General features: G+C 58.1%; 189 protein-coding genes, 6 pseudogenes and 1 riboswitch. Of the genes and pseudogenes, 106 read left to right on the forward strand and 89 right to left on the reverse strand.

The window, feature by feature from the left end; all coding sequences use genetic code 11:
• The 12 genes from OU789_RS14515 to OU789_RS14570 all read right to left on the reverse strand — a co-directional run.
• On the reverse strand, positions 1-770 hold a 770-nt coding region (locus OU789_RS14515), incomplete at its 3' end, for an ATPase, T2SS/T4P/T4SS family (protein ID WP_274656281.1).
• A 4-nt stretch (positions 771-774) separates the two neighbouring features.
• Positions 775-2,154 (reverse strand): TrbI/VirB10 family protein, encoded by a 1,380-nt coding sequence (locus OU789_RS14520; RefSeq protein WP_274656283.1) that lies wholly within the window; start codon positions 2,152-2,154, stop codon positions 775-777.
• Positions 2,151-2,846, reverse strand: a complete 696-nt coding sequence (locus OU789_RS14525) for a TrbG/VirB9 family P-type conjugative transfer protein (RefSeq protein WP_274656285.1) — start codon at positions 2,844-2,846, stop codon at positions 2,151-2,153. The genes OU789_RS14520 and OU789_RS14525 overlap by 4 nt, the downstream gene beginning before the upstream one ends.
• A gap of 1 nt (position 2,847) precedes the next feature.
• On the reverse strand, positions 2,848-3,504 hold the full coding sequence (locus tag OU789_RS14530; protein ID WP_274656286.1) for a virB8 family protein: 657 nt from the start codon (positions 3,502-3,504) through the stop codon (positions 2,848-2,850).
• Between the two features lie 111 nt (positions 3,505-3,615).
• Positions 3,616-4,425, reverse strand: coding sequence for a type IV secretion system protein (locus tag OU789_RS14535; RefSeq protein ID WP_274656550.1), 810 nt, complete (start codon positions 4,423-4,425; stop codon positions 3,616-3,618).
• On the reverse strand, positions 4,425-5,579 hold the full coding sequence (locus tag OU789_RS14540) for a lytic transglycosylase domain-containing protein (protein WP_274656287.1): 1,155 nt from the start codon (positions 5,577-5,579) through the stop codon (positions 4,425-4,427). Before OU789_RS14540 ends, OU789_RS14535 begins: the two co-directional genes overlap by 1 nt.
• Complete coding sequence (locus OU789_RS14545; protein WP_165972756.1) at positions 5,569-5,736, reverse strand: hypothetical protein; 168 nt, start codon at positions 5,734-5,736, stop codon at positions 5,569-5,571. The genes OU789_RS14540 and OU789_RS14545 overlap by 11 nt, the downstream gene beginning before the upstream one ends.
• Positions 5,733-8,108 (reverse strand): VirB4 family type IV secretion/conjugal transfer ATPase, encoded by a 2,376-nt coding sequence (locus tag OU789_RS14550; RefSeq protein WP_274656290.1) that lies wholly within the window; start codon positions 8,106-8,108, stop codon positions 5,733-5,735. The genes OU789_RS14545 and OU789_RS14550 overlap by 4 nt, the downstream gene beginning before the upstream one ends.
• Positions 8,098-8,376 (reverse strand): type IV secretion system protein VirB3, encoded by a 279-nt coding sequence (locus tag OU789_RS14555; protein WP_008327373.1) that lies wholly within the window; start codon positions 8,374-8,376, stop codon positions 8,098-8,100. The genes OU789_RS14550 and OU789_RS14555 overlap by 11 nt, the downstream gene beginning before the upstream one ends.
• The gene (locus OU789_RS14560; RefSeq protein WP_274656293.1) at positions 8,369-8,662 is read right to left on the reverse strand and encodes a TrbC/VirB2 family protein; all 294 of its coding nucleotides are present in this window, start codon (positions 8,660-8,662) and stop codon (positions 8,369-8,371) included. Before OU789_RS14560 ends, OU789_RS14555 begins: the two co-directional genes overlap by 8 nt.
• Positions 8,659-9,270: a lytic transglycosylase domain-containing protein gene (locus OU789_RS14565; RefSeq protein WP_274656295.1), complete on the reverse strand. Its 612-nt coding sequence runs from the start codon at positions 9,268-9,270 to the stop codon at positions 8,659-8,661. Before OU789_RS14565 ends, OU789_RS14560 begins: the two co-directional genes overlap by 4 nt.
• 43 nt (positions 9,271-9,313) lie before the next feature.
• Positions 9,314-9,682: a hypothetical protein gene (locus tag OU789_RS14570; RefSeq protein WP_274656551.1), complete on the reverse strand. Its 369-nt coding sequence runs from the start codon at positions 9,680-9,682 to the stop codon at positions 9,314-9,316.
• A gap of 210 nt (positions 9,683-9,892) precedes the next feature.
• Here OU789_RS14570 and OU789_RS14575 point away from each other — a divergent pair, with 210 nt between their 5' ends.
• From OU789_RS14575 to OU789_RS14585, 3 genes are all read left to right on the forward strand, one after another.
• A complete protein-coding gene (locus OU789_RS14575) occupies positions 9,893-10,144 on the forward strand; it encodes a hypothetical protein (RefSeq protein ID WP_342453590.1) in 252 nt (83 codons plus the stop codon).
• A 124-nt stretch (positions 10,145-10,268) separates the two neighbouring features.
• Positions 10,269-10,526 (forward strand): helix-turn-helix domain-containing protein, encoded by a 258-nt coding sequence (locus tag OU789_RS14580; RefSeq protein WP_183969278.1) that lies wholly within the window; start codon positions 10,269-10,271, stop codon positions 10,524-10,526.
• Between the two features lie 169 nt (positions 10,527-10,695).
• Entirely contained in the window at positions 10,696-10,923 is a 228-nt protein-coding gene (locus OU789_RS14585) for a hypothetical protein (RefSeq protein ID WP_274656297.1), read from the forward strand.
• A gap of 264 nt (positions 10,924-11,187) precedes the next feature.
• Here the strand turns inward: OU789_RS14585 and OU789_RS14590 are convergent, their stop codons facing one another.
• The 5 genes from OU789_RS14590 to OU789_RS14610 form a co-directional block, all read right to left on the reverse strand.
• A complete protein-coding gene (locus OU789_RS14590) occupies positions 11,188-12,174 on the reverse strand; it encodes an ABC transporter permease (RefSeq protein ID WP_274656298.1) in 987 nt (328 codons plus the stop codon).
• Between the two features lie 9 nt (positions 12,175-12,183).
• Positions 12,184-13,686 (reverse strand): sugar ABC transporter ATP-binding protein, encoded by a 1,503-nt coding sequence (locus tag OU789_RS14595; RefSeq protein WP_274656300.1) that lies wholly within the window; start codon positions 13,684-13,686, stop codon positions 12,184-12,186.
• A gap of 94 nt (positions 13,687-13,780) precedes the next feature.
• On the reverse strand, positions 13,781-14,728 hold the full coding sequence (locus tag OU789_RS14600) for a sugar-binding protein (RefSeq protein ID WP_274656302.1): 948 nt from the start codon (positions 14,726-14,728) through the stop codon (positions 13,781-13,783).
• Positions 14,729-14,854: 126 nt separating this feature from the next.
• Positions 14,855-15,841 (reverse strand): substrate-binding domain-containing protein, encoded by a 987-nt coding sequence (locus OU789_RS14605; RefSeq protein ID WP_274656303.1) that lies wholly within the window; start codon positions 15,839-15,841, stop codon positions 14,855-14,857.
• Between the two features lie 45 nt (positions 15,842-15,886).
• Entirely contained in the window at positions 15,887-16,867 is a 981-nt protein-coding gene (locus OU789_RS14610; RefSeq protein WP_274656304.1) for an NAD-dependent epimerase/dehydratase family protein, read from the reverse strand.
• A gap of 144 nt (positions 16,868-17,011) precedes the next feature.
• Between OU789_RS14610 and OU789_RS14615 the strand changes: the two genes are divergently transcribed.
• The 5 genes from OU789_RS14615 (at position 17,012) to OU789_RS14635 (ending at position 21,370) form a co-directional block, all read left to right on the forward strand.
• The gene (locus tag OU789_RS14615; protein ID WP_274656305.1) at positions 17,012-17,773 is read left to right on the forward strand and encodes an ATP-binding cassette domain-containing protein; all 762 of its coding nucleotides are present in this window, start codon (positions 17,012-17,014) and stop codon (positions 17,771-17,773) included.
• Entirely contained in the window at positions 17,770-18,759 is a 990-nt protein-coding gene (locus tag OU789_RS14620) for an ABC transporter permease (RefSeq protein ID WP_274656307.1), read from the forward strand. Before OU789_RS14615 ends, OU789_RS14620 begins: the two co-directional genes overlap by 4 nt.
• 47 nt (positions 18,760-18,806) lie before the next feature.
• Entirely contained in the window at positions 18,807-19,814 is a 1,008-nt protein-coding gene (locus OU789_RS14625; RefSeq protein WP_274656309.1) for a LacI family DNA-binding transcriptional regulator, read from the forward strand.
• 93 nt (positions 19,815-19,907) lie between these two features.
• Positions 19,908-20,924, forward strand: a complete 1,017-nt coding sequence (locus tag OU789_RS14630; protein WP_274656310.1) for a Gfo/Idh/MocA family protein — start codon at positions 19,908-19,910, stop codon at positions 20,922-20,924.
• Between the two features lie 98 nt (positions 20,925-21,022).
• Complete coding sequence (locus OU789_RS14635) at positions 21,023-21,370, forward strand: GNAT family N-acetyltransferase (protein ID WP_274656312.1); 348 nt, start codon at positions 21,023-21,025, stop codon at positions 21,368-21,370.
• A gap of 170 nt (positions 21,371-21,540) precedes the next feature.
• Here OU789_RS14635 and OU789_RS14640 read toward each other — a convergent pair whose 3' ends face one another.
• Together OU789_RS14640 and OU789_RS14645 are read right to left on the reverse strand one after the other, a co-directional pair.
• Entirely contained in the window at positions 21,541-22,236 is a 696-nt protein-coding gene (locus OU789_RS14640; protein WP_274656314.1) for a hypothetical protein, read from the reverse strand.
• A 124-nt stretch (positions 22,237-22,360) separates the two neighbouring features.
• Positions 22,361-22,798: a MarR family winged helix-turn-helix transcriptional regulator gene (locus OU789_RS14645; RefSeq protein ID WP_274656315.1), complete on the reverse strand. Its 438-nt coding sequence runs from the start codon at positions 22,796-22,798 to the stop codon at positions 22,361-22,363.
• A 140-nt stretch (positions 22,799-22,938) separates the two neighbouring features.
• On the opposite strand from OU789_RS14645, the pseudogene OU789_RS14650 reads away from it, so the two are divergent.
• From OU789_RS14650 to OU789_RS14660, 3 genes and pseudogenes are all read left to right on the forward strand, one after another.
• Positions 22,939-23,703, forward strand: a pseudogene (locus tag OU789_RS14650) (FAD-dependent monooxygenase); the annotation flags it as partial.
• A gap of 98 nt (positions 23,704-23,801) precedes the next feature.
• Positions 23,802-25,094, forward strand: coding sequence for an IS256 family transposase (locus tag OU789_RS14655; protein ID WP_274656316.1), 1,293 nt, complete (start codon positions 23,802-23,804; stop codon positions 25,092-25,094).
• Between the two features lie 56 nt (positions 25,095-25,150).
• Positions 25,151-26,326, forward strand: a pseudogene (locus OU789_RS14660) (FAD-dependent monooxygenase); the annotation flags it as partial.
• A 58-nt stretch (positions 26,327-26,384) separates the two neighbouring features.
• Here OU789_RS14660 and OU789_RS14665 read toward each other — a convergent pair.
• From OU789_RS14665 to OU789_RS14700, 8 genes are all read right to left on the reverse strand, one after another.
• Entirely contained in the window at positions 26,385-28,652 is a 2,268-nt protein-coding gene (locus OU789_RS14665) for an NADP-dependent malic enzyme (RefSeq protein WP_274656317.1), read from the reverse strand.
• Between the two features lie 82 nt (positions 28,653-28,734).
• Positions 28,735-29,943, reverse strand: coding sequence for a benzoate/H(+) symporter BenE family transporter (locus tag OU789_RS14670; protein WP_274656318.1), 1,209 nt, complete (start codon positions 29,941-29,943; stop codon positions 28,735-28,737).
• Positions 29,936-30,559, reverse strand: a complete 624-nt coding sequence (locus OU789_RS14675) for a 3-oxoacid CoA-transferase subunit B (protein WP_274656319.1) — start codon at positions 30,557-30,559, stop codon at positions 29,936-29,938. Before OU789_RS14675 ends, OU789_RS14670 begins: the two co-directional genes overlap by 8 nt.
• Positions 30,559-31,263: a CoA transferase subunit A gene (locus tag OU789_RS14680; protein ID WP_234172514.1), complete on the reverse strand. Its 705-nt coding sequence runs from the start codon at positions 31,261-31,263 to the stop codon at positions 30,559-30,561. The genes OU789_RS14675 and OU789_RS14680 overlap by 1 nt, the downstream gene beginning before the upstream one ends.
• Positions 31,260-32,120 (reverse strand): 3-keto-5-aminohexanoate cleavage protein, encoded by an 861-nt coding sequence (locus OU789_RS14685; protein WP_274656322.1) that lies wholly within the window; start codon positions 32,118-32,120, stop codon positions 31,260-31,262. Before OU789_RS14685 ends, OU789_RS14680 begins: the two co-directional genes overlap by 4 nt.
• A gap of 8 nt (positions 32,121-32,128) precedes the next feature.
• Entirely contained in the window at positions 32,129-32,323 is a 195-nt protein-coding gene (locus tag OU789_RS14690) for a hypothetical protein (protein ID WP_274656323.1), read from the reverse strand.
• A 28-nt stretch (positions 32,324-32,351) separates the two neighbouring features.
• A complete protein-coding gene (locus OU789_RS14695; RefSeq protein ID WP_274656324.1) occupies positions 32,352-33,209 on the reverse strand; it encodes an alpha/beta fold hydrolase in 858 nt (285 codons plus the stop codon).
• Positions 33,206-33,607, reverse strand: a complete 402-nt coding sequence (locus tag OU789_RS14700; protein WP_274656553.1) for a hypothetical protein — start codon at positions 33,605-33,607, stop codon at positions 33,206-33,208. Before OU789_RS14700 ends, OU789_RS14695 begins: the two co-directional genes overlap by 4 nt.
• A 245-nt stretch (positions 33,608-33,852) precedes the next feature.
• Between OU789_RS14700 and OU789_RS14705 the strand changes: the two genes are divergently transcribed.
• Both OU789_RS14705 and OU789_RS14710 read left to right on the forward strand, forming a co-directional pair.
• Positions 33,853-34,728 carry a dioxygenase family protein gene (locus OU789_RS14705; protein ID WP_274656326.1) on the forward strand — a complete coding sequence of 292 codons (876 nt, stop codon included), beginning with the start codon at positions 33,853-33,855 and terminating at the stop codon, positions 34,726-34,728.
• A 96-nt stretch (positions 34,729-34,824) separates the two neighbouring features.
• On the forward strand, positions 34,825-35,724 hold the full coding sequence (locus OU789_RS14710) for a LysR family transcriptional regulator (RefSeq protein WP_274656328.1): 900 nt from the start codon (positions 34,825-34,827) through the stop codon (positions 35,722-35,724).
• Between the two features lie 36 nt (positions 35,725-35,760).
• On the opposite strand, the gene OU789_RS14715 is transcribed toward OU789_RS14710, so the two are convergent.
• The 15 genes from OU789_RS14715 to OU789_RS14785 form a co-directional block, all read right to left on the reverse strand.
• Positions 35,761-36,459 (reverse strand): ABC transporter ATP-binding protein, encoded by a 699-nt coding sequence (locus OU789_RS14715; RefSeq protein ID WP_274656330.1) that lies wholly within the window; start codon positions 36,457-36,459, stop codon positions 35,761-35,763.
• A complete protein-coding gene (locus tag OU789_RS14720) occupies positions 36,452-37,195 on the reverse strand; it encodes an ABC transporter ATP-binding protein (RefSeq protein WP_274656331.1) in 744 nt (247 codons plus the stop codon). Before OU789_RS14720 ends, OU789_RS14715 begins: the two co-directional genes overlap by 8 nt.
• Positions 37,188-38,192, reverse strand: coding sequence for a branched-chain amino acid ABC transporter permease (locus OU789_RS14725; protein ID WP_274656332.1), 1,005 nt, complete (start codon positions 38,190-38,192; stop codon positions 37,188-37,190). The genes OU789_RS14720 and OU789_RS14725 overlap by 8 nt, the downstream gene beginning before the upstream one ends.
• 4 nt (positions 38,193-38,196) lie before the next feature.
• On the reverse strand, positions 38,197-39,066 hold the full coding sequence (locus OU789_RS14730; protein WP_274656334.1) for a branched-chain amino acid ABC transporter permease: 870 nt from the start codon (positions 39,064-39,066) through the stop codon (positions 38,197-38,199).
• Between the two features lie 60 nt (positions 39,067-39,126).
• On the reverse strand, positions 39,127-40,302 hold the full coding sequence (locus OU789_RS14735; protein ID WP_274656336.1) for an ABC transporter substrate-binding protein: 1,176 nt from the start codon (positions 40,300-40,302) through the stop codon (positions 39,127-39,129).
• A gap of 41 nt (positions 40,303-40,343) precedes the next feature.
• On the reverse strand, positions 40,344-41,123 hold the full coding sequence (gene benD, locus OU789_RS14740; RefSeq protein ID WP_274656338.1) for a benzoate diol dehydrogenase BenD: 780 nt from the start codon (positions 41,121-41,123) through the stop codon (positions 40,344-40,346).
• Positions 41,120-42,142, reverse strand: coding sequence for a benzoate 1,2-dioxygenase electron transfer component BenC (gene benC / locus OU789_RS14745; protein ID WP_274656340.1), 1,023 nt, complete (start codon positions 42,140-42,142; stop codon positions 41,120-41,122). The genes benD and benC overlap by 4 nt, the downstream gene beginning before the upstream one ends.
• A gap of 72 nt (positions 42,143-42,214) precedes the next feature.
• Complete coding sequence (gene benB, locus OU789_RS14750; RefSeq protein ID WP_274656342.1) at positions 42,215-42,739, reverse strand: benzoate 1,2-dioxygenase small subunit; 525 nt, start codon at positions 42,737-42,739, stop codon at positions 42,215-42,217.
• 12 nt (positions 42,740-42,751) lie between these two features.
• Positions 42,752-44,140 (reverse strand): benzoate 1,2-dioxygenase large subunit, encoded by a 1,389-nt coding sequence (gene benA / locus OU789_RS14755; protein ID WP_274656343.1) that lies wholly within the window; start codon positions 44,138-44,140, stop codon positions 42,752-42,754.
• Positions 44,141-44,213: 73 nt separating this feature from the next.
• On the reverse strand, positions 44,214-45,362 hold the full coding sequence (locus tag OU789_RS14760) for a muconate cycloisomerase family protein (RefSeq protein WP_274656344.1): 1,149 nt from the start codon (positions 45,360-45,362) through the stop codon (positions 44,214-44,216).
• Positions 45,363-45,552: 190 nt separating this feature from the next.
• Positions 45,553-46,518, reverse strand: coding sequence for an iminosuccinate reductase BhcD (gene bhcD / locus OU789_RS14765; protein ID WP_274656345.1), 966 nt, complete (start codon positions 46,516-46,518; stop codon positions 45,553-45,555).
• A 69-nt stretch (positions 46,519-46,587) separates the two neighbouring features.
• Entirely contained in the window at positions 46,588-47,754 is a 1,167-nt protein-coding gene (gene bhcC, locus OU789_RS14770) for a 3-hydroxy-D-aspartate aldolase BhcC (RefSeq protein ID WP_274656346.1), read from the reverse strand.
• A 14-nt stretch (positions 47,755-47,768) separates the two neighbouring features.
• Positions 47,769-48,722: a beta-hydroxyaspartate dehydratase BhcB gene (gene bhcB, locus OU789_RS14775; RefSeq protein ID WP_274656554.1), complete on the reverse strand. Its 954-nt coding sequence runs from the start codon at positions 48,720-48,722 to the stop codon at positions 47,769-47,771.
• On the reverse strand, positions 48,722-50,005 hold the full coding sequence (locus OU789_RS14780; RefSeq protein ID WP_274656348.1) for a D-amino acid dehydrogenase: 1,284 nt from the start codon (positions 50,003-50,005) through the stop codon (positions 48,722-48,724). Before OU789_RS14780 ends, bhcB begins: the two co-directional genes overlap by 1 nt.
• Before the next feature lie 98 nt (positions 50,006-50,103).
• A riboswitch (glycine riboswitch) is annotated at positions 50,104-50,188 on the reverse strand.
• Between the two features lie 49 nt (positions 50,189-50,237).
• Positions 50,238-50,726: a MarR family winged helix-turn-helix transcriptional regulator gene (locus OU789_RS14785; RefSeq protein WP_274656349.1), complete on the reverse strand. Its 489-nt coding sequence runs from the start codon at positions 50,724-50,726 to the stop codon at positions 50,238-50,240.
• A 145-nt stretch (positions 50,727-50,871) separates the two neighbouring features.
• Between OU789_RS14785 and OU789_RS14790 the strand changes: the two genes are divergently transcribed.
• The 4 genes from OU789_RS14790 to OU789_RS14805 are packed head-to-tail and all read left to right on the forward strand — an operon-like array spanning position 50,872 to position 54,989.
• Complete coding sequence (locus tag OU789_RS14790) at positions 50,872-52,062, forward strand: M20 metallopeptidase family protein (RefSeq protein WP_274656351.1); 1,191 nt, start codon at positions 50,872-50,874, stop codon at positions 52,060-52,062.
• 28 nt (positions 52,063-52,090) lie between these two features.
• Positions 52,091-53,143: a TRAP transporter substrate-binding protein gene (locus OU789_RS14795; RefSeq protein WP_274656353.1), complete on the forward strand. Its 1,053-nt coding sequence runs from the start codon at positions 52,091-52,093 to the stop codon at positions 53,141-53,143.
• Positions 53,144-53,199: 56 nt separating this feature from the next.
• Positions 53,200-53,700 (forward strand): TRAP transporter small permease, encoded by a 501-nt coding sequence (locus OU789_RS14800; protein ID WP_274656355.1) that lies wholly within the window; start codon positions 53,200-53,202, stop codon positions 53,698-53,700.
• The gene (locus OU789_RS14805; protein ID WP_274656357.1) at positions 53,697-54,989 is read left to right on the forward strand and encodes a TRAP transporter large permease; all 1,293 of its coding nucleotides are present in this window, start codon (positions 53,697-53,699) and stop codon (positions 54,987-54,989) included. The genes OU789_RS14800 and OU789_RS14805 overlap by 4 nt, the downstream gene beginning before the upstream one ends.
• A 74-nt stretch (positions 54,990-55,063) precedes the next feature.
• Here the strand turns inward: OU789_RS14805 and OU789_RS14810 are convergent, their stop codons facing one another.
• The 3 genes from OU789_RS14810 to OU789_RS14820 are packed head-to-tail and all read right to left on the reverse strand — an operon-like array spanning position 55,064 to position 57,348.
• Positions 55,064-56,023, reverse strand: a complete 960-nt coding sequence (locus OU789_RS14810; protein ID WP_274656359.1) for a glutathione S-transferase family protein — start codon at positions 56,021-56,023, stop codon at positions 55,064-55,066.
• Positions 56,024-56,035: 12 nt separating this feature from the next.
• The gene (gene ygiD, locus OU789_RS14815; protein ID WP_274656361.1) at positions 56,036-56,857 is read right to left on the reverse strand and encodes a 4,5-DOPA-extradiol-dioxygenase; all 822 of its coding nucleotides are present in this window, start codon (positions 56,855-56,857) and stop codon (positions 56,036-56,038) included.
• A gap of 59 nt (positions 56,858-56,916) precedes the next feature.
• Positions 56,917-57,348, reverse strand: coding sequence for a DoxX family protein (locus OU789_RS14820; protein ID WP_274656363.1), 432 nt, complete (start codon positions 57,346-57,348; stop codon positions 56,917-56,919).
• 146 nt (positions 57,349-57,494) lie between these two features.
• Here OU789_RS14820 and OU789_RS14825 point away from each other — a divergent pair, with 146 nt between their 5' ends.
• Entirely contained in the window at positions 57,495-58,463 is a 969-nt protein-coding gene (locus tag OU789_RS14825; protein ID WP_274656365.1) for a LysR family transcriptional regulator, read from the forward strand.
• On the opposite strand, the gene OU789_RS14830 is transcribed toward OU789_RS14825, so the two are convergent.
• From OU789_RS14830 to OU789_RS14840, 3 genes are read right to left on the reverse strand one after another with little or no spacing between them, the layout of a single operon-like run.
• Positions 58,389-59,180 (reverse strand): TniQ family protein, encoded by a 792-nt coding sequence (locus OU789_RS14830; RefSeq protein ID WP_274656367.1) that lies wholly within the window; start codon positions 59,178-59,180, stop codon positions 58,389-58,391. The two genes, OU789_RS14825 and OU789_RS14830, sit on opposite strands and share 75 nt — an antisense overlap.
• Positions 59,177-60,058, reverse strand: a complete 882-nt coding sequence (locus OU789_RS14835) for a TniB family NTP-binding protein (RefSeq protein ID WP_274656369.1) — start codon at positions 60,056-60,058, stop codon at positions 59,177-59,179. The genes OU789_RS14830 and OU789_RS14835 overlap by 4 nt, the downstream gene beginning before the upstream one ends.
• 1 nt (position 60,059) lies before the next feature.
• Positions 60,060-61,700 carry a Mu transposase C-terminal domain-containing protein gene (locus tag OU789_RS14840; RefSeq protein ID WP_274656370.1) on the reverse strand — a complete coding sequence of 547 codons (1,641 nt, stop codon included), beginning with the start codon at positions 61,698-61,700 and terminating at the stop codon, positions 60,060-60,062.
• A 142-nt stretch (positions 61,701-61,842) separates the two neighbouring features.
• On the opposite strand from OU789_RS14840, the pseudogene OU789_RS14845 reads away from it, so the two are divergent.
• Positions 61,843-62,715: pseudogene (locus OU789_RS14845) on the forward strand (recombinase family protein); the annotation flags it as partial.
• Between the two features lie 61 nt (positions 62,716-62,776).
• Here OU789_RS14845 and OU789_RS14850 read toward each other — a convergent pair.
• Positions 62,777-63,102 (reverse strand): annotated as a pseudogene (locus tag OU789_RS14850) (PIN domain-containing protein); the annotation flags it as partial.
• 862 nt (positions 63,103-63,964) lie between these two features.
• Here OU789_RS14850 and repA (OU789_RS14855) point away from each other — a divergent pair.
• The 13 genes and pseudogenes from repA (OU789_RS14855) to OU789_RS14915 all read left to right on the forward strand — a co-directional run bounded on the left by repA (OU789_RS14855) (position 63,965) and on the right by OU789_RS14915 (position 75,858).
• Positions 63,965-65,146, forward strand: coding sequence for a plasmid partitioning protein RepA (gene repA / locus OU789_RS14855; RefSeq protein ID WP_203212320.1), 1,182 nt, complete (start codon positions 63,965-63,967; stop codon positions 65,144-65,146).
• Positions 65,147-65,148: 2 nt separating this feature from the next.
• Positions 65,149-66,120: a plasmid partitioning protein RepB gene (repB, locus tag OU789_RS14860; RefSeq protein ID WP_274656374.1), complete on the forward strand. Its 972-nt coding sequence runs from the start codon at positions 65,149-65,151 to the stop codon at positions 66,118-66,120.
• A gap of 252 nt (positions 66,121-66,372) precedes the next feature.
• A complete protein-coding gene (gene repC, locus OU789_RS14865) occupies positions 66,373-67,689 on the forward strand; it encodes a plasmid replication protein RepC (protein ID WP_446719191.1) in 1,317 nt (438 codons plus the stop codon).
• A 145-nt stretch (positions 67,690-67,834) separates the two neighbouring features.
• Positions 67,835-68,929 (forward strand): Fic family protein, encoded by a 1,095-nt coding sequence (locus tag OU789_RS14870; RefSeq protein WP_274656376.1) that lies wholly within the window; start codon positions 67,835-67,837, stop codon positions 68,927-68,929.
• Positions 68,930-69,260: 331 nt separating this feature from the next.
• Positions 69,261-69,746 carry a hypothetical protein gene (locus OU789_RS14875; protein ID WP_274656378.1) on the forward strand — a complete coding sequence of 162 codons (486 nt, stop codon included), beginning with the start codon at positions 69,261-69,263 and terminating at the stop codon, positions 69,744-69,746.
• A 41-nt stretch (positions 69,747-69,787) separates the two neighbouring features.
• Positions 69,788-70,726: an ArdC family protein gene (locus OU789_RS14880; RefSeq protein ID WP_274656380.1), complete on the forward strand. Its 939-nt coding sequence runs from the start codon at positions 69,788-69,790 to the stop codon at positions 70,724-70,726.
• Positions 70,727-70,749: 23 nt separating this feature from the next.
• Complete coding sequence (locus tag OU789_RS14885) at positions 70,750-70,959, forward strand: DUF6330 family protein (protein WP_040182663.1); 210 nt, start codon at positions 70,750-70,752, stop codon at positions 70,957-70,959.
• A 92-nt stretch (positions 70,960-71,051) separates the two neighbouring features.
• Positions 71,052-71,441 carry a DUF3768 domain-containing protein gene (locus OU789_RS14890; RefSeq protein WP_274656556.1) on the forward strand — a complete coding sequence of 130 codons (390 nt, stop codon included), beginning with the start codon at positions 71,052-71,054 and terminating at the stop codon, positions 71,439-71,441.
• A gap of 200 nt (positions 71,442-71,641) precedes the next feature.
• Positions 71,642-73,579, forward strand: a pseudogene (locus OU789_RS14895) (ParB/RepB/Spo0J family partition protein); the annotation flags it as partial.
• Positions 73,580-73,582: 3 nt separating this feature from the next.
• Positions 73,583-74,134: a regulator gene (locus tag OU789_RS14900; RefSeq protein ID WP_274656558.1), complete on the forward strand. Its 552-nt coding sequence runs from the start codon at positions 73,583-73,585 to the stop codon at positions 74,132-74,134.
• Between the two features lie 103 nt (positions 74,135-74,237).
• The gene (locus OU789_RS14905; protein ID WP_274656384.1) at positions 74,238-74,891 is read left to right on the forward strand and encodes a DUF6927 domain-containing protein; all 654 of its coding nucleotides are present in this window, start codon (positions 74,238-74,240) and stop codon (positions 74,889-74,891) included.
• 125 nt (positions 74,892-75,016) lie between these two features.
• Entirely contained in the window at positions 75,017-75,343 is a 327-nt protein-coding gene (locus OU789_RS14910; protein WP_005668772.1) for a type II toxin-antitoxin system PrlF family antitoxin, read from the forward strand.
• A complete protein-coding gene (locus OU789_RS14915; RefSeq protein ID WP_055296362.1) occupies positions 75,340-75,858 on the forward strand; it encodes a type II toxin-antitoxin system YhaV family toxin in 519 nt (172 codons plus the stop codon). The genes OU789_RS14910 and OU789_RS14915 overlap by 4 nt, the downstream gene beginning before the upstream one ends.
• A 254-nt stretch (positions 75,859-76,112) precedes the next feature.
• Here OU789_RS14915 and OU789_RS14920 read toward each other — a convergent pair whose 3' ends face one another.
• Positions 76,113-76,529: a MerR family transcriptional regulator gene (locus OU789_RS14920; RefSeq protein ID WP_058249369.1), complete on the reverse strand. Its 417-nt coding sequence runs from the start codon at positions 76,527-76,529 to the stop codon at positions 76,113-76,115.
• A gap of 70 nt (positions 76,530-76,599) precedes the next feature.
• Here OU789_RS14920 and OU789_RS14925 point away from each other — a divergent pair, with 70 nt between their 5' ends.
• From OU789_RS14925 to OU789_RS14935, 3 genes are read left to right on the forward strand one after another with little or no spacing between them, the layout of a single operon-like run.
• Entirely contained in the window at positions 76,600-77,370 is a 771-nt protein-coding gene (locus tag OU789_RS14925; protein WP_274656386.1) for a transglutaminase-like domain-containing protein, read from the forward strand.
• Entirely contained in the window at positions 77,370-78,005 is a 636-nt protein-coding gene (locus tag OU789_RS14930) for a cation transporter (protein WP_274656387.1), read from the forward strand. Before OU789_RS14925 ends, OU789_RS14930 begins: the two co-directional genes overlap by 1 nt.
• Complete coding sequence (locus tag OU789_RS14935; protein ID WP_274656389.1) at positions 78,005-78,553, forward strand: methyltransferase family protein; 549 nt, start codon at positions 78,005-78,007, stop codon at positions 78,551-78,553. The genes OU789_RS14930 and OU789_RS14935 overlap by 1 nt, the downstream gene beginning before the upstream one ends.
• Before the next feature lie 462 nt (positions 78,554-79,015).
• Here the strand turns inward: OU789_RS14935 and OU789_RS14940 are convergent, their stop codons facing one another.
• Positions 79,016-79,195: a hypothetical protein gene (locus OU789_RS14940; RefSeq protein WP_274656391.1), complete on the reverse strand. Its 180-nt coding sequence runs from the start codon at positions 79,193-79,195 to the stop codon at positions 79,016-79,018.
• A gap of 92 nt (positions 79,196-79,287) precedes the next feature.
• Positions 79,288-79,665, reverse strand: coding sequence for a hypothetical protein (locus OU789_RS14945; protein WP_342453585.1), 378 nt, complete (start codon positions 79,663-79,665; stop codon positions 79,288-79,290).
• Between the two features lie 425 nt (positions 79,666-80,090).
• Between OU789_RS14945 and OU789_RS14950 the strand changes: the two genes are divergently transcribed.
• The 9 genes from OU789_RS14950 to OU789_RS14990 all read left to right on the forward strand — a co-directional run bounded on the left by OU789_RS14950 (position 80,091) and on the right by OU789_RS14990 (position 91,128).
• On the forward strand, positions 80,091-80,804 hold the full coding sequence (locus OU789_RS14950) for a FadR/GntR family transcriptional regulator (RefSeq protein WP_274656392.1): 714 nt from the start codon (positions 80,091-80,093) through the stop codon (positions 80,802-80,804).
• Between the two features lie 63 nt (positions 80,805-80,867).
• Positions 80,868-81,995 carry a sugar ABC transporter substrate-binding protein gene (locus OU789_RS14955; RefSeq protein WP_274656394.1) on the forward strand — a complete coding sequence of 376 codons (1,128 nt, stop codon included), beginning with the start codon at positions 80,868-80,870 and terminating at the stop codon, positions 81,993-81,995.
• Between the two features lie 69 nt (positions 81,996-82,064).
• Positions 82,065-83,579: a sugar ABC transporter ATP-binding protein gene (locus tag OU789_RS14960; RefSeq protein ID WP_274656396.1), complete on the forward strand. Its 1,515-nt coding sequence runs from the start codon at positions 82,065-82,067 to the stop codon at positions 83,577-83,579.
• Positions 83,576-84,619, forward strand: a complete 1,044-nt coding sequence (locus tag OU789_RS14965) for an ABC transporter permease (RefSeq protein ID WP_274656398.1) — start codon at positions 83,576-83,578, stop codon at positions 84,617-84,619. The genes OU789_RS14960 and OU789_RS14965 overlap by 4 nt, the downstream gene beginning before the upstream one ends.
• On the forward strand, positions 84,616-85,566 hold the full coding sequence (locus OU789_RS14970; protein WP_274656399.1) for an ABC transporter permease: 951 nt from the start codon (positions 84,616-84,618) through the stop codon (positions 85,564-85,566). The genes OU789_RS14965 and OU789_RS14970 overlap by 4 nt, the downstream gene beginning before the upstream one ends.
• A gap of 10 nt (positions 85,567-85,576) precedes the next feature.
• Positions 85,577-86,734, forward strand: a complete 1,158-nt coding sequence (locus OU789_RS14975; protein WP_274656401.1) for a fumarylacetoacetate hydrolase family protein — start codon at positions 85,577-85,579, stop codon at positions 86,732-86,734.
• Complete coding sequence (locus OU789_RS14980; RefSeq protein ID WP_274656403.1) at positions 86,731-88,248, forward strand: aldehyde dehydrogenase (NADP(+)); 1,518 nt, start codon at positions 86,731-86,733, stop codon at positions 88,246-88,248. Before OU789_RS14975 ends, OU789_RS14980 begins: the two co-directional genes overlap by 4 nt.
• Positions 88,249-88,340: 92 nt before the next feature.
• The gene (locus tag OU789_RS14985) at positions 88,341-90,134 is read left to right on the forward strand and encodes an IlvD/Edd family dehydratase (RefSeq protein ID WP_274656405.1); all 1,794 of its coding nucleotides are present in this window, start codon (positions 88,341-88,343) and stop codon (positions 90,132-90,134) included.
• 67 nt (positions 90,135-90,201) lie between these two features.
• The gene (locus OU789_RS14990; RefSeq protein ID WP_274656407.1) at positions 90,202-91,128 is read left to right on the forward strand and encodes an SMP-30/gluconolactonase/LRE family protein; all 927 of its coding nucleotides are present in this window, start codon (positions 90,202-90,204) and stop codon (positions 91,126-91,128) included.
• 173 nt (positions 91,129-91,301) lie between these two features.
• On the opposite strand, the gene OU789_RS14995 is transcribed toward OU789_RS14990, so the two are convergent.
• Complete coding sequence (locus tag OU789_RS14995; RefSeq protein ID WP_153217974.1) at positions 91,302-91,634, reverse strand: type II toxin-antitoxin system RelE/ParE family toxin; 333 nt, start codon at positions 91,632-91,634, stop codon at positions 91,302-91,304.
• Entirely contained in the window at positions 91,634-91,909 is a 276-nt protein-coding gene (locus OU789_RS15000; RefSeq protein WP_274656411.1) for a hypothetical protein, read from the reverse strand. Before OU789_RS15000 ends, OU789_RS14995 begins: the two co-directional genes overlap by 1 nt.
• Before the next feature lie 629 nt (positions 91,910-92,538).
• Here OU789_RS15000 and OU789_RS15005 point away from each other — a divergent pair.
• The 7 genes and pseudogenes from OU789_RS15005 to OU789_RS15030 all read left to right on the forward strand — a co-directional run bounded on the left by OU789_RS15005 (position 92,539) and on the right by OU789_RS15030 (position 100,892).
• A complete protein-coding gene (locus OU789_RS15005) occupies positions 92,539-93,468 on the forward strand; it encodes a DUF2493 domain-containing protein (protein ID WP_274656413.1) in 930 nt (309 codons plus the stop codon).
• 133 nt (positions 93,469-93,601) lie between these two features.
• Entirely contained in the window at positions 93,602-94,618 is a 1,017-nt protein-coding gene (locus tag OU789_RS15010; protein WP_274656414.1) for a nucleotidyltransferase family protein, read from the forward strand.
• Between the two features lie 7 nt (positions 94,619-94,625).
• A pseudogene (locus tag OU789_RS16985) lies at positions 94,626-94,721 on the forward strand (DUF2493 domain-containing protein); the annotation flags it as partial.
• Positions 94,722-95,257: 536 nt separating this feature from the next.
• Positions 95,258-95,464, forward strand: coding sequence for a hypothetical protein (locus tag OU789_RS15015; protein WP_007120662.1), 207 nt, complete (start codon positions 95,258-95,260; stop codon positions 95,462-95,464).
• 517 nt (positions 95,465-95,981) lie between these two features.
• A complete protein-coding gene (locus OU789_RS15020) occupies positions 95,982-96,563 on the forward strand; it encodes a helix-turn-helix domain-containing protein (RefSeq protein ID WP_058239117.1) in 582 nt (193 codons plus the stop codon).
• Positions 96,550-98,883, forward strand: a complete 2,334-nt coding sequence (locus OU789_RS15025; protein WP_274656415.1) for a relaxase/mobilization nuclease domain-containing protein — start codon at positions 96,550-96,552, stop codon at positions 98,881-98,883. Before OU789_RS15020 ends, OU789_RS15025 begins: the two co-directional genes overlap by 14 nt.
• Before the next feature lie 8 nt (positions 98,884-98,891).
• Complete coding sequence (locus OU789_RS15030) at positions 98,892-100,892, forward strand: type IV secretory system conjugative DNA transfer family protein (RefSeq protein ID WP_274656417.1); 2,001 nt, start codon at positions 98,892-98,894, stop codon at positions 100,890-100,892.
• A 155-nt stretch (positions 100,893-101,047) separates the two neighbouring features.
• On the opposite strand, the gene OU789_RS15035 is transcribed toward OU789_RS15030, so the two are convergent.
• Together OU789_RS15035 and OU789_RS15040 are read right to left on the reverse strand one after the other, a co-directional pair.
• Complete coding sequence (locus OU789_RS15035) at positions 101,048-101,554, reverse strand: type II toxin-antitoxin system VapC family toxin (RefSeq protein WP_274656419.1); 507 nt, start codon at positions 101,552-101,554, stop codon at positions 101,048-101,050.
• A complete protein-coding gene (locus OU789_RS15040; protein ID WP_269745366.1) occupies positions 101,551-102,630 on the reverse strand; it encodes an XRE family transcriptional regulator in 1,080 nt (359 codons plus the stop codon). Before OU789_RS15040 ends, OU789_RS15035 begins: the two co-directional genes overlap by 4 nt.
• Before the next feature lie 108 nt (positions 102,631-102,738).
• On the opposite strand from OU789_RS15040, the gene OU789_RS15045 reads away from it, so the two are divergent.
• From OU789_RS15045 to OU789_RS15060, 4 genes are all read left to right on the forward strand, one after another.
• Positions 102,739-102,963 (forward strand): DUF2188 domain-containing protein, encoded by a 225-nt coding sequence (locus tag OU789_RS15045; protein ID WP_068248055.1) that lies wholly within the window; start codon positions 102,739-102,741, stop codon positions 102,961-102,963.
• Between the two features lie 14 nt (positions 102,964-102,977).
• Positions 102,978-104,015: a CBASS cGAMP-activated phospholipase gene (locus OU789_RS15050; RefSeq protein ID WP_274656426.1), complete on the forward strand. Its 1,038-nt coding sequence runs from the start codon at positions 102,978-102,980 to the stop codon at positions 104,013-104,015.
• On the forward strand, positions 104,012-105,211 hold the full coding sequence (locus OU789_RS15055) for a nucleotidyltransferase domain-containing protein (RefSeq protein WP_274656428.1): 1,200 nt from the start codon (positions 104,012-104,014) through the stop codon (positions 105,209-105,211). Before OU789_RS15050 ends, OU789_RS15055 begins: the two co-directional genes overlap by 4 nt.
• A gap of 137 nt (positions 105,212-105,348) precedes the next feature.
• Positions 105,349-105,684, forward strand: a complete 336-nt coding sequence (locus OU789_RS15060; RefSeq protein WP_274656429.1) for a hypothetical protein — start codon at positions 105,349-105,351, stop codon at positions 105,682-105,684.
• Positions 105,685-105,800: 116 nt separating this feature from the next.
• Here OU789_RS15060 and OU789_RS15065 read toward each other — a convergent pair whose 3' ends face one another.
• The 15 genes from OU789_RS15065 to OU789_RS15135 form a co-directional block, all read right to left on the reverse strand.
• On the reverse strand, positions 105,801-106,880 hold the full coding sequence (locus OU789_RS15065; RefSeq protein WP_274656431.1) for a type IV secretion system protein: 1,080 nt from the start codon (positions 106,878-106,880) through the stop codon (positions 105,801-105,803).
• Between the two features lie 12 nt (positions 106,881-106,892).
• On the reverse strand, positions 106,893-107,297 hold the full coding sequence (locus OU789_RS15070) for a hypothetical protein (protein WP_274656433.1): 405 nt from the start codon (positions 107,295-107,297) through the stop codon (positions 106,893-106,895).
• Positions 107,294-107,482: a hypothetical protein gene (locus tag OU789_RS15075; RefSeq protein ID WP_274656434.1), complete on the reverse strand. Its 189-nt coding sequence runs from the start codon at positions 107,480-107,482 to the stop codon at positions 107,294-107,296. Before OU789_RS15075 ends, OU789_RS15070 begins: the two co-directional genes overlap by 4 nt.
• Complete coding sequence (locus tag OU789_RS15080) at positions 107,479-108,465, reverse strand: ATPase, T2SS/T4P/T4SS family (protein WP_274656436.1); 987 nt, start codon at positions 108,463-108,465, stop codon at positions 107,479-107,481. Before OU789_RS15080 ends, OU789_RS15075 begins: the two co-directional genes overlap by 4 nt.
• 4 nt (positions 108,466-108,469) lie before the next feature.
• Entirely contained in the window at positions 108,470-109,864 is a 1,395-nt protein-coding gene (locus OU789_RS15085) for a TrbI/VirB10 family protein (protein ID WP_274656438.1), read from the reverse strand.
• Positions 109,861-110,556: a TrbG/VirB9 family P-type conjugative transfer protein gene (locus OU789_RS15090; RefSeq protein ID WP_274656560.1), complete on the reverse strand. Its 696-nt coding sequence runs from the start codon at positions 110,554-110,556 to the stop codon at positions 109,861-109,863. Before OU789_RS15090 ends, OU789_RS15085 begins: the two co-directional genes overlap by 4 nt.
• Positions 110,557-110,657: 101 nt before the next feature.
• Positions 110,658-111,311 (reverse strand): virB8 family protein, encoded by a 654-nt coding sequence (locus OU789_RS15095; RefSeq protein WP_274656440.1) that lies wholly within the window; start codon positions 111,309-111,311, stop codon positions 110,658-110,660.
• 10 nt (positions 111,312-111,321) lie between these two features.
• Positions 111,322-112,131 carry a type IV secretion system protein gene (locus OU789_RS15100; protein WP_274656442.1) on the reverse strand — a complete coding sequence of 270 codons (810 nt, stop codon included), beginning with the start codon at positions 112,129-112,131 and terminating at the stop codon, positions 111,322-111,324.
• Positions 112,131-113,219: a lytic transglycosylase domain-containing protein gene (locus OU789_RS15105; RefSeq protein ID WP_446719192.1), complete on the reverse strand. Its 1,089-nt coding sequence runs from the start codon at positions 113,217-113,219 to the stop codon at positions 112,131-112,133. Before OU789_RS15105 ends, OU789_RS15100 begins: the two co-directional genes overlap by 1 nt.
• A gap of 55 nt (positions 113,220-113,274) precedes the next feature.
• Positions 113,275-113,442, reverse strand: coding sequence for a hypothetical protein (locus tag OU789_RS15110; protein ID WP_274656445.1), 168 nt, complete (start codon positions 113,440-113,442; stop codon positions 113,275-113,277).
• Complete coding sequence (locus OU789_RS15115; protein WP_274656447.1) at positions 113,439-115,802, reverse strand: VirB4 family type IV secretion/conjugal transfer ATPase; 2,364 nt, start codon at positions 115,800-115,802, stop codon at positions 113,439-113,441. Before OU789_RS15115 ends, OU789_RS15110 begins: the two co-directional genes overlap by 4 nt.
• Positions 115,792-116,070, reverse strand: a complete 279-nt coding sequence (locus tag OU789_RS15120) for a type IV secretion system protein VirB3 (RefSeq protein WP_274656448.1) — start codon at positions 116,068-116,070, stop codon at positions 115,792-115,794. Before OU789_RS15120 ends, OU789_RS15115 begins: the two co-directional genes overlap by 11 nt.
• Entirely contained in the window at positions 116,063-116,356 is a 294-nt protein-coding gene (locus OU789_RS15125) for a TrbC/VirB2 family protein (RefSeq protein WP_274656450.1), read from the reverse strand. The genes OU789_RS15120 and OU789_RS15125 overlap by 8 nt, the downstream gene beginning before the upstream one ends.
• Positions 116,353-116,973 (reverse strand): lytic transglycosylase domain-containing protein, encoded by a 621-nt coding sequence (locus OU789_RS15130; protein WP_274656452.1) that lies wholly within the window; start codon positions 116,971-116,973, stop codon positions 116,353-116,355. The genes OU789_RS15125 and OU789_RS15130 overlap by 4 nt, the downstream gene beginning before the upstream one ends.
• Positions 116,974-117,016: 43 nt before the next feature.
• Positions 117,017-117,370 (reverse strand): hypothetical protein, encoded by a 354-nt coding sequence (locus tag OU789_RS15135; protein ID WP_274656454.1) that lies wholly within the window; start codon positions 117,368-117,370, stop codon positions 117,017-117,019.
• Positions 117,371-117,559: 189 nt separating this feature from the next.
• Here OU789_RS15135 and OU789_RS15140 point away from each other — a divergent pair, with 189 nt between their 5' ends.
• The gene (locus OU789_RS15140; protein ID WP_274656456.1) at positions 117,560-117,841 is read left to right on the forward strand and encodes a hypothetical protein; all 282 of its coding nucleotides are present in this window, start codon (positions 117,560-117,562) and stop codon (positions 117,839-117,841) included.
• A 33-nt stretch (positions 117,842-117,874) separates the two neighbouring features.
• On the opposite strand, the gene OU789_RS15145 is transcribed toward OU789_RS15140, so the two are convergent.
• Positions 117,875-118,087 (reverse strand): helix-turn-helix domain-containing protein, encoded by a 213-nt coding sequence (locus tag OU789_RS15145; RefSeq protein WP_274656457.1) that lies wholly within the window; start codon positions 118,085-118,087, stop codon positions 117,875-117,877.
• A gap of 685 nt (positions 118,088-118,772) precedes the next feature.
• Between OU789_RS15145 and OU789_RS15150 the strand changes: the two genes are divergently transcribed.
• From OU789_RS15150 to iolB, 11 genes are all read left to right on the forward strand, one after another.
• Positions 118,773-119,810, forward strand: a complete 1,038-nt coding sequence (locus tag OU789_RS15150; RefSeq protein ID WP_274656458.1) for a LacI family DNA-binding transcriptional regulator — start codon at positions 118,773-118,775, stop codon at positions 119,808-119,810.
• Positions 119,811-119,948: 138 nt separating this feature from the next.
• Positions 119,949-120,764, forward strand: coding sequence for a TIM barrel protein (locus OU789_RS15155; RefSeq protein WP_274656460.1), 816 nt, complete (start codon positions 119,949-119,951; stop codon positions 120,762-120,764).
• A gap of 77 nt (positions 120,765-120,841) precedes the next feature.
• Positions 120,842-121,780: a substrate-binding domain-containing protein gene (locus OU789_RS15160; RefSeq protein WP_274656461.1), complete on the forward strand. Its 939-nt coding sequence runs from the start codon at positions 120,842-120,844 to the stop codon at positions 121,778-121,780.
• Positions 121,781-121,856: 76 nt separating this feature from the next.
• The gene (locus OU789_RS15165; RefSeq protein ID WP_274656463.1) at positions 121,857-122,930 is read left to right on the forward strand and encodes an ABC transporter permease; all 1,074 of its coding nucleotides are present in this window, start codon (positions 121,857-121,859) and stop codon (positions 122,928-122,930) included.
• A 16-nt stretch (positions 122,931-122,946) separates the two neighbouring features.
• The gene (locus OU789_RS15170) at positions 122,947-123,723 is read left to right on the forward strand and encodes an ATP-binding cassette domain-containing protein (protein WP_274656465.1); all 777 of its coding nucleotides are present in this window, start codon (positions 122,947-122,949) and stop codon (positions 123,721-123,723) included.
• A gap of 136 nt (positions 123,724-123,859) precedes the next feature.
• Positions 123,860-124,870, forward strand: coding sequence for an inositol 2-dehydrogenase (gene iolG, locus OU789_RS15175; RefSeq protein WP_274656467.1), 1,011 nt, complete (start codon positions 123,860-123,862; stop codon positions 124,868-124,870).
• On the forward strand, positions 124,867-125,751 hold the full coding sequence (gene purU, locus OU789_RS15180; RefSeq protein ID WP_274656469.1) for a formyltetrahydrofolate deformylase: 885 nt from the start codon (positions 124,867-124,869) through the stop codon (positions 125,749-125,751). The genes iolG and purU overlap by 4 nt, the downstream gene beginning before the upstream one ends.
• Positions 125,752-125,764: 13 nt before the next feature.
• Positions 125,765-127,678 carry a bifunctional 5-dehydro-2-deoxygluconokinase/5-dehydro-2-deoxyphosphogluconate aldolase gene (locus OU789_RS15185; protein ID WP_274656470.1) on the forward strand — a complete coding sequence of 638 codons (1,914 nt, stop codon included), beginning with the start codon at positions 125,765-125,767 and terminating at the stop codon, positions 127,676-127,678.
• 5 nt (positions 127,679-127,683) lie between these two features.
• The gene (gene iolD, locus OU789_RS15190; RefSeq protein WP_274656471.1) at positions 127,684-129,513 is read left to right on the forward strand and encodes a 3D-(3,5/4)-trihydroxycyclohexane-1,2-dione acylhydrolase (decyclizing); all 1,830 of its coding nucleotides are present in this window, start codon (positions 127,684-127,686) and stop codon (positions 129,511-129,513) included.
• Positions 129,513-130,418: a myo-inosose-2 dehydratase gene (iolE, locus tag OU789_RS15195; protein WP_274656472.1), complete on the forward strand. Its 906-nt coding sequence runs from the start codon at positions 129,513-129,515 to the stop codon at positions 130,416-130,418. Before iolD ends, iolE begins: the two co-directional genes overlap by 1 nt.
• A 5-nt stretch (positions 130,419-130,423) precedes the next feature.
• Positions 130,424-131,230, forward strand: coding sequence for a 5-deoxy-glucuronate isomerase (iolB, locus tag OU789_RS15200; RefSeq protein WP_274656474.1), 807 nt, complete (start codon positions 130,424-130,426; stop codon positions 131,228-131,230).
• A 3-nt stretch (positions 131,231-131,233) separates the two neighbouring features.
• On the opposite strand, the gene OU789_RS15205 is transcribed toward iolB, so the two are convergent.
• Positions 131,234-132,298, reverse strand: a complete 1,065-nt coding sequence (locus tag OU789_RS15205) for a LacI family DNA-binding transcriptional regulator (RefSeq protein WP_274656476.1) — start codon at positions 132,296-132,298, stop codon at positions 131,234-131,236.
• Between the two features lie 96 nt (positions 132,299-132,394).
• Here OU789_RS15205 and OU789_RS15210 point away from each other — a divergent pair, with 96 nt between their 5' ends.
• From OU789_RS15210 to OU789_RS15225, 4 genes are read left to right on the forward strand one after another with little or no spacing between them, the layout of a single operon-like run.
• Positions 132,395-133,474, forward strand: coding sequence for a fatty acid desaturase family protein (locus OU789_RS15210; RefSeq protein WP_274656478.1), 1,080 nt, complete (start codon positions 132,395-132,397; stop codon positions 133,472-133,474).
• Positions 133,475-133,498: 24 nt separating this feature from the next.
• Complete coding sequence (locus tag OU789_RS15215; protein ID WP_274656480.1) at positions 133,499-133,810, forward strand: MocE family 2Fe-2S type ferredoxin; 312 nt, start codon at positions 133,499-133,501, stop codon at positions 133,808-133,810.
• Between the two features lies 1 nt (position 133,811).
• Positions 133,812-135,005, forward strand: a complete 1,194-nt coding sequence (locus tag OU789_RS15220) for an NAD(P)/FAD-dependent oxidoreductase (protein ID WP_274656482.1) — start codon at positions 133,812-133,814, stop codon at positions 135,003-135,005.
• Positions 135,006-135,019: 14 nt separating this feature from the next.
• Entirely contained in the window at positions 135,020-135,850 is an 831-nt protein-coding gene (locus OU789_RS15225; RefSeq protein ID WP_274656484.1) for a 3-methyl-2-oxobutanoate hydroxymethyltransferase, read from the forward strand.
• Here the strand turns inward: OU789_RS15225 and OU789_RS15230 are convergent.
• Entirely contained in the window at positions 135,805-136,743 is a 939-nt protein-coding gene (locus tag OU789_RS15230; RefSeq protein ID WP_274656486.1) for a LysR family transcriptional regulator, read from the reverse strand. The genes OU789_RS15225 and OU789_RS15230 overlap by 46 nt on opposite strands.
• A 93-nt stretch (positions 136,744-136,836) precedes the next feature.
• Here OU789_RS15230 and OU789_RS15235 point away from each other — a divergent pair, with 93 nt between their 5' ends.
• Positions 136,837-138,336, forward strand: coding sequence for a CoA-acylating methylmalonate-semialdehyde dehydrogenase (locus OU789_RS15235; protein WP_274656488.1), 1,500 nt, complete (start codon positions 136,837-136,839; stop codon positions 138,334-138,336).
• 629 nt (positions 138,337-138,965) lie between these two features.
• On the opposite strand, the gene OU789_RS15240 is transcribed toward OU789_RS15235, so the two are convergent.
• The 3 genes from OU789_RS15240 to OU789_RS15250 all read right to left on the reverse strand — a co-directional run bounded on the left by OU789_RS15240 (position 138,966) and on the right by OU789_RS15250 (position 140,612).
• The gene (locus OU789_RS15240; RefSeq protein ID WP_274656489.1) at positions 138,966-139,127 is read right to left on the reverse strand and encodes a hypothetical protein; all 162 of its coding nucleotides are present in this window, start codon (positions 139,125-139,127) and stop codon (positions 138,966-138,968) included.
• Positions 139,128-139,310: 183 nt separating this feature from the next.
• Positions 139,311-140,132, reverse strand: a complete 822-nt coding sequence (gene ygiD, locus OU789_RS15245) for a 4,5-DOPA-extradiol-dioxygenase (protein ID WP_274656491.1) — start codon at positions 140,130-140,132, stop codon at positions 139,311-139,313.
• A gap of 57 nt (positions 140,133-140,189) precedes the next feature.
• Positions 140,190-140,612, reverse strand: a complete 423-nt coding sequence (locus OU789_RS15250; protein ID WP_274656492.1) for a DoxX family protein — start codon at positions 140,610-140,612, stop codon at positions 140,190-140,192.
• Positions 140,613-140,740: 128 nt separating this feature from the next.
• Here OU789_RS15250 and OU789_RS15255 point away from each other — a divergent pair, with 128 nt between their 5' ends.
• Positions 140,741-141,637, forward strand: a complete 897-nt coding sequence (locus tag OU789_RS15255; protein ID WP_274656561.1) for a LysR family transcriptional regulator — start codon at positions 140,741-140,743, stop codon at positions 141,635-141,637.
• 214 nt (positions 141,638-141,851) lie between these two features.
• Here OU789_RS15255 and OU789_RS15260 read toward each other — a convergent pair whose 3' ends face one another.
• Complete coding sequence (locus OU789_RS15260; protein WP_058314193.1) at positions 141,852-142,376, reverse strand: Crp/Fnr family transcriptional regulator; 525 nt, start codon at positions 142,374-142,376, stop codon at positions 141,852-141,854.
• A 76-nt stretch (positions 142,377-142,452) separates the two neighbouring features.
• Here OU789_RS15260 and OU789_RS15265 point away from each other — a divergent pair, with 76 nt between their 5' ends.
• The gene (locus tag OU789_RS15265; protein WP_274656497.1) at positions 142,453-143,055 is read left to right on the forward strand and encodes a hypothetical protein; all 603 of its coding nucleotides are present in this window, start codon (positions 142,453-142,455) and stop codon (positions 143,053-143,055) included.
• Between the two features lie 307 nt (positions 143,056-143,362).
• Here OU789_RS15265 and OU789_RS15270 read toward each other — a convergent pair whose 3' ends face one another.
• The 6 genes from OU789_RS15270 to OU789_RS15295 form a co-directional block, all read right to left on the reverse strand.
• Positions 143,363-143,953, reverse strand: coding sequence for a hemerythrin domain-containing protein (locus OU789_RS15270; protein ID WP_274656499.1), 591 nt, complete (start codon positions 143,951-143,953; stop codon positions 143,363-143,365).
• Positions 143,954-144,204: 251 nt separating this feature from the next.
• On the reverse strand, positions 144,205-144,789 hold the full coding sequence (locus OU789_RS15275; protein WP_274656500.1) for a YdeI/OmpD-associated family protein: 585 nt from the start codon (positions 144,787-144,789) through the stop codon (positions 144,205-144,207).
• A gap of 18 nt (positions 144,790-144,807) precedes the next feature.
• Complete coding sequence (locus OU789_RS15280; RefSeq protein ID WP_274656501.1) at positions 144,808-145,173, reverse strand: DoxX family protein; 366 nt, start codon at positions 145,171-145,173, stop codon at positions 144,808-144,810.
• Positions 145,170-145,592, reverse strand: a complete 423-nt coding sequence (locus tag OU789_RS15285; protein WP_274656502.1) for an SRPBCC family protein — start codon at positions 145,590-145,592, stop codon at positions 145,170-145,172. Before OU789_RS15285 ends, OU789_RS15280 begins: the two co-directional genes overlap by 4 nt.
• Positions 145,592-145,915 carry an ArsR/SmtB family transcription factor gene (locus tag OU789_RS15290; RefSeq protein ID WP_274656503.1) on the reverse strand — a complete coding sequence of 108 codons (324 nt, stop codon included), beginning with the start codon at positions 145,913-145,915 and terminating at the stop codon, positions 145,592-145,594. The genes OU789_RS15285 and OU789_RS15290 overlap by 1 nt, the downstream gene beginning before the upstream one ends.
• Positions 145,916-146,434: 519 nt before the next feature.
• On the reverse strand, positions 146,435-147,373 hold the full coding sequence (locus OU789_RS15295; protein ID WP_274656504.1) for a LysR family transcriptional regulator: 939 nt from the start codon (positions 147,371-147,373) through the stop codon (positions 146,435-146,437).
• Between the two features lie 43 nt (positions 147,374-147,416).
• On the opposite strand from OU789_RS15295, the gene OU789_RS15300 reads away from it, so the two are divergent.
• The 21 genes from OU789_RS15300 to OU789_RS15400 all read left to right on the forward strand — a co-directional run bounded on the left by OU789_RS15300 (position 147,417) and on the right by OU789_RS15400 (position 176,807).
• Complete coding sequence (locus tag OU789_RS15300; RefSeq protein WP_274656506.1) at positions 147,417-148,601, forward strand: pyridoxal phosphate-dependent aminotransferase; 1,185 nt, start codon at positions 147,417-147,419, stop codon at positions 148,599-148,601.
• A 12-nt stretch (positions 148,602-148,613) separates the two neighbouring features.
• Entirely contained in the window at positions 148,614-150,116 is a 1,503-nt protein-coding gene (gene amaB, locus OU789_RS15305; protein WP_274656508.1) for an L-piperidine-6-carboxylate dehydrogenase, read from the forward strand.
• Positions 150,116-151,381 (forward strand): NAD(P)/FAD-dependent oxidoreductase, encoded by a 1,266-nt coding sequence (locus OU789_RS15310; RefSeq protein WP_446719193.1) that lies wholly within the window; start codon positions 150,116-150,118, stop codon positions 151,379-151,381. The genes amaB and OU789_RS15310 overlap by 1 nt, the downstream gene beginning before the upstream one ends.
• A 17-nt stretch (positions 151,382-151,398) precedes the next feature.
• Positions 151,399-152,760 (forward strand): 2-oxoadipate dioxygenase/decarboxylase HglS, encoded by a 1,362-nt coding sequence (gene hglS, locus OU789_RS15315; RefSeq protein ID WP_274656511.1) that lies wholly within the window; start codon positions 151,399-151,401, stop codon positions 152,758-152,760.
• A complete protein-coding gene (locus OU789_RS15320) occupies positions 152,757-154,094 on the forward strand; it encodes an FAD-binding oxidoreductase (RefSeq protein WP_274656512.1) in 1,338 nt (445 codons plus the stop codon). The genes hglS and OU789_RS15320 overlap by 4 nt, the downstream gene beginning before the upstream one ends.
• Before the next feature lie 328 nt (positions 154,095-154,422).
• On the forward strand, positions 154,423-155,307 hold the full coding sequence (locus OU789_RS15325) for a hypothetical protein (RefSeq protein ID WP_274656513.1): 885 nt from the start codon (positions 154,423-154,425) through the stop codon (positions 155,305-155,307).
• Between the two features lie 302 nt (positions 155,308-155,609).
• A complete protein-coding gene (locus tag OU789_RS15330) occupies positions 155,610-156,605 on the forward strand; it encodes an AAA family ATPase (protein WP_274656514.1) in 996 nt (331 codons plus the stop codon).
• 6 nt (positions 156,606-156,611) lie between these two features.
• The gene (locus tag OU789_RS15335; protein ID WP_274656516.1) at positions 156,612-159,107 is read left to right on the forward strand and encodes a S8 family peptidase; all 2,496 of its coding nucleotides are present in this window, start codon (positions 156,612-156,614) and stop codon (positions 159,105-159,107) included.
• Between the two features lie 180 nt (positions 159,108-159,287).
• Positions 159,288-159,884: a DUF6088 family protein gene (locus OU789_RS15340; RefSeq protein WP_058314215.1), complete on the forward strand. Its 597-nt coding sequence runs from the start codon at positions 159,288-159,290 to the stop codon at positions 159,882-159,884.
• A 2-nt stretch (positions 159,885-159,886) separates the two neighbouring features.
• Positions 159,887-160,894: a nucleotidyl transferase AbiEii/AbiGii toxin family protein gene (locus tag OU789_RS15345; RefSeq protein WP_274656517.1), complete on the forward strand. Its 1,008-nt coding sequence runs from the start codon at positions 159,887-159,889 to the stop codon at positions 160,892-160,894.
• A 213-nt stretch (positions 160,895-161,107) separates the two neighbouring features.
• Positions 161,108-162,265, forward strand: a complete 1,158-nt coding sequence (locus tag OU789_RS15350; RefSeq protein WP_274656519.1) for a hypothetical protein — start codon at positions 161,108-161,110, stop codon at positions 162,263-162,265.
• 328 nt (positions 162,266-162,593) lie between these two features.
• Positions 162,594-162,908 carry a DUF736 domain-containing protein gene (locus OU789_RS15355; RefSeq protein WP_058314212.1) on the forward strand — a complete coding sequence of 105 codons (315 nt, stop codon included), beginning with the start codon at positions 162,594-162,596 and terminating at the stop codon, positions 162,906-162,908.
• Between the two features lie 1,026 nt (positions 162,909-163,934).
• Positions 163,935-164,318, forward strand: a complete 384-nt coding sequence (locus OU789_RS15360; RefSeq protein WP_058314211.1) for a DUF3768 domain-containing protein — start codon at positions 163,935-163,937, stop codon at positions 164,316-164,318.
• Between the two features lie 109 nt (positions 164,319-164,427).
• Positions 164,428-166,239, forward strand: coding sequence for a ParB/RepB/Spo0J family partition protein (locus OU789_RS15365; protein ID WP_274656521.1), 1,812 nt, complete (start codon positions 164,428-164,430; stop codon positions 166,237-166,239).
• 493 nt (positions 166,240-166,732) lie between these two features.
• Complete coding sequence (repA, locus tag OU789_RS15370; protein WP_274656522.1) at positions 166,733-167,917, forward strand: plasmid partitioning protein RepA; 1,185 nt, start codon at positions 166,733-166,735, stop codon at positions 167,915-167,917.
• Positions 167,917-168,888 (forward strand): plasmid partitioning protein RepB, encoded by a 972-nt coding sequence (gene repB / locus OU789_RS15375; protein ID WP_274656523.1) that lies wholly within the window; start codon positions 167,917-167,919, stop codon positions 168,886-168,888. The genes repA (OU789_RS15370) and repB (OU789_RS15375) overlap by 1 nt, the downstream gene beginning before the upstream one ends.
• 170 nt (positions 168,889-169,058) lie before the next feature.
• On the forward strand, positions 169,059-170,117 hold the full coding sequence (locus tag OU789_RS15380) for a helix-turn-helix domain-containing protein (protein WP_274656524.1): 1,059 nt from the start codon (positions 169,059-169,061) through the stop codon (positions 170,115-170,117).
• A gap of 229 nt (positions 170,118-170,346) precedes the next feature.
• The gene (locus OU789_RS15385; protein WP_446719190.1) at positions 170,347-171,510 is read left to right on the forward strand and encodes an ATP-binding protein; all 1,164 of its coding nucleotides are present in this window, start codon (positions 170,347-170,349) and stop codon (positions 171,508-171,510) included.
• 491 nt (positions 171,511-172,001) lie between these two features.
• Positions 172,002-172,583, forward strand: a complete 582-nt coding sequence (locus tag OU789_RS15390) for a hypothetical protein (protein WP_058314208.1) — start codon at positions 172,002-172,004, stop codon at positions 172,581-172,583.
• On the forward strand, positions 172,570-174,813 hold the full coding sequence (locus OU789_RS15395) for a relaxase/mobilization nuclease domain-containing protein (protein WP_274656528.1): 2,244 nt from the start codon (positions 172,570-172,572) through the stop codon (positions 174,811-174,813). Before OU789_RS15390 ends, OU789_RS15395 begins: the two co-directional genes overlap by 14 nt.
• An 8-nt stretch (positions 174,814-174,821) precedes the next feature.
• Entirely contained in the window at positions 174,822-176,807 is a 1,986-nt protein-coding gene (locus tag OU789_RS15400; RefSeq protein ID WP_274656562.1) for a type IV secretory system conjugative DNA transfer family protein, read from the forward strand.
• Between the two features lie 263 nt (positions 176,808-177,070).
• On the opposite strand, the gene OU789_RS15405 is transcribed toward OU789_RS15400, so the two are convergent.
• On the reverse strand, positions 177,071-177,994 hold the full coding sequence (locus OU789_RS15405; protein WP_058316684.1) for a helix-turn-helix domain-containing protein: 924 nt from the start codon (positions 177,992-177,994) through the stop codon (positions 177,071-177,073).
• Positions 177,995-178,151: 157 nt separating this feature from the next.
• On the opposite strand from OU789_RS15405, the gene OU789_RS15410 reads away from it, so the two are divergent.
• The 11 genes from OU789_RS15410 to OU789_RS15460 all read left to right on the forward strand — a co-directional run bounded on the left by OU789_RS15410 (position 178,152) and on the right by OU789_RS15460 (position 193,109).
• A complete protein-coding gene (locus OU789_RS15410; RefSeq protein WP_274656533.1) occupies positions 178,152-180,173 on the forward strand; it encodes an ABC transporter substrate-binding protein in 2,022 nt (673 codons plus the stop codon).
• Positions 180,174-180,274: 101 nt separating this feature from the next.
• A complete protein-coding gene (locus OU789_RS15415; RefSeq protein ID WP_058314203.1) occupies positions 180,275-181,297 on the forward strand; it encodes an ABC transporter permease in 1,023 nt (340 codons plus the stop codon).
• Between the two features lie 10 nt (positions 181,298-181,307).
• Complete coding sequence (locus tag OU789_RS15420) at positions 181,308-182,489, forward strand: ABC transporter permease (RefSeq protein WP_220387203.1); 1,182 nt, start codon at positions 181,308-181,310, stop codon at positions 182,487-182,489.
• Positions 182,482-184,092: an ABC transporter ATP-binding protein gene (locus OU789_RS15425; protein ID WP_274656537.1), complete on the forward strand. Its 1,611-nt coding sequence runs from the start codon at positions 182,482-182,484 to the stop codon at positions 184,090-184,092. The genes OU789_RS15420 and OU789_RS15425 overlap by 8 nt, the downstream gene beginning before the upstream one ends.
• Entirely contained in the window at positions 184,092-186,149 is a 2,058-nt protein-coding gene (locus OU789_RS15430) for an alpha-galactosidase (RefSeq protein ID WP_274656538.1), read from the forward strand. Before OU789_RS15425 ends, OU789_RS15430 begins: the two co-directional genes overlap by 1 nt.
• A 31-nt stretch (positions 186,150-186,180) precedes the next feature.
• Positions 186,181-187,554: an alpha-glucosidase/alpha-galactosidase gene (melA, locus tag OU789_RS15435; RefSeq protein ID WP_058314763.1), complete on the forward strand. Its 1,374-nt coding sequence runs from the start codon at positions 186,181-186,183 to the stop codon at positions 187,552-187,554.
• Complete coding sequence (locus OU789_RS15440; RefSeq protein WP_058314764.1) at positions 187,551-189,098, forward strand: tryptophan halogenase family protein; 1,548 nt, start codon at positions 187,551-187,553, stop codon at positions 189,096-189,098. Before melA ends, OU789_RS15440 begins: the two co-directional genes overlap by 4 nt.
• Before the next feature lie 21 nt (positions 189,099-189,119).
• On the forward strand, positions 189,120-190,829 hold the full coding sequence (locus OU789_RS15445; protein ID WP_058314765.1) for an IlvD/Edd family dehydratase: 1,710 nt from the start codon (positions 189,120-189,122) through the stop codon (positions 190,827-190,829).
• Positions 190,829-191,599, forward strand: coding sequence for an SDR family NAD(P)-dependent oxidoreductase (locus OU789_RS15450; protein ID WP_274656542.1), 771 nt, complete (start codon positions 190,829-190,831; stop codon positions 191,597-191,599). Before OU789_RS15445 ends, OU789_RS15450 begins: the two co-directional genes overlap by 1 nt.
• Positions 191,600-191,604: 5 nt before the next feature.
• Positions 191,605-192,504, forward strand: coding sequence for a 2-dehydro-3-deoxygalactonokinase (locus tag OU789_RS15455; protein ID WP_274656563.1), 900 nt, complete (start codon positions 191,605-191,607; stop codon positions 192,502-192,504).
• Positions 192,501-193,109: a 2-dehydro-3-deoxy-6-phosphogalactonate aldolase gene (locus OU789_RS15460; protein ID WP_058314768.1), complete on the forward strand. Its 609-nt coding sequence runs from the start codon at positions 192,501-192,503 to the stop codon at positions 193,107-193,109. Before OU789_RS15455 ends, OU789_RS15460 begins: the two co-directional genes overlap by 4 nt.
• A 132-nt stretch (positions 193,110-193,241) precedes the next feature.
• On the opposite strand, the gene OU789_RS15465 is transcribed toward OU789_RS15460, so the two are convergent.
• From OU789_RS15465 to OU789_RS15480, 4 genes are all read right to left on the reverse strand, one after another.
• A complete protein-coding gene (locus tag OU789_RS15465; RefSeq protein WP_274656543.1) occupies positions 193,242-194,318 on the reverse strand; it encodes a type IV secretion system protein in 1,077 nt (358 codons plus the stop codon).
• A gap of 12 nt (positions 194,319-194,330) precedes the next feature.
• Positions 194,331-194,744 carry a hypothetical protein gene (locus OU789_RS15470; protein WP_114276216.1) on the reverse strand — a complete coding sequence of 138 codons (414 nt, stop codon included), beginning with the start codon at positions 194,742-194,744 and terminating at the stop codon, positions 194,331-194,333.
• The gene (locus OU789_RS15475) at positions 194,741-194,944 is read right to left on the reverse strand and encodes a hypothetical protein (RefSeq protein WP_127657642.1); all 204 of its coding nucleotides are present in this window, start codon (positions 194,942-194,944) and stop codon (positions 194,741-194,743) included. Before OU789_RS15475 ends, OU789_RS15470 begins: the two co-directional genes overlap by 4 nt.
• Positions 194,941-195,234: ATPase, T2SS/T4P/T4SS family (locus tag OU789_RS15480; protein ID WP_274656549.1), on the reverse strand; the 294-nt coding region annotated here is incomplete at its 5' end. The genes OU789_RS15480 and OU789_RS15475, both read right to left, overlap by 4 nt.

Raw genomic sequence — 195,234 nt, forward strand, 5'->3', positions numbered from 1 at the left:
CCGCCATGGCCGGTGTTGATGGCTTCCAGAAAGGTCATGGCCTCCTTGCCGCGCACCTCGCCCAGGATGATCCGGTCGGGGCGCATGCGCAGCGTGGCGGTGAGAAGCACATCGGCGGTCTGGAATTCTGCGTCGCGATTGGCGATGAGGGTCACGGCATTGGGCTGGGTCGGCAGAAGCTCGGCCGCTTCCTCGATGGTGACGATGCGTTCCTCGGCCGGCACATGGGCGAGGATCTTGCGCGCGGCCACTGTCTTGCCGGTGGAGGTGCCGCCCGAGACGATCATGTTGAGCTTGTTCTCGACGCAAAATGCCAGCGCATCATCGATCACGCCCGCGGCCACGACGGCGCGCAAGGCGCGCTTCTTTTCCACGCGCAGGTCTTCGAGCTTGCGCTCTTTGCCATAGAGAAAATCGAGCGCGATACCCTCGAGTGGCAGGCTTGAGAAGAACCGCAGGCTGATCGACATGGCCGAGAGCACTGCGGGCGGGGTGATGACCTGTGCGCGGATCGGGCGCCCCTTATAGGTGATCGATACCGAGACGATGGGGCGGTCCTTGCTCATCGTTGTATTGGCCGAGGAGGCGATCTGGTTGCCGAGGTCCCTGACCTGAACGCCCGTCAGCCTTTGATCCAGTGCGCGCATGAAGTGATCGCCCTGGAAATCGCCCCAACAGGTTCCGTCTGGGTTGATGCAGATCTCGATGACATCTTCGCGGGCGGCGGCGTCGATCCGGTCGAGCGAGGTTTCGAGATAGCTCAGCGACATGGGCTCAGAATATCTCCAGATCGCGGTCGACCATGACAGTGACGCGGGCGCCCTGGTCGACATAGATGACGGGGCCGATTGAGAGATAGTCGCCAATGACGCTGTCCGTTGCATTTGCCAGATCATCGCCCACGTCTTCGAGAACGTCGGCGGCAGTCTCATCCTGGACCTCGGATGCGGCGGCACTTGGCGCGGCGGAGATCAGCGAGATCAGGGCGGCCGACCCGAAACGCTCGGCGAAGCGTGTGTCCACGAAACCGGTGACGCCGGAGCGGCCCAGCTCGTCTCCCCCAAAGGAACTGATCTGAATGGTCTGGTTATCGGGCAGGATGATCCGGTCCCAGGCGATGGTGACACGGCGCTGCGCGATATCGATGCCAGAGCGATAGCGCCCGATGAGACGGGAGCCACGCGGGATCAGGAGGCGCGTGCCATCGAAGCTGAAAACGTCTTCCGAGACCACGGCGCGGGTCTGACCGGGCAGGGAGCTGTCGAGTGCGGTTTCCATGACGGCCTGGATCATCGTGCCCTGCACAATCGTGTTCGACGGGTTGGCAATGATTTCGGCCTGCGTCACGGACGTGGGCAGTGCGCCGTTCAGCACGAAATCCGTCACCTCGCCAAAGGTGCGCTCAGTCAGCGCCGTCTCATTCGCACCGGAGGTGCCACCAAAGGCGATGGTCGGTGAGGCGATGCGGCGTTCCTGAAACGCGCGCTCTTCGGCCGCGCGGCGTTCGAGCTCGGCCAGACGTCTGGCCTCTTCTTCGCGGCGGAGCCGTTCTTCGTCCCGCGCGCGCAGTTCGTCCTCAGACGGCCCCAAGGGCGCGGGAGCAGGACGGTTGGCTTCGAGCTGGACCAGCTCGAGATCCATGCGGAGTTGTTCAAGTTCGCGGTCGCGCGCTGTGAGTTCATCCCGGAACTGTTGTTGTGCGGCCTCGGATGCGGCTTGCAAGCCGGCGATCTGTGCGGTCAGCGCGTCGATGGCCTCGGCCGCAGCCGTGTCTTCCTCGACCACGGGTTCCGGCGCATTGCGCAGCTCTTCGATTTGGGCCTGCAGGGCTTCGAGCTGCGCCAGAAGCTCGGCATTGGGCTCGACGGGCTCGGGCGCGACCAGAACCACCTCTGGCTCAGGCGGGGGCAGGGTTTCGATGGCGCCAAACCCGTCTCCTTCGTTCTGGAAGACATCCGGGGTGGCCGTCGGCAGGGCTTCCTCTTCCTCGGGCTGGGAGAGGAGATAGAGCAGCGCCCCGCCAGCGCCGATCAATAGAACAACAACCAAAGCCAGAAGCGGCGAGCGCCGTGGGGCAGGGGACTGACCTCTCCCTCTACCTTGTTCGAGTGCGGCGAGGCGTTTTTCCAACTCAGTATTACTTGTGTCACTCATGATGCAGCCCCTGCAGGCAGGGTCGCCTCGATGCAGACCACCTCGTCACCGATCCGCAGGACCCATTGCCGGTTCACGCCTGAGACCCGGATAACGCCGTCTTCGGTGGCTTGGGTGTTGACCGTCCGCTCACGGCCATTCGCGTAGCGGAAGATCGCGGGCACCGGCGCGTTCCGTGGAAACGCTAAATACGTAAACGTTCCATCATCCCAGACGCGTGTCGGCGTGAACTCGGTGCGCGCGCTGGCCCCATAATTGTAGTTGGGGGCTTGGGCCGCGATGGCCCGGGTCGGGCGCGCATCGTCCTCTGGATAGCGGAATTGGACTACATAGAAGGTCGGGCTGCGGGCCTCCTGGACGTTGAAGTAGTAGCTGCGCCGGTTGGTGTAGACCGTCACATTGGTATGGACGCCGCGCGCGATGGGTTTGATCGCGAAGGCCTGACCGCCGGGGACGCCATCGATCTCAAAGCCTTCCGTGTCGCCCGCGATGATCGAGCGGATGCTTTCGCCCTCGCCGAACTCGATGGTGGTGACATGGGTGAGCGAGACGTTGAGGCGATAGACCTGACCCGCCTGGTAGGTGGCCAAGCGCACCCGGCTGTCATTTGGGCCACCACGCGGGATCGCTTCGGCAAAGGCAAGGCCGGGCGGCAAGGCAAGAATGGCGACAAGGAAGAACCTATTGATCAAACTAATTCTCCAATCTGTCGGAGCGGATGGAATACTCGAGCACGGTAAACCCAAACGGATTGGTCCAGACCTCGTCGATGGAGCGACGGGTTTCGGGACGGAACTCGAAGAGAAGCGTGGCGGTGAAGAGCCCGGTCTGGGTGCCGTTGATGGAGGTCAGCCGCTTGCGCAAGCGCACGGTGGCGCGGTTGGATCCGATCCGGTTGATGCTGAGGATTTCCACGTCGAGCCGGGCATTGGGGCCATAGACGGTCGGCGGATAGTTTTCATTTGCGCTGTTCCATATCTGGCGCAGCCCGCTCTCGGCGGCCCCGTCCGAGCGGCGCAGGACGCTGCGAATGCGCAGATCATTGTCGAGCTGGTTGTAGATCTCGCGATCGGTCACGTAGCGGAAGACCTCCGCCTCGATGATGGCCTGGTTGGCGGTGACGGATGTGGCGCCGACGGACGCCTCGGGCAGGGCAAAGCCGGTGGCGGGATCATAAGGCACGACGACCGGAGGTGGATCGACATCGAGGATCGCAACCGCCGCCGCGCTCAGGCACCCGAGTATGCCGAAGATGAGGCCCATCAGGCCAAGGCGTTGCCAAAGCCGTTCGCGGCGCAGGGCACCGTAGACCAGTTCTTCCTCGATGATTTCTTGTTCAGTCGCCACCATTCATGCCCCCGCTCGGCGTTTCGAAATGAGTTGAATCGGTTCTTCGCTGCCTCTCGCTGCGCTCGAACGCGAAAACCGATATTTTGTATTGTGGTTCAATTTCGAAACGCCTTAATCAGCCCGCAGGTCCGGCAAGGTGAAATCCATGAAGCGCTGCTCCTCGGCGATTGTGGCGGCATCGATCACGCCGCCCGTGCCATCGCCCACCGTTTGAATCGCTTCCAGCTGCCACATTGCCACGAGGGCGATGGCCAATTCAGCTGTCACGCGTGTGTTGAGATCGACGCTTTGCTTGAGCTCTTCCATGTCGTCGATGAGCCCGACAAGGCGGTCGACCCGCTCGAGCGATTGGCCGGCATCTTCATAGCTGTGCTGGGCGGCGGCTGAGACGAGCGCGCCGGTTGTTGCCTGCGTGGCCACACGGTTGGCCCCGGGATTGCCGCTGGTGGCCATTTCCGAGAGCGTGTCTTCATCAAAGCCGAGATCGGCCAGCACCCGGTCCATCTGGGTTTCGATTTCGCCTGCGCCGGAGCCCGAGAGGCCCGAGAAATCGCCCGTCTTGATGGCCTCAATCGTCGCAAGGATGTCGCCGAATTCCTGATCGAGCAGTCCGTTCAGCTCGTCTTCCATTTCCGTGCGGATGATCTCCGGCAGTTCGGCAAGACGGGTGAGCGCCTCATAGGTTCGTTGCAGCTCCGCGAGTTGATCCGTGAGTGTGGCAAGCTGTTCGCGGAGCTGCGTCAGCTGCTCGTTTTGCAGGATCTCGTCTTCGATCATCTGCCGGAGCTGCTGGATGTTTTGCGCGATGTTCTGGGTATCGACGACGGGCACGCCTTGCGCGAGGGCAGGGGATAGGGCGCCAAGATGCAGACCAACCCCAAGTGTCGTGGCCAAAGCTGTCCTCAAGAGCAGATGTCCCATCATTCAATCTCCCTGATCGTAAAATCCATGAACGCGCCCTCGGCCATGCGGGCGCTGGCCTGGGCCAGTTCCTCGGCGGAGAGGGCGCGGGTCCGCGCCGCCTTAAGCCGGATGCGAGCGGCGACGAGACGCACGAGTTCGGCCCGGGCATAGGTGTTGAGCGCGACGCTTTCCTGCGCATCCTCTGTCTCGGAAATCCGCTCGACGATGTCTGCAATACGCAGGGCGGCCTGTCGGATTGCGGCGGGCGCGTTGTTGCCATAATAGGCCGCGCCATGCCCGGTGAACGAGAGGTTGGCATTGGCGAGAAGCGCCGGATCGATCGTGCCGAGCGCCTCGATCCCGCCGATGCGGCTTAGGTAGAGATTGTAGCGTTCAGGAATGACCTGGACGTAGTGCTGGGTCTCGGCAAAGGGCGGGACACCGCCATATTCAAAGACCCGGCCGGGGCCGGCATTATAGGCCGCGAGCGCGTTGATGATATTGCCGTCGAAGGTGTTCAGTTGCGTTGCGAGATAGCGCGCGCCACCATGCACCTGCAGATAGGGGCTGTCATAGTATTCCGGGTTGATGCCGAGATCGCTGGCGGTGCCCGGCATGATCTGGGTGAGACCGAAGGCCCCGACAGGCGAGCGCGCACCGATGGTGAAGCGGCTTTCCTGCCAGATGAGCGCCTGCAACAACGCGCGCCATTGAACCGGGGAGAGACCCGCACGGCCCACGCCCGCAAAGCCGCTGGTCTCCTGAGCCACGCGGATGATGAGATGCTCGATGTTTTCCGCCGCATCCCCGAACATCCGCGCGCCGCCGGGATTGGGATCAATGTCACCCGTGCCATAGACCGCCTCGACAGAGCGGGCTGGATCGCCACTGCCGCTTTCCAAGCCCGAGACCATCACCGGCAGTCCCTGACCGCCAAAGCTTGTCTGGGCATCGAGGATGCGCTGGAGTGTGGCCAATTGCTCGCGTTCGATCTCGGCAATGAGTTCGCGCACCGAAAGCTTGTCCGCCTGGATCGCAAGGTCGGTCTCGCGGTCGCCGGTCTCGACGATATCGCGCGCGGTCAGCCCGCTGTCATTGGTCGGCACACCTTGGGCGAAGCCGAGACCGGGCAGCAGGCAAAGCGCCAGGATATGGGGCAGCCTAGACTTCAATGTCGGCCTCCGGCGCGCCGAGGGGCGTGAAGCTGCAATCTGGCGCGACGGGGGCCGTCGAGGCCAGGAAGGTGAAGCAATTGGCGTGCGGCTCCTGGTACTGGGCGCAGGAGGCCAGCGCGCCGAGCGACGTCACAGCTAGAAGAATACGAATCATGAAAGCCTCCAAAAGTCTTGGCGGTCGCGGTAATCGGCGCCCACGAGCGCCTCGCCTTTTTCCATGCCGCCGAGGATGGTGAGATTGGGCCCGAGGGCGCTTAGATCGGCATCAATGACGATCGAGCCCTGGTCGTCGCGGATGAGGGCCAAGCGGCTGTCGCTGCCGGTGTTGAGAAGCACATCGAGTTCCTTCTCATAGAGGTTCAGCATCGCGTAGTCGGCCGCATGGGCGCGGATGTTCGGAAGCAGGATTTGCGTCGGCACGGCCTCGACGATGGTCTTGCCGGTCCGGGTGCGCTCGAGCTGGCTGGCGTATTGCGTCATCATCACCGCGACGGTGTTCTGCTTGCGCGCGGTCACAAGCCAGTTCGACAGCCGCTCGGCGAAATACGCGTTGTCGAGCGCCTTCCAGGCCTCGTCGATCACGATGATGGTGGGGCGGCGGTCCTCGATCTCGCGCTCGACCCGGCGGAAGAGATAGGAGAGGACCGCCATCCGCTCCTTCTCGGCCTCGCTGTCGAGAATGCCGGTGAGATCGAAGCCGACCACATCCCCCTCGAGTGAGAAGGTGTCTTCCAGAGTCGGCCCGAAGATCCAGCCGTAGCGGCCCTCTTCGGTCCACTCGATCAGGCGCTGGTGCAGATCGCCGCCATCATCGGTGGACACAAAAAGAGATGCGAAGTCGCGCCAGTTTCGCAAGGCTGGGTTCGTGGCCTGCGCATTCTGGCGCACGACCTCTTGGATGCGGTTGGTCTGTGCCGGGGTCAGCGGCTTGTCGGCGCGGTGAAGGAGCGTTGCGAGCCAATCCGAAAGCCAGGCGGTGCCGCGCGCATCTGTCTCGGTCCAAAGCGGGTTGAGGCCTGTGGGCTGCCCGGCCTTTAATGACGCATAGCGCCCGCCATTGGCGCGGACCGCCATCTCCATACCGAGACGGTAATCGAAGACGAAGATCCGCGCCCCTGCTCGACGGGCTTGCGTCATGAGGAATGCGGAAAGCACCGATTTGCCCGACCCGGGCCTGCCCATGATCAGGGTATGCCCGCTGGTCGGTTCTTTGTCGGGCGATCCCTGCTCGTGATAGGAAAACCGGTAGGCGCTTTGTTCGGGCGTGGGCAGGTAGGTGATGACGCGGCCCCAAGGGGTTTTCTGAGCAGACTTGCCAAGCTGTGTCCGGTGAAATGCCGCGAAATCCGCGAAGTTGCGATTGGTGATCGCACTGGCGCGCACGCGCTTGGGCTGGTTGCCAGGATGCTGGCTGAGGTAATGCGCTTTGGCCGCAATCCTCTCACCGATCATCTTCACCCCTTCCGCGGCGGCGGCATTCACGATCTCGGCGCTCAGCGTCTGCAATTCGTCCAGCGTGTCGCAGAAGAGCGTCACGACCATATGGTGCTCGCCGAAGCTCTGGCGCTTGGCCTCGAGATCATCGGCGGCGATGTCGAGCGCTTCCATGAGCGACAGGGCCGCGTCCTGGGAAGCCTGCATCTGGCGCTTTTGCCGCTTGATACGCCCCGCCATGAGGTTCGAATTGATCGGCGTGAAAGAATGCGTGACGATCATGTCGACCGGCAGGTTCAGCATGTCGAACATCGTGCAGGTCGTGGCCTCGGAATATTCCCCGATGGTGAAGCTCTTGCCGTAGCGATGTCCCACGACGCCTTCAGAGAGCTCGAAGTGATCTCCCTGAAACGTCACGCGGGTATTGGCGACGTTGAAGGACAGAAAGCCGTAGGTGTTGGCTGGGTAGAGCGGCAGCTCGGTGCCCGTGTTGAGCGCGCCCAAAAATCCCACCAACTCTCCCGATCCGGCTGACAGCAGGCGTGGCTTGAGCTCGGTAAGCCCCGAGAGGAAGACATTCACGGCCTCACCGAGGCGCTGCAGGCGTTTGCGGGTCTCCTCTCTCAGTCGGTCTGGCGCGCTGCGGCTGAGGAAAGGCAGGAGGCTTTTCGGGGGCGGGCGGTGAATGACGGTGAGCGTCAGGGTCTTGTCGCGGAGCCCGCTGGTCTCAAGTTTCGCGCGCCAGCGCCGGTCAACCTCGCCTGCGAAGCTGTCCTCACGGATCGGGTCGAGATCAGGTTCGATGGCCTTGGAGACCTTGTGGACGTAATAGCTGAATTCCGGCCCGAGCTGCGCAATGATCCGGGCAAAGAGCGCGGTCACCTTGTCGAGATAGGCGTCATCGGTCGTGTAGCTATTGACCCCGTCGAGCCGGATGCACTGGAAAAGCTCGTTGACCCGGGTCCGCACGGTCTGGTCATCGACTAGGCTCACATAGGGCAGCATGTGCGCGAGGCGGGTCTCGTGCGCGTACCAGTCCGGCGTCATCGTGCGGAGATCAAGCGCGGCATCACGGGCTTCATCACGGGGCATAGCTGTCCCCACCATGAATGGACCTGTTGCGCGTGGGCGGTGTCTCCTGCAGGGCCGTCATCATCACATCTATGAAGCGCGGGTCCCAATCCGCAGCCTTCCAGAGCACCGGGTAGAGCAGGGCCGCCACACCCAGCACCGCGATGTGCTGGACCCAGACGAACAAGAGCACCGAGCCGAAAAGCCAGACCATCGCGTACATGATGGGCAGGCCCAGAAGCTTGGGCGGGCGCACGAGGCCGAGAAAGAGAGGCGAGCGCTCAGCCACCGGCGAAAACTGCGGCAACGATAGTGGGAGCGGCGGCAACACCGGCAATGCCGACGAGAACCCAGAGGGCCTGGCGCAGATCGATGATATTGAAGAACCAGCTGAGGAACACGCCCAGAACGGCGAGTGTGGCGATCACGACGCCAAGCGGGCCGGTCAGCGCATCAACGATGCCCTGCAACAGGCTCTGAATCGGGGAAAGATCAATGCTTTGCGCAAGCGCGGGCTCAGCGATTACCAGAAAGAGCGCCAGCGAGGCGACAAAGAGGTTTGAAATCTGTCTCATGAATTTGATCCTTCCAATCGGGCTACGACGGCCATGACGCGGGCCACGTGGTTCTGGGTTTCTCGGTAAGGGGGAATGCCGTCATACTGGCGGACCGCATCGGGTCCGGCGTTGTAGGCTGCGAGGGCGAGACGCGGATCGCCGAAGGCCTCCAGCATCATCGCGAGGTAGCGGGCGGAGCCGTCGAGGTTCTGCAGCGGATCACGCGGGTCGACGCCCAGATCACGCGCCGTCGCTGGCATCAATTGACCAAGGCCAATGGCACCTGCACTTGAAATCGCATTCTGCCGATAGGCGCTCTCAACCTCGATATTGGCTCGATAGAGAGCCAGCCAATCCGTCACGGAAAGCCCGGCGCGACGCAGGCCGGGATGGCCGGCATAGCGCAATGCCGTGGTCTGAATCCCGGAGAGGACATTGGCGCGGGGCAGGGGAGTCGGGCGGGCAAGGGCCGCGACTTGGACGCCCTCTTGCTCGGCCTTTACGTCGCCGAAGATCGCGATCCCATCGGAGGCCGAACCCTGAATCCCGTCATTGTAGTTTCGAGCAAAGCTGCTTTGGGAGCGGGACGGGCTCAGAGAGCCGTCACTCTCCATGACCAGGACCATTTGCGCTGAAGCTGGCGCTGTGACCAGCCAGAGACAGACGAGGCTAGCTGCCAGTGCCCTTTTCTGATGGGGCTTTGTCTGGCGGGGCGAGTTTGTGCGTACGGCTTGTCCCCGCCTCAAGCGGCAGGTCGACATGCGCAAAACCAAGGCCAATGAAGAAAGACACCACGCCAGAGATCGTCTTGAACTCGCGGATCTTGATGTCGTTATAGGTCGTCCGAGTACGGGCCGTGACCAGCAGCTTTTCCACGCCCTCGTCAGAGACAACGCGCATGATCCAGACCCCATAATAGCTGGGCCCTTTCTTGTGTGCCGATTCCTGGCACAGGATTTCTGCGCTATAGCCGCTTTCCACGAGCTCGCGGAACCTGGCTTCCGTAACCACATTTGGTGCTTCGATGTCCCAGTTCATGGCCCGGCTCACGCTTTCTCCAATGGCGCGACCCCAGGCATTCCTACTTGAAGCCCAGAGTTACGATAGTATATTATCAACCGCAAGATGTAATATCGTGCTTTAGCTGTAGTTTGGTTACGCAAACACTAGTCACGGCCAGTGTCCGCGATCAAGGAGATAACAGGTTTGAGAAACCCAAGGTTGACATGCCTGCTCCCATTGCAAGCTATAGTCCTTCTAATCTGCGTTCCCGGGCCGGTTTTGGCAGAATCCTGCTTCGCCCCGGCCCGTCCTTTCCTGCCAAGCGATTCGCAGGCGGCGCAGGACTATGGGGACATCATCCGTGGCGATTTCGAAGACTACATCCAGAATATCCAGAGCTACTTCCGTTGCCTCGACAGCGAACGCGCCCGCGCTTTCGAGGAAGCGCGCGAAGTCAGCGAGGACTATGGCCGATTTCTACAATTGGTAGGGGATTGATGGGCAACCTCGGGAGCATCAGACTTGCAGCCCATGGAAACCAGACGCCGATAACACCCTCATATATCTACTTTTTAGATAACAGATTTCATCCGCTAGCGACGTCACAAAAGGTATGTGACGCGTGGCAAAGACAATCAGAACAAATGGCCAGTTGGCGCTCGTCCGTGCGTTGGTTGAAGCACGTCAAAATGCGGGTCTCAGCCAGCAGCAGTTGGCGGCGAAGCTCAAACGACACCAGTCATTTGTGGCACGTCTCGAAAGTGGCGAGCGTCGTATCGACGTCGTGGAGTTTACAGTTCTGGCGAGGGTCATTGGTTTTGACAAAGATGAAGTCCTGTCGATTGTCGAAGCCGCCACGGAGCCCGACCACAGGATTTGAACCAAATGAATTGTTGAGAACACGGGAACCCATTTTCCCGGTCCGATGATCTTTCCCTCATCGAGGACCAGTTAGCCAACATCAAAGAAGCCCGGCGCGCGGTCGTAGTGAACGCTCTGCAACCCCACGCCGCAATTCGCAGCGCCACAGTGCAGGAAGTCAGTAAACAGTGAACGATGATAACGGCGAAGGCGTCGCGATCGCCAATCTGATCGGGATCGATGGGTGCAGTGTTGTTGGTTGGGTTTATCGCTGGAGTACAGGCGCACATGCGGTGATGTGGGACGTCCAAGGACCCCAGACCGTATCGGAAACCCGGCCGGATATAAGTGACGAACAGAAGCAAGAAATCGATTTCGATGCGCTCATGCGGATTCGAAAAAGTGACAGTGGATAGGCCTCACAGGCAGCCGCCAGTTCATATTGATATGAAAGGGTCTGCGAGCGTACCGGTCATTGGAGTAGATGGCAACGAAGGTCTCGAAGGAGCCCAATGTATCATATGCTGCGGACCGCACAGATGGCAGAAAAGCACGGCGTGCGGACCGTCGCGGCGGGTGCTGAGATTGCCCCCCAAACAAGCAACCTCTAGCCGTCCATAGCCAAGTATACTCGTCGTTGCTGCATTGTCGATCTCCCACGCCTAATACAACTTCGCACATCACTTCGATCTAAGATCAAGCGCTGTATGCATCTTCGCCTGCCGCTTGGCCGTGCGGTAGATCTCAAATTGCCTATCGGCGATGACGCCTGCCAAAATGACCCCCCCCATGACCGCGAAGTTAAGGGATGACGGGATTCCCAAAAGATTTACCAAATTTTGCAATACTTGCAGGAGCACAACACCCAGGCAGACTCCAACGATGGACCCCTCACCGCCGCGCAATGAGAACCCGCCCAGAACTGCGGCGGCAATAGCGTATAATTCATAGAAATTCCCGTGCGATGACGGCTGGACGGACCGCGTGTACATGGCGAAAAAGATGGCGGAGCAAGCGGTCAGCACTGCGCAGATCACGTAGGCCAGCACGATGACCTGCCGCGTGCTGATGCCGGAAAACCGCGCGGCTTCCTCATTCTTACCGACGGCAAACAGGTGCCGGCCGAAAACCGTGCGATGCAACAAGAACCAGGCAGCCGCAGCGACAACTAGGAAGGCAATAAACGGATGCGGCACGCCCCATGTCCGCCCTGTGGCGAGGAACTCTAGCGTTGGAAAACTGCTTCCGTAAGGAAAACCGGCCGTGCCGTCCTGTGTATAGAAGCGTGCGATCCCGCGATAGATCAGCAAGCCGCACAGGGTCACGACGAAGGGCTGTAGTTTCATGCGTGTGATCAGCACGCCATGGAGCGCGCCGATCACACATCCAAGCGCCAGAACGATCAGCGTCGCGACGGGCCATGCCACCCCTTGGGCGATCAGGTCGACAAAGATCACACCCAAAAGGGCGATGACCGACCCCACGGACAATTCGATTCCGGCGGTGACGATGACGAAAGCCTGTGCGATTGAAAACAATCCGAACAGACCAATCAGGTTTGCCGTATTGGCCAAATTCACCCCGGATATGAACCGGGGGTTGATCATGGCGACAACCGCCCCCACCGTCAGCACCAAAACAGCCAATCCCAAATCTTTGCGCAGCATTTTCTTTCCTTACTCTACGGCCAACCGGAGGATGGCTTCTTCTGATACGGACGTCCTGTCCAGAATTCCGGTGATTTGACCGCGGCACATGACTGCCACGCGGTCCGACACGCCGATGACCTCTTCCATGTCTGACGAGATCATCAATACGGCGACGCCGTCGTCGGCCAGCGCGCGCAGCAGTCCGTAGACTTCCGCCTTTGATCCCACGTCGATCCCGCGCGTCGGTTCATCGACGATCAAGACCTTGGGGCCCACAGCCAGCCATTTCGCAAGCACGACCTTTTGCTGGTTGCCGCCTGACAGTTCAGCGGCAGCCTGAGACAGGTTCGGAGCCTTGATCTGCAACGTCGTGCGCGACGTTTCCGCCAGATCGGTTTCCGCCTGCGGGTTAAGCCTGCCGCCGTTCGACAAGGCACGAAGGCTGGGCAAGGCGATATTCTCGGAGATGGCAAAGTCCAGCAAAAGGCCCTGGCCTTTGCGGTCTTCGGGAACAAGGCACAGGCCCGCGGCAATAGAGGCCGCGACAGAGCGGGGCGCCAACGGCTTGCCCGAAACCTCAACCGTGCCCGCGACCGGGGCATCAATTCCGAACAGCAAGCGCGCAATTTCCGTCCGGCCTGCGCCGACAAGGCCCGCAAGCCCCATGATTTCCCCGGCGTGCAGGGTCATATCGACGGCGCGGTCGGGGTAGGCGGCGGTGCAAAGGCCTTGTGCGCGAAGGACGACCGGAGTGTCAGACTTGGTGGTGCCAAGGGCCGGACGGTTGACGTCGCGCCCGATCATCAGGTGAACCATGCGGTCGCGGTTGATTTCGTCTTTGGTCAACCCGCCCGCATTGCGGCCGTCCCTCAAGCCGACGACGCGGTCGCCAACGGCTTCGATCTCGGACAGACGGTGGGTAATGAGCAGGACTGCGACGCCCTGCGCCTTCAGGTCTGCGATCACGTCCAACAGGCGCTGGGTTTCGGACAAGGTCAGGCTCGATGTCGGTTCATCCAAGATCACAAGCCGCGCGTTCATCGATAACGCCTTGGCGATTTCCAGCATCTGCTGGTCGGCCAATGACAGTCCAAGCACGGAGTCGTCGGGGCCGAACCGTGTACCCAGACGCTCCAGAATGGGAATGACAGCTTCGCGCATCGCGCGGCGGTCCAGAACACCAAACGGACCGCGACGGATTTCGCGACCCAGCAGGACATTTCCTGCGACGTCCAGATTGGTGAAAGGATTGAGTTCCTGGTGAACGAACGCGATACCAAGCGCCGTCGCGCCTGCGGGCGTCAAGGCGGCGTGGGGGATTCCGTCGACGATGATTTCTCCCGCATCTGCCGAAATCGCACCGCCGAGCACCTTCATGAGTGTCGACTTGCCCGCCCCGTTCTCACCGACCAGACCGACGACTTCGCCACCGGAAATCGAGAGATCGACGTTCTCAAGGGCCACAGCCCCGGGGTAGACCTTCGTCACGCCGGACAAAGTCAGATCAATGCGGTCTACGGTCGGGTTCATAAGGCGTCCTGTCTGCGGGTAAAGAGATGGTTGGCGTAAGTTGCACCGGCGCGAAGCCCCGGTGCAACCTTGGAGCGGCGGGAGGAAACCGCGCTCAACCTCCGAGGCGCTCTCTCAGTTGTGCCTCGAAAGCATCCACATTGGCCGCGTCGATCACGTTCGTCGGAACGATGATCAACCCGTCTTCGGGAACACTGGAGGTGTCACCGTTCAGGTAGCTGGCCATAAGTTGCATCCCCTGATAGCCCCACTGGTAAGGGTCCTGCACGACCGTGCCTGCGAAATACCCTTCGCGGACAGCACCAAGTGTGATCGGGTCTTCGTCAAATCCGATCACCGTGACCTCACCCAATTTACCTGCCGCCTGAAGCGCCTCGTAGATTTTGGGAGGGTTGTAGGAATAGAAGCCGACCATGCAGTTGACGTCTGGGTTGGCCGACAGAACGTCATCGACGTTTGAGCGCGCCCGGGCAAAATCCACGTCGTCGCCGCGCACGTCGATCAGCTCGACACCACTTCCTTCGACGGCTTCACGGAACCCTGCGATTCGCTCGACCGCGTTGTCAGCGCCCAGAAAGCCGACGAAGCCCATGCATGTGCCACCGTCAGGCAGGGCCGCAACGGCGATCTCGCCTGCCTGAATGCCCGCGGCCGTGTTTGATGACCCCAGATAGGCAACACGGTCACTTTGTGGCGCGTCGCTGTCTGTGGTGAACAGGGGCACTTGGGCTGCAATGCGGTTGAACGCATCGATTGAGTTTTTGGGGTCCGCAGACGAGATCATGATCGCGTCCGTGCCGGCGGCAACCAGATCATCCATCAACTGGTTCTGCGCAGCCGCAGTGCCGGTCGCCGGATAGCGGAACCGCATGTTGTATTCGGGCATTTCGGCCTGGGCCGCATTGACGCCCGCCTCGGCCAGCTTCCAGAAATCGGATGCCGCGTTCACAACGAACGCCATTGATTGCTGATCTTGGGCCTGTGCGGCGCCGGTGCCGATGCAAAGCGCCAAAGCTGACAGCAGTGAAGTTTTATAAGTCATTTCGGGTCTCCTCTCCCTCGCCCTGCATGTGGCCAGACCTGTCCGGTCACTCTGCGGGCGTTTTGTCTTGGTATGTTGTGAAAATGCTGGGCCGCCCCGACGGAACGGCCCGTTTTTTTGGGGTTTTTAGTTGTCCGCGCAGAAGCCGGGTTCAGCTTGCGTGCAGACATCAAGACCAGTGAACAGCGGGTCTTCCACGGTTTCGCCGTTCAGCAACTGGATCATGACGTCAGGTGCGCGCAGGCCCATTTCGAACGGACGTTGGCCAATCTGCGCATGGCTGCGACCATCGCGGAACGCCTGTGTCTGCGGGGGTAGCGTGTCGCCCGCGATGATGATCAGCTCGTTCGTTGCCATCTTGTCCATGACCTGATCGGTCACCTGCGCATAGGCTTGCGGTGCGAACTGCGCCCAGCCACCGATCAGGATAAAGGCGTCCAGGTCTGGGTTTGCCGTAAACACGTCCGACATCTGCTGGTTGGCCAGATCGGCCTGATCGTTCGTGAAGACGGGGCAACCTTCGATCTCGGTCCAGCCGTTTTCGCCGGTCAGACGGTCGATCCCGTCGCCGCCACCTGCGGTATCACGGAACCCTTGCGCACGGGCGTTGATGTTGTCCGCCGCCACATTGCCGAGCTGAAGACAGACAGAACCGCCCTCAGGTTTAAGCGCCATCGCCTCTTCGGCCATCTTGACGCCCATCAGGTAATTGTCGGTGCCGAGGTATGTCGCACGCAGGTCTGCATCTTCCGCCAGAAAATCGGCGTCGATTGTCATGACCGGAATGTCGGGCGCTAAGGCACGGACACGGTTTGCCATTGCAGGTGCGTTGGACGGTGAAATTGCGATTGCCGCGACACCAGCTGAAATCAGGTCATCGACGATCTGGACCTCACCGGCCTCGTCAGCCGATGACGCAGGGCCCGTGTAAAGGCAGGTGTATTCGCTGTCCGCGTTCTCTTCGAGCCACTGCTGGCATCCAAGGTTGATCTGTTCGAAGAACGGATTGTCGAGGCCCTTGACCACAATCGCAAGCGTGTTGCTATCCTGTGCAAAGGCGGCCCCCGCCGTCATCATACCGAGCAGTGTGACTGCCCCTAATTTCGTCGTCATTTTCTCTCTCCCATTTTGAAAATTGTTTGGCTATCAGGGGCTTGATCACCCAGGATACCAGATTTTGCGCACTTCGTTCTCGGCGCGCTTATAGGTCCATGCCCGTTCCACGAGCGCCTCAAGGTCGACGTCCGGCGCCCATCCCAACAGGTGTCTGGCCTTGGAGTTGTCCAGATGATTGCTGTAGAACGGGGTCGGAATTTTGATCGGTGAAAGACCGTGGTGGTCCTTCAGCATTTTCGCGAGGACGCTGTAATCAAGCGCATCCGTCATCGCGATATTGAAGGTCTGTTGCGCCGCGCGCGGATGCTCCACGGCTAAAAGCAGGGCAGACACTACATCATCCACATGGACGAAATTCCGCTTCAGCGGCGCGCCCGTGACATCCAGCATTAGCGGGGCACAGTTTTCGCCACGCGCCTTCGCAAGTGTGTCCGCGTCCATCAGGGTGTCCCATGCGGGGCCGCCGAACTGATCCTCGCCAAAGCTCATGGCGTAGCGCAGATCGTCTTTCTCCATAATCCACGGCGCGCGCAGTATGCAGCCATCTATGTCGTATTGATGGATATACTGCTCCAGCATGACCTCTTCGATCACTTTGGTCAGCGCATAGCAGCCCGGATAGGCGCGGCGCGGATCGGTTTCGGTGATCGGCGCCGAATATTCCTGAAACATATGTCCGACAGAACAATCCCCGCCCAAGAGGATAAAACGCTCCGCCGTCGGGCTGGACCGGAACGCCTCAAGCAGGACGAACATACCCTTCACGGACACATCAATCGCGAGGTCCGGGGATTCCTTCACTGCGGCAAGATGCAAGACGTGGGTCACTCCCTCCAGCGCAGCCTCCACCGCATCCCGGTCCGCGATGGACCCGCGCACCACACTGACACGGTCCGTCTGGTCGACGGTGCGGTTATGACAAAACGCAACGACATCGGCGGCATGCAGATACGGATGATCGGCAAGCGCCGCCAGCACGTGCTGGCCCACTTTCCCTGTCCCGCCTGTCACCAGTAGTTTCATGTTTCCTCCCGAGTTGATTAAATATTATTTACTAATATTATTAAGTCAAGTAGATGGTTGTGACATCCATCTGGGGAGTAAGGCTTCAAGCTGCAGGCCATATATCATTGAAGAATACAGTAAGGTTGAGGGAGGGAGAGACAGGTGTCGCGACTTAGAATTAATAATATTTCCAAGAAATTTGGTGCGATCCAGGCGTTATCGGGGGTGACGTTCGACGTTCAGCCGGGCGAAGTGCTCGGCCTGATGGGGGACAACGGGGCAGGCAAATCAACGCTGGTTAAGATTATCGCGGGAAATTTCCGGCCAACCTCGGGAGAGTTGCTCATCGATGACAAGCCTGTGGTGTTCAACCGCCCGCTGGATGCTCAAAACCAAGGTGTTGAAGTCGTGTATCAAGACCTCGCGCTCTGTAATCATCTGACAGCGGCGTCCAACGTCTTTCTCGGGCGCGAGAAGATGCGCAGCTTCGGACCGATTCGCTGGCTTGATTACGCGGGCATGAATCGCCACGCTGCAGAGCTGTTCAAACAGCTCAAATCCGAAACGCGGTCGCGCGATCTGGTGCGGCGCATGTCAGGCGGTCAACGTCAGGCCGTTGCGATTGCCCGCACTCTGCTGTCAGAACCCAAGATCGTGCTGATGGACGAACCGACCGCCGCAATTTCCGTCCGTCAGGTCGCCGAGGTGCTGGACCTGATTCGACGTCTGAGGGATCGCGGCATCAGCGTCATATTGATCAGCCACCGGATGCCGGACGTGTTCGGCGTCGCCGACAGGATTGCCGTGCTGCGCCGCGGTCAACTCGTCGCAAGCAAGACCACAGCAACATCGTCACCAGAAGAAGTGACAGGCCTGATCACAGGGGCCATCGACACCGCCCTGTCAGAGGAGACACCAGCATGACCACCCTTGATGACCTGATCGGGAAATCCGAACACCAAAGCCCGCTGTCGCGGCTCACGTCTATTCCGGTGTTCTGGGTTATCCTCGCGGCTGTTGTCGCCTGTATCGCCCTGACCCTGTTGACCGACACCTTCGCCACCCCGCGCAATATATTCAATGTGCTGCGCAATTTTACCTTCGTGGCGATCATCGCCATCGGCATGACAGTGGTCATTGCCTCGGGCGGGATCGACTTGTCGGTTGGATCAACCGTTGTCCTGTCCGCGATGGTCCTTAGCGTCATGATGTCGGGTGGGTGGGGCTTTGCCGTGTCCGCGATCGTGGCCCTGGTAGCAGCGCTTGCGGTGGGGGCGTTCAATGGCATCCTGATTGCCTATGCGGGCATGCCGCCCTTTGTGGTGACCCTCGGCACGCTATCGGGGGCGCGGTCGCTCGCCATGGTGCTGTCGGACAACAAGATGATCTGGGAATTCGGCCCCGATCACGACCTTCTGCTCTGGATCGGTGGCGGTTCGACCCTTGGACTGCCCCATCCCACTTATATCCTGATCGCGCTTTGCGTTCTCTCAGCGCTGATACTCAAATGGTCGCGCTGGGGGCAGTATGTCTATGCCATCGGCAGCAACGAACAGGCTGCGACCCTGAATGGCATCGCGGTAAAACGCCAGAAGGTCACGATCTACATGTTCTCTGCCCTGACGGCGGGAATCACCGGAATCTTGATGACCGGTTGGTTGGGCTCCGTGACCACCAATCTCGGTCAGGCGATGGAACTGACGGTGATCGCAGCCGCCGTTATCGGCGGGGCGAATTTGGCAGGCGGGGAAGGCACCGCGCTGGGTGCGGTCGTCGGCGCGTTGCTGATCGAGGTGATCCGCAATTCACTTATCCTCCTCGGGATATCGACATTCTGGCAAGGAATGTTCATAGGTACGTTCATTATCGTCGCGGTCGCATTTGATAGGTTCCGGAATGCCCGAACTTGACGATGCCGGTCTTTGAGATGACGGATGTGCGAGAGGGAAATGCGAATATGAAGACACTGAAACCAACGATGATGGATGTCGCCGCGAAGGCCGAAGTGTCGCAGGCGACGGTGTCTCTTATCCTCAACGGAAGCCCCGGAGCCAAGTTCAGTGAGGCAACCCGCACGCGTGTGTTCGATGCCGCAAATGAACTGGGCTACCGTCTGGTCCAGCGGGGATCGTGGCAGGGGACACCCTCCACCAATCTCATCGCGTTCGCCACAGATGAACTGGTCAGCGACCCCTGGATGGCGCTCGCATTCGAGGGCGCACGCCAGCGCGCCCTCGAAAAAGGGGTCTCGATCATGCTGTCCGTGAGCAGTGCAGGGTTTCTGGAAGACGATGACCTGCGCCAGAAATATGAAGGGATGAACGTTATCGGGTATATTTGCGGCACGATCCTGACCCGCGAAATCACCCTCAGCCCGTTGCTCCTAAAATCCCCGGCCGTTCTTGTGAACTGCTACGACAACAAGCGGCGCCTGCCGAGCGTGTTGCCCGGCGACGTCGAAGGGGGCCGCAGGGGCACACAGTGCCTGATCGATGCAGGTCGCAAACGGATCGCATTCATCAACGGGCAAGACGGCATCGATGCCTCGAGCGACCGTTTCCGGGGCTATCGTCAGGCCCTCGCCAGCAACGACCTGACCTTTGACCCGGATCTGGTTTACAGCGGCAACTGGGAACCCCAATCAGGCTATGACGGCGCCAAGGCATTTCTGGCTCTCGACACGCCGCCCGACTCGATTTTCTGCGCCAACGACATGATGGCGGTGGGTTGCTACGAGTTTCTGAAAGAGGCAGGTTTGCGCATCCCCGAAGACGTCGCAGTGGTCGGGTTCGACAACCGCGAGATTGCCCAGTTCATGCGCCCCCCGCTGACGACACTCGTTCTTCCGCATTATGATATGGGCGCCGCCGCGGTGGATCAGGTCCTTGATCTCGCCGCGGGCCTAACACCGCGCCACAACCAATTGAAGGTCGAATGTGAACTAATCGAGCGCGGGTCTGTCTAAGCGCATATCGAATGTTTGCGATGTTTCTGATGTTGCGTCCCGTCAGGTCCAGAATGCGGAGCAGATAAATCGAAGTATTGAAAGGGAACAAAAATGAAAGAAATTCGCTGGGGGATACTCGGGCCTGGAACCATCGCAAACGCATTTGCAAAGGGACTTGGTGAATCCGCGCACGGCACATTGGTAGCCGTCGCGTCACGAACGAAGGACCGGGCGGAGGCGTTTGGTGCGCGCTATGGCGTGGAAGCTGAAAGATGCTACGAGGGATATCAGGCCCTTTGTGCCGATCCCGATATCGACGCGATCTATGTGGCCACACCGCACCCGTTTCATAAAGAGCATGCGTTGATGGTCTTGGGTGCCAACAAGCACCTTCTTCTCGAAAAGCCTGCCGCGCTGAACAGACCGGACGTTCTGGAAATCGTGAACGCGGCGCGCGCGCAGGAGCTTTTCATGGGTGAGGCCTATATGTACCTACATCACCCCCAAATCCGCGCCGCGCTTGAAATTGTGAACGATCCTTCGATGGGACCAGTCGAGCACATCCGTGCGACCTTTTGTTTTGATGAACCGTTCGACCCGAAATCACGCCTCTATGATCCCAATCTCGCTGGTGGTGGCATCTTCGACGTGGGCGGCTATGTCATGTCGGCGGCATGTCTTTTTGCCGGAGCGGGTGCCGGCAGCTACCTTTGGCCAGTTGAGACCAAGACCCTTGGACTACGCGCTGAAAGCGGTGTCGACGCCTTGGCAATGGCGCTGTTGCGGTTCGATAACGATATTACTGCCGAGATTGCTTGCGCTGTCGGGCGTGAGATTGGACAAAGGGTTGCGGTTCACTGCAAGCATGGCAAAGTCGTGCTTGATACCCCTTGGCTGCCGGGAAATGAAGCCGCGCCAGCGGACAGTGACATTGAAATCTGGTCTGAGGGTTCGCATCGAACACAATCGATTCCTGCATCAAGAATGCTGTATGCATATGAAGCCGACGCAGCCAATCTGGCGATCGGTGCCGGGCGCAAAGAGTTTACGTATCCTGCGATTTCGACAGAAGAATCTTTGGCGATGGCTGCATTATTAGACGAATGGCACACAAGCATTGTAGGGTGATTGAAACTCTTGATCTTGTTGGACGGACGGCAAGGCTGCCCCCATTATGTTGCCGTTACTGGCTGTAAGGCTGGGCGCAGATAACGACCGCCGCAGCGATGACCGTCAGTTTCGTTGTTGACCTCGGTTGGCCCCCAGCCTTTTCTAAGACGCAGAATGAGCCAGAGAGCATTTGGCTTGCCGTACTTGAGCGTGCTCTTGCTGGCTTCGGCGGGCTGAGGCTCGATCCAGATGATTGGATGGGCGCGATCTACATCATCGCAGCTTCGCCAGATCATCAGCGCAAAAGGATCTCGAAAGCGCTAATGCGACACGCGGAGGATAAGATCGATGCATTTGGCGCGAAGATGATAATGATCGAGATCATCAGAGACAGCGGGCATGAAGGTGCCTGTCATGCGTATGAAGCTTTTGCTTTCGAGCGGTGGCCCGTAGCTGGGTATTGAAAGAGCTTTGACGCGATGTGCGAGATAGCGGCCGTTCCTGCCGCCAGTTTCTAAGTCAGCTTCGTCCCGCTCTCCGGGCATACGCACCGAAAGCAGCGAAGGACCGGTATTTGAGCAACTCAGCACGCTCAAATTCTCGCAGTATGATGGCAAAGCTGTCTTTGTCTGCGCTAGTAGTTCACCTGTTCGAAGCCGTAGTTGCCCTCATAGTCACGCCAATCGACGAAGACAGATCGGAGATAGATACTAGGGCAATTCTGGCCCCAACGTTCAAGTCCCACATGTGCCTCGGGTAGAGCAGCTATGGAAGATCGCTGCCATGCGAAATCGCCTTGGGTCCCATAGGTGCCGAGAACCACGGTCGCGCTTCGGTTGCAGTCACCATCGCGTCCGGACTCGTGTTGTCGTGCATACCGTACATCGAATACGCGGATGGACCGCACAAAATTGAACTCTGGCCCGCTGATATCGATGTCCGCGCGATCCTGAACGAGCTGCAGGGCGAGGTCGGTGGGAACGAGATTATCTACTGGCAAGGATTGGAGCGGTCGACGGCTGTCGGGCCGGTACAAGGCTTCAAAGATGCGGCCAGCGTTGTTTTGTAACCGATCGTTCTCGTAGGAGGCGCCCATGGGACAGCGCCAGATTTGCAGCGGTGGTTCGACCGGCCAAGGTGTAATCCGCCGGATAAATTCGGCGCGGGCCCGGGCGCAGGGGACGGAAGCAGGCCAGCCGCAAGACAGGCACAGGAGGATCGCGCAATCGATCGGGTATGTCTGAGCGCGGGCGGGTACCGGCAGTGAAAAACCTGTCGCGGTCAAAGCGACTGCGACCGAGGGGAAGAGCTTCTTGAGTAAATGGCGCATGGTGAGGAACCTCCGTGACAGGAGTCCAACATACATACGATAATATACTATCGCAACACTGAGTGCAAAGGCGCATAATGAAGTTTATGTTAAATAATTGGCTTCTTGGTCGTTTCTGACGTAGCTATTTCGGGTCGCTCGAACCAGCCTGGATTGCCTTCGTTGCCAGCATCATGAACTGATCCTGTTCCTCCGATGTGAGGCCCGAGAGTATCTCCGCCTGAAGTTCCTCTACGATCGGCAGTATCGCGTCATAGGTCTTTCCACCAAGGTTTGTGAGCGTGACCTCTCGCGCGCGCCGATCCGACTTGCTGACGGACCGCTCGACATATCCCTTTTGTTCCAGCCGGTCGATGACTCCACCGATTGTCGCCTTGTCGTACGCAATTCTTCCCGCAACGCTTGCCTGGTCTAGGCCAGGGTTCGCACGAATGGTGTCGAGCGCAGCAAACTGAACCGGAGTGAGGTCGTATCCTGCTGCTTGCATGCGATGCATGAACACTTGAGTCGACAACTGGTTCAGTCGGCGGATCAAATGCCCAGCCATACCAAAGACGTTCATACCAAATTTCCTCAAGTGTGAGTTTCGTTACAGCCAACTCGTTAGTACATCTGAAAAGGTATGCACACATACCTTTTCTTTCGCGATATAGTAAGTACAAATACTATACCTAGGCCGCAGCACGACTTCTGGAGAAATTGATGCAGTACTATGTGGACGGGTTCAGACCCGGAGATCCGGATCTCAAGGCCCCTGCCCCTGGTCGAGAGCAACCCCACGGTGGCGCGGTGCCTCCGACAGTTGACGTGCTGATTGCCGGCTGCGGCCCTGCGGGCCTGTGTCTTGCCGCGCAACTCGCTGGCTTTCCCGGGATTACGACTATGATCGTCGAGCCCAAGAATGGCCCAATGGAAAAGGGTCAGGCCGATGGCGTGAATGTTCGCTCGATGGAGATGTTTCAGGCCTTTGGCTTTGCCGACAAGGTCAAGCGCGAGGCCTACTGGGTGAACCAGACCACGTTCTGGAAGCCCGATCCAGCGAACACGGACCACATCACACGTGTCGGAATCGCTCAGGACGTGGCCGATGACCAGTCCGAGATGCCGCATACCATCGTCAACCAGGCGCGCATTCACCAACTTTTTCTCGACGTGATGAAGAAATCCCCGACACGCTTGGAGCCGCACTACGGGCTGCGGGTCGTGGACCTGCAGATCGACACGGGCACCGAAAATCACCCGGTGACCGTCACGCTGGAACGGGTCAAGGAAGACGGCAGCGCTGGCGACACGGCGACTGTTCGCGCCAACTATGTCGTTGGGTGCGACGGGGCCCGCAGCACTGTGCGCAAGGCAATCGGCGGCAAACTGCATGGCGACGCCGCGCACCAAGCATGGGGCGTAATGGACATCCTGGCAAATTCCGACTTTCCGGACTTGCGTCGCAAATGCCTGATTCAGTCGGCGGGGATGTCCCGGCGGATGTTGAAATTGAGCGGAAGGATGGCGTTGCTCTCCCTGAGCCATAGGCTCGGGGTGTTCAAACCAAAACGGAGAGCAACACCATGAAGAAGACTACGACATCGGAGCTGGCGCTGGCCAGCCATTCTGAGCTGACCTCGGCGGTTGAAACGGCCTGGGACGCGGTTGGGCAGAGCTTCGACCAATTCTGCCTGATCGCAGGCGTCGCGGCCCTGAGCGAGATTATGGAAGACGACGTGAAGGGCCTGGCGGGCGATGCGCATGCCCGCAACACGGACAAGCCCGGATATCGATGGGGCCGTACCCGTGGTCGTCTCGGCTTTCATGGCGGCAAGGTCGAACTCGAGCGGCCGCGTGTACGTTCGAAGTCCACGGGCAAGGAACTGCCGCTGCCCAGCTGGCAGGAGGCGGCCGCTGCCGGCTGGCTCGAGGAATGGGCCATGAACCTGATGCTGATGAACGTCGCCACGCGGAAGGTCGGCCGCGCCGTGCGCCTGCCCGAGGCCGGGATCTCGGCGGATGCAGGATCCGGACTGTCGAAATCCGCGGTCTCGCGGCGGTTCAAGGCGCTGACCGAAGCGCGGCTGGCCGAATGGATGGCATCGGATCTTTCCCAACTCGACCTTCTGGTGATCCAGATCGACGGGCTGCACATGGCCGACAACCTGCTGATGATCGGCGCGGTAGGCGTCGACGCCGAGGGTCGCAAGCATCCGCTTGGCGTGGTCGAGGGAGCCACCGAGAACAGTGCGACCGTTCAGACCCTTTTGGACAACCTCATCGAGCGCGGGGTCGATCCCGAGGTCTGCCGCCTCTTCATCGTCGACGGCGCGAAGGCGTTGACCAAGGCGATCCGCCGGACCTTCGGGGCCGACATCCCGATCCAGCGCTGCCAGGTTCACAAGGCCCGCAACATCACCGACCGGCTCGATCCCAAGCGCCATGCCGCCGTCCGCAGGGCGCTCCGCCAGGCCTGGGAGATGGACGATGCCGACAAGGCAGAGCGCCTTCTGCGTAGCCTGGCGCGCCGTCTCGAGCTCGAGGCGCCGGGGGTGTCGAAGAGCATTCTCGAAGGCCTCGACGAGATCCTGACCGTGATCCGGCTCGGCTTGCCGATCGAGTTGCGCCGATCACTGGCCTCGACCAACATCATCGAGTCGATGAACGCCGTGATCCGGCAGGTCTGCCGGAACGTGAAGCGCTGGCGCGATGCGCAGATGGCCTTGCGCTGGACCGCCGCCGGCATGCTCGAAGCCGCCAAGGGCTTCCGCCGCCTCAAGGCCTACAGGCAGCTGCCAATCCTCAAGGCCGCGCTCAAGAAGCACCGCGACCCAGAGGCCGGCGCTCCGATTGACCCGATCGCAGAGGCCGCATAACCATGAAATCCGCAACGCCACCCGTCGCGATTTTCAACATCGGCCGGGACATTTCCCAGTCGGCTAAGGAAGGCAACGTACTGATAATTCCCCGCGAAGGCGGCTACCTTTTCCGGATGTATGTCGAGCTGGATAAGCTCAACCCCGACGAACGAGTCGCGAACCGGAACCTGACGTCCGAACACATCATCGCCGCGGCGAACCGGATCATGCGGCCCTATAACATCGACGTCAAAGAGGTGGTCTGGTGGTCGATCTACGAGATCGGGCACAGATTGACCGACAAGTTCGACGACGTGCCCGACGGCGAGACAGCCACGCGCAATCCAAGGGTCTTCACCGCCGGCGACGCCTGCCACACCCACAGCCCGAAAGCCGGTCAGGGGATGAATGTCTCCATGGGCGATACGTTCAATCTGGGCTGGAAACTGGCCCATGTCCTTACCGGCCGCACGGATGCGAGCCTGCTACACAGCTATTCCGCCGAGCGTCTGGAAGAGGCCAAGCGTCTGGTCGAAACCGATCACAAATGGGCCCGCATCATGAGCGCACCACCGGGCGAATCCGAGCTGGATGGCTCCGACATGCCGCGCTTCCAGAAGCAGTTCATCGAGAATCTCGAATTCACGGGCGGGCTGGCGGTGAAGTATGAACCGTCTCGCATTATCGCGAACCATGCATATCAAGAACTTGCGACGGGGCAGCTCATTGGAAAACGCTTCCATTCCGCGCCGGTGTTGCGTCTGTCTGACGCCAAGCCATTACACCTCGGTCACGCGGCCGAGGCGGACGGACGCTGGCGCCTCTATGCCTTTGCCGGTCAGGATGACGTGGGTGCTACGGGCGGCACCATCGAACGGCTTTGCAGCTGGCTGGAAAACGGCTCTGCCTCGCCCGTTCAGCGGTTCACGCGAACGGACGAAGACATCGACGCCCTGTTCGACCTGCGCGCGGTTTTCCAACAGGACTTCAAATCTCTGAACTACGAGGACATGCCTTCGCTTCTTCGGCCTGCAAAGGGGCGCTACGGGTTGCGCGATTTCGAGAAAGTCTTTTGTGTCGATCACAAGCTGGGCGACGACATCTTTGACATGCGCGGGATCGATCGAACGAGCGGGTGTCTGATCATCGTGCGTCCCGATCAGTATGTCGCGCATGTCCTGACATTGTATGCATTCGACGAGCTATCTGCCTTTTTCAATGGAATACTCACGCCACAAGATCACCCATAGGCAGCCGAGGCTTTACGTCGGCATAGTATCTTTCGGTAGTTCCAGGCCCAGCGTCAGATTACGTCTTTGATCCCGCTGCATCGACAGCAGCCAAGGCCGTCAGGTTCAAAAGCCCGCGCACGCTGACGGATTGAGACGCGATGTGGACAGGCTGTGAGGCACCGATCAGAATCGGTCCCACAGACACCCCTTCTCCCATTTCACGCAGAAGGTTCAATGCGATATGCGCCGCATCCGCATTGGGCATCACCAGTAGGTTGGCGGAACCCGTCAATGGCGAATGCGCGTAGGCACGCTTGCGTTGTATGGGGTCCAGCGCCGCTCCGACGTGCATCTCGCCATCGACTTCGAATTCGACCTTGCGGGCGTGCAACAATTCGAGTGCCTGGCGCATCTTTGCCGACGACAGGCTTGGGCGATCACCGAAATTTGCATGGCTTACGAGCGCTACACGTGGCGTCACGCCCATCTTGCGTGCTGCTTCGGCCGACAGCGTCGCGATATCCGCAACGTCCTCCGCGGTCGGGTCGAGGTTCGCGTATGCATCGGCAATGAAAATCGTGCCTTTCGGCATCACCAGAGCATTCAGCGTGGAAAGCGCCCGCACGCCTTCCTTGCGACCGATGATGCGTTCAACCGTGTCGAGTTGGTGACCGAACCGGCCCCCGGTTCCGCAAATGACCGCATCCACCTTGCCATGAGCGAGAAGCAAGTTGGCCAAAACGGTTCGGTCATTCCTGACCCAGCGATCCGCTTCGACAGGGCTTATCCCATTCCTTCCAATCCGCTTGTGCAGATCTTCCGACAAGGCAGTGCGATCCATTTTGTGCGGGTCCACGACCTCAATATCCTCGCCCACTGCCAGGGCGAGCCCGAGGTCCTTTATTTTGGCCTCGATCCGCTCGACCGATCCGATGAGGACGGGTTTGGCGATGCCCTGTCGAATGGCCTGATCTGCGCAATGCAAAACCCGTTCTTCGACGCCTTCGGCAAAGGCAACCCGCACAGGGTTGCGCATGGCGAGATCAAACACCGGCTTCATCAGAAGACCTGACCGGAAGACGTGTTGCCGCAGCTGCTCTCGATAGGCCCCCAGATCTTCAATTGGCCGCGTCGCCACACCACTCTTTTCGGCAGCTTCCGCAACCAGTGGTGCGATCTCCATGATCAGGCGTGGATCGAATGGCTTGGGGATAATGTAATCCGGTCCGAATTTCAGCCTGTCGATGCCGTAGGCTGCGAGGACCGTGTGCGGTGCTGCCTTGCGGGTCATTTCAGCGATGCCGAGTGCACAGGCCCGCTTCATCTCTTCGTTGATCTCGGTCGCGCCACAGTCAAGCGCGCCGCGGAAGATGAAGGGAAAACACAGGACGTTGTTCACCTGGTTCGGGTAATCGCTGCGCCCTGTCGCAATGATGGCGTCGTCGCGCACTTCCCGCACCATTTCCGGGCGGACCTCCGGCTCCGGGTTGGCCATGGCGAAGATGATCGGATTGTCCCGCATGCTGGCGACCATTTCTTTGCTGACCGCACCTGCAACTGACAAGCCAAGGAAGATATCGCTGCCAACCATGGCCTCTGCCAGCGAACGCGCGCTGGTCTTCGCGGCATAGGCTCCCTTGTACTGATCGAGATTGTCGCGATCTATGTGGATTGGCCCCTTGCTATCGCAGACAATGATATTGTCCTTCGATGCCCCGAAGCTGACCAACAGGTCAAGGCAGGCAAGCGATGCGGCACCTGCCCCATTTGCCACGATCCGCACGTCTTCGATCTTCTTGTCGACAAGGATCAGGGCGTTCAGGATGCCTGCTGCTGTAACGATGGCCGTGCCGTGCTGATCGTCATGGAAGACAGGGATGCCCATGCGTTCCTTGAGGGCCTTCTCTATGACAAAGCATTCGGGCGCCTTGATATCCTCAAGGTTGATGCCTCCAAAACTCGGCTCCAAACGCGCGACGGCTTCGATGAAATGGGTCGGGTCCGTTTCATCGACCTCAAGGTCAACGCAGTCGAGACCTGAGAACTTCTTGAAAAGCGCTGCCTTGCCCTCCATCACCGGTTTCGACGCCAAGGCGCCGATATTCCCCAGGCCAAGCACCGCCGTACCGTTCGAGATCACCGCAACGGTATGCGAACGACCGGTGTACAAAGCCGCAGTGCTCGGGTCTGCAGCGATCTCTTCACACGGAAAGGCAACACCGGGACTGTAAGCCAGTGCCAGATCGTGCTGGGTGGTCATGGGCTTCGTCGGCAGGGTCTGCATCTTTCCGGCAGGTCCCCGAGAGTGGTAATTCAGCGCTTCTGTTTTCAGCTCAGTTGTCATGGTTTTTCCTCGTCCCGGCGGTTTGGCAGGACGTCCGTTCGTCTCTCCATAACCAGCCGTCATATGATGAATGTGCAAATTCTCAGGTGTTTGTGCCGCCCGAAATTATCGCCGCGGACGTGCCCAGAAAGTGAACGGCGATCCCAATCACCACGCCCCAGAACGCCGAACCGATCCCGAACAGGGTCACGCCGGATGCCGTGAACAGGAACGTGAGCAGCCCGGCCTGAGCATCGTCGGACGCCAGCATCGCACCGGTGAATTTCAGGATAGGTTGTAAGAGCGCGAGACCAGCCAGCAGGGCAATAAGGGCAGTCGGCAAAAGCACCAGGACTTCAACGATGGTCCCGGCGAAAACGCCGCCAAGGCAGAAGAAAACGCCACAGGCGATGCCGGCGACATAACGGCGGTCGGGGTCTTCATGGCTATCTGATCCCGCACAGAAGGCTGCGGTGATCGAGGCTAGAGCGGTTGTGATTCCGCCCAAGAGCGCGGCGAGGACAGAGACGAGACCGCCAACAATGAGGATCGGATTTGCCGAAACCTGAAAGCCATTGGCCCTTAGGATCGCCATCCCCGGAAGGTATTGTCCGCTCAGTGTTGTGATGATCAAAGGCAATGCCAGGCTCAGCATGGCTCCCGTTGAAAAGGCCGGTCCGCTGACTTCGAGGGACGGAAAAGCCACACCCACGGTTCCAACCGATGCATCGTAGAAGACGGCGCTGATCAACAGTGCCGAGGCCAGCAGGAAAAGCATGGAATAACGGGGAAAGACCATCGCACAGACGGCGAAGACGACGATCAGCAGCGCAATTGCAGCAGGATCGGTTGCCAATCCTCCGGCGGCCTTCAGGCCGAACCCGAAAAGGATGCCAGCCATCATTCCATTGGTCACCGAAGGCGGCAAGAGTTGTACAAGGCGTTCGAATACGCCGGAGATGCCGATGAGGACCAGAACCGCTGCCACAGCGACGTAGGCACCGACCATCTCGGCGGGTGACAAGGATGTCCCAAGAGAAATCAGAAGGACCGTGCCAGGGGCCGACCATGCCATTGCGACCGGAACGCGGAACCAGAGGCTGAGCCCAATGCTCGACAGGCCAGCTGCCACGGAAATTGCAAAGACCCAGGACGAGAACCCCTCCTTCGAGATCCCCATCGCTTCAGCAGCGCTCAGATAGATCAGGAGAGGACCTGCATAGGATACAAGGACAGCCAGAAAACCGGCGCCGATTGCGGAGCCGGAGATGTCACTCAGGCGCAGCCCTTGATATCCTGCCGCGTCAGACAATCGTTGCCTCGGTCGCCTTTATGATATCGTCGCGGGAGACACCATCGGCGCACTCGACGATGTGCAGACCCTTGTGGGTCACGTCCAGCACACCAAGATTCGTAATGATGCGATCCACCACGCCCTTGCCGGTCAACGGCAGGGTGCATTCCTTCAGAACCTTGCTGTCACCGTGCTTGTTTGTGTGATCCATGACGACAACGACACGGCCGACACCCGCGACGAGGTCCATCGCACCGCCCATACCCTTCACGAGCTTTCCCGGGATCATCCAGTTTGCGAGGTCACCCTTCTCGGATACTTCCATAGCCCCCAGGACAGCCGCCGCGATTTTTCCGCCACGGATCATTCCGAAGGACGTGGCGCTGTCGAAATAACTCGTGCGCGCAAGCTCCGTGATCGTCTGCTTGCCCGCATTGATCAGGTCGGGGTCCTCTTCGCCCTCATAGGGGAACGGGCCCATGCCGAGCATACCGTTTTCGGACTGCAAGGTGATGTCCTTGTCGCCCACATAGTTGGCAACAAGCGTCGGGATGCCAATCCCGAGGTTCACATACATGCCGTCTTCGAGTTCCTCTGCGGCACGTGCCGCCATCTGATTGCGATCCCAGGGCATTATGCTTCCTCCCGCTTGCGCACGGTGCGCTGTTCGATGCGTTTCTCGTGCTGACCCTGGATCAGACGGTGCACGTAGATCCCCGGCAGATGGATATGATCCGGATCGATGGAGCCGCGCGGCACGATCTCCTCGACCTCGGCCACGCAGACCTTGCCGCACATGGCGGCGGGCGGATTGAAGTTGCGCGCGGTCTTCCGGAAAATCAGGTTGCCGGTGTCATCGGCTTTCCACGCTTTGACGATCGACAGGTCGGCAAAGATGCCCTCTTCGAGGATGTACTCTTTGCCATTGAACTCTTTGACTTCCTTGCCTTCGGCAATCTGGGTGCCGACGCCGGTCTGGGTGTAAAATCCGGGGATGCCTGCCCCGCCAGCGCGCATGCGCTCGGCCAGCGTGCCTTGCGGGTTGAATTCCAGCTCCAGTTCTCCGCTCAGATATTGGCGCATGAATTCTGCGTTCTCGCCGACGTAAGACGACATCATCTTCTTGATCTGGCGGGTGGCCAAGAGCTTCCCGAGACCGAAGTCATCGACGCCCGCATTGTTCGATGCGACGGTCAGGTCTTTCACGCCGCTTGCCACAATGGCGTCGATCAGAAGTTCCGGAATGCCACAGAGGCCAAAGCCCCCGGCAGCGACCAACATCCCGTCATGCAGGAGGCCATCCAGAGCCTCGGCGGCTGTTTTGTATACCTTGTTCATGCTGCGCGTCCTTTCGAGGCACCCTCGGACAAGCGCAGTCCAAGAATGCTGCGCGCCTCTTGCCACGTTGCCACCGGGCGATCGTTTTTCTCACAGATCTCAACAGCCCGGCGCACCAACGCCGCGTTGCTGGGAGCGAGCGTGTCGCGATCCAGTCGAACATTGTCTTCCAGACCGGTGCGGGCATGACCGCCCGCGGCGATGGCCCATTCGTTCAGTTTGAGCTGATTGGCACCAATGCCCGCGGCGCACCATGGGGCGTCTTCACCGAACAGGCGGCGCACGGTGTGAATGTAATAGTCGAACACGTCCCGATCGACGGGCATCGCGTTTTTCACGCCCATCACGAATTGGATGTACGGCGTGCCCACAAGCTGACCTTTGTCGGCCATGTCCTTGGCTTTCAGGATATGGCTCAGGTCGAAGGCTTCGATCTCCGGTTTGACGTCAAAGGTCAGCATTTCGCTCGCCAGCCAGTCCACCAGATCAGGTGGATTTTCGTAAACACGTGTCGGGAAATTGTTCGATCCGACGGACAGCGAGGCCATGTCGGGCGAAAGCGGCAACATCCCGCCGCGTGTCTGCCCCGCGCCTGACCGCCCACCGGTCGAGAACTGGATAATCATGCCGGGGCAGTGTTTCTCGATCCCCTCTTTCAGCGCGGCGAACTTCTCCGGATCGGAAGACGGGGTTTCGTCATCATTGCGCACATGGGCGTGCACGATGGTGGCCCCGGCCTCAAAGGCCTGCTGGGTCGATTCCACCTGTTCAGCAACTGTGATCGGAACGGCGGGGTTGTTGGCTTTTGTGGGCAGACTGCCCGTGATCGCCACACAGATTATGCAGGGAGTGGTCATCGGTGTAATTATCCGTTGGACGCGGCCGGACGGGTGCCAGCATGTCCGGCCGCAGGTTTCAGAAAGGAAAGGTCAAACAGTGCCGACCACTTGCGCGACGCCTCGATGGCCTTGCGCTCGTCGTCGGTGAAGAACATCCAGGCCGCGTCGGCTTTTTCATGTTTCTTGCATCCAGGGCATGGGTTTTTCGCGTTCTTGCACATGGCTCCTCCTCCTGCGCAGGGGTTATCGTCAGGCAGCTTTCGCCGCCGGGCTTGGCATCTTTTCCAGTGCGTCCACGAAGAATGGACGAAAGCCTTCGGGGTGTTCGCTCATCGGGAAGTGACCGAGCTCGTCCATGACCGCCAGCGTGGCGCCCGGGATGGCCTTGGCCGTGCGTTCGGCGTCTTCGGGCGTGCACGTCAGGTCATAAGCCCCGACGATGATGTGCACCGGCGTTGCCCGCGTATCGATAGTCGGCAGGCGCGGGATCAGGCTGTCGTCGCGGGTGTAAAAGCTCAGATCGCCGCGGAAAACGCCCGGACCGCTCTGCATGAACATCCAAAGCGTGTTCCAGCGTTCGGAATTAGGCGCATAGGGCGAGATATTGGCCGACACGAGCGCCGCGCCCATTTCACCGCCATGGGCATCGGGACGGTGGAACCAATCGATATCGTACCATGCGGGCTGGAAATCCGATGCCTCGATCGCGATGAAGCCGCTGAATTTTTCCGGGTGAAGCGCTGCGATTTGCAGCGCAATCCGCCCGCCCATCGAGCAGCCAGCAAGGACCGGGCGATCAAGACCCAGCGCGCCTGCGACGGCCAGAACGGTTTCGATGTAGGCTTCGGTCGTCAGCAAATATTCCTGGGTCTCGAACCCTTCGGGCGGCAGCGATTTGCCGTGCCACGGCATGTCGAAGGCGATCAGGCGGTTCGATGCAGTGATCTCGGCGTCATTCATCAGATGACGCCACTGGCGGGTATCTGCGCCTGCGGTGTGCAGGCAGATGATCGGACGCCCCTGCCCGGCCTCTTCGAAATAGATACGGCGTGGCGCGCCGCCCACGGTGACGGTGACATAGCGACCGGTGATCGGCTCGATGCTCATGCTGCCAACTCCTCTTTTACGCGAGCGAGAGTCAGCACTTCCTTGAAGAAGCGCAGGTTTTTGACGAGGCTCAGAATGTCGCCGTCGATCCGACCGCGACCGATCTTCACCAGTCCAAAGATGTCATGGAAGCCGGGCTCCGGCCGCGCTTCCCAGAACTTGTTCAGCGCTTCGGCATCCGTACGCAGAGCAAAGCGCCAAGGCGTCTTGCGGCTTGGGCCTTCGACGACCGAGACGATGCGCCCCTTCTCGAAGGACAGGTAGAATTCATCACCACCCACTTCGATGAGCACGGTTTCGGAAAACAGCCGACCGAGGCGCAGCAAGTGCGGCGTTGCCTCAAGGCGCGTTTGTATTTGCTTGAAGGTATCGATCACCTTGGCCTCCCATGCGTTCATAAGCTGGGGAATAGCTGCCACGATCGCGGGCCTCTGGGCCATGCCAGCGAGGGTATGGGTCAATACTCTGCCTTGCGACCTTTGGAGAAACGCCATGTTCGCAAGGGTCGGGGCGCCGTCGGTATCACCCGATACCGCTGCAGGCATTGGGTAAGAGTGGGGATTCGGCGAAGTCTGTGTTGCGACGAGAGGCAGTCACGCAACTCGTAACCGGATACACAGATTGCCAGGAGGAGGAACTACCCATGGGCATCGTCAACCAAGACAACATCACCGACGTCGTGATCGCGAGCCTCGGCAAGCACGGAGACATCACCGACCGCCAGCGCGAACTCGCGACTGGCCTGGTCAAGCACCTGCACGCTTTCATCAAGGACGTGAAACTGCAGCACGACGAATTCCTGTTCGTCTGCGACTACCTGGCCCGCGCCGGCAAGCTCTGCAACGACAACCGTCAGGAATTCATTTTGCTGGGCGACATCCTTGGTGTCGAGGTTCTGGTCGACATGATGACCAACCCGGTCGAAGGTAACGAAAGCGAGTCCACCGTCCTGGGCCCGTTCTACCGCGAGAACCCGCCGGTTCTACCCAAGGGTGGTTCGACCATCCAGAAGCACTATGACGACGAAGAAACCGCCTATTTCGAAGGCTACATCAAGGATGAAAACGGCAACGGCATCGCCGGTGTGACGCTCGACGTCTGGGAAGACGCGCCGAACGGCATCTACGAAAACCTCGACCCCGATCAGCCCGAATACAACCTGCGTGGCCGCTTCGAGACCGACGAAAACGGTCACTACGCCTTTGTCGCCGTGCGCCCCGTCCCCTACCCGATCCCGGACGATGAAACCGCCGGTGAGCTGCTGCGCTTCATGGGCCACCACCCGAACCGCCCGGGCCACATGCACTTCATCATCTCGAAGGATGGCTACCGTCCGCTGATCAGCCAAATCTACGACGCCGACAGCGCATGGCTCGAAGAAGACAGCGTCTTTGCGGTCAAGGAAAGCCTGATCGGCAAGTTCAAACCGGCTGCCGCCGACCTGGGCACCGACCTGCACTTCGAGTTCGATTTCGTCCTCAAGACGGCCGCCAACGAAAAGGCGATCGCCGCCGAGTAATCCCCGATACCTCCCTGAAGACTGGCCCCCGCAAGACGGGGGCCTTTTTTCGTTTTGAGGTATGGCATATCGTAAGTTCTTGGGAGGACGGCGAAAATGAATTTCAAACAGCTGACCTATTTTATTGCAGTGGCCGAGGAGCTGCATTTCGGGCGCGCCGCAGAACGCCTCGATATGGCGCAACCCCCGCTCAGCCGTCAGATCAAGCAGCTCGAGGAAGATCTCGGCGCGATCCTGTTCAACAGGGGTCGAAGCGCGATCACCCTGACACAGGCAGGTGAGCGGTTGCTGAAGCGTGGTAAGACTATCCTCGCAGAGCTTGAAGACACGCAACTCGAAGTGCGTCGGTTGGGACAAGGGGCGGAGGGACGGCTCAGGATTGGGTTCGTCGGCTCTGCCACATTCGGAATTCTGCCGAACATCATCAGATCGTACCGGGCGAATTACCCGGACGTAAACCTAAGCCTGATCCCGATGAACAACGCCGAACTGCACCGGTCCTTGGTGTCACGGGAACTCGACGTAGTATTTGCCCGGCCAACCCTGAAGGACCCTGAATTCCTGTCAAAGCACCTGGTCGAAGAAAAGCTGATCCTCGCCCTGCCCGATATAGTCGATACGGGCACCCGGACGGTTGCCAAGCTCGAACGACTCATGACCCACCATTTGATCCTTTATCCCGAACGCCCAAGGCCCAGCTATGCCGATATGGTCCTCAAAGCTGTTGAGGATGCGGGATTCGAGGTGCCCCTGCGCATCTGGTGCATGGATCTGCAAACCGCCTTAAGCCTTGTCGCGGTCGGTGAGGGCGTGTGCATCGTCCCGGAATCCGTCGCGAATGCGCCGCGCAAGGGTATGAAGTTTCTCAATATCGAACCCGAGATCGCGCGAACCGAGCTCTCGGTCAATTACCGCCTCGATGAACAGGGTGTTCACGTCAAGAATTTCGTCAGCATCGCGCAGAAAGTGGCGCGAAAAAGCCCTGTCAGAAAGTGAAGCACCTGCAGGGCGCGATGGCCCTGCAGGCAGATCTTATACGCCCAGCCAGGTGTGCTGCGCGTCTTCGTCGGTCTTGATCGCCTCGGCATCTCCCGTCCAGACGATCTGCCCCTTGCTGACGACAACCACGTCATCGGCCAGTGAGGTGGCGAAACCGAAGTTCTGTTCGACGATGATCATCGACAAGCCCGCCGCTTTCAGCTCTTGCAGCTTGTCGTGAATAAGCTTGACGATGATGGGAGCAAGGCCCTCGGTCGGTTCATCAAGGATGAGCAGCTTTGGGTTCATTAGAAGTCCGCGCGCGATGGCCAGCATCTGCTGCTCGCCACCCGAAAGCTGCGTGCCGCCGTTGTCCATGCGCTCTCCCAGTCGCGGAAACAGGTCCAGTACCCGCTCCATCGTCCATTCAGGGTTCGAGCCGCCAAACCGCTTGGCGGCAATCTCAAGGTTCTCGCGCACGCTGAGCGACGGAAAGATATCGCGTGTCTCTGGCACATAAGCGATCCCGCTCTTGGCGATGTCGAAGGGTTGCCCAGCGATCGGCTTGCCACCCCACAGGATTTCGCCGGACTTCAGCGGCAAAAGACCCATGATCGTCTTGAGTGTCGTGGACTTGCCGGCACCGTTGCGCCCGAGGATGGCCAAAACTCGGCCCTTCTGCGCCTGAAGCGACAGGCCGTACAAGACCTGCGTTTCGCCGTACCCGGATTCGATTGCGTTCAGTTCAAGCATCTTCCCAGCTCCCCAGATAGATTTCCTTGAGCAGGCTCGACCCGCGCGCCTCTTCAGGCAGACCATCAAAGACCACTTCGCCGTAGTTCAGCACCGTGATCGTGTCGGCCACGTCAAAGGCAAGGTCCATGTCATGCTCGATGATCAGCATGGTCAGGTCGCGCGGCAGGCCCGCCAGCAGGTCGTGAAACCCTTTGGACATTTCCGGCCCGACGCCGCTGGTCGGTTCGTCCATCAGCAGCACCAGCGGCCGCGTGGCCAGCGCCACACCGACTTCAAGCTGGCGACGCACACCATAGCTGATCTCGGACACTTTCGCGTGGATGAAGGGCATCAAGTTCACTTGGCTTGCCACCTCCTCGACGATTTCACGGACTTCGGGTTTTGCCAGGCTGTCCGACCAAAGCTGTGTCGCATTGCCGGTGTGAACTGCAGCCGCAAGCCCAAGGTTTTCCTCGACCGTCAGACCATCGAACAACGTGTTCTTCTGATAGCTCCGCGAAAGCCCGCGACGGGCGCGTTTGGCAACGGGAAGTGCTGTGACATCTTCACCGGCGAGATGCACCGATCCGCTGTCTGGGGTCAGCTCGCCGACAAGCTGGTTGAACAGCGTTGTCTTGCCCGCCCCGTTCGGCCCCAGGATCACCCGGCGCTCGCCACGTTCCAGCTTTAGCGACACGTCGCGCGTGACGTGAACGGCGCCAAAGCTTTTGTCCAGATTACGTGTCTCAAGCATCGGTCAACGCCTCCTCGGGCTCCTGTTTGCGAGTTGCATCAGCAAGACGGCGGTCGAATACGCCGCCCCAGCGGGCCTCGATCCAGCCGAAGATGCCGTTGGCGCGGCTCATCACGACGGCGATCAGGATGACACCGACAACAAGGTGCCAATAGGTCGTGACCGAGCTCAGTTCATGTTTCAGGACCACAAAGGCGGCTGCTCCGATCAGCGGTCCGACAAGCGTTCCAAGACCGCCAAGGATCACCACAACCAGTGCTTCGCCCGAGACGGTCCAGCTGAGCAGACCCGGCGAGATATACATGATGTGTTGTGCGGCCAGCGCTCCGGCGAGGCCTGCGATCATGCCGGATAGTCCGAACACATCGGCCTTTACTCGCCAGACCGTCAGGCCGAGCGCGCGCATCCGCTGTTCATTGTGCATGACGCCGGTGAGCGAGCGACCAAGACCGGATCGCAGGATCAGCACAGAAGCACCATAAACCGCCCCGAGAATGGCCAGACAGAAGAGTGCAAAGCTGCGACTGTCGTTCAGATCGACGCCAAACAAGCTCAAGTCCAGCCGGGATATGCCGCCCAACCCATCGTCGCCGCCAAAGATCGGCGCCTCGAATACGTAGGAATAGGCCATTTGCCCGAAAGCAAGTGTCGCCATGATGAAATAGATACCATGGCTGCGCGAACCGATGGCGCCGATGACCCAGGCAGCCGCACCAGTCAGCGCAATACTACCCGCCATAGCGACGGGCGGCGCGATCCCTGCCTTGGTCGACAGGATTGCGTAGGAATAGGCCCCGACCCCCATCAGCGCGCCGTGGCAAAGCGAGACCATGCCACCGAAGCCCGCAACGATGTCGAGCGCCAGAACCAACATGGCGAGGATCAGGATTTCGGTCAGAATCTCCAGACCGAAATATTCGGCTGTAAAGCCCTGGAAGAGGGCACCGGCTGCGAGCAGGACCAGAGCGGTGTAACGAAGAGTGTTGTGGCGAAACATCGTCTTATCCTTTCGCTGGAAAGAGGCCTTCTGGCTTGATCACAAGGACCGCAGCCAATAGCGCGTAGATGAGAACAGAGGCCAGTTGCGGGGCCAGAACCGCACCGAAAGTCTGCACAAAGCCGTAGATCAGTGATCCCGCGATGGCGCCCTTGAGGGAGCCGAGACCACCGATCACGATCACGATTAACGTCGGGATCAGGATCTGCAGACCCATGTCGGGCGTAACACTGAGAAGCGGTGCCGCGACGGCCCCGGCCAGGCCTGCAAGGGCACAGCCCACACAGAAGACGATGAAAAACAGCCGTTCCACATTGATGCCCAGACAGGCTGCCATGGCATCGTTATCGACACCGGCTCGGATCATCGCGCCAATCTGGGTTCGGCTGAGCACGAAGGCCAGTGCGCCGAAGATGGCGAGACCCAGAACGATGATGAATAACCGGTAGGTCGGATACTCGACGCCAAGGAAGGTCAGACGTCCGTCCAGAAGGCTTGGTACGTCGATGGCGAGAGCCAGATCACCCCAGAAGATGCGTGTTAGATCGAGCAGGACAAAGATCAGCCCGAAGGTGACAAGAACCTGTGCCATGGGCCCCGATTTCCGCATGCGCTTGATGAGGCCGGAATAGAGGAGGATCCCCACCCCGGCGACCGCCACGGGCGCCAGAAAGAACCCCATCCAGTAGCCGCCCACGGCAGCCAGCGAGGCAGCGAAATACGCGCCAAGAGCATAAAGCGAGCCGTGCGCGAGGTTCACGAAGTGCATCAACCCGAAAATGACCGTCAGGCCGATGGAAAGAAGAAACAGAAGCATGGACAATTGCAGGGCGTTAAGCGCCTGAAGCGTCCAGAATCCAAGATCATGTGCCATGAGCTAAGTCCTCCCCGGACGTTATGTCCCGACCGCAGGCGAGCGGCCGGGACAGTTTTGTCAGTTGGAGACGGGTGCCATCTCGCAGCCATTGGTCGCGTCGGCTTCCGCGGGAAGCTGAGCCAGGACCTTCTGCGTCAGCCCACCTTCACCAGAGACGGTTTCGTAGACATAGACGGGCTGAATGATGTTGTTGGTTGCGGGGTCGATGGAGAGCTGACCGCGCGGTCCCTCAAAGCTGACCTGGCGCAGGGCAGTCGCCAAAGATGCACGGTCGTTTGCGCCGGTTTTTGTCGCCTCAATCAACGCGCGAGCAGCATCATAACCTTGAACAGCAAATTCCGATGGAGCGCGGCCGGTTTCCTCGGTGAACGCAGCCACGAAAGCAGCGTTCGCCTCGCTGTCGATGGTCGGCGCGTAGTGAAGCGCCGTAATGACGCCTTCGGCGGCCTCGCCCTGCGCGTTCACGTAAAGCGGCGAGGTCAGGAAGCCCGAGCCATAAAGGGGAAGGTCTGCCTTCAGGCCAAAGCTGTCATATTGCTTGACGAAGGAAATCGCCTCGCCGCCTGCATAGAAAACGTAGACCGCATCAGCACCGCTGGCCTTGGCCTGGGCGAGATAGGGACCGAAGTCTTGCGTCTTTTGGAACGGCGTGAATTCCTGCCCGACGATCTCGCCGCCTGCGGCGGTGAAGGTCTCGGTGAAGGCGTCGATCATCTGGCGACCGGCAGCATAGTCAGGCGCAAGCGTGAACACCTTTTTCACACCCTGCTCGGCCATCCAGGTGCCCATCGGACGGTTGATCTGGCCATTGGAAAACGACATCCGCGTGATGAAAGGCGAGCAGGAGGCACCGGTGGCCTCGTCATTGCCGGCATTGGCCACGATCAGCGGCACACCTGCGCCATGCACCATGTCGCGCACCGCACCCAGAACACCGGAACTGACGATCCCGACCATCACATCGACCTGGTCCTGCAGGATCAGTTTCTTGGCCTTTCCAAGCGCGACAGGCGGCTTTACCTCGGTGTCTTCACGGGCGATCTCGAAGGTGACACCGGCCTCGGAACCGAACTGTTGCAGACCGAGGTTGAATCCGGTCTCGATTTCATTGCCGAGCGACGCGTAGACGCCCGAGAAAGGGAGCAGAAGCCCCACCTTGATGTCTTCTTCGGCAACAGCAGGCACAGCGAAGCTGGTGGCGAGCCCGAGGGCCGCCAGGATAGTGCGTTTCATTTTGGATCTCCTCCAGTTGGTTAACGACCCCTCCTCAGGGCCTATCCTAAGTCGCCCCCACCCACCGGAACGGTGACACCGGTGATGTAGGAGGCCTCGTCCGACGCCAGGAACAGGATGGGACCTGCCTGCTCGTCGAGCGTTCCGTATCGTTTCATGAACGAGGACTGGATCGTCTGGTCGACGATGGTCTGGTACCAGTCCTCGCGTTGTTCTTCTTCAGCGTTGGGGTTGCGCGGCACGACCCGTGGCGGTGCTTCGGTTCCGCCCGGAGCGGTTGCAACCACTCGAATGCCGCATTCGGCGACTTCCCAAGCCAGGCTTGCAGTGAGTGCGTTCACGCCGCCCTTCGCTGCTGCGTAGGGCACGCGGTTTAGTCCGCGGGTCGCAATGGACGAAACATTAACGATTGTACCAGAGCCTTGCGGCAGCATCCGCTCAATGGCGGCGCGGCAGCAGTAGAGCGTCGGGAATAGCGAACGACGCACTTCTGCGTCGATTTGCTTGGGCTCGTAATGCTCAAAGGGTTTGGCCCAGATCGTACCACCGACGTTGTTGATCAGGATGTCGATACGGCCCCAAAGGTCACAGGCCTTTTGCATCGCCTTTTCGCAGCCGCTCCAGGTCTCGAGGTTGACCGAGATCGCCTCGACCTCTCCCCCATTTTCGCGGATCGCCGCGACGACGTCTTTGCGCGCGGGCGAGCGGTCCACGATCAGAACCCGCGCCCCCTCGCTGGCCGCTCGTTCGGCGACGCGGCGGCCGATACCCTGTGCCGCGCCGGTGACGACCATCACCTTTTCATCGAAACGGCGTGTCATGCCGCTTCGGCCTTCTCTTCGGTGGGGTTGAATTTCTCGTAGTAGAAATTCGCGGGCTCAACGCCCAGTTTCCCGAAATGCGCGCGCACTGCATCGACCATCGGCGGCGGCCCGCACAGGTAGACGTCGCAATCCCCGTCATGCAGGTCATCGCCGCTGAGGTGATCGGTCACGAAACCCTTGCGCTCATGCGCGTCTTCTTCGGCGGCTAGAATGGTGATCACGGTGACGTTGCCGATCTTTTCAGCAAGCGCGTTGACGCGGTCCAGTTCCACGAGGTCAGCGGCGCGGGTCACGGCGTAGTAGAGCGTGATCGGGTGCTCTGCTCCCTGCTCAGCCACCTGTTCCAGCATCGAGAGGAACGGCGCTAGACCGGTGCCACCGGCGAGCCAAACCTGCGTGCGCTCGATTGGCCTCAGGTAAAAGGCACCCATGGGACCGGTTGCAGTCAGAGCGTCGCCGGGTTTCGCCTGCTCGCCAAGATAAGTGCTCATGACACCGCCGGGCAGGTTGCGGATCAGGAAAGTGGCCTCTTGCGCGCCTGGCGCGGAGGAGAAGGAATAGGACCGGTGCTTGTCCGTGCCTGGGACTGTCAGGTTCACATACTGGCCCGGGAGGAAGTTGATCGGCTTGGCCAACTTCACCCGAAGCCCGAAGGACGTCTCGGAAAGTTTGTCAACGCCCTGCACTTCGGCCTCCACGGCCTCGGGCGCGGTCTTGCAGATGGCGGACGAGGCCGGGACGCGCACGACGCAGTCGCTTTCCGGGGTCATCTGGCAGGTGAGCGCATAGCCCTGTTCGGCCTCCTCGTCGCTCATCGACTCGTCCATGTAAAATTCCAGCTCGTACTCGCCCTTCTCGACGAAGCACTTGCAGGTGCCGCAGACGCCATCCCGACAATCCATCGGCAGGTTGATCTTCTGACGAAAGGCCGCATCGGTCACCTTCTCATCGTCATCGCACTGGATGACGCGCGTGACGCCATCTTCGAAATTCAGGGCAACGTTGTAGGTCGTCATGGCATGCTCCTCCCTTGGCCGCGCACCCTGACGTGGATGCGCGGAGGTTTTCAGTCTCCCGGAGAACGGGGATCAGACGTGATAGACGTCGATCACGTGGTGAATGTGATCGTTCTTCAAGACCACCTTCTTGTCGGTGATCAGCGGCTTTGGCCCGCTGGTGTCGATCGTGTAGAACGACGTGCCCCAGTGGGTATCGGTCTCGGCGTAGCGGTAGCTCAGCGTTTGCCAGTTGAAGCGCAGCTTGATTTCGCTGCCTTCACGGCTCAGCACTTCGATGCCCGACAGGTAATGGTTCGTGCGCGGCTCCGGCAGTGAGGTCGCCGACGACCGGTCGGTCTTGATCCGGAATACGCGGTCCTCGATGCCCTGCTTGTTGGGGTAGTACATCAAGGACATCTCGTTCTGCGGATCCTCCGTCAGCGTGTCGAAGTCATCCCACGTGGGCATCCAAAACGGACAGTCCTTGTGGTAGAATGTCAGCCAGGTGTCCCAGTCGCGGTCGTCCAGAGCGCGGGCCTCCGCGAAGAGGAAGGCCTGGATGTCTTCGAAGCTCATCGCTTCGGTTGCAGGGCGTTCAAGAGTTGCAGTTGTCATGTTCTTTCCTCCTCACTCGGCTGCGACACGCGCTGCAGGCGCGGTTTCGCGTTCCTTGGCGATGGCTTCACCCATCCGCTCGGACCAATTGCTGTGTTGAATGACGAAGAGACCTTCGTCTTCGGTGCGGGCACCGGACAGAACCGGGTTGATGCCCAGGGCCTTGGCGTCCTCATCCGGGCCTTCGATCCATTGGGTCGCACCGCGTGTCAGGTCATTCCACTTCGCGTGCGATGCGCCTGCGTAGCCACGCTGCGTGGCCCGGAATTCCTCGGTGTCGTCCGGTGTCGCCATACCCGAAGCGTTGAAGAAGTCCTCGTACTGCCGAATGCGGCGGGTGCGGGCTTCCTGGCTCTCGCCCTTCGGCGCGATGCAGTAGATCGTGACCTCGGTCTTGTCGACCGAGACGGGCCGGAAGACGCGGATCTGGCTGGAGAACTGGTCCATCAGGAAGACGTTGGGATAGAGGCAGAGGTTGCGCAGCACTCCCACCATCCATTCGGCCTTGGTCTTGCCGTAGGTCTCCGTCCATTCCTCCAGACGCGGATAGCCGGGGCGGTTGGTCGGGTCGGCCCATTCGGTCCAGAGCAGGATGTGACCGTTCTCGTAGGCATGAAAGCCGCCGCGCTGCTTCGCCCATTTGGACGCGTCAGTCGCCTTGATGTTGTCTTCCTTGCCGTCGTCGGTACGGTGCGCCGTCGTGGCCACGTAGTTCCAGTGCACGGCCGAGACGTGGTAGCCATCAGCGCCGTTTTCGGCCTGCAGCTTCCAGTTGCCGTCATAGGTGTAGGTCGAGGACCCGCGCAGCACTTCGAGGCCTTCATCGGCCTGATCGACGATCATGTCGATCATCTTGCGCGCTTCGCCAAGGTACTCTTCCAGCGGCTTCACATCCGCATTGAGCGAGCCAAACAGGAACCCGCGATAGTTTTCGAACCGAGCGACCTTGGTCAGGTCATGGCTGCCATCCTGATTAAACTGCTCCGGGTAGCCTGCGCCCTTGGGGTCTTTGACTTTCAGAAGCTTGCCGGTGTTGGAAAAGGTCCAGCCGTGGAACGGGCAGGTGAAGGTCTTCTGGTTGCGACGCTTGAAGCGGCACAGCTGCGCGCCACGATGCGAACAGGCATTGACCAGCGCGTGCAGCTCGCCGTCCTTGTCGCGGGTGATGACGACGGGCGTACGACCCATGGTCAGGGTGAAGTAGTCACCCGGGTTTGGGATCTGGCTTTCATGCGCCATGTAGATCCAGTTGCCTTCAAAGATGTGCTTGATCTCAAGCTCGAACAGCTCTTCGTCGGTGAAGATGTCCCGGCGGCACCGAAAGACGCCGTTTTCCGGGTCGTCCTGGATCGCGCCGTCGAGCCGCGCTTCGAATTCGTCGAGATTGGATTGGGTGAACATTGTTGGTCCTCCTCCTGACTGCCTTGGCGCTTTGGCACGCGCTTTGGCTGGGTTTGATATCCGTGTCGCGGGCCTATTCGCCGGCGACGGCTTTCATGGTCCGACCGCCATCGCGGCGGAAGAAATTGATCTTGTCCTGGTCGAGCGTTGCGCCGATGCCGATGCCTTTGGGGATCTCGACACAGAAATCGCGGTAGATGATCGGCTCGGCCAGAATGTCTTCGGTCAGCAAAAGCGGGCCGAACAGCTCGGTGCCCCATGCCAGATCTTCGACAGTCGAAAACAACTGCAGGGCCGCAGCAGTGCTCAGACCGGTTTCCAGCATCGTACCGCCGTAAAGGCCCAGCCCTGCCGCCTGACCGATGGCGATGACTTCCGATGCGCGCTTGAGCCCGCCCGACTGCCCAATCTTGACCGCAAAAACATCCGCCCCGCGCACTGATGCGACTTCCAAGGCGTCTTCGGGACCATTCAGCGCCTCGTCAGCCATCACGGCGATTTCATAGCCTTTAGCGAGTTCCGCCATGGCGCGGCGATAGCGGGCGGGCACCGGCTGTTCGACCAGCTCGCACCCTGCCTCTTGCAAGCCCTTCAGTCCCCAACGTGCGTCCTGCACGGACCACGCAGTGTTCACATCGACGCGCACGCTGGCAGCGTCACCAAGGGCCTCTTTGATCCGCGCCACATGCGCCACGTCCTCGCGGACAGACCGCTTGCCGATCTTCAACTTGAAGATGTTGTGGCGGCGGGTTTCGATCATCTCCTGGGCTTCGGCGATGTCGGTCTCGGAATTGCCCGAGGCCAGCGTCCAGGCGACCGGTAGACGCTCGTGCACGGCCCCGCCAAAAAGTTGCGACACCGGCACGCCCAAGCGCTTGCCCAGCCCGTCCCAGAGGGCGATCTCGACGGCTGTCTTGGCGATGCGGTTGCCTTTCACCAGCTTGTCGATCAGCTGGATCGCACCATTCACATCGTCGCCGTTTCGACCAATCAGCGCAGGCGCGATATAGGTCTCGATCGCTGACTGGATGCCTTCAGGGCTTTCCGGACCGTAGCTAAGGCCGCCAATCGTCGTGCCCTCGCCGATGCCTTCGGAGCCGTCCGAGAACGTGACCCTGACCAGCACGGCAGTTTGCGTGCGCATCGTGGCCATCGAAAGCACGTGACCACGAATGGTTGGGATGTCGAGGATCAGGGTCTCGATCTGGTCAATCTTGGTCACTGGGGCTCACCACATCTACAGGTTTCCATTGGCTGTAGATTGCCCGCTGGAGGCGGATTCTGTCGATGATTGGGGAGGTCTTGGGTGATACCCTGACGAGACACGACGCGCCCGGCGGAACCTCTCAAACGAAAACAGGCGCCACAAATCGTGACGCCTGCGACGGATCATTTACGTGGATGACTACTGATTAGAAATCGACCTCGACGGCGACGCCACGCTCGACTGCCAGATCGACGACCGCCGCGGCAACAGCAAGGTCCTGCAAACCAACGCCGGTACCGTCGAACAAAGTGATCTGATCGTCCGACGTGCGGCCCGGATGGCTGCCGTTGATCACGGCGCCCAGCTGAGCAATGTCACTTTCCCTGATCAGTCCTTCAGCGATAGCATGCTGCGCTTCGCCGATGCTGATGGATTGCGCGACCTCGTCGGTGAAGACGGAGGCGCGGGCCAGAAGTCCGGCCTCGACCTCTTGTTTGCCCTTCGTATCGGTCCCCATACAGGCAAGGTGCGTACCGGGACTGACGTGATCCGCCACAAGGGACGGCGAGAAGGCCGAAGTGATCGAAATAATGACATCCGCCTCATCCATTCCGGGCAGATCGACAGCCTCGAACGGCACGCCGACCTCTTCGGCGACCTTGGCTAGGTTGGGCAGCATCTCGGGGTGATAATTCCAGCCGATGACCTTCTCGAAGGCGCGCTGTTCCAAAGCGGCGCGGAGTTGGAACGTGGCCTGATGGCCCGCGCCGATCATGCCGATGACCTTTGCGTCCTTGCGTGCCAGGTGCTTGATCGACACCGAGGACGCCGCCGCCGTGCGCAAGGCGGTTAGTAGGTTCCCGCCCACCATGGCAGACGGTTTGCCCGTATCGGGATCGAATAGGAACACTGTCGACTGATGGTTGATCAGCCCGCGCTTTTCCAGATTGTTGGGCCAGTAGCCGCCGGCCTTTAGGCCCAGCGTCAGCCCGGCCCGGTCAAACCCGCCCTTGAACCCATAAAGCGCGTCCTCATGCCCGATTGCTTCGCGCACCACAGGGAAGTTGTAGGCATCTCCCGACGCCATGGCGGCAAAGACCTGCTCTACCGCGTCGAAAGCCGCCTTTTGGGTCATCAAGTCGGCAATTTCTCGTTCGGGGACAATCAGCATGGTCAGGCTCCAAGGAATTTGGCCCCGCCCGGATGAAAGCCGGACAGGGTACGATGTTTCAAGATTGGATCAGTAGGCGCGGCCGCGGGCCGAGACCGGCCAGACGCTTTCGACCTTGCCGTTCCGCACACCGACATACCAGTCATGCACATTTGCGGTCGGGTCGCAGTGGCCGGGCACGAGCTTGAGCTTCTCATTGACCTTCAAGACGCCATTCGGGTCGGCAATCACGCCGTGCTCGTCCGAGCACTTGACGTATTCGACGTCGTCGCGCCCATAAATGAACGGCAGACCGCTGTCGACCGATTGCGCCTTGAGGCCTGCGTCGCAGATCGCCTTGTCGGCCTTGGCGTGGCTCATGACGGAGGTCAGGATGAAGAAGGCGTTTTCCCATTCGCCCGCATCGATGCGCTTGCCCTCGTGATCGAGGATACGGCCATAGTCGGCATCCATGAAGGCATACGACCCGCACTGCAATTCATTGTAGAGACCCGAATTCGACTCGAAGTAGTAGGACCCCGTGCCACCGCCTGATACCAAATCGGTTTCGATCCCTTCGGCTTTCAGCGCGTCGACCGCGTCCTGCACCTGGGCAATCGCTGCGTCGATCTTGGCCTTGCGGTCTTCGAAACTGTCCATGTGCTGCATTGCGCCCTGATACGCCTGAATGCCGCGATAGGTCAGGTTGTCCGCCGCAACGGCCGCCTTGGCGATCTCTACCACCGCCGGTGTTGTGGTCACGCCGCAGCGTCCGGCACCGCAGTCGATTTCCACGAAGACACCCAGTTGGGTGCCTGCCTTAACGGCAGCCGCCGACAGGTCCGCCACGTTGGCGACGTCATCGACACAGACGATCACCTCGCCACCGCTCAGCTTGGGCAGTTGCACCAGTCTCTCGATCTTGCCCGGGTTCCGGACTTGGTTGGACACGAGGATTTCCTTGATACCCGCGCGGGCGAACACCTCGGCCTCGGACACCTTCTGGCAGCAGACGCCAATGGCGCCACCCAGCTCCATCTGCAGCTTCAACACGTCGACGGATTTGTGCATCTTGCCGTGCGCGCGATGCCGCATGCCGTGCGCCTTGGCATAGTCGCCCATCTTCTTGATGTTGCGCTCGAGCGCGTCGAGATCCAGCACCAGAGCAGGCGTTTGGATAAAGTCTGCATCCATGCCCGGCTTGGCGGGAATGTCGAAACCAACCTCGTAGGCGTCCAGGTCAATCATGTCTTTCATGAGAATTCTCCTTTTCAGCCCTGCATCCAGGGCAGTTTGTCCAGATCGACGTTGCCGCCGGTGATGATCACGCCGACGCGCTTACCTTTGAAGGCGTCGGGATTCTTGAGAATGGTGGCGAGCGGCACGGCGCTCGAGGGTTCCATCACGATGCGCAGGTGCTTCCAGATCAGCTTCATCGCATCGACGATTTCCTGTTCCGAGGCGGTGTAGATCTCGGACACGTGGTTCGACACGAAATGCCATGTCAGATCCTTGAGCGGCACAAGCAGACCGTCAGCGATCGTCTTCGGCGCATCATCGGCAATGATGTGACCCGCCTTGAAGCTGCGATAGGCGTCGTCGGCCTGCTCGGGTTCGGCGGCAATCACTTTGGTCTCCGGGGCCAGCGTCGACAGCGTCAGGCAGGTGCCCGAGATCATCCCGCCGCCTCCGATGGGTGCCACCACCATATCCAGCCCGTCGGTCTGCTCCATGAACTCCTTGGAACAGGTGCCCTGCCCCCCGATCACGCGCGGATCGTTGTAAGGATGGACAAAATCGCCGCCCGTCGCGGCCTGCACCTCGGCAAAGGTCGCTTCGCGCGAGGTTGTGGAGGGCTCACATTCGGTGATCACACCGCCATAGCGCCTCACTGTGTCTTTCTTCGCCTGCGGCGCGGTGCGCGGCATGACCACGTTGCAGGGGATGCCACGCAACATGGCGGCGTAGGACAGGCACGAAGCATGGTTGCCGCTCGAATGCGTTGCGACCCCTTTGGCGGCCTGATCCTCATCCAGGCCAAAGACCGCGTTCGTGGCCCCGCGCACCTTGAAGGCTCCCGGTTCCTGAAAGTTTTCGCATTTGAAGAACAGCTCGCAACCCGCCAGTTCGCTCAGATAGTCCGATGTCCGCACCGGCGTGCGCCGAATGTGCGGGGCGATCCGGACATGTGCAGCGAGCATGTCGTCGTAGGTGGGCACGTACATCATACTGTTCCTTGCTCTTGCAGAGGGGCCGTGGCGCCTGAGATCACGGTGCCTGCACTATTGACGGTCCGCGACTCCGCAACCTTCTCGGCCACCATTTCGGCGGTAACGGCAGACAGGGTCCAGCCAAGATGCCCGTGTCCGGTGTTGTAGAACACCCGGTCGCGGACGCCCTGCCCGACCTTCGGCATCATGTTCGGCATCATCGGACGAAGACCCGCCCATGGGATGGCGTGTTCGGTGCTCACACCGGGGAAGAACCGTTCGCACCACTTCACCAACGGGCGTACCCGGTCGTCGCGAATATCGAGGTTATACCCGTTGAACTCCGCCGTGCCGGCGATGCGGAACCGGTCTTTGCCCAGACGACTGGTCACGACCTTGGCCTCGTCATCGAGCAAGCTGATCCAGGGCGCGGACTGCTGGCTTTCCTCGTCATCGAGACGAACGGTGATCGAATAGCCTTTGACCGGATAGACATTCACCCGGTCGCCAAGCTGCGCCGCTAGGCCTCGGCTTTCGACACCCGCACAAACGACGATGGCATCGAAGGTTTCGGTCTGGCTTTCGTTGTTCCGACTCCAGGTCAGGCGCACCTCGTTCTTGTCTGCTTTCAGCGCATCGACATCAGTGCCGAAGCGCAGAACCGCCCCAGCTTTCTCGATGGATTTGGCAAGACCCGTCGTGTAGCGGTGAATGTCGCCGGTGAAATCGCTCTCGGTGTAGTAGCCGCCGTAGAAATCGCCGCTCAGCGCCGGCTCGATCTGGCGGACCTCTTCGGGTGCCACCGCGCGGCGCTCGAGCCCGCCTTCGGCAAGCAGCTCATTGACCTCGGTCGCGTGATCGAACTCTGCCTTGGTCGTATAGATGTGCAGTATGCCACGGTTCTCGCAGTTGAAATCGAACCCATGCCGCTCCGCCTTTTCCCGCAACAGACCCCGCGCGGCAATCGCCATGCGCGTCGTCTCGACGGTGTTCGCCCGGTACTGCGGGATCGACGCCACGAACTCGGCCATCCAACTGTATTTGTGCCAGCTCGGCTTGGGGTTAACGAGAAGCGGCGCGCCCCGCGTCATCATCCATTTCATGCCCTTGAAAACCGTGGACCAACGGTTCCAGGTTTCGGCATTCGATGCGGACAACTGCCCGCCATTGGCGAAAGATGTCTGCATCGCGGCATAACGATTGCGATCGAACAAGGTGACGTCATAGCCCCGGTCCATCAGGCTCGAGGCTGTTGTTACGCCGGTGATCCCGGCGCCGATTACGGCAATTCTGGTCATGGCATCCTCCCGCGACCCAAGGTTTCGTCCTGCCGGATGACAGGTCCAATCCCCTCTGTCGCGGGATGCGGAGGCTCCACAGCGCGCTTCAGATCGCCGCGCTAATCACAGTCCTTTTGCCTGAGAGGTTCCGGGGGGTTGCTCCTTCGGCGCCGAGTGATCGGCCTCTCCTGTGACAGCTTGGTAGGCTGTATATGCTCTAAACAGATATTAGTTTCACGTCAAGACTATTTTAGACTGCATCTTTTTGTGGTTCTTTGGCGAGAGCATCTCGGTAGTCTTCCGAGGTCACCCAAGCCCCAAGGCGGGCGAGGATTTCGTTGAACGCCCGCATCTCCTGTGACGAGAGCGGGTCCGTCAGGATCACCTCCAGACGATCAGACAAACGGCGTGCCACTTGGCGAACGTCCTTGCCCTTTGGCGTCGTGGAGAGCAGGAACACCCGCGCGTCTTCGGTCGAGTTTTCTCGCTCGATCAAACCTGCACCGATCAAGTTCTGGATGATTCTCGACGTCAAACTTCGGTCGAAACCTGTTATTTTCGCGATTTCTGCGAAAGTCGTGCCCGGCCGATCATCGATCAAACGTAACACCCGCAAATCGCGGATCCGGCATCCCGTCTCTCGCAGGAAAATCTCGTCATTGGCCTGGATCGCTTCCTGGGCGACGATGTTCAATCTGTACGTCAGGCGCTCATTCTTGAATGTCTTGTCGGTCTGCACGATCCGCTTCTCCTGTCGTCGATACCAAAAAGGTATCACGTCTTACCCTGATTTCTACACGAAATAGTCTTAACAAGAAACTATCTTGCCGGACAAGTATCTCCGTGCAATATTCTCACGTTGAGATGAATTGGAGCCCGCGAAGATGTTTCCCACCTGGTACGAGACTCACCGCAATACGTCACAAGAATGGCTGCAGACCCTGCATCGCCACCCGGAAATCGGCTTCGAAGAGGTGCGGACGGCGGCCTTTGTCGCGGAGCGGTTGACCGACCTCGGTTACACTGTAGTGACTGGCATCGGCGGCACGGGCGTCGTCGGGACCTTGCATGGTCAAGATGCGTCACCTGAAGCGCCCGGACGTTGTATCGCCTTTCGGGCAGAACTTGATGGCCTACCGATGCAGGAGAAAGCCTCGGTCGGCTACGCGTCCGAAATTCCCACCCGATTTCACGGCTGCGGGCATGACGGACACATGGTCACCGCACTGACCGCCGCCGCCTATCTCGCGGCGCATCGGGATTTCGACGGTACAATTCGCTTCATCTTCCAGCCTGCAGAAGAACTCCTCACCGGTGCACGCGCAATGATCGCAGACGACCTCTTCGAGCGGTTCCCCTGCGATGAGATCTACGCCTTGCACAACTCACCTGACCTGCCCGCTGGTCAGGTCGGCGTGCCGACGACAGCGGCTCTGTCTTCTGCGGACAACATCGATATCACGATCCGAGCGCAAGGTGCGCATGGGTCGATGCCGCATACTGGGCAGGATGCCATTGCAGCGGCCGCCCATCTGATCTCATCCGTTCAGCAGGCCGCCACGCGCAGCTTTGACGCACGCCACACAGGCGTGATTTCCATTGGCCTGATCCAAGGCGGCACGGCCCGCAATATCCTGCCCGATACAGTCCGGATCGAAGGGACAATGCGCACGACGGCGACCGAGGTGCGCGATACGCTGGCCGATTTGCTGCAGGACGCCGTGCGCGCGGCCGAGCTGCTCTTTGGCGTGCTCATCGAGATCGATGTCACCAGCATGGTGCCCGTTACGCTGAATAATCCCACCTGCGTCGCCGCGGCCGTGGCTGCGGCAACGCGGGTCGCTGGGTCAGAGCGCGTCACCGAGAACGCTCGCAGCCTCATGGCGTCCGAGGACTTCTCCGAGCTCTCAGCCATTGTCCCAGGCGCATATTTCTTCATCGGACAAGGCGGTCACGCGCCTCACCACCCGGAATTCGTCTTCGACAAGGATATCATTCCTGTCGGAGCCGCCATCTTTGCCGACCTGGCAAAGCACCGCACGAGCGCAACGCTCAACTCTCACCAACTGACCTGAACCAGATATCATCCAAGGGAGGATCCAGATGATCACCTTCACCAAATCCATGTTCAAAGGCGCTGTCGCCGCAACCGCAATGATGGCGGGGACGATGGCGAGTTCCGAGACGCTCACGATGTCGTCCTGGGTGCCGCCGACCCACTTCGTGCACACCGACTTCCTCGTGCCCTTCACGGAGAAGGTCGCTGAAGTCACGGAAGGGCGCGTCAACGTCGTGATCCTGCCCGCACCGCTGGCCAGCCCGCCCCAGCATTGGGAATTGGCACGCAACGGCGTGGCCGACATCACCTGGGGCAACTTCACCTATGAGCCCGAGCGCTTCGTTTCGATGTGGTTTGCCGAGTTCCCGAATGCCGGAACCAATGCCGAAGCTCAAAGCCGGGCACTGTGGCAGACCTATGAGGCTTACCTCGCCGACAACGCGGCTTTCGACGGTGTGAAAATGCTTGCTGTCGGCATGTTCGGCGGCGGCCAGCTGCACCACGGCTCCAAAACCGTGACCTCGCCCGAGGATGTGGCCAACGTCAAGTTCCGCATGGGCGGACCGATCCAGGAAAAACTGTTGACCTCGCTGGGCGCGGTTCCGGTGGCCGCACCGGCCACCAAGGCCTACGAGATGTTGGAAAGCGGTGTCATCGACGGGTCGCTTCACACCATGGAATCCGTGGTCAACTTCCGCCTCGAAGACAGCCTCGAGCACCACACCATCTTCCCGAAGGGCTTCTACGACGCGACCTTCTTCGTCATCATGAACGGTGCCAAGTGGGATGGGTTGGCTGACGAAGACAAGGCTGCCATCGAAGGGATCATCGGTGAAGCGCTCTCCGCCGCATGGGGCAAGAACTTCGACCTTCAAAACCCTGCCGCCACCGAAAAGCTGGGCGCGGCCGGTCATGAGATCGTGGAAGCCTCTCACGAACTGATCGCAGCGGTGGATACCATCTACGACACGATGGTTGCCGATTGGGTGGAGGCCGCCAAGGCCGCTGGCGTTGCCGACCCGCAGGCCATGCTGTCCTTCTACAACGACACGTATGAGACGCTTGCAACCGAATCCGCATCATCTGCATCGAACTAAAACGCGTAACGGGGACCGGTTTTCTGGTCCCCGCTTCTTTGGGAGGAGACAGGATCATGCTGTCCATGGCATGGAAAATCCGCCGGGGAGTTGAAACAGTCATGGCACTGTTCCTTCTGGCAATGGTCGCACTGACCTTCGCAGACGTGATCGGGCGCCGGCTTGTCGGCAAACCAATCTACGGAGCAAATGACATCACAGAGCATCTGATGGCACTGGTTGTTTTTGCCGGCCTTCCTCTGGTGACCGCGGCTGGGGCGCACCTGACAATCGACTTGCTCGACAAGTTTGTGAACAAGCCCTGGATGGCGTGGTGGCGCGTCCTGATCAGCGTTCTGGTGACCACAGTGCTGGCTCTTATCGCCTGGCTCTTCATCAAGCACGGCTTGAACGCGTCGCGCATCTCGGAAGTCAGCCAAGCTCTCCGTGTCCCACGCGGCCCGCTCTATTTTTACATGGCCGCAAGCTGCGCCCTCTCGGCGCTGGCCGCCATGGCCATCGCCGTCACCGGTCCGATGGTCGATCCCGAAGATACCCACGAGGAGGAAGCGCTATGATCGTCGGCTCCATTGCTATGCTCGCGGCTATTCTGCTGGCCTTTCTGCGGGTGCCTCTCGCCTTCTCTCTGCTCGCCGTCTCCGTGGCCGGGATCGGGTTCGCCATCAACTGGAACATCGCGCTGCAACTCCTGCCGCTGACGATTTCCGACGCGGTCCTGTCCTACGATCTGGCCGTTGTGCCGATGTTCATCCTGATGGGAAACGTGATTTCCAAGACAGGTATCGCCCACGATCTGTTCCGTGCCGCCTATGCCTTTGTCGGCAATGTACGTGGCGGTTTGGCCCTTTCGACCATGGTTGCCTGTTCCGGGTTCTCTGCAGTCTGCGGCTCCAGCTACGCCACCGCGGCCACCATGGCCAAGGTCGCCTATCCGAGCATGAAGAAGTACAACTACTCGGATGAGCTCGCCTCCGGGACCATTGCCGCTGGCGGCACGCTGGGCATTCTGATCCCGCCCTCGATCATCATGGTAGTCTACGGCATCCTAACCCAGACCAATATCGGGGACCTGTTCATCGCGGGTGTGATCCCCGGCCTCCTGGGCCTCGCGCTTTATATGGTCGCGATCCGGTTCGTTGCAGCGCGCAATCCCAGCCATGCACCACAAGGCGAAAAGACGCCTTGGCCGGAAAAGCTGAAAGCGTTGTCCGGCATCTGGCCTTTCGTTTTGCTGTTCGGTCTCATCATCGGCGGCCTCTATGCCAAGCTCTTCACACCGACCGAAGCGGCCGGCATGGGCGCCGGCCTCGCGATCCTAATTGCGACGTTCCATGGTCGCCTGACCTGGAAAGTGCTGCGGACGGTCATCATCGACACGGCCTATACGTCAGTCTCGCTCTACACGGTCCTGTTTGGTGCGCTGATGCTGTCCAAACTGCTGACCCTGTCCGGTCTGGCAGCCGGTGTCCTGGCGCTGGTGCAATCCACGGGCCTTGAAGGCTACGCTCTGATCTTCACGATCATGCTCGTGTTCATGGTGTTGGGCTGCGTCATGGACTCCATGGCGATCATCCTGATCTTCGTGCCACTCTTCGCGCCGATCGTGGTCGCTCAAGGGTTCGATCTGGTCTGGTTCGGCATCATCGTGATCGTTGTGACAGAAATCGCACTCGTCACGCCGCCGGTCGGCATGAACGTCTTCGTTCTCAAGGCAGTTCTGCCCGATGTTCCGGTGGTTCGGATCTTCAAGGGTCTCGTACCATTTATCGCCGTAGATGTGGTGCGCCTTGCATTGCTGGTGGCCTTCCCCGCGATCACGCTTTGGCTGGGAAGCACCGTCGGTTAGGCGTGAGCCACTTCCCAAATGAATAGCGACGGGCGAGGAGAAATCCTCGCCCGTCGCATTATTAGGCGATGTCCTCAAAGGCTCAGCGGTTCCGCGATATGATCGGGTGCCTTGGGCACGATCCCATTGGGATTGAGCGCCTTGATCGAATAGTAGCCATGCAGGATGTGATCCATGTTCACCGTTTCCCGCACGCCGGGCAAGTTGAGCATCCGTGTGATGTAGTCGGTGAGCCGGGGGTAGTCCTTGACCTGCCGCCGGTTGGTCTTGAACAGACCATGATAGGCTGCGTCGAAACGGATCAGCGTCACGAAAGCGCGAACGTCCGTTTCCGTCACACTGTCCCCGAACAGGTAGTCGCCGGTCAGCCGGTCCTCGAGTTCATCCAGCATCGCGAACACGCCCTCCTGCGCCTCTTCATAGGCGTGCTGTGACGATGCGAAGCCCGCCTTGTAGACGCCGTTGTTGAGCAGGTCGTAGAGGCGCGGGTTGAGAGCGTCGATTTCCGCTGCCAGATGCGCAGGATAGAGCCGCAGATCGGAGGGAACGAGATGTTCGAAGGCGGTATCAAACATGCGCAGGATATCGGCGCTTTCGTTGTTCACCATCACATTCCGCTTCGTGTCCCAGAGCACCGGAACCGTTGCGCGCCCGGTGAAACTTGGATCGGACGAAGTATAGATCTCGTGCATATAGCGTGACCCGAACAGCGGATCCCTGTCAGCGCCGGGAAAACCACCGAAACTCCATCCCTGATCGGTCAGGGTCGGGTTCACCACGGTCACCGGGATTATGTGATCAAGTCCCTTCAGCTTTCGGGCGATCAGCGCACGCGACGCCCAGGGACAGATCAGAGCAACATAAAGCCGGTAGCGGCCAGATTCGGCCGTGAACCCGCCTTCCCCGGTCGGGCCGGGCGCACCGTCCGGCGTGATCCAGTTGCGAAAGCTGGAGGTCTGGCGCACGAAGCGGCCGTCCTTGTCGGCTTTCTGCACTGGCTGCCAGTTTTCCATCCATTTTCCGTCGACAAGCATGGGTCTGTGTCCTCAATTCGCGTGAAAGATGAACGACCGCATCGACACCGATCCCAGATCGATGGCATCGGTCATGAAGGTCAGGTCGTCGCGTGCATCCGACGCGCCGGCAATTGCAAGCGCAGGCAGATAATGATCCACCGTCGGGTGGGCGGCTCGCAGCAGGGAACCGAGCCCCTCGGCATCTGCAAGCGCAGCGATATCTCGGTCGGTCAGGCGGCCGGCGAAAAGCGTGTCGAACTCCAACGCGAAGTCGAGCGGCTTTCCTCCGCGCCGCATTGTCCGCAGGTTGTGAACGATGTTGCCCGACCCCAGGATCAGGACTCCGCGATCGCGCAGCTTCGACAGGGTGCGACCGATCTCGAGTTGATGCGAAAGCCCGCGGCTCATGTCGACCGAGACCTGGAAGACCGGCACATCGGCCTGGGGATAGAGAAACTTCAGGACGGCCCAGGCGCCGTGATCGAGCCCCCAGCGGTCATTCTCCTGCGCCCGGTGGCTTTTTAGGAGCGTGACGACCTCGCGGGCGAGGCCGGGTTGACCCTGTGCGGGGTATTGCTGGTCGAACAGGGCCTGCGGGAAACCGTAGAAATCGTGGATCGTGCGCGGCATCTTGGACACGTCGACAAGCGTGGTGCCCTGCGTCATCCAGTGGGCCGAAACGACGAGAATGGCCTTGGGTCGCGGCAGGCTCTTGCCAAGGTCCGACCAGGCCCGGCTGTAGGCATTGTCCTCGATGACATCCATCGGGCTGCCATGTCCAAGAAACACCACGGGCATCCGGTCGGAGGGCGCGAAGCGGTCGGATAGGTCCTGAAGGCTGTACGTTTGCATGAAGGGTCTCCCGAATGGGGCTGGACCGCCTGTTGGCAGTCCGGCTATCTGATGGGCGCTCAGGCGAACTTGCCGATGGCGCGGTCAAGAACCGGGAGACGGAGCGCGTAGGCGCCAGCGCCCAAAAGCAGGATCACGCCCTGGACAACGGCCCAGAACAGCGGGAACTCCCAGCCGCCGCCTTCGTTCGAGAATGTCCAGCCGAAGCCCGAATGCGCCCAAACAGATCCCAGCAGGATAGCGATGAGCGGGATCGAGACGGCGCGGACGCCGAGGCCGAGGATCAGCGCCAGGCCACCGCCGAGTTCGCCCAGGATAGTCAGGTAGGCGAAGAAGCCGGGCAGGCCGAGGCTTTCGAAGAAGCCGACGGTGCCGGCGACGGTGAAGACGCTGACCTTCAGCCAGCCATGGGCGAGAAAGGCCACGCCGCTTGCGACGCGCAGGGCGAGGGCGGCAAGATCGGCATTGGTGTTTGCAGGGGTGGTGGTCATGTCGGGTACTCCTTGGAATATCGTTTGGACGTCGGGTGCAAAGCCTGGTGTCCGGTTTGTAATGGACTGCAACCTAGGGCTTGCAGGCCATCAACAAAATGGAGATGTTAAGGAATGACTTTCCACGTTTTGTTCGGAATTATGCCATGGATCTTCTCGACCAGGTGCGCGCCTTTGTCGCCACTGCTCAAACCGGCTCCTTCACGTCGGCTGCGGACCAGTTGGGTGTCTCGAACCGGCTGACGTCCAAATATGTTGCCGAGCTGGAAGCGCGGCTTGGCGTGCGTCTTTTGCAACGGACCACCCGCAAAGTCGGCCTTACACCCGCAGGCGAAGACCTGCTCGCACGCGCGCCGGCGCTTCTGGACGAATTCGACACTGTTCTGAATGAGGTTTCCGAGAGTTCGAAAGGTCTCTCCGGAACACTGCGGGTGTCCGCCCCGATCACGTTTGGAGAGATCTATGTCGTCGGCGTGCTGGCCCGCTTCGCAGCCCAACATCCCGCAATATCAATCGATCTGAGGCTCAACGACAGATATCTCGACCTCGCCGCCGAGGGCCTCGACCTGACCTTTCGGCTCGGCCATTTCGATCAGGCTTCGCTCAAGGTCCGCCGTCTCGGAGAGTTTCGGAGCGTGCTGGTTGCCAGTCCGGACTATCTGGCGCGGCATGGAGCACCAAGTACGCCGACGGAATTGTCAAACCATGCCTGCATTGTTGACACGAACCGGCGGAACCCACGCCGTTGGGTGCTACGTAAAGATGGTTCAGAGATTGTTGCGAATGTGACCGGCCGATTTCAGGTGAATTCGGCGAGTGCCGCCGTGGAACTGGCAACCAATGGTCTCGGCATTGCATATGTGCCTAATTTCGCATTGCGCGAAGCGGTCAAAGAAGGCGATCTCGTCACGCTTCTGGAAAAATACCAGTCCGAAAGCAGCCCGATCGGCGCGGTCTATCTGGAAGGCCGCACACTGCCACGCAAGTGTCGCGTTGCCCTTAAAATTGAGACGAGACGCTTTCGGCGTCGAGTTTTGCCCTTAATTGCGAGATTCGGCTGTCATGGGGCCTTTGCTTCTCGCGTGCCTTTGCGCGATGTGATCGACCGCGGCTAGCAATCGATGCTCCTTCTCGAAGGCGCGCAAGAGAGCAACCCTGGCAAAGTCGTCTATGGCGGAGCTGACGATGGCTGCCTTAGCCAAGGGATGAGATCGCGCGGCGGCGATTGCGGCAAGGCAAAACAGCCTCACTTCTGGTCTGTGGCTCTGAAGAGCGAACAACGGCTCCCCGTGGCAGCCCTTAAGTGACATGGAAAAGGTGACCGCGCGCATTGCGCGCCGAAGTTGCTTGGGGCTGCGTGATCGCGCGGCGCACTCAAGCATCCCTGCCCCGCGGCGCGCTCGGTAAATCAGTTTGTCGGATATTTGTTCGTCACCTGCTTTGCCAAGGGTCTGCACAAGTCTCGTCCCGCAAACCTGACAGTCGAATGCCCAGGCCCGCCTCCAATGCCTGAGCGAAAGGCCCTCTCTGGAGCATTGCAGGCATTGCTGGAATGGCACCTGGGCCGTCAGCGATGCTTCTCGTGGCGTCATTGCTGGAAAGGTCAAAGATCGCACGACATCTGGGTCGACCCGTGCGGCATTGGCAATCTTCTCCGCCACAGCCGCGTCGACGTAGAAGTCCAAGGCGGTGCCATGCGCGGTATCGATTTTGATATGAGCCAGCAGTTCGGCGTCATCGCAGTAGTTGGCCGCAGCCAACCGAGACAACCAACCTGACAACAACTCGTCTGGCAGCGGCGCGACAGTCTTGGGTAGCGGGCGCGACTTCAAACCCCGGACGGCTCAAACCGCCGCTGGGCAGTCGCATGGCGCGACCAAACCGGCGTCCATCTGGCGATTGCGTCATCGGTGATGCATTCCTCGCCTGTGACAATGGCGTCGATGGAAAGATCCTTGATCAGGGCGAAGATGCGCGAGGTCACCCCGCCGCTCAGCGCAAGTATCTGCTTGAGTGACTTGACCTTCAGATTGGATTCCTTCTCGAGGGGCATTGCCGCGATGAGTGTCTGAATCATGTCCGAGAACTCGGCATCGTCGCGCCAGTTTGGCAGGTGATGTTCGTCCAGCCGTCGGGCCAGCTGGATATCACCGCGAATAGCATCGACGGCCTCGCTGACCCCGAGGCAGACCAGTGACACCTCTAGCTCATTGCTGAGATACCGAAGAACATTAAGAAAGCGGCGCTGTTCGCGATGGGTCCCGGCCAAGAGGTTGTGGACCTCGTCGATCATGATCATCCGCAAGCCAAGGTCGCGCAAAAGCGCGACGACACGGACTTCGAGGGAGGCCACATTTTGAGCGCGCGCGCTCAGTGCCGTGGCCGGTGCCCCGACGGTCGCAAGGATGTGCAGATAGAACCGCCGTTCGTCGGGAGCTGGCGGCGCTTGTAACAGCAACAGCGGTGTGCGGGTGATGCCTGACGCCGGATCGTAGTCTGGTGCGTACTTGCGCGACAGGTTTCGGGCGATCATCGTCTTTCCGATCCCGGAGGCGCCATGCACAAGAAGCCCAGGCATACGGGTTTGCCGTGGCGCTTCGATCATGCCCTGCAAGCGGTCCAACACCTGTTCGGCCCGTGGAAAGCCGATCCAGATATCCGATTGAATGAGGGCGATCCGACCGTCTTCCTCAGTTGTCCTTGCCCTCAATTCACCATCTCTCCACCTTGAACAATGGGCGCGATGTATCACCCGTATCGATCGCGCGCAGCCCTTCGGTTATCGCGACAGCCGAGTTGGCGCCCTCCAATGTCCCTTTTCTTTCACGGGATCGGCGTTCAGCCTTCGTCAGGCCTTGGCTTTCAGCTTCGATCTGGCGTTGCTGTCGGATCAGCTCAGCCAGCACCAGCTCATTGGACCCGGACTTGCCAAGGGCACGGGCCTTCCTCATCGCATCGCGATATTCCCAGAGTGATACGGGGGGAATTTCCAGGTTTCTGTACCGCGCCTCAACATATCGGCCATCGTCCAGTTCGACCCAGATCATTGAGATATCACGAGGATCGTAGCGAACGACCACCTTTCCATCCCCACGCCCAATGTGGCCTGCGAGGGCATCGGACCAGTACCGTATCTCGAACAGATGGATGCCGTCCCGCCTGATCTTGCGCAGTTCGCTCGGCAGGAAACTCACCCGAAAGGCTTCCATCTCGAAGGGAATGTCTCCCATCATCTCTGCTGAGAGCGCCTCCCATTTAGCGACGGGCGTACAGCCAAGACTTGAATGAATGCTGTTGTTGTAGCGGCAGATTTCCAGAGCAAACCAGCGATCGAAGTCGCTTAAGGTCATCGCGGCCATGCCTTCGGCGTCATAGTCGCCCTTGGCCACGACCGAGGATTGCGTTGTTCCAGGCAACAGGTGCACGGCCCCCATCATCGTGCCGATCAATCGTTCGATATGCCCTCCGAAATGAGGACTGCCTGGCGGCCGATAGACCAGATCGATCCCCCATTCCGCACATGCCAACCGAAAGGCATGCGACCGGAAATCGCGCCCGTTATCGACGTGGATGCTATGCGGTTTACCCTGCGCGGGCCAAGGAACATTGCACGCCAATTCCGCCAGAAGGTCCGCCTTGGGGGACACCGCCTGTGTCAGGCAAAGCGCCACTGACAGACGCGAAGGGGCCTCGAGAGAGGTGTAATATCCGGTCACCATCCGCGTTGCGATATCGATCGCCAGCGTGACCCAAGGCCGGCCAATTGGGTGGCGTTCAAAGCTGTCGACAAGAATGATGTCGGCAGGTGTATGGTCGATTTGCACGACCTCCAGTGGCTGGTTTGCCTTGTTTTCGCCTACGACCGGCGCAAATTTCTGGCGGGCCGCCTTTGCGCCTTCGCGTGCCTTGGCAATTTCGCGGGCGTCCATTGCATCCAGCCTGCGCTGAACCGTCCGACGCGTCGGCGGTTGCAAGCCCTGCTGCCAGCACGCGCTGCGGATTTCTGTCACGACGCGCGACAGGCTTGGACGTTCCCGCCGTAAGAAATAACGGCGAAGATGTTCTTCGATCACCGCTTCCACCTTGCTAGATATCAAGGTCGTACCGGTCGGGCGGCCTCGTTTCCGCGGAGCCAGAGCGCTGGTACGCCCACCCCCTTCCGCCAGCCGCTTTATCCAGCGCCAGACCGTCGCCCTGCTGACACCAAGCTCCCAAACAGCGTCATTGATGCCACTTTCCAGACTGCCAGTTCCTTTGAGATATGCCTGAACAAGCGGACGCAGAACGGCCGCCCTGCGCGCCTCTTCAGCACCAAGGGCAACTGACTCTTCGTCATCATTTTCCATCGACATTTGCCGCAAAAACCTGTGAACCCTGTCTCAGGTTTAAGGGCAAAAATATCGGAATTAAAGACAAAATCTCATATTTAAGGGCAAAGGGTGGCCGTTGATTTCGTTGGATTTCTCATCTCACAATTAAGGGCTACGCGACACCCGTGTTTCCACAGAGGATCAGACCCCCCTGCCCCAGTCTGAGGCCCTGCAAACTGCGGGTTGCGTCGAGATCTTTGAAGAGCACGCCTCGGGCGGCAATCGCGCGCGACCGGTGCTGGCACGCGTGCTCGAACGCGTCCAGAGCGGCGATACGCTGGTCGTTGTGCGGATCGACCGGCTTGCGCGGTCTCTGTCGCACTTGCTGGAGGTGATCGAACGTCTGGAGGCCAAGGGAGCTTTCTTCCGCTCCCTGCAGGATCCCATCGACACCGCTTCCCCGCAAGGCAAGTTCACATTGCAGGTTCTGGGCGCCGCGGCCGAGTTCGAGCGCGCGCTGATACGTGAGCGCACAAAGGCCGGGCTTGCCTCTGCGCGCGCCAAAGGGCGCGTTGGTGGCAATCCTGGGCTACGCGCCAAGGATCCCGCTGCGCTGCGCAAGGTGCGGCTGGCGCGACAGGACGGCTACATGGAGCGCCTCAACGAGACCGCGCAGGATTGGGTGCCCCATGTGCGCCGCTTGCGACCGGATATGGCCTGGGAAGACCTGCTGCGGATCATCAATGGCCCCCTGCCCGAGGCGCGTCGCTGGACCCAAAGCCGTCTCTTGCGCGCTGTGAAGGCATATGTGCGCGACGGGTTCCTTCCTGCCGAGGTGCTTGGCCGCGCCGGACGCCGCGAAACCGATGACCGCCTGCCCGCGATTGTCGCTGGCATCAAGGGTGCCGACCCTGACATCACGCTCCAGGCGATCTGTGACCGGCTGGAATCCATGCGCGAACGCACCCCGCGCGGACGCGCCCGCTGGCAGCCGTCGTCCGTGAGGATGCTGCTGGAACGCGCGGAGAAATTGGGCTTGCTGAAGTGCGCGCAATAAACACAACCTTGCAAATCTTCCATTCGATGGAACGATTGCGAGGTTGCCGCCCGTTTTGCGGTCAGGAGAATGGATTGATGATGCGCAACTGCTCTTCCACGAGTAATCCGTCGTGCATGTCCTCGCACCACAGTGTCGTGCATCCGGCGATCAGCGCGGCAGCCACGATCACCGCGTCATGGACCGAGAACTGATACTTCTCCGTTATGGCGCGACCCACCTGATGGGTTTGGATCGTCAGATCCTCGACCAGGCACAAGGACTGGATGCTCGCGAGACAAGCTCCGGCGTCGTCACAGCTGAACCCGCTTGCCTCCGGCAATTGATAAGCGCTTCGATCAGGACCTGGACATTGATCCGGGGCCCCTGCCCTAGTATTTCGTCGGCGGGTGTTCCTGCACCTTTGAGCTTCGCAAGGCAACTGCCATCGATGTTCAACGTGGATCATCTGGACAGCGAAACTGGGCGCAATCTGCCCCCGGAAAGCTGGTGAAGGAGTTGCGTCATTGAGCCGTAGTTTGGGCGGCGGCAAGCACGGTATCCGCTCTTCATTTCCAGCGCTTTTTCGAAGCGGCCGAGCGAGCGCATCGGCTGTAGGGAGTGCCGACCGTTCGTTCTACGGACAAACTCGGGAACTTAAATTGCCACGGATCGCCACTCATCCGTCCTAAACAACGAGGGCTCAACTAGCAGGTCTTGAGGTCCGGCGAGGTGTAGTCGAACTGGTTCTATCTACGCGGTGCTCTACGTCGAATATTGTTCCTGCCGGGAAAGCAACGGTGCTGCCCCCCCCCTACCCTGCTGGGCACCGTTGACGCGCCAGACGTCAGGGTCTTAACCAACCTTGTTGATGCGATGCGAATGTGATCTCGGCGTTTAACCTCGGCTCTTGAGCATCAATGTAACTTCGACATATGGCCCATTAGGGCCCTTGTTCCGCGGTAGATCTGTCGGTGCTTGGTTTCAATCCGCCTATGTGCATTGTCTCTCTCGCCAGCCTAATTTTCGGTCGAGGGACCGTTATCGGATCGGTTGGGAGCGACGCCCAATCGACGACAGATGTCTTGCTGTACCGCTAGTTCGTGGGTGCTGTTAACAGCTGTTAACTCTAGAGGGTGTTTGGCTTCCCTAGTAGCCCTTTGGTCCGACAGCACAATTTGTGGATAAAATCCTTGACTTAACATGGTGAATCACGGCCATTAGAGTCAAGTTGCGCAAATAAGCGCGTTCGAGCAGAGAAATAGCAACCATGTTCCAGACGGCACCAATCGAAGCGGCGTCTCAATCCGAGCTTACAAGCCAGATAGCAGCGCGTCTACACACCGCGCTCACGACGCATCTTCAGCAAGCCTACGCGCCCGATCAACGCAAGAATTTGAGACTATTCAGCGCTACAGAGACTGCTGATCTTCTAGGGGTGACCGGGCAATTCTTGCGCAAGTGCCATAGCGACGGGTCCTTGCCGGAGCCGGAAGTAATCAAGAACGGACGGCGCTTTTATTCCGGTGAAGAGATCCTTCAAGCCCGCCATTTTTTGGAGGCTAGCTCTCGTAAGGCCGGCAAATACCTTCCCGGCCGTCGCGAGGGCGACAAGCTTCAGGTTATTCAGTTGATGAACTTCAAAGGTGGATCTGCGAAGTCCACCTCTGCGATTCATCTGTGTCACTACCTTGCATTGAACGGTTACCGGGTCTTGGCGATTGACCTGGATCCGCAAGGGAGCCTCACGGGTTTTTGCGGGATTCAGACTGAACTGGAGTTTGAAGGGGCGTCGATTTACGACGCACTTCGCTATGAAGACCCGGTGCCGATGTCCGAGGCCATCGTAGAAACCTATTTCCCTAGCCTTCATTTGGCTCCTGCCCGGCTTGTTCTAAGCGAGTTTGAAACAGAAACTGCGGTCAATGCAGGTCGTGGCGTTGCATTCTTTGAGAAGCTCAGCCTGGCGATCCAGTCCGTTGAGGGTGACTACGACGTGGTGGTTATCGACAGCCCACCAGCTCTCGGATTCTTGACTTTGACCGGCCTCTACGCTGCGACTTCGGTCATCGTGCCGATGACGCCGAGCATGCTCGACCTTGCTTCCACCCAGCAGTTTGTCGAAATGACTTCTGCTTATCTTGGTGTGATCGAGGACACGGGCGTCAAACTCGATCATGATTTTTTCTCCTTCCTCATTACGCGGGACGATCCGAGCGATATCCCCAGTCAGCAGATCGTGAGCCTTATGCGCGCTCTTTTTCAGGATCGTGTTGTTGGGGCGACCGGACTGCGTAGTACGGCTATTGGCGACGCATCGATGCTCAAGATGTCGATCTACGAGGTTGCGCGATCCGAGATGACCAGATCGACCTATGATCGCGCAAAGAACAGCATGGATGCGGTTGGTGCTGAGATTGCGGGAATGCTTCAACAGGCTTGGGGGCGGTAATCATGGCTATGGGTAAAAACAAAACCGGCATCATGGCTGCGATTACTGCGGCGACTGAGACGTCGAAAGATGGGGCTTCTGATAGAGCTCATCGAACATTGCCGAAGGGAACTATCGGCTCTGTTCGTGCGGGTCTCGGCGGCATCCAGGATATCGATACAAATCTTATCTTGGCTTGGGGACCCAAGGACCGGCTGGGTATCGAGTTAACAGCCGTTAACAGCGCCGCACCGAATGAATCGATCAAGGATCTCGCAACCAGCATCGCTGATGCCGGGCAGCAAGTCCCGGTCCTTCTACGTCCTTCGAAGGATCGTGATGGGCATTTTGAGATCATCTACGGTCAGAGACGAATACTTGCCTGCCGCCACTTGGGGATACCAGTGCGGGCTCTGATCCGGACGCTCGATGATACTGATGCATTGATGGCGAAAGGCCTCGAAAATGCCGGCCGTGCGGAGCTGAGCTATTATGAACGTGTCCGGTTCGCGCACGCGATCCTGGAGCAAGGCTACTCACGTGCGGAGGCGTGTCAGGCTTTGGCTATCAGCAAGAACACTCTTTCGCAGCTTGAGCGTATCAATCGGCTAGTACCCTTGGCTGTCGGTGAAGCCATTGGCGCAGCTCCAGGGGCAGGGCGCCCGAAATGGACCACTCTCGCAACGGCGTTTGAGAAAGTACAACTCTCGGAGGAGGGTGTTCTGGGTGTTCTTGGTCAATCTGGTGATCTCGACTCCGACGGACGGCTGGACCTCGTTCTCAAGGAAATTGGCAAGCGAGGTAAGCAAGAACGATCTGTCGAGGAGCGCTCGCCCGTTCCCGGTGTGCAGATCAAAAGCGGTAAATCTGGGCTCTCAGTCACCGTCAAGCGGGCAGGGGAGAACACGAGATTCGCGGATTGGCTGGATCAGAATCTGGACCAGCTCATTCAGGATTCCTTCGATCGGTTCCAATCAGAGAGCCACGAAGGATAGCGGCGGTTAACAGCTGTTAACCGCCAAGATAGAGGCAACGAGCAAAAAGGAGAACGGCACCAAAAAGAAAACCCTCGAAACCGAAGTCCCGAGGGCTGCTGCGCACAAGGCGCAATTTGTTTTCACACCACAATCCTAGCAGCCCGCGAATCGCTAAACAACGAAAAACGTCTTCGGGCGAACAGGTTTTCTGTGCCTAGCTAAAAAATGACGAAATTCAATGATGCTCCGCATGGAGTGACTGGGACAGGCATGCCTCAGAACGGTGAAGGTATGTCCAATATCAACCAACCCACGGGGTGGCGGAAGGCGACAGCCGGACTCGCCGTCGCTGAACAGCACGCACAGGCTGGTGAAAGAGCAGCCGTGCCCAAAACACAGGCCTTTGTCGCCGTGAAACGCGTAGGTGCGCATATCGGCCTCAAGGCAGGGGATATGATGCTCCTCGATACGCTTGGGGCCTTCACGCAGGCGCAAGATTGGGAAGAGGGTCAGCGCCCGATCGTCTGGGCCTCCAATGCCTATCTGATGGAGCAGACGGGCTTTTCACTCTCTGCGCTCAAGCGCCATGCCCGTCGCCTGGCCGAGAGCGGTGTAATCGCCTTCAAAGACAGCCCCAATGGCAAGCGTTGGGGCCACAGGGACGCAGAGGGCCGTATCATTGAGGCCTACGGCTTTGATTTGTCGCCGCTGTCCGCTCGCGTAGAAGAGTTTCAGCAGCTACACGCTGAGCTGCAGGCCGAGCGCGCGCACTGTCAGCGCCTGAAGCGGCAGATCACTGTGTCCCGCCGGATGATCCGGGCGCGGATCGAGGCTGCGCTCAGCGGCGCGCTGAGAGGCCCGTGGACGCAGCTCACAGGCCTTTTCGAGGATCTTTTGGATCGCCTTCCGCGCAGGAACACAGCCTCTGAGGCACTGGAACGACTCTTGGCGTGGTTCAAAGAGCTCCAGGAACGTGTAGAGGCCACGTACCTCAAGGCAGTTCGAGCGGATGAGGTTGTGGAAAACACCGCAGAAGCCACCGAGCAAGTACTTCAGAAGACTCAAAAAATGGACCCCAGGGAGGTCATTTCCGAACCTCACATACTAATTACAACACAACTTAATCCTGTAACCTGTAATCGCTCAGAAACTGAGCAAGCCGCGGGCGTGGTGCCCAATGCGCCACCGGAGGAGCTAATTGATAGGGAGTTGGAAGATTGGGTGGCTGAAACGCGCAAGAAACGCGGGGCCGCCCTGGATCTGCCGACAGTCATGCAAGCCTGTCCTGAGTTTGCGTCCTGGGCGCGCAATATGGGCGGATATCTGAAGGATTGGGGCGATCTGCACCGTGTTGCAGGGCAGTTGAGGCCGATGATCGGCGTCTCAGAGCACGCCTGGAACATTGCGCAGGACCGGCTTGGGCCTCAAATCGCGACTGCGGCGCTGGTTCTCACGTTCGAAAAGCATTGTGCAGGCGAAGTCGCATCTCCTGGTGGATATCTGCGTGGAATTGTCCAGAAAGCTGGGGCAGGGGAGCTGCATCTCGAGCGCAGTTTCTATGGCCGGTTGAGCGGGCAGGCGGCATGATGGGATGGGGCAGCAGTTTCTCCTGCATTCAGAGGTCCAGAGGGGTCCGCGGAGATTGGCGCCAGTTTTCTCCGCATATTGCGCGGCGAATACTGTTGTCTTGCGGAGATTGCCCGGTATAATCTCCGCAAGGAGTGCGTAAAATATGACCTACATTCACGAGCTCACTGATTGGCCGCGGTTTACCTGGGACAAGGCCAAGCTGTCATCACAACTTGCCGCTGTCCGCCACCGACAAGGCAAGCTCTTGGGACGCATGGAGGGCCTTGGCTTTGATCTTCGCAACGAGGCGATGTTGCGAACTCTCACCAGTGATGTCGTCAAGAGCAGCGAGATCGAAGGCGAGACGCTCGACAAGGATCAGGTTCGGTCGTCTATCGCAAAACGGCTGGGGTTGGAGATTGGCGGGCTGATCCCGTCTGATCGCCATGTCGATGGGGTCGTCGAGATGATGCTGGACGCGACCCAAGCGTATGATCAACCCCTGGACGCAGAGCGATTGTTCGGCTGGCATGCCGCCCTTTTTCCGACGGGGCGAAGCGGAATGACCCGGATCACCGTGGGGCAGTGGCGGATCGGCCCTATGGAGGTTGTTTCAGGGCCTATGGGTCGCGAACGCGTGCATTTTGAGGCGCCGGGAGCAGCGCGGCTTGATACTGAGATGGGGCAGTTTTTGGCCTGGTTCAATCAGGCCCCAGACTCGGATCCAGTTGTTCATGCCGCAATTGCACATCTGTGGTTCGTCACGATCCACCCCTTTGACGATGGCAACGGGCGCATTGCGCGTGCGATTGCGGATATGGCGTTGGCGCGATCCGAACGCAGCGCACAGCGGTTTTACAGCATGTCGACCCAAATCCGGCAGGAGCGGAGCGCCTATTATGATATGCTCGAGACGACGCAGAAGGGCGGGCTTGATGTGACCGCCTGGCTCAATTGGTTCCTCAATTGCCTCGACCGTGCTTTTGATGGCGCAGAGATCATTCTGGAGGCCGTGTTTCAAAAGGCGCGGTTCTGGGAGAAATACGGAGCCGCCAACATAAACGACCGCCAGCGGGACATGCTCAATCGCCTTTTGGATGGGTTCGAAGGAAAGCTCACGACTTCGAAATATGCGAAGATCGAGAAATGTTCGCAGGACACCGCATATCGCGACATCCTGGGCCTGATCGACTTGGGAGCACTTGAGAAAGATGACGCTGGTGGACGTAGTACCAGTTATTCCCTGTCGGCGAAGTGAAGAGGCTTGTCGCATCCGGTGCTCAGGACAAGCACCGCCAGGATATATCAGACAGTCGCCAGAAAAAATTGCCGATCTGAGATTTGCTATAATTCATTGATATAAATTCTAAAAATGGAACTCTTAGGTCTGGCATTGCCGATGTTCGTTGCCGATCCGGAGTTTCTGCGTGCAATGAAGAAAACTGGGGCCGTGCCGGCCCCTGAAGTTCTTTTCCCGGGCTGGTGGGGCCGGGAAAAGAGAAAGTGTTCTTCGGGTTTTGTGACTGACGGATGAGGGCCTTTGGGGTCCCTCAGATGGGTCCGGGCCGGGTTCCGGTCTGCCGTTCCGGATGAAGGGCATTCCTATGCAAGCAGGTGTCTTGCGCGTGCTCCGCGCAACCGCCGCCTCCTGGTGGCGGCATAGAGAGCTGCGCCGAACCGGCCAGACGAGGCAGGCACAGCGGCGCGAGCGGGAGACTGTCCTGCGTGATCTCGGCTATCTGAAGCAGGCGGCGTCATTGCCAAACGCGCATGTGATCTGCGGAGAGGGCGGGACATTCATCCATCTCGGCTGGACCACCGTTTCGACCTTCGCGCCGATCGAGCGCTTTCCCTTGGCCGCCCTCGCGGTCGCACGAGGAACCCCGTTCATCGATGTCCGGCCCGTCACCGATGTCATCGCCTTCGCTAACTTGCCGCGGGTGGCGCGGGACGGATCGGGCGACCCTGAACCTTCGGGTTCCGGCAAGTCCGTCTCGCTGACCACCTACATCGACATGGTCGAAGGGCTCGGCGCGAGGATCCTCAAGGATCCGCGGTCCCATCAGTCAGCCTGATCACCATTTCCTCTCACAAAAAACTCGAAAGGAGGCCAGCCATGGCCCGATCCCGCGCGCCCAAATTCGATGCCTCCGAGGTCATCACAAACGAAATCATCCGCATCATCGAGCGCGGCGTCCTGCCGTGGCGCAAGCCCTGGACCGCAGGTAGCAACTCTCGTCCCCTACGCGTGGGCGGTGAACCCTACCAGGGGGTCAACAACTTTCTGCTGACGATGCGGACCGTGATGGCGGGCCACAGCTCTCCTTTCTGGATGACGTTGCCGCAGGCCAATGCATTGGACGCAAAGGTCCGCAAGGGCGAAAAATCCTCTGTCGTCGTCTATTACGGCCAAAGCCGGAAAGACGCGGGCGGCGAGGACGACCGCAGCGATGGCGATGATCGCTCCGAGGAAGCCCACATCTTCCGCTTCCAGAAATCCTACCGCGTGTTCAATGCCTGCCAAATCGAGGGCTTGCCCGACAGCTTCTTCCCCGATCCGGAGCCCGTGCCCGAGCATCCTCCGTCCGAGCCAATCCCGCACATGCAGGCGTTTTTCGACGCCATCGACATCACGACCGTCTTCACCGGGACGGAAGCGTACTATTTGCCGCCCGTGGACAAGGTCTACATGCCGTCCATCACGCGGTTTGAAAACCCGCGCAATTTCTACGGCGTCTGGGCGCATGAGCTGGCCCATGCCACGAAAGCCCCCCATCGACTGAACCGTAATTTCGGATTCTCGAAGTTTGGCAACACGTCCTATGCGCGCGAGGAGATCGTCGCGGAATTGACCTCGGTGTTCCTGGGTCAGACACTCGGCTTCACGGCGCATACGCTCGAGATGAATGCCGCCTACCTCCACAACTGGTTGCGCGTTCTTCGGTCGGACAAGGGTGCGATCTTCAAGCACGCCGCGGATGCGCAGCGCGCCTGTGACTATCTGATCGCCAGATCGGAGGTGGGCAGGGCTGGGCGCAGTGCCGAGGCCGCCTGACCACACGGAGAACGGAGACTCGCATGTCACGCAAGGAACCCAAGACGCTGCGGGTGGCCTGCTTCGAAGACGGCCGCCGCAAGATCATCACCTTCAAACGCGGTGCCTATTGGTGGAGCCCGTCCGAGGGCGCTTACCCGCTCTCGGCGGCACTCGAGAGCATCAAGGAGCAGGGCGGCTGGATCGAAACCATCCCCAACCCGAACTACAGAGCCAGAGGGCTGTTCGGGTAAGGCGCCTTCTGCTTCGGTCCTTCCGCCAAGCAGAAAAGTGAAAGCGGGCTTTGGGAAGGGTGTTTCAACTTCTCAAAGGAGATCCCATGTCCATGTCCATGACCGTTCAATCCCAGCCAGACCGTCCGGATCAGACCGTGATGGCGGCGCAAAACGACGCGTTTCGCAAGCTCGCGTGCCTTGGAGTGGCGCCCGCGCAGCCCACCCAGGGCCGAATGCATGTCACCCGCTCGCTTATGGAGGCCGGTGACGGCTTCATGGCCGAGGCGGTGAAGGCCACCGGTGCGTTCGATACATTCGAGCCTGAGAATGATCCCGAGGGATGGCACGATTTTGGCGCGGTCGAGATCCGGGGCGAGACCGTGTTCTGGAAAATCGATCTCTATGAGGCAGATTCGGATTTCCGCTACGGGGCCGAGACCCCGGACAATCCTGCCACGACCATGCGCGTGCTGACCATCATGCTGGCGCGCGACTGGTAGAAGGGCAGGGGACGCCTCCTCCTGACATCGCAGCCGATGAAAGCCCACTGACCCTTCAAAGGGAGAGTGGGCCTTTTGTCGTGGTGATCCCCGAAGCCGGGGATTGGTCACGCGCGTGAAGGCGCGGGCCACACCTCACCCACCTGGAAGGATACCCCATGACCACAAGCTTTGCCCCCCTCACCGTCGCCATCGGCGATCTGACTGCCCATCCGGCCAATGTGCGCAGCAACTCCCCGGAAACCTATGATCCCGAGAACATCGCGCATCTGAAAGCCAGCATCGCTGTGCTGGGCCTCCTTCAGCCGCTCCTTGTCCAGAAACTCGACGGCAAATTTGCCGTGCTCGCCGGTGGCCGACGCCATGCCGCGCTGAGCGAGCTGGTCGCCGACAAGGCCGCGAAGGGCTTCACGACGAAGACCAAGGTGGACTGCCGCCTCGTGCCGGAAAATTGCGACGTCACCACGGCCTTGTCGCTCGCCGAGAACATCACCCAGGCGCCGATGAACGCGATCGATGAGTTCGAGGCTTTCGCCCGGATGATGGAGGTCGACGGCCAGACGCCCGAGACCATCGCGAAGACATTCGGCACGACCGTCGCCGCCGTGAAAGGCCGGTTGCGCTATGGCCTGATCCACCCCGACATCCGCGCCGCGGCCCGGGGCAAGGTGATCACGCTCGACGCGATGAAGGCCTTCGCCGAGCATCCGAGCCAGGAGGCGCAGCGCGAGGTCTTCGAGGCTCTCACTAAGGACGGCGGTTATCTGCAGGCCTATACCGTCCGTCAGGCCCTCAAATCCCGCGGTGTGCAGGTCAGCGATGATATCGGGACTTTCGTGCGCGCGGACTACGAGGCCCGCGGCGGCGCTGTCGCGGCCGATCTTCTGGAAGAGCATTCGGTGCTGGAAGACGCTGCGCTGGTCGAGACCATCCTGCTCGAGAAGCTCGGTGCCGCCGCCGAAGAGGCCCGCATAAAACTGGGCTTTGCCTGGGCCGATGCGATGGTGCGCTATGACTACGCGACCATGGCCGACTACGGCCGCGTTTATCCCGGCCCGATCGAGCCTGATGAGGCTGCGCAAAAGCGCATCGATGAGATCACCGCCGAGCTTGAGAAACTGCAGCTCGAGATGGAGGATGAGGGGCTCGAGGACGGTGCCTACAACGCGCTTTACGAGCGCGTGGACGCCTTGGAAGAGGAAGCCCGCGACCTGCAGGAGGCCTACAGCGCCGAGGACCTCGCGCGGTCTGGGGTAATCGCGTCCTGGTCGGGCGGGCAGGTGACCCTCCATGTTGGCCTCGTCCGCCCGGAAGACACCGTCAAAAAGGAGGGCGCGCGCGGCTCCTCGGCTAGCCCGACCGGGGAGGAGGCCCCGGACCCGGGCGAAATCACCTACCCGGCCTCACTGGCTGAGGACCTCAAGACCGAGCGAGCCATGGCGCTTGGGGCCGCGATGGCGCTGCATCCGGAGGCCACGCTCGATCTGACGCTCTTCAAGCTGGTGAGTGATGTTCTGGCCAGCGGCATGAGTGTCACGCAGGCGATCAAGATCGATGCTCGCAAGGAATACCGCAGCCATGCCAAAATGGACGAGATCGACGAGACCTCGCTTGAGCAGGTGGCGGCGGCGCATGATGCGCTGGACCTCTCGTGGCTCGATGACGCCCGCGCGCCCGCCGATCAGTTCGCGGCGTTTCGCGCGCTCGATGCGGGGGAGAAGGCTAAGCTCGTCGCCTATGCCACGGCCAGCACCACGCAGTCCTGCTTCGCGCGGGACCGCCAGCGCGACAGCCTGATGCATGACTTCGAGATTGAGATCATGCCCGATATTCGCGCCCACTGGACGCCGAATGCGGCGCTCTTCAACCGCTTTAAAAAGGCCTGGCTCCTGAAGATCCTCGGCGAGGATCTGGGTCTTGCCCAGGAGGCAGTGACGCTGGCCTCGTCGAGCAAGAAGGAGATCGTCGCCTTCTGCGACAAGCTCTTTTCAGAGCCCTTCGCCACACTCACGGACGCGCAGCGCGCTGCCGTGGTCGCCTGGTGCCCGCCGATGATGCAGACCGCCGGTATCGCCTTTGATGAGGCGGAGCCCACTGCGGAAGCCCCGGAGCCTGACAGCGAGGTCGCGCATGCGGCGCAGATCGCTCATGCGCGCGCCTGCAAGACCTTCCTGCCCAACTGGAACGGGCCCGTGGACAGGCCCGCCCTGATCCTGATCGTCGGCAATGGTGTGCATCTGCGCTCAAACGGCATCGATGGCACGACCACCCGTATCGTCACCACCGAACAGGCCGATCCCTCCTTTGCCTTCGCCGACGGCATGAACCCGTTTCGGGACACCGACTGGATGGCGCAGCGCCGCATGGCGTTTCGCGATCTGACCGGCCAGTTCTACACCGACACCCTGGATGACGTGCAGGTGCTCATCGACCGGGGGCGGGGCGCGATCCGGCTCGCCACAGATGGCCACAGCATCCGTGTCTTCGTGCGCCGGGCCTCGGACTATCTCATCGGCGGGACCTATGAAGTGCCCTCGGGCCTCGGCGGCACCTTCCGGGTCATCCTCAAGGATGCCTGCGACACCTTCGCGATCGTGCAGAACTGCGGCAATTGCGAGGATTTCGACGCCATGCAGCCCTACCGCGTGCCGCTCGATGCGCTGATGGAAATCGATGGCCGGAGGGCGGCGTAACGCGCCCATTCTCAAACAAGCATCGCCAATACCCTGCCGGGCCTGCGGCCCTTTCGGGACATTGGCGACAACAATTTTCCCAAACGAGAGAAAGGACTCTGAAATGGGATGGCTCTTCTACACCGACGGCCGCGTCCAGACCTACGCGGATGAGAAAGCGGAAATCGCCCGGCTCTGCACCTCTCATGGCGACAGGCGCAAGACGGAACTGGTCAAAGCCTGCAAGGTGGGTTCGACTTGGTACGCGGCGGCAAAGGTCACAAATATCGACGGCACCCCTGTCGAAGACACGACCTATGTCACCGATGCGGATGGCTCCATCACTTTCGCCGCCGTATTCCTTACCCGATATGATGACGGCTGCTGGGGCTACAAGGACATGGAGGAAAGCGCGGGACCGGTCGAATCCCGCGCGCCACTGAGCCTATTGGCCCTGCTGTCCGAGCTGAAAGACCCAGACAGCTATGCTCACGCCTGGCGCCAGCGCTGCCGGGATTGGGCTGCGATCCCGGACTACGAGGAGGGAGACAAGATCAGGCTCGCCACCCCTGTGACGCTCACCGATGGCAGCACCTGCCAGATCGTCACCGCGACCCACTACAGGCGCGGGCGGCAAAAGCGCCGCTGCTACCGCATCGAGGAAACCGGCGGGCTCGTGCGCCTGTCGAAAGCGACGCTGGCGGGCTCGGAGCTGCTCAGTTCCGCGAATGGTGCGGCCAGTCCTGTGCTGGCGGAGTTCCTGGCGGGGCGAGAATAGGTCAGCGCCGGACGGTTCATTGACCTGCCCGGCGACAGCAGATCCTGCGGCTTATCTTGACATGGCAATGCAAATGCATTACCTATCGCAAGCAGCAAAGACCCCCATTCTTTCAGGAGACTGCCATGACAGCGCTCGCACAAGATGTCTCGAAACTCACGGATCGGTATCAGACGACCGTGCCGGCGGGTGTGCGCAAGCAGCTCAAGCTGGGCAAGGGCGACCAGATTCGCTACTGCACCGAGCCGAGTGGCAGGGTCTATATTGAGCCCGTGCGCAGCGACGAGGAAGATCCTGTGCTCGGCGCCTTTCTCGATTTTGTCGAGGCCGATATCAAGGCGCATCCGGACCGCATTCGGGCGTTCGATGGGGCTTTGCATGACCGTCTTGCAGCACTGGTCGGAGACGTTGACGTCGATCTCGATGCGCCGCTATCGCTCGAGGATGAATGAGCGGCGATAGCGTGCCCGCTCAAGCGCCCCTTGTCGTAAACGGATGGTCGATTTATGCGCATCCGCTCTTTCTGGACCAGCTCGAAGGGCTGATCGAGGAAGTCGAGGCGCGTAAGGCACGCGATCCCAAGACCTGGCGCAAGAAGAATTCCACGAAACGGCTGGCCGCCATCTTCAAGCTGGTCACCGAGGCCATACCGGCAGATCCGGGTGCCGCCGCCTTCCGGCAAGGCGGCACACTCGGCGATCACCGCAAGCACTGGTTCCGGGCGAAATTCTTCCAGCAGTATCGGTTGTTCTACCGGTTCAACAGCGATGCGAAGGTCATCGTGGTGGCCTGGGTGAACGATGACAAAACCCTGCGCGCCTATGGCAGCAAGACGGATGCCTATGCGACGTTCAAAGGGATGCTGGAAGATGGCAACCCACCTGACAATTTCGACGCGCTCTTGAAAGAAGCTGCAGCGGCGGGCAAGCGGTTCGAAACTTCCCTTGAAGCGGTGCCCGATCGGTAAGTGCGGTCGAATGCCAGAGGGGGGTAGGTCACCTACATTTAGGCTGTCTATAAGGGGGGGGCTTCGTTACAATCTCCCGTCACCTTTGAGCCGAGTGAAATGGGCGATATTGGTGTGCAAGATGGCTGGTACGATGAAATTCTCAGAAGTCCCACCATATCCGTACACCTGCCGTTCGCTGCGTCGTGTACGAACTGGTAAGATGCGGACTTTGCCGCCGTTGCCGTTGCGATCTGGAATGTCTGCTATCCCCGTCAGTGTTCCCTGCTACAAAGCTCATGATCCGCCAGAGATGCCAGCACATAGCAATCTTCAGATATGCCCTGTCCATCACAGCCCTTGGAGATTCGGATCAGTTCCTTTTCCAATAGCTTGAGCCGTTTGATTTTCTCACGCACGTCCGCTAGCTGCGACACGGCGATGTCCGTCGCGGTTTCGCACGATCGGTCTGGATGCTCCTGTAGTTCAATAAGCGATGAAATGGCTTCAATCGAAAACCCCAGATCGCGCGCATGGCGGATGAAACTCAGCCGTTCCAATCCGGTTTTGTCATAGCGTCTTTGATTTCCACTTGTGCGCTCAGCTTCTGCCAACAGCCCCATTTCCTCATAGTAACGGATGGTTGGAACCTTGACCTTGGTGCGCTTTGAAAGCTCGCCGATAGAAAACATGAAGAAACCTCTTGAACCTCTAGTCACTAGAGATTGTAGATAGGGTGGGACACAGACTCAAGAGGCTACCATGACCGACCAATACCTGTCCCCGACCCCCCTTCTGGACTTCGAAGCGACACCCATCCAGCACCTCGTTACGGACCGTGGCTGGCTGAACCTGTCTCAGACCGACCGGATTGGCGCAGCCTATGACTTTGTACGCAACGAAATCCTGTTCGGCTACAATTCCGATGATGCGTTGCCAGCTTCCAGGGTGCTGGCTGATGGCTATGGGCAGTGCAATACGAAGGGCACTTTGCTCATGGCACTCCTGCGCGCCCTTGACGTGCCGTGCCGCTTCCATGGTTTCACCATCGACAAACGGTTGCAGCGCGGGGTGGTGCCGGAGTTGGTCTACCCGCTTGCCCCCGCAAACATCATCCATTCGTGGGTCGAAATCCAACACGAAGGACAATGGCTCGAGCTGGAGGGCTTCATTCTGGACCCACCTGTCCTTGCTGCGCTGCAAGGTGCTTTTCCAGATCGCAACTCGCTATGCGCTTACGGCGCAGGGACAAATTGCCTCCAAAACCCTGACGTCGCTTGGCGCGGCGCAAGCACCTACATTCAAAAGACCGGAATCAATCATGACTACGGCACGTTCGATGATCCTGACGCGTTCTATGAAAATCACAGGCAGTTGTCGGGTGTGAAAGGAGTTTTGTATCGCCTAATCGTGCGTCACTGGATGAACCACCGCGTCAAGAAAATGCGGATAGGCCATGTCCCAACGATCCCCGGGGGCGAGGCGAACCTTGTTCCGGTTCAATCAAACTTTCAAATGCGGGAGACGATCTGATGGCAGGTTGCTGCGGACATGACGCCAAATTTGACGGCGTATCAGACGACTACAAACGACGGCTTTGGATCGTTATTGCCCTAAACGCGACGATGTTCGCGGTCGAACTGACTGCGGGTCACGTGGCGAAGTCACAGGCGTTGCAAGCAGACGCCCTCGACTTCGCGGGTGATGCAATGACCTATGGCATCTCACTGGCCGTTATCGGGGCATCACTACGCGCACGCACGAATGCCGCACTTTTCAAGGGTTTTAGCCTGTTGCTGATGGGACTTTGGGTATTCGGATCGACCGGCTACCGCATCTTTTATGTCGGGGTTCCCACAGCCGAGATCATGGGTGTTGTTGGCTTTCTGGCATTGCTCACAAACCTTGCCAGTGTGGTCTTGCTGGCGCGCTACAAAGACGGTGACGCCAATGTGCGATCTGTCTGGCTATGCTCTCGCAATGACGCCATCGGCAACGTCGCCGTCATGTTCGCCGCCTTGGGCGTCTGGGGCACTGCAACGGGTTGGCCTGACCTGATCGTTGCAACAATCATGGCGGGGCTGTTTCTATCATCGGCTTTCCAGATCGTGCGGCAAGCCCTCGCAGAACGACGGGAAATAATCGACCACGAACACGCGGAGGCATGATGCAGGGATTTCTCATTTTTCTGGGTCTGGCGGTTACCGCTATGACCCTTGCAGCAATCCTCTGGTCGATTGCCTTTCCTGAGCGGCGGATATGGCCGCCAAGACGCTACACGACACTCACGCCTTTCTTTGTCTGGGTGCCAACATTCACGCTGTTCGGGGTTCTCATCCTGCTGGGTATTTGGGGGTGGGCTGATCTGGCCATACCGAGTTGGTTGCGGTTTGGCGTCGGCCTGCCTCTCATCCTGATCGGCAATATCGTCGTGTGGATGGAAGTCTCACACTTCGGGGTGCGGCAGACTGGTGGAGCCAAAGGGACCCTGCGCACAGAAGGCATGTATGGCTACTCGCGGAACCCGCAGTATATGGCTGATATTGGCATTGTCGGTGGCTGGATGATCCTGTCAGCAGCGCCTTGGGCAATGGTCGTCGGATTGGCCGGGATTGTAGTACTTATTGCCGCGCCATTTTCCGAGGAACCTTGGCTCAAAGACCAATACGGCACCGAATTCGAGAACTACTCGTCGCGGGTACGGCGGTTCCTCTGAGGTAGGGCCAAAACCTGAAAAGCTGCCTTTCGCGGCGCGATCAACGAACTGGTAAGATGCGGTCGAAGCGGCCTTATGCATGCGCGGCTATTGCTCACGCAGCATTTCCTCGCAGTTGCAGCAAATTTCATGCTGCGATGCAGCCCAAGTCACGGAAGCGGCCATTCAATGATGCCGACGTCAGTGGATTTCAGACCGACACTTCGCCGCATCTTGTACGAATTAACAGAGGCCGACAAAGTCGACGATGACATTTGGCGATGTTGCTGACGCAACATTTCTTCGCAGGTGCAGTTCAACGCGCATTTGGCGACGCAGCGGAGTTCATCAGAACAGCCAGTCAAGCCCACTTTCAGTTGCCTATCCCAAATTGTTTCTTCGCTGCGAAGAGACCAAACTAGAGGAGCACGGACAAAGCGGACTTGCCAACAAGGACTGTGAAGGTCCGTAAAACGACCTACTCTAAATCATACTGAGTTGTGACAACTGCGCGTTGATCTGCTCTGCGCCCATGTTTTTACCGGTCAAGGTCAAGGTCAAGGTCAAGGTCAAGGTCAAGGTCAAGGTCAAGGTCAAGCTTCCACTTAACTTAGCATGGGCAAGAAGAGGCGATAGGCCATCACCTGAAACGATGTCGCTCACCACACGTGCCTCATTCATGTCGTCCAGCGCGAAAGGCACGGGTCATTGGCACTCTTTCCAAAGTTCGTTGCATTTATAAGCAATGAACCGCCTTATATCGTATCGCAAAGGGCGACGCCGCAATGCGCCTGAACCAGGTTTTGAGCCGCTATCAATCGCGCCGGATCGTGTTCTCGCAACGTAAGTTGGTGCACCCCCTTTGCGCATATCGCGTCTACAATGGCCTGACCAACGCCTCCGACACCACCAACTATCGCGGCACTTTTCCCACGTAGTTCAAAACCGGCTGATTTGAGCGCTTCAACCGCGGCCTCGCCATCTGTTGCATCCCCAGTCAACGTTCCGTCTAGTTCACGTCGGATGGTGTTAATTGCGCCAAGCCGCTTGGCGCGCCCGGTCACCGCGTCGACGGCGTTAAAAGCGGCCTGCATATGAGTATATGTAATCGAGCAGCCCCAAAAAGACTCCAAACGTGCCTCCGGTATTTGCAACGCCATCATACGCGCATCTGCGAGTGCACTCGGCCACTCAGAGCCCAAAGTCCATATTTCTTTGACGTATCGAATGACCGCTCTGACATTCCGATAGCTTAAGGCCTCGAGGCCGACAGCAATCGGACGGCTGTCGAGATGGGCAATTGAACGCCGTAGCTGAGGGTTCTTACTGCTTGGGTCAGTGATGCTGCAAGCTAGGAGCCCGAACCCACTAGATATCATATTTCGCCAAAATCATTTTGATTTGTTGGTCAATAGGCTGCCTTTGAAGTCATAATTGCGTTATTTTCCAGTTGTGGGATTTATTTGTTGGACAATTTAGCTCGAGATGCTTATCCGTTACTTCATACAGATTCGAGCGGATGCGCGAACAGATGCGTAGCCAGAACGGAAAGAGACCGATGACCAAAATTGCCAACATGAGTAAATCTACTGCTGCGCGATCTGCCGTGGACGAGCTCGTTGACCAAATGCGACAGCTCATTGGTGAGCGCGGTTTAACCGTCGGAGATCAGTTGCCGACTGAGAAAGAGCTGTGCGAAATTTTCGGCGCGTCCCGCAATACGGTGCGCGAAGCGATGCGCATTTTGAAGACCTATGGCGTGGTCGAGGTCCGCCCAAAAGTTGGCGCGACAATCGTCGACAACAGAATGTCTTCCGCCATTGAAATGTTCTCCTTCAACGTCATGAACATCTCTCTTGAGACCTTTTCAGACATTCAGGGATTTCGCGGCCTCTTGGAGGTGTCCTCGGTTGAGGTACTGTTCGACCAGATCACAGATGAGGACATTTCTGATCTGCGGCGGATCAACTCCAAACTGAAAGAGCCAAGTGAAATCAACGTCGCCTCAGAACATGATTTTGAGTTTCACACCCGGCTGATCCGTGTGCTCCGCAACAAGGCGATTTTGGATATCTACGGCCTGATGAAGCCCGTGATCCTCAGGATCATGAAAAACGGGAAGACCCCGGACACCTTCAAAACGGCGACATTTGAAGAGCATGAAGGCGTCATCAGCGCGTTAGAATCTCGCGATCGGCTCGCCTACCAATATCTAATGAAGTCACATCTTGAGAACGGGATCGTGAACTTCGATACGTCAGAAAACCAATAAAAACAATCTAAATCAAATGCTTGTCGAGGCGCGACAGTACCAAAACATTCCAGGGAGGAAAAAATGTACAAAACACTAGCAACTTTGACAGCTGGCGCGGCGTTGATGGCCGGGGCCGCTTTTGCCGGTCCAGAAATTGTAGAGGGTCCAGGTGTAAACCCTGGTTGCTTTGCACCATGGACCGCCGACACCAAATTCATGCAATGGGAAGAGCGTGAAGGCCCGTTCCGCGTTGCCGTCGTGAACGGCTTTGTGGGAAACACTTGGCGCATCCAAATGATCAAAACGGCCAAAGCCTTTGCGCAAGACCCGTCGATTGCTGACAAGATTTCCGACTTCAAGGTCGTTTCGACCGGGACAGACGCACCTGCACAGCTGGGCGCGATCGAAGACTTCATCAACCAAGGCTACGATGCGATCATCACGATTGCTGTTAGCCCCGATGGTTTCGACCGTGTTATCCGTCTGGCCGATCGCAACGACGTCGTTCTTGTCCCGTTTGACAACGTGTTGGACACAGACAAGGTCATGCAGGTCAACGAAGATCAGCTTGCCATGGGGCGCATGTATGCCGAATTTGTTCTGGGCGAACTGGATGCAAAAGGCGTAACGGGCGGCAAAATCTTGGAAGTGCGTGGCCTTCCGGGCAACTCTGTGGATCGCGACCGTTCAATCGGGATCAACGAAGTTTTCGCAGCCCATGGCGGCGATTGGGAAATGGTTTCCGTTGTTGGCATGTGGGATGATGGCACGACACAAAAAGTTGTTGCCGACGCCATCGCGGTGCATGGCGAATTCGCAGCTGTAGTGGCACAAGGCGGCTCTAACGGAATGGTTCAGGCCCTTCAGGACAGCGGCCATCCTTGGGTGCCTGTGTCAGGTGAATCCGAGAACGGCTACCGCAAGGCCCTTTCGGAATACTCCGATGATGGCCTCAAGGGGATCTCGATCGGTCAATCACCGGGATTGGTTGCGATTGCGATGAAAGCGGCCGTTTCGGCGCTTGAGGGCAATGTGATGCCTCAGTTGATCTCGGTTCCGCTGCCCGTTGCGACCTATGACGAGCTGGAAGACGGTAAGAATTTCTGGAGTGAACTTCCCGATAACTTCTTCACCGTGAACGAGTTCCCACCCTGCGACGTGAACATCTCCGGTCCTTCAATTATGGCCGAAGACGAATCCGACAGCTAACAAAACAAAGCGCCGGGTGATTGCAAAATATCACCCGGCACCCACGCACTCTTCAGTAAGATATCAATCATGAACGCATCCGACGCTATTGTTCAGCTGCACGGAGTGTCTCGCTATTTCGGTGGGATCACGGCTTTGGACAATGTAAATTTTTCATGCAAACCTGGCAGTATCCACGGGATCCTCGGCGAAAACGGCGCGGGCAAGTCTACGCTGATCAAAATCCTTTCGGGGGTCTTGGAGCCAAGCGAAGGGCATATCCTGAACAACGGCACCTCAGTCTCTTACCGTTCTACAGCTGAAGCGACCGCAGATGGTATCGTCTGCATTTTTCAAGAGTTGTCGTTGGTGCCTGACCTTACCGTTGCAGAGAACATTTTCATTGATAAGCCGCCCCGTCGGCTGGGATTGATCGACACGCGCAAACAACGCCAGATGGCGATTGAACTGCTCGCGCGGATCAAGTGTGAGGATGTCGATCCGGACGCACAAATTCGCGAGCTCAGCCTTTCGCGCCGTCAGATGATTGAAATTGCAAAAGCCCTTGCCAAAAATCCGCGTGTTTTGATCTTGGATGAAGGGACTTCTGCGCTGACAAGTAATGACGTGGAAACCGTTTACGAACTTATAAGCGAGCTACGCGCAGATGGTGTTGCCTGCATTTTCATTAGTCACCGCATGAAAGAAGTCGACGCCTTGTGTGATCGCCTATCCGTATTTCGCAACGGTCAACATATCCAATCCTTTGACAAAGGCGAGTTGAGTGAAACCGAAATTGTCCAATTGATGATTGGGCGTGAAATCACGGCTCAATACCCGCCTAAACGCGCTAACCCGATCGGCAAAACAACCCTGTCCGTGTCTGATTTGCGTTGGGAAAACAGTCTTAAGGGCGTGGATTTACAAGTGAGCGCAGGAGAAATTGTTGGACTCGGCGGGCTTGATGGACAGGGCCACAAAGAGCTGTTGCTTGGTCTTTTTGGGGCACTGCGCGGCGTGACGGGCGAGATAAAGGTTCACGGTAAAACGTACAAACCATCCTCGCCAGCAAAGTCCAAGCAACAAGGGCTTGCACTGGTCCCTGAGGATCGTAAAACAGAAGGCTTGATGCTGGATCTGTCGATTGGCGACAATATCTTGCTGCCCAATTACAGCAGCGTGTCTCAGGCAGGTATCATCAAGGGCAACTTGGCCGACGAGGCGGTAACCAAAGCCATAGAGCTGTTGCAAATCAAAGTTGGAAGCGCTGACGATCCGGTAGAGACTTTGTCTGGGGGGAACCAACAAAAGGTAGTGATCGCTAAGTGGTTGATGCTTAATCCTGATATCATTCTGCTGAATGATCCAACCCGTGGGATTGACGTTGGAACAAAGCAAGAGATCTATCGTTTGATGCGCGATCTCGTCGAAGCGGGAAAGACAGTTCTGCTTTATTCCACAGACTACGCAGAACTCATCGGCTGCTGCGACAGAGTTTGCGTCATGTACGATGGGCGCGTTGTCTCAGAATTGGAAGGCGATGCGCTCACCGAAGAAGCAATCATTGCCGCCTCACTGAATATTCATAGGGACGACTTGGCATGATTAGTAAACTCAAAGCCACCGTCTTGCGAAATCGCGGCTTCGCAGGAGCGCTCGTTCTATTTGCAATCCTGTTCATTACCTATCAATCGATGCACCCGCGTGGGTTCTCGACGGCCGTTTTGGTGCAGAACTCTAATGAAGTTGTCGCTTTGGCATTTGTCGCGATCGCCCAGACCATCCCCGTTCTGATAGGGGGCTTGGATCTGTCTGTCGGCGCTGTCATGACGCTGACGAATACGATTGCATCCCACGTTGTGACAGGCACGCCAATGCAGATGTTGTTTGGCGCTTTTCTAACCTTGGCGGCGGGCACGGCATTTGGCCTGATGAACGGATTGATCGTGGTCTATGGTCGCATCCAACCGATCATTGCGACTTTGGCAACTGGCGCCATCGCCATTGGTCTTGCCCTGATTTTGCGCCCCTCCCCCGGCGGAGACATCGACGGCGATCTCAATTGGGCCATGACAAACGCTGTTTTCGATTTTGCGGAAACCTACGGGTTTGCCGACAATGGAAACGCCGCGTGGATACAGCCATTCGTGAATATCCCGATGCCTCTGATTATCCTGCTGGTCGTTGCTTTGGGAGTGTGGATTCCGTTCAAACGCACCGTAACCTGTCGCACGATCTATGCGATTGGGTCAGCAGAAAGCGCGGCGCATCTGTCTGGTTTACCCATCAAACGGGCCAAGATCGCAGCGTTTACGCTTGCAGGTTTCTTTGCCTCATGTGGCGGGCTTTATTTGGCCATCCAAACATCTTCTGGCAACGCCGACATTGCTCAGGCTGGAACCTACACTCTTAATTCGATCGCATCCGTTGTGCTTGGCGGCACCTCCTTGATGGGCGGCACCGGTGGGCCGATCGGGTCAATGATCGGTGCGTTCATATTGCGTATCATCTCCTTCTTCTTCCGCATCCTATCCATCGATCCGTTGCTACAACCGCTTATCGAAGGACTGGTTCTTCTCTTGGCTGTCAGCCTTGGCGCGCTGCGCACATTCAAGGTCAAAAACAAACTGGGGCTTTTCCGATGACTTTACTGAACTTTTCAAAGCCCGCAGATCGTCCGCTAATCATTGCGCTTCTAACGACCTTTGTCATTCTGATGGTTGGGACGGCTTATACCTTGACGACACAGGGCACTGCCCCCTTGCTCACACCGTCCTACCTTTTACAACAGCTGCAGATCGGATCGTTTTTGGGCATTTGCGCCGCTGGCATGATGATGGTGGTACTGCTTGGGCATATTGATTTGTCTGTCCCCTGGACCATGACGGCGGCGGCGATGATGGCAACGACCGTAGGCGGCCCCTGGGCCATCCCTGCGGGTCTTTCTGTTGGTTTGGCCGTTGGTCTCCTGAACGGGTTCGGCGTTTCGTTCCTGCGCATCCCCTCGATGATCTTTACGCTTGGGGTCGATTCCGTTTTGCGTGGTTTGATGGTTGCACATACGGGTGGGTTTGCGCCGCAGACCGAGGCATCTGCGCTCATGCGGTATCTGGCGGCTGATACCATTCTAGGCATCCCAGTTGCCATTTTCGTCTGGGTATTTGTCTCGATTGTGATCACGGTGGTCCTGACCAAAACGGGGTTCGGCAAGTCAATCTACGCGGTCGGCGTAAAAGAAGGCGCAGCCTATCTTTCGGGCATTCGCACGCGCGGCGTCATTGTCGGATCTTTCGTCGCATCCGCGCTCTGTGCTTCCACTGCTGGTATCTTGCTGGCCGGCTATTCGGCCAAAGCCTATCAGGATATGGGAACCCCCTACCTGTTGCCCGCGATTGCCGCCGTTGTCTTGGGTGGCACCCATATTCTGGGGGGGCGCGGCCGCTATCTGGGGACCCTCATCGGCGCGACTTTGATCGTGTTTCTGAATTCGGTCCTCTCGATAATGCAAATGCCAGAATCTTACCGCCAGATCATTTACGGCGTCGTTATCATCACGATGTTGTTGGTCTATGGCCGTGGAAAACAGAACTAGGGGGGATCACGTGCAACAGAACCCATTTGGATTGCAATCCGGCGGCACAAATATCGGGCGTGTCTGGCGCCCGGGGATCGGACCATCTGTCGTCCACATACGTGACGAAAACGTCTGGGACATCACATGCCACGCGGTTCCCACAGTGGCGAGCCTTCTTGAGGAAAGCGACATCCATTCCACCCTCAACGCAATCGAGGGCACCCTGATTTGTAGCTTGGAGGAATTGGAACACACATCACGTGATGCAAACTGCGCGCCTGATCAGCTGCACTTGCTTTCGCCTTGCGATCTTCAGGCGGTCAAGGCCGCTGGCGTTACCTTTGCAAAGTCCATGATCGAGCGCGTCATCGAGGAACGCGCCGCTGGTGATTTGACCCGCGCCGCCGAAATTCGTGAACATGTTGCAAAGATCATCGGTGGTTCGCTCAAAGACATTGAGCCCGGATCAAAGCAATCACACCAGGTTAAGGCTGTGCTGGAAGCCGAAGGCCTGTGGTCACAGTACCTAGAGGTCGGGATCGGTCCTGATGCCGAAGTGTTTACCAAGGCGCAGCCCCTGTCGTCTGTCGGATCCTTTGCGCAGGTCGGTCTGCATCCGGTGTCGAAGTGGAATAACCCCGAACCGGAAGTCGTTCTAGCTGTGTCCTCGGACGGCACGATCCGCGGTGCGACGCTGGGCAACGATGTCAATTTGCGAGACGTTGAGGGGCGCTCCGCCTTGTTGTTGGGAAAGGCCAAGGACAATAATGCCTCTGCTGCGATCGGCCCGTTCATTCGCGTGTTCGACGCGGCCTTCACGCTTGAAGATATCAAGCGCGCTGACATCAGGTTAAGCATCGAAGGCACAGATGGGTTTGTGCTCGAAGAAACCTGCGCGATGAGCGAAATCAGCCGCCCGCCGGAAAGCATAGTCAGCCAGACCTTGGGACCACACCATCAGTACCCCGATGGCATGATGCTTTATCTGGGCAGCATGTTCGCACCGATCAAAGACCGCGACACCCCTGGGCAGGGGTTCACGCATAAACTCGGCGATGTCGTGTCGGTTTCGACGCCCACGCTTGGGGAACTTCGCAACACTGTTGCGCTGTCCACAGTGTGTCCGCCTTGGGTCTTTGGGGCCCGCGCATTGATGAAAAACCTGTCTGAAAGGCAATTGCTATGACCTTTACACCACATGGAAACCACTTGATTGGTGGCGCTTGGATCTCTTCTCACGATCAGTTTCAATCTGCGCCGACACATGGTGAAGCGCATCGTTTTTCAGTGGGAACCGTTGATCTGGTGGATCAAGCCGTAGATCTGGCCGAGGCGGCGTTTGGCACATTTTCAAGTTCATCACGACAGTCTCGTGCCGATCTCTTGATCGCGATTGCAGAAGAAATCGACCTGCGCGGCGATGACATAACCGCAATCGGCAGCGCAGAGACAGGCCTGCCAGAAGCGCGCCTTCAAGGCGAGCGTGGACGCACCACAGGGCAGCTACGGCTCTTCGCACAGCATATTGTCGACGGTGATTATCTGGATAGACGGCATGACGAAGCCTTGCCAGATCGCCAGCCAATCCCGCGTCCGGAGTTGTATATGTTGCAGCGCCCAATCGGTCCCGTGGCTGTCTTTGGCGCCTCCAATTTCCCTTTGGCATTTTCGGTTTCTGGCGGCGACACTGCGGCGGCCCTCGCAGCCGGATGCCCCGTCGTGGTCAAAGGCCACTCCGCCCACCCGGGCACAAGCGAAATCGTGGCCGAGGCGATCCATGCTGCCATCAATCGATGTGATGTCGACCCAGGTATCTTTAGCCTCATCCAAGGTGGCAGACGTGATGTTGGCACAGCCCTTGTCCAGCATCCGCTGATCAAGGCGGTGGGCTTTACCGGATCCCTTGCAGGCGGGCGGGCGTTGTTTGATCTTTGTGCTGCACGCCCCGAACCAATACCGTTTTTTGGCGAACTCGGCTCGGTCAATCCAATGTTCTTGTTGCCAAATGCTCTTGCAGAACGCGCAAGTGACATCGCAAAGGGCTGGGCAGCCTCGCTCACAATGGGGGCTGGACAGTTTTGCACCAACCCCGGTCTTGCTATCGTTGTCGCAGGGACGGACGCGGATGCATTTTGTGACGCGGCCACACAGGCGCTGCGCGAGGTTGGCCCGCAGGCGATGCTTACGGACGGGATTGCAAGCGCCTATCGCGGCGGCGCCCAAGCAGTGGCCAATGCGAAAAACGTGGACGAGTTGGTAAGAACCGAGGCTGATCCGCGCTATGCATCGCCCAATTTGTTCAGCACCACAGCCAAAGAATTCCTTGCAAACGACGTCTTGGGAGAAGAGGTCTTTGGCCCGCTCGGCCTTGTTGTTCACGTCTCCGGCATCGCGGAAATGCTGACCTGTGCACGCCACCTTCAAGGGCAATTGACCTGCACATTGCACATGTCGAAAGCTGACAGTTCCATCGCAAGCGACCTGATGCCAATACTGGAGCGTAAAGCTGGACGGATTTTGGCAAACGGGTTCCCTACAGGTGTCGAAGTCAGTGACACAATGGTACACGGCGGACCGTATCCTGCTTCGACCAATTTTGGCGCAACATCTGTTGGCACGTTGTCGATCCGCCGGTTTCTTCGGCCTGTCTGCTACCAGAACATCCCATCCGATATTCTGCCAGAAGACCTGACGGCCTGAACTGGATGGAACGAAGCGAGATTGACCTCCCCCTCATGCTCCTAGGGGAGCGGGCGAAAACTTATAGCAACTAAACGAAAGATATCATTCCAATGACCGATTATCGCGACAATTTTAGAGCAAACGGAAAGCTTCGATCAGAGGAATGGTTCAACAACCCAAATAATCCGGCCATGACGGCCCTTTATCTGGAGCGATATCAAAATAACGGTTTCACCCCCGAGGAGTTGCAATCTGGCCGACCCGTCATCGGTATCGCACAATCCGGATCTGAGCTAACGCCGTGCAACAAAATTCATCTGTTTCTGGCCGACCGGATCAAAGCGGGTATTCGCGACGCAGGCGGCATCCCTATCGAATTTCCGATCCACCCCCTGCACGAAAACGGCAAACGCCCGACTGCAGCACTTGACCGGAACCTTGCCTATCTGGGCCTTGTCGAGATCTTGCACGGCTACCCTTTGGACGGTGTCGTTCTTACAACGGGATGTGACAAGACGACGCCTGCTTTGTTGATGGGGGCCGCGACCATGGATCTTCCGGCAATTGCCTTGTCGGGTGGGCCGATGTTGGATGGCTGGTGGAAGGGTGAACTGGCCGGGTCTGGCACGATCATCTGGGAAAGCAGACGCCTGCTGGCCGAAGGCGTCATTGACTACGACGAATTCATCAGCCGCGCATGTGCGTCGGCCCCATCTTTAGGGCATTGTAATACAATGGGCACCGCCAGCACGATGAACGCCTTGGCCGAAGCCCTTGGAATGTCGTTGCCGGGATGTGCTGCGATACCCGCGCCATTTCGCGAGAGGATGGGCATGGCCTATGAGACGGGCAAGCGCATCGTGGACATGGTCCATGAAGACTTGACCCCGTCCAAAATTATGACCCGTGACGCGTTCGTCAACGCGATCCGCGTTGCAACGGCTTTAGGCGGTTCAACAAATGCGCCGCCCCACATTCAGGCCATCGCCCATCACGTGGGGGTCGAACTAAACATCCAAGACTGGCAGGATTTCGGTTTCGAAGTGCCTTTGTTGGTCAACATGCAGCCTGCAGGCGAGTTTCTGGGAGAGAGATTTTTTCGAGCAGGCGGCGTGCCCGCGGTGATGGGCGAATTGAACAAAGCCGATCTATTGAACACCGACGTGATGACCGCCTCAGGCAAACGCTTGGGTGAGACCTTGGAAGGCACCCGCAGCGAGGACAAAGCCGTGATCCGAAGCGTCGCTGACCCACTTCGCAAGAATGCCGGATTTCTTGTTCTAAGCGGTAACTTGTTTGCTTCAGCGCTTATGAAATCCTCTGTAATTTCGGACGATTTTCGAAAGCGCTTTCTGTCTCGCACGGGTGATGAGAACGCACTGGAAGCCCGCGCGATCGTGTTTGATGGACCCGAACATTACCACGCGACGCTCAATGATCCTGATCTGGGCGTTGATGAAAACTGCGTTTTGTTCATTCGCGGAACCGGTTGCATAGGCTTTCCGGGTTCAGCCGAAGTTGTGAATATGCAGCCACCGGATGCCTTGATTAAACAGGGTATCGCCCATTTGCCAACAGTCGGAGATGGCCGTCAATCAGGCACATCGGAAAGCCCGTCGATCCTGAATGCTTCGCCAGAATCGGTTGTTGGGGGCGGCTTGGCCTATCTGCAGAACGGTGACCGCGTGAGGCTGGATTTGAATACTCGCTCCCTGAATGCATTGGTCGATCCGGACGAATGGCAACGGCGTATCGACAATTGGGTTGCGCCAGTGCTTGAGCACCAAACACCATGGGAGGAACTCTATCGCGAGAAAGTGGGTCAGCTCGCCGACGGTGGATGCTTGGATTTCGCGACCAAATACCAAAAGATACGAAATAGGCTCCCGCGTGACAGCCACTGACAGAACGGCCCAAATGAGCCTGAACAGGATGCTAGGCCGTTACTATGCTTCTTGAAAAGGAATTGATATGAAAATGCCCTCACACTTGGATGTTAGAGATGATCGGTTCTTACAATTGGTGCATCCACTGGCGCGTTTATCAAAGATCGCGGATAGTTTAACTTGGACCGAAGGCCCCGTTTGGATCGGTGATCACAACTGCCTTCTGTTTTCAGACATTCCGTCACAGCGTATTATGCGCTGGAGCCACACTGAAGGTGTCTCGATTTTTCGCAGTGGATCGAATTTTAACAACGGCAATTCAAGAGATCAGAACGGCCGTTTGGTTGGATGTCGGCACGGGACCCGTGATGTTGTTCGTACCGAAAGTAACGGCTCTCTGACGATACTTGCGTCGTCCTATCAAGGCAAACGCCTAAATTCGCCGAATGATCTTGTGGTTGCCTCGGATGGGGCCATTTGGTTCACCGACCCGTCCTATGGCATATTGTCGAATTTCGAAGGCTTTCAGGCGGAACCAGAACAGGACGCCCGCAATGTGTTCCGCATAGATCCGCAAACGGGGACCTGCACTGCGACCGTATCCGACTTCGTTCAGCCAAACGGACTTGCATTTTCACGCGACGAAACGCGACTGTTCATCGCAGAAAGCGGGGCCAGTCACGACCCTGATGTGCCAGCCGTCATTCGCCAGTTCGATGTCGATGGGGCTACTCTTACGGATCGCGGAACATTTGCCACTATCGATTGCGGCATTCCAGATGGATTACGTGTCGATACGATGGGCAACGTGTGGACCTCGGCCGGCGACGGCGTACATTGCTTTGCGTCCGACGGGAAACTCTTGGGCAAAATTCTGATACCCGAGACAGTATCCAACCTGTGTTTTGGTGGCCAAAATGGGCACAGCTTGTTCATCACGGCAACGACCTCTGTTTTCCAAGTGTTTGTGAATACGCAAGGGGCCGAACCTTGGACACGCCCAACCACCTAGGGTCAAGTCTCAAGTGACTTATGCCACTGTCCGTCCCGATCGGCGCAAATGTTCAGGAAGCTGCCATAAGCATAGCTGCGGCCAACGTCAGTTACGTCCCGCATCCTACCAGTTCGCGCACGGCGCAGCGAAGGTTCAGTCTACAACTTCTTGGCCTCTCCATTGCTCTAAGGCTAGTCAGCGAACACCTGTCTTGCCGACGCGAGCCGCATCCAATCTCGGCCGCCGAACGCGACAAGAGCGAGATAAATCTGCCCGGCGTCTGCATCCGGTTTGAATACGATGGTCAGTCGCTGACCGGCGCCGCCATGGCGCACGAGCCATCCATCCAGTTTTCCGTTCAGCCGGACGCCTGAGTTTGGACTTGAGGCAATCGCTTCTAAGAGCGCGTCTACTTCATCCAGGCGACGGCTCGCGGCTGCAACGTCACCATCGGTCACCTCAACAATATGATCAACGATACCGATAAGGTCCCGTTCGAAGAACGGATGCCTAATAAATCGCATCAGGTCTTTTGGGCCATCGCGGCAAGATGGGCCCGGGTGCCTTTAGTGACGTCGGCGGCATCGCCGACGGGTTCCCATTGATCGAGAGGCAGAGACAGACGGCGCTCCAATTCTGCTTCGAGCAGAGACCGTTCACGATCTCGCTCTGCCTTGGCCTTCGCCAATTCACCCGAAACAGCCGCGCTCATATTTGGGTACTCTCCAGCTTCGACCAGTTCCTTGGCAAATGTGTAGGCCGTGTCGGTGAAACTGACAGATTGCTTTTGAACGCTCATGGCAAACTCCTTGGTGCTCCAATAGACTACCGAATTTTGCCGCTTCTGGCAAGTAAGTCAGGCCGACCGAGCGAAATGTGTCAACAGCCTGTCGACCTCCCCAGCTCGGCTGCGCGTGTCGCAGGGGAGAACGGCCCTTCGGTCCGTCGCGCATTCGGCCATGCGGCCTCACCGCTGCGTTGCACCCAGGCCCCCGGTTTGCCCGCCTCGCGAGCACGTCCCTCCCCGGCCGCTCCGCCGGATTGCGCTCTGGTCTGTTTTGGCCCGAGGCCAAAACGATCCCGTCGCTCCATCCGTCTCCCGCGTCCGGTCGGGCCGTTTGCATGCTCGGGTCGGGCAAACCTACCGTCAAAACACACACACATGAGTGCGGAAGCATATCCTCCGGATGGCCCCCAAATCAGCCCGCGTCAAGGATCGCAAAACTTTTCGGCGGGGGCGGGGCATGTGGCGCGGGATGGTCCCGTGCGTGAGGGCGCGCATGTGTCCGGTGCTGCGCGCGGAAAACTTTTGCGCCCGGCAAGCCGGCGGCTGCGCCGTCCCTGACCCGGGCAGATTCGGAAACCAGGCATTCGGCCATGCCCCCACACTCACGTGGTGGCCTTGGAAACGAACACTGGAGACCAGACATGGCTTACGACACTGCAAACACCTACGAGACCATCGAGCTTTTTGGGCTGACCGAGAAGGACGCGCAGCTGCCGATCCCGGACGATCACATCCTGACCGACCATATCATCCGCGAGAGCTTCGAGGCTCTGCTCGGTCAGCTGCGCGGGACTGGGCTTGAAGCCGAAATCGAACCGCTGGCTCATGGGCTCGCGACGATCCTGCAGCGCCGCAAGGTGGCACTCGGCAAGGAGGTCGACCGCACCGCCGACAAGATCGGCGCGCTGGCAAAATCCCATGACGGATCGGAGATCGCTGAGACCGCGCTCGAAGAGGCGCAGGCGCGCTTTGTGCAGCTGCGCGAGATTGTTAGCGCCATCGAGGTGATGAGCGAGGCTGCGGCGGAATGCTACGAGATCGAGACGGGTCACGCCTTCATCCCGGCAGCCGGGTCGCGCGCAAGCGTCCGGGCGCAAGAGACCGGGGCGGTCTTCGAGGCACGGCAGCTCCTCGAGCAGCACGACCGCGAGACTGCCGCGAAATCGAAAGTCGAGGGGGTTCCCCTGATCGTCTCAGGCGCCACTGACTGGACCGATGTCGATGTGATCTTCAACACGCTCGACAAGGTTCGCGAACGGATCAAGCAGAACCGCAATCAGGAGATCTTTCTCTGCCATAAGGGTGGCAAGCGCGGGGCGGAGATGATTGCGGCTCGGTGGGCCCGGGCACGCGGGGTCGCCCAAGCGCGCTTCGATCCGCGCTGGTCCGCGCATGGGCGGGCGGCACCGTTCAAGTGCAACGACGAGATGCTGGACGACAAGTTCGCGGCAACGGGCGTTGTACTCTTCGGCGGCAACGGGGTCGCGCTGAACCTCGGGCAGAAGGCAGAAGCGAAAGGCCTGACGGTCATGCGGGTTGCGGATCCGTCGAAGAAGACCGTGGAGACTTGAACATAGAGGGTCGCCTTCGGGCGGCCCTTCTTCTTTTTCTCATCGGAGTGACGGTGCCACACAAAACTTATGCCTAGCAATTTTATGTTTTGATAGGTATACCCGTGCCAAGCAAAACTTGGAAATGATTGGCATGACCCCTCTCGGCAGCATCGCGATGAGCGCCTATACCGATCTGGTACGTCTTTTGAAGGACGACGCTTTGTCCGGTGTGGAAGGCAAGCCCACGCTCAAAGAGCGCGGCGACAAGGCCTATTGGTACGCAACGCGACGCGTCGGAACGGAGATGCGCTTCATCTATATCGGCGAAGACAACGACGAGACGCGCGCGCGCATCGACCGGATTGAGGAGCTGCGCGCGACTGCCAAGGACCGGCAGGCAGAACGGTCGCGGCTCGTTCGACTTCTGCGCGCCGAAGCCATGACTCCCACCGACCGGGCAACCGGTTCCATCCTGTCGGCGATGGCGGCAGCCGGGACTTTCCGTTTGGGCGGCACCATCGTCGGGACAAACGCGTTCCGGCTCTATGAGGGCGAGCTCGGTATCCGTCTGCCCTTGGGGGGCATGGCCAATACCGGCGACATCGACATCGCCCAGTTCGAAAAGCTCAGCATCGCGCTGCAGGATCAGGTCGACCCCGGTCTGGCCGAGACCTTCGCGGCGCTCAAATTTGATCCCTTACCGGCTCTAGACCAAGGCCGAACCTGGCGATGGTCCCAGGGCGGGAGTGGCCAGTTGGTCGAGTTTCTCACACCGGCCTTCGGAGATGAGACAATCCGTGATCTGCCAGCATTGGGCGTGAACGCCCAAGGTTTGAACTATCTCAACTTCTTGATTGCCGAGCCGATTCATGCGGCGGCGATCTATCGATCTGGCATACTCGTGCAGATCCCGCGTCCAGAGCGCTATGCGATCCACAAACTGATCATTGCCGACCGGCGCCGCGATGGGGCAGGGAGCCTGAAATCCGCGAAGGACCGTGAGCAGGCGGCTTTCTTGATCGAGGCAATGGCCGAGGACCGCCCTGATGATCTGGCCCGCGCCTATGCCGCTGCTCTGGAGATTGGTCCGCGCTGGCGCGAGCACATCGGCAACTCGCTGAAGCGGATGCCTGAGACGAAACTAATCCTCGACGGGTTGGGAGTGTGATTGCCGCAACAGGGTCGCGCTGATCCTCGGGCAGAAGGCGGAAGCGAAAGGTCTGACGGTCATGCGGGTTGCGGACCCGGCGAAGAAGAATGCGCAGGATTGAAGAGAGGGGGTCGCGCTTGGCGCGGCCCTTTCGTCATGTCTCATAGCGCGTGCGATCGGTCACGCGTGATCGGCAGTCTGCGGCGTCCAGTACCGTTATCCCTCTACCCGGTCCGTCAGAGTGCGGTCCATCCGCATCGGTACGGGCTGGGGATGGTGCGCACCTCGCACATCGTCAGCAGCGCAAGACCGAGGGGTCGAGACGTCGCACATGAGGCTGAACACCTGCACGTCCCTCCGGGCGTGTTTCGGAACATCGCATCCACGCGGGCGGGCTCCGTCAGCACCCCGGCCAGGCTCGGCGGGACGCGGACGCGGATGGTGGCGGCTGCGTGATGGCAAGGGTCATCCGGATCACTCCTTTTTGCTCATAGATGTGGATCGCACGGGGTCGGCCCAATCGTGCCCTCAGCTCACGCTTCGGCAAGCACAAATACGGCTTCCACGGCGGAGCCGCGGACCCTCCGCATTTGCGCTTGCGACCGGGCCTCTTGCCCCCGTGCTGGGTGATCCCCATCGCAACAAGGAGTAACCCAAATGACCAACCACTACGTCGCCACCGTCCCCGTTAAGTTCACCGATACCGATGGCCAGGAGCGCACCCGCTTTCAACGCGTGGGCGCCATGTTCCGCAACACCCGCAACGGGGATGGCTCGGAGTTCTTCAGCCTCAAGCTCGATTTTCCGGTCGCGGTCTCGGAGCTGGTGATGTTCCCGCCGAGCGCGAAAGATCCCCAGGACTGAATCCTCTGACGAGGATGGGCCGCGCCGGGACGATCTTGGGGCGGCCCGATCCCTGTTTCAGGGATGCTGGTCCTTGCGCGTTCAACGGACGCACTCCGCCCGGAATGACCAGGCCGCGACAGACCGGCCAGTCAGCCTCAAGGGGGCCATCCACAAAAACCTGTCGGCCAGGGCCTCCCGGTTTTTGCGGCAGAGATTTGGCGGAGCCAAATCTGGCCCTCCTTGACCCTGCCTGTCCGCCCTGTCGGTGGGGTTTGCGCCCGCCCGCGGTTCCGTCCGAACACTTGGCGTTCGGCCAGACCCTCGGGCGGGGCTGGTGGACGGGACCCCTAGGACAGGTGGGTCGCCCGGTGGTGAGGGCGGCAGAGCCGCGTCCCTGCGGGCCGCGGGGGAAGCGGACACCAAGGCTGCCTGAGACCGAATGCGACGTAAGTATATAATTGACATCTTGGTATATTATCGTAAGGTGGGGCGGCCTTGGTGGAAGGTGGCAGGAAATAGGGGGTCTTTCTTCCGCATGTCCCGAACAAAACGCCTGACAGAGATCGAGAAAATGCAGATCGTTCGCGAGGCCGCGGAGGGTGTGTCGACGTCTGAACTTGCGGAGCGTTTTGGGGTTACGTCGCGGGCCGTGCGCTACGTCCTGAAAGCCGATGCCGAGCGCCAGACGGATGCCGCGATCCCGGTCTCGGCGGTCAGTGTGAAGGTCACCGCTGCGGAGCTTGCGGCGCTCGACGAGGTGCTGGCCGCCGCCGGGATCGAGAGCCGGGCCGAGGGGCTGCGGCGGCTCATTCAGGCGGCAGGCGGGGTGTTCGTTCCGGATGCGCAGATGGCAGCAGAGATGGCGCGCTACAGGGCCTCTCTGCACGAGGTCGGCAATGGGGTCGCGCAGATCGCCAAGCAGATGACTCAGGCCAATCGGCAGGGGCAGGGGGGCGGCTCGGAGTTCACCGAATTGCGGCTTGCGCAGATGCGCGGGCTGGCGCGGTTCATCCTGGATTCTGCTGACGAGATCGATCTGCTCCTGCGCCGTCGTCGCGACGCGATGCAGCTGGAGGCTACGGCCGCGCTGAGGGAGTTTGCCCATGCGGCTGAATGATGCCGTCCATACCGTCACTGGCGAGGTCTTCCGGGACGGCTGGAGCCGAATCCGAGGCTCGATGCAGGGGCTGCATGTCGCCAAGCAGAGCCAGCTTTCGCGCGCGGCAGCAGGGCATCGGCCAGCGGTCTTCAAGGCGATCCGGGGTGGGGGCACGCATACCAAATCGCAGCTCGCAAACCAGCTCGATTACCTCACCACCAAGTCCACCCATATCGTGGACAGTAGCGGGTTCCTGGATGGCAAGTCCAAGCTCGAGGCGGGTGACATCAAGGACCTGACCGAGCGCTTTGCCAAACGGTGGGATGCGGGCTTCAAGCCCAAGCTGGGCCAGACCACACACATGCTCATGTCCTTCCCGATTGGCACGCGGGGCGAGGATGTGCGCGACATTGCGACGGACGTGGCCGAGCGGTTCTTCCAGACTGATAAGGGGCATTTCGACTACATCATCGCGGTGCATGAGGACCGCGATCACCCCCATGCGCATCTGGTGCTGAACCGCCGCTCGCAAGAAGGCGAGTTCTTCTTCCTCGGGCGCAACCACCGGTTCAACTATGACGACTTTCGCCTCGCCATGGTCGAGGAGGCGGAGAAGTACGGCGTGCGCCTGGAAGCCACGCGGCGGGTGGAGCGCGGCGTCGTGCATTACCCGGCCCGGACCAGCGAGATCTACGCCGCGAAAGAAGAGGGTCGCGCGCCCCACGAGCGGGAACGTGTGGGGTCCGACTTGACCCGGACGCTGGCGGAGATCGCCAACACCAGAACCGTCTACCATTCGCTTGCCGCGGAGGCTTCGCGTGAAGCCCGCGAGGATATTGCCGCGGCACTCTTCCGCGCGGGCGAGGTGCTGGCGCATGGCGGACAGATGGACCGAACAGGAGATGTGTATATGGCCGAGGATCAAAGCTTCGAGGATCTGAGAAGCCTCTATGCGGAAAAGCTCGCGCGGGTGCAGGGCATGATCGCCGAGAAGTCTGACGCGGAACGTCCCGTGCTGGAAAAGCGCCTCATCGAGATCCAGACGCAGGTCCAGCACATGCAGCCCTTGGGGCTGCGATCATCCACGCTGTCAGAGACCCCCTCGGAGGGCGGGATCTATTCCGAAGCCAATATCGACGCCAGCCAGCGCGAGCGACTGGCCGAGCCCGACCTGAGATCGCGCATTGACGCGGCACTACGGGGCACAGGGATCAGCACATCGGAAGTGGTGGCCCGGATCGAGACGGGCGCGTCAAATGCAGCGCTCGAACATCAATGGATCGCCAATGATCTCTCCAAAGTGGCCGAGGCGCGGAACCTGAACCTCGAGCGCCGCGCCGATCTGGAACAGGCGCGAGACAGTCTCAACGATGTGCATGTCGCGCTCGGCACGCTCTTGGAACGGGAAAACGTGCTGCACCGGGATGGCGTCATGGAAGCGGAACCGATCAGCGAGCAGTTCCATTATCATGAGGGCGCGGTGCGGGCGATGGAAGGGACAATCCGTCAGGAGATGCGCGCAGAGGGCCTGACCGCGCAGCAGATCGAGGACCGGGACTGGGAGGTTGTCTCAAGGGCGGAGCGCCGGATCGAGACGGAGCAGCGCGCGTATCTCGAGGCACACCCGGATCTGCTCGCACGCCCCGGCGATGTGATCGACCGGTCTGAGCCCTACAGGGAGACCATCACCGATGTGGCCCGCGCCAGCGAGATCACCAGCGAGGTCGACCGCATCATGGAGGGACGCGACCTCCGCACGCCCGTTGCAGATGCTGTCACGGATGACTTACGAGCGCGCTATCCGGACATCCCGTCCCACCTCGCCCGCGGGCTCGGCGCGACCTATGCGGCCGTCGTCGAGATACGCGACACGGAGGTCATCAATCAGGTCCGCCGCGAAAACGAGATGCGCGACGGGCTTGGGTTTGGCACGCGCGACGCACTCCTCGCAGCCCGCGGTGAAACTGCTTCGCAGTCTGACCGTGCCGACCGCCTTGCAGACGAGATTGCGCCTGTCCTGGACCATGAGCGGGCGGGGGAGTTGTCCGCGCCCTTCGAGACCGAGGCGGAGCGGGACGCCTTCCGCGACGAGATCGCGCGGGTGCTGGATGACCGTCAACTCGAGCGGCTCACATCCGGCGATGCCGATGCGCTGGACAAGGTTCTCGAGGACCGCCTCGACCGGCTTTATGTCGCCAAGGTCTACCTGCAATCGGATGCAGCAACGGCCAACACCGAGGCCTTGCGCCAGGTGGTCGATGATCTTGCCGACACCGAATACGAAAAACACCGCACCACAGACGTGGATGGCGAGACCGAGCGGGGTCAGGTCCATTGAGCGCCTCCATGGGAAAAGCGCGGATCGCCACAGGCGTCCTGTTGGTGACGCTTGTGACCGGGGCCATGGGCTATACCATCGCCTCGGCGGTGCTGGCCTACCAGGATCTCGGCTTCGGGGCCGAGATCGACTTTGCCTATATCGCGCAGAACTATCTGGCGATCCTTGATCGCCGACCGGAGGACGCGCAACTTATTCACCTGATCATCGGCAGCTTCGCGGCTGCCGGCCTGATGCTGAGCCTCGCCCTCTCGGGCTCCGCCCTCACACGCTTTGGCCAGACCCATTGGCAGACCGCGCGCGAGATGAAGGCCAATGGTTTTTTCGGGGCGCCCGGTACCGGGTTCATCCTCGGCAAGCTGGGGACGCCGGGCTCCCGCGCCAACTACATTTGCTCGAAGGTTTTCCCGCATGCGCTAATCGTGGCGCCCACGGGCCGCGGCAAGACGACGGGTTTCGTCATTCCGAACCTGCTGACCTGGCAAGGCTCTGCCGTGACGCTCGATGTGAAGGGCGAGTGTTTCGAGGCAACGGCCCGGCACCGCGCAGCCCAAGGCGACCAAGTCTATCGCTTTGCCCCCACCGATTGGGAGGGCAAGCGCACGCATCGTTACAACCCGCTCCTGCGCATCTATCAACTGAAAGATCCCGCGCGCCAGCAGATGGAACTGCAGCTCCTGGCGACGCTGTTCCTGCAGAGCGACAATGACCGGGTGCAGGGCCTCCTCAAGGGCGGGATCGATCTCTTCGTGGCGGCAGGCCTGCTGGCCTTCCAGCGCAAGCGCCCCACCTTGGGCGAGATCTATCGCATCGCGGCCTCGGGCGGGAACAAGCAGAAGGAATACTTCGCGCGCGGCCACGAGGTGGATAACCGGGCCGCAAAACTGATCTTCACGCGGTTGGCTTCGACCAACAATGACACCCTGACCTCTTACGTCTCGCTCCTGATGACCTCGGGGCTCGATCAATGGCAGAACCCGGCCATCGATGAAGCGACGGCAGTCTCGGACTTTGATTTCCGCACGATCCGGAAAAAGCCCTTTTCGGTCTATCTCGTGGTCCAGCCGCTGATGGTGAAGCCGCTCGCGCCGCTGATCCGGCTGTTTTTCTCCGATCTCCTCTCGGCCATGCAGGAAAAGGACCCCGGGCCAGACGAGCCGTGGCCCGTGATGATCATGCTCGACGAGTTCAACCGTCTCGGCAAGATGCCCATCGTGGTCGAGAGCATCGAGACCCTGCGGACCTATGGCGGTCACCTGGCCGTCGTGACACAAACCATCCCCGCCCTCGATGAAATCTATGGCGAAAACACCCGCCGCGCCCTGCAGGGCAACGCGGGCGTGAAGCTTTACCTGACGCCCTCGGATGAAAAAACCGTCGAGGAACTGAGCAAGGCGGTTGGCAAGGCCACGAAAACCGTCATCACGCGCTCCCAGTCCATCGGCAAGAACCCCTTTGAAGGACGCAGCCAGTCGACCCGGACCGAAGAAAGCTCCTTGCTCCCTGAAGATGAGGCGCGCCGCCTGCCGCTCGATGAGATCGTCATGGTGATCGATGCGCAGATGCCGGTCCGTGCAAAGCGGATTCAGTATTTTGACGACCGGCTGTTCAAGGCGATCCACGCGGCGCAGACGGGTGAATTGCCGTTTCCGAAGCCGGGGGGAGGGGGATCGCAAGGCACGCTGCCGCTGAGTGTGCGCGCCATGCCGATGACGCCGCCGTCGGATGGGCCAGGGGGAATAGAAGCCGATGTGGAGAGGGCGAGCCAGGCTGGCGATGGCCAATCGTCAGAGCAAACCCATCTCGCTCCAAAGAAGACCGCGCCAGTTGTTCAAGCCGTCGTCGCCGAGGAACAACGCCAGATGGAGATGGATTTTGAGGGCCCGGTTGCGGATGCTGAGACAGTGGGCGTGGATGATGAGGCCCAGATGCGCTCTGCTGTCGATGGCTTGGAAGACATGGAAGCGATGCTGCAGGAAGAGGGCGGCGAAAAGCTGGTGGCTCGATAACGTGGCGGGCATAGCGACCTGCGCGTAGCTCCCGTAAGGCTGAATGTCACAAACGATGCTTTTTGACGCCGAAAAAAGGGGCTGGTTTGCATGACCGTTCGATCTTTCGCTCGGAACGTCGTGGGCAGGGACCAGCCATTTCCACCTTGTTCAGATTATGCCCCGAGACGGTGCAGCCGCTTGTCGATCTCGGTGGGGGGTAGAAAGACCGCCTCATCGGCCCGCCAGATTTGCAGGGCGGAGACAAGAAGCCCGACATCGCAGGCTTCGGCGGCGTGCAGCTCGTCGATGATCCAGAGGACGCCATGAACGTGCACCGCGCGAGCGGTGGCGACCTTGCGCAGAAGGTTGTCGCCGGTCAGGAGGATGCCGTTTTCCTGGCAGGTTGTCGTCACGAGGGCGAAGCAATCATTGGCTGACAGGCGGCTATGTTTCCGCTTTAGAGCGAAAACCCGCGCGACCTCTTCGCCCGGCAGATCGTAGGTGGTGAGACCGCCGTCTTCGAGCATCCGCCATTCCTGCGCCGTGAAATCGAGCAGCTCCTCCTCACGGATGGGCAGGGGCACGATGAAGCGATAGGGCAGCCGCAGCAGGACGTGCAGCAACTCTCCCTTCTTCAAGTCGATCAGACAGGACGCATCATTGACGACAACACAGGTCACTGGTCACGAGGCCCCCTGATGTCGCGTTCGACAACGCTCAAGGGGAGCCCGAGCATTTGCGCCGCCCGCACGGGGGAAATCATCTCCTCGCCGAGCGCGCGCCAGACGAGGCGCTCGAAGCGCTGCGGCTTCTCGAAGGCCGCGAAGCCCTCGCCTGGACCGATAGGTTCCGGCTCCTCGCGCCGCCAGCTTCGCGCATAGGTCTTGAACGCATATTCCACGGCACTCTTCGACAGGATGTCCACCTGGCCGAGCCGCACGAGCATCGCGGCGGCGGAGACGCCATAGGTGCGCTTGAGCCGCATGATCTCTATCCAGGTCATGCCGTGACGGTTTCGGCCAGCTTCCTCTTCCAGATGCTCACGCGGAATGAGGAACGCCCCCGCGAAGCGGTGCATCGAGGGTTCCTTTTTCAGCGCGGCATTGCCGGTTTCGGTGATGATCCGGTGTGCGAGCTCATGGGCGAGGTTGAAGCGCTTGCGTTCGACATTGGTGTGCCGCGAGACGACGATCACTTCAGTCGGTGCGCCTTCCGCCCGTTCGACATGACAGGCCAGCCCGTTGATGCGTTCCGGGAGATCGGCCTCGATGACCTTGAGCCCCTTGTCTTCGAGCAGGGCGGTCATACTCGGGATCGGGTCGATCCCAAGTTGCCACTCGCGCCGCACGTCCCGCGCCTTGGCGTCGATGGCCTCTTCATCGGCCACCATGTCCACGCGCAGCGCGGCGAAGGGGTCTTCAGCGGGGTGCATATCGAGGATGTCCTCGATGGCGAGATAGTCTTCGAGCTTCTCGATGACGATGGATTCCGCCATCGCGCGATCCTGCGCCGAGGCAGTCGAGTTCTTTCGCCACTCGACGCTTTCCAGAGCTTCGACCTGACCGCCGAGCAGGAAGTCCAGTGACACGCCGAGCGCCTTGCCGAGGCCGACCAGCACCGACGAGGACGGCATCATCTTGTCCGCCTCGTATTTGCTGATGGCCTGCGCTGACACGCTTGGGGTTACGCGCTCTGCGAGCGCTTGCATGGATAGACCCGCCCGCTTGCGGGCAAGCCTGAGTCTTTGTCCGAACATGGTTCTCTCCCGGCGGTTATTGTTGTGGTTGATAAACGCCAATCCTTACTGTATATTTAAACACAAGGTTGGAGAAACGTCAACCGAAATCGACATATGAGGTTTGAAATGTCTAAGAAAAATCAGCACGTTGTGCCGCATCAGAGCGGTTGGGCAGTGAAGGGGGCGGGTAGCTCCCGCGCGTCTTCTGTCCACGGCACGCAGCGCGAGGCCATCACGGCCGCGCGGGAATCCGCCATTCGTCAGGGCAGCGAGATGCTGATCCACGGCGAGAACGGTCGCATCCGCGAGCGCAACACCTATGGCAAGGACCCGTATCCGCCGAAAGGCTGAAGGGCATAAGCGGAATGGATGTCAAGATGAGCAGCGGTGGGAACAAAGGGCAGATACGTCGCATCCTCTCCATCGACGGGGGTGGGATCAAGGGCACGATGCCGGCTGCGTTCCTTGCGGGGCTCGAGGAAGAGCTGGGCCAGCCGATTGGGCGCTATTTCGATCTCATCGCAGGCACATCGACGGGTGGCATTATCGCGCTTGGCCTTGGTCTCGGCCGCACGGCAAAGGAACTGCTCGACCTTTACGAGCGTCGCGGGCCTTTAATCTTCGGCCTGGACAAGGCGGATGATGAGTCCCCGGGGTGGATGAAGCAGGCCTGGCGCACCCTCACCGCTACAGGGCGGCACGCTATCGGGCCAAAGCACGATGCAGCAGTTCTTGCCCGCGAGCTCAAGGCCGTTCTGAACGACGATCTGATCGGGCACTCACAGACCCGGTTGGTGATCCCAGCGTGGGATGCCGATCTCCGCAGCCCCTATATCTACAAGACCGCGCATCACATGCGCCTGCAAACCGATTATCGCAAGACTGCGCTGGATGCTGCTCTGGCAACGGCAGCGGCACCTACGTATTTCAAGCGACATCGCACTGCTGATGATATCGGCCTGACCGATGGCGGGACATGGGCCAACAACCCCACGGCAATTGCCGTCGTCGAAGCCATCACCCTTCTGGGGTGGCATCCGTCAGACCTGCGCATTCTGAGTCTGGGGTGTCTGGACGAGGTCTACATGCTGCCCGAAAGTCCCGGGTTTGCCGGTCTCGGACTCAAAGTCCTCAACCTTTACGCGGATGGGCAATCACATGGCGCCCTCGGTATGGCAAAACTTCTGACGGGACACCCTTACGATGGGGATCGCATCTACCGCATCTCGCCGTCTGTCCCGAGTGGTTTTTTCACTTTGGATGACACAACGAAGATCGGCCGCCTGAAGGGCCTGGGCATGTCAGAAGCACGAAGAGCAAAGCCCCACCTGACCCCGATCTTTTTCACCCAGCCCGCCGACGCCTTCGTACCGGTCTATCAACTCAAGGAGAATGCGGCATGAATCAGATGTTGCGACAGCCGCTGACCGACAGTGACATTCGTCGGCGCACGCAGATATTTACCATCCTTGACGAGATCGGCGAGGATCTGGACCTCACCGAAACCCAGTTTGATCGTGCGCGCCAGAGCTATGGTGCCGTCGGAGACTGGCTGTCCGCATCGACTGATCCGCTACTCGTCAGTGTTATGGTCTATCTTCAAGGGTCTAGTGCACTTGGAACGGCCGTGAAGCCGATCGGGCGGCGGGAATTCGATGTCGATCTCATCTGCTTTTGTGCAGGTATCGCGTCAGGCATCTCCCCGGCTGTCCTAAAAGCGGCAGTTGGCAATCGGCTGAAAGAACACACCACCTACGTGCGCATTCTCGAAGAAAAGAAGCGCTGCTGGCGTCTTAACTATGCGGGGGACTTCCATCTTGACCTGTCCCCGACTATCGCAAACCCGGCCTGCATTAACCGGGGCGAGCTGGTGCCCGACCGGGCTTTGAAAGAATGGCATCCGACAAATCCGAGGGCCTACAAGATACTGTTCGACGAGCGCGCGGCACTTCAACCTACCTTTGTGGGTAAGTTCATCGCCATGCAGCGGGACGAGGCGAAGGTAGAGCCATTCCCTGTCCGAGAAGCAGTGAAGGGTATCCTGCGCCGCATCGTGCAATTGCTCAAACGGCACCGCGACGTTTTTTATGAGAACAACACGCAAGACGTGGCCCCGATTTCCGTCATCATTACCACCCTTGCAATGCAGTCCTATGCCTATTGCGTGCGCAAGCACGTCTTCCAGGACGAAATGGACCTGCTCGTCGAAACGATCCGGATGATGCCGCACTTCATCGACCGGCCCATTCTGGACGGACGGCGGGGCTATGCCATCCTGAACGAGACTACCAACGGGGAAAACTTCGCAGACAACTGGAATAAGGATAAACGCCGGGCACCAGCGTTCTATGCGTGGCATGCGCAAGCCCTGTCCGATTTTGAGGCCCTTCGAGACGCAGTCGGTCAGGACCGCTTGTCCCTGATCATGGAGCGTTCGTTCGGTTCTGGTGTCACCGGACGGGTTCTCGGCAATCGCGTCAATGCGGTGTCGGATGGTCGCAAATCGGGTCTGCTTTCTGTCGCACCTGTGGTCGGGCTGACGACATCGAAGGTCGCAGCATCAACCACCGTGCCAGCAAATACGTTCTTCGGTGATTGATGATAGGACGAGGCGGGCAATGCGACCTGACCCTTTCGCAGCAGCTGCTGTTCCTGAAGGCAAGCCCGGCTATTAGTGGTGTGGGGCAGGTCCGCGCAAACAAATTGACATGGCAAGAGCCAATACGACCGACCGCCTTGGCGCGCTCCTATCTTGCCAGTATCACGTTTCAGCTGGGCCAAACGCCCGATGTTCAGATAGACGACCCGGATCTGGAGTTGCTGGCGGCAGGGCGTCCTTTGCCTCACGTCTACAGAGATCCGCTGCGCCTCTGTCTTCATCTTCCAGGTGCCAGGGAATGGGAAGCGCGGAAGCGAATCGACCAAACCATCATTCCGTGGACTTACCTTTGGCTCTATTATTTCGAAGATTGGCTTTGGTCAGACAACTGGAAAGGTGAAGGGCAACACCCCGGAGAAGAGCCTGATCCAGTTGGCAATCGGGCGATGCGCAGGGCCGTGGCTCGGTGCTGAAATTGTCCATTCGTTTTTTGGCCACGTGCCTTGTGTCGCGAGGAGGCAACCGTTTAGCGATGACAAAACCCGCGGCGAAACCTTTGCGGTTTTGGCAAGTTTTTGGCACATGGCTGTCACCGCCTGCCCAACCTACCGAGTCTTGAAAGCTGTGCCAGCATTCGGGCGCCTGTTCCGTTTGCGTCACCCGGACGAGCTGCAGTTGGCCCTCCAGCAGTATTTGGTCGGCTCGGCAAGGCTTGCACGCCAAAGAATTGTCGCGCTCGAAGGGCTGCGTATTCAGCCCCAGTTGCGCCACCGATGGCATAGCGATTGTAAACTTGTTGGCTACCTGCAAGCCCTCTGGCGAAGGCATAGCTTCCCCCGAACCCGGCCGAGAGTGCCGGCATCATGATGTTCCCAGAAATTGCCCGAACCAGGAAGGGCGTTGCTATGATGAATCCCTTCGCCATCAGCACCATCATGAAGAATGGGATAAGGGCCCCGATATTCGATGCCCCTTCCGGGTCGCCAAGCTCGGCAAGAAGCGCCCGAGACACCCCCGTGATCGTCGCGAACACGCCGGCGACTACGATCGGATACATCGCGAATGAAATGAGCGCGGATAACCAGCGCGCGAAATAATCCTTTGTCACTTCGAAAAGGGTCAGGAAGATCATGACCGGCGCGATGCCGATCAGAAGGGCGATCATGAGCCGTGACGCTACAACAATGAACGCCGCCAACCCGCCAAGGATCGAGAGCAGCAGTACCCCAAGCGTGTCGAGCAAGGCGCCGGCCATCCAGTTCAACTCAGATCCCGCAGCATTCAGATAGTCCCCGAGGGCTGCGATCAGATCGTCGAATTCCTCTGCAAAGGTACCGGACGGACCTGGTGATCCGCCGCCAACAGAAGCAACAAGGGCCCCGGCAATGCTGTCGATCCCATTCAGTATCGCTGAGGCAAGCGCATTGAACTGGACCCAGTTGGCCGCGAAGATTCCTATCAGCCCGACCTTCACGGCAAGCCAAAAGGCAGTTCGACCGTCCATGGCGCGATACTGGTAGATCATGTTGATGAAGACCAGAATGACAACCAGTGTTGTGCCCAGAACCAGTAGCGTGCCGACCGTTGCCGCGACCGCGCCAAACTGCGTCTCGGCCGCGGTTTCTAGATAGGCTTGGGAGGTTTCAACGAAGTAGGTGACGACGCTCATCGGGGATCAGCCTCACCAGTTGCCTGCGGCGTCGCAGATCGCTTTGGCTGCAAGGCGCAGTTCATTTGCCCGCCGTCGGTAGGCGGACGTCGCTTCGATAACGTCCCAGTATTCAGATGAGGCGTAGCGCTCGGTGTAGACGCGTACGGCGACCTCCCAAGTCGGATACCGTACGGGACAGTCACAGCTTTGCGCGTCAACGATGCGTTTCATGCTTTCAGCTCGGTAGATCTGTTGGATCAAGAGGCGCTTGTAGGACTCGCGCACATCGATGTTCTGCATCCACTCCGGCTCGGGTGACTGTTCTGGGCAAACATCTGGACGGTTGTCGAGCGTCGGGATCAGGTTCCGCTCGGCCACACCAGCGGTTGCGCCGAGAACGACGAGCAGGCCTGCAGTCGCAACGACCCGCATCATTCTGAACCTGCCTTCTTTCTTGAAGATTCTCGCTTCAGGAACGTGGTGTAGCCGTAGTCACCTGCTTCAGCTGTAATGACTTCCCACCCCTCGGCGCCGCGCTCATTCAAGGCGCTTCGCATCGCGTCGTAGTCCTTTTGCTTTTTCACCTGAAAGGACAGGATATCGTATTCAAATGTCTTCATGGAGAAGTTCCAATCTCAGTTGCGCCGGGGAGGTAGAATTCTGTGATGCCGCGTTTGCCGTCATGGCGGCCGGCCTGGATGATCACGTCGATGGAGTTCTCGATGTACTGGATCATGTCGGCATAGGTCATCGGGATTTCGGTCTTGAGTGCTGCGATCGCAAGCCGCTGCACGGCCAGTTGCGGGGTTTCGGCATGAAGCGTGGTCATGGAGCCGCCATGGCCGGTGTTGATGGCTTCCAGAAAGGTCATGGCCTCCTTGCCGCGCACCTCGCCCAGGATGATCCGGTCGGGGCGCATGCGCAGCGTGGCGGTGAGAAGCACATCGGCGGTCTGGAATTCTGCGTCGCGATTGGCGATGAGGGTCACGGCATTGGGCTGGGTCGGCAGAAGCTCGGCCGCTTCCTCGATGGTGACGATGCGTTCCTCGGCCGGCACATGGGCGAGGATCTTGCGCGCGGCCACTGTCTTGCCGGTGGAGGTGCCGCCCGAGACGATCATGTTGAGCTTGTTCTCGACGCAAAATGCCAGCGCATCATCGATCACGCCCGCGGCCACGACGGCGCGCAAGGCGCGCTTCTTTTCCACGCGCAGGTCTTCGAGCTTGCGTTCTTTGCCATAGAGAAAATCGAGCGCAATGCCCTCGAGTGGCAGGCTTGAGAAGAACCGCAGGCTGATCGACATGGTCGAGAGCACGGCGGGCGGGGTGATGACCTGTGCGCGGATCGGGCGCCCCTTATAGGTGATCGAGACCGAGACGATGGGGCGGTCCTTGCTCATCGTGGTATTGGCCGAGGAGGCGATCTGGTTGCCGAGGTCCCTGACCTGAACGCCCGTCAGCCTCTGGTCCAGCTTCCGCATGAAGTGATCGCCCTGGAACTCGCCCCAACAGGTGCCATCGGGGTTGATGCAGATCTCGATGACATCGTCGCGAGCGGCGGCGTCGATCCGGTCGAGCGAGGTTTCGAGATAGCTCAGCGACATGGGCTCAGAAGATCTCCAGATCGCGATCGACCATGACCGTGACGCGTGCGCCTTGGTCGACATAGATGACGGGGCCGATGGAGAGGTAATCACCAATGACGCTGTCCGTGGCATCTGCCAGATCATCGCCCACGTCTTCGAGAACACCTGCTGCGGCTTCGTCTTCTACAGAGGCTGCCGCCGCACTTGGGGCCGCCGAGATGAGCGAAATCAGAGCTGCGGAGCCAAAGCGCTCGGCGAACCGCGTGTCCACAAATCCAGTAACGCCGGAGCGTCCCAATTCATCTCCACCAAAGGAGCTGATCTGGATGGTTTGATTGTCTGGTAGGATGATGCGGTCCCAGGCGATGGTGACACGCTGCTGTGCAATATCGATCCCTGAGCGATAGCGCCCGATCAGCCGCGAGCCGCGCGGGATAAGAAGGCGCGATCCGTCAAAGCTGAAGACATCTTCGGAGACAACGGCGCGGGTTTGACCGGGCAGGGAGCTGTCGAGTGCAGTTTCCATGACAGCCTGAATCATCGTGCCTTGAATGATGGTGTTGGACGGGTTGGCGATCACCTCGGCTTGGGTGACGGAGGTCGGCAATGCGCCGTTCAAGACAAAATCCGTCACCTCGCCGAATGTGCGCTCGGTAAGCGGGGTTTCATTCGCCCCTGATGTTCCGCCAAATGCAATCGTCGGGGACGCGATGCGGCGGTCCTGAAACGCGCGTTCTTCTGCTGCGCGTCGCTCAAGATCAGCTATGCGGCGTGCTTCCTCTTCGCGGCGCAGCCGTTCTGCCTCTCGCGCAAGGAGGTCTTCCTCGGATGGTCCGATAGGAACTGGCGCGGGCACTGGCCGATTGGCCTCAAGTTGCGCCAATTCCAAGTCCATACGGATTTGTTCCAGCTCGCGATCACGCGCCGCCAATTCATCCTGAAACAGCTGTTGGGCTGCCTCCGACGCAGTTTGCAAGGCCGCGATCTGAGCTGTTAGCCCATCAATGGCGTCCGCAGCCGCCGTATCTTCTTCGACGACGGGTTCCGGAGCGTTACGCAATTCCTCGATCTGGGCCTGAAGAGCAGCCAGTTGCGCGAGAAGCTCTGCGTTGGGCTCAGAAGGTGCGGCGGGGGCTACGACAATCTGGGTTTCCGGGGCAAGGGGCGGAGGTATGGCTTCGATCGCACCAAAGCCGTCACCCTCATTTTGAAACACATCAGGTGTGGCTGTTGGCAGAGCCGTTTCCTCATCTGGTCCGGAGACCATGTAGAGAACGGCGCCACCTGCACCAACGAGTGCGACGACGATGAGGGCCAGAAGGGGCGAGCGTCTAGCCTTGGGTGAACCCCCGCGATGTCCGCCCTGCTCTAGTGCGGCGAGGCGTTTTTCGAGCTCTGCGTCTCCCGTATCGCTCATGATGACGCCCCTGCTGGTGAGGTCGCCTGAATGCAGACTACTTCATCCCCGAGACGCAGCACCCACTGCGTGTTCACGCCTGAGACGCGGATCACACCATCCTCGATGGCCTGCGTGTTTACCGTGCGCTCGCGGCCACTGGAGTATCGGAAGATGGCTGGCACCGGCGCATTTCGGGCAAACGCGAAATACGTAAACGTCCCATCATCCCAAACGCGCGTCGGGGTGAACTCGGCTTGCGTGCTGGCCCCGTAGTTATAGTTAGGGGCTTGGCTCGCAATTGCGCGGGTTGGCCGCGCGTCATCATCAGGATAGCGAAACTGAACCACATAGAAGGTGGGGCTTTGGGTCTCCTGGACGTTGAAGTAATAGCTGCGCCGGTTGGTGTAGACAGTCACATTGGTATGTACGCCGCGTGCGACAGGTTTGATCGCGAAGGCTTGACCGCCAGGAACGCCATCGATCTCAAAGCCCTCAGTGTCGCCTGCAATGATCGAGCGGATGCTTTCGCCTTCACCGAATTCGACTGTTGTCACGTGGGTGAGGGAAACATTGAGTCGATAGACCTGCGCACCTTGATATGTGGCCAATCGAACGCGACTGTCATTGGGTCCGCCACGCGGAATGGCTTCGGCGAAAGCGAGGCCAGGCAATAGGGCAATCAGCAATAAGAAAAGTCGAACTGGGAACAAACATGCGTTTCCGGAATGAGTTGCGTCGCCAATACCCTGCCGCGCTTCGCGCTCTCGGGACATTGGCGACAAGGTATTTTGGAGTGAATTCCAGAAACGCATTAATTCTCCAATCTGTCGGAGCGGATAGAATATTCCAGCACGGTGAAGCCAAAGGGGTTGGTCCAAACCTGATCGATGGAGCGGCTGGCCTCGGGTCGGAACTCAAAAAGTAGAGTGGCGGTGAACAGGCCGGTTTGAACGCCGTTGATTGAGTTGAGGCGTTTGCGCAGACGGACTGTAGCGCGATTGATGCCGATCCGATTGATACTGAGGACTTCGACGTCTAGACGGCCGCTCGTGCCATAAAGCGTGGGCGGGTAGTCCGCATTGGCACTATTCCAGATTTGGCGCAGCGAAGCTTCAGCGGCGCCGTCGGATCGCCTCAAAACACTGCGAACCCTCACATCATTGTCGAGTTGGTTGTAGACCTCGCGGTCACTGATGTAGCGGAACACTTCCGCCTCAATGATGGCCTGGTTTTCCGTAACTGTGGTGGCTCCGACAGAGACCTCGGGAAGTGCAAAGCCGGTCGCAGGATCATAGGGCACGACGACGGGCGGTGGATCGACGTCGAGCAGTGCAACAGCGGCCGCACTCAGACAGCCCAAGATGCCAAAGATCAGCCCCATGAGGCCGAGTCGTTGCCACGTCCGCTCACGGCGAAGGGCACCGTAAACTAGTTCTTCTTCAATGATTTCTTGTTCACTCGCCACGTATCACACCTCAATCTGCGCTGAGATCGGGCAGGGTGAAATCCATGAATCGCTGCTCTTCGGCGATGGTTGCGGCATCGATCACACCACCGGTGCCATCACCGACTGTTTGAATGGCTTCAAGCTGCCACATGGCAACAAGCGCAATTGCAAGTTCTGCCGTCACGCGCGTGTTGAGATCGACGCTTTCCTTCAACTCATCCATGTCATCGATCAGGCCGACCAGCCGATCGACACGCTCAAGCGATTGGCCCGCATCGCTGTAGCTGTTTTGCGCTGCGGCCGAGACCAGAGCGCCAGTTGTGGCTTGGGTCGCGATGCGATTTGCCCCAGGATTACCGCTGGTGGCCATTTCCGACAGCGTGTCGTCATCAAAGCCGAGATCGGCCAGAACGCGGTCCATCTGGGTTTCGATTTCGCCTGCGCCCGACCCGGACAGGCCCGAGAAGTCCCCATTCTTGATGGCCTCGATGGTCGCGATGATGTCGCCGAACTCTTGGTCTAAAAGGCCGTTGAGCTCATCTTCCATCTGCGTGCGAATAATCTCGGGCAATTCGGCGAGACGGGTCAGGGCCTCATATGTTCGCTGCAACTCCGCGAGTTGATCCGTGAGGGTGGCAAGCTGTTCGCGCAGCTGCGTCAGCTGCTCGTTTTGCAGAATCTCGTCTTCGATCATCTGCCGTAGCTGCTGGATATTTTGGGCGATGTTTTGGGTGTCGACGACGGGGACACCTTGCGCAAGGGCGGGAGAGAGGGTGCCCAAATGCAAACCAATCCCAAGCGTAGTGGCCAAGGCCGTCCTCATGAGTAAATGTCCCATCAATCAATCTCCCTGATCGTAAATTCCATGAACACCCCTTCGGCCATCCGGGCAGATGCCCGGGCCAGTTCTTCCGCAGACAAGACCCGGGTCCGTGCCGCCTGAAGCCGGACGCGGGCGGCCACGACACGCACGAGTTCTGCGCGGGCGTAGGTGTTAAGCGCCACGCTCTCCTGAACGTCCTCAGTCGTCGAAATGCGCTCCATGATGTCACGGATCCGCAAGGCCGCCTGTCTGATCGCGGCGGGGGAATTGTTTCCATAGAAAGCAGCGCCATGCCCTGTAATCGAGAGATTTGCATTGGCCAGAAGGGAAGGATCGATTGTGCCCAAGGCTTCGATACCGCCGATCCGGCTGAGATAGTGATTGTAGCGCTCAGGGATAACCTTGACGTAGTGCTGTGTTTCGCGAAACGGCGGCACGCCGCTGTATTCAAACACGCGGCCCGGCCCTGCATTGTAGGCGGCAAGCGCGTTGATGATGTTGCCGTCAAAAGTGTTGAGTTGCGTGGCCAAGTACCGCGCGCCGCCATGCACCTGCAGATAGGGGCTGTCATAGTATTCTGGATTAATGCCGAGATTGCTGGCGGTACCGGGCATGATCTGGGTGAGGCCAAATGCGCCAACGGGTGAACGCGCACCGATGGTAAAACGACTTTCCTGCCAAATCAGGGCTTGAAGAAGGGCGCGCCATTGGACCGCAGAGAGACCGGCGCGCCCGACGCCTGCAAAGCCGCTGGTTTCTTGCGCAACGCGGATAATGAGTTGTTCGATATTCTGGCCCGCATCGCCAAACATCTGCGTCCCCGCGGGATTGGGATCAACCTCGCCTGAGCCATAGACTGCCTCCACCGACCGGGCAGGATCACCACTGCCAGCTTCCAAACCAGACACCATTGCGGGCAGGCCTTGGCTTCCAAAGCTGGTTTGGGCGTCGAGAATACGCGCCAGCGTTTCCAATTGTTCGCGCTCGATCTCGGCAATGAGTTCGCGCGCGGATAGCTTGTCGGCTTGGGTCGCAAGATCGACTTCACGGTCACCGGTTTCCACTATGTCGCGTGCGGTCAGACCGTTATCGACCGTTGGCACCCCTTGAGCGACCGCGAGACCGGGCAGCAAAGACACGCAGAGGATATGAGCGAGCTTAGATAGCAATGTCACCCTCCAAAGTGCCAAGAGGCGTGAAGGTGCAATCGGGCTCAACTGGTGCAACTGCCGCAAGGAACGTGAAGCAATTGGCCTGTGGTTCTTGGTATTGTGCGCAGGAGGCAAGCATGCCGAGCGCGGCTATGAGGATCAGTGATCGTGTCATGTCAGTCTCCAGAAATCAGGTCGGTCGCGGTAGTCTGCACCTACAAGCGCTTCACCCTTCTCCATGCCGCCAAGGATCGTGAGGTTGGGGCCTAAAGCACTGAGATCTGCATCGACGACGATGGACCCTTGGTCGTCACGAATAAGCGCCAGCCGCGAATTGCTGCCTGTGTTCAGCAACACGTCGAGTTCTTTCTCGAAGAGGTTCAGCATGGCGTAGTCGGACGCATGGGCGCGGATGTTGGGCAGCAAGATTTGCGTCGGGACCGCTTCAACGATGGTCTTGCCGGTGCGGGTGCGTTCTAACTGGCTTGCGTATTGCGTCATCATCACCGCGACGGTGTTCTGCTTGCGTGCCGTCACCAGCCAGTTGGACAGTCGTTCTGCGAAATACGCGTTGTCGAGCGCCTTCCAAGCCTCATCAATCACAATGATGGTGGGGTGGCGATCCTCAATCTCGCGCTCAACGCGGCGGAACAAGTAGCTGAGAACGGCCATGCGCTCTTTTTCAGATTCAGAATCGAGAATACCCGTCAGATCGAAGCCAACAACATCCCCTTCGAGAGAAAACGTGTCCTCCAGAGACTGGCCAAAGATCCAACCGTAGCGACCGTCGTTGGTCCATTCCAGCAGGCGCTGGTGCAGATCACCACCATCATCGGTGGAAACAAGGAGCGATGCAAAGTCCTTCCAATTGCGCAGGGCAGGGTCGGTAGCATTTGCGTTCTGGCGGACTACCTCTTGGATGCGATTGGTTTGCACGGGCGTGAGTGGTTTGTCTACCCGGTAGAGCAGGGTGGCCAGCCAGTCCGAGAGCCATGCGGTGCCGCGATCATCCACTTCGGTCCAAAGCGGGTTCAGACCTGTGGTTTGGCCTGCTTTCAATGCTGCATAGCTACCCCCGTTGGCGCGGACCGCCATCTCCATACCAAGGCGGTAATCAAAGACGAAGATCCGCGCGCCTGCTCGACGGGCTTGAGTCATGAGGAATGCAGAAAGGACGGATTTGCCCGAACCTGGCCGTCCCATGATCAAGGTATGACCACTGGTCGGTTCTTTCTCGGGTGAACCTTGCTCGTGATAAGAGAACCAATAGGCACTTTGCTCCGGCGTTGGCAGCATGGTGATGACTTTGCCCCACGGCACCTCACCGGCGTTCTTGCCAAGTTGCGTCCGGTGAAACGCCGCGAAGTCTGCAAAGTTGCGATTAGTTATGGCACTGGCACGCACGCGTTTGGGCTGATTGCCGGGGTGTTGGCTGAGATAGTGCGCCTTGGCCGCAGCCCGCTCGCCGATCATCTTCACACCTTCGGCGGCGGCGGCGTTGACGATCTCTGCGCTTAGGGTCTGAAGTTCATCAAGCGTGTCGCAGAAGATCGTCACGACCATGTGGTGCTCGCCAAAGCTCTGCCGTTTGGCTTCCAGATCATCCGCGGCGATGTCGAGCGCTTCCATCAGTGAGAGGGCAGCGTCCTGCGATGCCTGCATCTGGCGTTTCTGGCGCTTGATGCGACCTGCCATCAGGTTGGAATTGATCGGCGTGAAGGAGTGCGTGACGATCATGTCGACGGGCAGGTTGAGCATGTCGAACATCGTGCAGGAGGTGCCTTCGGCATACTCTCCGATGGTGAAGCTCTTGCCGTAGCGATGGCCGACCACCCCTTCTGAAAGCTCAAAGTGGTCGTCAAAGAATGTCACCCGCGTGTTGGCAACGTTGAATGACAGAAACCCGAAGGTGCTGGCAGGGTAGAGCGGCAGTTCCTGACCTGTATTCAGCGCCCCGAGAAACCCGACCAACTCGCCTGCTTTGGCGGATAGGATGCGAGGCTTCAGATCAGCAAGGCCGGACACAAAGACGTTCACGGCTTCGACCAACCGCCTGAGCCGTTTCTGGGTTTCTTCTTTAAACCGTTCTGGCGCGCTTCGGTTGACGAACGGCAGAAAACTCTTCGGTGGAGGGCGGTGGATGACCGTTAGGGTCAGTGTTTTGTCGCGCAGCCCGCTGCCTGCGAGTTTGTTTCGCCATTGTTGGTCAACCTCACCGGCAAAGCTATCATCCGCAACGGGCTCCAACTCAAGCGCAATCGCCTTTGAGACTTTGTGTACGTAGTAGGAGTATTCCGGTCCAAGCTGGGCGATGATGCGCGCAAAGAGGGCTGTGATTTTGTCGAGGTAGGCATCGTCGGTCGTGTAGCTATTGATCCCGTCCAAGCGGATGCACTGAAACAGCTCGTTCACCCGCGTCCGTACCGTCTGATCACCGACCAAGCTGACATAGGGCAGCATATGCGCGAGGCGTGTCTCCCGCGCGTACCAATTGGGTATCTGCGTCCGGGCGTCCAGTGCTTCATCACGGGGCATAGCTATCGCCACCGTGTATCTGCCGGTTTCGGGTGGGAGGGGTTTCTTGCAAGGCTGTCATCATTACGTCGATGAAACGGGGATCCCAATCAGCCGCTTTCCAAAGCACAGGATAAAGCACAAGCGCGACCCCAAGGATTACCATGTGCTGAACCCAGACGAACAGCAGTACCGATCCAAAGAGCCAGACCACCGCATACATGATGGGCAGGCCTAGCAATTTTGGCGGCCGAACAAGGCCGAGGAAGAGTGGCGAGCGCTCAGCCACCGGCAAACACCGCAGCAACGATTGTGGGTGCAGCCGCGACTCCTGCGATGCCTACGAGCACCCAAAGCGCTTGGCGCAGATCGATGATGTTGAAGAACCAGCTAAGAAAGACGCCTAGAACGGCCAGCGTTGCAATCACGACTCCAAGCGGGCCGGTCAGCGCATCGACGATGCCCTGTAGCAGACTTTGAATTGGGGAGAGGTCGATGCTTTGCGCAAGTGCAGGGTCTGCGATCAGTAAGAACAGCGCCAATGATGCAGCGAAAGCGCGTGTAAAATGTCTCATGGGTTTGTTCCTTCCAGTCGAGCGGCTACCGCCATGACGCGGGCCACATGATTTTGGGTTTCTCGGTAAGGGGGGATGCCACCGTACTGCCGCACGGCATCGGGACCAGCGTTATAGGCTGCCAAGGCAAGACGCGGATCGCCGAACAGCTCCAGCATCATTGCAAGATAGCGGGCGGAACCATCGAGGTTCTGGAGGGGATCTCGTGGGTCAACGCCAAGATCGCGGGCCGTGGCTGGCATCAGCTGTCCAAGGCCAATGGCCCCTGCACTAGAAACCGCGCTCTGACGATAAGCGCTTTCGATTTCGATGTTGGCGCGGAAGAGAACGAGCCAATCCGAAACCGAAAGTCCCGCGCGGCGCAGACCGGGGTGGCTACCATAGCGCAACGCTGTGGTTTCGATGGCGGCAAGAACTTCATCGCGGGGGAGGAGAGCTCTCGAAGCGATTGCGGCGGTGCGGATTTCTTCTGTAACTGGGTCAGCGACGGGTTCGTCAAAGATTGCGAGCGCGTCTGCTGCAGGCCCTTGGCCTACGCCGTCGTTGTAGTTCCGAGCAAAGCTGTATTGAGATTGTGTCGCGGTCAGCGAGCCGTCGCTCTCCATGACCAGAACCATTTGGGCTGTTGCGGGTGGAGCAAACAGCCAAATGAAGAAAAGGCTAGTCGCTGCTGTCTTCGTTGCGGCTAGCGAGTTTGTGAGTTGTTCGCTGGCCCTCTTCGAGCGGAACATCGGCGTGGGAGAAGCCAATGCCAACGAGGAACGAGACAACGCCCGTGATGGTTTTGAATTCACGGATTTTGATATCGTTGTGAGTTGTGCGGGTCCGAGCCGTGACCAAAAGTTTTTCCACACCGTCATCGCTGACAGCGCGCATGATCCAGACGCCGTAATAGCTCGGACCTTTCTTATGCGCAGTTTCCTGGCACAAGATCTCGGCGCTATAGCCGCTTTCCACGAGTTCGCGGAATCTAGCCTCAGTGACAACATTCGGTGCTTCTACTTCCCAGTTCATAACTGCGATCACACTTCCCTATTCTCGAGACGTAGGATCGCACTGCCCACCATGGACATCGCGAACATACGAAAGTATATTAATGAAACGCAAGGTATATTATTGCGATTCTGATGTAGTATTTCCTCTCGGTCTGATCGGTCCGAGGGCTTTGCCATGCCGCGTCATATAAAGGATTCTTGGCAAAAGATGAAGCTACTGCATTTGGTCCCGCAAGTTATACTATTGAGTGCTGTGGTTGGGAGTTCAGCCAGCAGTGCAACCTGTCTCGCGCCGCAACGGCACTTTGTGCCGAGCGATCCGCAAGCTGCTCGAGAATACGCAGACCTCATCCAGAACGACTTCGAGATCTACATTCAGGATATACAGAGCTATTTCCGCTGCCTTGACGACGAACGGGCGCGCGCGTTTCAGGATGCGCGAGAGGTCAGCGAAGAATATGGACGGTTCTTTGGGACACTTGAACGTTAGCCTTGCCGGACAACCAGTCTAAACACTGGGCAATCAAATTCGAGGCTTAAGAAGTTCTTGCGCCTCTACACCCAGTGCTTCTGCGATAGCTTCAATCATGTCGATCGACGCGGCATGCTTTGCGTTTTCAATCTTGCCAATGTAGCCCCGATCAATGTCGGCACGATGCGCAAGGGTTTCTTGGCTGAACCCTTTGGATCGGCGCGCTTCCTGAATGTTCAGACCAAGTTGTATCCGTAGCTTCATGCCAAAGGCAGAGCCCAGATGTAGAGTATTTAACCACGCAATATATTCTACATTCGGAGGGTAGACTATTGTCTTCGGCCGATAATTTCCCGAATTAGGGTCCAACGCCATCATAGGCGAGTATGGAAGTAAAATTGCACGTGAGGGTTGGGCGAGTATTTTTGAAAGGGCGTTTTATCAAACCTATGCCAATCTTATGGTGAGAATTCATGCTAAAGAGTAATTTTGTCCAAGGCTGAATAGAGCCCTAAAATTTCCCGAGCAATCGCGCGGAAGTAGCCGCCTAGACCCTCAAAACCAAGCTGTTTTCTAATGACCTTAAATTCGGCCAGCAGATCCAAAGTGAATTAATTAGTGACCCAAGTTAACAAAGAAGCATCGCCCATTGCTCGGCTGATAGGACCCGATGGCAAGAGCACGGTTGGTTGGGTGTACGCTTGGGAGTCCACGGAATTGTCGATTCTATGGATCAACGAAAATGAAACGGCGACGTTCATTAATCCTGAAATATGCACCGAGAGATTGGCGCATGCCAAAGCGACAACGCCGGAAGAAGTGATTTCTTTTCTCAGTTTACTTCGAAGACCGTCAAGCTTGAGCAGATATTAGTGGGTAAGCGAGGACATAGTTGCCAATGCCGGATGAAGGTTCTAGCCTCACATGACGAAAATCCGTCATCTGGGAAATGCGCGTGGCGAATAGAACAACAATCAAGGACGTTGCTCGCGAGGCGGGCGTCAGCGTAACGACGGTCGATCGGGCAATCAACGGGCGCGGCACGGTCCGTCCCGAAACACTCCGGAAAATCTCCGAAGCGGCGCAGCGGGTTGGGTATTACGGCATGGGAACGTTCCGGGACCGGCTCGACCAATCACTTCCGGAAGTGAAACTCGGTTTTGTCCTACTCAAGCAATCGCAAGAATTCTATCGCAACTTCGCGCGGGAAATCGAACAAGCCGTGACGGCACGCAAAGACATACGCGGCGAAGTGCTCATTCGTTACTCGTCATCTCAATCGCCTGCTGAATTCGCGGAGATCCTGACTGAGCTCGGTGAGACTTGCGATGCAATTGCCAGTTCAGCAGTGAATGACCAAAAACTGGATCGGATCGTCCAAGTGTTGAAAGACAAAGATGTTCCCGTCTTTTCCCTGTTGAACGATTTTGCGCAGGGCATTCGAAAAAACTATGTCGGCTTGAACAACATGAAGGTTGGCCGACTGGCCGCTTGGTTGATTACAAAAACTGTGCATGAACCGGGTAAGCTTGCAATATTTGTAGGTGGCAACCGCTGGCACGGCCATGATCTTCGAGAGGTTGGTTTTCGGTCTTTTGTTAGAGAGGCAGGCTCCGGTTTCAGTGTCCTGGACACGCTGGTGAATTTGGAAACGCGGCAGCTGACCTATGAGGCAACCCTCGACTTGCTCGATCGACATCCAGACCTAAAGGGGATTTACGTGGCTGGCGGTGGCATGGAAGGAGCGATAGCGGCCTTGCGCGAGAGACATGCCGAACCCCAGGTCGCACTCATCGTCAATGAATTGACAGCCGAAAGTCGCGCGGCACTTGTCGATGGCTATGCAATTATGGCCATTGCGACGCCACTCCCGGACCTCTGCCGGGATCTCGTCGAAATGATGATCGCTGCCCGCGGGCAGCCGGATGATGGCGTCGCGGGGCAGTATTTTTTGGAACCGCGGCTGCACCTCCCTGAAATCGTATAATGACGTAAAAACATCATTTTGAAGCGCTTAAATGCGTCATGAATGACGTTAAATGCAGCGCGCTTGATTGACCGAGGCTAGAATCGTCGCAATTGTGATCTCGTTGCTGGTGGGAGGTACCAGCTTGGGAGGACGAAAATGCAGACAGCGCTGAATCATATGACTGTGCCGAAACTCGGTTACATTTCCTTTCTCGATTTGGCCGCAAAGCTCGGCTGCGTCGGGGTCGAAGTGCGCAATGATATTTCCCGTCCGTTGTTTGATAAACTAGATCCTGCAGAAGCTGGTCGTATCGCCTCGGACAAGGGGCTTCGTCTTGTTGGACTGAGCCAAGTCTATCCGTTTAACGACTGGAATCCTGAGCGTGAAGACGCGGTCAAGTCGCTGATCGCAACGGCCAAGGCATCCGGATCCGAAACCATCAGCCTCATTCCGCGGAATGACGGCACCGCGCTCGGAAATGGAGAGCGGCAGGCAAACGTAAGAGTCGCCCTCAAGGGCGTCCTTCCCTTGTTGCAAGATGCTGAGCTGACGGCGCTCGTTGAACCTCTGGGCTTTCAGCGTTCGTCGCTGCGCTCCAAGATAGAACTTGTCGAGATGATCGCCTCGGTTGGTGGGGAGGATCATTTCAAGATCGTACACGACACATTCCATCATACTCTGGCTGATGGTGGGCCTATCTTTCCCGAGATGACGGGCATCGTGCATATTTCGGCAGTGGTCGATCCGAAGTTAAGTGTTTCGCAAATGGAAGATGAGCACCGCGTTCTCGTCGATGAACATGATCGGCTCGGCAACATCGAGCAAATCGCGTCGTTGTTGGCGGCTGGTTACGACGGTCCGATCAGCTACGAATGCTTTTCGCCCAAGACCCATGCGCTCGACGATCCCTATACGGAGATCAAGCGCTCGTTCGATTTCATTTCCTCGCAACCTCAGGCGCTCGCTGTCTGACGTGAGGAGCAATCGCCCCGCTCTGGGGCTTCCGGCAAGGAATTGGTGGGCCGGACACCGACAGAGGGAGGAAACCCATGAAAAAGACCCTAATCGCAGCCAGCTTTGCCTCGCTGCTTGGAACCACTGCAATCGCACAGGAAATCGGTGCCACAATCGCGGCATTTGATGACAATTTCCTGACCGTCATGCGCAACGGTATGACAGATCACGCAGCGAGCCTTGATGGCGTCAACTTGCAAGTTGAGGACGCGAGCAACGATCTGGCCAAGCAGATCGACCAGGTCAGCAACTTTGTGGCTTCCGGTGTTGATGCGATCATTGTGAATATCGTTGACACCTCTGCCGGTGCGGCCATCACCGAAGCGGCTGGTAACGTACCGCTGGTCTTCGTCAACCGTCAGCCAGACAACGTGGACAGCCTGCCGGACACGCAGGCGTTCGTGGCGTCAAACGAAATCGAATCCGGCACGCTTGAAGCCTTTGAGATTTGCAAGAACTTGCGGGCCGCTGGCAAGGGTGGCGGCGCGACCGGTTACTTGATGAATGGCGAGCTGTCCAACCAGGCTGCTGTTCAGCGTTCCAAGGACGTGCATGACATCATCGGCACCGACATGTGTAACTTCATGACGCTGATCGACGAACAGACCGCAAACTGGTCGCGCGACCAGGCGCAGGATCTCATGACGAACTGGTTGTCTTCGGGCGAGCCCTTCGACTTCGTGATCGCCAACAACGATGAAATGGCGATCGGTGCGATCCAGGCAATGAAGGCAGCGGGTATCGATATGGCCGCCGTTGAAGTGGGCGGCGTGGATGCGACACAGGACGCGCTGGTCGCCATGCAAGCTGGTGAACTCGATGTCACGGTCTTCCAGGACGCATTTGGCCAGGGTGCTGGATCCGTCGACACGGCCCTCGCACTTGCGAACGGTGAAGATGTGGACAGCAAGGTCTATATCCCGTTCCAGCTGGTCACACCAGAAAACATCGAGAACTTCCTGACTAAGAACTAAGCTGATCCATAGCTTGCAACATTCGGAACGGCGCTAAGAGCGCCGTTCCCATTTTCGGCATATAAGGGGTAGGAAAATGGCAGACACGAGCCAAGGAACTGGCGGGTTGACCTTCGACCATTCCAAGAGGTCATGGCCCAATGAGTTGAACATATTATTAGCGCTGATCATCATCATCGCAATATTCGAGCTCGTGGGCCAAACATTTCCTTACATGAACGGTCAAAGCTTCCTGTTCGACACAAATGACCGATTTGATACAATCTTCAATGAAGCACGACTTCAAATCATTATTCTTCAGGTCGCTATTATCGGCATTATTGCACTTGGTGTGACACAAGTGATCATCACCGGCGGGATCGACTTGAGTTCCGGTCCTTTGGTAGCGGCAACGGCGATGGTCGCAATGAGTTTCGCACAAACTGAACTTGTAAATGGGAACCCGAATCCGAAGGCGCTCTTTGGAGTTTGGGCCATGGACCTTCCAGTGGTCATTCCGATTGTCGTCGGCCTCACTTTCGGAGCCTTCATTGGCGCTATCAACGGTACATTTATTGCTTATTTCCGAATTCCTCCATTCATTGCGACACTTGGGATGTTTCTTATTTGTCGTGGTATCGCGCTCTTGTGGAGCAATGGGCAACCAGTGTCATTCCCGACCGAGAGTTTCAAATTTCTAGGCTCTGGAATGATGCCCGTCGTTTGGTTCCTGGCATTAGCGGCAGTGTTTCACATAATCTTGCGCTTCACCGTCTACGGCAAACATACGTATGCTATTGGCTCAAACGAAGTTGCAGCACGGATGTCCGGCATCAATGTGAGACGCCATAAGGTAATGGTGTATATGATTGCATCAATGCTTGCGGCCTTTGCTGGAATTGTACTCAGTTCAAAGGGCGCAACTGCCCAAGCTGGGATGGGAGAATTTTACGAGCTCTTTGCCATCGCGATGGCCGTGATAGGCGGTATCAGCCTGACTGGCGGGCGCGGTTCGATTATTGGCACGGTCCTTGGTGCCATGGTTATTGGTGTCATTCGTTCGGGCTTCACATATGTCAAACTCGACGGGTCCTATCAGCTTGTCGCCATGGGCGCGATCATTATCGCGGCGGTGGTCCTTGACCAGTATCGTCAGCGCAATCGCGCTTGAAAGAGGAAAATCGAAAATGAGCGACGATTTCGTTTTAAGAACCGAGAACCTGACAAAACACTATGGTGGTGTCCATGCGTTGGAGGGCGCGAACTTCGAACTGCGTAGAGGTGAGCATGTAGCAATAATGGGCGACAATGGTGCCGGAAAATCCACTTTCGTGCGTCAGATCACTGGTGTTGAGCAACGCACTAATGGTCGGGTCTGGCTGTATGGAGAAGAAGTCAATTTTTCGGGGCCTTTGGAGGCACGTGAGCATGGCGTCGAAACAGTATTCCAGACACTGGCTCTGGCCGATGATCTGGACGTACCAGACAATCTGTTTTTGGGGCGCGAACGCACTTACGCAAACTGGTTGGGCCCTTTTCGTTTACTCGATTACAAGGCCATGAGACAATCGACTTTGGATGCATTGAACCGGACCGGAGTAAAAATTCCCAACATCCGGAACACAATTCAGAATATGTCGGGAGGCCAACGTCAATGTGTCGCCATTGCCCGCACGGCAACCTTCCATTCGAAGTTGACTATCATGGACGAGCCGACCGCTGCACTCGGAGTCCAGGAAACCGCACAAGTTGAGAACATCATCCGCACGTTGAAAGAGGAAGGTGAACCGCTCATTCTAATCAGCCACAACATGCGCCAGGTTATGGATCTTGTGGATCGTATCGTCGTGTTTCGACGCGGACGTATCTGCGCAAACCTGAAGAAAGAAGAGACGAATGGCGAGGACGTCGTAGCCTACATCACCGGCGCCAAGACCCAGCCGGAGTACGAGGACGCCGCTTAGCGCCGCGTTCCCGAATCCAAATACTAACGAGGGTTTCCCAGCATAAAGACCCTCAAAGCGGTCGACGGTTTCTCCCTACGTCGGCCGCTAACAGAATAATTTTGACCTATCCATACCGCTAATCAACGAGGACAACATGACAGTGAAATTTGCCATCCTGGGAGCCGGTCGGATCGGCCAGGTTCATGCAAGGGCCGTAACCGCAACGCCTGGTGCCACGCTTGTTGCCATCGCCGATCCAATGGCCGATGCGGCAAAAAAGGTCGCCGTCGCTTACGGCTGTGGCATCCGAAGTATTGACGAGATTGCAGCGAGTGACGACGTCGATGCCGTGGCTATCTGTACGCCAACCAACACCCATGCCGACTTGATCGAACAATTCGCTAAGGCGGGCAAGGCGGTGTTCTGCGAGAAACCGGTGGATCTGAGTCTTGAACGGGTCAAGAGCTGCTTAAAAACTGTCGAGGATCAGGGTGGGACGCTCATGGTGGGTTTCCAGCGCCGATTCGATCCGGATTTCATGGCGCTCAAAAAAACGATCGAAGATGGTCGGATCGGGAACGTCGAGATGATCACGTTGACCAGCCGCGACCCAGGTCCGCCGCCCTATGATTATATAAAAGTCTCTGGCGGGATCTTCCGCGACATGACGATCCATGACTTCGATGTCGCGCGTTGGCTGCTTGGCGAGGAGGTCGAGACCGTGCAGGCCGCGGCCTCGGTTCTGACTGATGAGAAAATCGGTAAACTAGGTGACTACGACAGCATCAATGTCATTCTGACCACCGCGAGCGGCAGGCAGTGTACGATCACAAATACCCGCCGTGCGACCTACGGGTATGACCAGCGTATCGAGGTGCATGGTTCGAAAGGATCGGTCTCAGCTGAGAACCACCGCGAAGCCAATATCGAGATCGCCGACAGCACGGGCTATACGCGCCCACCGCTTATGAATTTCTTCATGTCGCGTTATGTAAACGCATATGCCAACGAGATCGCGGCATTTGTTGACGCAATCGCCAACGGAAGCCCGACCCCGACCACCGGCCACGACGGCATGATGGCGCTGGCGCTGGCCGATGCAGCGCTGAAATCAGTCGCCGAAGGCTGTGTCGTCAAAGTCTCTGACTTAGTGGCGACTCAATGACAAGTTTCGCTCTTCGTGTGCAGTGCGACAGTCGTCGCGGCATCGTCTCTGCTATCTCGACATTTCTGGCTGACCAGGGCTGCAATATTACTGACAGCGCCCAGTTCGACGATGCCGAGACTGGCAATTTTTTCATGCGAACCAGCTTTCGGTCCGAGCGCGGCTTGGGCTTGGACGAGTTGCGCAATGCCTTCGCGCCGATTGCAAAAGAACTCGACATGGACGCGGAGTTCTTCGACGAGGCCGTGAAGCGCAAGGTCGTCATCATGGTCTCTCGATTTGGACATTGCCTTAACGATATTCTTTATCGCTGGCGCATCGGCGCTTTGCCGGTCGAAATCGTCGCCGTCATCTCAAACCACATGGATTACCAAAAGGTCGTGGTAAACGAAGACATCCCGTTTCACTGCATCAAGGTGACGAAAGAGAACAAGCCTGAGGCGGAAGCGCGCATCATGGCGGTCGTCGAAGAGACAAATGCCGAGCTGATCGTTCTCGCGAGATACATGCAGATCCTTTCGGACGAAATGTGTAGCAAGATGTCAGGGCGGATCATCAACATTCACCATTCTTTCCTGCCATCCTTCAAAGGCGCAAACCCTTACAAACAGGCCTTCGAGAGGGGCGTAAAACTGATCGGAGCGACATCGCATTATGTGACTGCAGACCTCGACGAAGGCCCGATCATCGAGCAGGACACGATCCGAGTGACCCATGCCCAATCGCCCGAGGATTACGTTTCGCTCGGGCGGGATGTCGAGGCGCAGGTATTTGCAAAGGCGATCCATGCTCATGTGAGAGGCAGGGTTTTTCTGAACGGAAACAAGACAGTGGTTTTCCCACCTTCACCGGGTTCCTACGCTTCAGAACGGATGGGGTAGGGGAGGGTAAACCATGAGCAAGACACTTGATTTGATTACCATTGGTCGATCCTCTGTGGATCTTTACGGTGCACAGATTGGCGGGCGGCTCGAGGATATGGGCTCGTTCGACAAGTATATTGGCGGCTCTCCGACCAATATTGCCTGTGGGACGGCACGGTTGGGGTTGAAATCCGCCGTCATCACGGGCGTCGGTGATGAGCATATGGGGCGCTTCATTCGCGAGCAGCTTGAACGCGAGGGCGTCAACACCGACGGCGTCAAGACCGACCCGGACCGGTTGACAGCTCTGGTTCTGCTGGGCATTCGTGATCAGGAACAGTTTCCACTGATCTTCTACCGCGAGCAATGCGCCGATATGGGGCTGACGGTTGACGACATCGACGAAGGCTTCATCCGATCCGCCCGCGCGGTTGTGGCAACGGGCACGCATCTGAGCCACCGGCAGGTCGAGGCGGCAACCATCAAGGCTCTGGAACTTGCGCGCGCGAACGGACAGCAGACCGCTTTGGACATCGACTATCGCCCGAACCTTTGGGGCGTGGCCGGTCACGGCGACGGCGAAAGCCGGTTTGTCGAAAGCGAAGCGGTGACGGCGAAACTGCAATCGACACTGCATCTGTTCGATCTGATCGTCGGCACCGAGGAAGAATTTCACATCGCGGGTGGTTCGACCGATACGATCAAGGCACTGCGCGCGGTGCGCGCGGTCTCGAAGGCGACGCTGGTGTGCAAACGCGGCGCGGCGGGGGCGGTGGCCTTTACCGGCGATGTGCCCGACAGTCTGGATGATGGACAGGCGGGACCGGGTTTTCCGATCGAGGTGTTCAATGTCCTGGGCGCTGGCGACGGCTTTATGTCTGGCCTGCTCAAGGGGTGGCTGGACGGCGAGGACTGGCCAACCACATTGAAATACGCCAACGCCTGCGGTGCCTTTGCCGTCAGCCGTCATGGCTGTACGCCTGCCTATCCAAGCTGGGAAGAGCTGCAATTCTTCTTTGAGCGCGGCATGAAACGGGCCGACCTGCGCAACGATGTCGAGCTTGAGCAGGTGCACTGGGCCACGAACCGCCACGGCGACTGGTCATCGGTGAAAACCTTTGCCTTCGACCACCGGCTGCAACTGGAAGAGATGGAGGGCTACACGCTGGAAAAGGGCGGGGCCTTCAAAGAACTCTGTCTTGCGGCGGCACTCAAAGTGCAGAACGGCCAGTCGGGCTACGGCATCCTGTGTGACAATCGGATCGGGCGATCTGCGCTGCACAAGGCCACGGGCACCGGTCTTTGGATCGGTCGCCCAACCGAATTGCCCGGCTCGCGCCCCATCGAATTCGAGCCGGAACTGGGCGAGGACATGGGCCGCCTGCGCGAATGGGCGCGGGAGAACGTGGTGAAGCTGCTGGTCTTCTGCCACCCGAATGACGACGACAAGACGGCCAAGATGCAGGTGGCGCGCGTCAAACGGCTGTTTACCGCAGCACGACGCAACGGGCTGGAATTCCTGCTGGAGATCATCCCGTCGAAGGTCGCCCCGGTCGATGACGACACCTCGGCCACGCTGATCCAGTCCTTCTATGACGCGGGTGTCTATCCCGATTGGTGGAAACTGGAGCCGTTCAAGACCGAGGCCGCCTGGGCCAATGCGGTGGCGGCCATCGAGCGGAACGACCCGCGCACACGCGGGATCGTGGTGCTGGGCCTTGATGCGCCCGAGGCAGAGCTGGCGGCAAGTTTCGCGCTGGCGGCCAAACAGCCGCTGGTCAAAGGCTTTGCTGTTGGGCGGACGATCTTTGGCGATGCCGCGCGGGCTTGGCTGAAGGGCGATATGGCTGATGATGCGGCGGTGTCGCAGATGGCCGAACGCTATACAGCACTGTGTAATATCTGGGACAATGCGCGGGCAGAGGCCCGCCTGAACGCGGGGTAAATCCTATGGGTAAGACGATCAGACTGACCGCCGCACAGGCGATGGTGCGCTATATCGCGGCACAGCAAAACGACGACGGCGAGCGCTTTATCGAAGGCTGCTGGGCGATTTTTGGCCACGGCAACGTCGCGGGACTTGGCGAGGCGCTGCACGGCGCCAAAGACAACTTCCCGACATGGCGCGGGCATAACGAGCAGACCATGGCGCACGCCGCCATCGCATATGCAAAGCAGTTGGGGCGGCGCAAGGCCATGGCGGTCACATCCTCCATCGGTCCCGGAGCGGCGAACATGGTGACGGCAGCGGCACTGGCCCATGTGAACCGCCTGCCGGTGCTTCTGATACCGGGTGACGTCTTTGCAGATCGTGGTCCGGACCCGGTCCTGCAACAGGTCGAGGATTTCACAGACGGCACCGTGACTGTAAATGACTGCTTCAAGCCGGTGACACGCTACTTCGACCGCATCATGCGGCCAGAGCAGTTGCTGACAGCCCTGCCACGCGCGTTCCGGACTATGACGGACCCTGCGGAATGCGGCCCTGTGTGCCTGTCTTTCTGTCAGGACGTTCAGGCCGAGGCGTTTGACTACCCTGAGAGCTTCTTTGAACCCAAAATCTGGCGTCAGCGCCGTATGCGCCCTGATGAGTTCGACTTGGCGGATGTCGCTAAACTGATCCGAGGCGCGCGCCGTCCTGTGATCGTGGCGGGCGGCGGCGTGCTTTACGCGCAGGCGACCGAGGCGTTGGCGGATTTTGCACAAACCCACAATATCCCTGTGACGGAAACGCAGGCGGGCAAATCCGTTCTGCCGTGGGACCACCCGCTGAACCTTGGCCCGATTGGTGTGACAGGCGGCGAGCCTTCGAACACCGTCTGCGCCGAAGCCGACGTGGTGATCGGCGTTGGCACCCGTTTTCAGGACTTCACCACCGGGTCGTGGGGGCTGTTTGCCAACCCTGCGCGCAGGCTGATTTCCCTCAACGTCGCGGCGTATGACGCCATGAAGCACGGAGCCGTGCCGCTGCAATCGGATGCACTGGTCGGCCTCGAGGAATTGGGCGAGGCGCTGAACAGCTACACGTCCCCCGGCAAAATCGACGGGCTGAAAGCGGACTGGCTCGGCAAGGTCGATCCGCTGACCGATGCGCCGGACGGCAATGAACTGGCAACCGACATGCAGGTGATCGGCGCGGTGCAACGGGCATCCACCGAAGAAACTGTCGTGATGTGCGCGGCTGGCACCATGCCGGGCGAACTGCACAAGCTGTGGAAAGCCAGCAAGCCGGGCAGCTATCACATGGAGTACGGTTTTAGCTGCATGGGCTACGAGATCGCCGGTGCCATGGGCATCAAGATGGCCCAACCAGAACGCGACGTGATCTGCTTTACCGGTGACGGCACCTATATGATGGCGAACTCGGAAATGGCGACGGCGGCGATGATGGGCATTCCCTTCACCGTGGTCGTGACCGACAACCGTGGCTATGGCTGCATCAACCGTCTGCAGATGAGCACAGGCAGCGCGGAGTTCAACAACCTGTTGGATCACTCGATCGGCGGCGAGAACTCCAACATCGACTTTGCCAAACATGCCGAGGCGATGGGCGCTGTCAGCGTCAAGGTCGGCTCGATTGCCGAACTCGAAGAGGCGCTGGCGAAGCGGGCGCAGGCCAAGGGCCCTTACGTGATCGTCATCGACACGGACCCCTATCCCAGCACCGAGCCGGGCGGCACATGGTGGGACGTGGGTGTCCCGGAAGTCAGCGAGCGCGCCGAAGTAAACGCCGCGCGCGCCAAGTACGAAACCAACAAGAAAACACAAAGGGCAGACTAATGGCTGTTAAGATCGGCATATCCCTGATCGCCTGGCAGAACGATGATCTGCCAGAGTTGACGAAGGACTACACCACAGAGGGCGCGATGGAGGATGCGGGGCGCATCGGCTATACCGGTGTCGAACGTGGCCGCCGGATGCCTGCGGACACCGAAGGCCTGCGCGCCTATCTGGACCGCTATGGCGTGTCGCTTTGCGGTGGCTGGTGTTCGGGCAACCTGATGGTCAATGACATTGCGACCGAGAAAGAAGCCATTCGCCAGCAGGTCGAACAGTTCGCAGCCCTAGGTGCGCCCTGCATCGTCTATGCGGAATGTTCCAACACCATTCAGGGCAATATCGGCCAGCCTGTCAGCCAACGCCCTAAACTGACCCGCGATGAGGTTATGGCCTATGGCGCGAAACTGTCCGAAGTCGCCAAATGGTCGCGCGATATCGGCACCGGCCTCAGCTATCACCACCACATGGGGGCGATGGTTCAGGATGCCGAAGACATCGACTGGCTGATGGAAGGCTCTACCGAGGACCTGACCCTGCTGTATGACACGGGCCACCTGCATTTTGCGGGCGCTGATCCTGTGGCCGTTCTGGACAAATGGGGTCACCGTGTGCACCACGTTCATTTCAAGGACGTGCGCCAGCCGGTTCTGGATTGGGTCAATGCCGAGGACAAAAGCTTCCTTGATGGGGTGGCCGCTGGGGTCTACTCCGTGCCCGGCGATCCGGAAGGCTGCATAGACTTTCAGGCCATCACCGACAAGCTCAAGGCGATGGATTACAACGGATGGATCGTGGTCGAGGCAGAGCAGGACCCCGCCAAAGCCGCGCCTTACGAGTATTCCAAGATCGGCTTTGATCACATCACTGAAATCTGTGGCCGTTCCGGCCTGACAATCGAGAAGTAGACCCTATGGCTGACCTCCTTTGCAAACCCTTTGGCACGCGCGGCAAAGTGCACCAGATCACCCCCGAAAGCGCCGGCTGGCGCTATGTCGGCTTCTCGCTCTATCACCTGAAAGCAGGTGACACTGCGGCTGAAGCCACAGGCGAGCGCGAGGTCATTCTTGTGATGGTCGAAGGCAAGGCCAAGATCACCGGTGCTGGACAGTACTGGGGCGTTCTCGGCGAGCGGATGAATGTTTTTGAAAAGACCCCACCGCACTGCCTCTATCTGCCAAACGGCACCGAGTGGGAGGCCGTGGCGGAAACAGATTGCGTCATTGCTGTCTGCTCTGCCCCCGGTATGGGCGGCCACGAGGCGCGGCGGATTGGCCCCGATGGCATCACGCTGACGGAACGGGGCAAGGGCACCAACACCCGCCACATCAACAACATTGCGATGGAAAACGAAGACTACTGTGACAGCCTTTTGGTCACCGAGGTCTTCACGCCTGCGGGCCACTGGTCATCCTACCCGAGCCACCGCCACGATGAGGATGACTTCCCGCGCATCACCTATCTGGAAGAAACCTATTACCACCGTCTGAACCCTGCCTCTGGGTTTGGCATCCAGCGGGTTTATACGGATGATGGCGGCCTTGATGAAACGATGGCCGTCAGCGATGGCGATGTCGTACTCGTGCCGCGTGGCCACCACCCCTGCGGCGCGCCCTACGGGTTTGAAATGTACTATCTCAACGTCATGGCCGGACCAAAACGCAAATGGCGCTTCGTGCCTGCTCCGCAAGTCGAATGGATCATGGAACGGGACGCCTGAGGCTCACAGCGACTCCGGCGCGAATAGCTGTGGGGTGAGGTAGTGCTGGCCTGAGGTCTCGCTCGGGCCACCGCGGGCCAATTCGATCATCGACGCGACGAGGTCTCGGCAGAGTTGATCGAGCGGCGTTGCGATCACCAGGCTCACGTAGCGATCGGTCAGCGCGTCGCGGCTCTCGTTCGTCAACTCGTTCACGACCAGCGCCACTTTGCCTGGCGGCCTCATTTCTCTCAGGGCTGCGATTGCTCCTTCCATCCCGCCGCCGGCCACGTAGATGCCGCGAAGATCGGAATGCCGTTCGAGAAGATCAAGGGTTGCCTCGTAGGTGACCTGTCGAGTCTCCAAATTCACGATGGCATCCAGAAGTTCAAGCTGCGGCGCGAAATCCCTTAGGTAACTTCTGAGCCCCGTCTCTCGAAGGATATGCCCGTGCCATCGGTTCCCGCCGATGAAGATGGCGACCTTGCCGACCTCCCGCATCTGCGTGGCAATCATCCACCCGGCGATCCGACCGACCTTGACGTTGTCGAGGCCGACATAGCTCTGCTGAACGCCTGATGCGGCATCGTTCAGCAGCGAAAAGACCGGTTTCCCCGAGTGCTGTAAGGCGCGGATCGTCTCCGACAGAATCGGGTGGTTGATGGCAGAGGTGGCAAGCACGTCAGCGGTCTTGGCGATAGCTGTCAGTTCGTTCGCAAAGTCGGACGGGGCCTGTGACGCAGCAAATCGCACGTCGCATCGTCCGCGAATATCCATGCGCTCAGCGACTGCGGTTTTGAGGGCATGCGCAAAATTGCGATAGAATTCTTGGGCTGGCTTGTGAAGGACAAACCCAAATTGCACTATCGGTCGCGCGGCGTCCAGTTTGATAGCTTCCAACTTTCCGGTCGGATAGCCAATGCGTTCCGCCGCCGCGAGTACGCATTCAATCGTAGCCTCGCGTACGTTGGGCCGTTCGTTTAAGACCCGGTCCACCGTGGCGACGCCTACACCGGCGGCCCTTGCCAGATCCTTCAACGTGGGGCGACGAGACGTCATTTCGCTTGATGCTTTTTCATCATAATGCATGCATTATTGATGTATTTTGATGTGACTTGCAAGTTCAAGTATGGGCGAAACCAGAAGTGTCCTGTATCTCAAAAAAATCTGTTTCGGGAGGACATTATGACGAAGCGCGACTATTCTTTGCTTGGCCCGGACTCCGAGCGAGCCGTCGAGACGGGTCTGGCCACCGCCGAGTGGTATCACACAGACATCCCTCGCAAGGAGATGAAGGCGCTGATGCAGCGCTCCGACCAGCCAGCGATCCGGGATGCGATCATCCTGTTTGGGTCCATGATCGTTCTGGCCGGGATCGGGATCGCGCTTTGGCCGTCCTGGTGGTCAGCGCCGTTCTGGTTGGCATACGGCGTGCTCTATGGCTCGGCTATGGACAGTCGGTGGCACGAATGCGGTCATGGGACTGCATTCAAGACGCCTTGGATGAACAACGTCGTCTATCAGATCGCGTCCTTCTGCATGATCCGGAACCCCGTGTCCTGGCGTTGGAGCCATGCGCGGCATCACACGGACACAATCATCGTTGGCCGCGACCCCGAGATTGTCGCGATGCGTCCACCCGCGCTGTTCCGCATCTTCCTGAACTTCTTTGGAATTTTCGATGCGCTGAATGGGTGGAAGCGGATGCTCCTGAATGCCGCCGGGAATCTCGATCCAGAGGAAGCGGCATTCATTCCCGAACAGGAGCAGCACAAGGTCATCGGCGTCGCCCGCGTCTGGGTTCTGATCTACCTCGCGACCATCGTGCTTGCCGTGGCGATGCAATCGATCTTGCCACTGATGGTCATCGGCTTGCCGCGGCTCTATGGCGCTTGGCATCACGTGATGACCGGTATCATGCAGCACGCCGGTCTGGCGGAGGACGTGCTCGACCACCGGCTGAACAGCCGCACGGTCTATATCAACCCGATCAGCCGTTTCGTTTACTGGAACATGAACTATCACGTCGAGCACCACATGTTCCCGATGGTGCCCTATCACCGGCTGCCGGAGCTGCACGAGAAGATCAAGCATGACCTGCCCGCGCCCAATACCTCGATCCTCGACGCTTATCGCGAGATCTGGCCGGCGCTGAAGCGGCAGCTCCGTTACGAGGATTTCTTCGTCAAGCGCGAGTTGCCCGGATCGGCCCAACCATATCGGGAAGATTTGCACGAGCAGGCACTGAGCGTTCCGGCAGAATAAAGATCAAAAGGGGAGGGAGACGATATGGCCGAGTGGATCGACGCCTGCGCGACGAATGACATAGACGAAGAGGATTTGATCCGCTTCGATCACGGAGACAGGACATTCGCGATTTATCGCAGCCCGAATGACGAGTTCTTCTGCACAGATGGGCTTTGTACCCACGAACAGGTGCACCTCGAAGACGGGTTGGTGATGGACTATGTAATCGAATGTCCGAAGCATAACGGGCAGTTTGATTACCGCACGGGCGAGGCGAAGCGCGCGCCGGTCTGCGTCAATCTGGGCACCTACCCGGTCAAGGTCGAGGGCGACCGTGTCTTCGTCGAAATCTAGGATGGCTGGGATCGTCATCATCGGCGCCGGAGAATGCGGGATCCGGGCGGCATTCGCGGCCCGCGATGCCGGGTACGAAGGCGCGATCACGGTTGTCGGCGATGAGCATGCGCTGCCCTATGAACGACCGCCGCTGTCGAAACCGGATGCCTCGGGCGTGGTCGAAAAGCCGATCACGTCACCGGAGATCCTTTCGGTAAAGGCGATCCATCTCAAATGCGGCGTCTCTGCTACTGCCATCGATCGCAATGCACAGGTGGTGTCGCTGTCGGACGGCGGCTCGCTCTCTTACGATAAACTTCTTCTCGCAACCGGAGCGCGGCCGCGCACCTTGACCTGTCCCGGTGGCGACGGGGCGCAGGTTCTGCGGACAATCGAGGACGCGCGCGCGCTCTATGACGCTGGCGATACGGCAACGAAGGTGGCGATTGTCGGGGCAGGGCTTATCGGATTGGAACTTGCCGCAGAGCTCAGGACCCGCGGAAATCAGATCACGGTTATCGAGGCCGGGCTGCGGCCTCTGGGACGCAATGTGCCGGAGCGGCTGGCGACGCGGCTGGCGGCGAAGCATCACGAGGAAGGTGTGAGCATTCTCTGTGGCGTTCACATCGCCTCTTGCACCGACCGCGGCGTGGAGTTGGAAGACGGGCGCTTCCTCCAAGCCGATCTGGTCATCGCCGCGGTTGGCGTTGTGCCAAATGACGAATTGGCCCGGTCCACCGGACTGACCGTTGAGAATGGCATCCGAGTCGACGGCCAACTCATGACGGATGACCCGCTGATCTACGCGGCAGGCGATTGCGCGGCGGTCAGGACGTCCAAAGGAAACTACAGGCGATACGAAACCTGGCAGAACGCGCAGGCGCAGGGCGAGGTTGCCGGCCGCAATCTTGCCGGCGGGGATGTTCGGTTCGATGTGCCGGTCTGGTTCTGGTCAGATCAATACGATCTGGGCCTCCAGGGTGTCGGCGATACCTCGGGAAATCCGACGGTGATCCGAGCGCTCGGTGACGGGGTTGAAATTCTGTTCTTTCTTGACGGTGTCGGCGCGCTTGTCGGTGCAGCAGGGTTGGGCCGGGGCAATGCGGTCGCCAAGGACATTAAGATCGCACAAAGGCTGATAGGAGCCCGAGTGGACGCGGCGTTACTGTCAGACCCCGCGCAAAACCTGAAAAAAATGCTTAGGGCGGCCTGAGCGAAGGAGAAACCATGGGACTCTATCATAAACGGCCAACAGTCGCGGACATCCGCGCGCTGAAGGGCAAGCGCAAACTCACCATGCTTTATGTCGATACACCAGACGAGGCCGCAGCTGCGTGCGAGGCTGGGATTGATATGCTGTCGATCATCGACCCGGCTTGGACCCCAGAGATGCGCGAAGCCGCTGGAAACTGTTTCGTTCAGGTCGGGCTGCTTTATGGCGAGTTGGTCACGCTGGAAGACTATCAGCGTGCGGCGCACCGGGCGATGCAGTTGGGCGGCGACTGCGTCTATTGCGCCTCGTCGTTTGGGACAATCAAGGCCTTGGCGGACGACGGCATTCCGGTCGTGAGCCATGTCGGATTGATACCTTCAAAGGCGACTTGGACGGGCGGCTTTAAGGCGGTCGGCAAGACGGCCGACAGCGCCATGGAGGTCTTCAGACATGTGAAGGCACTCGAAGCGATCGGGTGCTTCGGGGCGGAACTGGAAGTGGTCCCGGACCGTGTTGCGGCCGAGATCGCCAAACGGACGAAACTCGTCCTCCTCGGCATGGGGGCAGGACCCCATGCCGATGCGCAATATCTCTTCGCCGAGGACGTTTTGGGCTACACGCCTGGCCACAAACCGCGCCACGCCAAGACCTACCGGGATTTCCGTAGCGAGCTGGACCGGCTTCAGCAGGAACGGATCGCGGCATTCAGGGAGTTCGGTGACGATGTCGCGAACGGAGCCTATCCGGCCTCTGAGCATTCCGTTTCGGTTTCGGATTCGGAACTCGAAAAGTTCGCATCTCAACTGGCATCTGACGGCGACGAGCGATTGGCAACCATTGATTGACGAGGCGCTTCGGTCGCACCAAATAGCATTCGGTCACCACGCACGAGTTCGTCCAGCAATTCGACAACAGCTTGAACCCGGCGGGCCACAGCCTGGTTTTCGTGCCAGACAAGCCAATAGCTCCGCGTCACTGACACGCTCGGGAAGAGACGCACCAGACCAGGCTCCTCTGCGGCCATGAAGTCGTGGCAAATCCCGATACCCGTCCCGGAACGAACCGCTTCGAACTGACCGATTGCGGTGGACACCTCGATGTCCGATCTCCAGTCGCGGACAAATTCCGGCGCATAATTGAGTTCCGGCGTGTAGATCAAGTCATCGACATAGCCAATCAAAGTGTGCGACCTAAGGTTGTCTAAGCTTCTTGGTGTTCCGGCGCGCGCCAGATAGCCCTCGGACGCATATAGGCCGAGGGAATAGTCAACGAGCTTTTTCACGCGCAGTCGCCCCTTGTCGGGTCGACCCACCATGATCGCGAGATCGGCTTCGCGTTCGGAAAGCGAGAAGCTGCGCGGCACCGGGACAAGTTGGATTCGGAGATCGGGATAGGCGTCTCGAAACTTGCCAAGCCTCGGCGCAAGAAACGCGCTGCCGAACCCATCCGGCGCGCCGATGCGAATGGTTCCGGCCACCTCATCTCGGCCGCGCATTCGGGCGGTGCCGTCCAGCACCTCCGCTTCGATGCGTTCGGCCGTCGCGAACAGCGCCACGCCCTCTTCCGTCAGCGTTGAGCCGCGCGTCGTTCGCTCGAAAAGGCGGGCGCCGACCGCCTCTTCCAATGCGGCCACGTGCCGGCTTAGGCGCGCCTGGCTGACACCTAGACGCGAGGCGGCGCGAAGCATCTGGCCCTCGCGGGCGACGGCAAGGAAGTATCGGAGATCATCCCAATTCATGTAGCTGTTTTTGCATAACGGATTGCCATTATTGTCTGTTTATATGCGAATTCGGATGAAAGATACAGCCTTCAGCAAACGGAGGAGTTTTCCATGTCTGAGATCGCCCATTTCATTGACAATGCCCGCGTCGCAGGCACGTCCGGCCGCAGCCAGCCGGTCTACAACCCCGCAACCGGCGAGGCGGAAAAAACCGTCGCGCTGGCTTCGACCGACGAAGTGAACGCGGCCGTTGCGTCGGCCAAGATCGCTTGGGCGACCTGGTCGAAAACGCCGCCGCTGCGCCGTGCCCGCATCCTTGACCGCTTCAAGATGATCCTGTGGGACCGGGCCGATCAGCTTGCCGAGGCGATTTCGGCCGAACACGGTAAGACCCATGACGACGCAGTCGGCGAGGTGACACGCGGACTCGAGGTTGTCGAATTCGCTGTCGGCGCGCCGCACCTGCTTAAGGGCGAGATCACCGAGAATGTCGGCACCGCTGTTGACAGTCATGCGCTGCGCCAACCTCTTGGCGTTGTCGCCGGCATCACGCCGTTCAACTTCCCGGCAATGGTGCCTATGTGGATGTTCCCGGTTGCCATCGCATGCGGCAACACATTCATACTGAAACCTTCCGAACGAGATCCCTCTGCTTCGCTTCTCATCGCTGAATGGCTGGCCGAAGCGGGATTGCCCGAGGGTGTCTTCAACGTGATCCAGGGCGACAAGGAGGCCGTTGATGCGCTGCTGACCCATCCGGACGTCAAGGCGATCAGCTTCGTCGGCTCCACTCCTATCGCAAAGTACATCTACGAGACCGGCACGAAGAACGGAAAGCGCGTGCAGGCGCTCGGTGGGGCCAAGAACCACATGGTCATCCTGCCTGACGCCGATCTCGACATGGCCGCCAACGCATTGATGGGTGCGGCCTACGGCTCGGCCGGCGAACGCTGCATGGCGATCTCAGTGACGGTTCCGGTGACCGATGCCGTGGCCGATGCACTGGTAGAAAAGCTGGTGCCGAAGATCGAGGCGCTGAAGGTCGGCCCCGCCGCAGACAAAGCGTCGGACATGGGTCCGGTTGTTACCAAGGCCGCGCAAGAAAAAATCCTGGGCCTGATCGACAAGGGCGCGGCCGAGGGCGCAAAAGTCGTCGTCGATGGCCGCGACTTTGCGGCGCCGCAAGGTTACGAGAACGGCTATTTCGTGGGCCCGACCCTGATCGATAACGTGACCCCCGACATGACGGTCTGGCGCGAAGAGATCTTCGGCCCGGTCCTGTCGGTCGTGCGTCGCAAGGATTATGCCGAGGCCGTGGACCTGATCCACGCCCACGACTACGCCAACGGTGTGGCGGTGTTTACCCGCGACGGCGATGCGGCGCGCACCTTCGCGCATGACATCGAGGTCGGCATGGTCGGCGTCAATGTTCCAATCCCCGTGCCTATGGCCTTCCACAGCTTTGGCGGCTGGAAGCAATCGCTGTTCGGCGACCACCACATGCACGGCCCGGAAGGTGTGCGGTTTTATACCCGGCTCAAGACGATCACGACGCGCTGGCCGTCCGGTATTCGCAGCGATCCCGAGTTCGTTATGCCGACGATGGGGTAAGACCGTTTGGCGCAGTCATGACACTGCGCCAAACTGACATTATTTAACATAAGATGGATTATGCGTAATTTATCAATCATATATTTAGAGTTGTAATAATATACTAACGGAGTCATGTTGGCTACGCCCTACTCGATAGGATTCTTCACATGCTTCGCACATTTCGAAAATACTCAATTGTTGCCCTACTCGCACTTTTTGGTTCGTCCGTAGGCCTTGCAAATCGTGTTCAGGCTCAAACGTATCAGATCGACTGCGCAATACTGCTATGCCTCTCTGGCGGCTGGCCAGCGTCAGTTCCGTGCGCCCGTGCCCGCGCCGAATTCATCCGGAGGATTACTCCCTGGCCAATCGAACCTCCATTGCAGATTTGGCGGTGCCCGATGGGTGCATCCTATGATCCAGTTACCCCGTCGGATAATCGAGGTCGTCTCTACGATATTTTGTTCACTAGTCAGAACCGCCCCCGACCACTTTTGTCACCTGCAAACAAACCGCTGACTACTGAGAATGCCGTCTTGAATCTTGCCGGTCCAAAGCCTGACCTACTGCCGGAAGAATTTGCACTCCAGCTGGTCCAAGACCGCGCTGACATCGACATTAGCGGCCCAGAATTCAATTTCGTCCGCTCAATCCGCGTTTATGACGTCCTGATTGATGACGACCGAGACGACGGGGATTGCGATAGGTATGCGGGTGTCCGGATCGGAAGTTATGACACACAAGGAGGTTTCAGTTGGAATCGAGCCAACAGGAGCGCCATTCCAACGGCATTCGGACGCACCAGTCATGGGTGTTCCCTCTTCGCCAGAGCGGTGTTCGTGGAATGGCGAGACTATGTTGGAAACTATGGCTTTGAGCGGGTCGATTACTAACGATGCGTAAGGTCCATTGTGTAATCCATATGCACGCACTGCCCTAACCTGCCAACTGGGGCTTCGCACGACAATAGAATTGGCCTATTGCGTGGATTGTCAGGCTCTGTGAAATACGAACGACCGCATAGAGACCGAACCCAGATCGATGGCATCTGTCATGAACGTCAGTTCGTCCTGCGAGTCCGAAGCCCCCGCGATGGTTAGCGCCGGCAAATAGTGGTCTACTGTCGGATGAGCGCGCGTTAAAAGTGTGCCGAGAGCCTTTCTGTCACCCAGTGCCGTAAAATCGCGATCCGTCAGTCTATCGGAAAAGAGTGTGTCAAACTCTAGCGCAAAGTCCCGCGGTTCGCTGCCGGCATGCATTTCACGAAGATTGTGCACCACATTTCCCGAGCCAAGGATCAAGACGCCCCTGTCCCTTAGTGCCGAAAGTGCCGGGCCAATTTCAAGTTGATGATCAAGGTCACGTGCCATGTCGACCGAAACTTGGAAGACCGGCACGTCAGCCTCAGGGTAGAGAAACTTCAGAACAGCCCAGGCTCCGTGGTCGAGGCCCCAAGTGTCATCTTCCTGTGCTCGGTGACTTGCAAGAAGCGTGACGGCCTCGCTGGCAAGTTCCGGATTGCCATGGGCGGGATATTGTTGCTCATACAGCGATTTGGGGAAGCCGTAAAAATCGTGGATTGTGCGCGGCATTGCAGAGACATCTACCAGAGTAGTTCCCTTGGTCATCCAATGAGCCGAGACGACGAGGATTGCTTTTGGTCGCGGCAGGCTTTGTCCGAGGTCGGACCATGCGCGGCTGTACTTGTTGTCTTCAATCACGTTCATAGGGCTGCCGTGACCAAGGAAGACGACCGGCATACGGTTGGATGGCGCGAAACTATCCTTCAGATCTTGGAGACTGTGGGTTTTCATGATCGGCTCCTAGGAAAGTGCCGGGCCGCGACAGCGCAGCCCGAGCTTTGGTTGTGCTTAGGCGAACTGGCCAAGCGCTTTTTGAAGACCCGGGATCCGCAGTGCAAATGCGCCGCTCCCGAGTGTGGCAATCACACCCTGTATCACGGCCCAGAAGAGAGGAAACTCCCAACCACCACCCTCGCTGGAAAACAGCCAGCCATTGCCAGAGTGCACCCAGGTAGCGCCAAGCAACACGGGGATCAGGGCGAGTGAAACAAGGCGTGTTCCAACGCCCAAGATAAGAGCTACACCACCGGCGATCTCAGCAAAGATCGTCAGGTATGCCAACAGTCCTGGCAGACCCAGGCTTTCGAAGTAGCCGACCGTACCGGCGATGGTGAAGACGCTGAGCTTGAGCCAGCCATGAGCTATGAAAAGGAGGCCGCTTGAGATGCGAAGCGCGAAGGCGGCGTAATCGGTGTTGGTCTGTGTGGTCATGTCGAATTCCAATCGAGAAGCTGCCGTTGTCGCGGCGTGTCTTTGTAAAGCGTACATACACCCTCAATGTGCCCCCCTAAATGGCGAAGGTGTTGAATGACTATCCACAAAATGTTCTTAATAGACATATGGATGTTCTTGATCAGATCCGCGCATTCGTCGCCACGGCTCAGTCTGGCTCGTTCACGGGCGCCGCTGAACAACTCGGTATATCGAACAGGCTGACCTCAAAATACGTGGCAGAGCTTGAAACGCGACTTGGGGTTCGCCTGTTTCAACGCACTACACGGAAGGTCGGGCTGACGGCTGCAGGCGAAGACCTACTGGCGCGTGCACCGCTGCTGCTAGAAGATTTCGATGATCTCTTGGCTGAGGTCTCTGAAGGACCGCGCGGACTGACCGGTGTCGTGCGTGTTTCGGCGCCGGTCACTTTCGGCGAGATATACGCCGCCGGCATGCTCGGTCGATTCGCCGAGACCCATCCCGATCTGTCAGTCGATCTGAGACTCAGCGACACTTATGTCGACCTGGCCACTGACGGGATCGACGTTGCATTCCGCATCGGGAGCTTCGACTTGGCATCTTTCAAAGTGCGTCGGCTTGGAACCTTCCGGAGCGTTCCCGTGGCAAGCCCAGACTACATCGCGCGTAACGGCGTTCCGGAAACCCCGGACGATTTGGCACGGCATACATGTATCGTGGATACCAACCGCCGCAATTCCCGCCGCTGGATATTCGAGCGCGACGGCGCCGAAGTGGCGGCTGCCATATCGAGCCGATTTAAGGTCAACTCCGCCCGCGCCGCAGTTGAACTGGCCATTCAGGGACTTGGAGTTGCCTACACGCCTCGGTTTGCGCTTGGCAATTACCTAGAAGAGGCCAGGTTACTGCCACTGCTCACAGAATACTCCGGAGAGGCCAGTGAACTTGGTGCCGTCTATCTCGAGGGGCGCACGCTGCCCAACAAGGTCCGCGCACTCATAGACTTCGTTGCCGATGATATTCGGACTACGAATATTCTCTGAGTTCAACAAGCTGGTACTTGGAGTATCGTGCGCAGGTTCTTCAAGTATTGTGGCTCCAGAGACGTCCCAATGCTGCAGTCGCAGTTCGGTTTGCCGACATTCCCTGTGAGCGCGAAAACTGAGGACGCTCGAACTCACACTTTGCGGGACGAAGTAGTAGTTCGCTGCAGATGCCCTAATGGAAGCCTCTGGAGCTCCCTGATGCAAACCTGTGCTATGCTCTTCGTTTGGCCAGTTCCCGATATAGTGCTTCCCGCGTGACGCCCAAAACTTGCGCTAAAACCTGCAACTCACCCCTCGGTGGGAGGGATTTGTTGCTTTCAAGCCAGACATCAACTTTCTCGGCGACTGTCCGCAAAGTTCGCACCTCAGCATTCATGCGGGCAGCCTGCAATTCATGCGCTAGGGCCTTGGCCCAGACGTACTGCAAGTCTGCGTTTGAAGTTAACTTTTGCTGAAACTCAGAAACGGGAACACGCTTCACGCGTGATCGTGAAAGCGACACCCCATCACAATGATAGACCTTCGCGTAGGCTGAAGCCTCAGCCAACACATTTCCCGGCCTTACACGTGACAGCACCAAGCGGGTGCCAGATCGCGCATGACGCACCAGTTCCACGCTACCCTCTTCCACAATAAACATAGATCTGACCGGTTCGGCGTTTCGAAATAGGACTTGCCCCTTGGCAAGGCAGGTCGTTTGGGCATCGTCAAAAAGGGCAACAATTTCCGGATACATGATCTGTATCATATGTGATTTAGGCGGAATGCTGAATAGATGAACTACAACACATACTTATGTATCGGAATTGATGGTGACTTTCTTTCAGAAAAAATACGGCAAACATCGAATTGCGATCGGGCTATTTGCCCTGGTGACGCTGGCCGCAGGAGGTGTTTTCTACGCCAAGGGAAACTCCCTCCATATGATGTCTCAGCACATGTCCGGGGGCGGCCATATGCACGGGGCCGATGGAACTGGACATGATGAGATCAATATGCCGGGCTTACGTGGGGAAAATGCGACACCTGAAGAGAGCGCCGAACTTGCAGTCATGTTCCGCAATTTTGAGACTATCACGCGGGAAGTCACCAATCTTCCCAATGGTATCCGTACAGTCACGCGATCATCGGATGAAGAGGTGATGAAGCAATTGGTCAGCCATGTCTTTGGAATGATCCGCCGCGTAGAGGAAAAAGACGACCCCGAGATCATCATTCAGAGCCGGACTTTGGATGTTTTCTTTCAGCGGGGCGACAAAATCGAAACCGAGATCGAACTGACTGACGAAGGCATCGTAGTCACGCAAACGTCACAAGACACAGAACTTGTCGCGGCGCTCCAACAACACGCTGCCGAGGTCACAGATATGGTTGATCGTGGTATGGAAGCAGTTCATGAGATGATGATGCAATAGGACGAATACACCAGTACCAAAAGTTTGGCCCTCTAGCCCAAAAGCCGCCATTGGCCGCGAAGCAGAAAATCGATAGTTTGGGCTCGTTGCGGCCATCGGAGGCAGCGCAGCATCTCGACAGATCGGCGGGTCCGAGGCCAAACGAACGGCACCCTTCACCGCTGGCATCCGGTGCTACAGTGCGGCCCATCATTGCTGCCATTCATACTGGATGCAGCATTTTGACCGTTGACCGGCTGCAGCGCGGACGAACGCGCTCCGAAACTGCATTTGCTTCAAACGATGCATAGCTGTTCCGGATGCGGCTTCAGATCGATCCGAGGTAATACCCGATGGCCTCCGCCAATTCCGTCTCCTCATAGCCAAAATGGGAGCGTACGACCTCTTCAAGTTTTCGGTACGTGGTGGCGGCGCGAACGAAGTTCGCCTCTTCCGGATCTTCCATCAGCGCGGCCGCAGCGCGGCCGAGGCGGATGATCAACTCGTGGACCACCTCGTGCTCTGATAGCAGCTTGGCGACGACCTCGCGAAACCTCCCTCCACCAGCCGCCTCGATGCGGGGGAACATATCGGAACCTTCAATGTCGTGGTGGAATTTGAGCACCTGGCACTCGCGTCCGCAAAGGTTTCCGAATGCCCGTAAATTCTCCGCCATATCGAGTGAAAGTACAATCTGCCTCAGATTTTCGGGCGGAGCGTCTCCCGCTTCAATCCGCGCCAACACCGCTCCAATTTGGGCCATCTCCATCAGATAGTGACGGTGGATGGCCGCCAGCTGTCGACCTTGGCGGCGGTGAATGTCTGTTGCTGCCGGAACCTTCGGCGCTTTGGGCCGCGAAAACTCGTCAATTGACAGGTCATCCAGCGAATGTGTTGAGAGGTCATTCATGTTTGGCATGAACGCCTCTGATTTCGCCAAGTCAAGAGCGTCGACCTTGCTAATTGGGCGATTACCTTCCCGATGCACGCTACATCGGCCCTTACCTGCCGTTGACCACCTCATCTCGATGCTGCGGTCGCAGCCCGCTTTGCGGTCATTCGCTGCAGACGCAAACTCCGGGCTTCATCGAACTCACACCCCGCGGACGAAGCTGCCGTTGGTCGAAAGTCCGCTTTTGAGTGATGGCGTGAAAACGATGACTTCCCAAACTATCTTTCGTTTCGTCCCTTTCCCGCGACGATCTTTGCCCGTGCCTGTTCAATTCGCCGTTTTCGGGTTTCGGGCTGTTTTGCATCGGAGAAGTGCAGCACCCAGCTGCGTTGCCGTCCCGGTGTTAGCTCATCGAAGGCTTCCGCCAGGTCGGGATCGTCATCAAGGGCGTCGTGTAGTTCATCTGGATAGTCGAGGTTGTCCTTTTCGGTAAACTCGACTTCCAGCCCGTCCTTTTCCACCTGTATGGCTTGGTCGATAAAGCGTCTGATCGTGTCTTCGCCGTCTTCGATCTCGCCCAGATTCTCGAAATGAAGTCGCCGCATGGCCTGGGAGTGCCTGCCGGGCTGGACCAGAAGGCCGTCCTCGTCCTCAAGAAGTGACCCTTTGAAGAAGCCGAGGGCGCAGCAGTTCTTCATCCCGTAGATGACGACGACATTGCTGTCATCATAGGCATAGCAAAGCTTGCCCCATTTCACGCGCTCTTCAAGGCCGCAGTCGAGGATGACGTCGCGCAGTTTGCGCCGTTCGTCCTTCCAGTTTTTCTTGCTCAGCAGGTCGTTGACCTTGGGATCGCCTGTCATACCTGTTGTCCTTCAGTCTCAATACGGCGCGACGAACAGTCGTCCAAGCACGATCACCGCACAGACAGTCGCGACTGCCAGCCAGTAGTACATCGGTCCATTGTCTTCGGCTCCAGCGCGCAGGTGAACGCCGGAGAACACCAGCATTTCCAGAGCGATTCCGATGGCTGCAACCGGAACCAGCCATCCTAGTGATGGTGCGAGAGCCGGAATGACGAGTCCAGCGGCGCAGATCAGTTCCAACGGGATCAGGACCGTCCAGACCCAGTGAGGCAGGGCGGTCAGGGTCGGCACGGCCTGCTCAGAGTTGAAGAGCTTCCATCCGGCACCGATGGCCGTGTGCAGGGCCAGCAGCGCCTGAAGAATCCAGAGGACAATGCTCATTGGCCGTCCCCCTTGTCGAGATCGGCAATGACCTCCTCCAACCGGTCAAGGAATTGTGTCCAACCGGCAGTGGCCCCGTGATAAGCTTGGTCCTGACCGGGGCCGAAGCCCGATTGCTCCATTCTCAGATGCGTGCCGGTGGCGGATTCCGTCAGGGTCCAAGTCACGACGCTCTCCAGCCCATGCGCTGCCCAAGAATACGAAAGAGTCTTGAGAGGTTCGACGGCCAGAACCTCACAGGACACTTTGCCCCATTCGGCTTCCAAATCGAAGCGGTGGCCGATCTCGGGTTTGAAATCGCTTCTCATTAGCCACTCCTCTATGAGGTGCTTTTGTGTCAGCGCGCGCCAGACCTTTCCCGGTGCGTGGCGCAGCACGCGTTCCTTGACAACCGTGCGCGTTTTCGTTTCGGTTTCCATCACTGGTCCATCCTTTTCAGAAGATCATCGAGGTCGTCGAGCTTGGCATCCCAGAACCGGCTCATGGTTCGCGTCCAATCGACAAGCGGTGCCAGTGCCTCGACATTGGCGACATAGCGGGTTTGACGCCCTTCCTGCCGTCCACTGACCAGGCCTGCCTGTTTGAGGACAGCCAGATGTTTCGAGACGGCCGGTTGGGAAATCCCGGCGTGTTCGGTCAGTGCCAGGACATTTTGCGCGCCATCAAGACACAGGTGCTCGAAGATCGCCCTGCGGGTCGGGTCCGAGAGTGATCGGAAGACTGTGTCGTGTTGATGCGACATGACGAATAGCCCTTCAGTTATGATTTACTCATAACCGGCGGGATATGAATCTGTCAATCACGAACTGATGCAGCTGTTTATGGGCCTAAAAGCAGACATTCACCGCGTTGCAGAATTTTGTAGGTCTGGGCTCACTGCGGACCTCGGATGCGCCGCAGCATCTGCCCAATCTGGCTTGCGAGGCAAAGCATGGACGGCCCATACCTGCCGTTCGCTCATCGATCAGAATGCTGCGCTCGCAACCCGCAAAGCCGCCATTCGCTGCACGAGCTTAAACCATCAGAATTTCAAGGGCTGTTCTGCGGGACAGAGTTGCCTTTCGCTGCGGCTGCGCCGATGACTGCTGTGCGTGCTTATCGACCACAGCAAAAAACTACGGGCAGGCTTTAGGTGCTTTTTTCGGTCCCAACGTTCTGGGTCGTTTGGCGGTCCCCTTGTTGCTGACACGCCGAAAAAGGTCCGCCGAAGAATGCGGATGCAATCAGGCTTCGGCGACCGAAATGTCTGCCTGTGGGCAGATCAAGCCGCAGTGATATGCGACAACCACTCAACAAAAAGATCTCGTGGTTGATAAACCGCCTCATCCTTTGGCCAAACGAAGAAGTACGATCCTACGGAGACATCCACCTGAGATCGCAGCACAATCAGGCGGCCGTCTTCCAGTTCTTGATCGACCAAATAAGTCGGGACCAATGCCGCTCCCATGTCATGGATCGCAGCTTGGATCATTGACGCAAATTGATCGACAAGCATTCCTGTAGGTGGCGGAACATCCTGACCGGAGGCTTTTGCCCATTTTTCCCAGGCATCTGGCCGTGTTTCCAGGTGCAATAAGGGCAACGTGAATATTTCGTCGATGCTATCGGACTGGATCGAAGCAGCAAGTCTGTGCGAAGCGACCGGCACGACAGCTTCTTTCATCAGCTCGAGAAAGTTCACATCTGACCAGTCCCGTTCGCCAAAATGGATCGCACCGTGAAATGTCTCGGTCGAAAAATCGAACGGCTTGATCCGGGTGCTGAGATTGATGGTGACTTCGGGGTGGCGTTCGACAAAATCTGGCAGTTTTGGCGCCAACCACCGCACCCCAAAGGCGGGAAGCATCGCGATGTTAAGTTGCCCGCCGTCGGGATTGGCTTTTAGCCTCAAGCTCGCTGTGCCGATTTGCTCCAACGCCGCTCGGATGTCTTGACAATAGTCATACGCCGCTGGTGTCAGGCTGATACTTTTTCTGTCCCGCGTGAATAGGGGCGTTTCAAGGTAGTCCTCTAGAACTTTCAGCTGCCGACTAACCGCGCTTTGCGACACGCCAAGCTCTCGCCCTGTCTCGGTGACACTGCCTGTCCGCGCAAAGGATTCGAGCGCGCGCAGGGCCGTCATCGGGGGAAGAAATCGTTTGGGATGCAGCATAGGTATGAGTTTTTTGCATTTATTATACGATAATTGTGTTTCCCACACATGGTCAGGTCATGTCAAACGACCCCAATGAATGGGGGCTGTCATGCTCAAAAGATCAAAGAGAATTGACGGAATGGCACTGTCAGAGATCGTTGCAATCTCTGAACAGGCTGCACGGATGCGTGCATCGGGTAATGATGTTTTAGCATTAAGTACGGGCGAGCCAGATTTTCCGACGCCCGCGCATATCTGTGATGCTGCCCACAAGGCGATGTTGGCTGGACAGACACGCTATCCCCCGACGATTGGCACGCCTGCGTTGCGGGCTGCAATTGCTGATCGTGCAAATGTAGAGCCTGCCAACGTGATCGTGGCCACAGGGGCAAAACAGGTCTTGGCCGACCTGTTCCTAGCGACCCTGAACGAAGGCGAAAACGTTGTTGTCCCCACGCCGTATTGGACCAGCTATTCCGACATTATCGCCCTTTCCGGTGGGCAATCTGTTTTGGTGCCATGCGAGGCCGAGGCCGGGTTCAAGATGACCCCAGATCAGTTAGAGGCAGCCATCACGCCGCGGACGCGCTGGCTCTTGCTGAACTCACCGTCCAATCCATCGGGCGCGGTCTACAGTGCTGTGGAACTGCGGGCCCTTGGCGCGGTTCTTGCACGTCACCCCCATGTCTGGATTGCGTCAGACGAGATTTATGATCTGATCAGTTACGCGCCTTTCACCTCATTCCGCACGGCATGTCCCGATCTGGCCGACCGCACCATTGTGATCAACGGCGTATCCAAGGCCCATGCGATGACCGGCTGGCGGATTGGCTGGGGCATTGCACCCCCTGAGCTGATCCAAGCCATGATCGCGGTACAGGGGCAAATCACCTCAGGCGCGTGTTCCATATCGCAGGCCGCTGCTTTGGAGGCCGTCACAGGCGATCAAAGCCATATCGCAGAGCGCCAGGACGCCTTTCGAGACCGGCGCGACTTTGTCGTTCAGACGCTCAATGCCATTCCTGGTATCGACTGCACCATGCCCGACGGCGCGTTCTACGTATTCCCCTCTTGCCAGGCCCTGTTGGGGCACAAGACACCGGAAGGGCAGACCCTCGAAACAGACGCCGACTTTTGCGCCTATGTTCTGGCGTCAACCAGCCTTGCCATCGTCCCCGGACGCGCCTTTGGCCTGCCCGGCCATTTCCGCCTGTCCTACGCCTATGCGCGCGCCGACCTCGAAGACGGCTGCGACCGCCTGCAACGAGCCGTGTCCGGCCTGACCTCTGACTAAAGGAACGCTTTCATGACCCATCAAGACATCCTCGACGCCTGCGGTCTGACCGCCGACCAAACCACCGGCGGCGCTCTGCCTGTAACCACGCCCGTAGACGGCAGCGTAATTGCCAATGTCCCAATGCACAGCGTTGCCGATGCCGAAGCTGCAATCGCCAAGGGCGTGAACGCCTTCAATGCCTGGCGCAAGGTGCCCGCCCCGCGTAGGGGGGAGCTTGTTCGGCTTTTGGGCGAAGAGCTGCGCCGCGAGAAGGAGAACCTGGGCCATTTGGTCACGCTGGAATGCGGCAAGATCTACCAAGAGGGGCTGGGCGAAGTGCAAGAGATGATCGACATCTGCGACTTTGCAGTGGGCCTTTCGCGCCAGCTTTATGGTCTTACCATTGCCTCTGAGCGTCCCGGCCATTCTATGCGCGAAACCTGGCACCCGATTGGCATCTGCGGCATCATCACGGCGTTCAATTTCCCGGCGGCCCCCTGGTGTTGGAACGCGGCGTTGGCGCTGGTTTGCGGCGATCCGGTGATCGCGAAACCGTCCGAGAAGACCCCGCTGACCCAGCTTGCGATCCAAAGAATCTGTGATCGTGCCATGGCGGCCTTCGGGAATGATGCCCCTGATGGGTTGATCCAGACCCTGATTGGCGAACGCGATCTGGGCGAAGCGCTGACGGCGTCGAAGGATGTGGCGATCATCTCCGCCACTGGCTCCGTCCCGATGGGCAAGGCCGTGGCCGCGGATATGTCCAAGCGTCTCGGCAAGACGATCCTTGAGCTTGGCGGCAACAATGCCATGATCGTGGCCCCGTCCGCTGATCTGGAAATGGCCGTGCGCGCAATTGTCTTTTCCGCTGTTGGCACGGCCGGTCAGCGTTGCACAACTCTGCGCCGCCTCATCGTCCACGAAGACGTTTATGACCAGCTGATCCCGCGTCTCGCCAAAGTCTATGCTGGCCTGTCCATCGGCAGCCCGCTTGCAGATGGCACGCTGGTTGGCCCGCTGATCGACAGCGCCGCAATGAACGCGATGGAAAAGGCGCTGGAACAAGCGCAATCCGAAGGTGGCACCGTGCATGGCGGTGGTCGGGCCTTGACCGATCAATACCCAGACGCGGCCTATGTCTCTCCGGCGATTGTTGAGATGCCAGGGCAAAGCGCGATCATGTATACCGAAACCTTTGCGCCAATCCTTTATGCGGTGAAATACAAAGAGCTGGACGAGGCGATTGCGCTGCAAAACGCTGTGCCGCAGGGTCTGTCCTCCTGCATCTTCTCCACCGATGTGCGCGAGACAGAGTATTTCCTTTCGGCGCAAGGGTCCGATTGCGGGATCGCCAACGTCAATATCGGCCCGTCTGGCGCTGAGATCGGCGGGGCATTTGGCGGTGAAAAGGAAACCGGCGGCGGACGCGAAAGCGGCTCTGACGCATGGCGCGCCTATATGCGGCGTCAGACCAACACGGTGAACTACTCGCGCGAACTTCCGCTGGCCCAAGGCATCTCGTTCGAGATCTGATACCCGTGGCGCGCAACGAGAGCCTTTGGGCAAAGACAGCCCCAGACACCCCCGCATGGTCGCCTCTACAAGAGGCGATCACCGTGGATGTGGTGGTTATCGGTGGCGGGTTCACCGGCGTGTCTGCGGCCTACCATCTGGCTTTAGGCGGCGCGTCGGTGGCTTTGCTCGAAGCGCGCAGCATCGGGTTCGGCGGGTCGGGGCGCAATGTGGGCCTGGTGAATGCCGGGCTTTGGACCCCGCCGGATCAGGTCGAGGAGAAGATCGGCAAAGATGTCGGCGCATTGCTCAATGAGACCTTGGCTGCTGGCCCTTCGGTGGTCTTTGACTTGATCGAACGGAACCAAATCCGCTGCGAAGCTGTGCGGGAAGGGACGCTTCATTGCGCCCATTCCGAAGCTGGCTTGCGCGATTTGGAAGACCGGTGCGCCCAGCAAGAGGCCCGTGGCGCGCCGGTGAAACTTCTCGACGCGAGCGAGACCGCGCGGCGCACGGGCAGTACCGCGTATTGCGGGGCGCTTTGGGATGGGCGGGCCGGAACAATCCAACCGCTGGCCTATGTGCAAGGGCTTGCGAGGGCTGCAGCAGCGCAGGGCGCGCAGATTTTTGAAGACTCCAGCGCGGTTTCGATCACCGAAGGCGCTAAGGGCTGGACGGTGAAGACAGCGCAGGGCGAAGTGCGCGCAACGCGCCTTATTCAAGCCACCAACGCCTATGGCGTCGATGCCGCTGACGACAACGCCATCGTGCCGGCCCATTTCTTCCAGCTTGCCACAGCACCTTTGCCCGATGACCTGCAGCGCAGCCTCCTGTGTGGGCGCGAAGGCTGCTGGGATACGGCGCTGATCATGTCGTCGTTTCGAATGGATCAAGCGGGGCGCATTATCTTTGGTGCGTTGGGAAACCTCGAAGGGGTTGGGGGCCGCATGCATCGGGGCTGGGCCAAGCGGAAATTGGCCAAACTTTTTCCCCAGCTTGCGGGTGTCCCTTTTGAGCAGGACTGGACGGGCCGCATCGCCATGACCTGCACCTATCTGCCGCGTATTGAACGGCGCGGAAAGGCTGGCATTTCGATCTTTGGCTATAGCGGTCGCGGTATTTCGCCGGGCACGCTTTTCGGGCGCGCGGCCGCTCAGTGGATCCTGGGCACGGGCCAACTGCCCCTCCCAATCGAAGCCCCCAAATCCGAAACTTATGCCGCAGCAAAGGGTCTTTACTACGAGACCGGCGCGGCGCTCACCCATTTCACAAACGGGCGCTTTTAGGCGCCAGAGGATAGATTATGAAAGTCTCCCCCAACCAAATCCGTGCTGATTTTTCCGCTGCTATGTCCGCCATGTACCGCGAAGAGGTGCCCGCCTATGGCACACTCGTTGGGATTGTTGAGCAGGTGAACAGGGGCGTGCTGGACCGCGAAGACAACGCGCTGGCATTGACACCCGGCGAAGACACGAACCGCATCAGCGCCGAACGCCACGGCGCGATCCGGCTCGGCACAGCCGAGGAACTGGCCATGATGGGCCGCGTCTTTGCCGTGATGGGGATGGAGCCGGTCGGCTACTATGACCTCTCGGTCGCCTCAGTCCCTGTGCATTCGACTGCGTTTCGCCCCATTGGACGGGACGCGCTGGCCGAAAACCCCTTCCGCGTCTTCACCTCGCTCTTGCGGCTTGAATTGATCAAGGATGACGGCCTGCGCAAAAAGGCTGCTGCGACGCTCGCCCGCCGCCAGATCTTTACCGATGCGGCCATTGCTCTGACAGAAAAGGCCGAGGCCGAGGGCGGATTGAACGAAGCCGACGCGATCCGCTTTGTCGCTGAGGTGCTGGAAACCTTCCGGTGGCATCCCGAAGCCTGCGTTGATGATACCACGTTCGAAGACCTGATCGCAGCGCACCGGTTGATCGCCGATGTCGTGTCTTTCAAAGGGCCGCATATCAACCATCTGACACCCCGCACGCTCGACATAGACGCAGCGCAGGCGGACATGGTGGCGCAAGGTCTGCCCGCCAAGGCTGTGGTCGAAGGCCCCCCGCGCCGCAAATGCCCGATCCTGCTCCGTCAAACCGCATTTAAAGCCTTGAACGAAGCCATCCGCTTTCAGGCTGGTGACGGCTGGCAAGAGGGGCAGCATACCGCCCGCTTTGGCGAGATTGAACAGCGCGGTGTGGCTCTGACCCCGAAAGGCCGTGCGTTTTACGATCAACTTCTCGCAGAGGTGCGCGCGGACATCCTGCCAGCGGCAGACGGGTCCAATGCCGCAGATTATGTCGAAAGGCTGGAGGAGGTGTTCAAAGCCTTCCCCGACACATGGCGTGAACTGCACGATCAAGACTTGGCGTATTTCAAATATGCCTCTGGTTCCGGCTCAGCCGTGGGCACAGGGCTGAATGCCCTGCTCGATGCAGGTGCCCTCACCATCAGCCCGATCATCTACGAAGACTTTTTGCCCGTCAGCGCCGCTGGTATTTTCCAATCCAATCTGGGCGATGAAGCCCGCAGTGATAGCCAAGCAGCCTCCAGCCGTTCTGCGTTCGAGGCCGCCTTGGGCAAGTCTGTGACAGATGAGTTCGCGCTTTACGAGGCCATGCAAGCGGCGTCTTACACGGCGGCTTTGGAACAGTTGAGCACGAGAGTGGCATGAACATCCCGGCTGGCATAAAGGCGGTCACTGATCCCAAGGATATGGCAGCGTTCCTGACCGGCGTCCGTGGTGAGGTCGGTCAAAGCCGCGGCGTCTTGCTGCCCGAAACAACGGAGGCGGTTGCCGCCTGTGTGCAGCACTTTAACGCCAGCCAAACCTCCTTTGTTGCGCAATCAGGAAACACCGGGCTGGTGGGCGCATCTGTCCCGGACAGTTCAGGTCAACAGGCGGTCCTGAGCCTGTCCCGCCTGCGCGAAACCTTTGAGCCGGACCTCGCCAACCGGTCAATACGGGTCAGCACGGGTTTTAGGCTGTCTGAGGTTAATGACCGGCTTGCCGAGCACGGGCTGTTCTTTCCCATCGACCTTGGATCTGACCCCATGATCGGCGGCATGGTCGCGACCAATACCGGCGGCGGCCGCTTTCTGCGGTATGGCGACGTCAGGTCCAATACGCTTGGGCTGACGGTTGTTTTGAAAGATGGCGAAGTGGTCCGTCTGGGAGGTCCGGTGCGCAAAGACAACACTGGACCAGATTGGAAGCAACTGCACATCGGCAGTTGCGGTTGGTTCGGCACCATCACCGAAGCGGTCCTGAACCTTGAACCGGTTGTAACAGAACAAGCGACAGCACTTGTCGTGCCGTCGAGCGACGCTGCAATGTTGACCCAGCTGCGCCACCTGGAAACCCGGGTTGGGCCGCTGCTGTCGGCATTCGAATTCATGTCGAAGGCCGCAATGAAGCATACGTTTGCACATGCGGCATCTTTGAAAAACCCTTTCGCAAGGGGCGAGATCCCCGAAACAGCGCTCCTGATCGAATTGTCCCGTCCGACAAAAGCCCCATGGGACACACCTTTGGATAACGTGTTGGAGGCGGTTCTGTCTGAGGCATGGCAGCTTCCTGAAACCCCCATCGAGGACGCGCTTTTTGGTCGCCCCGAAGAAATTTGGGCGTTGCGCCATGCGTTATCGGAAGGGGTGAAATCAGCCGGGCCGCTTGTTGCGTTCGATCTGGGGTTCACACGTGACAAGGTGATTGCTTTCCGAGCGGAGATGACGCGCAAGCTGGCCAAAGACTTCCCAATGATGGAGGTGTGCGATTTCGGCCATCTCGGAGATGGCGGTCTTCATTTCAACCTTGTGAAAACAGATGGGCCTGTCGATCCTAAATTTGAAATGCGCCTGCGTGATATTGTAGTCGACCACGCCGTCAACACCTACGGTGGATCCTTTAGTGCCGAACACGGAATTGGCCCCAAAAACTATCGGTACTTCGAAAAATGGAACCGGGATACAGCCGTTTCACACAAGTCCATACTGCGTTTGGGATAGGCGAACGCCTTAGCTGTAAAGGTCGGCTTTCTGTCTTGCGCGAGCCTTTGTGTTTAGCGCAGCATTCGGCGCTTTGGGCTCTCTGCAGACTTCGGAGCAGACGCAGCATAAGCCACTGCCCCGCATGCCACGACCTAGACAACGGCCCTAAGCCGACGTCTCATGAAGTCCCGGATTGCTGCAGTTGCAGCCTGCACAGCCGACGTTCACTAAAGGTGCGAATTTCGCCGAATGTTGAGCGTCTGAAGCAACGAAAGGAACGGTCGTTCAACATGGGGCTTTGTTCGCCAGCTTGTCCTGTTGGCTCATGCGCTGTAAGGCCCGAAAGATGCAACGATTCCTGACCCATGTCTTCTGGACGTGCCCCGAATGCGGGCACACGAACAGCCAAGATGCTGATGCGCCTTTGCTTAACTTCATGGCCGAGAAGACCAGCGACATCGTTGGCGATGACTACGCCGAGCTGACCTGCGACGGATGTGAGACAACCTTTAGCGGGCACGCATGGTCCAATCAGGGCGAAGTCCGGTTTGAGATGGAGGAACCCAAGTCCTTTGAGGTCCAAGGGGACATGCCCATGTACGAACCCGATCCGGAAGACCTCTACTTCCTTCCCCCACCGGACGATCCTCATGGCATCGCTCGCGAAGCGCTCGACGGGCTTCGGAACTTGATCGACGCAGGCAACGATGCCCGTCTCGGTGATCCCCAGTTCCGCAACCGTTTGGTATTCTCTGGCGCCATCGCGGTACTTGAGGCGTATTTCGGCGATACGATTAGGAATGTGATCCAGAGAGACCGGGATGCCCTCGTGCGGTTCGCGACAGGCAACGACGTAATGCGGAAAACCTCCCTCTCCGTAACGATGTCCGACGTAGAAGCAGATTCCAACGTTTTGGGACAGACGGTCGAGGACCGGTTACGAAAGGCCGTTGACGCCAACCTACGGGGCGTTCTCTATCATAACCTAAAGAAGGTCATTGCTATCTACAAAGATGCAGCCGGTATCGAGCTGGCCGCTCAGGCGGAAGATCTAAAGGAGTTATTCCAATATATGGAACTCCGCCACGACTGCGTTCATCGAAACGGATCTTCGCAGGATGGGAATAAGCACACCGTTTTCGATGAAGCTTTCGTAACGCTGGCGATCGAGCGCGTCGCGCGTACGATCGACAATGTAGAGGATCAGGCTTCAAAAGATTTGCCGTTTTAGGCTGCGCCCGAAACACCATCTAGCAAAACAGATTGTCTGTTCCCTGCTCGAAAACGAGTGATGTAGTCCTCCTGATCAGCCATTTGCATATGCTCACCACGACATTGCACCATGCTTTACCGCAAGATTTCCAGACCAAGACTTTGTATTTAAACATAATTCATGCTTACCAGTGCGTCCGGATGTGACGCTATTGTTCTGGCTTTTGCGCAACCGCACTGCTAGTCTACAGCAAAAGAACGACAGAGAATTCGAACACCAACCAAGCGCTCACTAGAGCCTATCAGGCCAATTTCGTCACTATGTCCAGTGCAAAACAGATCATAGCAATGCTGCGTAGCCGTGCCGACGGTGACGACGAGATGTTCTATTCTGTCGCGTTGCAAGCGGCTGCCGCTGAGGCGCGTCGGGGTCGTAAGACCATCGCAGAGGACATTCGTGCGGCGGTGCAAGACGCGCGCAAGTATGCGGAACGAGGCCAGGTCGTTCCCATCAGAATTGATGAGCCGCGCGGTGAGTTGGAAGGTTTGCTGGAACTTCGCAATGCGCGGTTTGATCTCGATGCCGTCTCTCTAGCAAAGCCGGCCCTCGCTCAAATCGGCGATCTAATTCGCCAACAACACAAGCGCACGTATTTGCACGAACATGGCAAAGCGCCCAGTAAAAGTCTGTTGTTTGTGGGTCCGCCCGGCTCTGGAAAGACCATGACTGCAGAAGCTGTCGCAGGAAGTCTCAGGCTTCCCCTTTTCGTCATTCGCTTTGATAGCTTGATCACCCGCTTTATGGGGGAGACGGCCTCAAAGATGCGGCTGATATTTGATGAGATACATGCTTATCGTGGCGTTTACCTATTCGATGAGTTTGACGCTGTTGGTGCCAACCGTGGAGCCACGAACGACGTGGCCGAAATGCGCCGCGTGTTGAACTCTTTCCTTCAGTTCATGGAGGAAACCAACTCGACCGACAGTGTTGTGATCGGGGCAACCAACTTCCCCGAGCTGCTAGACCGCGCGCTGTTGCGTCGTTTCGATCTGGTTCTTGAATTCCTCCCGCCAACATCTGAAGAAATTCGCAGCATCATCAAAGCCAATTTACGGCCATTGAAATTCCCCAACATCAAATGGGATCAGGTCTATGCTGCAGCAGACGGCTTGAGCCAGGCCGAGATTGCGCGGGCAACCGAAGATGCCGTCAAAGCGGCTATCCTTGATGAGCGAGATCATCTCAAAACAGCTGATATTGTACAGCGCCTGTCCTCACGTCTTGAGATGGGAAAACTTCTTTTCAAGACTGAGTAGTGTCACATGGCCTCCAGATATGGTCTGCCCCACCAGTTTATTGCTGGCAACCAACCCGCATCTCGCTACCGGTCTCATTCGCAACCGCGAACGCCGAAGGAATTTGATCGCGAAGCGCATAGCGACCAGCTTCTTTCTGAACTGAACAAAGGTGTAGCAAAGTTCAAGGAAGAACGCCCCGAAGATGAACGGCTTGGGACCTCTGACGGCGTCTACCTTGAGGTGGTTCTACGCTCAGGATCATCCGCCGTCGACGTTCTGCAAAAAAACAAAATGGAGTTGGGCGCCACAAAGGTTTTACCCAACGGTGACAAGGTCGTCGGACTCTATGTCCCCCAGAGGTCGCTGCCCATTCTTCATCGCATCCTCGATGAGTATGGCCATGCTCCGCTGAGCGAGAAAACCGGCAAACCGCCCAATCAACCCCGTGTTGAGGCAATTGATCAGATCAGGGCCGCAAATTTCCTATCATTCTGGAACGATGATCGTTTTCGGCTGCCCGAGGACGAACACACGCCCATTTGGTGGGAGGTCTGGTGTGCGCCGGACAATGAGGCCGATCTTGAGACCATGTGTGCCACGTTGGACGTCGCAATGGGTCCTCATGACAGCCGTTTGAGGTTTCCGGAGTCTGTGGTTGTACCCGTGCGGGCCAGCAAGGTTGAGATTGAGCTGGTGCTTTTTGCGCGCTTCACCATTCAGGAACTACGCCGGGCCGATGACACCCCGGCCTTCTATATGGAAGACTGCGATGAAGACATGCAGCTCGAGTGGATCGAGAGCTTTGCCCAAAACGTTGTCTGGCCTGACACAAATGTTCCCTACGTCAGCATTCTCGACACAGGTGTCAATCGCGCTCACGACCTGATCGAAGCTGCCCTCTTCGAGACCGATCTCTATGCAATCAACGATGACTGGCTAACCAATGACACTGGCCACAAGAATCTAAGCAGTCATGGTACGCAAATGGCGTCACTTGCGCTCCACGGCGATCTAGCAAACTTGCTGTCCTCAACAACTCCAATCAAGCTCGAGCACCGGTTAGAATCTGTCAAAATCATTCCGCCACGAGGTTTTCCAGACAACGAGGAGACACGCCTTGGACGGCTCACCGAGATCGCAGTTCTAGATCCCGAAGCTGCCCAGCCGGATAACAAACGTATCCACTGTCTGGCGACATCGAACAAAGATCGTGTTGGGTCGCAACCATCACAATGGAGTGCTGCAATTGACCGCCTTGCTGCGGGCGCGCTCAACGAGGAAGACGACACCGAGCCCTCGCGCCTATTTGTAGTCTCGGCAGGAAATACTGAAGGTGGGGTCCAACAATTCGATGATCAGCAAGCGCCTTTAGATGCCCCAATCCTTGATCCAGCGCAGGCTTGGAATGCTGTGTCTGTTGGCGGCTACACAGACAAGGTTCTTATCCAAGGCGCCGGAACGGAAGACATGCGCCCCATTGTTGAGGCAGGCGCGCTCAGCCCCCACACCAGAACCTCAGTGTCCTGGAATGACAGCCAAACGCCATTTAAACCTGAGGTCGTATTCGAGGCCGGCAACAAGGCCGTTGGCGCCGACGGATACGTCTACCAGGTGAACGCACTTGATCTGTTGGCAGCGGGTCCGGATATGTCCAAAGCACCGCTTGCTGCGTTTCGCGCAACGAGTGCCGCAACGGCCCTTGGCGCCCGCACAGCAGCGATTATTTCCGCGCGCAATCCTGATCTTTGGCCTGAGACAGTACGTGCGCTCTTGGTCCACTCAGCAGAATGGACCGAACCGATGTGTGCAGCGTTTGAGAGTGCTGGAAACAACAAGACCCAGGCAAAGCAACTTCTGCGGGCCTTTGGCTACGGCGTTCCAGACATTGATCGAGCCTGTGCATCCGCGAAAAACCATGTTGCCTTGATTGCACAGCAAGAGATCCAACCCTTTGTTGGCGGCAAGATGGGCTATTGCGATACATTCGATCTGCCATGGCCACGGTCGGTTCTGGAAAGCATGGGCGGCCAGACGGTCTCCGTAAAAGTAACCTTATCCTACTTTGTTGAGCCCAACCCGGGCCGCTCGGCTTCTGTTTATCCAAGCCGCTATCAGTCGCATGGACTTCGGTTCGATCTGCGGCGTGTGCGCGAAGGTCGTCAGGAGTTTTTGGAGCAAACCAACAAGATCGCTCTTGGCGACAAACGTAAGCCTGAACGTGAACAAGACTCAGGCTGGCGTTTTGGCAGCGCGGCAGTTTCGGCCGGGTCCTTGCATTGCGACGTCTGGACTGGTGAAGCAGCTGAGTTGCTAACCCGCGATATGCTCTGCGTATATCCCGTGGCAGGATGGTGGAAGCACAGCAAGAAAGCAGGCAAGAACAGCCAGAAGACCCGCTATGCGCTTGTGGTTTCGATTAAATCTGAGGATGTGGAGGTTGACCTTCACACGCCAATTCAAACTGTTCTGCAAACAGGTGTGCAGCCTGATGTCGATACGCTGATCGAAAACCTGATCTGACCGAGTGCCCACAAACCGTGATCGGTTTCACCTGAATGTCCGAGTACAGTGTTCAGCCAAACGATCTACGCGTCAGCGGCGAAGGTCCGGTTCCCGCCCATTCGAGACGGTCTTAGATACGCTTTCTCCAATATTGACTTTCAGAAAAACATGCCCTATTTTCTGACAAGGAGATAGATCATGATCACATCGAAAATCAAACAACGCATCATCGGAAAGGGCCGCGGGGCGATTTTTGCGCCGTCGGACTTTCTGGACATCGGGTCCCGCGCCAGCGTGGACCAGGCGTTGTCGCGTCTGGCCGATCATGGTGTGATCCGGCGCCTGACACGTGGGCTCTATGACTATCCTAAAAAAAGCCCACGCTTTGGTTATCTGTCACCGTCAGCGGACGATATCGCGCAGGCCGTGGCTCGCAAGGACAACCACGCCCTGCAACCTTCCCCCGCCATGGCGGCCAATCAGCTGGGACTCTCAACCCAGGTGCCGTCCAAACCAACTTACATGACCGATGGCCCAACACGGGTCAAAACTATCGGTCGGCAGGTGATCCAGTTCCGCAATGCCTCCTCCAAGACGCTCGTCGGGGCTGGCCAGAAAACCGGTGCCGTGTTTCAGGCGCTGCGTTATGTCGGCAAGGATCGGGTCGATGATCAGGTGATTGGCAAGTTGGCGCGTTCGCTGGACGACAATGATAGGGCTCTGCTTTCCAAGCAAAGCAAGCATGTGCCAGCCTGGATGCATCCTGTCGTGCAACAGATCGTTGCGCTTGCCTAAGTATGGATCAGTTTGCCAACGACACCCCAGAACAACGAGACGAAGCCTTCCAGGAGGCCGCGGCGCAGCTCGGGATGTCCAAGGCCATCATTGAGAAAGACTTCTGGGTCTGCTGGTCCCTGAAGCAGCTTTTCGCCCTGCCCTCCTTTGGCGATCACATGATCTTCAAGGGAGGGACATCCCTCTCCAAGGCCTATGACGTGATCCACCGCTTCTCGGAAGATGTGGATCTATCCCTCGATCGGGCACAGCTTGGTTTCGAAGGAGATCGCGACCCCGAGAACCCCGACTTGTCCGGCGGAAAACGCAAATCTTTGCTGCAAGAGCTGCAGGAGGCGGCAGAAGCGGAGGTATCCGGTGCGCTCTTGGCCGAAGTCCAGGTTGGGTTCAATGCAAGCCTGGATCAAGGTTTTTCCCTGTCGGTTGATCCTGGCGACGCACAAACTCTACTCTTCGCCTATCCGTCGTTGACGAACGACACTGGTACCTACGTCAAACCCATTGTGCGTTTTGAATTTGGGGCGCGTGGCGTCCACCTGCCGGCCGAAGTTCGCGAGATATCGCCATACGTGCATCAAGCCTTTCCTGATTTGCTGGGATCTTGCGAGGTGGATGTGAAAGTGCTGGGCGTTGAGCGGACGTTCTGGGAAAAGGCCACAATCCTGCACATGCTCTATCATCAGGATCCTGCCAAACCCCTCGCCGACCGGATGTCGCGCCACTATTACGATATGGCCCGGCTCATCGGTCACGAGGCCAAGGGGCGTGCCATAGGAAGTTTGGATTTGCTGGAACAGGTCGCTCATCACAAATCGGTTTTCTTCAAGGCCGCTTGGGCCAACTACGAAGACGCCAAACCAGGGTCCCTGAGATTGATGCCGAATGCGGAACTTACCGCCGCTTTGCGACGGGACTATTCCGGCATGCGGGAGATGATCATCGGGGACGCGCCGGACTTCGATGACATCCTGGGGGCAATTGAAGCTTTTGAAGGTGAAATCAACAGCTGATCTATCGGTCTGATTATTTGTCTGGGTCACATAGATTGGCACCTTGACGATATTGAGGATATCCGGCACGTTGCACTTGGCCTCTAGTGCATGCCAGTGTGCCCGCCACGCAAAGCTACGCAGCACGTCATTCTTAAATGAACAACCCAGACCAATTTCGGGATCTGGTTAGTAGCGGGCACCTAGTCGGATCCCTATTTTGGGAACTGAAACATGACTAAGAAAACTAAAATCGATGAACTGAAACTATTGGCAAAACGCTATGCGCACGCTTCGCGCTCAAACCAACATGAGGCGCTTGATGCTATTGCATCAGAGCTGGGCTTTCCGCATTGGAAGGCGCTGACGGTCAAGGCCAAGCAAGGCTGGATGCCGAGCGAAGAAGAGCTTGCCAAGGCCGATATCTTTGTTCGTGAATTCTTCCCCTCACTCGGAGGCAAGCCGCAATTCATTGAGCAAAGCATGTCGCGGCCAGTCAGCGAGCCAATCAAAGCAGGTGAAATTAATGGGCATGCCTACCAACTCTTTGAGTTCTCCGGTGACATTCGCATGGAAGGTGATGGATGGCGCATCCTCTTAGGCGAGGCTGATTTCTCGCGGCCTGTAGTCGAGATTGAAATCAAACACCGAGGTTCCAGCCCAGCAAATGACAGTGGTTTCGTTGAGAATGCCCTTGCGATTGCGGAAGCCCAGGCTGTGAAAACTCGTGCAGCCATAGCGTCTGACTGGCCTCGGCGATCGACCAAGCCAAATGCCAAAGGCGAAGTCGTTCACCCACTACAGGGTGACCGGGCCGCGGAATGGTTTTGCCTTCACTGCGATGGCAAAATTACGGGCGCTCAAATCGCTGAAAATCTATGGCACTGCCCGAGTTGTGGTGCATCTCCTCTGAATATTTTCACATCACCGTGGTGGTTGGAAGGCGGTGATGAGGAGCCTAAAGCTGTTGAATGTGCCAATGATCGGGCGCGGCCAGAGCCCAGGGTCGATGTGGTGGATTCCAGGCCAACTCTGAGGCTAGATGAGGAGAGTATTTCCTTGTTTCTGCGAATTGCGCTTCTTGAAGATGCCACCAATCCGGGAGAGCGGCTCGGTGCTTTGCTAGCTGAGATCACTGTCGATGATGAGAACGATGCCTGGATCATCTTCGACGAAGACCTTTGGCCTGAAGACAAAGACCCGGATGCGGCCATTGCAGTTGCCGACAAACTTGGCATCGAGCTCGAGCTTGCGATGACTTCTATGACGTTTCCGTTCACTTGGCCAGGTTTGGGACATGTAACTGCCAGCACCAGCGAGTATCTCGGGCATCTTCTGGACGCATACGGGAAACATGGGGTCATTGTTCGTAACAATAATGACCATGAGTAGTTGAGCGCCACTTGGCTCCACCGGCAATTTCGGTGGTGCCTTGGTCCGACATGACAAAAAACCGAGCCTTAGGTCTATTTGCGGGCTTTTCAGGTGAGGCAAACAGCTCAGGTCATTCGGCAAGTCAGCCTATGAAATATTCTTTTGCGCGTGAACCTTCGAATTGGGTGTCGCAATCTCCCTTTTTGCTAACTTTCCTCACCACACTTACCTCAAAGCGCCCTGAGCGGATCAACCCCGCGAGGGGGTTCCCCTGTGCTGCGCTACGGTGATCCGCGGTCGCCATGAGACGTGCTCAATTCGTCACTTAGCAAAAAGGAAAATTGACATGACACTCGAAGGTACAATCACCCGCACAAACGACAACACTTTCACCGGCTGGATCGCCTCCCTGACATTCGATGTCGACATCGCAATCTCAGAAAACCCTCACAAGAAGACCGAGAAGCACCCAGACTTCGAAATCACAGCCAAATCAACGCGCAACCGTTCCATCCGCATCGGCAGCGCCTGGAACGCCACCAGCCAAGCCGGCAACGACTACCTCTCCGTCGCCATCAATTTTGGCACAGGTGAAATCCGCGCCAACGCGGTCAAAACCGAGACCGATGGTGAATATCGCTTCATCCCTTACTCAAATTAAGACGTCAGGCGCGGGCATCGCCCGCGCCTTTCACTAAATTTCCGATCATTCGGGGTTCTCATGATGTCTGCGCCAGGACGGTTTTCACTCCATTTTGATGGCGATGAGACAGTTGCTGGCGTCTCGATCATAGGTTAGGATTCTAAGTAGTTGATTTAAAAATCTTTTTTCTAGGCATTTTTGCTAGCTATGATAGCGCTCCGCTGATAGCGCGTGTTTCACAAATTTAGCCGTGTGACACCCCTCTGCCCCAAAGCGTCCGTTTCTCATTGCGGTTTGACCAATTGCGTTTTGCCACGATCACCTTGTCTTGGTTGGAAGCTCAACTCAAAACATGGAACGGCGAAGCCTTTGAGTGGAATGTCGGCGCGGCGGGGAGAACATAAGCCAGTCGAGATATTCTTCCATTGTGCAATGACTTCGTTGGTCAGTCTTAGTACTGCAGTGAACGAATAGACGCCTCTGACAGGCCAAAACGTGGCTCTAGGCGGTGTGTCATGGCCAAACGGCCTAGTGGGCCCCCTGCCCCGCCCTGAGGGCGCGTCATCGCCGCTCTAGGCTTCGTCCGACAGGCCGTCCTGCGCCCAGAACACCGCTCCCCTACCCCATTGATCCAATAGGCGCCCTCCAGTCTCAAAGATGAGCCAGGAAGCCTTCTTTGTCTCATATGGGTTCAGGGGTGCTGTGATCCGCCCATTCGGGTCACGATCAGCTGGTGCAACGGATCTCGCCCGATCCTGTCTCAATGGTCCCTTGGAGTTCGCGCAAGCGCGATACGCCGCTGCGGGACAGATGCTTTAGAACCCGCTGGGTTCTCGCGCGCGCAACCCCAAAAGAGCAAAACCGTGTCCTCGGGCTTCGCCTGCGGGCCGCACCACTTTCGCACTTTTGGGGTGTGCGCTTGCTCACTCCGGCACTTCGCCAGTGGGTCAGGTTTTAGAGACGACGCCCTCAAGGGGCTTTTTCTCAAAACCAGACGACCAAAGGGGCAACGACCCCATCCACACCACAAAGGAGTAAGCCGATATGGCCCAACCAAACGAAAGCCGAAGCGAAGCTGAAACCAACGCAACCATTGCCGAACAAAACGACAGGTTTCGCACCACTTGGGGGGCAGATTTTACTGTTCCCGGTCAAATCATGTTGACGCGCGGCGTGGCCGATCTGTCACCAGTAGCCAAAGCCATCATCATGCAGCGGGTTCAAACCTTCTCAGAGTTTTCTAAGGACAATGACCCCTACGGCGATCACACCTTTGGAGCATTCGAGTTAGAGATCGCTGGCAACAGCTACCACATATTCTGGAAAATCGACCTCTACGACAAATACTACAGCATGGGCAGCGATGACCCAGCAGACGTCGCCGTCACACGGCGCGTGCTCACCGTCTTACACGCCTCTGAATACTGAACGCGATGCACCCTTAGCTCGGGTGCATCCACGCAGTGCCTCCCCTTCAAATCAGCAATCGATGGGCGAGGCACATCCAACCCACCACCGCAAAACAAGGAAATATCCGATGAACGATCAATCAAACATCCCCGTCACCTTTGAGGAAATCCCCTTCGCTGACTTGCATATCTCTGACCTCAATCCTCGCAAGGTGGTCAATGAGGCCAGCATCATCACGCTTGCAGAAAACATCCGCGCTTACGGTCTCATTCAGAACCTCGCAGGCTATCGCGATGAAACAGGCGTTGGCGTAGTTGTAGGTGGACGTCGCTATCGTGCCATCGCATTACTACAAGATGATAAACGATTTCAGTTGGTTACGGTGAAGATGGCACCTGATCAGGCGACGGCAGAGTATTGGGCAACGTCCGAGAATGCACAACGCGAAGCCTTGCACCCTGCCGACGAAATCCAAGACTTTGGCGCAATGGAGAAACGTGGAGCCACCGTCGCCGACATCGCTACGGCCTACGGCGCAACCGAGGCCCATGTCTACCGTCGCCTTGCACTGGCCACCCTCCCCTGCCCCGTCATTGACGCTCTGCGCAGCGGCCACATCAGCCTCTCAAACGCCGCCGCCTTCACCATCAGCGATGACGAGAAGCTGACCCTTGAGGTCTTGGAGAACGTGCGCGGCGTCGGTGAAAGCGATCACCGCATCAAAAAGTTGCTTAAGCCCGATGCGATCAAGGACAGCGACCGCCGCGCCATCTACGTCGGCGTTAAAGCCTACATCGAGGCTGGTGGGCGCACGAGCAGCGATCTCTTTGCAGACGAGGTCCTGATCGATGATCCCGCTATCTTAGATGACTTGTTTGGCAAGAAACTGACAGACGCGTCGGAGGCCTTGATCGCCGAAGGCTGGAAATGGGCAGACCCCATCAATGACAGCTACATCGGATGGTATCAAATCGACGAGATGAAGCTGGCACGCATCTATGCGGAAAACGGCGATCTGAGCGAAGAACAAGGCGAAGAATACGATGCCTTGGCCGAACTGGCCGAAAGCGACGCTCTGGACGATGAAGGCCAAGCCAAACTGGCAGCGCTGCAGTCGATCCTAGACGGGTCATTCACGGATGAGCAGAAGGCCCACGCGGGCGTCTTGGTGTATGTCGATAGTCGCGGCACGGTGCAGTGTGAGACAGGTCTTATTCGCGGCACAGACAAGAAGGCGGCCATCGAGGCAGGCGTGCTGGCCAAATCCAACTACGCAGGCAGCACTGGCACCAAGTCGCCCATTTCCAATAAGCTGCGTATCGATCTGGAGCGTATTGCAACGGGAGCACGCCAACACGCGGCCTTGCGCGACCCAGACCTGCTGTTGGCCCTTCTCGCCTTCCAGCTTTCTGGCAAATCGGGTTACTCGAGCGTTCTAGGCTTGCGCGAAACCGAAGTCCCCAACATTCCGACAACCGAAATGGCGGGCTACGCGCTGGACGAACGGCTCACCAAGACGACCCGACCCGCCAAGTTCAGCAGTGACATGGGACGCGTCTTCCGCGCCTACAAAGCAAAAGGCCCAGAATTCATAATGGAAGAAGTCACCCGCCATCTCGCCTCGCGACTGTTCGTCGATGAAGACTTGGGTGAAATGATCGACAAAGCCGTCAAAACCAATATCCGTGAGAACTTCACCCCAACAGCAGAAAACTTCTTTGGTCGCGTCGGCGGGCCATACCTCGTCAATCTCTGGTGCGAGTTGTTGGACCTTCCAGAGGACCACCCAACCGCAACCACCTTCGCCAAACGCAAAAAGAGCGAAAAGGCAGACAAGATGGAAGCACTTTTTGGTTGCTCCGAAATGCGCAAGGCTCACAACACCACCGAAACCCAAGCCAAGCGCATCGACACGTGGCTCCCTGAAGGCATAGTTTGAACAAAAGGCAGGGCGCTCACCAGCGCCCGGCCCTAGCCTCTCCAATCCTTGTGGTGAGGATCAACTGGCTTCGCTGCGGCGGAGCCTTTTTTGCGTTCGAACAGCACCCGAACCAAACGCCCGCAGAATCCAATCTTGTGAGGGTGACCGGAACGGTCGGGGAAAAACCCCCTGCCCGTTCAGGCCCGGCGCTATTCGCGCGGAATCGCTAGCGCGAAACACTATTCCGATGTGAGGAGATTTGCGTCATTGGTCTTTTGACCGCTCCAGATGGGCCCCAAACCCGATCGCCAAACAAGCCAATGATACATTTCGATGAGTTTACAGCTGTAAACTCCAGGCGTATGAGCAGATAGTCCCTAGTGTCTTATCTTGCGCATTGCGCTGTGTTAGACACTAAATATAAGAAAATCGTTGACTTAGAGAGGTGAATCGCACCTTTTATCCCCAAGTGGCGCGAAAAAAGCCACATTGAGCAAATTGGGGCAACCAGATGATTCCCGCGACACCGAGTATAACAGACAGACCATCAGAGTTGGCAACGGATATCTCTGAGCGTTTAAACCGTGCGATCAGTGAGCATCTGCTCTCTGCATTCGCGCCCGACAACACAAAATCATTGCGCCCCTTCTCAGCCCCAGAGGCCGCCGAATTGCTTGGCGTGTCGGGCCAGTTCATGCGTAAAACCCACGGCGAAGGTACAATCCCAGAACCAAAAGACGTTCGCGCTGGCCGCCGTTACTACAGCGCCCAAGAGTTGTGGGAAGCCCGCCAAATCTTGGAAAAAACGTCTCGAACAAAGGGCAGATACGTCCCTGGCCGCAAAGACGGCGAGCGGCTGCAAGTCTGGCAGTTGATGAACTTCAAGGGCGGTAGCAGCAAAAGTACTTCGACTATTCACCTCGCCCACTATCTCGCGCTCCACGGCTACAGGGTGCTCGTGGTTGATTTGGACCCGCAAGGATCGCTGACCTCAATGTGCGGCATCAACCCGGAGATCGAGTTTGATGGTCTCACCGTTTATGACGCCATCCGCTACGATGATCCGGTGCCGTTTCCTGACGTCATCATGCAGACGTATTTTCCGGGACTGTCGCTTGCTCCGGCACGCCTGCTGCTGTCCGAATTCGAGACTGAATCAGCGGTAAACTCAAATCCTGACCAGCCCTTCTTCCTGCGCATTCGCAATGCTTTGGCCCAGGTTGAGGATCAGTACGATATTGTCTTGATGGACAGCCCGCCACAACTGGGCTTCCTGACGATTTCCGGCATGGCTGCCGCGACCTCTCTCATCGTCCCACTTTCGCCCTCAATGCTCGATGTGTCCTCAACCGCGCAGTTCCTTGAGCTTGCCGGGGCCTATATGGGCGTCATCGAGGATGCGGGTGCCGAGCTTCAATATGATCACTTCAAGTTTCTGATCACCCGCGACGAGCCAACAGATGTGCCGTCACAACAATTGACCTCGTTCATGCGCGCGCTCTTTTTGGATCGCGTCATGACAGCCACGGCGCTTAAGAGCACCGCAATCAGCGATGCCACGATGCTCAAACAATCAATCTACGAGGTCGTGCGCTCAGAGATGACACGGGCGACCTATGACCGCGCCAAACAATCCATGGATGCTGTTGGCCGCGAAGTTGAAACAATGATTCACCAAGCATGGGGGCGTAGCTGATGGCACGTAAATCACTTCAGGATTTAAGCGGCATTGCCAAAACGATTGCCAATTCCAGCCCAGGCCCCAAAGACCGAACCACAAAGACCACAGCACCGGCCTTAGGGGCGCTGCAAGGGTCGTTGTCTGCCATCCGCGAGCTTGACCCAGGCCTCATTGACGACTGGGGACCGAAAGACCGACTGGACGGGTTTACAGCTGTAAACTCCGAAGATGACGGCGACGGCTTTGAAACGCTCAAATCCAGCATCAAGGACGATGGCCAACAGGTTCCCATTTTGGTCCGCAGGGCAGGGACCGAGGGCCGGTTTGAAATCATCTACGGCCGCAGACGCCTGCGCGCCTGCCGAGACCTTGGCCTGAAAGTCCGCGCCAACGTGCAAGATCTCGATGACGCCACAGCCCTTCTCGCCAAAGGCCTTGAGAATGCCGCACGTCGCAACTTGTCGTTTTACGAGAAGGCACGGTTTGCCGCCGTCATTCAAGCAGCGGGCCATAACACCAAAACCGTCCGGCAGGTCCTCAGCTTGTCTGCGTCTGGGCTATCCCACCTGACCAAGGTCACGGACAATATTCCTGACGATGTTGGCGATCAAATTGGAGCCGCTCCAAAGTCGGGCCGCCCAAAGTGGACCGCCTTGGCCGAGGCCTTCGCATCCAAAAAGGTCAATGCATCATCATCCTTCGCAATCCTATCAAAGTTGAGCGCCGAGCTGTCGTCAGATGACCGCCTCGAACAGCTTATGAGAGAGATTACGCGGCGTGGAGCGCGTCCAAGCGAGGGCAGGGAGGCAACACCGGTCCCAGGCGTCACAATCAAATCGGGACGCGGATCAATCGCGATGTCCATCAAACGGGCAGGGGAGAACGCAGCATTTGCTGAGTGGCTCGATCGTGAACTCGAAGACATCATCAAGAAATCCTACCAGGAGTTTACAGCTGTAAACCCTGCGGATGACACCAGAGGCTAGAGCAACAAAGGAGGACGTAAGCAAAGAGAAACCCCCGAAACCAAAGCTTCGAGGGCTGAACGTATTTCTACGCTTCTCAGATTAGACACCTGAATCGTAGCAGTCACCGAATCGCTAAGCAATAAAAAACGCTCTTGGGCGGACGGGAATTCTTTGCCTGCAGGCAAATCATGAGAACACTTCAAGGAATGGCTCCTGCTGGAGCACGCTCGTCGCGCAAAGCGACGGGGCAGGGAGGTATTGCCCAAAACAAATGGCAACTCCTCAAGGTAATCGAAGACATCCGGGAGCCACTCGGCTTGAAAGGCACGTCCATCTCTCTCCTCAGAGCGATGATCTCGTTCCTACGTGTAGATCAAGTCGATGCAACACGCGACGACGGGCATATTTGCTTTGCATCAAATGCCTCTCTCGCAAAACGCGCTCATGTCAGTATCCAAACCGTTGAACGCCATATTGCGAAACTGGTGTCCTTGGGCCTGCTGACGCGGCGATCAAGCGGCAATGGCAAACGCTGGGCTCGTAGGGACCGTCAGGGAAGCATTGTCCTTGCAACAGGCCTGTCACTTCTGCCGCTCGCAGAGCGTTACCCTGAGTTCCTGCGCATGGCGCAAGACCACCAGGACCATCAAAACGAACTGGGACGGCTCAGAGACATGTGCTCAGCCGCCCTGAGCAACCTCAAAGCACATCTCATGCCCGCCAATTGGGACGAAGGCTTGCTCTCAAAGGCCCGCAATCTATTGAGACGCCAGCCAGACAAGCACGCTTTGAGCGATCTTCTGGATGAAATCACTGTGGAAATCTCGAAGATAAGCTCTGCAGTACCAGATGATTTGAGGGCCACTGCCCCCGAAATTGAGGGGCACAAAGAGACTTCTAAGACTCAGTATGTTAAAGAAGAAAATTCTTTTCAGATTGAAGTTGGCCAAGATGAGATGGAGCACGCCTACCCAAGGCTCTGCGCGGAACTCAGGTTTGCTAAGAACCAAGAAGACTGCCGTCGCTTAATGGATGAACTTGCAGGATATCTCAACCTTGGGAACACTTGGTTCTCGATAAAGGACCTTGGTCCAGCGCTCAGTTTCATGATCTTAGGATATCTCTTGGAACGCTCAGAGACGATCAGCAATCACCGTGGCTACGCGTTCAAATTGTGCCAAGACCTATCCAACAAGAGCCTTGATTGGCGTACATTGCTGAAGAAACCGAGGTCAAACTTAGGATGATATGATCTTGGAACAGCAAAGCCTCCCTTTGAAGATTGACCGTTTTGGGCGTTATGAGCACTGAAAAGGCAGAAAAGCTACAGCGCGAACCCTTTGCTGCTCAGGTCATATCACTGGGTAGCCTGATCTAAAAAGCCGGTTCAGGGGCGTTGTAACTGAACACTGACTATTTGGGCGCCTTCAATATCATACCTTGCAATTATGCCATGTAATGGAATAAATGCAAGGTATGATAACGCGTAATCATCTCAGCCGCATTGAACACGCCCTAGACAACCAGGCAGGTGTTGTACTGCTTGGCCCACGTCAGGTGGGAAAGACAACGCTGGCGCAAGATATCGCAGAAACGCGCGATGCGGTCTATCTTGATACGGAACGTCTGGCGGATCGCCAAATCCTTGAGGAACCAGATCTGTATCTCGATGAACAAGCGGGCAAGCTTGTTGTCATTGACGAGGTGCAGCTGATCCCGGGCTTGTTTGGCGCATTGCGTGGACAGATTGATCGCCGCAGAAGGGCAGGGCACCGAACTGGTCAGTTTCTGCTTCTGGGGTCAGCCTCGAATACTCTGTTGCAGCAAAGTGCGGAATCTCTCGCTGGTCGTGTCAGCTATCATGAGCTCACGCCATTCACGCTTGATGAGGTAGGGCAGGGGGCTTTGCCACAGCTTTGGCTGCGCGGTGGGTTTCCCGACAGTTTTTTGGCGGGATCAGACCGCGAAAGCCTCACCTGGCGCGAAGACTTCATTCGCACCTATCTTGAACGAGACATCCCATCCTTCGGTTTGCGCATTCCGGCAGAAACCTTACGCCGCTTTTGGACGATGCTGGCCCATGAGCAGGGTGGGTTGCTCAATGCTGCCAAGATCGCGGCGGGCTTGGGTGTTTCAGGACAGAGCGTCGCACGCTATCTCGACCTCCTGGTTGATTTGATGCTCGTGCGGCGTTTGTCGCCATGGCATGCAAACGCGGGAAAGAGGTTGGTAAAGTCGCCCAAAGTCTATATCCGAGACGCCGGTCTCGCCCATGCACTCTTGGGACTGGAAACGACCGAGGCTCTGCTTGGCCATCCCGTCGTCGGTGGATCATGGGAAGGCTTCTGTATCGAAAATCTGATTGCAGCCGCGCCACGAGGGACGGAGGCGAGTTTCTATCGATCATCGGCAGGTGCCGAAATCGATCTGATCCTGAAACTGCCAAACCAGACGCTTTGGGCGATCGAGATCAAGCGCACCACGAGCCCGAAAGTCACGCGCGGGTTCCATATCGCTGCCGAAGAATTGGACGTCGAAGAACGATTGCTGGTCTATGCTGGTGATCGCGAAGTACCGGGGCAGGGGGGTATTCGCGCGATGCCACTGACAGCAGCCATCTCGCAGTTGAGAAGTCCGTAGATAGGTATTGATGGTTCGTGAAGCGAGCTGTTCGATCACGCAGGCTGAATCGTTTCATATTGGGTGAAACGAAAACTCGGTAGGCACACACTACCCATAAGTTTCTTGACGTTAATCGTTTCACTTTCACGGGGTATCGTTTCATGTCCTGGGCGGATCAAGCTATCCTGGATCGCATAGCTGCGCACTCAATTGGCTGACCCAGAATAGCATCGCTTAGGATACATTCCGAGACAACGCTGCACACCGCTGAGAACGAGTTCCGCGTCGCGTGAAATCCTCGAAATCCAGAGACAGCCGAACAGTGGCTGACGTTCTCGCTGGCGGCCAGGCGGTCCGCGGCCTCGCGCCGGTGGCGCTTGGCGAGAAGCGGAATACAAGGCTGCCAAGCACCCAATCAACATAAGTATATTATTGACAGTATGGTATAGTATCGTATGCTGGGTGCAGCCTTGTATGAAGGTGGCAGGAAATAGGGGGTCTTTCTTCGCATGTCTCGCTCGAAACGTCTCACTGATGCAGAGCGCATGGAGATCGTGCGCGAAGCCGCGGACGGAGTGTCCACGTCCGTGCTTGCGGAGCGGTTCGAGGTGACGCCTCGGGCGGTGCAATACACGGTGAAGAGTGACGAGGAGCGCCAGCGCGACACGGCGGTTCCAGTCTTGGCGGTGAGTGTGAAAGTAACCTCTGATGAGATGGCGGCGTTCGATGCGGTGCTGGCGTCAGCGGGGATCGAGACGCGCTCGGAAGGGCTGCGCCGCTTGATGCAAGCGGCAGGTGGCACCTTTGTGGCGGACGCCCAATTAGCGGCAGAGATGGCGCGCTATCGTGCTTCTTTGAACGAGGTTGGAAACGGTGTCGCCCAGATTGCCAAGCAGATGCAAAAGGCCAATCGGGCGGGGCAGGGAACGGGCCCCGAATTCTCCGAGTTGCGGCTTGCACAGATGCGCGGGTTAGCGCGGTTCATTTTGGACAGTGCAGACGAGATTGACCTGCTTGTGCGCCGCCGTCGTGATGCCATGCAGATGGACGCGACAGCCGCTTTGAGGGAGTTTGCTCATGCGGCTGAATGATGCAGTAGACGCGGTTACCGGTGAGGTGTTTCGCGACGGGTGGAGCCGGATTCGTGGCTCGATGCAGGGTCTGTATGCTTCAAAGCAAAAGCAGATGGTGCGCGCTGCGGCAGGACATCGGGCAGCCGTGTTCAAGGCGATCCGGGGGGGTGGGACGCACACTAAATCCCAGCTCGCAAACCAGCTGGAATACCTCACGACGAAGTCTACCCATATCGTTGACAGCAGCGGGTTTCTGGATGGCAAATCCAGCCTTGAGCGCAGCGAGATCAAAGACCTGACCGAGCGCTTTGCCAAGCGGTGGGACGGCGGGTTCAAACCCAAGCTTGGGCAAACCACGCATCTGCTAATGTCGTTCCCGATTGGCACGCGCGGAGAGGATGTGCGCGACATCGCGACCGATGTGGCGGAGCGGTTCTTCCAGAATGACGAAGGGCACTTCGATTATATCATTGCGGTGCATGAGGACCGCGACCACCCGCATGCGCATCTCGTGTTGAATCGCCGTTCGCAAGAGGGTGAGTTCTTCTATTTGGCGCGCAATCATCGATTCAACTATGACGATTTCCGATTGGCGATGGTCGAGGAAGCGGAAAAGTATGGCGTGCGGTTGGAAGCCACGCGGCGAGTGGATCGCGGCGAGGTACATTACCCGCCCAAGACCCGCGAGGTCTACGCGGCTAAGGAAGAGGGCAGGACACCAGTGGAGCGCGAACGGGTGGGCAAAGACCTGACCCGCACGCTTGCCGAAATAGCAAACACCAAAATCATGTTCCACTCGCTGGCTGCCGAGGCGTCCTCTGAGAACCGCGAAGACATTGCTGAGGTCCTGTTCCTTGCGGGCGAGGTTCTGGCGAAGGGGGGGCACGTTGAAACCGCAGGAGGCATTTACATGGCCGAAGACGAGTCTTTTGAGGATCTGCGCAGCCGTTACGCGGAAAAGGTCGCGAACATCACAGACCTGATCGCCGCAAAGCCGGATGTGGAGCGGCCCGCGCTGGAGAAATCCCTCAACGCAATTCAGGCCCGCGTGCAGCATATGCAGCCGCTCGGGCTACGGTCCAATTCCCTCTCGGAGGTCCCGTCAGAAGGCGGGGTCTATTCTGAAGCCAACATTCAGCAAAGCCAGTTCGAGCGTCTGTCTGAGCCACGGGTGCGCGCCCGCGTCGATGCAGCACTGCGCGGCACGGGGATCAGTACGTCCGAGGTCGTGGCCCGGATGGAGACAGGGGCGCAGAACGCGGCTCTGGAACATCAATGGATTGCGGATGATTTGTCCAAGGTGGCCGAGGCGAAGGATTTGAACCTTGAGCGCCGCGCGGATTTGGAACAGGCGCGGGATATCCTCAATGATGTACATGTGCAGCTGGGGACCATGCTGGAGCGGGAAGGTGTGCTGCGCCGTGACGGGGTCATTGAAGAAGCCCGCGAGGTGCAGGCGCATGTGACTGAGGCCCAGATTGAAACCGCTACCAATGCGGTTCGCATCGAGACTCGAATTGAAGCCGGGACTGAAGATCGGGACGAGGCCGTGATCGAAAGCCGTGCCGTAGAGCGTTTGGAGGACGAACAGCGGGACTATCTGCGCGACCATCCAGAACTGATCGCGCGCCCGACCGATGTGATCCGTATGAGCGAGGAGGGCAGGGCGGTGATCGTAGATCGGGCCGCTGCAGAGCGGGTTATCGTTGAGGTTGAAGCGGCGCGTTTGGGCGCGCACAGCAGGACGCCAATCTCCGTTTCCGTTGCGCGCGATCTACAGACGCGATATCCCGATATGCCCGAGCAGCTGGCGGAGGGTCTCGGCGACACATACGCGCGCGTCTATGAAGCGCGCGGCGCTGAACGGGAGGAAAACCTTACCGAGCGCGAGACAACTACGATTGAAACGCCTGAACTGTCCCGTGTTCTCGCCCATGAACGGGCAGGGGAATTGTCGTCGCCCTTTGAGACCGAAACCGAACGCGAGGCCTTCCGCGCGCAGGTGGCGCGGGTTTTGGACACGGCGCAGCTGGATCGTCTGAACGATGGCGACAGCGATGCTTTGGAAAACATCATCGAAGATCGCCTCGACCGTCTCTATGCCGCAAAGGTCTATTTGCAATCGGATGCGGCGACCGCAAACTCCGAGGCGTTGCGACAGGTTGTCGACGAGTTAGCAGACGTTGAAGTCGAAAGACAACGCGCGGCAGACGTGGACGGCGAGACGGAGCGGGGGCAGGTCCATTGAGTGGATCCATGGGCAGGGTGCGGATTGCCATCGGGGTGGTTCTGGTCACTTGGGTGGCAGGGGCGATGGGCTACACAATTGCCTCGGCTGTGCTGACCTTTAAGGCCCTCGGGTTCAGCGCCGATATCGATTTTGGATATATCGCGCAGAATTACCTCTGGATCAGAGACAGACGGCCAGACGACTTCCAACTGATCAACCTGATCATCGGCGGATGTGCCGTCGCAGGGCTGATGATGAGCCTGGCCCTGTCCGGCTCGGCCCTCACGCGCTTTGGGCAAACCCATTGGCAAAAGCGCGGTGAGATGAACGCCAACGGGTTCTTTGGGAAGCCCGGCACCGGGTTTATTCTGGGCAAGCTGGGCGGCCCAAAGTCGCGGGCCCGCTACATCACCTCAAAGGTCTTTCCCCATGCGCTGATCGTGGCACCAACGGGGCGCGGTAAAACCAGCGGCTTTGTGATCCCGAACCTGCTCACATGGCAGGGGTCTGCCGTCACGTTGGATGTAAAGGGCGAGTGTTTTGAGGCGACGGCGCGTCATCGCGCGGCCCAAGGCGACAAGGTCTACCGCTTCGCGCCCACGGATTGGGAGGGCAAGCGGACCCATCGCTATAACCCGCTTTTGCGCATCTATGAATTGGAAGACCCCGCGCGTCAGCAGATGGAATTGCAACTGCTGGCGACGCTGTTTCTGCAAAGCGACAATGATCGCGTTCAAGGGCTTTTGAAGGGAGGTATTGATCTGTTCGTGGCGGCGGGCTTGTTGGCCTTCCAGCGCAAGAAGCCGAGCTTGGGCGAGATCTACCGGATCGCGGCCTCGGGGGGCAACAAGCAGAAAGAATATGTGGCGCGGAGCCACGAGATTGACAACAAAGCTGCGAAGCTGATCTTTACGCGGCTCGCGTCCACAAACAACGACACGCTGACCTCCTATGTCTCGCTTCTGATGACGTCAGGTCTGGATCAATGGCAGAACCCCGCAATTGACGAGGCGACGCAGGTTTCCGACTTTGATTTCCGCACGATCCGCAAAAAGCCATTCACTGTGTATTTGGTCGTGCAGCCTCTGATGGTGAAGCCACTCGCGCCGCTGATCCGATTGTTTTTCTCAGACCTTCTCTCGGCGATGCAAGAGAAGGAACCGGGCAAAGATGAGCCCTGGCCCGTGATGATCATGCTCGATGAGTTCAACCGCCTTGGCAAAATGCCCATTGTGGTTGAAAGCATAGAAACCCTGCGCACCTATCGCGGACATCTGGCGGTGGTGACGCAAACCATCCCCGCCCTTGATGAAATCTATGGTGAAAACACGCGCCGCGCGCTGCAAGGCAACGCAGGCGTAAAGCTCTACCTCACTCCCTCAGATGAAAAGACCATCGAGGAGCTGAGCAAGGCCGTGGGCAAGACAACAAAGACGGTCATCACGCGGTCGCGGTCGATTGGCAAGAATCCGTTTGAGGGGCGCAGCCAGTCTACGCGGACGGAAGAAACATCGTTGTTGCCTGAAGACGAAGCGCGCCGGTTGCCGCTCGATGAAATTATCATGGTCGTGGATGCCCAGATGCCAGTGCGGGCGAAACGGATCCAGTATTTTGATGACCGGCTGTTTGCGGCGATCCATGGCGCGCAGAAGGGTGATTTGCCGTTTCCGGAGCCGGGGGGAGGGGGCCCGCAGGGCACGCTGCCTTTGAGTGTTCAGGCGATGCCTTTGTTCCCGCGTTCGCAAGGGGGAGGAGAAGATGAAACCATATCTGATAGCGCGGATCAGGTGCGAAGCGAGGCGGAACATCTGCCGACGCGGTCCGACGGACCGCCGAAGAAGTCCGCGGCCGCGGTGCAGGCGGTTGTCGCAGAGGCGCAAAGGCAGATGGAGATGGAGTTTGCCGCGCAGGTGCCTGCGACCGATTCAGAAAGAGAGTCGGACAAAGAGCCCTTACGGAATGCTGTGGGTGATTTGGAGGAGTTGGAGTTGACGGTGAAACAGAATCTTTGAGCCGGTGTGGCTTTTCGTGCGAACGGGATTAGTCTGGAAGGGAGGATCGAAGCCGAACAGTCGTCGGGTTATCAATTGACGCACGAGCTGACATCAGCCTCTGGCAATCTGTCGACACCATGGTGGTTCCTTGGCCCCAAGTTTGTATCCTGTTGTGTATCTTAAGGTGCATCGGCGCGCTGCCGTTTACTTGATGAACGCCACGCGGGGTTTCATGTTGATCGGGTAAATACTGCAACGTCCATAAGAGCAGCATTAGCTTGCTAGGGCTGCGCGTGAAATGCCAGAAACGGATTGCTTCGCTGTGACTGGCGACGGTACTCTGCAGGGGATTGTTTATGTTCCTTGGTGAACGCTTCGTAGAAGGCGGATAGCGACGCGAACCCACTATCGAGTGCGACAGATGACACCTTCGCCTCGGTTTCGACTAGGAGCATTCGAGCGTGGGACAAACGGGTCCGTGTCAGATGCTTCTTGATACTGACGGTCAAGACATCCCGAAAAACCTGCCCGGCGCGCGCCGGAGACAAGCTTGATGCCGCCGCAATATCTTTCACGTTGATCGGTAGGGTGAAGTTTTCGGAGATGAATCGCAACATTGATTCGACTTCTTGCATCGTCGTCGACCTAACTGAGAATCCATTGCCCCGGCTTGGGCTTGAAATCAGCGTAGACCACCCTTCTAACGCAAGCCGACGCAACCGCGTTTCAATTTCGGCAAGGTGCGTTCGCCGCCAGGGGGTCTGCTCAAGGTGCTTCTCATTGTAGATCCTGTTGATTAGCAAGGCGTCCAATGGATCATCATTTCGAGAAGCAATTACTTCGCCGGTTAGGATGGCTTTCACGAGATCGGACGGCAGACCCCAACGCACGAATTGACCCAGCGAAAGATAGATGTTGGTAATACGTCCTTCCCCATAGACATCGGTAACTTTATGTGGCGCAGCACCCCAAAACACGACCAGTCGATTGGCCTTCAACTTTGCTACCTGGCCCGAGAATGAGTAGTCCAAATGACAATTCTGAAGGAAATTCAATTCCACCGATGTGTGGTGATGGAAGGGGGTATCAAAGAGTGTCGGTTTGTGGCTCTCAATGATGAAGTTGTTTGGAGTCGGTACGCGGGTCTGATCAACAGACTCCGAAAATGGAACTATCGCGTCAACAGAACTTAGCCTTTGTGCCATGCTATGCCTTTCATGCCTCGGCCCGAGTACCGGGGACTCGACACCTGAGATGAGACTTTAGCATCAATATGCAAAAACAGGAAGAAGTTGTTATAAAACCGGAGGCCGAGACAAATACCTTCAAGGAGAATGCTAAAATTCTAAGGGAGGAAACCAAATGATTCGCAAACTCACTTGTACTGGATTCTTGCTGGGCGGCGTCTGCGCCGCTACGCTGGGAATCACCACAGCAAATGCCGATGAGATGCCCCCAGAGCGGAGCCTAGCCGGCCTTGAATACGACCTGATTGGTCGTGACGATTTGTATTCGTACCGTTCGCTCGATAACTACAGCCAAGCGCCGTTCCTTGACGCACTGGTCGCAAGTGGCGCACTTCCGCCTGTTTCTGAGCGACTGCCAGCCAATCCATTGGTCTTTAATGCCTCAGCAATGTCTGACGGGATCGGCGAATATGGCGGCGTTTTCCGTCACGTAATCGGTGGACGTCCTGAAGGCTTCCATTGGATTGCCGGTCAGCACCAAGGTTGGGGCGGCATCAACATGGCCGTTCAGGAATGCCTTGTACGCCAAGGTCCGCGTTGGCAAGTTCGCGCCGAAGACCAGACTGGTCCTTTGCCTAACTTGGCCCACTCATGGGAGTGGAGCGAAGATATGACCGAGCTGACCATGCATCTTGTCGAAGGTGTCAAGTGGTCTGACGGCGATCCGTTTGATACCGATGACATCGCCTTCTGGTGGAACGACAACGTCGAAGATGAAAACGTGACGAGCCGCATTCAGGCTGGATCTTTCGGTGGTGGAGCGAGCCTTGAGGTAATCGACGATTACTCATTCAAGTTCGTATTCCCAAGCGCACAATCGGAAACTGTTGTCGAGGGTCTCGCCTATATTCAAGGTTGCCCGGGGCCGAGCCATGTGCTTCGCGATTCTCATCCGACCTATAATTCCGACGCTTCTTACGACGATTACCTGAACGCAATGCCGTCAAGCGATGTACCGGTTCCAGTTTTGGGTGCGTGGGTTCCAGTCGAGCACCGTCCAGATGAACTGGTGATCCTTCGCCGCAATCCATACTACTGGAAAGTGGACGATGCCGGAAATCAGCTGCCCTATCTCAACGAGATGCACTTCAAGTTGACGACTTGGGACGACCGTACGACACAAGCTGTCGCCGGTACCGGTGACTGGTCGAACATGGAAAACCCAGGCAACTACGTTGAAGCGCTTAAGCAAAGCCAGGATGAAAACGCCCCGGTTACTGCTAAGTTCGGACCGCGGACATTGGCGTTCCGGATCGAGTTGAACTTTGCTCAGAACATGGCTGACAGCGACTACGACGCTGAACTGCGTGGGTTGTTCCGTGAGCAAGATTTCCGCGAAGCGCTTAGCTCGGCAATTGATCGAGACGCTCTAGGACAAGCTTTGGCACGTGGTCCATTCGCTTATCCATACATGGGTGGTTTCGCGAGCGGTTCACCTTACTATGATGCGGCTTCGACTGACTACACGCCGTTCAATCAGGGATACGCGAACGAGCTTCTGGCCGGTCTCGGTCTGGAAGACACGGACGGCAACGGGATCTTGAACGTGCCTGGCACGGGTGAAGACCTTGTCATCGACATGACCTTCAAGTCTCAGCGTAATGACGACCGTAAGCAGGTTGAAGCAGTGACATCGCAGTTGGCTGAAATCGGAATTCGCGTATTGCCAACGCCGGTTGATGAAACCAGCTTTGATCCGATCCGCAATTCTGGCAGCTTCTCAGCAATTCTTCAGCGTGTAAGCTTTGTTTTGCCTACACGGGAAACTTGCGGAAACTTGCCGACGTCCGAAATCTGTCCAGCGTTCCACCTAGCTGGATCGGAAGGTCGAGATTTCCTTCCGTTCGAAGCTGAACTTGCGGACTCTGTTCTGAAATTTAACGCATCTAGTGATGCGGCTGAACAGGCGGACATTGCCAAGCGGATGCAGGCACTACTTACAGAGAACCACTACAATATTGGTTTGGTTCAGGTTCCTGCGGCTCTGTTGGTGAACAAGCGGGTCCGCAATGCGCATCCTGGTACACCAGTCTTTATGTACGAGTGGGCTGAAGACGCGGTAATCCGTGAACGCCTGTGGGTGCCTGCTGAATTGCAAACAGAAGAGCTCCTCCCTGGTACCGTAGCCCAATACTAAGCTACGTGACCGCAACTCGTCCTACTCCCGCAAAGCGCGGGGGTGGGACATCTTACTTTCGCACTTTCCTCATGACGCCATAAGTCGGGAGCACTTGTCTCATGGACTTTCTAGTTTTTCTTGCGAAACGCGTTGCGATGTCGATCCCACTGCTTTTGGGAATCTCCATCGTATCCTTCGCAATCATCCAAGCTGTGCCCGGCGATTTCGTTGACGGTTGGATTGCAAACACTGCAGCCCAGACCGGCAAGTCCTACGACGAGCTTCTGCCCCAAGCCGAAGCGATGCGAGAGCGGCTCGGCCTCGATCAGCCAATTGCGATTCAGTACGTGACCTGGCTCAAGAACATCGTGTTCCACTTCGACTTCGGTATGTCCTTTGAGCAAAATCGTCCTGTAACTGATGTCATAGGAACCCGCCTTCCTCGTACGCTGCTGCTGGCGGTTCTGACGCTCGTCATTGGTCAGGCGTTCGGAGTGCTTCTGGGCATCTATGCGGCGACCAACCAATACAAACTGGGCGACAATATCGCCACGCTGATTGCCTTCATGGGCATTGTGATTCCGAAGTTCGTGATCTCGCTCGTGATCCTCTACTTCCTCGCTATCGTCTGGCACTCGCCCTATATTGGAGCGGTCAATTCGCCTCAGTACATCTTACAAGATGGGTGGAATTGGGCGAAGTTCTGGGACTTTCTCAAGCATGTTTGGCCGATCCTGGTAGTGTCTATTTGGGCCGGACAGGCGTACACCACGCGGATGATGCGGGGAAACCTGCTCGACGTAATGAACATGCAATACATTGAAACGGCCCGCGCCAAAGGATTGTCCCGTCGCAAGGTCCTTTACAAGCATGCAGTACCAAATGCTCTGCACCCAGTCATCATGAACATTGGGACGCGGTTCGATTACATGATCAAGGGCGAGATCGAAATCGCAATCGTTCTGGGCATTCCTACGGTTGGCCCATTGATTCTGAGCGCCGTCGGCGACCGCGACATGTATGTCGTCGCCGCGATCTTCATGATGGTGGCCGTTTTGCTGGTGCTGGGCAACTTGTTCGCTGACCTGATGCTGGCATTGCTGGACCCTCGGGTTCGCCGCGCCACGATGAGCCGGAATTAAGGGGATACCAATGAAACAGCCACACAACCCCACCGACGACAAACCGATGGTCGATAACCGACCTCAGATTGACGTACCCACGGCCACAGAAACAATGAATGCCGAAACCGCGACGGGCCCGGGTCTCTCCTACTGGCAGCTTGTTCGCCGCCGTTTTTTGCGCAACCGGTACGGCGTCGTCGGGCTGATTGGATGTTTGCTCATCGTGATCACAGCCGTCTTTTCAGGGTTCATCGCTCCCTATGACGGTGAGACGAAGGATCGAACTGCCATCTACAGCCCGCCGCAGATGCCAAAGGTCTTTGCGCCCGAAGGCGGCCTGACCCGGCCCTACGTCCTAGGCTATGCCGAAGAGATGGATCCCAACACGTTCGAGATCAAATTCGTGCCCGACCCGGAGGTTCGCCATAATCTCGCGTTATTTGTGAAAGGTGATCCCTGGACGTTCCTGGGGCTAGAATTCGAGACTCACCTAGTTGGAACCACTGACGGAGGGTTTGTGCACCTGCTTGGCACGGATTCCCTTGGCCGTGATGTGTTTTCAAGGATGGTAGAAGGCACACGAGTGACCCTTCTCATGGGCTTCCTTGTAATGGCCGCCTCCTGTTTCATTGGAACAATAGTCGGGGTATCTTCAGGCTATTTTGGTGGGGTATTCGACATGCTGGTTCAGCGCATTGTTGAATTCGTGAGGTCGTTTCCTGACTTGCCGCTCTATCTTGCGCTTGTGGCGATCCTGCCGCGTCGCGCTGATCCCATAACCGTCTTCATCCTTTTCGCGTCGATCCTTGTCTTGCTCCGTTGGGCGGACCTTAGCCGCGAACTGCGGGGCAAAGTTATTTCTTTGCGATCAATGGACTATGTTCGTTCGGCTGTAGCAGTCGGGGCATCGGACCAACGCATCATCGGGCGCCATATCGTTCCAAACACTTCATCACACATCATCGTTTGGGCAACTTATCAATTACCTGAAGTGATCCTGCTGGAAAGCTTCCTATCCTTTCTTGGCGTCGGTGTGCAGGCTCCTATGGTCAGTTGGGGGACGATGCTGAATCAAGTGCGTGATTTCCAATCCTTTGCGGCCGCCCCCTGGTTGATGGCACCAGTTGGAATGATCGTAATCTCTGTTTTGGCTTTCAATGCGTTTGGTGACGGCCTGCGCGATGCAATGGACCCGTATTCCAATGACTGATCCCCTATTGAAAATTGAGAACGTCGTTGTGGACTTTCGCACAATTCACGGCACCGTAAACGCCGTGCGCGGCTTGTCCTACGAAGTGGCGCGCGGCGAAACACTTGCCGTTGTCGGTGAAAGCGGGTCGGGCAAGTCGGTAACTGCCCGGGCCATAATGTCGATGCTGGCCGAAAACGCACGTGTCGGGGCCGATAGCCGGATTTGGTTCGATGGAACCGACCTGTCGGAATTGTCCGAGCTCGAAATGCAGGAAATCCGCGGAAACCGAATTTCAATGATCTTCCAGGAGCCGTTGACATCGCTCAATCCGATCCACCGGGTCGGAGATCAGGTCGCTGAGATTATTCAGATACACCGCCCGATGCCAAAGAAGCAGGCGATGGCTGAAGTTTTAAAGCTCTTTCAAGAGGTTCAACTGCCTGATCCCGAGGCACGGCTAAGCCAATATCCGCACGAAATGTCGGGCGGTCAACGCCAGCGGGTCATGATCGCAATGGCCCTCGCCAACAAACCGGACCTTCTGATCGCGGACGAGCCAACAACAGCGCTCGACGTGACCGTGCAGGCGGAAATCCTCACGCTGCTCAAAGACCTGCAGAAATCCCATAACATGGCGGTCGTATTGATCACTCACGATCTAACAGTTGTCGAAAAGACCTCTGACAAGGTGGTCGTGATGCGTTACGGCGAGGTCGTCGAGCGGGGAAACACACAGGACGTTTTTGCCAACCCCCAGCATCCTTACACACGTCACCTGCTAGAAAGCGAACCCAAGGGTCGCCCAGATGAGCTGGATCCCGACGCGGCACCGCTGATGGTGGCTAAAGATATACGCGTGGCATTTCGGATTGCGCACGGCGGCTTGATGAGCCGGAAACATGTCGATCTTGTTGCGGTCAACGATATCTCAGCCAGCATTCGTCGAGGCGAAACCTTGGGCGTTGTCGGAGAAAGTGGCTCAGGCAAGACCACGCTGGGAATGGCCATGATCCGGCTGTTAGAGCCGAACGGCGGACAAATTACATTTGGCGGCGACCGCATTGATGGCCTTACGCGCAAACAGATGCGTCCGTACCGCACCCGTGTTCAAGTGGTGTTCCAGGACCCGTTCTCATCGCTTAATCCTCGCATGATTATTCGACAGATTCTCGAAGAAGGACTTATCGTAAACGGCATTGGCAAAAATGCCGCCGAGCGTGAAGAACTGATCGGACAGGCACTGGACGATGTTCAGATGCCCCGCGATGCGATGCAGCGTTTCCCGCACGAGTTTTCCGGTGGCCAGCGGCAACGACTGGCCATTGCTCGTGCCGTTGTTTTGCAGCCAGAATTCATCCTACTCGACGAACCAACTTCGGCGCTTGACCTGTCAATTCAGGCCCAAATCATCGACCTTTTGCGAGACCTGCGGGCAAAGCACGACCTAAGCTATATGTTCATCAGCCATGACCTGAAAGTGGTGAAGGCCCTATGCCACAACGTGATGGTCATGCAGCACGGAGACATCATCGAAACCGGTCCGACATCGCAAGTGCTTGAAGCACCAAAAACAGAATACACAAAGCGTCTGGTCGACGCAGCTTTCAAGGTGGTGGCCTAATGTACCGAATTGACGATCGCACTCAGACACTCGTGCTGGAACCAACGAACGGACTTCCATGCATTGCCTATTTTGGCCCGCGTCTATCCGAAGCCGAAGATTTGTCCCAATTGGCCGCCGCAGGCTGCAGGGACATGACCGGTGGAATGGTGGATGCATTGCCGCGGTTAACGATATGCCCGGTCTCCGATGGCGTCCATTTGGGCCAGCCGGCTTTGCGCGTTCTTGACAGCAACGGCGCAGAGATTTCCCTGCGGTTTGAGCCGGCAACAATCACACCTAAAAGTCAGACTCTTATTGTCTCGGCTGTTTCGGGTGACCTGACTTATACTGCCGAAATTACTCTTGATGGCGTGTTGACCCTTCGGGCCAGCATCGATTCACTTACGCCGGTCAGATTGGGCTGGCTTTCGGCACCGGTCCTGCCGGTCCCTGGCGCGCAGACCGAATTGATCGAGTTTTCGGGTCGTTGGAATGGAGAATTCCGGATGCAGCGTCAGCCTTTCTCGGTTGGCGCCCGACTGCGTGAAGCACGGCAAGGCCGCTCTGGCCACGAAACGCCACCTTTCGTTTATACTGCAACGCCCGACGCACGCTTTACCAGAGGTGAAGCGATGGCCTTTGCCTATGGCTGGCCAGGTGGGCACAGGATGATTGCTGAGGAACTGCCGGATGGTCACCGCATGATCCAGTTCGGTAATAGCGCAGGTTCGGAACGTGCGCCCAACAAGCACTTCGAGACCGCACCACTAACGATCGTTCGGTCTGACACAGGCCTCAATGGTTGTGCAGTGCAGTTGCAGGCTCATGTACGGGACACTGTTGTTACATGGTCAGATCCTTCACGCAAACGGCTCGTGCATTACAATTGCTGGGAGGCCGTCTATTTTGACCACGACTTCGCAACCTTGTCCGATATGGCTGAGCGCGCCGCGCGTATCGGGGCAGAGCGGTTCGTGCTGGACGACGGTTGGTTCGGTAAGCGTAATGACGATACTTCATCCCTCGGTGATTGGCAGATCGACCGGCGCAAATGGCCTGATGGGCTGACGCCGCTAATCGACAGGGTACACGAGCTTGGTATGACGTTCGGGCTTTGGGTGGAACCAGAGATGGTCAACGCCGATAGCGATCTTTACCGCGCCCATCCTGACTGGGTATTGGGACCGGCTGATCAAGTCACCGGGCGCTATCAGTTGGCACTGGATCTCGGAAAGGCCGAGGTTCGCGATTACCTGTTTACCGCACTCGATGCGATCCTTTCTGAAAATGAGATCGACTATTTCAAATGGGATCACAACCGTCTGTTGCCGATGCCAGATGCAGCCCAGGCACGTGGTATCATGGAATTGTTCGCGCGGTTGCGTGAGGCCCACCCTGGGGTAGAGATCGAAACTTGTGCTTCGGGTGGGGGTCGGATTGACTATGGCATCCTACAGCACACAAGCCGAGTCTGGCTGTCAGATTGCATCGATGCGCACGAACGACTGCGGATGCAACAGACCGCTGCGTTGTTGATCCCATCGGCCATAACGGGCAGCCATGTCGGTGCGGAACATTCACACACGACAGGTCGCAGCCTGACGATGGAGTTCCGGGCATGGATCGCTGCAATGCGCCAAATGGGATTCGAGAGCGATTTGCGTAGCTTCAGCAAAGAAGACGAGGCCAAACTGGCGCGCATCACTGCGTGGTTTAAAGACAACCGCGACTGGATGATGGCTGGGGACATCCATGCCCTCGATAGCGACGACCCTGCGGTGACCGCAGAAATTCAGATCGCAAAAGATAGGGATCGCTTCGTCGTCTTCGCAGGACAAAGTGCAACTTCGGAGCAAAACCTGCCGCGCGCCCTACGCCTGAGCGGCCTGGATGCAGACGCATTTTATGAAATCCGGCTCGCAAACCCCGAGCAAATAGCGCCACATTCGCGTGGCGACAACGCGCTAAAGGCGGTGGCATTGCGACTGTCAGGCCGGGTTCTGATGACCTCGGGGATTAACCTGCCGTTGGCATGGCCCGAAACGATTTATGTGATCGAAGGGCACCGGGTGTGACCAAAAGACTGATTAAGAAAGTGAGACGACTATGACGAGCCCAAAAATTACATTTATCGGTGCCGGATCGACAGTATTTATGACAAATATCGTCGGTGACATTCTTCAGCGCGAAGCGTTGCAAGGTGCGCATGTTTCGCTCATGGATATCAACCAACAGCGGCTGGAAGAAAGCGAAGTTGTCTTCCGCAAAATGGTTGCTTCGCTTGGCGTTGAGGCAACACATTCGATTCACCTTGATCAACGAGAGGCGCTCGAAGGCGCTGATTTTGTCGTCGTTGCTTTTCAGATTGGCGGGTTCGAACCTTGCACGGTTACCGATTTTGAGATCCCCAAGTCATTTGGCCTAGACCAGACAATCGCCGACACGCTTGGAATCGGCGGGATCATGCGGGGTCTGCGGACCGTGCCGCACCTTTGGTCGGTCTGCGAAGACATGACTGCCGTTTGCCCGGATGCGCTGTTGCTGCAATACGTGAATCCGATGGCCATCAATACGTGGGCTATTGCCGAGCGTTATCCGAATATCAAGCAAGTTGGGCTCTGCCATTCCGTGCAACACACAGCTGCCGAACTGGCAAGTGACCTTCAATTGCCGGTGGACGATATCCGCTATTTGTCGGCAGGTATTAACCATGTCGCATACTTCCTGAAATTTGAGCAGGTAGAAGCTGATGGAAGCTACCGTGACCTCTACCCACAACTTCATCAGGGATATGAACAGGGTATCTTTCCGCGGCCCGAAAGCACCTCGAATCCGCGATGCCCGAATAAGGTCCGGTATGAGATGATGAAACGGCTGGGCTATTTTGCGACAGAAAGCTCCGAACATTTTGCCGAGTACGTCCCGTGGTTTATCAAGTCGGGTCGTGAAGATTTGATCGAACGGTTTGGCATCCCGCTGGACGAATACCCAAAGCGCTGTGTTGAGCAGATCGCGGACTGGAAAGACAAGCTGGAGGAATATCGAAAGGCCGATAAGATCGAGGTCCCGAACTCGATCGAATACGCCTCTGAGATTATTAACTCTGTCTGGACTGGTGTGCCGAGCGTCATTTACGGAAATGTTCAAAACCGAGGCTACATTCCGGCCCTGCCCGAGGGATGCGTAGTCGAGGTGCCTTGCCTTGTGGATCGCAACGGTATTCAGCCAACTCAAGTGCCTGAGCTTCCACCGCAATTGACCGCGATTATGCGCAGCAACATCAATGTGCAGGAACTGACCGTTAGGGCGTTGCTAACGGAGAATAGGGAGCATGTTTACCATGCTGCCATGATGGACCCGCATACTGGCGCAGAACTGGACCTAGACCAGATATGGGCTCTGGTCGACGCCCTGATTGCTGCCCACGGCGATTGGCTTCCGGGCTGGCTGTCCGGGGCAAAAGTAATGCGAGTGGCATGACCAAATCCGACCCGACCCATCTGGTGATCGTCGGCGGGGGTACCGCCGGCTGGCTAGCTGCGCACCTGTTTAAGACAGAAAGCGAGCGGCAAGGGATACCAATGCGTATCACGCTCGTTGAAAGCTCAAAAGTCCCGACCATCGGGGTGGGCGAAGGTACAACCTCAGTCTTCGGCGGCGTGTTACAATCACTCGGCTTCGACGAGGAAGATTTCCTCGCCCATACCGATGCTACAATCAAGTATGGAATACGCCATCGGGATTGGCGGCGGCTTGGCCATGTCTACGATGGTCCGATTGATGATGCCTATGCTCTGACCGATCGGATTCCGGGGGCGGGGTCTTGGATCGACACCTTTTGCGTTGCCGCCGGGCGCTCCGTTTCCGCGCCGCATATCTTCGCCAAGCTCATGGAAACCGGCAAAGCGCCGGTAGCCGAAATGGGGGGCCGCCGCGTTCCTGTAAGCCGCTTTCACCACGCCTATCATTTTGACCAGGCCAAAGTCGGAGCCTACTTACGCCGCAAGGCAACTGACATCTCCAAGATCGATGCTCTTGTGGAAAGTGCAGAGCGTGATGGCAAATCGGGCTGCGTTACCAAATTGAGACTCGATACTGGGGAAACGATCGCAGGGGACTTCTTCATCGACTGCACCGGCTTCCGCCGCACATTGATCCAAGGGACCATGGGCGCAAGTTGGGTAAGCTATTCCGACGCGCTGCCGGTCAATCGCGCGATGCCGTTTTGGCTAGACCTTGCCGAAGACGAGGAAATTCCGACCTTTACGCACGCATGGGCCCAAGCGTCGGGGTGGATGTGGCAGATCCCGACGCAGGGCCGGATCGGATGCGGATATGTCTATTCGGATCGCCATTCGTCACCTGATATCGCCTTGGCGGAGATCGAGGGTGTGCTTGGTCGCAAGATCGAGCCACGCGCCGATATTCCTGTCGACGCGGGACGTATCTCCGAGGTCTGGCGCGGCAACGTTCTTGCGCTCGGGCTTGCATCCAGTTTTCTCGAACCTTTGGAAGCGACTTCAATCCACGGCACTATCGTCGCGGTTTTACTGTTTTGCCGCCGCCACTTGTTGCAGATCAGCGCTCCCTTGCAGAAAAATCAGCAGCGCTACAATGCGGCCATCGCAAAACAAGTGGACGACTTTCGCGACTTCATCAATCTGCACTACGTCAGTGAACGGGATGACAGCCCATTCTGGCGCGACGTAGCAACAGACTTCATCCTGCCGCAAGTGCGTCAGAAACTGATAAATTGGCAAGAACGGATGCCCGGGCCGGAAGACTTTACCAACGATTTGGATGGCCTTCCCCATGTGGAAGAGCTTCTGCATTATCCGGTTCTTGACGGTCTTGGATTGCTCAATCGAAGTGTCGCGCGAGAACGCATGGCCCAAGACCGCAAACTGCGGGATTTCGCTCGGGCGACCGTCGACCATCTGGAAAAACAGGCCGGAAATGTCGCATCGCATGCGATTTCACATCGTGCATGGCTCAGTAGCCTGAGTTCCAATGCGATCGCCTGACTGGCAAGAAAGAGAAATTTAATGACAAAAGACCGCCGCAACCGCGCTTGGTATGGAAAGCTGGACAAGGACGGATTCATCCATCGCAGCTGGATGAAGAACCAAGGCTTTCCAGATCATGCTTTTGATGGGCGCCCCGTCATTGGCATCTGCAACACGTGGTCGGAGTTGACGCCATGCAACAGCGGCTTGCGCGATCTGGCCGAAGGCGTGAAGCGCGGCGTGTGGGAAGCCGGTGGTTTTCCCGTAGAGTTCCCCGTGATGTCGCTGGGCGAAACCCAGATGAAGCCAACCGCTATGCTGTTTCGCAATTTGTTGGCGATGGATGTCGAAGAATCGATCCGCGCCTATGGCATCGACGGCGTTGTTCTTTTGGGTGGTTGTGACAAAACAACACCCGGCCAGTTGATGGGGGCGGCCTCGGTCGATTTGCCATCTATCGTGGTTAGCTCTGGGCCGATGCTGAATGGCAAATGGCAGGGCAATGACATTGGGTCTGGCACGGATGTTTGGAAATTCTCGGAAGCGGTCCGCGCCGGTGATATGACTTTGAAAGATTTTATGGCGGCTGAGTCCGGTATGAGCCGCTCAAAAGGTGTCTGCATGACGATGGGCACCGCCTCGACCATGGCGTCGCTTGTTGAGGCCATGGGCCTAAGCCTACCGACAAACGCAGCCCTTCCAGCTGTGGATTCACGTCGCATGGCGTTGGCGCACCTTACCGGCAACCGTATTGTCGAAATGGTGGACGAAAACCTGAAACCTTCGGACATTATCACGCGGGCATCTTTGGAAAACGCGATTTTGGCCAATGCTGCCGTTGGCGGTTCCACAAATGCAGTGGTGCATCTTCTGGCCATAGCTGGCCGTGTTGGCATTGATCTGAAACTGGAAGATTTTGACCTTGGCGGCGACGTTCCCCTGTTGGTCAACTGCATGCCGTCTGGCAAGTACCTGATGGAAGATTTTTGTTACGCTGGTGGTATGCCGGTGATCTTGAAAGAGTTGTCGGGACATTTGCGTAAAGCCAAAACTGTGCTTGGTGGTGACATCAGCGCCTATGCAGACGGTGCTGAATGCTGGAACCGCGATGTGATCTACCCGATCGACGACCCTCTGAAGCCATCGGCTGGCATCAAGGTCTTGAAAGGCAACCTCGCCCCACGTGGGGCCATCGTGAAGCCTTCTGCCGCAAGCGAGCATCTTTTGGAGCACGAAGGCGAGGCTTACGTCTTTGAAAACATTGAAGAGCTAAAAGCCACAATTGACAACGATGATCTGCCGGTGACCAAGGACAGCATCCTTGTTCTTAAGGGCTGCGGCCCAAAAGGGTATCCGGGCATGGCTGAGGTTGGCAATATGCCTATCCCGTCCAAACTGGTCAAAGAAGGCATCAAGGATATGGTGCGCATTTCTGACGCCCGCATGTCGGGCACGGCCTTTGGCACGGTGATCCTGCATGTCACGCCCGAGGCGAACGAGGGCGGAATGCTTGCGCTGGTGAAAACCGGCGACCGCATTAAATTTTCGGCAAGTCAGGGCAAGTTGGAATTGCTCGTATCCGAAGAAGAACTGGCCGAGCGCCGCGACGCATGGCAACCCGAACCGCCGCATTACACCCGCGGCTATGCCAAAATGTATGTGGATCACGTCCTGCAAGCGGATCAAGGCGCGGACCTTGATTTCCTTGTTGGCAACGACACCCGCCCCGTCACACGAGAGAGCCACTGATGACCCAGACTGCAACATTCCACGATCTCGACGGCAAAAGCGTCTTCATCACCGGCGGAGGCTCGGGCATCGGCGCGAATTTAACCGAAGGCTTCTTGCGGCAAGGTGCCAAGGTCGCTTTTGTGGGGCGCTCCGACGCCGCGGCCTTTGTGGACGCTATGGAGGACGAGACCGGCAATCGCCCATTGTTCATCCAATGCGATATCACGGACACACCCGCGATTCAGGCCGCAATTGCGCAAGTCACAGAAGCCCACGGTCCTGTCGGTGTCCTTGTGAACAATGCCGCCAACGACCAGCGCCACAGCACCGACGAGGTTACCGAGGAGTTCTGGGACTGGATGCAGGCAATCAACCTCAAGGCCCATTTTTTTGCCTGTCAGGCTGTCGTGGAGGGCATGAAGACGTTGGGTGGCGGATCTATCATAAACCTCACATCGATCAGTTACATGATGGGCGGGGCCGGTTACCCGCTTTATACAACGGCCAACTCCGGACTAAACGGCATGACCCGCAGTTTAGCGCGGGAATTCGGCTCCCAAAGTATTCGGGTGAACGCATTGGCTCCAGGCTGGGTTTTGACGCAAAAGCAGCTGGACAAATGGGCTGACCCAGCGTCGCTAGCCACTCACCTGGAAAAGCAATGCCTAAAGGAGCATCTGAAGCCCGACGATATCGTTTCTGGGACGCTGTTCCTGGCCTCCTCCGCAAGTCGCATGATGACCGGACAGGCGCTCGTCATCGACGGCGGCGTGGCGGTGACGGGGTGATGGTCATGGACGTAGAATGGATTGCTGTAGATTGGGGGACGACGAACCTTCGTGCCTGGCTGATTGCGGGTGACGGCGAGGTGCTTGCGACTTGTCGTTCGGAGTTGGGAATGTCACGTCTCAGGCCCGAAGAATTTGAAGCGGCGTTGATGGAAACTGTTGAAGATGCACTTCGAAGCAATGGACAAATTCCGGTCATCGTTTGTGGGATGGCGGGTGCGAGAGAGGGGTGGAAGGAAGCCCCATACTCAGCCGTTCCTTGCGCTCCACCGGGGCTTAGCGAAGCGGTCACTCCCCAAACAAGGGATGTGCGACTGCAAACGTTTATTATTCCTGGCCTCAAGCAATTGGAACCCGCTGATGTTATGCGGGGCGAAGAAACACAGATCTCTGGCTTTCTTGCCGGACAACCGGATTTTGAAGGGGTGATCTGCCTTCCGGGAACACACACCAAATGGGTCCGTGTTTCCGATAGAACGATCACCGAATTCCACACCCATATGACTGGTGAAATATTTAGCCTGCTTTCGTCACAGTCGGTTTTGCGTCATTCCCTCGGGGGTGAAGGTTGGGATCAGGACGCTTTCATCGAGGCACTGGAAACTGTGATTGAAGACCCAACTAGAATTTCTTCAAGGCTCTTTTCGATCCGAGCGAAGGCACTTTTGAATAACACCGAAGATGCTTATCTCAGGTCGGAGCTCTCAGGATATCTGCTTGGGCTGGAGCTTGGTGGTGTGGGGCGGAAATGGCTCGACCAAGAGACCGTCCTTATTGGAGATTCGCGTCTTGTCGAACTATACAGAGCAGGTCTCAAGATCCTTGGGATCAATGCAATCATAGTCGAAGACAAAGATATCACGCTTTCTGGCCTGCGGCACGCCTATGCGGAGTTGGTAAGATGAGCCGGGCGATTGTCGCAATTCTCAGAGGTGTGAGTCCTGAGGAGGTCGAAGGACTTGGTGGGGCTCTGATCGAGGCTGGGATCAGCAGGATCGAGGTGCCTCTCAATTCTCCGAAAGCTTTCCAGTCCATAGAGCAACTGGCCCGGAAATATGGGAACGTCGCTGAGATTGGGGCTGGTACGGTATTGACGGAAGATGACGTCGAGCGGGTATCCCAAGCTGGTGGTTCTCTGATCGTTTCCCCTAACGCTAATGTTAGCGTCATTCGCCGAACAAAATCTTTGGGACTCAAGTCCTTTCCGGGTGTTCTGTCGCCAACAGAATGCTTTAGTGCCCTTTCGGCCGGCGCGGACGCGCTCAAGTTCTTTCCAGCGTCAATACTCGGTCTGAACGGCTTCATGGCTCTCAAGGCAGTTCTGCCGAAGGATACGCAAACCTTTGCGGTTGGCGGAGTCGGAGAAGCTGACTTTAGCAGCTGGATATCCGCGGGCGTGACAGGTTTTGGGATCGGGACGGCTCTCTTCGTGCCAGGTCTGACACAAGCAGAAGTAGAAAAGCGCGCCCACGCGCTGGTAAGCGCTTATGATCGTTCAAAATCCTCTTGATACAAATCGCCTTTGCGGTAACTGTAAACATCTTTAGTTTACAGAAAAAAGGTTTCTTGGGCGGACGATGAACCTATGAAACTAGGTGTTGACGCCACATTGGACGATTCTGTCGAGTGCCCGTATTGACCCTCATCGTCTCCCCAACCTTCCCAGCCTCGCCAGTTGCGCCAACATCTGAGACCCGGTCCCTGGTGACCCTGAGCCACTTGCCTGACCAGTTTGTCCCATCCCTTGCCGCACAGGCATCTGCTGTGCCCCGAAGAACTGCCGTGCTCTGAGTGCTGCATATTCGGCTCCACTGGCACCACCAACAAGATACCGATTGTAAGCCTGCTGATTGCCCATCGCAGCGCGCGCAAAGCTGTAGCTTCCTGCCAAGCCCCCAGACAGCGCTGGCATCATAATGTTCCCTGAGATTGCGCGAACGATGAACGGCGTGGCGATGATGAAGCCCTTGGCCATGAGGACCATCATGAAGAAGGGGATGAGCGCGCCTATATTTGAGGCCCCTTCCGGGTCGCCGAGTTCACCAATGAGGGCGGATGATACACCTGTGATTGTTGCGAATACGCCTGCCACGACGATTGGGTAGAGCGCAAAGGAGACCAGTGCCGACAGCCAGCGCGCGAAGTAATCCTTGGTCACTTCGAAAAGGGTGAGGAAGATCATCACGGGTGCGATGCCAATGAGCAGCGCGATCATCAAACGCGACGCGACCAAGATAAATGCAGCGAGCCCTCCCAAGACCGACAACATCAACACGCCAACAATGTCGAGCATCGCGCCGGCCATCCAGTTGAGCTCAGACCCGGCCGCGTTAAGGTATTCTCCAAGCTCGGCGATGAGCCGGTCAAATTCTTCTGCAAATGTCCCCGATGGACCTGGAACGCCACCACCGACGGAGGCGACCAGCGCGCCCGCAATACTGTCGATCCCCGCGAGGATTGCGGACGAGAGTGCGTTGAACTGCAACCAATTGGTTGCAAATATCCCGATGAGACCAATCTTGACCGCAAGCCAGAACGCCGTTCGCCCGTCCATCGCTTTGTACTGATAGATCATGTTCAGGAAAACGAGGATCACCACCAGCGTTGTTCCAAGAACGAGAAGCGTTCCCACCGTGGCAGCAACAGACCCGAACTGTGTCTCGGCGGCGGTGTTGAGATAGCCTTGGGAGGTTTCAACAAAGTAGGTGACAACGCTCATTTCAGAGTTCCCTTACCACTTACCCACTGCTTCGCAGATCGCTTGAGCTTCTGGTCGAAGATCATTTGCGCGGCGGTTGTAACTGTTTGACGCTTGCAGCATTTCTGAACGGTTCGCATTGGCGTGGTTTTCTTGGAAGGTGACTTCGGCGTTATCCCATGCTGGGAAGCGAAGACCGCAGTCGCAGGATCCGGTCTCAACGATCCGCTCCATGTTCTGTGCCCGGTAGATGTCCTGGACCAAGACACGCTGGTAGGCGTCTCGAAGGGCGATGTTTTGCATCCAGTCAGGTTCGCTCGGGCGTTCGGGGCAGACATCTGGAATGCTCTCAAGACTGGGGATGAGATTGCGCTCCGCCATTAGGGGCGATGCCATCAAGCCCAAACCGACTGACAGTAATAAGAAAGGCGCTGCACCACGCTTCATCGGTTGTCTCCAAAATCGGCACCGCCGGAGGATTCACGCTTCAGAAAAGCCGTGTGCCCGATATTGGCAAACTCAGACGAAATGATTGAGACCACCTCCCAGCCGATCTGGCCCTTCGCATTCAATGCCGCCTGCATTTCGATCAGACTGTTCTTACGGTCCATCGGGAAGGAGAGGATTTCATATTCAAAGGTCTTCATGGGGAAGTTCCAATCTCGGTTGCGCCGGGGAGGTAGAATTCGGTGATGCCGCGTTTGCCGTCATGGCGACCGGCCTGGATGATCACATCGATGGAATTTTCGATGTACTGGATCATGTCGGCATAGGTCATCGGTATCTCGGTTTTGAGCGCGGCGATCGCGAGCCGCTGCACGGCCAGTTGCGGGGTTTCGGCATGGAGCGTGGTCATGGACCCGCCATGGCCGGTGTTGATGGCTTCCAGAAAGGTCATGGCCTCCTTGCCGCGCACCTCGCCCAGGATGATCCGGTC

The sequence above is a fragment of the Halocynthiibacter sp. C4 genome (genome assembly GCF_028823805.1).
GTDB lineage: Bacteria > Pseudomonadota > Alphaproteobacteria > Rhodobacterales > Rhodobacteraceae > Falsihalocynthiibacter > Falsihalocynthiibacter halioticoli.

Coding starts and splice junctions, on each gene's coding strand:
- OU789_RS14520 (WP_274656283.1), bottom strand. CDS start 2,154: ATGAGTGACACAAGTAATACTGAGTTGGAAAAACGCCTCGCCGCACTC.
- OU789_RS14530 (WP_274656286.1), bottom strand. CDS start 3,504: ATGGTGGCGACTGAACAAGAAATCATCGAGGAAGAACTGGTCTACGGT.
- OU789_RS14535 (WP_274656550.1), bottom strand. CDS start 4,425: ATGGGACATCTGCTCTTGAGGACAGCTTTGGCCACGACACTTGGGGTT.
- OU789_RS14545 (WP_165972756.1), bottom strand. CDS start 5,736: ATGATTCGTATTCTTCTAGCTGTGACGTCGCTCGGCGCGCTGGCCTCC.
- OU789_RS14550 (WP_274656290.1), bottom strand. CDS start 8,108: ATGCCCCGTGATGAAGCCCGTGATGCCGCGCTTGATCTCCGCACGATG.
- OU789_RS14560 (WP_274656293.1), bottom strand. CDS start 8,662: ATGAGACAGATTTCAAACCTCTTTGTCGCCTCGCTGGCGCTCTTTCTG.
- OU789_RS14565 (WP_274656295.1), bottom strand. CDS start 9,270: ATGGTCCTGGTCATGGAGAGTGACGGCTCTCTGAGCCCGTCCCGCTCC.
- OU789_RS14570 (WP_274656551.1), bottom strand. CDS start 9,682: ATGAACTGGGACATCGAAGCACCAAATGTGGTTACGGAAGCCAGGTTC.
- OU789_RS14590 (WP_274656298.1), bottom strand. CDS start 12,174: ATGCTGCGCAAAGATTTGGGATTGGCTGTTTTGGTGCTGACGGTGGGG.
- OU789_RS14595 (WP_274656300.1), bottom strand. CDS start 13,686: ATGAACCCGACCGTAGACCGCATTGATCTGACTTTGTCCGGCGTGACG.
- OU789_RS14600 (WP_274656302.1), bottom strand. CDS start 14,728: ATGACTTATAAAACTTCACTGCTGTCAGCTTTGGCGCTTTGCATCGGC.
- OU789_RS14605 (WP_274656303.1), bottom strand. CDS start 15,841: ATGACGACGAAATTAGGGGCAGTCACACTGCTCGGTATGATGACGGCG.
- OU789_RS14610 (WP_274656304.1), bottom strand. CDS start 16,867: ATGAAACTACTGGTGACAGGCGGGACAGGGAAAGTGGGCCAGCACGTG.
- OU789_RS14620 (WP_274656307.1), top strand. CDS start 17,770: ATGACCACCCTTGATGACCTGATCGGGAAATCCGAACACCAAAGCCCG.
- OU789_RS14625 (WP_274656309.1), top strand. CDS start 18,807: ATGAAGACACTGAAACCAACGATGATGGATGTCGCCGCGAAGGCCGAA.
- OU789_RS14630 (WP_274656310.1), top strand. CDS start 19,908: ATGAAAGAAATTCGCTGGGGGATACTCGGGCCTGGAACCATCGCAAAC.
- OU789_RS14635 (WP_274656312.1), top strand. CDS start 21,023: ATGACCGTCAGTTTCGTTGTTGACCTCGGTTGGCCCCCAGCCTTTTCT.
- OU789_RS14640 (WP_274656314.1), bottom strand. CDS start 22,236: ATGCGCCATTTACTCAAGAAGCTCTTCCCCTCGGTCGCAGTCGCTTTG.
- OU789_RS14645 (WP_274656315.1), bottom strand. CDS start 22,798: ATGAACGTCTTTGGTATGGCTGGGCATTTGATCCGCCGACTGAACCAG.
- OU789_RS14655 (WP_274656316.1), top strand. CDS start 23,802: ATGAAGAAGACTACGACATCGGAGCTGGCGCTGGCCAGCCATTCTGAG.
- OU789_RS14665 (WP_274656317.1), bottom strand. CDS start 28,652: ATGACAACTGAGCTGAAAACAGAAGCGCTGAATTACCACTCTCGGGGA.
- OU789_RS14675 (WP_274656319.1), bottom strand. CDS start 30,559: ATGCCCTGGGATCGCAATCAGATGGCGGCACGTGCCGCAGAGGAACTC.
- OU789_RS14680 (WP_234172514.1), bottom strand. CDS start 31,263: ATGAACAAGGTATACAAAACAGCCGCCGAGGCTCTGGATGGCCTCCTG.
- OU789_RS14685 (WP_274656322.1), bottom strand. CDS start 32,120: ATGACCACTCCCTGCATAATCTGTGTGGCGATCACGGGCAGTCTGCCC.
- OU789_RS14690 (WP_274656323.1), bottom strand. CDS start 32,323: ATGTGCAAGAACGCGAAAAACCCATGCCCTGGATGCAAGAAACATGAA.
- OU789_RS14695 (WP_274656324.1), bottom strand. CDS start 33,209: ATGAGCATCGAGCCGATCACCGGTCGCTATGTCACCGTCACCGTGGGC.
- OU789_RS14700 (WP_274656553.1), bottom strand. CDS start 33,607: ATGAACGCATGGGAGGCCAAGGTGATCGATACCTTCAAGCAAATACAA.
- OU789_RS14705 (WP_274656326.1), top strand. CDS start 33,853: ATGGGCATCGTCAACCAAGACAACATCACCGACGTCGTGATCGCGAGC.
- OU789_RS14710 (WP_274656328.1), top strand. CDS start 34,825: ATGAATTTCAAACAGCTGACCTATTTTATTGCAGTGGCCGAGGAGCTG.
- OU789_RS14715 (WP_274656330.1), bottom strand. CDS start 36,459: ATGCTTGAACTGAACGCAATCGAATCCGGGTACGGCGAAACGCAGGTC.
- OU789_RS14720 (WP_274656331.1), bottom strand. CDS start 37,195: ATGCTTGAGACACGTAATCTGGACAAAAGCTTTGGCGCCGTTCACGTC.
- OU789_RS14725 (WP_274656332.1), bottom strand. CDS start 38,192: ATGTTTCGCCACAACACTCTTCGTTACACCGCTCTGGTCCTGCTCGCA.
- OU789_RS14730 (WP_274656334.1), bottom strand. CDS start 39,066: ATGGCACATGATCTTGGATTCTGGACGCTTCAGGCGCTTAACGCCCTG.
- OU789_RS14735 (WP_274656336.1), bottom strand. CDS start 40,302: ATGAAACGCACTATCCTGGCGGCCCTCGGGCTCGCCACCAGCTTCGCT.
- benD (WP_274656338.1), bottom strand. CDS start 41,123: ATGACACGCCGTTTCGATGAAAAGGTGATGGTCGTCACCGGCGCGGCA.
- benC (WP_274656340.1), bottom strand. CDS start 42,142: ATGACGACCTACAACGTTGCCCTGAATTTCGAAGATGGCGTCACGCGC.
- benB (WP_274656342.1), bottom strand. CDS start 42,739: ATGACAACTGCAACTCTTGAACGCCCTGCAACCGAAGCGATGAGCTTC.
- benA (WP_274656343.1), bottom strand. CDS start 44,140: ATGTTCACCCAATCCAATCTCGACGAATTCGAAGCGCGGCTCGACGGC.
- bhcD (WP_274656345.1), bottom strand. CDS start 46,518: ATGCTGATTGTCCCCGAACGAGAAATTGCCGACTTGATGACCCAAAAG.
- bhcC (WP_274656346.1), bottom strand. CDS start 47,754: ATGAAAGACATGATTGACCTGGACGCCTACGAGGTTGGTTTCGACATT.
- bhcB (WP_274656554.1), bottom strand. CDS start 48,722: ATGTACGTGCCCACCTACGACGACATGCTCGCTGCACATGTCCGGATC.
- OU789_RS14780 (WP_274656348.1), bottom strand. CDS start 50,005: ATGACCAGAATTGCCGTAATCGGCGCCGGGATCACCGGCGTAACAACA.
- OU789_RS14790 (WP_274656351.1), top strand. CDS start 50,872: ATGTTTCCCACCTGGTACGAGACTCACCGCAATACGTCACAAGAATGG.
- OU789_RS14795 (WP_274656353.1), top strand. CDS start 52,091: ATGATCACCTTCACCAAATCCATGTTCAAAGGCGCTGTCGCCGCAACC.
- OU789_RS14800 (WP_274656355.1), top strand. CDS start 53,200: ATGCTGTCCATGGCATGGAAAATCCGCCGGGGAGTTGAAACAGTCATG.
- OU789_RS14805 (WP_274656357.1), top strand. CDS start 53,697: ATGATCGTCGGCTCCATTGCTATGCTCGCGGCTATTCTGCTGGCCTTT.
- OU789_RS14810 (WP_274656359.1), bottom strand. CDS start 56,023: ATGCTTGTCGACGGAAAATGGATGGAAAACTGGCAGCCAGTGCAGAAA.
- ygiD (WP_274656361.1), bottom strand. CDS start 56,857: ATGCAAACGTACAGCCTTCAGGACCTATCCGACCGCTTCGCGCCCTCC.
- OU789_RS14820 (WP_274656363.1), bottom strand. CDS start 57,348: ATGACCACCACCCCTGCAAACACCAATGCCGATCTTGCCGCCCTCGCC.
- OU789_RS14825 (WP_274656365.1), top strand. CDS start 57,495: ATGGATCTTCTCGACCAGGTGCGCGCCTTTGTCGCCACTGCTCAAACC.
- OU789_RS14840 (WP_274656370.1), bottom strand. CDS start 61,700: ATGTCGATGGAAAATGATGACGAAGAGTCAGTTGCCCTTGGTGCTGAA.
- repA (WP_203212320.1), top strand. CDS start 63,965: ATGTTCCAGACGGCACCAATCGAAGCGGCGTCTCAATCCGAGCTTACA.
- repB (WP_274656374.1), top strand. CDS start 65,149: ATGGCTATGGGTAAAAACAAAACCGGCATCATGGCTGCGATTACTGCG.
- repC (WP_446719191.1), top strand. CDS start 66,373: ATGCCTCAGAACGGTGAAGGTATGTCCAATATCAACCAACCCACGGGG.
- OU789_RS14870 (WP_274656376.1), top strand. CDS start 67,835: ATGACCTACATTCACGAGCTCACTGATTGGCCGCGGTTTACCTGGGAC.
- OU789_RS14875 (WP_274656378.1), top strand. CDS start 69,261: ATGAAGGGCATTCCTATGCAAGCAGGTGTCTTGCGCGTGCTCCGCGCA.
- OU789_RS14880 (WP_274656380.1), top strand. CDS start 69,788: ATGGCCCGATCCCGCGCGCCCAAATTCGATGCCTCCGAGGTCATCACA.
- OU789_RS14885 (WP_040182663.1), top strand. CDS start 70,750: ATGTCACGCAAGGAACCCAAGACGCTGCGGGTGGCCTGCTTCGAAGAC.
- OU789_RS14890 (WP_274656556.1), top strand. CDS start 71,052: ATGTCCATGACCGTTCAATCCCAGCCAGACCGTCCGGATCAGACCGTG.
- OU789_RS14905 (WP_274656384.1), top strand. CDS start 74,238: ATGGGATGGCTCTTCTACACCGACGGCCGCGTCCAGACCTACGCGGAT.
- OU789_RS14910 (WP_005668772.1), top strand. CDS start 75,017: ATGACAGCGCTCGCACAAGATGTCTCGAAACTCACGGATCGGTATCAG.
- OU789_RS14915 (WP_055296362.1), top strand. CDS start 75,340: ATGAGCGGCGATAGCGTGCCCGCTCAAGCGCCCCTTGTCGTAAACGGA.
- OU789_RS14920 (WP_058249369.1), bottom strand. CDS start 76,529: ATGTTTTCTATCGGCGAGCTTTCAAAGCGCACCAAGGTCAAGGTTCCA.
- OU789_RS14925 (WP_274656386.1), top strand. CDS start 76,600: ATGACCGACCAATACCTGTCCCCGACCCCCCTTCTGGACTTCGAAGCG.
- OU789_RS14930 (WP_274656387.1), top strand. CDS start 77,370: ATGGCAGGTTGCTGCGGACATGACGCCAAATTTGACGGCGTATCAGAC.
- OU789_RS14935 (WP_274656389.1), top strand. CDS start 78,005: ATGCAGGGATTTCTCATTTTTCTGGGTCTGGCGGTTACCGCTATGACC.
- OU789_RS14950 (WP_274656392.1), top strand. CDS start 80,091: ATGACCAAAATTGCCAACATGAGTAAATCTACTGCTGCGCGATCTGCC.
- OU789_RS14955 (WP_274656394.1), top strand. CDS start 80,868: ATGTACAAAACACTAGCAACTTTGACAGCTGGCGCGGCGTTGATGGCC.
- OU789_RS14960 (WP_274656396.1), top strand. CDS start 82,065: ATGAACGCATCCGACGCTATTGTTCAGCTGCACGGAGTGTCTCGCTAT.
- OU789_RS14965 (WP_274656398.1), top strand. CDS start 83,576: ATGATTAGTAAACTCAAAGCCACCGTCTTGCGAAATCGCGGCTTCGCA.
- OU789_RS14970 (WP_274656399.1), top strand. CDS start 84,616: ATGACTTTACTGAACTTTTCAAAGCCCGCAGATCGTCCGCTAATCATT.
- OU789_RS14980 (WP_274656403.1), top strand. CDS start 86,731: ATGACCTTTACACCACATGGAAACCACTTGATTGGTGGCGCTTGGATC.
- OU789_RS14985 (WP_274656405.1), top strand. CDS start 88,341: ATGACCGATTATCGCGACAATTTTAGAGCAAACGGAAAGCTTCGATCA.
- OU789_RS14990 (WP_274656407.1), top strand. CDS start 90,202: ATGAAAATGCCCTCACACTTGGATGTTAGAGATGATCGGTTCTTACAA.
- OU789_RS14995 (WP_153217974.1), bottom strand. CDS start 91,634: ATGCGATTTATTAGGCATCCGTTCTTCGAACGGGACCTTATCGGTATC.
- OU789_RS15000 (WP_274656411.1), bottom strand. CDS start 91,909: ATGAGCGTTCAAAAGCAATCTGTCAGTTTCACCGACACGGCCTACACA.
- OU789_RS15005 (WP_274656413.1), top strand. CDS start 92,539: ATGGCTTACGACACTGCAAACACCTACGAGACCATCGAGCTTTTTGGG.
- OU789_RS15010 (WP_274656414.1), top strand. CDS start 93,602: ATGACCCCTCTCGGCAGCATCGCGATGAGCGCCTATACCGATCTGGTA.
- OU789_RS15015 (WP_007120662.1), top strand. CDS start 95,258: ATGACCAACCACTACGTCGCCACCGTCCCCGTTAAGTTCACCGATACC.
- OU789_RS15020 (WP_058239117.1), top strand. CDS start 95,982: ATGTCCCGAACAAAACGCCTGACAGAGATCGAGAAAATGCAGATCGTT.
- OU789_RS15025 (WP_274656415.1), top strand. CDS start 96,550: ATGCGGCTGAATGATGCCGTCCATACCGTCACTGGCGAGGTCTTCCGG.
- OU789_RS15030 (WP_274656417.1), top strand. CDS start 98,892: ATGGGAAAAGCGCGGATCGCCACAGGCGTCCTGTTGGTGACGCTTGTG.
- OU789_RS15040 (WP_269745366.1), bottom strand. CDS start 102,630: ATGTTCGGACAAAGACTCAGGCTTGCCCGCAAGCGGGCGGGTCTATCC.
- OU789_RS15045 (WP_068248055.1), top strand. CDS start 102,739: ATGTCTAAGAAAAATCAGCACGTTGTGCCGCATCAGAGCGGTTGGGCA.
- OU789_RS15050 (WP_274656426.1), top strand. CDS start 102,978: ATGGATGTCAAGATGAGCAGCGGTGGGAACAAAGGGCAGATACGTCGC.
- OU789_RS15055 (WP_274656428.1), top strand. CDS start 104,012: ATGAATCAGATGTTGCGACAGCCGCTGACCGACAGTGACATTCGTCGG.
- OU789_RS15065 (WP_274656431.1), bottom strand. CDS start 106,880: ATGAGCGTCGTCACCTACTTCGTTGAAACCTCCCAAGCCTATCTAGAA.
- OU789_RS15070 (WP_274656433.1), bottom strand. CDS start 107,297: ATGATGCGGGTCGTTGCGACTGCAGGCCTGCTCGTCGTTCTCGGCGCA.
- OU789_RS15075 (WP_274656434.1), bottom strand. CDS start 107,482: ATGAAGACATTTGAATACGATATCCTGTCCTTTCAGGTGAAAAAGCAA.
- OU789_RS15080 (WP_274656436.1), bottom strand. CDS start 108,465: ATGTCGCTGAGCTATCTCGAAACCTCGCTCGACCGGATCGACGCCGCC.
- OU789_RS15085 (WP_274656438.1), bottom strand. CDS start 109,864: ATGAGCGATACGGGAGACGCAGAGCTCGAAAAACGCCTCGCCGCACTA.
- OU789_RS15100 (WP_274656442.1), bottom strand. CDS start 112,131: ATGGGACATTTACTCATGAGGACGGCCTTGGCCACTACGCTTGGGATT.
- OU789_RS15110 (WP_274656445.1), bottom strand. CDS start 113,442: ATGACACGATCACTGATCCTCATAGCCGCGCTCGGCATGCTTGCCTCC.
- OU789_RS15115 (WP_274656447.1), bottom strand. CDS start 115,802: ATGCCCCGTGATGAAGCACTGGACGCCCGGACGCAGATACCCAATTGG.
- OU789_RS15125 (WP_274656450.1), bottom strand. CDS start 116,356: ATGAGACATTTTACACGCGCTTTCGCTGCATCATTGGCGCTGTTCTTA.
- OU789_RS15130 (WP_274656452.1), bottom strand. CDS start 116,973: ATGGTTCTGGTCATGGAGAGCGACGGCTCGCTGACCGCGACACAATCT.
- OU789_RS15135 (WP_274656454.1), bottom strand. CDS start 117,370: ATGAACTGGGAAGTAGAAGCACCGAATGTTGTCACTGAGGCTAGATTC.
- OU789_RS15140 (WP_274656456.1), top strand. CDS start 117,560: ATGAAGCTACTGCATTTGGTCCCGCAAGTTATACTATTGAGTGCTGTG.
- OU789_RS15145 (WP_274656457.1), bottom strand. CDS start 118,087: ATGAAGCTACGGATACAACTTGGTCTGAACATTCAGGAAGCGCGCCGA.
- OU789_RS15150 (WP_274656458.1), top strand. CDS start 118,773: ATGCGCGTGGCGAATAGAACAACAATCAAGGACGTTGCTCGCGAGGCG.
- OU789_RS15155 (WP_274656460.1), top strand. CDS start 119,949: ATGCAGACAGCGCTGAATCATATGACTGTGCCGAAACTCGGTTACATT.
- OU789_RS15160 (WP_274656461.1), top strand. CDS start 120,842: ATGAAAAAGACCCTAATCGCAGCCAGCTTTGCCTCGCTGCTTGGAACC.
- OU789_RS15165 (WP_274656463.1), top strand. CDS start 121,857: ATGGCAGACACGAGCCAAGGAACTGGCGGGTTGACCTTCGACCATTCC.
- OU789_RS15170 (WP_274656465.1), top strand. CDS start 122,947: ATGAGCGACGATTTCGTTTTAAGAACCGAGAACCTGACAAAACACTAT.
- iolG (WP_274656467.1), top strand. CDS start 123,860: ATGACAGTGAAATTTGCCATCCTGGGAGCCGGTCGGATCGGCCAGGTT.
- purU (WP_274656469.1), top strand. CDS start 124,867: ATGACAAGTTTCGCTCTTCGTGTGCAGTGCGACAGTCGTCGCGGCATC.
- OU789_RS15185 (WP_274656470.1), top strand. CDS start 125,765: ATGAGCAAGACACTTGATTTGATTACCATTGGTCGATCCTCTGTGGAT.
- iolD (WP_274656471.1), top strand. CDS start 127,684: ATGGGTAAGACGATCAGACTGACCGCCGCACAGGCGATGGTGCGCTAT.
- iolE (WP_274656472.1), top strand. CDS start 129,513: ATGGCTGTTAAGATCGGCATATCCCTGATCGCCTGGCAGAACGATGAT.
- iolB (WP_274656474.1), top strand. CDS start 130,424: ATGGCTGACCTCCTTTGCAAACCCTTTGGCACGCGCGGCAAAGTGCAC.
- OU789_RS15205 (WP_274656476.1), bottom strand. CDS start 132,298: ATGCATTATGATGAAAAAGCATCAAGCGAAATGACGTCTCGTCGCCCC.
- OU789_RS15210 (WP_274656478.1), top strand. CDS start 132,395: ATGACGAAGCGCGACTATTCTTTGCTTGGCCCGGACTCCGAGCGAGCC.
- OU789_RS15215 (WP_274656480.1), top strand. CDS start 133,499: ATGGCCGAGTGGATCGACGCCTGCGCGACGAATGACATAGACGAAGAG.
- OU789_RS15220 (WP_274656482.1), top strand. CDS start 133,812: ATGGCTGGGATCGTCATCATCGGCGCCGGAGAATGCGGGATCCGGGCG.
- OU789_RS15225 (WP_274656484.1), top strand. CDS start 135,020: ATGGGACTCTATCATAAACGGCCAACAGTCGCGGACATCCGCGCGCTG.
- OU789_RS15230 (WP_274656486.1), bottom strand. CDS start 136,743: ATGAATTGGGATGATCTCCGATACTTCCTTGCCGTCGCCCGCGAGGGC.
- OU789_RS15235 (WP_274656488.1), top strand. CDS start 136,837: ATGTCTGAGATCGCCCATTTCATTGACAATGCCCGCGTCGCAGGCACG.
- OU789_RS15240 (WP_274656489.1), bottom strand. CDS start 139,127: ATGACTGGTGCGTCCGAATGCCGTTGGAATGGCGCTCCTGTTGGCTCG.
- ygiD (WP_274656491.1), bottom strand. CDS start 140,132: ATGAAAACCCACAGTCTCCAAGATCTGAAGGATAGTTTCGCGCCATCC.
- OU789_RS15250 (WP_274656492.1), bottom strand. CDS start 140,612: ATGACCACACAGACCAACACCGATTACGCCGCCTTCGCGCTTCGCATC.
- OU789_RS15255 (WP_274656561.1), top strand. CDS start 140,741: ATGGATGTTCTTGATCAGATCCGCGCATTCGTCGCCACGGCTCAGTCT.
- OU789_RS15260 (WP_058314193.1), bottom strand. CDS start 142,376: ATGTATCCGGAAATTGTTGCCCTTTTTGACGATGCCCAAACGACCTGC.
- OU789_RS15270 (WP_274656499.1), bottom strand. CDS start 143,953: ATGCCAAACATGAATGACCTCTCAACACATTCGCTGGATGACCTGTCA.
- OU789_RS15275 (WP_274656500.1), bottom strand. CDS start 144,789: ATGACAGGCGATCCCAAGGTCAACGACCTGCTGAGCAAGAAAAACTGG.
- OU789_RS15280 (WP_274656501.1), bottom strand. CDS start 145,173: ATGAGCATTGTCCTCTGGATTCTTCAGGCGCTGCTGGCCCTGCACACG.
- OU789_RS15285 (WP_274656502.1), bottom strand. CDS start 145,592: ATGGAAACCGAAACGAAAACGCGCACGGTTGTCAAGGAACGCGTGCTG.
- OU789_RS15290 (WP_274656503.1), bottom strand. CDS start 145,915: ATGTCGCATCAACACGACACAGTCTTCCGATCACTCTCGGACCCGACC.
- OU789_RS15300 (WP_274656506.1), top strand. CDS start 147,417: ATGCTCAAAAGATCAAAGAGAATTGACGGAATGGCACTGTCAGAGATC.
- amaB (WP_274656508.1), top strand. CDS start 148,614: ATGACCCATCAAGACATCCTCGACGCCTGCGGTCTGACCGCCGACCAA.
- hglS (WP_274656511.1), top strand. CDS start 151,399: ATGAAAGTCTCCCCCAACCAAATCCGTGCTGATTTTTCCGCTGCTATG.
- OU789_RS15320 (WP_274656512.1), top strand. CDS start 152,757: ATGAACATCCCGGCTGGCATAAAGGCGGTCACTGATCCCAAGGATATG.
- OU789_RS15325 (WP_274656513.1), top strand. CDS start 154,423: ATGCAACGATTCCTGACCCATGTCTTCTGGACGTGCCCCGAATGCGGG.
- OU789_RS15330 (WP_274656514.1), top strand. CDS start 155,610: ATGTCCAGTGCAAAACAGATCATAGCAATGCTGCGTAGCCGTGCCGAC.
- OU789_RS15335 (WP_274656516.1), top strand. CDS start 156,612: ATGGCCTCCAGATATGGTCTGCCCCACCAGTTTATTGCTGGCAACCAA.
- OU789_RS15340 (WP_058314215.1), top strand. CDS start 159,288: ATGATCACATCGAAAATCAAACAACGCATCATCGGAAAGGGCCGCGGG.
- OU789_RS15345 (WP_274656517.1), top strand. CDS start 159,887: ATGGATCAGTTTGCCAACGACACCCCAGAACAACGAGACGAAGCCTTC.
- OU789_RS15350 (WP_274656519.1), top strand. CDS start 161,108: ATGACTAAGAAAACTAAAATCGATGAACTGAAACTATTGGCAAAACGC.
- OU789_RS15355 (WP_058314212.1), top strand. CDS start 162,594: ATGACACTCGAAGGTACAATCACCCGCACAAACGACAACACTTTCACC.
- OU789_RS15360 (WP_058314211.1), top strand. CDS start 163,935: ATGGCCCAACCAAACGAAAGCCGAAGCGAAGCTGAAACCAACGCAACC.
- OU789_RS15365 (WP_274656521.1), top strand. CDS start 164,428: ATGAACGATCAATCAAACATCCCCGTCACCTTTGAGGAAATCCCCTTC.
- repA (WP_274656522.1), top strand. CDS start 166,733: ATGATTCCCGCGACACCGAGTATAACAGACAGACCATCAGAGTTGGCA.
- repB (WP_274656523.1), top strand. CDS start 167,917: ATGGCACGTAAATCACTTCAGGATTTAAGCGGCATTGCCAAAACGATT.
- OU789_RS15380 (WP_274656524.1), top strand. CDS start 169,059: ATGAGAACACTTCAAGGAATGGCTCCTGCTGGAGCACGCTCGTCGCGC.
- OU789_RS15385 (WP_446719190.1), top strand. CDS start 170,347: ATGATAACGCGTAATCATCTCAGCCGCATTGAACACGCCCTAGACAAC.
- OU789_RS15390 (WP_058314208.1), top strand. CDS start 172,002: ATGTCTCGCTCGAAACGTCTCACTGATGCAGAGCGCATGGAGATCGTG.
- OU789_RS15395 (WP_274656528.1), top strand. CDS start 172,570: ATGCGGCTGAATGATGCAGTAGACGCGGTTACCGGTGAGGTGTTTCGC.
- OU789_RS15400 (WP_274656562.1), top strand. CDS start 174,822: ATGGGCAGGGTGCGGATTGCCATCGGGGTGGTTCTGGTCACTTGGGTG.
- OU789_RS15405 (WP_058316684.1), bottom strand. CDS start 177,994: ATGGCACAAAGGCTAAGTTCTGTTGACGCGATAGTTCCATTTTCGGAG.
- OU789_RS15410 (WP_274656533.1), top strand. CDS start 178,152: ATGATTCGCAAACTCACTTGTACTGGATTCTTGCTGGGCGGCGTCTGC.
- OU789_RS15415 (WP_058314203.1), top strand. CDS start 180,275: ATGGACTTTCTAGTTTTTCTTGCGAAACGCGTTGCGATGTCGATCCCA.
- OU789_RS15420 (WP_220387203.1), top strand. CDS start 181,308: ATGAAACAGCCACACAACCCCACCGACGACAAACCGATGGTCGATAAC.
- OU789_RS15425 (WP_274656537.1), top strand. CDS start 182,482: ATGACTGATCCCCTATTGAAAATTGAGAACGTCGTTGTGGACTTTCGC.
- OU789_RS15430 (WP_274656538.1), top strand. CDS start 184,092: ATGTACCGAATTGACGATCGCACTCAGACACTCGTGCTGGAACCAACG.
- melA (WP_058314763.1), top strand. CDS start 186,181: ATGACGAGCCCAAAAATTACATTTATCGGTGCCGGATCGACAGTATTT.
- OU789_RS15440 (WP_058314764.1), top strand. CDS start 187,551: ATGACCAAATCCGACCCGACCCATCTGGTGATCGTCGGCGGGGGTACC.
- OU789_RS15445 (WP_058314765.1), top strand. CDS start 189,120: ATGACAAAAGACCGCCGCAACCGCGCTTGGTATGGAAAGCTGGACAAG.
- OU789_RS15450 (WP_274656542.1), top strand. CDS start 190,829: ATGACCCAGACTGCAACATTCCACGATCTCGACGGCAAAAGCGTCTTC.
- OU789_RS15455 (WP_274656563.1), top strand. CDS start 191,605: ATGGACGTAGAATGGATTGCTGTAGATTGGGGGACGACGAACCTTCGT.
- OU789_RS15460 (WP_058314768.1), top strand. CDS start 192,501: ATGAGCCGGGCGATTGTCGCAATTCTCAGAGGTGTGAGTCCTGAGGAG.
- OU789_RS15465 (WP_274656543.1), bottom strand. CDS start 194,318: ATGAGCGTTGTCACCTACTTTGTTGAAACCTCCCAAGGCTATCTCAAC.
- OU789_RS15470 (WP_114276216.1), bottom strand. CDS start 194,744: ATGAAGCGTGGTGCAGCGCCTTTCTTATTACTGTCAGTCGGTTTGGGC.
- OU789_RS15475 (WP_127657642.1), bottom strand. CDS start 194,944: ATGAAGACCTTTGAATATGAAATCCTCTCCTTCCCGATGGACCGTAAG.